Genomic DNA, 230,686 nt, shown 5'->3' with positions numbered 1-230,686 from the left:
CGAGCCGTCCTTGCGCACGCGCCAGCCTTCGTCCTCGAAGCGGCCCACGCGCCGCGCTTCGGCGAGCTCTGTCTGTGGCCACTTCCGCTCGATCGCCTCGGCCGGATAGAAGCGCGAGAAGTGCGAGCCGATCACCTCTTGCGCGGAGTATCCTTTGATCTGCTCGGCGCCGGCGTTCCACGTGGTCACGCGCCCCTCGGTGTCCAGCATGAAGATGGCGTAGTCCTTCACCCCTTCGACCAGCATGCGGAATTGCAGATCGGCGCCGAGCCCCGTCGGATCCATGCGGCACAGCCTACTGCATGGTCACACGTTTGCCACGCGGCGAGGCTCTCCGTTCCCGTCCTGCTCTCCGCATCCGCGAGCGGTCATCGTGGCGGCCGGCAGCGGCGAGTGACGAGCACAGCAATTGCCGCGTGGGCCGGCGTCGAGAGCGCCCGACCGATGGCCGCGCAGGGCCACCGCCAGCCGCTGGAGCGGTTCGAGGGTATCAAGACGGACTCATCGATTGTGGAGCCATCGAACGTGTCCAGTGCGAGCCACCCGACCTCGAGGGCACCGGGGTTGTCTTGCCCGTCAGCTCCGAGGGCGCGCGGCGCCGATCCGTTGCCGACGCCCGGTGGCCCACGCGCGAGTTGGCGTGCGCGCGTGTCGCGGGCGAAGAAACGCCGGTGTACCCTGGCCGGTGTACCGTGAGGCCCCCGCGAGCCTCTCCGGTGCGCCCGCTCCAGAACGAGCACGATCATGCATCCTGACCCCTGGCACCTGGTCACCAGACAACCGGACTACATCCTGGCTTCCTGGCACCAGATCTTCTGTGTCATCTGGCGCCGCGAGACGACCGAGGACGGCGCGCGCCACCTGAGGGATGCGTGCGCGGACTTCGCGAAGAAGCACCCGCGCGGCATAGGGCTGCTCACCCTCGTCGAGAGCGAGGCGTCGTTGCCATCGGCGCCCGCGCGCAGGGCGATCGCGAGCTTCCTCGCGGAGGCGAGCGCGACCATCCGGTGCTCAGCGGTCGTCTTCGAGGGCTCGGGGTTCCAGGCGGCGATGGTTCGCAGCGTCGTGACAGGGCTCACGCTCATTGCCCGCCAGCGTTATCCGCACAGGGTATGTGACATCGGGGAAGCCTGGCAGATGTTCGCGGAGCTCCTGCCCGCGGTGACGGGCGCCGCCGTGAGCGAAGCCGCGTTCCGGGCATCGCTCGACGCGCTGCGCGAGGACCTCCGCCGGACATGAGCCGGCGCGGCGCCTACTCCCAGTACAGCGTCGCCCGCCCGATCGCGGTGAACGGCCACCCCGGCGAGTAGTGGATCCCGGTGACCGGGGCCGGCTCGTACTGCAGCCGCGACGCGCTCGCGAACTGGACCTCGCGCCACGTCGTGTCGAAGAGGTTCTGGACGTCCACGGCCACCTCGACGTTCTTCCACCGCAGCCCGGCGTTGGCGTCGACGACCGTGAACCCCTCGGCGGTGAGCGACTCGTCCTCGGTCGCCGGCCGCGCGCCGATCGCCTTGACCCGCAGCGCCGCGAACGGCGTGAACGCGCCGAACGTCGGGCGGACGCCGACGCCCGCGGTCAGCGTCCGGGTCGGCGCGAGGGCGACAGCGCTCGCGTTGCCGGCGTTCTCCCGGAAGCGCGCGCGGGTGAAGGTCGCGTCCACGTCCGCGAAGAGCCAGCTCCGGAGCCGGTAGCGCCCGCCGATCTCGATCCCGTAGCGCCGCGTCTGCCCCGACGCCTCGGTCGCGCCCGCGTCGCCGCTCCAGACCAGCTCGGAGTCCAGGTCGAGCAGGAACGCGGCCCCGTTCAGCGACAGCCCGCGCAGGGGCGCGACCCGCAGGCCGACCTCGTAGCCAATCGCGGGCGTGATCAGCGTCGCCGCCCCCTCCCCCAGCACCGCGCCCTGCGCGTCGTTCGAGTGGAAGCCCCGCCCGAAGTGGGCGAAGAGATCGACCCCCTCGACGGGCGACACGATCGCCGTGAGCTTCGGGAGCAGCTGCATCTGTCCCCGGGCGCCGCTCGACCTGTTCCCCGCCGCCTCGAGGTCCTCGCCCGGGTCGTCCACGTTGACGTCGATCCACTGCGCGCGCGCCCCGAGCACGACGCGGAGCCAGCGCCGGAGCCGGGCGTCCTGCTCGACGTAGACGCCGATCTGGCTCTCATCGACGTGGGTCCTGCTCTTCTCCTCGATCCGCTCGCGCGCCTCGTCGTGGTGGAGGGACTTGTCGATCGCGTCCGCGCGGATCTGCGCGCCGAGCGAGGTCGTGAACCTCGCCCCGCCGAGCTCGTATTGCCTGCGGAACCGGAGATCGGCGCCGCCGACGGTGCGGTCGTCGTTCTGCTCGATCTGGTCGCCGTGGACGGGGTCCTCGCTGAAGAACGTGAAGTTCGAGTACAGCGTGAAGCGGTACCGGACGAGGTAGGCCAGCGCGCTCAGATCGGCGTCCCGCCACGCGGTCGAGTAGGCGACGGACGCCATGTGCCGCTCGGTCGCCCCGCCCTCGGTCGGATCCACGGCGCCGAAATGGTCGATGCACGGCTGTCCGAACGCCGAGGGCGGCGGGTTCAACCCGCCCTGCTCGCCCTCGCCGCACACGGCGCGCGCGGGGATCTGGCCGGAGCCGTGCCAGGTCGATCCATACGACATCCAGGTCATCTGGACCTTCCCGGTGTTGTCCAGATCGTGCGTGGCCCGCAGGACCACGTTGAAGCGCTTGAGCCGCTCCGGGTTCAGGAACGGCCCGTCGTTCCGGTAGATCTCCGCCGCGGCCACCGCGCGCCACGTGTCGCCGAGATCCGGCGAGGCGATGACGAGGCCGCGCTGGATACCGTACTGCCCCAGGCTGACCTGCGCGTAGCTCTCCTCGAGCTTCTCGGCGAAGCGCAGGTTGACGGCGCCCGCCGTACCGAAGTCGCCGATGCTCGCGTAATAAGGCCCCTTGTAGCCGTCGAGCCCTGTCACGAGCTCCGGGATCATGAAGTAGAGATCGGTGAAGCCGTGCCCGTGGCCGTGGCTGACCATGTTGACGGGCACGCCGTCGACGAAGAAGGCGACGTCGGTCCCATGATCCGCGTCGAATCCGCGGAGGAAGTACTGGTTCGCCTTGCCCCCGCCCGCGTGCTGCACGGCGAAGAGCCCGGGGACCGACTCGAGGAGGTCGCCCGGCCGGAGCCTCGGCCTGAGCTCGAGCTCCCTGTGTCCGACGGAGACGCGCGACGCGGCCTCGCTGCCCGGCTTCTCCGCCTGGATCGTGACCTCGATCGCGGCGTCGCCCGCGGGCGCGCCCTCGCCGGTGGGCGCTGCGGCGGCGGCCTCCGGCGGGGCAGCGGGCGCATCGGGGGTGTCGCCCTCGGCGCGCGCTGGCCGCGCGGCGGCCAGCACCATGGATAACGCGGCGAGCAAATGAAATGGATGGCGGTGCCCGTGGCTCGTCGTGACCGTCTCGCGCAGCATTCGTGTCCTCCTTCGCCGCAATCGCGCGGAGCGGCGTCGGGCCGCTCGCGTCGAGCTCCGCGAGGACGAAATGGCTGGCCATCGCACGGTGCGCTGGACCGACCTCTCGCCCCCGCGGGCGACCGGAAGGCGACGCGGGGGGCGGTTCGGTATCCGGGACGTGCGCAGAGAGGTGGAGCTGCACCGGCTCGGACCTCACCGCCTCCCTCGAGGCTCCCAGGTCGAACCGGCGCCGGATGTCTCCCGCCGCCGGGCGCTGGCAGGTCTTCGGGCTCGCGAGCGCTCCGGTCTGACCGGCTCCCTACTGTCCACCGCTTCCCAGCCCTCGGCGGGCCAGTGCATGGGGTGGAGGTCGTTCTCGCTTACCGCTGCGGGGCAGCCCCGGAATTTCACCGGGTTCCCTCTTCGGCCCAGGCGAACGCCCGGGCACCAGCACGGCGCGCACCCTAGGACCGCGCGCCTTCGGCTGTCAATCGCTACCGCTCTGCTCGCCCACCCGCGGGCCTGCCGTGCAGGCCGAACGTTCGGGCTCTAGCGAGGATGGGCTCGCTCCTCCGTGGGTCGCGTGCTACACGGCCGCCGCCGTATATGCCCCGTAACGATCTCCGCAACATCGCCATCGTCGCCCACGTCGACCACGGGAAGACGACCCTCGTCGATCACATGCTCCGCCAGTCGGGCGCCTTCCGAGAGAACGAGGTCGTGGCCGAGCGGGTCATGGACTCGAACGACCTCGAGCGGGAGCGCGGCATCACCATCCTCGCGAAGAACACGAGCATCCGGTACCGCGGGGTCAAGATCAACATCGTCGACACGCCCGGCCACTCCGACTTCGGCGGGGAGGTCGAGCGCACGCTCATGATGGCCGACGGGGCGCTCCTCCTCGTCGACGCCGCCGAGGGCCCGCTGCCGCAGACGCGCTTCGTGCTCTCGAAGTGCCTCCAGCGCGGCTTCCCGGTCATCGTGGTCATCAACAAGATCGACCGGAGCGACGCGCGCGCCCACGAGGTGCTCTCCGAGGTGTTCGACCTCTTCTGCGACCTCGAGGCGAGCGACGCGCAGATGGACTTCTCGACGCTCTACGCGATCGCGAAGTTCGGGCAGGCGAAGCGCGAGCTCGAGCACGAGGCGAAGGACCTCGAGCCGCTCTTCGAGACCATCCTCGAGCGGGTCCCCGGCCCCTCGGGCGACCCCGACGGTCCGCTCCAGGTCATCGTATGCAACACGACCCACGACGAGTACGTGGGCCGGCTCGCGGTCGGCCGCGTGGTCCGCGGCACCGCCCGGTCCGGCGCCGACGTCGCGCTCCTCGGCGAGGGCGGCCAGTCGCGCGGCTACGTGAAGATGCTCTACGCCTACGAGGGGCTGAAGCGCGTCGCGGTCGAGAGCGCCGTCGCGGGCGAGGTGATCGCGATCGCCGGGCTCGACACGGTCACGATCGGCGACACGATCACGGATCCGGCGCACCCCGAGGCGCTGCCGCGCATCGTGGTCGAGGAGCCGACGATCAAGATGAAGATCGGCGTCAACACGTCGACGTTCGCCGGCAAGAGCAAGCAGTCGAAGTTCCTGACGAGCCGTCACCTGAAGGAGCGGCTCGAGCGCGAGGCGATGAAGAACCTCGCGATCCGGGTGGAGCCGACCGAGGTGCCCGACACGTTCGTGGTGCTCGGCCGCGGCGAGCTCCAGCTGGCGATCCTCGTGGAGACGATGCGGCGCGAGGGGTACGAGATGCAGCTCTCGAACCCCGAGGTGGTGACGCGCGAGATCGACGGCGAGGTGATGGAGCCGCTCGAGCTCGTGGTCGTGGACGTGCCGGACACCTACGTCGGCATCGTGACCGAGCGCCTCAGCTCCCGGCGCGGCCGGATGGTGAAGATGACGAACCCCGGCTTCGGCCGCGCCCGCCTCGAGTTCCGGGTGCCGTCGCGCGGGCTCATCGGCTTCCGCGGCGAGTTCCTGACGGCGACGCGCGGGACGGGCCTGCTCAACACGATGTTCGACGGCTGGGCGCCCTGGGGCGGCCCGATGATGCGCCGCCCGACCGGCGCCATCGTCGCCGATCGCGTCGGCGTGGCGACCCCGTACGCGCTGCACCACCTGCAGCCGCGCGGCATGTTCTTCATCGTCCCCGGCGTCGAGGTCTACGAGGGGATGATCATCGGCGAGCACAACCGGCCGAACGACACCGACGTCAACGTCATCAAGGAGAAGAAGCTGTCGAACGTGCGCAACCACGGCAAGGACGAGAACGTCCTCCTGGCCAGCCCGCGGCTGCTCACGATCGAGACGGCGATGGAGTGGATCGACGGCGACGAGCTCGTCGAGGTCACGCCCGACGCGGTGCGCGTCCGCAAGAAGGTGCTCGCGTGCAACCGCCGGGAGCGCCGCGAGGACGCGATCGAGCAATCGCAGGCGGTGGAGTGAGCGACCGGGGGCGCGCGGGACGTGCGGGGCGTTTGATGCGCGCCCCTGCCGTGCCTGCCGCGCGATAGGATGCCCTGATGAGAACGCCGCTGCTCTTCGCTTTCCTGGCCTCGCTCGTCGCGCTCTCGGGGGCGGGCGCTTGCGGCGGGGCCGTCGTCGTCGACGGGCTCCCCGGGAGCTCCGACGGCGCCGGGGGCGCTGGCGCGGCCGTGGGGTCGCCATCGGCGAGCTCCGGCGGGGCCTCCGTCGAGGAGCAGAGGGCCTCGTGCGATTTCTTCTGCTCGCTCTTCGACGGCGTCACGTGCCCGGAGCTCCGGTGCAGCGAGCGCTGCGCCGACCTGCTCTCCGAGCAGCGCCCCTGCAACGCGCTGACCGCCCCCTTCTTCGACTGCGTGGGCGAGACCGTCGCCTCCGCGGACCGGATCCCCTGCGAATTCCTCGCGCCGTCGATCACGTCGCTCTTCGATTGCCTGAGCGGGGGCGTTCGAGAGTGCGCGACCGATTTCCTGCCCCCGACGTGCGACGCGCAGTTCGAGAAGCTCAGGGCGTGCCAGCGCGATCAGGGCCGGTAGCGGGGGCGCTCGTCGCCTGACGCGCGCGGCCCCGCGCCGGGGTCGAGGGCGCTCCGGAGCGGCCCGAGGGCGTCGGCGACGAACGCGACGAGCGCCTTCACGCGCGGCACACCGCGCGTATCGCGGTGCACCCCGAGCCACAGCTTGCGCCCTGGCGGCGGCGAGGGCGGCGAGAGCAGGCGGAGGCCGGCGGTCGCGTCGCCCAGGTAGCGCGGCAGGCAGACGAGCCCGACGCCGGCGGCCCCCATCGTCGCCTGGGGCTCGCGGCCGTTGGTGCGCGCGGCGACGCGGGCCTTCGCGGCGACGGCGCGCACCCACGACAGGTCGGCGATCGCCGGAGGCTCGTCGTTCATGGTGACGAGCGAGTGGCCCTCGCACTGCCGTCCCCAGTCCGGCGGGCCGTGCTCGGCGAGGTAGGCCTCCGATGCATAGAGCCCGAACCCGATCCGCGCGACCTCGCGCTGGAAGACCTCGTGGTGCTCGAACGCGGCGGGGCGAAGGGCGATGTCCGCTTCCCGCCGCGGCAGGCTCAGCCATCGCGCGTCCGCGATGAGATCGACGGAGATGGCGGGGTGGCGCGCGAGGAACGGGACGAGCAGCGGCCCGAGGACGCGCGTGGCGAGCCACTCGGACGCGGTGACACGGAGGTGGCCTCTCAGCCCTGCGTCGCGTCCGGCGGCGGCGCGCTCGGCCGCGAGCGCGTCCTGCTCCATGCGCTCGGCGTGGCCGAGCACGCTCTCGCCCGCGGCCGAGAGCGAGAACCCCGACGGCGAGCGCAGGAAGAGCCTCGCCCCGAGGCGCCGCTCGAACGCGGCGACGCGCCGCCCCACGGTCGGCTGGGTGACCTTCAGCACGCGCGCGGCGGCGGAGAGGTTGCCGTGCCGCGCGACGGCGAGGAAGTAGCGCAGATCGTCCCAGTCGAGCATGGCTCCGGGGCGCGGGGCGCTGCTGCCGGAGCGCGCTCCGCGCCATGCAAAGGTGCATGGCGAGTCTACGTCGATGGCGGATCCCCGGGCAACGGCGGACCGCGCATGCTCTCCCGCGTGCGTTCTCGCACCCGCGGACTCGCGGACTTGCGGACTCGCGGACTCGCGGACTCGCAGGTCGCGAGGTTCACGTCGGAGGATCGGAGGGAGGCTGGCATGTTGACGAATCGTCGTGAGTTTCTCCACCGCGTGACCGGCACGGCCGCGGCGGGTTTCCTGGGCTCGGCCCCGGCCGGGACGGCTTCCTGTGCCGCGCAGCACGGGCCGGCGCCGCCGCGGCCGGCGGCGGGATCGAAGATCAGGGCGATCGCCTTCGACGCTTTTCCTATCTTCGATCCGCGCCCGATCGCGGCGCTCGCGGAGGATCTCTGTCCGGGCAAGGGGGCATCGCTGAGCGAGGCGTGGCGCACCCGGCAATTCGAGTACACGTGGCTGCGGGTCGCGTCCCACGAGTATGCCGACTTCTGGCAGGTGACGGCGGATGCGCTGGTGTTCGCGGAGCGCGCGCTGGCGCTCGATCTCGGGGAGGAGAAGCGGGCGCGGCTCCTCGGCGCCTACCTGGATCTCCGGGCGTGGCCTGACGTGCTGCCGGCGCTCCGGGCGCTGAGGGGCGCGGGGATCCGGCTCTCGTTCCTGTCGAACTTCACGCCGAGGATGCTCGGGGCCGCCATCGAGAGCTCCGGTCTGGGGGGCCTGTTCGAGCACGTGCTCAGCACGGACGGGGCGAGGACGTACAAGCCGGATCCTCGCGCGTACCGGATGGCGCTCGACGCGTTGGGCCTCACGCGCGAGGAGATCGCGTTCGTCGCGTTCGCCGGCTGGGACGCCGCGGGCGCCCGGTGGTTCGGCTATCCCACGTTCTGGGTCAACCGCCTGGGCCTGCCGGCCGAGGAGCTCGGCGTGAGCGCCGACGCGACGGGAGCGAGCCTCTCGGATCTCGTGGAGTTCGTGAAGGAGAGGGCGTGACCGGCGGGGCCATGCCGCCTGTGCGATCAGCGGGTCGCAGGGCTCCCGGCGCGCCTCACGGCGGCGAGTTCACGGCGCTGCGCATGGCGCGCATGGAGTCGCGGGCGAACCGCGCCTGGACCCGGCGCGCGTAGGGAAACCCGAGCCGGGCGAGGAGGTGGTTCGGCCGGGAGACGGCGAAGATGTCGTAGGCGACCTCGCCGGAAGGCTCGTCGTGCTCGACGAGGAAGCGCTCCTCGCCGCGCTCGCCGTGCTCCTCGAGCGTCCCGTAGGCGAAGCCGAACCGGCGCACAGGGCCGCTCGTCTCATCGACGGTGTAGACAATCCGGCATGCGTTGAGCCAGTGAATCCCGAGCACGCGGACGAGGATCGCCACGGTGACGCCGGCCTGGAGGGGAGCATCGGGATAGCAGAGCTCGACCCAGCCGAGCCGGAACTGCGCCCAGCGCCGCATCGCCTCGACGGCGCGGTCGAAGAGCGCGGCGCCCTGGCCGAGCACCGCGCGGTGGTGGTCGACGTTGAAGCCGGCAGGCGGCCGCGGGCGGCCCTCGCCGGCGCCGGTGCAGCCGACCTCCGCGTACGAGAGCGGCCGGCCCGCCTGGCGAGCGAGGAAGGCGCGGATCGCGGCATCGGAGGGGCGGGCGCGGGAGAGCACGAGGGGCAGGATAGCCGAGGCGGTCAGGCGTGGAGCCAGGGGCGCAAGCCGAGCTCGCTCCAGCGAGCGGCCCAGCCAACGTCAAACACCTCGGGACACGCCTCGATCCACGAGCGAATGTCCCATGGGTAGCGGCGCTCCTTCAGGGCGGTGCGGAAGCGGTCGACGTCGATTCGATACCAGCTCAGGTAGTCTTGGTTGCTCCACAGACCGACGATATAACCGTCGTTCCAGCGGACGCACGCGCCGTGGATCTCGTACTGGCGGAGCTCCAGGAGCGCCTCGTTGACCTCCGCCTCGATCGCGTCCGGATGCGGCAAAAAGACCGGCGCGGGGAGCCGCGCGATATCGGCTCGAGCAGCCAGGCCCAGCGGGGTGCCAGCGACCGTGACGCGCTCGAGCGCCGGGAGGTGATCCAGGAGCGGGCCGAGCTCGGTCAGGTCGCACGCGGTGAGATGGAGATCCGTGAGGTGGGTCAGCGAGGACAGGCCCGTGGTCACCGCCGTCTCACGTCCGCGATCCGAGCTGCACGAGCTCTCGGATCGGACGCGAGCTCGCACGGCGGTATGTTCCCGTCACCTCAGCCACGTGATGTCTTTGCAGTCACGACGAAGCGCGAGGAGCACCTTCGCTGCTGGCCGGCCTGCACGGATCCGAGACGCCGCTCACCGAGGGATCGGCATGGACATGAGATGGGCTGGACGATCGCGAAGCGGGCTTCAGGCGCGCTTCGCAGCTCGAGGATGGCGGCGCGTACACGACGCGACTCCGCGTGTGCGGCTGGCACCTCCCGGCGAGCGCTGATACGCTCCTCGGCGACTCGTAACAGCGAGGAGGTGCATGGCCAATGGACATGCAGTTCAACTTTCACGACGCCGAGGTCGAGGCGGATCAGCTGGACGCGATGCTCGAGAGCCTGATGCGAGACATCGGCACCGCGGGCGCGACCGCGCGCCGCGCCGTTGAAGGCCACCTCCCGAGGAACGCCAAGGGAGACGCCTTCACCGTCGGCGCGATCGCGCTCGCCGCGCTCCCCGCGGTGCTCCCCCAGGTGATTCAGCTCGTCAATGAGTGGGTCGTCCGCGCGCCGAGGCGCCGCATTCGCATCCGGGGGAAGAACGGCCTGGAGGTCGAGTTCACCTCGGACAAGCCGCTCGGGGAGAAGGAAGTGCTCGACCTCGCGCGCCGCATCAGCGCAATCAAATGACAGCCCTGGACAGAGATCCTGTGCTGGGCGGACGGGACCGCCTCGCGCTCATCATCGCGAACGGAATGTATGCGGACGGCAGGTTGCGCTCGCTCCAGGCGCCCGCCCTCGACGCATCGAAGCTCGCCGACACGATGGGAAACCCGGACATCGGCGATTTTCGCGTCCAGCTCTGCGTCGATGGCAGCCAGCTCGAGGTCCGGAAGGCCATCGGCGCGCTCTTCCATCGCCGCCATCCGGAGGATCTGCTCGTCCTCTACTACTCCGGTCATGGCCTGAAGGACGACTGGGGTCACCTCCACCTCGCCACGCACGACACGGAGAAAGAGCTCTTCAGCGCGACCTCGGTCGACGCGGCGTGGATCAGCCGCCAGATCGATCAGTGCCCCGCGAAGCGCATCGTCCTGATCCTCGACTGCTGCTACAGCGGCGCGTACGAGAACTCCGCCAAGAGCGAGCAGGACAGCGTCGACATCGCCGGGACGTTCATGGGAGACGGCTCGGGTCGCGTCGTGATCTCCGCCACGACGTCGGTTCAGCTGGCGTGGCAGGCCGACCAGCCCGTGGGGGTGACCCCGCAGTCGATCTTCACCCGCCACATCGTCGAGGGCCTGTCGACCGGCACAGCCGATCTGGACCGAGACGGATACGTCGATGTCCACGAGCTCTGCGAGTACGTGCAAGCGAGCATCAAGGCCGAGGGAGGCCGGCAAACCCCGCAGATGTGGACGCAGAAGTACGAGGGGCGGCTGCGCATCGCGAAGGCCCCGCTCCGGCCCACCATCCCGGCGTCGGGCGGGAACGCCGTGATCTCCCACGAGCTCTTCGTGTGCAACGGGCCCCTCGCGGGTCGGCGGTTCGTGCTCCACCCTGGAGAGTTCACGGTAGGGCGAGAGCCCGACTGCTTCATCCGCCTCGATGATCCGAAGGTGTCGCGAAAGCACGCGACGATCGTCGTCGGAGCGGAGGAGGTGCGCGTGATCGACCAGGGGAGCACGCACGGGACCAAGATCGACGATCAGCGCATCACGAGCGCCTTGCTCCCGCAAAACGGCCAGATCGTCGTCGGGGGCACCGTGCTCAGGCTGGTCCGCCTGGAGGCCGCGGGCACCCGTCAGACCGCGGAGACGGTCGCGCACCCGCCAACCGGGCCGAGGAAGCGATCGGCCACCCTGTTCACTCCCTGAGCCCTGGCGCAGGGGGCGCCCGCGCTATGCTTCGGCTCGCCCGGCGCGCGGGGCCTCCCGGTGGGTGTGACCGCGCCCCAGGGTGAAGGGGCACCGCTCGCCCGCAGCCCGCGGGCGGCCTGACCGCCCTCCCGTCGATGCACAAGGACCTCCTCGATCTCCTCCTCGCCCTCGACCGCGTGCCGCAGGATCCGCGCTGGCACCCCGAGGGCGACGCGCTCTTCCATTCCCTGCAGGTCTTCGACCTGGCCCGCCGCGAGACCGCGGATCGCTCGCTCTGGGCCGCGGCCCTGCTCCACGACGTCGGCAAGGCGTTCGCCTGCGCCGACCACGCCGAGGAGGGGGCCGACGTGCTCGAGGAGCTCGTGTGCCCGCGGATCGTCTGGCTCGTGCGGCACCACCTCCACCTGCTGCGCGCGCCCGGCGCGACCCGGCGGCGCCTGCGGCGCACGAAGGCGCTCGCGGACCTCGCGCGGCTCCGCCGCTGGGACGTCGGCGGCCGCTCGCCCGAGGCGACCGTGCTCCGCCCCGAGGCCGCCGTGGAGCTCCTGCTCGACGGCGCAGACTGGACCCTCCTCTCGATCGGCGGCGAGCCCGCCCCCTCCGATGACCTGCGAAAGGAGCCGCTCGCCTGAGCGCAAGGTCCGCCGGGAGGTCCTCTGCGAGGACGTCGACCGCTGGGCCGACGATCGCCGGCTCTGGGGCGGCGAGGCCGAGCCGCCCGGGCGAGCGCGGCTCTGCGCCGCGGTGCGGGACGCGGTCGAGACCGCGCTGACGGCGAAGCAGCGGGAGGTCGTCGAGGCGTATTTCTTCGACGGCCTCTCGCAGGGCGAGATCGCGCGCCGCCTCGGCGTGGCGCAGCAGGTGGTGCAGAAACGCCTGTTCGGGGCGCCGCGGGGCGGCCGGGTGGTCGGCGGCGCGATGCTCCGGCTGCGGCAGGCCCTCGAGCCGGCGGTCGCCGCGGCGCCGGCGCGGGCGGCGGCGTCGGCGCAAGCGGGGGCTGCTCGACGGCGGCGGGGCCGGAGAGGACGGCGACGAGCCGGCCTGCGCCGAGCCTGGCGAGGAGGACGACGCAACTCAGGACTACGAGCCGCTCCCGGGCTTCGAGGACACGGCCTGAGGCCCGCCCGCAAGCGAGGAGGGTCCTGCGCTCCCGCGACGGCACGAAGGGATACCGTCGCTCGCCGAGCGCGAGGCTCGACACCGATGGATGGATAGGACGACTCGCCGGACTCGGATCCTGCCGTCGTCGCCGGACTCCACCGCTTTCACCCGCGCTGCGAGGCCGATGAACCTCCTCGGCGGGCGGAAAGGCGAACGTCGGACGTCGGACGACGCGCCGGTGTCGCCGCGTGGCGAGGCTTGACCCTCGCGACGCCCAAGTGCTCTCATGGCGCGGTGAAGCCCGAGGACCCGCCCGTTCCCAGCGCGATGGCGGCGCCTTCCGGAACGGCGGCGGCGGCGGTGATGTGGCGCGCGCGGGGGCGGCTCCACCTCACCGTGATCGCCAAGGCGACCTTCGCCTTTGTCGACGGCGCACCGATGATTCCCGTCGAGCCGCAAAAAATCATCGATGCTGACATCCACCATCACAACCACCCGGGCCGCAGCGTCCGGTTGACGAGCGATCTCGCGCCCTACCTCGCGCGCATCGACGTGTTCTTCACGGGCCACGCGCACGCGCCGCCGGGCCCGCCTGCGGCGCCCTTCTCCGTGCGCCTCGCGCTCTTCGCCGGCGAGCGCCCGATCCTCGACAAGGCGCTCTCGATCGAGCCAGGCGGCGCGGAGAAGGCGATCCCGCTCGCCTACGAGCGCGCATTCGGGGGGATCGGCATGGCCGACAACCCGTTCGGCACCGATCGCCCGGCCGTCCTGGATCCCTCGCGGCGCGACCGCCCGGCGGGCTTCGCGCCGCTCGGGAGCGTGTGGCCGTCGCGCAGGCGGCTGCTCGGGCGTACGCCCCACAAGGCGCTCGAGGGGCCCATCCTCGAGATCCCCGACGATTTCGACTGGAGCTACTTCCAGGCGGCCCCCCCGGATCAGCGCGTCGAAGCCCTGGTCGGCGACGAGTGGCTCGTGCTCGCGGGGCTTCACCCGACGCTCGCGGCGCTGCGGACGCGGCTCCCCGGGGCGCGCGCCCTCGCGCGCGTCCATGGCCTCTCCGCGTTCGGCATCACGGAGGGGCAGCCGCTCGATCTCGTGCTGGACACGCTGCACGTCGACGGCGACCGGCAATCGTGCTCGCTGGTCTGGCGGCGCAGCTTCCCGCTCGCGGAGGCAGCAGCGCTCGCGGCGGTGCGTGTCGTCGTCGGCGTCGAGGTGCCGGGCGCCACGCCCGCGTGGCTGGCTCCTGTCGAGATCGCGATAGCCGCCCAGAGCGCCGGCGCGACGTCCGATCCGACAGGGGTGACGCTCAACGTGTCCGATCAAGACGCCGTCGGTACGTGAGCGAAGCCGTCGCGCAACCCGTTCCGGAGGCGCGGCGGCGCAGCAGGGGCGCGGGGCGCGTTGCTCGGCCTCGCCGCCGCAAGTACATTCGGTGACCCATGGACGTCACGACGCTGGTGCGGGGCGACGCCATCTCGGTTGTCGACTACCGGTGCCGCTCCGGACCTGGGGACGCGCCGTTCGCCGAGCTCCACCGCGGCTTCTCCGTCTCCTACGTGCGCAAGGGCAGCTTCGGTTACCGCGTCCGGGGGGAGGCGTTCGAGCTCGTGGCCGGGTCGCTCCTGGTCGGCCACCCCGGCGACGAGTACACGTGCTCACACGAACATGTCGTCGGCGACGAGTGCCTGTCGTTCCAGCTCGCGCCGGCGCTCGTCGAGGCCCTCGGCGACGGCGCCGGCGCGTTCCGGGCCGGCGGCCTGCCGCCCGTGCCCGAGCTGATGGTGCTCGGCGAGCTCGCGCAGGCGGCCGCCGAGGGCAGGAGCGACCTCGGCGTCGACGAGGTGGGGGTGCTCCTCTCCGCCCGCTTCGTCGAGGTCGCCTCCGGCCGGAAGCGAAGTCCGCCGGACACCGGGGCGCGCGACCGCCGCCGCGCCGTCGAGGCGGCGCTCTGGCTGGACGAGCACGCGCACGAGCCCATCGACCTCGAGGGCGCGGCGCGGGAGGTCGGGCTCAGCCCGTTCCACTTCCTGCGGGTCTTCGGGAAGGTCGTCGGCGTGACCCCGCACCAGTACCTGGTCCGCGCCCGCCTGCGCCGCGCGGCGCGCCTCCTCGCCGACAGCGCCCGGTCGATCACCGACATCGCGCTCGACGTCGGGTTCGGCGACCTCTCCAACTTCGTCCGCACCTTCCACCGCGCGGCCGGCGTCTCGCCCCGCGGGTTCCGGAAGGCGGCGAGGGGGGATCGCAAGATCTTCCAAGATCGCCTCGCCGCGCGCTCCTAGGATGGCCGCCGGACGCGGGCGCCCCGCCTGCCCGCGAGGACCCTCATGACAGCAACGGCACACGGCTTCCTCCTGTTCGACACGGCGATCGGCCGCTGCGGCATCGCGTGGGGCGAGCGCGGCGTCGCCGCCTTGCAGCTGCCCGAGGCGCGCGAGCCCGAGACGCGCTCGCGCCTGCTCCAGCGCCTCCCGGGCGCCCAGGCGGCGGCGCCGCCGCCCGAGGTGCAGCGCGCTGTCGAGGCGATCGTCGCGCTCCTGCGCGGGGAGGCGAGCGACCTGTCCGCCGTCGCGCTCGACATGGACCGGGTTCCGCCGTTCCACCGCCGCGTCTACGAGGTCGCGCGCACCATCCCGCCGGGCGCGACGCTGACCTACGGCGAGGTCGCGGCGCGCCTCGGGGCGGTCGGCTCGGCGCGCGCCGTGGGGCAGGCGCTCGGGCGGAACCCGTTCGCGATCATCGTCCCGTGCCACCGCGTGCTCGCGGCCGGCGGCAAGGCCGGCGGCTTCTCCGCGAACGGCGGCGTCACGACGAAGCTCCGCCTCCTCGCGATCGAGGGCGGCCAGACGCGCGGCGCCCCGTCGAGCGCGCCCGGCGGCGACTTCGGCTTCGATCCGGGCGCCGCCGTCGAGCACCTGCGGGCGTCCGACGCGGCGCTCGCGCGCGTCATCGACGCGGTCGGGCCGTTCGCCATGCGGATCGACAGGACGTCGAGCCTCTTCCTCGCGCTCGCGGAGTCGATCGTCTACCAGCAGCTCACCGGCAAGGCCGCCGCGACCATCTTCGCGCGCGTGCGCGCGCTCTTCCCGCGAGCGCACGAGGGCCCCACGCCCGCGCAGCTCCTGCGCGCCTCCGACGAGAAGCTCCGCGGCGCCGGCCTCTCGCAGGCGAAGCTCCTCGCGCTGCGCGACCTCGCGCGGAAGACGGAGGACGGCGAGCTCCCCACGCTCGCCGAGGTGCACGGCATGGACGACGAGGCGATCATCGAGCGCCTCACGCGGGTGCGCGGCATCGGCCGGTGGACGGTGGAGATGCTCCTCATGTTCCGCCTCGGCCGCCCGGACGTGCTGCCCCTGGACGACTACGGCATCCGCAAAGGCTTCACGCTCGCGTTCAAGCGGCCCGAGCCGCCTGCGCGCGCGGATCTCGAGAAGCGCGGCGCGCGGTGGAAGCCGTACCGCACGGTGGCGAGCTGGTACCTCTGGCGCGCGGTGGATCTGGCGCGGGGCGGCTGACGCCTCGCCCCGCGGCGGCGCTGGGGCTGCCCAGCGGGGCGCCTCCTCCGGCGCTGTCGCCGTCGCCCGGGCGAGCAGCCATCGCGGCGCGGCCCTCGGTCGGGCTCGCCATCGCGGCGCGGCCCTCGGTCGGGCTCGCCATCGCGGCGCGGCCCTCGGTCGGGCTCGCCGTCGCGCTGGCCGGCGTCGAGGCCCGGGGCTAAGTTCTCGCCGGCCCGAGAGCGCCGCGTGGAGCGCCGCACGACGCTGGACAAGGTTGCCGTCGCGGATGGCAACGAGAAGAGCACGGGAGGAGCACGACAGTCATGCTGAAGAACCTCGAAGGGCAGCGCGTTCCGGATGTCACGTTTCGTACGCGTGTCGACGGTCAGTGGAAGGACGTGACCACCAAGGAGGTGTTCGCCGGCAAGAAGGTGGTTGTGTTCGCGCTGCCGGGCGCCTTCACGCCGACCTGCTCGAGCAGCCACGTGCCGCGCTACAACGAGCTCGCGGAGGAGTTCAAGCGGCGCGGGGTGGACACGATCGCGTGTGTGTCCGTGAACGACGCGTTCGTGATGGATGAGTGGTGCAAGGCGCAGGAGGCGGACAAGGTCCAGTTCCTGCCCGACGGGAACGGGGAGTTCTCCGAGAAGATGGGCATGCTCGTCGACAAGGCGAACCTCGGCTTCGGCAAGCGCTCGTGGCGCTATTCGATGCTCGTCGACGACGGCGTGATCAAGAAGATGTTCATCGAGCCCGAGGTGGAGGGGGATCCCTTCGATGTGTCGGACGCGGACACGATGCTGAAGTACCTGGATCCGTCGTCGAAGTCGCCGCACGACGTGCTGCTGTTCACGAAGCCGGGCTGTGGCTACTGCACCAAGGCGAAGCGGCTCCTCGACGCGCGGAAGATCCCTTATGAGGAGGTGGCGTCCTCGCCGCGCCGCCTGCGGGCGGTGAGCGGCAAGGGCACGACCCCGCAGGTCTTCATCGACGGCAAGCACATCGGCGGCGCCGACGAGCTCGAAACCTACCTCGCGAAGGCCTGATTCACGAAGGCGGCCCGGGCGCCCCCGACGACGGGGGTGCCTACGCGCCGCCCTCCGGGTCCGACGGATCGGCGCGGAAATGGGTCACCGCGGGCGCCGAGGCCGGCGACACCGCGGGCGCCGAGGCCGGCACCTCCACGGGGGCGACGGCCGAGCTGCGGCGCGCCGCGGCGGCGCACCTGTCGCTGTTCATGGCGAACTGCCCGATGCTGCTCCACAGCCTGTCGAACTCGGCCTGATCGAAGGTCGACCGGGACTGGAACAGGTCGTATCCGCCGTATTTCGGGTCCGCTCCGTCGCCGTCCTCCGGGGCGATGAACCGATAATGGCCCATCACGTCGGCGTGGTCGGCGTCGACAAGGAAGCTGCGCTTCGTGTCCGGATAGACCATCGATACGCAGTTGACGATCCCGTCGTTCATCTCCGGCGTGAGCGGCTCGGTCTGGGTCGGGTTCTCGAACCGTGGCACGGAGCAGGGCGGCCCGAGGGCCTCGACGACCTTCGGCTCCTTGATGTTGGCCGTGATGCCGTGAAAGATGCCGAAGGCGCCCAGGAACGGGCCGCCGGGGTCACGCTTTGCCCGGGTGACGATCGACCGGAGCGCGATGCCCCGATCCTCGTAGTACTTGCTCAGCTCCTCCTCGAGCTCCGCCCCGAGGAGGCTGGCTTTCCTTGTCCGCTTTGCGCTCTTGATGGAGGCCGCGAGCTCGCGAGGCCAGGCGCCGATACCGCGCGCGGACAGGCCCTGCTTGGACCAGCGCTCCTCGCGCGGCGGCCGGCCTGACAGCGGCAGGGGATCGAGATCCTCGAAGGCCTCGGTGTCCTCGGCGACGTGCAGCAGCCAGCGGAGCACGTTGAAGTACTCGCCGCGCGCCTCGGCCCTGGCGAGGTCGTCGCATGGCAGCGCGTGGAAGCGCTCGATCGTGTCGAGGGCGGCGCGGACGATGCCGTCCGATTGGCCGAACACCTGGAGGAGCGTCTTCGCGCGGCGGGCCGCGGAGCTCGCGTCCTTCGGGCCAGCCAGGCGGAGCCACCAGTGGAGGGCCCCGGCCAGGCCTGTGAGGAGGGGCTGCCTCCGGTGGAGGACGTGGGCGAGGTTCGTCCCGCGGTGCGGCGTCGAGAGGAACTGGATCGAGCAGATGCTCTCGAGGATGCGCTCCACCGGGACGCCGTAGACAGACCCTTTCTGCTCGGTCTCGGCCAGGAGCAGGAGCATCAGCGTCTTGATGTCCCGCCCGCCTGTCGAGTGGCCCACGAGGTGGACGCAGTCCCGCTGGCCGCGGCCCGCGCCCCCGTAGAACACCCCCTGCCTGAACCGATCCGCGAGCCAGCGGAGGAGCGCGTGCGCGCGGGTGTCCACGCTCGCCGTGGGCAGGTTCGGGAAGCAATGCACCGAGAGCGGGCCTTGATACGGCCCAGTATCGGTGTTTCGGAGGATCTCCGTGACACCGCTGTAATAGACGATCGAACCCAGGATATCGAAGCCCGCGAAACCCGGCACGAGCACGAGGTGGCTTCTCGGTGAACTCATGGCTTTTCCCTCCCACATGAAACGGCCGCGCGCATCACTTCTTCCGGCGATGAGCGACAGCCCGACGTTCTCTGATCGAGCGGGCGGTCGACGAACGCGCCGCGGGGGCGCCTCTCCCAGGGCCGGGCGAGCGCCGCGGCGCGTTCATCGACCGGCCGCCCGCCGGCGGGGCCCGGGGCCCCCGCTCACTCGGCGGGATACATCTCGTCGATGGTCCCGCGGAAGCGCTGCTCGATCACGTTGCGCTTCATCTTGAGCGTCGGCGTCATCTCGCCGTCCTGCACCGAGAACTCGCGGCCGAGGACCGTGAACCGCTTGATCTGCTCGAAGCTGGCGAGCTCCGCGTTCAAGGCGTCGACGTGCACCTTCACCTGGCTCACCACCTCGACGCTCGTGATCGCGTCGCTGCCCAGGGCGCCCCGCTCCTTCAGCTCGGCGAGCTTGCCCTCGGTCAGCGTGATCAGCGCCGAGAGGTACTTGCGGCCGTCACCCACCATGCACACCTGGCTGATGATCTCCGCCGCCTTGAGCCTCTCCTCGATCGGGAGCGGCGCGATCATCTTGCCGCCCGAGGTCTTGAGGATCTCCTTCTTGCGGCCCCGGATCTTGAGCTGTCCGCGGTCGTTCCACTCGCCGAGATCGCCCGTGTGCAGCCAGCCGTCCTCGAGCGCGGCCTCCGTCGCCGCCTTGTCCTTGTAATAACCCACGAACACGTGCCGGCCGCGGGTCAGGATCTCGCCGTCCTCGGCCAGCTTGAACTCGACGCCCGGCACGGGCTTGCCCACGGTGCCCGCGCTCTCGATGCCCGGCTCGGTCATGCAGATGACGCCTGTCGACTCGGTCTGGCCGAAGTCCTCGAGGATCTCGAGGTTCAGCGCGCGGAACCACGTCGAGATGTGCGGCGCGAGCGCCGCCGCGCCCGAGGCGAGCACCTCGGCCTTGCCCAGGCCGAGCGCCGCGCGCACCTTGCCCAGCACGAGCTTGTCGGCGAGCTTGAGCTGCAAGGCGTCGAGCGCGCTCGGCGCGCGCTGCGCGTACTTCGCCTGGGCCACGCGGGCGCCCACGGCGAGCGCCCACTCGGCCAGCTTCTTCTTGGCGCCCTTGCCCCCGCGCACCTTCGCCATCACGCCTTCCATCATCTTCTCCCAGAGCCGCGGCACGCAGAGCAGCAGCGTGGGCTGCACCTCGGGGAGCTCGATCGAGACGTTCTCGAACTTCGAGCAGAAGTTGACGGTGTAGCGCTGGGTAAGGCCCGCCCCGACGCACTGCAGCTTCTCGGCGATGTGACAGAGCGGGAGGAACGAGAACATCGTGCCGCGCGCGAACGGCAGGTTCCAGTACTTCACGACCATGTCGGCCGTGTAAGCCAGGTTGTCGTGCGAGAGCATGGCCCCCTTGGGGTTGCCCGTCGTACCCGAGGTGTAGATCAGGAACGCGCCGGCCCTGGGGTCGATCTTCGCCAGGTAGTCGGCGAACGTCTTCGCGCCCGGCTGCCCCGCGAGCGCGCGGCCCTCGGCCAGCGCCTGCTCGTACGAGATCGCCTTGGGAGAGATCGATGTGTCACCATCGAAGACGAGGATCCAACTCACGCTGTCAGGGACGGAATACTCGCCCTTCTCCCCGGAGATCTTCTGAAAGTACTCCTTGTTTTGCACCGAGAGCAGCGTCGCCTCGGTGTGGTTCAGGATGTACTGGATGTCTTTCGCGGTGGAGTTCGGGTAGAGGCCCGCCGACTTGCCCCCGACGAGCAGCGCCGCCAGGTCGACGTGGACCCACTGCGGGCAGTTGTACGAGAGGATCGCGCCGACCTGGCTCGCGTCGAAGCCCCTGGACTCCAGGAACAGCGCGAGGTGGTGAACCCGGTCACGGTAGTCGCGCGCGGTCAGCGTCTTCCACTCGCCTTGAGATTTGAAGCGCTGGGCCGGCGCGTCAGGAGATTCGTTAGCCCACTGTTCCAGACGGTGGAGGACGGTGCTCATTGCATCTCCTGCGGCTCAAGGCCTCGAGGGTCGCGGGGTGGCCAGGATGCGGGAGCCGCCGGGGCATTGTCAATCCGCGTCGAGGAGCCCCTCGAAGCGCTGGCGGCGAGCCGCCGGTTGTCTCGTTCCGCGTACCGCCCGGCCCGCTCGTCGCGGGTCACGGTTCGGCGTGGCCGCCCGGCGCCGCGGCCTGATACGATCCGATAAGGAACCTCACCTCACGTGGCCCGTCCATGCGGCATGTCCCCGAGCGCTTTCAGATCGTCCGGCGGCTCGGGGCAGGCGGCTTCGGGATCGTGTACGAGGCGATCGATCGCGAGCGCGGGGAGCGGGTCGCCCTGAAGGCGCTCGCGCGCGTGGGCGCCTCGGCCCTCTACCGCTTCAAGCGGGAGTTCCGGGCGCTCGCGGACGTCACCCACGACAACCTCGTCCGGCTCCACGAGCTCATCGGCAGCGGGGACGAGTGGTACTTCACCATGGAGCTCGTGCGCGGGGTCGACTGGCTCACCCACGTGCGCGGGCAGGGAGCCGCGGGCGGCGCCGCCTCGTGGCCCAGCCTGACCAGCACCGCGCCCCCGGACGAGGGGATCGATCTCGACGCCACGCTGGAGGAGCCGGTCGAGCGCCCGCCCGCGCCCTCTCCTGCCGGCGCCGCCTGCGCGGAGGCGCGCGCCGACGCCGACCTAAAGCGGGTGCGGTCCTCGCTCGTCCAGGTCGCGCGGGCGCTCCAGGCGGTCCACGCGGCGCGGCTCGTCCACCGGGACGTGAAGCCCTCCAACGTGCTCGTCACGGCCGAGGGGCGCGCCGTCGTGCTCGATTTCGGCATCGCCTCGCGCCTCTCGACCAGCGGCAGCGGGCAGAGCGCGACCGACGCCGAGCAGCTCGTCGGGACGCCGCGCTACATGGCGCCGGAGCAGGTGGGCGCGAGCGCCGCGGCGCCGAGCGCCGACTGGTACGCGCTCGGCGTGATGCTCTTCGAGGCGCTGGCAGGGAGGCCGCCCTTCACGGGCACGTCGATCGAGGTCCTCGCCGAGAAGCAGCGATCCGCGCCGCCCCGGCTCCGCGACGTCGCGCCGTGGGCGCCGGACGACCTGGCCGACCTCGTCGCCGATCTGCTGTGCGCGGCGCCGGAGCGGCGCCCCTCCGGCGCGGAGGTGGTGCGGCGGCTCGGCGCGGCGGGAGATCTCGCGGCGGGCCCCCCCGCCCCGGCGGCGCCGGTCGGTCGCGGCGGCCGCGGCCCGTCGCGCGCGGCGGTGGAGGCGCCGGCGACGCGGCCGCGGGAGCTCGAGGCGCTCGCCGGCGCGCTCGCGCGGGTGCGGGAGGGGCAGCCGGGGCTGGTCCTCGTCCAGGGCGCCGCCGCGGCGGACGGGGGCGCGCTCGTGCGCGCGTTCCTCGACCGCGAGGCCGGGGACGCGCTCGTGCTCGAGGGCAGGTGCCACGAGCGCGAGCAGGTGCCGTTCAGGGCGCTCGACGGCGCGATCGACGCGCTCAGCCGCCACCTCGTGCGGACCCCGCCGGGGGAGGCCGCCGCGCTCATGCCCCGCGGCGCCGCCGCACTGGCCCGCGTCTTTCCCGTGCTCGCGCGCGTGCCGGCCGTGCGCGCGTCGCCGCCGCTCCCGGCGCCGCGGAGCGCAGCGGAAGAGGGCGAGGAGCGGCTCCGGGCGCGCGCCTCGGCCGCGCTGCGCGATCTGCTCGGGCGGATCTCCGACCGGCGCGCCGTCGTCGTGTTCATCGACGACGCCCACGGGGGCGACGCGGAGAGCGCGTCGCTGCTCGCGGAGATCATGGCCTCGCCGGACCCGGCCGCGCTCCTGCTGATCGTCGCCTACCGCCCCGAGGACGCCGGAGCGAGCCCGCTGCTCTCGGCGCTCCGGACCTCCCCGGCGATGGCCGCGGTGCACACCGTGGAGATCGACCTCACGGGAACCCCGGCGCGAAGATCGCCGCCAGGCGCGCGGGGTTCCTGACGCCCTGGCCCGCCATCCAGGCGTCCGCGGCCTGGATCAGCGAGCGGCCCTCGTCCCCGCCGAGGAGCTGGCCGCGGCGGCGGCGCGCGCAGGCGGCGAAGAGGCCCATCCCGCGCTCGTCGAACGCGGCCGCGGCCGCCGCGAGGAGCGACAGCGCCGAGGCGGCCTGGCCCCGCTGCGCCGCGATGGCGGCGCGCAGGGACATCACCATCGGAGCGACCCACGGCGCGCCCTCGCGCGACAGCCGCCGGGCGTCGCGCGCCGCGCCGCGGAGCAGGGCCCGGCCGAGCCGCGCGTCGCCGGCGCCGTCGCGCGCGGCGGCCTCCAGCGCCGCGGACGCGCGCAGGTGATGGATCAAGACGCGGTAGTACTGGAACCTCGGCAGGAACGACCAGGCGATCTTGCGCCAGCGGTCCTCGATCCTCCGCAGCGCCGCGAGCGGCGCGCCGGCGTAGAGGTCGATGCGCCCGAGCGCCACGGTCTCCAGGCAGTCGAGGTGGTCGAACGCGCGGCGCGGCCAGCGCGCCATGGCGCCCAGCACCTCGTCGCGCGCCGCGTCCGGCCGGTCCGCGGCGAGCGGCACGATGTACGTGAGCCCCACCCGGAAGAAGCTGGCCGCGTAGAGGTCGCCGCGCGCGTCCGCGTCCGCGCAGCGCGGCGCCGCGAGGCGGGCCAGCGCGTCGAGCTCGCCGCGGTGGTAGTGGGCCACCATCATGAACCGGCTGGTGGTGCCCAGCTCCCACGCGACGCCCGCGCACCGCGCGCGCAGGAGGTCCTCGGCCTCGCGGCAGAGCTCGAGGCCCTCGGCCCAGCGCCCGGAGAGGCTCTCGACGACGCCGAGCATGCCCTTGTTGAAGGCGATGAGGTACGGGTCGCCGACCTTCTCCGCGAGCGCCGCCCCCGTGCCGTAGAGCCGGTGCGCCTGGCGGCGCCCCACGACGTGGTCCGTGCCGAGGTGCGCGATCTCGGTCGCGATGGCGCGGGCGAGGCGGTAGGGCTCGCCCGCGCGGAGCGCGAGGAGGAGGTGCCTCGCCTGGAACTCCGCGCCCTGGAGGACATCGGCCATGGCGAGCCCGACGGAGGCCGACCAGCAGATGTCGATGCGGGTCAGCGTCTCGGCCGGCAGCTCGCGGGCGTCGCGCTCCCGGAAGCGGAAGCCGCGCACGCGCAGGAGCAGGCGGAAGAACAGGAGCGAGAGCAGCACCGCCCACCGGCGCTCGGCGAGCCGCATCCCCACGGCCGCAAGGACGCCCCGGAGCGCGCGCTTGCCCTCCTCGATGTGCCCGCTCACGAGCAGCTGCTCGGCGGCGCACCGCCGCAGATCGAGGCTCTCCCGCGGCGGCGCGCCCTCGGCCGCGGCGGCGTACGCCCGGGCCGCCTCCGCGCCGCGGCCGGCGTTGCGCAGGGCGTGCGCGAGCTTGACCCGCAGCGCGCGCGCCTCCCCCGCGCCGGCCGGCGCCGCCTCGAGCGCGGCGGCGAAGTGCTCCGCGGCGCGATCGAAGGCGAGCGCCTCGGCCGCGCGGTCGCCCGCCTGGACCCCGTAGCGGGCCGCCTCGGCGGGGCGCCCGGCGCGCCGGAAGTGCACGGCGAGCGCGTCCGCGTCGGCCCGCCCCGAGGCCTCCAGGACGGCGGCGAGCCGCAGGTGGACCTCGGCGAGCTCCGCCGCGCCGAGCTGCGCGACGGCCGCCTCGCGGATGCGGTCGTGGAACGCCTCGAGCTCCTGCTCGCCGTGCTGCCCCCGCGCGCGCACGACGTTGCCGGCCCGGAGCGCCGCGAGCGCGGCCCGCTCCTGCTCGGGGGTGAGCGCCGCGGCCCGCCGCGCGTCGCGGAGGTCGAGCGGCTTGCCCGACACGGCGATGACCTCGAGCAGGCGCCTCGCCTCGGCGGGCAGGCGCAGGAGGCGGTTCGCGAGGACCGATCCCAGCCGGACGCCGCCGCCGTCCGCGCCGCGCGCCGACTCCGGCGCGGCCTGGCCCCGCACATCGCGCGAGAGCTCGATCACGAAGAACGGGCTCCCGGCCGCCTCCGCCGCGATCGCGTCGGCCTGCGCGGCGGCCCGAGCGCCGCCGCCGAGGAAGGCCAGCGCGAGGTCGCGCCCCTCCTCGGGGGTGAGCGCGCCGACGGCCAGGGAGCGCACGTCGCCCTCGTCCCCGTCGCTCGGGGCTGGCGGGAGCAGCCGCGCGAGGAGCTCGCTCCGCGCGGCGTCCTCGCTCCGGTAGCAGAGGAGCAGCAGGAGCGCGGGCGCGTCGGGCTCGCGGAGGACGTCGGTGAGGAGCGCGGCGCTGTCGGCGTCCCCCCACTGGAGGTCGTCGATGAACAGGACGAGCGGCCGTCGATCCGCGATCCGCGCGAGGAGCTCGCGGAGCGCGGCGAACCCGCGCCGGCGGAGCTCCCGGGCGTCCGGGGGCTCGATCTCGCGCCGCGGCGCCCGGGCGATCGCGTCGACCTGCCCGAGCACCGGGAAGAGGCGCACGACCGCGTGGACGTCGCGCGGCATGAGCTCGGCGGCCTCCAGCCTGGGGAGGCGCGAGAGGTGGCGGCTGAGCGCGTCGATCAGGCTGTCGACGGCCTTGTAGGGGACGGATTCCCGCTCGTAACAGCGGCCCTCGAGGATCACCGCGTGATCCACGCGCCCGAGCTCGTCGAGGAAGCGCCGGACGAGCGCGGTCTTGCCCGTGCCCGACGCGCCGTGGATGTGCAGGGTGGTCGCCCGCCCTCCCCTCGCCCGCTCGAACGCCCCGCGCAGCGCGTCGATGTGCCGCTGCCGCCCGACGAACGGCGCGCCGTTCCCGGCCGGCGGCCCCGGGCGCGCCTCGGCGAGCGGCGGCGCGCCGGCGCTGCCGCGGGCGTCGCCGCGCGGCGGCAGCAGCCGCCGGAGCACCTCGGGCGCCGGGGGCCGCTCGTCGGGGGCGCGGCGCAGCAGCTCCGCGCAGAGGGCGTCGAGGTCCTCCGGGATGCCCGGCGCGAGCGCGCTCGGAGGAGGCGGCTCTTCCGCCTGCTTTCGCAGGATGACGTCGAGCGCCCCTCCCTCGAAGGGCCGGCGCCCGGTGAGCGCCTCGTGGAGCATGACGCCGACCGCGTACCAGTCGCATGCGGGCGTCAGGGAGCCGGCCTTGGCCTGCTCCGGCGCCATGTACGCCGGCGTCCCCGCGATGTGGCTGCCGCTCTGGTCGATGGAGCCGCTCGAGAGCTCCGCCACGAGGCCGAAATCGAGGATGACGACGCGCCCCTCGCGCGTCACGAGCACGTTCGACGGCTTCAGGTCGCGATGGAGCTTGCCGGCCGCGTGGAGCGCGGCGAGGCCCTGGGCGAGCTGGAGGAGCGCGCTCCTCAGCGGCCCCCAGGGCGGCGGCGCAGCGGCGGCCGGGTCGCGCCCGGCGCCACCGGCGGCCGGAGGGGGCCACGCGGCCGACAGGTCCGGTTCCGTCGCGTCCGGGTCGTCCTGGGCAAGGCTGGGCGCTGTGGGGCTGGGCGCCGAGGCGGCGCGGGCGCCGCGGGCGCCGCTGGCCAATGAGCCGCGCACGGAGGAGAGGAAATCGATGCCCTCGATGAGGTCCATCGTGAAAAACCACTGATCGTCCTCGGAGAACAGCTCGTGGAGCGCGACCAGGTTCGGGTGGACGACCTCGGACAGGGCGCGGAACTCGCGCTTGAACCGGTAGAGCGCGAGCGGGTCGAGGCGGTGGAGCGACTTCAATGCGACGCGCGCCCCGCGCTCGCGATCCTGCGCCTCGTAGACGGCGCCGAACGCGCCCTCGCCGAGGCGGCGGCCGATCGAGAATCGCGCATTGCTGGGGGGCGTCCGCTGCATCGAATCGCTCTGCAGTGCCCGGCCTGCGGGCGGCGAGCCTACCACGCGGCGCGCGCGATTTTGCGCCGGATTCCGCGCCGGATTCCGCGCCGACCTGGAGCCTTGCGCGCCCTGGCGCCGCAATGCGAGAGTCGGCCGCGGGAGAATGAGCGAGGCAACGGCGTCCGGCGGCCCGACCCGAACAGACGAGGCGCCGCGCGGGGCCGACGAGGGCGGCTCGTACCTGCTCGTGGTGCAGGGGAGCTCCTCGTCGGTGCTCCGCCTGCCGCGGAGCGGCGTGGTGCTCCTGGGCCGCGGGCCCCGGGCCGACGTGCGCCTCCGCAACACCTCGGCGTCGCGGGAGCACGCGAAGATCGTGCTGCTCGACGGGCGCGCGCAGCTCGTCGATCTCGGCAGCCGGAACGGCACCCTGCTGAACGGCGTCCGCGTCGACGGCGCGAGGCCGCTCGGCTCGGGCGACGTGGTGTCGATCGGCGAGGCGGTCGTGGTGATGCGGTGCCCGCGCCCCGCGAAGAGCCGGCAGGTCCTCGAGATCGCGGAGCTGCGGCGGAGGATCGAGGGGGAGATCGACAGGGCGCTGCGCCACGATCGGCCGGCGACGGTGATCGCCGTCCAGCTCGGGGCGGCCTCGGCCCGCGAGGTCGTCGCCGGCGCGCTGGAGCGGGAGCTCGCGGTGACCGACTTCGCGGGCTTCGAGGCCGACGACCGCCTCCTCGTGCTCTTGCCCGAGGCGGACGCGGCCGCTGCGGGCCACGCCGTGCAGCGGCTCGTCGACGCCGTGCACGCCGTCGCCGCGGCGCCGAAGGTCGGCGTGGCGACGGCGCCGGCGGACGGCTGCGACGCGGACACGCTCGTCGCGTCGGCCCGGGCCGCCGCGGAGGTCGCGCGCCCCGGGCACCCGGCGACCGCGGCGGAGGCGGTGACCACGCTGGAGATCGGCGGGCAGCGCACGGTGCTCGCCGACGCGGCCACGGTGCGCGTGTTCGATCTGATCCGGCGCCTCGCGGCGACGGACCTGCCGGTGCTGGTGACCGGCGAGACGGGCTCCGGAAAGGAGAGCGCGGCGCGCGCGCTGCATGAGTGGTCCCCGAGGGCGCGGCGACCGCTCGTCACGCTCAACTGCGCCGCGATGCCCGAGAGCCTGGTCGAGAGCGAGCTCTTCGGCTACGAGCGCGGCGCGTTCTCCGGCGCGGCGGGCCCGAAGCCGGGCCTCCTGGAGCACGGGAGCGGGGGGACCGTCTTCCTCGACGAGATAGGCGATCTCTCGGCGAGCGCCCAGGCGAAGATCCTTCGCGCGATCGAGACCCGGCGGATCCTCCGGCTGGGCGACGTGCGCGAGCGCGAGGTCGACATCCGCGTCGTCGCCGCCACGCACAAGGATCTTCAGGGGGAGGTCAAGGCCGGCCGCTTCCGGCAAGATCTCTATTATCGCCTCGGCGCGGCCACGGTGATCTTGCCCCCTCTCCGGGAGCGCCCCCGGGAGATCCTCGCGCTCTCGCGGGCGTTCCTGGCCGACGCGTGCGCGCGCGCGGGGCGCGAGGAGATGGTCCTGTCGACGGAGGCGACGGAGCTCTTCACGGCCTATGCGTGGCCGGGCAACGTGCGTGAGCTGAAGAACGTCATCGACTACATCGCGGCGACGGTCACCGCGCGCATCGTCGAGCGCGGGCACCTGCCCGCTGCGCTCGCGGCCGGGCCGCCGCGCCCCGAGGGCATCCCGCCCTCCGTGGCGCCGGCCTCCCGCGCGGCGCCCTCCGCGAGGGGTGCTGGCCGGACGTTCCGGCCGCTCGCCGAGGAGGTGAGGGAGCTCGAGCGCACGCGCATCGCCGAGGCGCTCGCCGCTGCGGGCGGGGTGCAGACGAGGGCCGCGGAGGCGCTCCACATGCCGCTGCGGACCTTCGTGCTGAAGATGAACCGTTACGGCCTGGCGAAGCGCAGGCGGTGACGCCGCCAGGCGCGGCTCCGAGGGGACAAGGTGTCAGCATCAGCAGGAGACGACCCGGCGCCTCCCTCGTCGAGATCATCCCGTGAACGCCCCGGTCCGGCGGAGCAGCTCGGCGCGCACGCCCTCGGCGGTGAGCCATCCGAGCCCGCACCGGGCGAGCTGATCGAGGAAGCTCGCGAACTCCACCTCACCCCACACCGGCGCCCCGGAGCGCGTGATCTTGTCGGGGCCGAGCGGCACGTGGCGCGCGAGGAAAGCGTCCGCCAGGCCATCGGCGTCCGGGGACCAGGGGGCGGGAGCCGCCGGCTCCTGCGCCCAGTCGAGCTCCAGCATCTGGATGACTCCACTATCCCCGGCGACGATCATCGTCCGCGCATCCGCCGATATCGAGACCGAGGTCGGGGCCCCAGGATGGCGTATACAGCCGATCTCGCGCGCGGATCGCAGATCCCAGACCTGGATCTCGCCGCCCGCGCGGCAGATGACAGCGAGCGCGCCGTCCAGCGTCACCGCGAGGTCGCGAACGCCGTCCCCCGAGCCCGCGAGGGTCGCGCGCTTCTCGGCGCGATGCACATCCCAGAGCTCGAGTGCGCCGGATGGATGGCCCGTCATTAACCGGCGGCCGTCCGGCGACAGCGCAAGGACGCTCAGCTCGCACTCCAGCTCAAGCCTGCGCACGTCCAGTCCAGGGATGTGCCAGACCAGCGCGACACGGCCCTTGCCCACCGCCAGGAGCTGCCCATCTTCGCTGAAGCTCGGCCGAACCCGTGCGTCGATGGGTACGCCGTGGAGCTCGCGCCGCACGAGCCCGGGCAGGACGTTCGTCAGGTGGACGGCCCTGAGCGACGCGACCGCGATAAGGCGGGCGTCGTGGGTCATCGCCAGCGCGCCATTCGGGGTCTGCTCGGAGAGGCCGTGCTCGCCGGTCACGGTGTTCCACCATGTGCAACCGTCGGTCACCAGCACACCGTCGCCCGACAGCGCGATGCCGCGGTAGCCGAAGGAATCCTCCAGTATCCGGAGACGGGCACCAGAGCGCGGACTGAAGACCTCGATCCGGCTCCCTGTGCCGCGAACGAGCGCCACGCGTCCGTCGCGGGAGATCGCGGTATGATGCGCGACCGTATCCCTCCTGATCAGATGCATTTCCCGGATCTGCCGGAGCTCTCCGCGGCGCGGGTAGGCGCCCGCGCGAGAGAGCGGGGCGAGCACCTCGGCGCGGAGCGCACCGACCTCGGCTTCATGGGCGGGCAGGGCGGGATCTGTCCGGCTCGCCGCGTGATCGAGGTAAACCTGCATCGCCGCAAGGGCACGCGGCAGATCGCCAAGACCCCTGTGAGCACGGCCGAGCACGAGGCTGACCAGCGACTCTTCCTCGCGATCGCCCTCTGCGCGCGCGAGGACGACCCGCTGTTCGAGCAGAGAGACCGCCTCCTGCAACTTGCCCTGTCGAACCAGGAAGCGCCCGAGACGGCCGAGCGCGTGGGCCTCCACCCCGGGAGCTTCAGACCCGCCTGCGACCTTCACCTGTTCCCGGAGCACCGCTTCCCACTCGGCTTTGAGTTGCGGTGTCAGCGCATCCGGCGGGATCGCCTCGTAGAGATCGGCGACGCGCGCGATCGCGTCCAACCGTCTTGTGCGGTCACCGCTCCGCCGCGCCGCGACGAGTCCGAGCCAGCCCTCGACGATCGCGCGCTCGTGAGGGAGCAAACGAGCCGCCGCGAACGTGCGTGCAAGCGGGTGCAAGCGGCGTCTGTGCCCCGACTCGATCAGACCGAGCGTTAGAATCGCCTCGATGCCGCTGCCAACTCCGAACTCCGTCGCGTGGGCGCCGGAGGCGGCCAAGCCCACGAGGCACCGCCATGCTTCGTCGTCGGAGCTGGCGGGGAGCGCGCCGAGACGGCACCAGAGATCACGGGTGGACGGCGCGAGGAGATCGAACACGGCCGTCATCACGGCGTCCTCGGGGGTTCGGCTCCCCTGCGCCGTGGAGCTCAACCGGGCGAGGAAGTCGTGGGGATCGCTGTGGAGGCCCCGCTTGAGCACGCTGACCGTGATGCGGAGCGCGAACGGGGAGCAGCCACAGAGCCCGGCCACGCGCTTTGCGAGCGGCGCGCCGATGTGCGGCACGGCCGGCCACAACAGCGCCGCCGCGTCTCCGGGCGCGAGCGGGCCGAGCTCTCGCTCGTATGCGCCGGACAGCCCGAGCGACCGCGGAGCCGTGATCAACACGACGCCGTCGGTGTCCACCACGAGTGACTCGACCTGAGCGCGATCGCAGGCGTCGTCGAGGAGCAGGATGGGGCGGTCCCTGATCAGCGAAGCTCGGTAAGCGGAGATCAGCGCTCGATCGTCGCCTGACCCGCCGACCTCGACGTCGAGCGCGCGGAGCACGAGCCGCATCGCGGCGAGGGGCGCGAGCGGCGCATCGGTTGATCCCTGGAGGTCGATCTCGACGTACGGCCCGTGATGGGGCGCGAGCTCCTCGGCGACGCGGCGGGCGAGCGCGGTCTTTCCGACTCCATCCGGTCCAGACAGCACCACCGGCCCGCGTTCGAGGTGCTGGAGCACGTCGAGGAGCTCGCTCTCGCGGCCGATCAGGCCCACATCGACCTCGGGCTTGGGCGACCGCGCCTTGGATGCGGGACGGGCGGGCGCTGGGCTGACAGCAGGCCTCCGCGGCACATCCAACGTACTGGCCGAGGTCTCCTCCTCAGGACCCAACGCTACAGGGCCGGAACTGCTCCTAGGTACGTCCAACGTACCGGACATGGCCTTCTCCACAGAGCCGGGCGAGGCGGGGGGCATTGCACCGCTGCTTCGAGGTACGCGCTGGCCCTTCGGAGGGTCATGCACCGGGGCGAGGAGTCTCTGCTCGTACTCCGCCTTGAAAGCACGCCCGCCGCGGGGCCGTTCGGCCTCGGGCATGGAGAGGAGCTCGACCGCGGTCCGGAGCCCGCGCGCCACGCTGGCCCACGCCTCGTTCCGGTTGCGCCAGCTCGTGACGGGTCCGCCTTCGAACGGGAGCGGGGTGAGATCAGCGAAAGGTGCGCTCTGCCAGTCACAAGCGTGTACGAGGACAGGGATGACGACGGCCTCACCGGCCGCGTGCCGCGCGAGCGCGCGTGTCATCTCGCCCTCATAACAGGATTCGTGCGCCAGGTAGTCGGCGCTCACGAGCAAGAGCACGAGCCTCGCGGCCTCCAGGAGCGCAACGACCTTCGTCGTTTCCTCTCCGGGCTCGATGTGCGCCAGGTGCCAGGTCCTGATCAGCCCCTGCCGCTTCATGAGACTGATGTGCACCTCCAGCCGGGCCCGCTGCCGCTCGTCGGCAGGGGCATAGGAGATGAATACATCGATGGGCGCGGGAACCGCCGGGACGGGCGACGTTGCAGGCTCTCGTTGCGGTGTCACGTCGCGTGTCCCTGGCGGCTGGCCGGTCCGCCGCGGCGCGAGACGTCCGCCAGCGACTCGGGCGGGAGATGCTACGCCGGCAGGGTGAGGGAGGCAATGGATCGCCCGGCGTCGGGTTCGATGGCGCTGAGCCCCCTGCTGAGAGGCTCGCCGCCGCGCGACGCGGCGCGCGGCGGCGGGCGCTCGCTTGGGTGCAGGAGTTACCCGGGATTAGGTAAGAGAGCTGCCTAACCCGGTCTCGGGCGCGCTCCGATCGGGTACCCTGGCGACGTTCACTTCGAGATGACCTTCGTGCACGTCGCGCCGAAGTCGACGTAGCCGACCGGGCAGCTCCCCCAGCACACGGGGCCCACGCCGCTGTAGCCGGAGGCGCAGGCCGGATAGCAGAGACCCGCGTCGTATTGCTGGCCCGCGCCGCAGCTCGTCGGCACGGAGCCGGCGCCGCGCCCGTAAGAGCTCTTTCCGAAGATATGCGCGTCGCGCCGGCACGTGCAGCCGTCGTTGCTATACCCCGCCGGGCACGTGGAGCAGCCCTTGGCGAAGGTCAGGCCGCAGACGTCGTACCAGGGGCACGCGGAGTTGTTGGCGTTGATGATATGCGCGTCGCGCCGGCACGTGAGGCCGTCGTCCGAGTACCCGGCCGGGCAGCTCTGCCAGCACACCGGGCCGACCCCGTAGTAGCCCGACGCGCAGGCAGGATAGCAGAGACCCGCGTCGTACTGCTGGCCCGCGCCGCAGAGCGTCGGCACCGCGCCGACGCCGCGCCCGTAGCTCGGCTTTGCCACCGTGGAGGAGCACGTCGCGCCGTCATCGCTGAAGCCGGGCGGGCAGGCCGGCACCGCGGCGGGGGCCGGGACGGCGGGGTTCTGCACGTGGAGGCGCGCCTGGAAATCGTAAAGGCTGTGGATCGCGCCGGGGTTCGCCTCCAGCACCTGGATCATCGCGCCGTCGCCCACGACATCGGAGAGATCGAGCAGCGCGTTGGCGATGCGCTTCTCGTTCCAGTCCCGGTACTGGCTCGACGGGCACGCGGTCCCGGCGCCGCAGAGGCGGCCGCGCGCGCCGACCCGGGCTTGCTCCCAGTAGTCCGCGAAGCCCTCGTTGAAGGCGTACCCCTGGTTGGCGATCTCGGAGCCGTCGTGAGAGCGCCCGTAGACATAGGCCACGTCGTCACCATTCCAGTGGTTCAGATCCCCGTCGGCGACGTGCCGCACGCTGTGCCCGAACTCGTGGGTGATGACCCTCCGGCGCTCCGCGGCCGTGCTCCCCCAGGTGCTCGTGAGGAAGTCCGTGCGAATGTTGATGTAGTCGTAGAACGTGAAGGGCGTGCCCACGTAGACCCCGCTCCAGCGCAGCATGCGCAGCGCGTGCGCGGGCGGCTGGGCCCCGCGGGCGGCGTGGAAGTCGTGCAAGGTATCGACGCCGAGCCGCCAGAGCTCGCAGTCGACGCCGCTCAGCGTGACCACGTCGACGTCGAGATCGCCGCTCGAGCGCGGGCTGCCGGCGACGTCGGCCCCCTGGCCCCGCGGCGCGTGCAGCTCGTCCATGATCGTGAGCGGCGTCGTCACGCCGCTCGAGCTCACGACGCCGTCGTACGTCACGTCGAGGTGCACGCTCGCGCTCGCGATCGACGAGATGGGGATCCTGAAATCGCCGTTCGCGTCCGTCACGCCGCTCCCGAGGCCGGGAATGCTGAGCGGCACGAACGCGAGCGCGTTCGTGGTCGTCCCCGCGCCGTCCGGCGCAGCGCACTGCAGGCGCCCGATGACGGCCGTGGACGGCGGTACGCAATGGAGGCTCGTCACCTCCCCGACGCAGATCGAGTCCCACTGGGTGTTACAGCAGAACGGGTCCACCGCGCAAACGCAGCTCTGGACGGCCGCGTCGTTGCAGCCGGCGAACGAGTGCGGGTTCACGCAGTCGTTCACCTTGAGCTCGCTCTCGGCCTCGGCCGTCGATTCGGCCTCAGCCTCCGGCTCACCTGGATCGCCGAAGCCCTCCGAGCCCTCATGATCGCCCGAGGGCTCAGCGCCCTCGGGGACGGCGCACGCGGCGAACGCCCCCGCGGCGAAGAACAGCACGGCGGACGCACAAACCCTCGCCATCCCGACGTTTCGTGTCGATGACATGCCCCTCTCCTTGGTGTGGTCTGGACCGCTCCATGTCGTCCAGCCACCCCAGGTACGCGCGCCAGGTTGGGTGGTTTCGCGCGATCGTCCAGTTTCGCGATGGCCGGACGAAGCGACGGCCGGGGGCGCGCCGCGCCCTCCGCGCCGCCGGGCGCCGGCGGCGCCGACTACCGGTTGACGGCGCTCACGACGGCCTGCCACTCCGTCGAGAACGAGCCGTCCGTGCGCTTGATGTCCGTCCCCGTGTCCCACAGCACAGGAACGACGCCGCGCGACTTCGCCGCCTCCACCACCGACCGCATCCACAGCGTCCGCGACGCCGGCTCACGGGGGTAGTTCGCACCCAGCGTGACGCCGAACTCGCCGAGGATGATCGGGAGGCTCCGCTGCGCGCTGAACGCGCCGAGGGTGTCGAACTTGCTCTTCAGCTCCGCCTTCTCGGGCTCCGTGCCCCACGTCGTCTTGGGAGAGCCCCAGCTCTCCACCGTGTCGAGGCCGCAGAAGGTGTAGGGCGTATAGTAATGGATCGAGAGGAAGAGGCTCTTCGTGCCGGCCGGATCGGTCGGCGCCTTGAAATCGCCCACACACGTCCTGTCGATGTCCGTCACGAAGCCGGAGATGAGCAGGGCGCGGCTCGCGTTGTAGCCGCCCTGCTCGCGCACGGTGGTGACGAAGATCTGGTTCATCTCGTTCAGAGCGGCGTAGTCCGGCGTCCCGCCGTCCTGAACGCCGTTGACCCAGTAGTTCCCTTCCTCGTTCATCCCCTCGAGGATCAGCTTGTGACCGACGTCGCTGAAGGCCGTGGCGATCTGGGTCCAGTAGGACGCGAACCTGGTCTTGACGCCGTCGGTGAGCTTGTACTTGTCGGCGTTGTCCTCGTTGTAGATCCAGCCCCCATCCCAGTGGATGTTCACGATCGAGTACATTCCCGCGGCCTCGATCCAGCCCACCACCTCCTTGACCCGGGCCATCTTGGTGGCGTCGATCGTGCCGTTGGCGGCGTAGGTGTCCCAGGCCACGGGCACGCGCACCGTCTTGATGCCGTGGCTGGCCATGCCGTTGATGAACGTCTGCGTGATCAGCGGCTGGCCCCAGCCCGTCTCCCACGCGGTGGTGTTCTCCAGCGTGTTGCCGATGTTGGCGCCGATGCCCATGTCGGGGACCATGGCCGCGGCGTCCACCGGCGTCGCTGATCCGCCGGTCCCGCCGGAGCCCCCGACTCCCCCCGTGCCGGCGCCGCCCGTACCGGCGCCGCCCGCACCGGCGCCGCCCGTCGCGGCGTCGCCCGCACCGGCACCGCCCGTGCCGGCGTCACCCGTGGCCGTACCTCCGCCGCTGCCCCCGGTGGCCCCTCCGGAGGCCGCGCCTGCGCCCGACGTGACATCGGGATCCGTCGAGTTGCAAGCGACCAGCCAGCCGAGAATCGAGAAGAAAGCAAGTCGATACGCGTGGGTCATGGGTCCTCTGCGGGTGATGGAAAGGAGCTCGTCTCCCTCCGGTTGCGCTGCGCCCCTGCCAGCCTTCACAAATCGCACGGACGCTCTCGGACCGCGATCCGCGCCGGATCCTGCGAGCCCGCGCTCGGCCTTCACGACCAAGGGGCGGCTCGCTACCAGGGCGCGGCTCACCGTCGCCCTGCCGCCGCGCGCGGGGGGGGGCGCCCGCCGGGTGCAGGAGTTACCGGGATCAGGCAAGAGTTACCTAGCCGGTCGTGCAAGAGTTGCACGAGCCGGCCAGGGGGACGCGTCACGCTCGCTGGAGCGCGCTGCGCCCGCGGCGCCGGCGCAGGCACGCAGGCTGCTACGACGACAAGGCCCGAGCGCTTCGCAGGGTTCTCGAACACCCGATGACGGAGCGGGTCACGTCCGCCGCATCCGCCTCGCATCTTTCTTCTGCCGCCTCCTGTCTTCCGTGCGCGCACACCCGCGGACGCAAGCGAGGACGGCAGATGCAGGGCGAGACGAGCGAGGACGCCCCCTGCTCGCAGCCCGAGGAGATCCGCTTGCCCGACGCCAACCTGACGACATCCGCCCTCAACTCCGCGCTCGGCGGAGAGATTCGGTGCCTCCGATCCGTGATCGCCGCGCTCACGCCGGTGATTCACGCGCGGGTCGGCCGGGCGCTCCACCGGCGCCGCGCGCGGTTCGCGGGCGGCGCCGACGACCGCATGGACGACCTCGTTCAGGACGTGTTCGTCGAGCTGTTCCGCGACGACAGCCGGGCGCTCCGCGCCTGGGATCCGGCCCGCGGATTGAGCCTCGCCAACTGGGTCGGCCTCATCGCCGACCAGAGGGTGGCGGCGGCCTTCCGCTGCAGGAAGCGGCAGCTCGACGACGCGGCGCTGCCGCTCGACGACGCCCCGGAGGAGGGCGCCCGCTCCGACGACGATCCGGAGGCCAGGGTGCTCGCCCGCGACGCGCTGGAGCGCCCCCTCGGCCTGCTCCGGGCGGAGCTCAGCCCCCTCGGGCGCTCGCTGCTCGAGGCGCTCCTCATCGAGGAGGAGCCGATCGCCTCGGTCTGCGCGCGGACCGGCATGAGCGCCTGCGCGGTGCAGGCCTGGAGCAGCCGCCTCAGGCGGCGGTTCGCGGAGCTGGCGGCCGGGTGCGGCGAGCACGCGCGGAGCGGGCCCGGCGGACGGAGCAGGGCGGCCTCGCTCTGCGCGTGAGCGCGGTGGCCTCGCAGCGCGCCGCCTCGGCCCTCGGGCCCGGAGGACTCAACCGCTGGCCCAGGCGTTGATCCGCGCTGCCCAGCTGGCAGCACCGTCGATGGTGAGGACGAGCCGCCGATACCGCTCCCCCTCGAGCTCGATGGTCAGCGGGTGCTCCTTCCGGGTCCGCACCCAGTACCAGAACTCCTTGCCGTGCGCGGTGAAGTAGGTCCCCGCTTTGATCACCCCAGGCAAGGCCGTCCCTGGCGCGCGGATCTCCTTCCATGTGGAGGGCGGCAGCGCCGCCTCCGCCCGCGCCACGTGCTCGCGGGGCACCACGATGGGCCGGAGCCTCACGGCCCAGAGCCGCTCGGCGCCCTCCAGGGTGAGCGTCAATCGATCCCCCTCGATGCGAAGCTGCACGGCGACAGTCTAGCTGTTTCGCGAGCGCCTGGCGAGCAGCTGTCGCTGCCAGATTGCCGCCATGGTGAAACGCGGCGATGAAGAAAACGATACGCGATGTCAGAAGTGGCGAGCGTCGCGCATACTCCTCTATCGACGACGGCGAGGCGCCCGGCCCCAAGGTGAAAGCGGCGGCTCGCCCCTCACCAGAACGATGGGAGAAGACATCATGTTTCATGACACGAACCTGCGTTCGATGAAGATGCACCTTTGCGCGCTGCTCGCGACGACCGCGGCGCTCACGACGCTCCTCTCCGCGTGCGGCGCCCCGCCCGTGGGCGATCTCGATGGCGCCGAGCTCGATGGCGTCGAGGAGGAGACCCTCTCCGAGCAGGCGGATGAGCTCGCGGGACCCGCGGGCGGTCGCCTCACCTGCGCTGTCATCCGCTGTATGGACGGGTTTGTCTGCGAGGAACGCAAGGGGAGGGCCGCGTGCGTGCCCGCCCCGCTGCGCCAGTGCGTGACCGACGCCGACTGCAGCCTCGTCGACAATTACTGCGGAGGCTGCAACTGCAACGCCGTCCCCACGGGCACGCCCGCGCCCAAGTGCCTGGGAGACGAGGTGGCGTGTCTGGTCGCGCCGTGTGCCGGCCTCACCGCTTCCTGCCAGGCCGGAGCGTGCGTGATCTCGAACGAGCGCTGAGCGAAGCCCCCACGACGCCCCGACGCTAGAGCGGCGGTCACCCCGGATCGCGCCCGGGGATCTCCGGCCGCACGCGCACGCTCTTCCACCGCGCGAGCTGGACGAGCCCGGCGGGCGCGCCCCGCGGCTTGCTCACGTCCCCGGCCCTGCAGACGTGGACCTCCACCTTGGCGGCGCTCCGCGCCTTCGAGTACCACGCGGCGGCCGCCGCGGCGCGCTCGACCACCTCGCGCGGGACCTCCACGCGCCCGGGGTTGCGCACGATCACGTGGCTGCCCGGCGTGCCGCCGGCCACGTGCAGCCAGAGATCGTGCGGCTCGGCGATCTCGAAGGTGAGCGCGTCGTTGTCCTCGTCGCCGCGGCCGACGAGCACCTCGAAGCCATCGATCGTGAGCGTGCGGTACGGCCGCCCCTTGCTGCCCATGTCGGCCCTCGCCGTCAGCCGGGCGCGGCGCCGGCGCGCGGTCCGGCGCCCGATTCCGCGGGCCTCGCCGGCGCCCTCGCCTCGCCCGCCACCTCGGCGTCGAGCCACGCGAGCAGGTCCCGCACGACCTCCTCGCGGTTGATCTCGTTCAGCATCTCGTGGCGCCCGCCGGGGTAGAACCGCTGCGCCACCCGGCGGAGACCGGCGGCGCGGTACGCCTCGATCATCTGGGTGACGCCCTTGAGCAGCCCGCCGACCGGGTCGCGAGAGCCGGAGACGACGTAGAGGGGCAGGTCCTTCGGGATGCGCGAGAGCCGCTCGGGGCGCGCGAGCGCCGCCATCGCGTCGAGCAGGTCGACCCAGAGCGAGGTCGTCGCCGGGAAGCCGCAGCGGGGATCGGCGATGTACTCGTCGACCTCGGCGCGATCGCGAGAGAGCCAGTCGAAGGGCGTGCGCGTCGGCGCGAACACCTTGTTGAAGCTGTCGAAGCTCATCGTCTGGAGGAGCTGGCTCTTGCCGCGCTCGCCCAGCCGCCGCCGCTCGGCGCGCGCCACGAGCCGGCCCGCGTCCACGAGCGCGTTCGCCTTGCCCGCGGCGCCGGAGAGCACCGCGCCGTCGATCGAGCCGCCGTGCTCGATCAGGACCTCCTGCGCGAGGGCGGCGCCCATGCTGTGGCCGAAGAGGACGACCGGCAGGCCGGGGTGCTCGCTCCGCGCGCGCGCGAGGAGCTGCGCGAGATCGCGGACGACCCGCTGGAAGCCGCCCTGGCTCGCGAAGAAGCCGAGCTCGTCGCTCCCGCGCGCCGTCGCGCCGTGGCCGCGGTGATCGTTCGCGTAGACGGCCCACCCGGCGGCGCAGAGCGCCTGCGCGAGGCGCGCATAGCGGCCCGCGTGCTCCGACATGCCGTGCGCGACGTGGACGACGCCGCGCGCCCCGCCGTCCGGGAGCCAGCGGTACACGAAGAGCTCTCGGCCATCGTCCGCCTGAAACGTGAAGGTGTCCGCGGGCATCGCGGGCCGACCCTACCACCGCTCCGCGCGCGTCTGACCACGATTCTCGACGCTTCCGCGCCGAAAGGAGTTTTCGGTACGGTCCTCCATGGCATGAGGTTCGCACAAAGGCCGGCCATGCCCGAGCGCCGATCGTTGCCCGTGCTCTCGTTGCGCGACACCGTCCTCTTCCCTGGGATAGCGACGCCCATCACGGTCGGACGGCTGAAGACGCTGCGCGCGGTGGAGGCCGCCCTCCGGGTCGAGGGAGAAGACAAGCGCATCTTCGCGGTCGCCCAGCGCGACGCCGCCGAGGAGCCCACCGCGGGCGGCCTCTTCTCGATCGGCGTGATCGCCCGCATCACCCAGGTGCAGCGGTTCGGGTCGGGCCTCCAGCTCGTGCTCTACTGCGAGCGGCGAGCGGCCGCGCCCCGCTACACCGAGGTCGACGGCGTGATCCGCGCCCCCGTCATCGAGCTCGCCGATCTGCCCCTCCGTCCAGAGGAGGACGGCGCCCTGGAGGCGCTCTCCCGCGAGGTGCGCGAGCGGGCCGTCGAGTACGGCCGCCACCGCGGCGCGCCCGAGGACGTGCTCAAGCAGTTCGTCGGCAGCATGTACGGCCCGGCCGAGCTCGTGAACCACATCGCCTTCTACCTGGACCTCCCGACCCCCGAGAAGCAGGCGCTGCTCGAGATCCTCTCGACGGAAGAGCGGATGCGCAGCCTCGCGCTGCACCTCTACCGGCAGATCGGCATCGTGGAGACCCAGGAGAAGATCAGGACGACCGTCGAGGAGGAGCTCGGCGAGCGTCAGCGGGAGATCTACCTGCGCGAGCAGCTGCGCGCGATCCAGAAGGAGCTCGGCGAGGAGGACGACGAGAACGCCGCCGCACGTCTTGAGCACAAGCTGCAGCGGGCCAACCTGCCGGCGGAGATCCTGCAGGAGGCCCGGCGCGATCTCGCGCGCTTGCGGCGCATGGGGCGGGAGACGTCGCCGGAGGCGCAGGTCCTCATGACGTGGCTCGAGTGGGTGGCGGATCTGCCCTGGAACCAGCGCACTGACGACCACGTCGATCTCGATCGCGCGCGGGCGATCCTCGACGAGGATCACTACGGCCTGGGCGACGTGAAGGACCGGGTGCTCGAGTTCCTGGCCGTCCGCAAGCTACGCCTGGAGCAGGCGAGGAGCGAGGGAGAGCGGAGCCGCGCGATCTCCCGCGGGCCGATCCTGCTCTTCCTCGGTCCGCCCGGGACCGGCAAGACGTCCATCGCGGAGTCGATCGCGCGGGCGCTCGGGCGCAAGTACGTCCGCGTCTCGCTGGGCGGGGCGCGCGACGAGGCGGACATCCGCGGCCACCGGCGCACGTACGTGGGCGCGATGCCTGGCCGCATCCTCCAGGGGATCAAGCGGATCGGCTCGAAGAACCCGGTGATCGTCCTCGACGAGGTCGACAAGCTCGGCGCCTCTTACCAGGGCGATCCTGGCGCGGCGCTGCTCGAGGTGCTGGATCCTGCGCAGAACGACGGCTTCGTCGACCACTACCTCGGACTGCCGTTCGACCTGTCCGAGGTGCTGTTCATCTGCACGGCGAACTTCCGCGAGACGATCCCCGCTCCGCTGTTCGACCGGATGGAGCCCGCGCTGTTCGCCGGGTACACGGAGCAGGAGAAGCACGAGATCGCCCGGAAGTACCTGCTCCCCAGGCAGCGGAAGGAGTGCGGGCTGCGCGAGGAGCAGCTGCGCGTGACGGGCACGGCGCTCGGCGGGATCATCAGCGGCTACACGCGCGAGGCGGGCGTGCGGCAGCTGGAACGGACGATCGGCTCGCTGGCGCGGAAGGCCGCGCGCCGGATCGCGGCCGGCGAGATCGAGCGGGCTGTGGTGGGCGTCGATGACGACGTGAAGGAATTGCTCGGCCGCGCGAGGATGCGCCTTGAGCGGAGGCTCCAGTACGATCAGCCGGGGGTCGCGACCGGCATGTATTACACGCAGATGGGTGGCGACATCATGCACGTCGAGGCGAGCGTGATGCCCGGCAAGGGCGATTTCGTCCTCACGGGGCAGCTGGGCGACGTCATGAAGGAGAGCGGCCGCGCGGCGCTGAGTTATGCGCGAGCGCACGCGGCGGAGCTCGGCGTGCCGTCCGATCGGCTGCAGCGGCGGGACGTCCACATCCATGTTCCGGCGGGGGCGGTGCCGAAGGACGGGCCGAGCGCGGGTGTGACGATGGCGGTGGCGCTTGTGAGCGCCCTGTCGGGCAGGCCGGTCAGGAGCGACATCGCGATGACCGGGGAGATCACGCTTCGCGGGACGGTGCTGCCGATCGGGGGGATCAAGGAGAAGGTGCTGGGGGCGCACCGCGCGGGGATCTTCGAGATCCTGCTGCCGGCGGACAACGAGGCGGATCTCGACGATCTGCCGGCCGAGGTGAGGAGCTCGCTCGAGTTCTACCTGGTGAACACGCTCGACGAGGCGCTCGCGCTCTGCCTGCGGCTCCGCTCGATTCCCCTGGAGGCGCCCAAGGAGATGCCGCACGCGCGGGCGTCCTGACGCGCCTCAGGTGGGCGGCGAGGAGGCCGGTGCACCGGCGGCGCCGAGGGCATCGGCCAGCGCGGCGGCTGCGGCTGCGGCGAAGGCGTCGAGCGTGGCGGGCTCGGTCCAGCGGGTCGCCTCGCGGGCGTCGAGCGCGTGGTGGGTCTCGACGAGGATGGAGGGCATGGAAGGGCGGCGCAGCACGAAGATGCGCTGTCCCGGGGGGCGCCGGTCGAGGAAGACGCCGGGCTGGGCGGTGTCCGGCTCGTACAGGCCGCTGTACGCGGCGCCGTCGTAGGGCAACAGGCCTGCTTCTTCCATGCGCCTCGCGAAGCCGCGCGCGAGCGCGAGCCGGAGGGCGCAGAGGGCGGGATCACCTTCGTCGGACCACAGGACGGCGAACCCCGGCGCGGCGAGGCTGAGCGGGCACTGGCGGCCCTGGCCGGGCGACCACGTCTCGGTCCTGCCGCGCACGTCCGAGTGCAGGCTGACGAAGGCGTCGGCGCCCCACCGAGCGGCGTCCTCGACGCGCTCCGCGTAGGGCAACGGACGGTCGCCGGCCCTGCCCACGCGCGCCTCGAAGCGCCCGGTGGCGTTGAGCCGCTCGGCGAGGGCGCGCGCCGCGGCCAGGGTGAAGTCCTGCTCGTCGACGCAGAAGCAGGAGAGGTTGCCGGTGTTGCCGGGGGCGCCATGTCCGGCGTCGAGGTAGATGCGGCGGACCCCGAAATCGGGCGGAAAGACGGCGGAGGGGGCGACGACGCGGGCCCCTGGAAACGGCCACCCGCTCGGCGCGATCGGGAGCTTGAGGGCGCGCCGCGCCGCGATCTCGCGCGGGGAGCCCGGGGCGAGCGCCCGTGAGAGGGCGGCCGCTCCGGCGGCGCCGGCGAGACCGAGGACGAGCTTCCTGCGCGAGATCACCGCGGCTCCGCTTGCTATCAAAGGCGGAGCGCGGCGTCAGGTTCTCGACAAGCGAGCGTGGCCGAGGTGACGAAGGGGGCGTGACATGGCGACATCCCGAGATCGCCCGGGGCGTCCGAGAGCTCGTGACCCGGCGTGCCCTGCACCTCGGCCGGCCCCCCGCTACTGGGCCGGCGTGTAGCAGACCTCGAGCTTCGGCCGGGGGGCGATGTTCGTTTGCTCGCTCGATCGGATATCGGTCCGACCGTTCACGTCGTGGAGCGCGACGCCGTGGTTCGGGGAGCCATCCACCCAGGACTGGACGAGGGCCGCCACGTTGGCGGTCACGACGGCGCTCGCCTGGGCGACGGTGGTGATCGAGGCCTCGACGGCCGGGTTGTATCCGGGGAAGTTGCCGGCGTGCACGGTCGACTCCTGCCAGGGGCCGTTCACGCGGTGCAGCTCGATGGTGCTGGCGCTCGCCTTCCACGTGTGAGCCAGCGAGAGGGTCGCGGATTCGACGTCGGAGCCCGCCGGGATGAACGACAGATCGAAGGCCAGCACGCCCAGCTGCACGCCCTCCGGGAACGTGTTCATGACGATGTACGGGTAATCGCCGTACGGCCACGAGACGCCGGGCTGGATATGCGCATCCTGCACGCTCCCGTAGGTGCCGCGCTGCACGACCACGCACACGGGCTCGGCGGGCGGGGGGGGCTCGCAGGCGTCGCCGATACCGTCGGCGTCGGCGTCGGCCTGGGAGGGGTTGGCCAGCGCCGGGCAGTTGTCGCACGAGTCGAACACCCCGTCCTGATCCGTATCTGCGGCGACCACGGTGACGTTATCGAGGAGCGTCCCCAGGCCGTTCGAGATGCCCAGGTCGTTGAACTGGAGGCGCGTCGTCGTGCCGGAGGCCACGAGGGTATAGGTGTAGTTGACCCATGCGGTGCTGGCGGTCGTGAGCGTGGCCACCTGCTGGCCGCCCCAGACGACGCCCAGCACGTTCTGGCTCGCGGTCGTGCCGGGGCGCGCGGCGAAGGCGAACCGGAGCTGGTAGGTCGCTCCCGGGACGGTCGTGAGGTCCTGATAGATGCCGCTCGAGTTCGTGGCGTCCAGCTCGACGTGCTGGCTGCCGTGCGCGGGGCTCATGCCGTTCGAGTGGTCATGGATCTGGATCTGACCATAGGCGGCCTGCCAGCCGGTGATCGAGCCGTTGTAGATCGACGACGTGCCGGACGACACGTTCGGCGATTCGAAGCTGCCGTTCGTGACGATGTTGCCGGAGGGGAGCACCGAGCAGGAGACGAGCGCCGCCGCGCCCTCCCCGATGGCATCTTCGGTATCGTCGTGCGGCTCGGCCGTAGCCATGCAGCCGGAGATCATCGAGGCGAGCGCGAGCGCAGAGGCAGAGATCGACAGATAGGCGGTTCTCATGGGAGAGCTCCTCGTTGCGGCGCCGGCATGGCGGCGCCGCGCTGTGCGGCGAGCTGCCGCACGCTGTGGAATTAGAAAATACTTCTTACAAACTGGCCGATGCGGATGCGGTGCTCCATTTGCCCGAAGGCGGAGCGCTCAAGGAGTCATTCGTCAACCAGCGCGTGCGGCACGACGGCACAATGGGACGGCCGTTACCAGGCGCTCGCCTCCCGGATCGTGGCCGACCTCGACCTCCCTGGCCCCCAGGAGGATCTCACCCCCCTTGGGGGATGAGGGTCGTCGTCGGCCTGGCGATCGATGGATGAAGTCGGGCGAGCGCGGTCACGAGCGATTCTTGCAGCAGTCAGCCGTAGCGCTGTCTGGTTATATCATGAAATGGGCGCGCGGATCATCGTCTTTCGCACCAGCCAGCGCCGCGACGAAAAAGGCTGTCCCCCTGATCTCATGAGAAAGAGAGCCATGGTGGGCGCCGTGGGCGCCGAGGGAAGAGGAGAGAGCAAAAATTCTTCATCTCTCCTTTTTCCGCTGCGTTCCGCTGCGTTTCGGCGTCTCGACGTCTCGACGTCTCGACGTCCGCCTTGCCTCTACGATTCAATTTCGCCAGGTCACGGAACTGGGGCAAAATTGGTCACTGGGGCAAAATGGGACGACCGGGCCCGCTCACCCCTCTCCCGCTCTCCGCATCCCGCAGCGGCAAGAGCAGCCCGAGGAAGACGACCGAGATCACGGTCCCCAGGGCGAACAGGCCGGCATAGCCGAGCCGCTGGGCGACGGCGCCCGAGAGCCACACAGCGGGCGACTTGCCGAGCACCTCCACGCTGGCGAGCAGCGTGTAGTGCGTCGCGCCGACCGACCGCCGGACACGCGACATCATGAAAGCGAACACCGCCGTCGTGAGGGCGCCGCCGAAGAGGTGCTCGGCCACGGTGACCGCGACGACGGCATTCGCTGTGGGCGCCCCCGCCGCGGCGAGGTACCACTCGCCCGCCATCGCGACGGTGCGCAGCGCCGAGGTCACCCCGACGGCGGCGAGCAGCGGGATCCGGTGCGACAGGAGGCCTCCCGCGAGCGAGCCGGCGATCGACGCGACCAGGCCGTACGTGCCCACCCAGAGGCCGATCCGGTGCGGCGGGAAGCCGGCGTCGACGAGGAACGGCTTGAACATCATGTCGACCATCGCCTCGCCGAGCTTGTAGGTCCCGAGGAAGGCGACGACCCAGAGCGCGCCAGGCGCCCGCAGGGCGGCGAAGACCGCCGCGAGCACCTCGCGGAGCGACCGGCGCGCGTGCGCCTCGACCTCGCTCGCGGGAGGCTCGCGCAGCGCGAGCGAGGCCAGCGCCGAGAGGAAGACCAGCGCGGCCATCGCCCCGAACTGACCGCCCCAGCCGATCCAGGCGCTCGCCCAGACGAGCAGCCCGCCCGCGACGAGCATGCCGACCTTGTAGCCGACCACCTGCGCGGCGTTCGCCAGGCCGAGCTCGCCGCGCCCGAGCAGATCGATCGCGAGCCCGTCGACCGCGATGTCCTGGGTGGCCGCGAGCAGGTTCATCAGGAAGACCAGCGCGAGCAGGGCGCCGAGGTGGCGCGACGGCGGGACGAACGCGGCGGCCGCGCACGTGAGCGAGAGCAGCACCCCGAGCGGCAGGATCCACGAGCGGCGCCTGCCGATCCGCTCCCAGCCGTAGCGGTCGACGAGCGGCGCCCAGAGCGCCTTCGCCGCCCACGGGAGCGCGAGCGCGCCGGCGAAGCCCACGCCGGAGAGCGAGACGCCGCTCGCCCGCAGGAAGACGGGGAGCGCCGTCGCCTGGAAGCCGAACGGGATGCCCTGTGCGAAGTACAGCGCGGCGAGGGCGGCGATCGTGCCGGCGCGCGTTCGGTCTGCCACGACCGACAATCGTAACCGAGCGGACGAGCTTCGGTCGCCGGAAACACGGACACTTGCGTACGTTTCGATCTCGATCCGATCTCGATCTCGATGAGCACGCCGCACCGACTCACCCCTTCTGCCGGCCGGACGAGCGCGCGCCGATGATCGCCGACACCTTCTCTCCGCGGTCGCTCGCGCCGGCGGGCGAGGTCCGGGTGCGGTGGCTGGGCACGGCGGGGTTCGCGATCGAGCACGCCGGCGTGGTGGTGCTGATCGATCCCTACCTCACGCGCGCTTCGCTCCTCCGTTGCGTGGTCGGCCGGCTCGCCCCCGACGTGGCCGCCATCGCGCGCCACGCGCCGCGCGCCGACGCCGTCATCGCGGGCCACACCCATTTCGATCACGCGCTCGACATCCCGGAGATCGCGCTCCGCACCGGGGCCACGGTCTTCGGCTCGCGCTCCGCGGCGGCGCTCTGTCGCGCCGCCGGCGTCCCCGCGGCGCGCGTGCGCGACGTCGAGCGCGCGCCGGGCGGCGAGCCCGTGGTCGCCGAGGTCGGCCCGTTCCAGCTGCGCTTCTTCCCGAGCGCTCACGCCCGCCTGCTGCTCGGCCGGGTCCCCTTCCCCGGCGACATCTCCGATTGCGACCAGGTCCCGCTCCGGGCCGAGCGTTACCGGTGCGGCGCCGTCTTTGCGGTGGAGATCCGGGTCGCGGACCGGCGCATCGTCCACCTGGGCAGCGCGGAGCTCGTCGAGGCGGGCCTCGATTGCAGGGAGCCCGACCTGCTCCTGCTCTGCGTGGCCGGCTGGACCGCCTCGAGCGCTTTCCCCGAGCGCGTCGCGCGCGCCCTGTCGCCGCGCGCGGTGCTCTTCTCGCACTGGGACAATTTCTTTCTGCCCCTCGATCGCCCCGCCGTCGCGCTCCCCGCGATGCAGGGAGAGCGCCTGGCAGAGCGCCTCGGCCGCGCGTCGCGGGACGTGAACCTGGGCGTGCTCCCGCTGCTAGGCGAGGTGTGGATCTAGGGCGAGGCGTGTTGTTCCCTCGCCGTGCCTGAGGACTTTGTACCAGGGTGGGTGGGAGCGGGGATGCCGTCTTCCCCAGCCAGCGCGCTCCGTGCGAGGGGCCGCGCGGCGTCCTCTCGGCGGTCGCTTGCGGCGATGGCGGAGCTCCGGCTAGATTCGCGCCCGCATGAGCGCTCCCCGTCGCTGGCCCTCCTCGCGCGCGAAGCGCTCGTCGCGGCCGCTCGCCATCACCCGCTTTGCTGGGCGGGCATCACAGCTCAGGTGAGGAACCCTTGATTTCGTTCATCGCCGCCTTCAACCTGCCGGACGCGAGCGACCGCGATCCCGGCGCGTTTCTCCGCCGCGCGGCGCTCCTCGTCGGCGAGCGGATGTCCTCCATGGGCCCGGAGCCCCGGATAACGGTGGAGGTCCTGCCAGAGGTGGGCGGCGGGTGGGCGCTCCTCACGCCGGAGCCGGGGGCGCGGCTCGCCCTGCTCGATCACGTGGTCACCGACACGCACGCTGTGCTGTTGTTCGGCGAGCTGCAGGGCGAATCCAGGGCTGCGCCCGCGAGGGCCGTCCTCCGCGCCTGGACGTCGGGCGGCGGGGACGCGGTGGCCGCGCTCGATGGCAATTTCTCCGTCATCGTCGTCGACCGCGCTGAGCGCACGGCCTCGGTGATCTCGGATCTGCTCGGCCGCCGGGCGCTGCGCACCCTGCACGCGGGCGGGGTCCTCTACGTCTCTCCGCACGACGTCGCGCTCGTGGCGACCGGGGCGTGCCCTGTCGAGATCGATCACGCCTCGGCGTGCTCGATCATCACCGCGGACTGGTCCATCGGCGGGCGGCCGCTGCTCGCGCGCGTCGAGCCGGGCGATCCGGCGCACTGGCTGCGCCTGCGGGGCGGCCGCCTGGAGCGGCTCCCCGCGCCGCTCGGGCTGTTCGAGCGCCGCATCGACGCCCGCGACGCGGCCGCGGTCCGGGAGCGAATCGACCGGATCGTCGACACCATGCGCGAGAACACGCGCTTCGCCGCGGCGGGCTGCGACACGGTGCAGGCCGATCTGACCGCGGGCATCGACAGCCGCGCGGCTTTTGCGCTGGTCGCGTCGATCGCGCCGGCGGAGCGCATCGTGGCCAAGACCACCGGCGCGACCGACAGCCTCGACGTGCGCGTGGCCAGGCGCATCGCCGCTCTCGTGGGCGTACGCCACGAGCACCGCGAGCTGGATCTGCCCATCCACGACGATTTCAGCCGTCACGCGGATCTCATCGCGTTTCACATGAACGGCGATTCCAGCGCCAAGCGCGCGATTGACAGGTATCCGAGCTGGGACGACCGCCCCCTGGGCTTCGAAGGGGGTGGAGGCGAGATCTTCCGTGGTTATTACTATGCTCGCCCCGGCCAATACACGCGGGTGGCCCGCGCCAACGCGGACGACGTAGCGGCCTTCTTCGTCCGGAAGTGGCGCCGCCCGACAGCGCTGAGCTTTCGCTCACCCGATCCTCTGGCCGCCGCCCGCGAGCGCACCCGCTCGGTGGTCGAGGCGATGTTCCGGCGCTCGCCCGACCTCCACGACGTGCTCGATCAATTCTACCTCTTCGAGCGGTATGGCCGCTGGGGCGCGATCACGTCGCGTTTCGCCTGGTGGAATACCTTCTCCCCGTACGCCAGCCCATCCCTCGTGCGGCTGGCGTTCGGCCTGCCCTCCCCGATTGGCATGCACGCGGGCCTCCACGACGCCATCGTGCGCCGCTTCTTGCCGTCCGCGCGCGGCATCCTCGTGAACGACAACTCCCTGCTTGCGCTCCAGGGGCCCGGGCTCTCACGCCTGCTCGCGCGCGATCTGCTCTATGTCACCGGCGAGGTCTGGCGAGCGGCGACCGCGTGGCGCGGCCGCTCGGGCAAGAAGCGCCGCTCGGCGGACGCCATGCGCGCCGAAATGCTCGCGGGGCCGCTCCACGACCACGCGCGCGACGTGCTCCTCTCGCGAGACAGCATCGCCGTGGACCTGCTCGGGCACGAGTCCGTCGCCCGCCTGCTGGACGAGCACAGGGCGCGCCAGCGGCACCTGGAGACCCTGTGCAACCTCCTCAGCATCGAGCATTTCCGGCGCCTCGCCACGTCCACCGCCGCGGCCGCGTCCAGCCGCTGACACCGGGTCGCTCAGGGCCCCTCTCAGGGGCCCGGCCGCTGGGCGGCGCTTCCCGCGCGGCCGGAACCGTCCCTTGTCGACGCGCTACCAGCGCCCCGCCCCTCTCACGGCCCGGCGCGCAGGAACGCCACCTTGATCCGCTTCTTCCCCCACCCGGAGAACTTCACGGTCGCGATCGGATCCGCCCCGGGATCCACGCTCTCGACCACGCCCGGCCCGAACCGCTCGTGGTACACCCGCATCCCGCGCCGCAGCGCGAGCCCCTCGCTGCCCTCGGCGCCCGGGTCGACCGCCTCCCGCTCGATATACCGCTCGCCCGGCGCCCGGTCGGGGACGTCCACGCGCGCCCTCGCCGGCTCGCCCTCCCGCGAGAACCGCGCCCCTGCGAACCGCTCGTCCGCCTGCGCCCCGGGCCTCCGCTCGCGGCCCTCCCACGAGCGCTCCTGCCCGCCGAACCGGAGCCCGGGCGCGGCGTACCCGCCGCCCCCGCCGAAGCCGCCCTCGACCCGGCGCTGCGCCATCATGCTGGCGGGCGTCGCGATCGGGCGCACCGAGGCCGGCGGCAGATCCGCGAGGAAGCGGCTCGGCAAGCCGTAACGCGTCTGGCCGAAGATCGCCCGCCGCGCCGCGTGCGTGATCCAGAGCCGCTCGCGCGCCCGCGTGATCGCGACGTAGGCCAGCCGGCGCTCCTCCTCGATGTCGCCCTTGCGGTTCGGATCCTGGCTCCGGAACGGGAACAGGTCCTCCTCCATGCCGGTCAGGAACACCGCGTGGAACTCCAGCCCCTTCGCGGCGTGGATCGTCATCATCGCCACCTTGGGCACGTCCGCGAGCGCGTCGACGTCCGACACCAGGCTCACCCGCTCGAGGTAGCCCGCGAGCGTCGCCTCGTCGCCCGCGGCGGTCGCCTCCTGCTCGTAGTCGACGAGCGACTGCACGAGCTCGCGCAAGTTCTGGAGCCGCGCCTCCGACTCGACGCTGTCCTCCTGCTCGAGCGCCTTGGCGTAGCCCGACCGCGCGAGCACCTCCTCCGCCAGCGCGCTCGGCGACGCGCTCTTCGCCTCGGTCATGAGCCCGTGGATCAGATCGCGGAAGCCGAGCAGGCTGCGCTTCGCCGCCGACGCGAGCGGCGGCAGCTGGCCCCCCGGCATCGCCGACGGCGGCACCCGCCCCTCCAGGAGCGGATCGATCGCCTCGAACAGCGACACGCCCAGCAGATCCGCCGCCTGGATGAGCTTGTCGACCGTGCTCTGGCCGATCTTGCGGGCGGGCACGTTGATGATGCGGTTGAGATCCACATCGCTCTTGGGGTTCGCGATCACCCGGAGGTACGAGAGCAGGTTCTTCACCTCCGCCCGCTCGAAGAAGCGCGTGCCCCCGATGATCTGGTACGGGATGCGCGCCTCGCGCAGCACCTCCTCGAGCACGCGCGACTGCGCGTGGATCCGGTAGAACACCGCGATCTCGTTCGGCGAGACGCCCTCCGCGATGAGCGCGCGGACGCACTCGACCACCCACGCCGCCTCGTCGTGCTCGCTGTCCGCCGCCACCACGTCGATCGGCGTGCCGTCCTGGTTCGCCGTCCAGAGCTCCTTCGGCTCGCGATCCGACGCGTGGCGGATCACGCCGAGCGCGCCCCGCACGACATGCCCGATGGATCGGTAGTTCTGCTCGAGCTTCACCACCGTCGCGTGCGGAAAATCGCGCCGGAAGCCGCGGACGATCCGGACGTCCGCGCCGCGCCAGCGGTAGATGCTCTGGTCGTCGTCGCCGACCACGCAGAGGTTGTCGTGGCTCTTGCAGAACGCCCGGACGAGCCGGTACTGCACCTGGTTCACGTCCTGGAACTCGTCCACGAGCACGTGCCGGAAGCGCCCCCGGAGATCCTCGCCGGCGTAGCTCGTCGGGTCCTCCGCGATGCGCAGCACCGCGAGCAGCAGGTCGTCGAAGTCCACCGCGCTCGCCGCCTTGAGGTGCCGCTCGTACGCCTCGAAGCACCGCGCGATCGCGTCGTCGAAGTAGCCCTTCCGCTCGAACTCGGCGGGCCCCCGCCCCTCCTGCTTCTCCGCGTGGATGCGCGAGAGCACCTGGCGGGGCGGATAGCGCCGATCGTCGAGGTTGAGCTCCTTGAGCACGCGGTTCATAACCGCCCGCTGATCGTCGTCGTCGTAAATGACGAAGTTCTTGTCGAGCCCGGCCGCCTCGTGGTGCCGGCGCAACAGGCGCGCGCACACCGCGTGGAACGTGCCCACCCAGAGGTCCTTCACGATGTCGGCCCCGATGAGCCCCTCCAGCCGGCGCTTCATCTCGGTCGCCGCCTTGTTCGTGAACGTCACCGCCAGGATCCGGTAGGGCGGGACACGGTGCGTGACGATGAGGTTCGCGATCCGGTACACGATGACGCGGGTCTTGCCGCTCCCCGCGCCGGCGAAGATGAGGAGCGGCCCCGCCGCGTGGCTGGCCGCGCGCGCCTGCGGCTCGTTCAGCTCCTCGTAAGGGAGGCCAGGCTCGGGCGGCGGAGAGCGGTCGGCGTCGTGTGCGGCGAAACGATCCACACGGGGTCGCTAGCACGACCTCCGCGCGAGCGGGAGCCCGCCGAGCCCCGGAGCCCCCCGCGGCGCTCTCCTGCTTTTTCCCCGGCAAATCACGCCTGCTGGCCGTAATCTCGCACGCGCGTGCGCCTCCGGCAGAGCACCGGGGGAGCCGCGGCCCGGACGACCGGCACAGGAGAGACCATGCGCATCGCGCTCACGCACAACCTGAAGATCACGAGCTCCGCCGAGGAAGCCGAGTTCGACAGCCCGGAGACGATCGCCGCCATCGCCGGCGCGCTCGAGCGAGCCGGGCACGAGGTCGAGCGGATCGAGGTCAGCGGGCCGGCCTCCCGGGTCCTCGCCCGGCTCGAGGCGCTCCAGCCGGACCTCATCTTCAACACGGCCGAGGGCCACAAGGGCAAGACGCGCGAGGCGTTCTATCCGTCGCTCTTCGACGAGCTCGGCATCCCGTACACCGGCTCCGACGCCTACACGCTGAACGTCGCGCTCGACAAGTCGCTCACGAAGCGCGTCCTCGCGAGCTACGGCGTCGCCACCCCGCGCGCCCGCCTCGTCAACCGGACCACGCTGGAGAGCGGCGCGCTCGACGACATGAGCTTCCCCGTCATCGTGAAGCCGAACTTCGAGGGCTCCTCCAAGGGCATCTTCCGGGAGTGGAGCGTCTGCGAGGACGCGCACCACCTCGCCGAGGTCGTCGAGCGGCAGCTCGCGCGCTTCGAGGCGGGCCTGCTGGTCGAGCACTACATCGCCGGCATCGACGTCGCGTGCGCCTTCGTCGACGGGCTGAAGGAGACGAGCCCCGCGCGCTCGAGCGGCACCGGGATCCCCGAGGGGATCCTCGACCCCATCGAGTTCGTGATCGATCCCCAGGTGCCCGGCAGCTACAACGTGTACGACTTCAACCTGAAGCACGCGAAGCCCGAGCACGTCACGCGCCGGCCCGCGCAGCTGCCCGCGGCCACGCTCGAGCGCATCCGGTCGCTCACCGCGCGCGTCGTGCGCGCCCTGGACCTCAAGGATCACGCCCGCTGCGAGTTCCGGGTCACGCCGTCCGCCTCGCGCAGCCAGGGCCACGACGTCCACTTCCTCGAGGTCGACGGGCTGCCCACCCTCCAGCCGGGCGCCAGCGTCTTCGTCGCGGCGGCGCAGCGCGGCGTCGACTTCGACGGCGTGATCCGGGCCATCGTGAGGAGCGCCTGCAAGCGGCGGGGGCTCCTGCCGCTCCTGGAGAGCAACCAGCCGCGCCGGTCGAAGCGGACCGCGCTCCGCGTCGGCTTCACCTACAACATGAAGCGGAGCGACACGGCCGCGGCCGACAAGGCGGGCCCCGGCACGATGCACGACCTGGAGGCCGAGTTCGACTCGCCGCGCACGATCCAGGCGATCGCCAGCGCCATCGAGAGCTACGGCCACACCGTGGTCCCGCTCGAGGCGACCCCGGACCTGCCGCGCGCGCTCGCGGCTTCCGGGGTCGACGTCGTCTTCAACATCGCCGAGGGGCTCCGCGGCCGCGGCCGCGAGGCGCAGGTGCCGGCGCTCTGCGAGCTGCTCGGCATCCCCTACAGCGGCTCGGACGCGACAACGCTCTCGCTCGCCCTCGACAAGGGCCTCACGAAGCAGATCCTGCGGGCGGCCGGCATCGAGACGGCCGAGTGGCAGGTGGTCACGACCGGGCGCGAGAAGCTGAAGCCGTTCCGGTACCCGGTGATCGTGAAGCCCAACGCCGAGGGGACCTCGAAGGGGATCACCTCCGCGTCCGTCGTCAAGGACGAGGCCGCCGCGCGCGCCGCGGCGAAGCAGCTGGTCGATCGCTACCACCAGCCGGCCCTCATCGAGGAGTACATCACGGGCCGCGAGTTCACCGTGGGCCTGCTCGGCGAGCGGCGGCCGAAGGTGCTGCCGCCGATGGAGGTCGTCTTCGTCGACCCGCCCACCTACCCCGTCTACGGCTACGACGAGAAGCAATCGGACACGCCGCGCGTGCGCTTCGAGTGCCCCGCGCAGCTCACGCCGTCGGAGCTCCGCCGCGTCGAGAAGGTCGTGCGCGACACGTTCGCGGCCCTCGGGTGCCGCGACGTGGCCCGGGTCGATCTGCGCATGGGGAAGGACGGGAGGGTGTACGTCATCGAGATCAACCCGCTGCCCGGCCTGACGCCCGACTTCAGCGATCTCTGCGTGATCGCGAAGGTGGCGGGGATGGATTACCGGACGCTGATCGGCGAGATCCTGGCCGGCTGCCTCAAGCGCTACCGCGACGCCCGCGCCGCGGCGCCGCGGGCCGCGTTCACCGCGGCGGCGCCTGCGGCGGGCGCGGCCGCGCCCTCCGCGAGCGCGGCGATCGCCTCGCCGGCCGCCGACCCGGGCCTGCTGGCCGCGCCCGGCCCGGCGCTCGCCGGGCCCGCGCCGCTGCCGGCGGAGTCCGCGCCCCTCTCCGACACGGTCTCCGTCGCGAGCGGCGAGGTCGCCGGCCCATGAGCGCGCGCTCGACCGCGCTCAGGCGCCCTCGGCTGCGCGATCTCGGCGTCGCGATCGGCCGCTTTCCGACCGGTCCGGAGAACGCGATCACGGACATCCCTGGGGTGCGGGTCCACCACGTGACCAAGATCGAGGGCGAAGGCGAGCTCGTCCCCGGCCTCGGTCCGGTGCGCACGGGCGTGACCGCGGTCGTCCCGGCCGACGGCGACGTCTTCCTCGATCGGGTGTTCACCGCGAGCTACGTGCTCAACGGCGCGGGCGAGGTGACCGGCCTCTCGCAGATCAACGAGTGGGGCCTCTGCGAGACGCCGATCCTGCTCTGCAGCACGCTCTGCGTCGGCCGCGTCCTCGACGCGACCGTCGCGTGGCTCTCGCGCAAGCACCCCAAGATCGGCAAGGACTACGACGTCGTGATCCCGGTCGTCGCCGAGTGCGACGACAGCTTCCTCAACGACGCCGTGGGGCGCCACGTGGCGCAGGCCGACGTCGACGAGGCGATCGACAACGCCCGGGGTGGCCCCGTGGCCGAGGGGTGCGTCGGCGCCGGCACGGGCATGCAGACGTTCCACTTCGCGGGCGGGATCGGCACCTCGAGCCGGTCGGTCCCTGTCGGCGGGGTCGACGCCCTCGTGGGGGCGCTCGTGCTGTCGAACTTCGGCGATCGCGAGCTGCTCCGCGTCGATGGGGTCCCGGTCGGGCGGCTCATCAGCGACCGCTTCAACCACGTCCCGCGGCGGGGCCCCGCCGGCTCGATCATCGTGCTCGTCGCCACCGACGCCCCGCTCATCCATCGCCAGCTCGCGCGCCTCGCGCGGCGCGCCGCGCTCGCGATCGGCCGGACCGGCGGGTATGCGGCCAACAACTCGGGCGAGATCGTCCTCGCCTGGAGCACCGCGAACCGGGTGCCTCGCGTCGCCACCGAGCAGTGGAGCGCCCCCCGGTCGAGCCGCTCGCTCAGCGTGCACCCCCTCGCGCCGGGCCGGCACATGGCCGAGCTCGTCCTCGACACCGAGGTCGACGCGCTCTACGAGGCCACCGTCGACGTGGTGGAGGAGGCGATCCTCAACGCGATGTGCGGCGGCGTCGACATGACCGGCCACAGCGGACACCACGCCCCGGCCCTGCCGCTGGACGCCGTGGCCGAGATCCTGAAGCAGTACCGCCCCCCGCACCCCTCCGACCCGCCCCCCCTCTTCTAGCGCCCCCCGCCCCCTTCTCTCCGGCCCCCGCCCCGCCGCCGAGCGGCGGTCACCCGCACAGGAGACGGGCCCAGATCGACGTTTTCGGCGCGGAAGCGCACTCAGGTGCGCTGAGCACCGAAAACGTCGAGATGGGCCCGTCTCCGAAGCGGGTGCCCGCCGCTCATTCCGGATCGCCGTGGAGGAGCCACTCGTGGGCTGCGTCCTCGTCCCAGAAGCGCCGGAGGACCTTGTCCGTGCCGCTCTCGCGCGCCACGCGGTTCAGCTGGAGCGCGACGATGTCGCTCTCGATGATCTCGGCGACCCGCATCACCCCGAGCTCCAGGCCGAACTCCTGGACGGCGCGGATCTTCTCCGCCACATCGGGGGACATCGGCCTGAACCCGCGGACATCGGCCTTGATCTTGATCCCCCGGCCCTGGAGGCTCTCGCACGCCTTCCTCAGCTCGCTGACGAAGTTCTCCATCTCCTCGAGGCGGACACGCCCCTCGAGGACGAAATCCACCATGGCGATGTTCCGGTCGACTTTGATCTCGAACACGTTGAGAGACCTCCTGCCAGTTCCCGAAGGGGCGGGATGGGGCCGCGTGATCATACCCCGGATCGCGCGAGGACGCGCCTAGGGATCGCGACGCTCACGCGGCAGCGACGCTGGCCGTCGGCCGTGGGAAGCCCGGGCCGGCGTCGCCGCCCTTCACGCCACGCGCGGCTCGCCGACGCGCGACTTGCCCTGTCCGCGCCGCACGGCGATCGCCTGCTCGTAGATGGTCTCGTACCGCGAGAGCAGCGTGGGCCACTGCCGCTCCTTGAGGATCCACGCCCGCGCGTTCTTGCCGACCTGCTCGAGGCGCGCCGGGTCCTTGAGCGCCTCGACACACCGCCTCGTGAGGTCGGCGCTGTCGCCCGCCTTGAAGACGAACCCGGTCTCGCCGTAACGGACGAGCTCCCCCATGGCCGCGACGTCGCTCACCATCACGGGCCGGGCCATGGACATCGCCTCGAGCGGCTTCAGCGGCGTCGTGAGCTCGGTCGTGCGGGTCCGGATGCGGGGATACACGAGCAGGCTCGCCATCGCGTAGATGTTGAACACCTCGTCGTGCGGCACCCGCCCGGTGAAGGTCACCTTGGACTCCACCCCTCGCTCGCGGGCGAACGCCTTGAGCTCCATCTCCTGGCCGCCGGCCCCGGTGATCACGACGTGCGCGTCCGGGATCTCCCGCGCGATGTCGCCGATCGCCGCGATGAGCGTCTGGAGCCCCTCGTACGGCTGGAAGGTGCCGACGTAGCCGATGAGCTTCTTCCCCGCGAGCCCGAAGCGCTCCCAGGCGCCGGGCGGGGCCTCCCGAGGCGCGAACTTGTCCGAGTCGACGCCGTTGCCCACGACGTGGAGCGCGTCCGTGCTGCGCACCCGCGGCGCGACAGCGCCCTTCAGCGCCTCGCAGATCGTCACCGTCGCGTCAGCGTACTTGTAGACGATCGTCTCGAGGCCGGCGGCGACCTTGTAAGGCGCCGAGTCCTCTTTGAATTTGCCCCGGTCGACGGAGGCGTTCTCCCAGAGGTCGCGCACCTCGTAGACGAGCGGCAGCCCGAAGCGGCGCGCCGCCGCGAGCGCCGGCAGGCCGACGAGCATCGGCGAGTGCGCGTGCACGAGATCGGGCTGAAACTCCCGGATCGCGTCCTCGACGCGCGCCTCCAGCGCCCGCACGAGCTGGAGCTCCCTGACCAGCGGCAGCTTCTTGCCGGTTGGCTCGCGCGTCCGCCAGTACGAGATGCCGCCGATCTCGTCCTTCAGCGCATCCCCGGACCCCTGCTGCGCCGACGTCACCACCGCCGGCCGCATCCCGTGCTCGGCCTGGTGCTTGATGATGTAGTCGCTGCGGATCGTGTACCCCGCAATGACAGGCAGCGACGTATGAAGAACATGGAGCACGCGCACGAATCACCACCCTTCTTTATGCTGCGCCGCGCAGCCTACCCGAGGCCGCCGCGACCGTCATCAAGCTCCTCCTCGCCCGTCCCCGCGCGCGGTCAGGAGCGTGGACGCGTCCACGCTCCTGACCGCGGGCCGGCCGAGAGCCTAGCTCTCGGCTGCCACGTTGCGGTACGCTCCGCCGCCGCATGACCCTCAAAATCGCGATCGTCGGCTGCGGCAAGATCGCCGACGGCCACATAGAAGAGATCCAGAAGATGCCGGAGCGGGCTCGGGTCGTCGCCGTATGCGACCTGGAGCTCCTGATGGCCGAGCAGATCGCGGTGCGCTACGGCATCCCGAGCCACTACGACTCGTTCGACCGATTGCTCGACGTCGAGAAGCCCGACGTCGTCCACATCACCACCCCTCCGCAGTCGCACCTGTTCCTCGCCCGGCGCGCCATCGAGGCCGGCGCCCACGTCTACGTGGAGAAGCCGACTGCGCTGAACCTCGCGGACGTGCGGCGCCTCATCGAGCTCTGCACCGCCGCCGGGAAGAAGATGACCGTCGGCTGGGAGTACCAGTTCGATCCCCCGGCCGTCGAGATGCGCAGGCTCGTCGGCGACGGCGTGATCGGCGATCCCGTCCACGTGGAGAGCTGCTTCGGCTACAACCTCGCCGGCCCCTTCGGCGCGGCGCTCCTCGGCGACGGCTCGCACTGGGTCCATCGCCTCCCGGGCAAGCTGTTCCACAACAACGTCGATCACCTGCTGAACAAGATCGTCGAGTTCGTGGACGACGAGCAGCCGAAGGTCACCGCGACGGCCTACGCGCTCCGGGAGAAGCGGTTCGGCGACTCGCGCGACGACATGCTCGACGAGCTCCGCGTCACGGTGCAGGGCGCGCGCGTCAGCGCCTACGGGACCTTCTCGTCGCACGCGCGGCCGCCCGGGCACTTCCTCCGCGTCTACGGCACGAAGAACACGCTCCACGTCGACTTCACGAGCCGCACGGTCACCCTCGACGCGTCGCCGAAGCTCCCGAGCGCCATCGGGCGCGTCGTCCCGGCCTTCGATCAGGCCCTCTCGTACCTCCGCGAGGGGGGCAAGAACGTGGTGCGGTTCGCCCGCAGCGACTTCCACTTCTTCTCGGGGCTGAACCGCCTGATCGGCCTCTTCTACGACAGCATCACGCGGGGCGCGGAGCTGCCCATCTCGTACCGGGACATGATCCGGGTCGCGTCGATGATGGATGAGATCTTCCGGCAGGTCCCGCAGGAGAAGGCGCGCACATGAAAGTCCTTGTCACCGGCTCGAACGGCTTCCTCGGATCGGCCCTCGTCGACCGGCTGCTCGCCCACGGCGAGACCGATCTTCGCTGCCTCGTCCGCCCCGCGAGCAACCGCTCGCGGCTCGAGGAGATCGAGAAGCGGCGGGGCGTCCCCCTCGACATCGCGGTGGGCTCCCTCGCCACGAAGGAGGCCGCGGAGCGCGCGGTCGAGGGCGTGGACGTCGTCTACCACGTGGCCGCGGCCATGGGCGGCGCGCCCGCGGACATGTTCCTGAGCACCGTCGTCGCCTCGAAGAACCTGCTCGAGGCGCTCGTCCACACCGGCCGTTCGCCGCGCGTCGTCCTGGTCAGCTCCTTCGGCGTCTACGGCGTCGCCGACCTCCCGCGGGGGTACATCGTCGACGAGAACACGCCCCTGGAGACGCGGCCCGCGCAGCGCGATCTCTACTCGCAGGCGAAGCTCCGGCAGGAGAAGCTCTTCTGGGAGTACCAGGGGCGCTACGGCTTCCCGCTGACGGTGCTCCGCCCCGGCGTCATCTACGGCCCCGGCGGCAACGCCTTCTCCAGCCGCGTCGGGATGAGCCTCTTCGGCGTGTTCCTGCACCTCGGCGGCCGCAACATCCTCCCGCTCTCGTACGTCGAGAACTGCGCGGAGGCGATCGCCGTCGCCGGCCGCAGCGAGGTCGCGCGGGGGCAGGTCTACAACGTCCACGACGACGACCTGCCCACGGCCGACGTCTACCTCGCCCGCTACAAGCGCGAGGTGAAGCCGATCCGCTCGCTCACGGTGCCCTACTTCGCCCTCACCGGGATATCGAAGCTCGTCGAGCGCTACCATGCCTACTCGAAGGGGCAGCTGCCCGCCATCTTCACGCCGTACAAGAGCGCGACCTCGTGGAAGGGCAACCGGTTCGACAACACGAAGCTGAAGGCGCTCGGGTGGAAGCAGCTGGTCTCCACGGAGGAGGGCCTCCAGCGGACGTTCACGTACCTCAAGGAACGCGCGACATGACGGGTCGGCCGTCGCTCGCGTCGCTCGCGTCGCTCGGGCTCGCGTTCGGCCTCGCGGGTCTCCTCGCCGGCTGCGAGCGGCGGCAGACCCCGGGGCCCCCGGCGGTCCACAGCGGCGCGGGCACCCAGTCCGCCACCGCCGCCCTCGCGGTCGAGGCGCCGCGCTTCGACGCGCCGGCCGCGCCGCCGGCCACGCCGGCCAAGGGGCACCCCCGGCTCTGGGTGCGCGCGGCCGATCTGCCGAAGCTCCGGGCGCGCGCCACGCAGGCGAACCCCCTGTTCAAGGAGCTCGCCGCCGTGGCGGCCGAGGCCGCGGCGGCGATGGACAAGGGCAACATCCCCTCGGAGGGCGACTGCACCCACGCCCGCACCTACTGCGAGGCGCACGCGGAGCTGTTCGCCTTCATGTCGCTCGTCTCGAGCGACGAAGCGGCCCGCAACGACCACGCCGCCCGCGCGCGCAAGATCCTGCTCTACATCGTCGACCGCGTGAACAAGGGGGATCCGCAAGATCCCTTCGTCCGCAGGTTCTCGACCGGCGACCGCGCCCGCTGGGCCGGAGAGTCGTTCGGCCTCACGGTCGACTGGATCTACGGGTACCTCTCGGCCCAGGACAAGGCGGCGATACGGCCCGTCTTCCTCCGCTGGGCGGAGGAGCAGCTGAAGTCGTCGACGACGAGCCACGCTCACCCCGAGCCCGTGGGCAAGCTGAACGACCCGGCGATGCTGAAGGAGCCGAAGAAGCGCAGGTACGCCCTGAACAACTACTTCACGTCGCACATGCGCAACCTGACGCTCCTGTCGCTCGCGTTCGACGAGGCCGACGATCCGCCGGATCCGAAGCCGAGCGGCACCTACCCGCGGCTCAGGGACTACTTCGCCAACGTCGCCGGGGCGTGGCTCTACATGACCGACAGCCTCCTGCGGAACGACGCGCGCGGCGGCGCGCCGCCGGAGGGCTTCCAGTACGGCCCCGCGACGCTGGCCTACGTGAGCGAGACGCTGCTCGCCATCCAGACGGCCGGCGAGGCCGATCCGGCGAAGTGGGGCCCGCAGGTGCACCTCGACGGCAACCCGTTCTGGCACGAGTTCATCCCGGCCCACCTCCACAGCCTGAGCCCCGCCACGCCGGCGGGCCGGATCGGGCCGACCCACCAGGCCGCGTGGACGGGCGACGGGGAGCGCTACGAGTACACGGATCACATCGACCCGTTCGCGGCGCTCGGCCTCCACGCCGAGAACAGCGGCAACGCCGAGCGCCTGAACGCGCTCCGCTGGATGGCCATCCACGCCGGCCCGGGGGGCGCCGCCGCCCTCGCGCGGCGCGCCCGCTCGCAGCTCGGCCAGGTCCACAAGCGCCACTCGATCATGTACTTCCTCCTGCTCGACCCGGCGGTCACCCCGACCGACCCGCGCCCCTCCGTCCCGCTCACGCACTACGGCCCCGGCCTCGGCCAGGTCTTCGCGAGGACGAGCTGGGGGCCCGAGGCCACGTGGCTCCACTTCCAGCTCGGCTGGGAGCAGATCGACCACCAGCACGGCGACGGCCTCAGCTTCGGCTTCTACCGCGGCGGCGAGTGGCTCACGAAGGAGCGCGTCGGGTACGGCGCCTTCATGGCGAGCTCCGATCAGCACAACACCCTCACGGTCGAGAACGACAAGAACCGCCGCCACGACGACCCGAACCGCGGCGAGCTCTGGCGGCGCGGGTCCCAGTGGCCGCTCGTGCACACGGGCGATCCCAGGGTGCTCGCGAAGAGCTTCGCGCAGGACTACGTCTACGTCCTCGGCGACGCGACCCCGCTCTACAACTCCGAGTACGAGAACATCCGCGACGTCACGCACGTCAGCCGCGCGCTCGTGTGGCTCAAGCCGGACCACCTCGTGCTCTACGACCGCGCCGCCACGGGCAAGGAGGGGCGCTTCAAGCGCTTCTTCGTGCAGACGCCGAGCGCGGCGCAGGTCGCGGGGAAGCTCGCGACGGCCACGACCGCGAAGGGGCAGAAGCTCTTCGTGACCACGCTCCTGCCGGAGAGCGCCGTCATGGTGGCCGAGCCGTACAAGCCGACGGGCTCCTGGGAGACCAAGCCGGCCGAGAACGAGCAGATGCTCGCGACCCTGCGGGTCGAGCCGCCGGCCCCGATGCCGAAGGACACGCGCTTCCTGCACGTGCTCCAGGGCGCGGCCGGCAACGCGACGGCGGATCCGGTGACGCTCGTGCGCACGAAGCGCGGGACGCCGTTCGCCGGCGCGGCGGTGAAGGGCACGCTGGTCCTGTTCCCGGTCGATCTGGGCGCCGTGTCCGAGGTGCAGTTCACCTCGCTCCCTGGCGTGGCGAAGCACGTCGTCACGGGGCTCTCCCCCGGCGCGTCCTACGACGTGATCAGGAAGCCCGCGGGCGGCGGCGACGAGATCACGATCCGCGCCGGCTCCGCCGCCAAGGCCGACGAGGGCGGCGTCCTCACCTTCTGAGCGCCGTGTCGCAAACGGCAACAGCAACGGCAAACGCGACGATGACGCCGTCCGCGCCCGCTTGTCCTCGGCGTGGCGCGCTGCGATAATCCACTCTCTTTGCCCACGTCCTGTACGGAGATGCCATGAGCAAGAAGCGACTCGTCTCTGCCGGCGCATTCCTCGTCGCGCTGGGCGCCCTGTTCATCCCCATCGAGGGCACGGCGCCGGCCGCGACCGGCCCCATCGCGAAGGCCGGCTCGCTCGACCTGTCCGGCTTCGCGAGCGCCCGGCCCGATGCCCCGCTGGATCTCCTGTTCATCCACCACTCGTGCGGCGGCCAGCTCCTCACGGAGACGGGCGCCGAGAAGGAGAAGGCGTCGTGCGTCTACGAGGCGCACCCGAACGGAGGCGGGCTCAAGAGGAAGCTCACAGAGCAGGGTTACCGCGTCCACGAGGCCTCCTACGGCAGCGAGATCGGCGAGAACACCGACCTCTTCGACTGGGCGCCCAAGTTCCGCGACAAGATGGACAAGGTGCTCCGGGTCGCGCTGAACGACCAGATGCACCCGGACGGCGTGGTGAACCGGATCGTCGTCTTCAAGTCCTGTTATCCCAACAACCGCTTCGTCGGCGAGGGCTCCGCCCCCGGCAACCCGGCCGGCCCGGAGCTCACCGTCTGGAACGCGAAGGCCACGCTGGCGTCCATCCTGCCCGACCTCGCGAAGCGGAAGGACACGCTGTTCGTCTACGTCACCGCCCCCGCCAACATCCTCAAACGCTCGAAGGACCCCGCCTGGAAGTGGACCGCGAAGCGGCTCCTCGGGAAGCCCTCCGACGCCGAGATCGCGCAGCGCCAGGCGGATCTCGCCCGCTCGTTCAACAACTGGGTCAAGTCGCCCGACGGCTGGCTCAGCGGCTATCCGGAGAAGAACGTCGTCGTCTTCGACTACTACGACGTGCTCACGAACAAGGGCGAGTCCAACTTCTCCCTGCACGGCTCGGAGGGGAACACCGACCACCACCCCTCGAGCGCGGGCAACGCGAGGGCCGCGGATGAGTTCGTCCCGTTCCTGAACCAGGCCGTGCGCCGCGTGGGCCTCAGCACGTAGGCTCGAGGGCCCGGCAACCACGCCGGAGGGAGCGAGCGCAAGTCGCTTGACGCGAGCCGCGATCCTCCGGAACGTCCCCCACCACCCGAACGGCGTCTCCGCCGAGGACCCTCGACATGCTCGCGCTCCCCGGGGTCATCCTTCTCATCGTCTTCATCTACGGCAGGCCTCAGGAGTGGGACGAGCGCTTCGAGAGCCTGCCGTTCCTGTACCTCTGGCTCGGCCTCGCCTTCATGGGCATGGGCCTCGATCTCGCCATGGGCAAGGTCAGGCTGAAGGCGACCCCGCAGCTCCGGTGGGCCATCGTCGTCTACTTCTGGTGCGTGCTCACGCTCGGCATCCGGAACCCCGCCGAGTTCACCGGGGGGTTCGTCTCGATCAGCGTGACGTTCGTCCTCTTCTTCCTGATCGGGCACAGCCCCGACGGCTTCAAAGGGTTCCAGAAGCTCGCCGCCACGGTGCTCATCATGGGCCTCTTCGTGGCGGGCGTCGCGATCCACCAGGGGTTCTCCTCGTTTCAGTGCCTGGCGATGACGCAGACCATCGGAGGTTCGCGCGGCGAGGCCGGCATCCCCGACGGCCGGTCCTGCGAGCTCCGCGTGGACTGCCGCGAGGGGCCGGGCGCCGATCCCGAGGTCGAGTACCTGTGCGAGCGCGTCGGCCTCTTCAAGACGTCGACGATCAACGGCCGCGTGCGCTGGCGCGGCGTGCTCCAGGATCCGAACGAGCTCGCGCTCACGGCGGGCATCGTGCTGCCGTTCAGCTTCGCGATGTTCGAGCAGAAGCGCTCCTTCACGCGCGCGCTCCTGGTCTTCGGCTCGCTCCTCCTGATCGCGACCGCGATCATCCTCACGCAGTCCCGGGGCGGCCAGCTCGTCTTCGCGACGGTGCTGGGCGTCTACTTCGTCAAGAAGTACGGCATCCGCGGCGCGATCTTCGGCGCGGTCTGCGCGGCGCCGCTCATGCTCCTCGGCGGCCGCGGCGGCGGCGAGGCGGATGAGTCGGCGAACGAGCGCACGGAGATCCTGGGCGAGGGCCTGATTATCTACCGGATGTTCCCGCTGATGGGCGCGGGCTACCGCCAGTTCACGGAGCACCACTGGCTCACCGCGCACAACGCGTACCTGCTCGCGCTCTCGGAGCTCGGCCCGCTCGGGATGTTCGCGTGGACGGCGATGATCTACCTCACCCTCAAGATCTCGCTGGTCGCGCTCAAGCGGTACGAGCACGGCGCCCAGTTCGCGATGATCCGCGCCTGGTCCATGGCGATCATGGCCGGGTTCTGCGGGATGATGGTCGGGATCTTCTTCCTCTCGTTCACCTACCACTACGTGCTCTGGATCTACTTCGGCCTGGCGGGAGCGCTGTATTCCGCCATCAGGAGCGTCGATCCGAACTTCTCGATCCGGCTCGAGAAGCGCGACGTCTACCGGCTCATCCTGGCTGACCTCGCCCTGGTGCTCGTGATCGTCGTGCTCAGCAAGAGGGGCTAGCGGAGCCGCGGGAAGCGGCCCCGGTTCAGCGGAGAGAGCGCAATGGCGCCGGGGTCCGGAGGCGCGGCGCCCGCTCAGCGCCCGAGGCCGAGGACCATCACGAGCGGCGTCTTCACGATGATCGAGAGCTCCATCTGCAGGAACGTCGAGAGCTTCTCGAGCGACGCGGCGTACGCGAGATCGAAGAGCAGCTTCATCCGCATGTCGTCGGCCTCGGCCCCCTCCGCCTCCTCGAGGCCGAACGGGTTCGTCAGCGTCGCCTCGAACGCGGCGACCTCGCTCTCCGCCGGGGCGCGTCCGGTATACCCGAGCGACACCTGCGCGAGCCCCGTGATGCCCGGCTTGATGTCGCGCATCCGCTCCTCGAAGAAGGGAATGGCGAGCGCGAGGTTGACGAGCAACTCGGGGCGCTCGGGGCGCGGCCCCACGATGCTCATGTCGCCCATGAGCACGCTCCAGAACTGCGGGATCTCATCGAGGCGCGTCTTGCGCAGGAAGCGGCCGACCCGGGTGATGCGCGGGTCGTCCTGCTGGGCGAGCACGGCCCCCGTCAATTTCTCGGCATCCACACGCATGGAACGAAACTTGCGCATGTGGAATTCGACGAACCGCGGGTAGGCCACGCCATCCCGTACTTCCGTACCGATGAGCATCCCGGCACGGCGCTGCATGTAGAAGATCGGCCCGGGCGACTCGAGGTAGATGGCCGCGCCGATGAGAGGGTAGAGCGGGAGGGTCAGCGTGAGACCCACGAGCGAGCCCGCGATGTCGATCGCACGTTTCGCTACACGAACGCCAGGTGTCACTGTTTACCTTGTGGCTCCCATAGTCGAGAACGTGGTAGGGTACAAGCTCGGATGGAGGTTTGGGCGTGATCCGACTCCGCGTACCAGGTTCGTTGACCTATCGCCACCTCGCCCTCCGCGTGGTGGCGGCCGCATGCAAGATGGCCGCGCCTGGGAGGGTCGAGGGCGGGTCGCCCGGCCTCACCCAGGAGGATTTCGAGGACCAGACCGTCTCGGCGTTCGGCGAGGCGTTCAACAACATCGCGATTCACGGATACCGCGCTGGCCCGCCGGGCGACGTCGACATCGAGATCGAATCCGACGCGGACGGCATCATCATCCGTTTGATGGACACGGGATGCAGCTTCGATCCCGCGGCCATCGACAACCCTCCCATCGACGACCTCCCCGAGTCCGGGATGGGGCTCTTCATCATCAAGTCGTTCATGGATGAGGTCGACTACTGTCCCGGCAGTCCGAATGTCCTCCGTCTTGTGAAACGGAGGGAGGGCAGCTCGTGTATTGCCGGCGACGGGGGTGAAGGCAGCAGCGAACAAGAGCATTCCGACGCCGATTTCGCCGGGGCGACAGGGCATCGGACGAGCAGTTTTCGAATGCGGAGCGTCTCCCGTTCGGGCGCGACCCGCGCCGCAGGGGGAATCAAAATCCAATGAGTTATACGCGGACCGATAACGGCAGTGAGACGGTCGTGCAGTTCGAGGGGACCCTCGACGCAGTGACCGCACCGGAGTTCAGGACATTGGTGGACGAGCTGGTGGCCGAGAACCGGCAGAACATCACGCTCGAGCTCTCGTCCCTCCGGCTGATCGACAGCTCGGGCGTCGGCGTCATCGTCTCGCTGTTCAAGCGGGTACGGGCCAACGGCGGCCAGGTGCGCATCGTCGGGCTGAGGGATCAGCCGCGCGCGATCTTCCGCCTGCTGCGCCTCGATCGGGTGTTCCCCACGTGACGCTCGGTGGCGGCGCGCGCGCCGCCACCCCGGCCCCTCGGCCCAGCCGTCGACAACGGCTGCGGTGGCAGCGCCCCGCGGCGAGTGTCGCGCGGACGGCGCTGAGCGGCTGGAGTCGCCCGGACGGTGCCCCTCCGTCGTCGCGGCGCTGGTTCCGCGTGCTGCGCGTACTGGGGGCGTGTTAGGCGTGGGGTTGCGCGCGGCGGGCACGCGGCGGGCACGCGGCGGGCACGGCCGAGTGCAACAAGCTGGCGCTCGCGCGTCGCACGTCTACCATAGCCAACCAGCCTGCCAGACCGGGGTGCGCGTCCTCCGGATCGGGCGGAGCAAGGCAACCTTCGAGGAGCGGGGACCATGGACAAGAAGATGAACCAGCAGCTCCCCGGGCCTACCCCGCCCCAGGAGGCGCTCGGGGCGATCCCCGCCGACGCAGCGGCGCGGCCTGCAGGTCCGCAGCCGCCCAGCGTCAGCGCGATGATCAACCGGACGCTGGCGCACTGGTACGTGGCGGTGCTGGTCGCGATCGCGGGGCTCGGGTTCACGGTGCTCGTCGTGCAGTCGAGGAAGCCCGCGTACCGCTCCGAGACCGTGATCTTCTACCGCGAGGGCGTCAAGGCGACGTACCTCGGGCCCGACGGGCCCGACCCGCTCCGCACCCTCTCCGCGCGGCTCAAGGAGACGCTGCTCGCGCGCTCGAACCTCGAGAAGGTCGTGACGGAGTTCAACCTCTTCCCCGACGTCCTCGAGAAGCGGGGCATGGTCGACGCGGTCGATCGGCTCCGCGCCAAGATCACCTTCAAGGCCCGCTCGCAGGACACGTTCGCGATCTCGGCCGAAGGAGAGACGCGCGAGCAGGCGCAGGAGGTGACGCAGCGGCTCGCGGACATCCTCGTCGAGGAGACGACCCGCATGCGCAGGTCGCAGGCGAAGCTGACGAACGAGTTCCTCGACGCCGAGCTGAAGCGCGCCGAGCAGGACGTCGAGAAGGCCGAGACCGAGCTCGCGGCGTTCCTGGCCGAGCACCCCGAGTTCGCCGCCGAGCAGAACTCGCCCGGCGGCGCGCAGGGCGGCGCCGCCATCCGCGAGCGAGAGCGGCGCGCCACCGGGACCGACCCGACGCTCGAGGCGCTCGAGCGGCAGGTGCCCCGCCTGCGCAGCCGGCTCACCGGCAAGCCGGAGCAGCCGGCGGTGAGCGCCGCCGGGGTGCCCTCCCCCGCGCTCACCCGGCAGCGGGATCAGGCCGAGCAGGAGCTCGCCACCGCGCGGCGGGATCTGGCCGACAAGCAGTCCCGCTTCACCGAGCAGCACCCCGACGTCCGGGCGGCGGCGGCCCGCGTGACCAACGCCGAGGCGGCGCTGCGGCGCGCCGAGCAGGCGCTCGTCCTGCCGCCGGAGCCGGTGGTGGAGGTCCCCGCGACCGACGAGGCCGAGAAGGCGAAGATCAAGTCCCAGCTCGCGGCTCTCGAGCGGGAGATCGCGGCGCGCAGGGGCGCGAAGAAGGGCAACGCGGCCGACGCGAGCGAGGCGGCGAAGCAGATCATCAACACCGAGACCGACTGGTCGCGGCTCAGCCGCGAGAAGGCGCGCGCGCAGCAGCGCCTCTCCGACCTCGAGGGCAAGTCGTTCCGCGCGGAGATCGCCGCGAGCTCGGAGCAGGGCGGCTACTCGGCGCAGATCGAGGTGCTCGACCCGGCGTACCGGCCGAGCGCACCGTCGAGCCCGTCGCGGTTGATCATCGCCATCGGCGGGCTGTTCTTGTCCGTTGCGGCCGGCATCGCGGCCGCCGCGGCGCGTGGCATCGTGTTCGACGATCGGGTTTACGACATGGAAGATATCGATCGAATGGCCCTCGCTCCGGTGCTCGTCGTCGTACCGCCCGCCGCGCGCGCGCCCCGAGGGCGCCGTGGCTGAGACAGGCGGAGCTGAGCCGGGAAAGCCCCCGCCGGTCGCTTCCCTCGAGCGGGCGCTCGATCAGGTCTGCGATTTCCTGAGTCGCGCGGAGCAGACCGCGCGGGTCCGCGCCCTCGTCATCGAGGCGCGCCGGCTCCGCAACGTGGTCGGCAACTGGCGCTCGATCGCGCCGGATCCGGACGTACGCGAGGAGATGATCGCCCGCGTCCTGCGCCTCGCGAACGACGCGGAGGACGTCGTCTCGGCGGAGCGCCCGAGCTCCAGCCAGGACGACCCGAGCGCCGCGTTCGACTCGCCGACCATCCGGCAAGATCTGCCCCCGCCGCCGCAGCACCCGCAGGCGATGGGGCTGCGCCTCGGCGCCGCGCAGGCGCCGGGGGCTCACCCCGGCGCGCAGCAGCCGCTCAGGGGGCCGTCGCCAGCGACGGCGCTCTTCCTCGGGGGTCCCGCGGCCGACCACGGCGAGCACCGCGCGCATCCGGGCACCGCGACGGTGCTCGGCATGCCCGCGCCGGCGCTGCCGCCCGGCCCCGAGCGGCAAGGCTCATCCCCCGCGATCGCGCGCGTCGTCGATCTGAGCGCGACGCTGAGCAGCCCTGGGCTCGTGTCGAGCGGCGGGAGGCCGGGCAGCTCGCCGGCGCTGCCGGTGCCGATCGAGCGGGTCATCGCCTCGCCATCGCGCGACGTGGGGGTCCGGGACGCGTCGGCGCCCCCGGGGGGAGCGCCGTCCATCGAGCGATCGTTCAGCGGCGCGTTCCCCTCGCCGCCTTCGCTCGTCTTCGATCGCGTGGTGCCGCCCGCGACGCGCGAGGTGACGGTGCGCGAGGTGCCGCAGCCGCATCAGCCGCCGCCGCAGCAGCAGCCGCCGCCCGAGCGGCCGATCGATCGCTCGCTCACCAGCACGTTCAGCTCGCCGCCCTCCCTGATCTTCAACCGCGTGGTGTCGACCCCGGCGCACCAGGCCGTGGACGCGAAGCTGCAGTCGCTGGATCCGACGTTCGAGGAGCCGCCGTCGCTGCACATCGAGCAGCTGCGCTCCCTGCCCACCACGCCGGAGAACGCCGGGTTGCTCCCGGAGGAGTCGCTGCGCGGCCCGGGCGAGATCACCGTGCGCCCCGTGCCGATGCCGGACGCCGTGGATCCGAACATCGTGATGCTCCGCGCGCCCTACTCGCCCCAGGCCGACGCGTACCGGACGCTCCGGCGCAAGCTGCCGACGGGCACGGGGATCACCATCGCGGTGACGAGCGCCGGGCCCGGCGAGGGCAAGACGTCGTGCGCCATCAACCTCGCGCTCGCGCTCCGCGAGACCGTCCGCGGGAAGATCCTCCTCGTCGAGGCGAACATCCGCAAGCCCGGCATCGCGAAGGCGCTGCGGTTCGAGCCCCCGAGCTGCTTCACGGAGCAGCTCCAGCGCCACGTCAACGACCGGTTCGCGCCCTGGGTCGTCGTCGATCAGGCGGCGCCCGCCGTGACGCCGGGCGACGACGGCGGCGAGACGTCGTCGGACAGGAACGCCGCGCCGATGGGCGGCAGGTCGCCCGACGCGAGGCTCGCCCTCCAGACGCCCGTCCACATCCTGGCCGTCGATCCGCGCACGGAGCGGCCGCCGATCTTCGACGGGGTGGCGTTCTCGACCGCGATCGAGAGCCTCAAGCGCGCGGGCTACTCGTACATCATCATCGACACGCCGCCGGTGCTCGGCAGCATGGACCTGAACGTCATCGGCGACTCGGTGGACGGCGTGGTCCTGACCTCGCTGGTCAAGAAGTCGACCCGCAAGGCGATCCGCCAGGCCATCGAGCAGCTCCGGCCGGCGCCCATCCTCGGTGTCGTCCTCCTCGACGCCTGAACGGCCGGCGCGCGGCGCTCACCTCCTTGCGCCGAAAGGTCGGGGAGGCGTAGCCGAGCGCCGGCTCCATTGTTACCTTGCAGCCCTCATGCGCTCCGGACGAGGTATTGCGGTCGCGGCCTTCGGCTGCGCGATCCTCACCCACCACGGCGCCCGGGCGCAGGACGCAACCCTCCACGGCGTCTTCACCGGGTCGATCGGCGTCACCGACAACGTGACCTCCGCGGCCGAGCCCGAGCCCGAGGCCGAGCCCCAGGCCGGTCCCCAGGCCGACGGCCTCGCGACCGTGAGCCCCGGCCTGATCTTCACCTACACGACGCCGCGGACCGCGCAGACGCTGTCCTACACGTTCTCGACGAGCCTCTTCTTCCGGCGCTCGGAGGCGAGCTCGTACTCGAACGTGGCCGCGTGGACCGGCCGCTTCGTCACGTCGCCGAGGACCTCGCTGACGCTCGGGGCGTCCGGGTCGCAAGGCCAGCTCAACACGTTCCAGCTCGAGCAGACGCCGGGGACCACGACGCTCCAGGGCACCGAGGGCGGGACGACGAACTTCGTGCAGGGGTCGTTCAACGAGGGGTTCTCGTTCCAGCCCTCGCCGGTCTGGTCGCTCGGGCAGGCCGCGACGTTCGCCGTCTACAACCCGCTCCGGGATCGCCCGCAGCGCACGTACAGCGCGGCGAACACGCTGACGGCGCAGCGCACCTTCCGCCACGACGCCGCGTCCCTCGCGCTCTCGGTCGGCTACACCCATTTCGACAACGTCGACGCCGATCCCACGACCGCGGTCACGTATGCGTCGCGCGACCAGCTCGTCAGCACGCTCGTGGCAAGCTGGCAGCACGACCTCGGGCGCCGCTTCTCGAGCCAGCTCGACGTCGGCGGGGTCGTCGCGACGGACCTGAAGGACGGCGCTGGGTCGCTCGCGCGTCCCGCCGGGCTCGCGGCGCTGCGCTACACGCACGAGCGGGGCGAGGCGGCCGAGCTCGCGTACGCCTATTCGGCCACGCCGAACGTCTTCCTGCAGCAGATCCAGCTCTCCCATATGCTGACGCTCCGCGCCGCCGTGCCCGTCCGCCCCGCCTGGCACCTGTCGGTCGAGGGCTCGGCCGGCGCGCAGCTCGCTCAGCCCCTCGAGCCGAACGCGGAGGGAGACCTCGACACGGGGCCGACCACGATCGCGGTGCTCACCGACGTCGCGCTGCTCTGGAGCCCCGTCATCATCATCCCGGACTTCGCGCTCGCGCTCCGGTACCAGCACGGGAACCAGCGCACCGAGGGGAGGACGGTGGAGATCGAGGGGAGGACGGAGAAGCTCCCCGACACACGCGTCGTCCGGAACACGCTCCTCCTGACCGTGTCGGGCGCGTTCCCGCGGCAGGCGGTGCCGGGCTCGCGCATCTTGATGACCCAGCCCTTCGGCTCTGCAGGCCCTTCCGGTGCGACACGCCGCCAGGAGACGCCGAGCGAGCCGCTGGAGGGCGAGGCGCCCACGTCTTCCGGCACGAGCGACGCCGCTCGCTGAGCGCGACGGGGCGCGCTCCCCAGCGGAGCCGGAAACCCGCGCTTGGCGCGCTCAGAGGTTTCGCCGGGCTGCCGTCAGCAGCGCGCTCGGGGGTCTCGCCGGACCGTCGCCAGCGGCGCGCTCAGGTGCGCCGCGCGAGGAGGAAGGCCCTGTCGTCCTCGGGCAGCTGGTCGCCGCGGAACTCCTCGAGCATGTGCGTGAGCTTGTCGGCGATCGACGCGACCGGGCGGCCAGCGCTGGTGGCGCAGAGCTTGGCGAAGCCCGTGCCGAGCGCGTGCAGGCCGAGCATCTGCTTCGACGAGTTGCGCAGCTCGGTGAGCCCGTCGGTGTACATCGCGAGCACCTCGCCCGGCGCGAGCACGCTCTGGTGCGCCTCCATCGGCACCAGGCCGACCCCGAGCGCCGGGTTGACGGCCGCCTGGAGGTGCCGCAGGCCGCCCTCCGCGGTCGCCACCAGCGCCGGCGGGTGCCCTGCGTTGACGCACTCCATGCGGCCCGTCGCGGGGTCGAGGGCGACGGCCACCATCGTGACGAACGAGTGCTCCGGCAGGTACTCGCAGAGGTAGGCGTTCAGCCGGTCCATCATCCCCGTGATCCCGCGGCCGGCGTCGACCGTCGCGCGCACCATCGTGTGGACGCTCGAGCCGATGAGCGCGGCCTGGAGCCCCTTGCCGCAGACGTCCGCCACGGCGAGCATGATGCGGCCGTCCGGCATCGGGACGATGTCCACGTAGTCGCCCCCGACCCACCGGCACGGCTCGAAGCCGAGCGCCACGTCCAGCGCCTTGAACTCCAGCCGCTTCGGGACGAAGGTCCGCTGGATCTGGTGCGCCATCTCGAGCTCGCGCTCGATCGCCGCGTGCGCCTGCGCGTGGCGCCGGGCCTCCCAGGCCGACTCGGCCTGCTGATAGACCTCCGCCGCGAGCGCGATGAGCCCGAGCCACTCGACGCTGCCGAAGTCGGGCGGCAGGGTCACGTAGAGCAGGTTCATCATCTGCTCCTCGACGCGCAGCGGACAGGCCACGACCCAGAGGGCCATGACGTCGCGCGACATCGTGAGCTCGACCGTGGCGCTGTCGCTCACCAGGTTGCCGGCCAGCACCGGCTCGCGCGTGTCCTGCACCGCCGCGAGCACGCGGCGCGAGATGTACGGCGGGGCGACGGAGTCCTCGCGCCGGAGCGACTGGAACGGGCGGTGCGGCCCGGACAGGATCGTCAGCGCGCCGTTCTGCCGGAGCCGCAGCGCGAGCGCCATGCTGCCGTGGAAGTCCTCGCGGACCATCAGCTGGCAGAGCGCGTCGAACCGATCCGTCGCGTCCTCGATGCTGAGGAGCCGCCGCGACAGGTCCATCAGGGTGAACAGGTGCTTCGCCGCGATCCGCGGCGGGTCGAGCTCGCCGAGCTTGCGGATCGCGGTCGGTTTGTCCTCCTCGAAATGGAGGCCGCCCGGGTCGATCGGCACGCGAGGGGCCCGCGCCGTGAGCTGGAACTCGAGGATGTAGTCGCCGATCCCGATGCGATCGCCCGGCTTCAGCACCTTCTCGTTGATCCGCTCGTCATTGACGAGCGTTCCGTTGGTGCTGCCGAGGTCGCGGATCCACCACCGGCCGAACGGATCGCAGAAGAGCTCCGCGTGGCGCCGGGAGACCGTGTAGTGGTCGAGCGTGAGCTGCACGCCAGGCGCCCTGCCGATGACGATGTGGGACTCCGTCAGCGGCCGTCGCGTCCCCGGGAGATCGCCGAGCCGGATCTCCAGGTGGCCCTTCCAATCCGAGCTCGACGGCGCAGGGCCCAGGCTGTCATCTGCAGGCGACATCGTTCGACCTGGCCCGACCATGGGCGGCGGCGTGGACATGGACCGTCTTCGATGGGTACCGAACCGGCGCCCTGACATCAAGGGGATGCTCGCGATTTCGCGAGCTCGGCAAGAGCTGCATCGGTGACGGTGTTACGGGGTTACGGGGTTACCGGGTTACGGCGCTACGGGGTCACGAGGATACGTGGTGACGAGGATACGCGGATACAAGGTGACGCGGCTACGAGGTCGCGAGGACGCGCGGAGCCCCTCGCGGTTGCCGAGGAGTCACCCGGGAGCTCCGCCACGGCGCCGGCGCCGTGGCGTGGGCGCCACGGCGATGCCCGCGGCGCGCCGCCCACAGCGCGGGAGTTGAGCGACACGCCACGGGGCCAGCGGCGACGCGGCAAGGACGCCGCCGCTGGATGCCTGGTCACCAGGACCGCCGCGCTGGCATGCGACGCCTGCCCGCGCCGCTCGGGGCGCCCTCGCCCTCCGTCAGGCCTTGACCACCTTGGGGTTCGCCGCGCGATAGACGCCACGGGCGTCGACGATCAGGGCGGCGTGGTTCAGCACCAGATCGTAGTCGACCACGGAGTGGTCGGTGACGATCATGACCGCGTCGTGGCTCTTGAGCGTGTCCTCGTTGAGGGGGACGGACGAGAGCTCCGGCAGATGCGGCCAGGTGCGCATGCGCGGCAGCTTGGGCACGTGCGGGTCATGGAAGCTCAGCACGGCCCCGAGCTTGCGCAGGAGCTCGATGATCTCGAACGCGGGGCTCTCGCGCGGGTCGTCGATGTCCTTCTTGTAGGCGACGCCGAGCAGCAGGACCTTCGTGCCCTTCAGCGCCTTGCCGCGCTCGTTCAGCGCGAGCTGGAGCTTGTTGACGACGTAGTGCGGCATCTCGACGTTCACCTCGCCGGCGAGCTCGATGAACTTGGTGGACACGCCGTACTCGCGCGCCTTCCACGCGAGGTAGAACGGGTCGAGCGGGATGCAGTGGCCGCCCCAGCCCGGGCCGGGGTTGAACCGCATGAAGCCGAACGGCTTGGTCGACGCGGCGTCGAGCACCTCCCAGACGTCGATGCCCATGGCGTCGTAGACGACCTTGAGCTCGTTCACGAGGGCGATGTTGATGGCCCGGAAGATGTTCTCGGTCAGCTTCGCCGCCTCGGCCGCGCGCGCCGAGGAGACGGCCACGACGCGCGCAATCGCCTGCGAGTAGAGCGCCTGCGAGAGGACCAGCGACGCGCGATCGACGCCGCCGACGACCTTCGGGATGGTCGCGGTGCTGTGATCGCGGTTGCCCGGGTCCTCGCGCTCGGGCGAGAAGGCGAGGTAGAAATCCTGCCCCATGCGCAGGCCCGATTGCTCGAGGATGCCCTTCACGAGCTCATCGGTCGTGCCGGGATACGTGGTGGACTCGAGGACGATGAGCTGCCCCTTCCGAAGCCGCTCCTTGATCTTCTGGGCGGAGCCGACGACGTAGCTCATGTCGGGCTCCCGCTGGGCCGTCAGCGGGGTCGGAACGCAGATCAGGATGGCGTCGGGCTCGCCGAGCCGCGAGAAGTCCGTCGTCGCCTCCAATCGGCCCGTCTTGGCTGCCGCCGCGATGCGCGCGGGATCGAGGTGCTTGATGTAGCCCTTCCCCTCGCTGAGCGCGGTGACCTTCGCCGGGTCCACGTCGAAGCCCAGCACGCGGAAGCCCTTCTCGATGAACGTGAGCGCCAGCGGCAGGCCGACATAACCCATGCCGATGATGCCCACCTGGGCTTCGCGGGAGTTGATCTTGGCCAGGAAGCTCTCGACCGCAGGGGGATGCGTCTCTGCCATTTCCTTTTATCTCCAGTGGTGGACGGGAGCCGCCATGCGGATCCCGACCCAGTTTCGAAGAGAGGGGCCCGACGCTACCACAGGCCCTTCAATTTCGCTCGAGTGTCGCGTGGGGCCCCAACCTTCGGAGGGGAAAGGTGCTCCTCGTTGCGATCCGCACGCTCATTACGCACGCTCGTCACGCTCGTTACGCTGGCCACGCTCGTTACGCGTGTTGCTCTCACCGCACTCATCCCGCTCGCTGCGCGCGCTTCGCTCGTCACGCCGGTCGGTGACATTCAGGAAACGCCTTAACGACGGCGGCGGACCGCTTCGCGTGCGAGCTGGAGGAAGTCCCGCGATGCCTGTCGCGCGATCACCAGCGCGGCGGCGACGAAGGCGAGCCCGCCGACCACCACCTCGGCGCCAAGGCGGCACCCGCGGGGCAGGTCGTGGAGCGACCGCATGCCGTAGCGAACGGCGAGCACCGCGGCGACCATGGGCAGGCACGCGACGAGCGGGCGGACCAGCGGGCGCAGGAGCCGCAGGTACGGGACGCCATCGGCGCGCTTGACCACCCAGAGGCTCGCCAGGGCGTGCACCCCGAACGCGACGCCGACGCCGGCGCAGGCCCAGAGGACGCCGCCCATCGTTCCGAGCAGCGCGATGCTGCCGACGATCGCGGCCACCTTGAGCCACTCCAGGACCATGATCGTCCGCGTCCGGCCGTAGACCTGCATGTACGAGGACAGGACCCAGCCGATCGGGCGCGTGACGCCGAGCGCGGACAGCACGGCGAGGAGCGGGCCGGCCGGCTCCCATGCCTCGTTGAAGAACGTGTCGTTCAGGATCGTCGGGGCGACCGCGCCGAGGCCCACGGCGAGCGGGAAGATGACGAGGGCGAGCAGCGTGAGCGCGCGGACGAGCGCCGCCTTGCGCTGCTCCGGCTCGAGCTTCGCGAACGACGGGACGAGCACGTCGCCGATGCGCTCGCCGACCTGGGAGGCCGGGATGTCGGCGAGGTTCCACGCGAGGTTGTAGAGCCCGCCGACTTGCTCCCCGAACAGGCGGATCATGACGAGGTTGTCCCATTTGGAAGCCCCGAAGTTCGCCAGCGACCCGAAGTTGAGCGGGATGCCGAAGGCGAACAGCTCGCGCGCCTTCTCGCGCGACAGCGGGCTCGGCGTCAGCCACTCGGAGAGCTTCACCGCGGGGACCGTGGTCACGACGCGCACGACGGCGCGCAGGAGCGTCGCCACCACGATGGCGTTTCCCCCCCAGCCGAGCACGGCGAGGGAGACGGACGCCGCGGTGTAGGTGAGCTCGCCGGCGGCGTTCCGGAGGCTCACGCTGCGGAAGCGCATCTCGCGGATGAGCAAGCGATCGGGGACGTACCAGAGCCGATCGATGAGCATCGCGACGATGAGCCCCGGCATGAACTCGAGCATCCCGGGCGCGCCGACGAGGTGCACCGCGATCGGCTCCCGGAGGAGGTACACGGCGGCGATGGCGATGAGGCCCGCCACGTGGAAATAGACGGTCGCGTTGAAGACCATCTGGCGGTCGAGGTTGGGCCTCGACGCGATGAACTGGCCGGTCCCGAGGCTCGACATGAAGTGCGCCGTCATGATCACGACGGACGCTGCCGAGACCTCGCCGTACACATCCGGCGCGATGAACCGGGTGAGCACGAGGGTGCCTATCAGGCCGAGCACGCGCGAGCCGAGCCCGGTCGCGATCGTCCAGACCGCGCCGAGGACCGCCTTTCGGGCAAGCGCGGAGGAGCCGGCCACGATCAGGGCACGAAGACGGTATCGCCGGCCTTGAGCACGAGGTCCTGCTCGGGCCGCTTGCGCGAGGCGATTTCGTCGTAGTTGATGGGGATGTGCCGGAATTTGCCCGGGCTATCCATGCGGATGAGCAGGATCTGATCCGTCGAGGCGAACTGGTTGGGACCGCCGGCGAGCGCGAGCGCCTCGGAGACGGAGACGAAGTAGTTGGAGGCGAAGATGCCGGCGCGCGCGACGTTGCCGCTGACCACGAACCGGTAGCTGTTGATCCCGGTCACGGCGACGGTGATCACGGCCGTCTCGTCCTTCACGAACTCGGAGAGCCGCTTCTTCAGCTCCTCGCGCACCTGGGTCGGGGTCCTGCCGGCCACGTAGACGTCGCCGATGAGCGGCATCGTGATGACGCCATCGGCCCGGACGAGCGCCTCGCTCGACAGGTCGGCCATGCGCCAGACGTTGATCCGGATCTGGTCCCCTACCCCGATCGTGTATTCGTGCTTACGCGGGTCGTACTCCTTCGCGTAGTTCGCGGGGTTGTAGATGTACGTCGGCGCGCACCCGGCGGAGAACGCGGCGAGGGCGAGCCCTGCCGCTGCCGTCAGAAGCACTCCTCGCATGAAGGACCGTTTCGTGGGACGGGCTGTGCCTTCCATGGGCGTCTGCATTGAGGAGGATGTCAGGCGGTACGGGGTTGCGATCACGCGGCGATCAAGGGGCGATCACGGGGCGTTCACAGGGAACGAGGTGAACTCGGCCGTACGGCGGCGCGATTCACCGAGCGGCGCCAGCATTGCAGGAAGGCCGTCCGCCGCCAAGGGGAAGTTTTCGTACCGCGGCAAGACGCGGGATCCTCGCGAGGAACCAACTTGACGGACCGATGACCTCTCTCGAAAGTCGGCTTTGATGCTGCTTCATCTGCAACAGATCGCGGTCCCCTTCGAGTACCCCGTCTACTTCACGGAGGGCGTCTTTTCGCCGAGCAACGCCGACCTGGCGGCCGCCATCGCCGCGAAGGAGCCGCGCCGGCGCCACCGCGTGCTGCCGGTGATCGACGGTGGCGTCGCCGCGGCGTGGCCGTCTCTGGCGGACGACATCGCGCGGTACGTGGGCGCGCGGCCGGACCTGCTCACGCTCGCGGCCGAGCCGATCGTGGTGCCCGGCGGCGAGGCGGCGAAGAACGACGGCGCGGCGACGGCGGCGCTGCAGGCGAGGCTCGACGCGCTGGGGATGGATCGGCAGTCGTTCGTGATGATCGTCGGAGGCGGCGCGGTGCTCGACATGGTCGGCTACGCGGCGGCGACGGTGCACCGAGGCCTCCGGGTCGTGCGGATCCCGACCACGGTGCTCGCGCAGGCCGATTCCGGGGTCGGCGTGAAGAACGGCGTCAACGCGTTCGGGAAGAAGAACCTGCTCGGCACGTTCGCCCCGCCGTTCGCGGTGCTCATCGATCCGCGCTTTCTGGAGACGCTGCCCTTGCGCGACAAGGTGGCGGGGATGGCGGAGGCGGTGAAGGTCGCGCTGATCCGGGACGCGCGGCTGTTCTCGTGGCTGTCCGAGCACGCGCCCGCGCTCGCGTCGGGGTCGCTCGCGCCGCTCGCGCAGCTCGTGCGCCGCTCGGCGGAGATCCACCTCCACCACATCGCGAGCGCGGGCGACCCGTTCGAGCTCGGGAGCGCGCGGCCCCTCGACTTCGGGCACTGGGCTGCGCACAAGCTGGAGTCGCTCACGAAGCACAGGCTCCGCCACGGCGAGGCGGTCGCGATCGGGATCGCGATCGACACGCTGTACGCCGAGCTGGCCGGCCTGTGCAGCCACACGACAGCGGCCGCGGTGGTGGCGGCGCTCGAGGCGCTCGGCTTCACGCTGTGGGACGACGCGCTCACGCTGACGCGCACGTGCGAGCGGGGGGAGCGGGGCGAGCGGCTCTGCGTGCTCGATGGGCTGGACGAGTTCCGCGAGCACCTCGGCGGGGAGCTCACGGTGACGTTGCTCGAGGACGTGGGGCGCGCCCGCGAGGTGCACGCGATGGAGGAGCGGCACATCGTCGCGGCGATCGCGCGGCTGCGCGAGCGCGCCGGGAGGCGGGGCGCGCTCGCGGCGATCGGCGCGACGGGAGCGGCGGGCGCGGCCACGGGAGCGACGGGCGTGGCCGCGGCAGCGACGGGCGCGGCCACGGGAGCGGCGGGCGTGGCCACGGGAGCGGCGAGCGCGGTCACGGGAGCGGCGCAATCATGAGGCTCGCGTGCGCGGGCGCGCCGCACCTCACGTACTGCACGAACATCCACGCGGGCGAGACGTGGTCGGAGGTGAAGCAGAGCCTCGAGACGCACCTGCTCGCGATCTGGTCGCGCGCGGCCCGCGGGGAGGAAGGGGCGTTGCACGGAGGAGGCGCCGGAAGCGGCGGAGGCGGCAGCGGGGCGGAGGGCCTCGGGCCGAGCGCGCGCCGCCGGTGCGGGGTGGGGCTGCGGCTGTCGGCGAGGGCGGCGGCGGAGCTCGCCGAGCCGGCGGAGCTCGACGCGTTCCGCGATTTTCTCGAGCGGAACGGCCTCTACGTGTTCACGCTGAACGGCTTCCCCTACGGCCGGTTCCACGGCGCGCCGGTGAAGGAGCGCGTGTACCTGCCCGACTGGCTCGACGAGGAGCGGCTCGCGTACAGCGATCTCCTGGCGACGCTCCTCGCCGAGCTGCTGCCGGCGGACGAGGGCCTGATGGGAAGCGTCAGCACGGTGCCCGGCGCGTTCAGGCCGCGGGTGCGCACGCCGGGCGACGCGGAGGCGGTGGCGCGGCGGCTGGTCGAGCACGCGGCGCACCTCGTCGAGATCCGCCGCCGCACGGGCAAGCACATCGCGCTGGCCCTCGAGCCGGAGCCGTGCTGCTTCCTAGAGACGACGCCCGAGGCGATCGGCTTCTTCACCGATCACGTGTTCGCGCCGGAGCGCGCGCGCGAGCTGTCGGCGCTGGCCGGGATGAGCCTGCCGGACGCGGAGGAGGCGCTCCGGAGCCACCTCGGCCTCTGCTTCGACGCGTGCCACATGGCGGTGGAGTTCGAGGACGCCCCCGCGTCGCTCGCGGCGCTCCGCGCGGCGGGCATCGGCGTGCACAAGGTGCAGCTCAGCGCCGGGCTACGCGCCCGCGTGGCGGGACGCGAGCCGGCGACGATGGCGAGGCTGCGCGCGTACGCGGAGGACATCGTCTACCTGCACCAGGTGGTCGAGCGGCGTGGGGGCCCGGGCGGGGGCGAGCTCGTCCGATACCTGGATCTGCCCGAGGCGCTGGCGGCGCTCGACCGCGGGACCGCAGCGCCACCCGAGGCGCAGCCGGAGGAGTGGCGAGTCCATTTCCATGTGCCGATCTTCCGGGAGCTCGAGGGCGCGCTCGCGACGACGCAGCCGGAGCTAGCGGCGCTGCTGTCGCACCTGCGAGACTCGCCAGCGACGCAGCACCTCGAGGTGGAGACTTACACCTGGGATGTACTTCCGGAGGACCAGCGACGCGGCGGACTGGTCGAGGCGGTGGCGAGGGAGCTCCGCTGGGTGGAGGAGCGGATGGTGGGTAACGGAAGCGTGGGCGCCGGCGAGGGCAGAGGCGTCGGCGAGGGCAAAGGCCTCGGCGCAAGCCGTGGAGTCGGGGGTGGCCGCGAGGCCGGTGGTGGCCGCGAAGTGGGCGCGAGCTCCGCTGGGCGAGCGGACGGCGAAATCGGCGCGAGCTCCGGTGGCCGAGCGGACGACCGACCGGGGGCAGGGCGATGAGCTCGCGCGCACGGGTGTACCTGCGGCTCGGCCGCGTCTCGAACCTGCCCACGGTGTGGACGAACGTGCTCTGTGGCATGGCCCTGTCGGGGTCTGCGCCGCGGGCGCTCGAGGTGGCGCTTGTAGGGTTCGCGGTGTCGCTGATGTACGTGGGCGGCATGTTCCTGAACGACGCGTTCGACCGGGGGATCGACGCGCGCGAGCGGCCCGAGCGGCCGATCCCATCCGGGCTTGTGAGCGCCCGCGAGGTGTTCGCGGTCGGCTACGGCCTGCTCGGGGCGGGGGTGCTGATCGTGGGCGGCCACGCCTATGTGGCGAACCGGGGGATGGCGCCCGCCCTGGCGAGCGTGCTGCTCGCCGGGGCGATCGTGCTTTACGATGCCTGGCACAAGGGGAACCCGCTGAGCCCGGCGCTGATGGGGGCGTGCCGCGTGCTGGTCTATGTGACGGCGGCGTTCGCGGCGGGGGGGCAGCTCGGGAGCGCGGTGATCGCCGGGGGGGTGGCGCTGCTGTTCTATTTGATCGGGCTGACCGCGATCGCAAAGCAGGAGAACCTGCTGGCGGTGCGCAGCCTGTGGGCCCTCGGCTTCATGGCGGTCCCGTTCATGGCGACGCTCGGCGCGCCGCTCACGGGGATGATGGGGACGATCGCGTACGGGGCGCTCGCTGGCTGCGTGATCCACGCGGTGAGGTTGCTGCGCGGGACGCGAAAGGACCGGATCCCGCGCGCCGTGGTGACGCTCATCGCAGGGATATCACTGCTGGATGCCGTGCTCATCGCGAGGAGCGGCGCGCCGGGCGCCGGCGGCGCGGCGGCGCTGGCGATACTGGGATTTCCGCTGACGCTGGCGATGCAGCGTGTGGTGAGGGGGACGTGAGAGCGCGCGGACAAGGACATCCATGCCTCGCTGCATCGCGCCACACGAGAGACAGTAGGTTGAACCCCTGGAGAGACGAAGACATGACATTACCTCGCGCTGGAATGTTGCAAGGCGGCCTCCTCGCGCTCGTCCTCGCCGGGTCCGGGTGCGGGCTCCTCCTCGGACTCGACGATTTCGACGACGCGCCTGCGCCAGGCGGCCAGGGATCCGGCGGGACCGGCGGGACCGGCGGCGCGGACACCTGCCCTCCTGACAAGACGGAGCAATGCTACAGCGGCCTACCTGGAACAGAGAAGGTGGGTTTATGCCGCTCCGGTACACGGACGTGCGACAGCGGCGGTGAAACATGGAGCGCCTGCCAGGGCGAGGTGGTGCCGCAGCAGGAGAGCTGCGCCTCCAGCGAAGACGAGAACTGCGACGGGTTTGATTGCGGACTCTGGGTCCGGACGACCGAAGCACCGAACAACAAATCGCGCATCAACTCGATAGCCATCGACAACCAAGGCAACATAACCATAGCTGGATCGTTCACAGAAACGATACAGTTCGGAGCCGAGCCGCTCGTCGGCGCAGCGCAAAACGACCCCTCTGCTCTTGACGCGTTCATCGTCTCGCTCGACAGCGCAGGAAAACATCGCTGGAGCCACCAGTTCAGCGACCCGACGAACCAGGAGGCGACGTCTGCGTGCGTCGATGGCGCTGGGAACGTCATCGTCGCAGGGGTCAACAGCGGCACAATCAACCTCGGCAAGGACGACATAGGCCCGGGAGTATTCGTCGCAAAATTCGACAGCTCCGGCACACATGCATGGATCAGCGGCATCGAAGGCTCTCCGGTAGGCGACTCAGGCTTCCTTGCGGGCGCTCCAAAGGTCGCGTGCACCCCGGATGGCGACGTGATCCTCGCGGGCCATTTCGCTGGAACCCTCCAGTTCGACAAAACCGAGTTTACCACTCTTCCGGCGGACGCGTATGATATCTACGTTGCGAGGCTGGACGGAGATACCGGCTCATCCAACACGACGGACGGCGGATGGGTCCAACGGTTCACGAGCCAGGGGCACGACACCCTGGCGGGCGTCGCCGTCCATTCGAATAACAGCATCGTCATCACTGGGAATTACGCCCAGAGGATCGAGTTCGGCAATCTCTCGCCAACAACCGCCAAGGGGATGTTCCTGACCCATCTCGACAGGACGGGGAAGCCTACCTGGGTGCGCGGCTTCGCCAACGCTGAGCCGACCGCGCTCGCCATTGACACGCTCGGCAACATCTCTGCAACAGGGGCCTACGAACATCCCACCAACTTCGGCGGAGGGGACTTGCCGGAGTGGAGCCAAATGGCATTCGCAGCGCAGTTCAATATCGCAGGAAACCATAGATGGAGCCGAGGTTTCCTCGGTGGGATCAAGACGTCGAGCATCAGCACGGATGCCGCCAATGAGCTGCTCATACTCGCCACCGTCACGCACGACGTAACAATCGATGAAAACGAGATAATCTATGTCTCCGAGTTTCCTTCCCCGATGACGATCAAGCTGGCCCCCGAGGGGAGGACGGTGTGGCGAAAATGGTTCCCCGTTCAGCCGTTAGGCGTGGGGGAGGCAAGGGCCGCAGCGACGGATCCCAAGGGAGAGAGCGTCATCTCTGGGCGAGGAATAGATAGCGCGGGCCAAGGCGCTAACATCGATTTCGGAGCCGCACCACAGCCGATAGGAGACCACTCTCTCTTCATCGCGAAGCTCGGCAAGTGAACGTCATCGTGCAAGAACCTACCGCGAGGATCTCGCCGCCAGCCGAGCGCCCGGTATAGGCCTCGTGGGAGAGCGGTCAATCGAAGATGTGGCGCAAGACAATCTCTTTGATGTCCACTGCGCGGACGCTCGTGCCAGTCAGCAGCGACGCTTCGGTCGACGCGACGAGCGGCCCTTCTCCGGCGTGCTCGTTTAAACGACCATGTGAGCCTTTGACGAGAGCAGCGTCCAGCGGGATGACATCCATCAGGTAACGAAACCCTAGCTTCTTCTGGAGCAGCCTCCGCGCGACGCGCACCCGCGGGACACGCAGGTTGGAGTCGACGAAGAGCTCCACGGGATCGTAGCCTGGCTTGCGGTGGATATCGACCGTCCTCGCATACTCAGGGGCCTTGCTGTCGTCCATCCAGTAGTAATAAGTGAACCACCGATCCCTCCTAGCGACGGCGACGAGCTCACCTGATCTCGAGTGCTCCAACCCCGCGGCGTGCTTGCCCTCCCTGTCAAGGACGAAGTCCACCCCCTGCAGCCTCTCGAGCAGACCCTTCACCTCGCTGATACGCTCCGCGCGCCGCACGTAGACGTGCGCAACTTGGTGGTCCGCCACGGCGAACGCCTCGGAGCCCCCTGCGTCGAGCTTCTCCAGGCCACGTTCGACCCGCACTCGGAGCAACCCCTGTACACGTAACTCCCGGTTGATATGCACGGCGCCGGTGACAGGCATGATGCCGTACTCGGAGAGGACGATCACCCGCGCCCCATCCTTGCGCACATGATCGATCAGCTCCCCGCACACAGCGTCGACGGCTCTGAGATCCTTCTCGATGGCCGGATCACCCGAGCCGAGCCGCTGCAGGTTATAGTCGAGATGCGGGAGATAGACCAACGTCAACGTCGGACGGCGCGTGTCATACACGTGGCGCGCGCATCGCGCGATCCACTCGGTGGATCGGATGTCCGCGTTCGGCCCCCAGAAGTTGAAGAGCGGGAACTCGCCCAACCGGAGTACGAGCTCGTCGCGCAGGGTCGCCGGCTCCGTGTAGATATCCGGCAGCTTGAGCCCATCCGCCCAGTAAATTGGCCTCGGCGTCACCGCGTAATCTGCCGAGCTGTACATGTTGTACCACCAGAAGAGCTTGGCGCAGGTGAAGGCCGGATCACGACGGCGCGCGGCCTCCCAGATCTTCTCACCCGTCACGAGCTGGTTCGCCTGGCGCCACAGGTTCACCTCGGCGATGTCACGATAGTACCAGCCGTTCGCGACGCAGCCGTGCCCGCTCGGGAGAAGGCCTGTCGTGAAGGTCGACTGGACCGTGCACGTGACCGCCGGCAGCACGGTCTCGAGAGGGCGCATCGCCCCTTCCCCTGCGAGCCGCTTCAGGTTCGGCGTGGCGTCGCCTAGGAGCTCTCCGGTGAGCCCGACGACATTTAAAACGACAGTGCGGTGCATACGTGCGCTCGATCAGCTTTTCACGACGGGGGCCTGCCCGCGCAGCACCGAGTTCCCTTCAAACAGGGCGCGCTGATCCACCGCCTGCGCTTCGCCGAACTCCGCGAGATCGAGCCGGCCGCTCTGGGAGAAGAAGGAGAGGGGGTTCTTCCAGACGATCCGCTCGATCGCCTCGTCCGAGATCCCGTTCTCGCGCATCCGCGCCGCCGTCTTCGGGACCTTGAGCGGATCGCTCACGCCCCAGTCCGCCGCGCTGTTGATAAGGATCCGTTCGGCACCGAATGTCTTGACCAGCGCGACCATCCTGTCCTCGTCCATCTTGGTGTTGGGGTAGATGGAGTGGCCGGCCCAGCAGCCGGTCGCGAGCACGAGCGGCAGCGTCTCCTCATTGTTATGATCGACGAGAACACGCTCTTCAGGGAACCGGAGCTCCCGCACCAGGGCGAGCGTCCGCACCGTGCCCCGCTTTTTGTCACGGTGCGGCGTGTGCACCAGAATCGGAAGATCGTGCTCGCGGGCGAGCTCGACCTGCTGGGCGAAATACTTCTCTTCCTCCGGTGTCATGTCATCGAACCCGATCTCCCCGACCGCGACGACGCCTTCCTTGTCGAGATAGCGCGGCAAGAGATCGATGACGCCTTGCGCCACGCGGGGGTTGTTGGCTTCCTTCGGGTTGAGCCCCAGCGTGCAAAGGTGACGAATGCCGAACTGACTGGCCCGGAAACGCTCCCAGCCGAGCAGGGACGTGAAGTAGTCCTCGAATGTGCCGACATGGGTCCTCGGTTGACCGAGCCAGAACGCCGGCTCGAGGACGGCCACGATGCCGGCCGCGGCCATCGCCTGGTAGTCGTCCGTCGTCCGCGATGTCATGTGGATATGGGGATCGAACAGCTTCAAGGGTCCCTCCGCAGCGCGCCGCTTCACTCGGGGATCCGCGTCGCGCGCTCACGCTCATGGTCCAGAGAGAGCAAGCCTATGTCGGCCGGGACGCTCCGGCCAGCTGCCCTCCGTTCGCTCGCGAAGTCCTCCGCCATCCTGGCGAGCTCGCCCGATCGCCGTCGGTCGAGCCCGATGATCCGGGCGAGCGCCACGCCCATGAACATGGCCTTGAGGACCAACTGGTTGAAGTTGAGATCGGGAAAATAGGCGGCTGGGTAGGGATTATCGCAAGCAATCGCTTCGAAGATGGGCAGCTCGTTCGTTCGGCACGCCTCGACCGCGAGCGGAACGAAGCGCTCTCCCTCGGTCAAGAACGGCAGTGCCCGCAAGAGCGCCTGCCGCTCCCGACCATCTCCCTGCTCATAACAAACACGGAGCAGCGATTCGAGCTCCGGTGCGGGCAGGCGCCTCGAAACCTGCGCCAGCATCGTTACCCGGCCGAGCTCATCCAGCGCCCGGCCATCAACCACCCCGGCAACACCGGCAGCCACCCCGGCAGCCTCGAGGGCATCCCGCTCGTCGGGGTGAAGCCCGAGCTGCGCCCTACCGAGCACGCGTACCGCCGCAGTGAACGTCGCGAGGAAGCGGTCGAGATCGAACCACGTCGACGACTCGCTCTCGCGCGCGTCGGGCCTGCCGACGAGACCCGCACCGGTCCCGGTCACCCGTTCGACGCGCTCCAGCCAGGAGCGCGCCGACGGCGGAATCCGGCGCGATAGAATTTCAAACAGCAGTAGGGAAGCGTCTTGCATTGTAGTCATGCCCGCCGGTCCGGGCGCCTGCCGCAAGATGCCGACGTGGCCGAGCGGTGGAAAGTTATACCAAGGGGCGCGCTGTTCGGATAGTGTCCTACTGCATGATGGACCAGAAGCGTTTCCTTTTGTCCTTTATGCCCATCGCAGCCGCCCTTTTCGGGCTCGGCTTCATCCTGAATGGCTGCGGCGGCAGCGACAACAGCGCAGGCACAGGCGGAGGAGGCGGGGGAGGAACCGGTGCCGGTGGACCGGGCTCCGGCGGCGGCACCTCGACCGGCTCCCCCACGAGCAGCGGAACCGGCTCGAACACCAGCACCAGCAACGGGACCAGCACCGGCAGCAGCGCCAACACCAGCGGCCCGGGCACGACCGCTAGCACCGGAGAGGGCGCCGGCCCTGCAACCAGTGCCGGATCCGGCGCCGGCGGGAGCGGGACGATCGAGTGCGACGAGCCGGGCGGGACCGTACCGCCGCTCCGGCTCACGGAGGTAGCAAGCGGCCTGGATCGGCCCTTGTACGTAACAAGCGAGCCGGAAGATGCCAGTCGGCTCTACGTCGTGGGGAAGGGTGGAACAATCCGTCTCATCAAGGGCGGTGAACTGCAGAGCGCTGCGTTCCTGGACATCACCGCGGATGTCTATCAATCTAACGACTTGAAGGAAGAGCGAGGTCTCCTTGGGCTCGCATTTCACCCGCAGTACGCGAGCAATGGAAGGTTCTTCGTTTACTACAATACGAGATCGCGAACGATCGCCCTCCGAGAGTTCAAGCGCTCAGAGTCCAATCCGGACCAGGCGGTGCCGCAGGCTGGGCAGGAGGAGCAGCAGCGAAACACGCTGTTCTCGTTCCCGGTGCTGGTCGGCAACCACAACGGCGGGATGCTCGCGTTCGGCCCCGATGGAAATCTTTATGTAGGCGTCGGCGACGGCGGCGGGAGCACCTCCGACCCCGATCCGGACAACAATGGGCAAAACATCGAGGTGAAGTACGCCAAGATACTTCGTGTAGACGTCAACAATCACCCGACAGCGCCGGCGGGTAACGTCCCCGGTGGAGACCCGTACGTGTGGGACTACGGCCTGCGCAACCCCTGGCGCTTCAGCTTCGACCGCTGCAGGGGTGATCTCTACATCGGAGATGTCGGTGGGCGCCTCTTCGAGGAAATCAACATCGAGCCGCGCGGCCAGGGCCACAAGAACTATGGATGGAGCGTCACCGAGGGAGGCACATGCCTTCAGGAGGACCAGGCGACCAGCTGCGACTCGCCGACGATCACGCCGCCCGTCTTCGCCTACGACCACGACAGCGGCGATGGCTCGGTGACAGGCGGCTATGTCTATCGTGGGAGCAGGATCCCCGCGCTTCGTGGGAAGTACCTGTTCGGCGACTTTGAAACGGACCGCGTCTGGATGCTCACCTGGAAGGACGGCGTCGCCACGCCCAGGAGCTCGCTCAGCCAAGACCTCGGTTCTGAGAACACCATCGAGGGCCTGGCCTCGTTCGGCGAGGATGCGGCGGGCGAGCTGTACATCGTATCCTACGGCGGAGGCAGCATCTTCCGGATCGATCCGGAATAGCTTGGCCCGCAGTCCGCAGGGACCAGCGGGGGTGTTCACCGTTGGTCCCTGATTTCCGAAGAGAGCAGCTTACCAGATCTGGGTTCGAGCTATGCAGAAGACGCGGAGACTGGCGGTGGGTTGGGTGCTGGCGCTCGGGCTGCTGAGTCACGATGCGGCGGCCGGGATCGATGACCTCAAGGGCACGACGGCAGACGACATGCCACGATCGAACAACTTGGGCACCGCCGAGCGCTGCTCCGGTTGCCATCGAGCAGAGATCGAGGATCACCGGGATTACATGCCCACCGACACGTGGGCGGGCACCATGATGGCCAACGCATGGCGCGATCCCGTATTCAAAGCTGCTCTCGCGATTGCCAACCAGGACGCGCCGGGGGTCGGGACATTCTGCCTGCGTTGCCACTCTCCCATTGGGTTCCTGAACGGGAGAGCGACGCCCCCGGATGGCTCTGGGTTCGACCCCGAGGCGTCGGTCGATGGGAAGATCGTCGATGGTCAGGGCATCAGCTGCAGCGTTTGTCATCGCGCGATGACGACGTCAGACCCTGAAACCACGTCACCGTACATCATCGGCAACGCTCAGCTCGTGTTTGACCACACGCCCGCGGCTGCCGGGTTCACAGCTACGCCCCTGGTCTATGGCCCATATCCGGACGTCGAGTCTGAATCTCACGTTGGAGATGCAGCGCCCGCGCTGGGCGAATCGGAATTTTGCGGCCAATGTCATCAAGTCACCAATCCGGAGGTCATGCTGAGGGACGCGAGCGGAACCCCCACCACCATCGAGTTTCCGCTCGACACAACCTACGAAGAGTGGGCCTCCAGTGACTTCCGCAATGGCGGTTCGAGCGCTCAAAGTTGCGCCGATTGTCATATGCAGCGGAGGCTCGGCGAGTTGCGTGTCGGCGAGCGCGGACCGCTTCGAACCGATCCGCGCACCCACCTCCTCGTCGGCGGCAACCACTGGGGCATCCAGGCCGTCATGGCGGCCGACCCGGCGCGCGCCGCGGAGTACGCCGACTCCTTCCAGCTCGCGCTCGACGGTACGCTCAAGAGCCTCGCCTCGGCCGCCTCGGTCACGCTCGTCGACGCCCCGCAGGAGGCCGCGCCAGGAGAGGAGATCGCCGTCACCGTCCGGGTCGAGAACCTCACCGGTCACAAGTTTCCGACAGGCTATGCGGAGAGCCGGCGGGCCTGGATCGCCGTGTTCCTCGTCGACGAGAACGGCGTCGAACGACCGCTGCTCGGCGGCTACGACGCAGACACGGGCGAGATCCAGCACGAGCCGCCCACCCACGAGTACCGCGCCGTGCACGGGCGATGGGACAGCGAGGCGAGCGTGGGCGAGAAGGAGGAGCACCTCGCGCTCCACGACATGATCATCTCCGATACGCGCATCCCGCCGAAGGGCTTCGTCCCGTCGCGGACCACCCAGCCGACGCAGGAGATCGACTTCACCGATGGGAACGGCGGATACCGCAACTACGACGAGGCGCGCTTCACGCTCACCGTCCCGGCCAACGCCTTCGGCAGGCAGACGCTCTCGGCGCGCGTGTACTACCAGTCGATGACGAAGGAGTACATCGAGTTCCTGCAGTCCGAGAACCGCACGGACAGCACAGGAGACGACCTCCGGGCCATCTACGAGGAGACCGGCGAGGCGCCGCCCATCCTCGTCGCGGCCGATGACGCGGAAGCGCCGCTCGATCTGGGAGAGCCGCCCGTCAACGCCAGCAGCAGCAACGGCGCCGGCGCCGGCGGCAGCGGCGCCGGCGGCAACGGCACCGGCGGCAACGGCACCGGCGGCAGCATCAGCGGCTCCAGCGACGACGGCGGGTGCGGCTGCCGGATGCCCGGCAACGCCCCCGACGGGTGGCTCCCCGCGGGCCTCGCGGGGCTCGCCCTCGCCGCCGCAGCCAGGCGCCGGCGCACACACCGGCGGCAGTGAGCCTCGCTCCACAACGAACCGCCGCAAGCGCGCGTCGCTGCGGGGCGGACGATCCCCGATCGGCTCCGTCCCGCCGTTTCACCTGGAGACGGCCCCTTTTTCGCTCGCATCGCCCCCCCGGCGCCTTCATAGAGTGAGCCCACCCAGCGCCTCACGGCGAGCCTCGCCTTGCCCATCTCCCGCCTCGTCGATCCCCTGCTCGTGCTCCTCGTCGCCGCGGGCGTCGGCCTCGCGCTCTCCGGCGGCGACTGGAGCTTCCGAACACGCGGGGCGAAGATCGGGCGGGCGCTCGCGTGGAGCGCCTGGCTCGCGCTGTGGCTCCTCTCCACGCCCTGGCTCTCCAGCGCGCTCGCGCGCCGGATCAGCACGGTGCCGAGGGACCTTCACGCGGAGCTCGCCGGAAGCTCACCCGAGCGGCGGGTCCTCGTCATCCTCACCGCCGGCATCGACGCCGACGAGTTCGGCGAGCCAGCCATGGAACGGCAGTCGGCGGCAGGCCTCGAGCGCGGCCTCGCCGCCGTGCGGGTCTACCGCGAGTACGGCTTCGGCCACGTCATCGTCTCGGGGAAGGACGTCCGAGGCGCGCCCACCCAGCTCGCCAGCGCGATGGCCGATCTCCTCGTGGAGCTCGGCGTTCCCAGGAAGAAGATCATCCTGGAGACCGAGTCGCGCGATACCCGAGAAAACGCCCTCCACTCCACGCGGATCGCCCGCGGCCTGTCGGCCGACGCCGTCGTGGTCGTGACCAGCGCGCTCCACATGCCGCGCTCCCTCCGCATGTTCGAGCGCGCAGGGCTCGACGTCCTCCCCGCGCCGGTCAGGTTCCAGTCGCTGCCGCCCGAGGGGCTAGAGCGGCTGCTGCCGGAGTCGCTCTCCCTCAGGCGGTCGCAGCGCGCCGTTCACGAGCTCGTGGGTCTCCTGGAGCCGTAGCCCCGGCGCGCCCCGCGCTACCAGGTGACCTTCTGCGAGCCTCGGAGGTAGCGCCAGAGGCCGACCACCGCCGCCGCGTTCAGGACCACGAACGTCCGCGCGAGCGCGCCGAGCTTGCCCGCAGCGCCCCCGAGCACCGCGAGCAGGTAGAAGGCCACCTGCCCGCCGAACAGCGCGCGCGCCGCGTAGAGCGTCCACGAGGCGTCGCCGCTCATCTCGGCGCCCATCCACGCGACCGTCGACGTGATCAGCAGCGCGACGAGCGCCCAGGGGCACACGAGGCGGAGCAGCTTGTGCGAGAAGATCTCGAACCAGGACGGGTTCCTGAACGGGACGAGGAGCGCCGGGAGCAGCGAAAAGAGCTGATAATTGCCGGCCAGCGTGCGCACCTTGCGGCCGAACTCGCGCTCGTCGCCGAAGGCGTCGTCGTACGCGATCGCGTCGGGAGCAAACAGGATCGAACGCCCCTCGAGGCGGAGCCGCATCGGCACCCACATGTCGTCGAGGATGACGCCCTCCGGGAGATGGCTCATGTCGGCGCGGCGGATCGCATAGATGGGACCGGTCACGCCCACCATGCTCCTGAACCGCCCTTCCTGGAGGCGAATCCAGTTCTCGTAACGCCAGTAAGCCCCCGACCCCGCCGATCCCTTCAGCACCAGATTGCCAGAGACACAGCCCGCGTTCGGATCGGCCAGGAGCCGCACGAGCGCGCGCAACGCCCCGGGCACGAGCGGCTGGCGGATGTCCGTCATCAACAGCACCTCGCCCGTCGCGACCCCGAGCATCGTGTTCACGCCGATCGGCTTGCCACGACGCGCCTCGCTGACGATCACCTTCACCCGAGGATCGCGCTCGGCCAGCTGTCGCGCCACGAGCACGGTGTCGTCCGTCGAGCCGTCCGAGAAGAGCAGGACCTCCAGCTTGTCCTTCGGATAGTCGAGCGCGAGCAGGCTCTCGACCTTCGCCGGGAGATACGACACCGCGTTGAAGACGGGAATGCACGCCGTCACCGTGGGGACGTAGTCCGGATCTTCCTTCCGCTGCGCAGGCCAGAGGCGCGCCAGGATGCCGATAACGATCGGGTACCCGAAGTAGGTGTACACGAGCACCGCGACGGCCAGAAAGGAGGCAATGACCACGCTAAACTGTAGAGCGCCGGTCGGGGGCGCTTGTCAACCGACATGGATGGGCCACGCCGCGACACGGCCGTTCACGTTGCGCGCGTTGCACGGCACGCGCACGGCACGCGCACGCCGCGCCGCCCGCGATCAGTTCCGCACCTTCACGCTCCGGATGATGTCCCCATCCGCGAGCGCAGCCCACGGCCCGGCGGCGACGCCGACGGCCGCGTACTGGCCGTCGAGGTGCGGCGCGCGCGCGTGCATCACGAAGAGCTGGCTCGATCCGGTGTCGCGACCGGCGAGCGCGACGCCGACCCGGAGCGGCTCGAACGCGACCGGCGACGTCTCGCAGCGCAGCGCCGGCCGGCCGGGCGGACCTCCGGCGCCGTCGCCGAACGGCGCGCCGAACTGGGTGACGAAGCCGGGCACCACGCGATGGACGATCTTGCCGTCGTAATAGCCGGATCGCGCGAGATCGACGAAGCGGGTCACCGCGACCGGCGCGAGCGCAGGGTCGAGCGTCATCGTGAGCTCGCCGGCGTCCGTGTCGAAGATCAGCACCGCCGGCGCGCGCACGAGCGCGGAGGCCTCGGCCGGCACCTCGCCGACCGGCGGCGCGACGGCCGGCCGCCCCGCCGCGCCCGCGTCCCCCGGCAGACCGGCGTCGCACGCGACCTTGCGGCCCCTGAGCACGCCGAGCGCCGTCCCGGCGCGCGCCCGCGTCGTGGGATAGCTCGACCGGCAGAGCTGCTCCAGGCGAGCCTCCGCCGGCTTGAACGCCAGCGCCCCCACCGCGTCGACGACCGCGCCGATCAGCTCCGGATCGTCGCGCGCGCCTGGGCGGTCGAGGATCGCGAGCAGCGCGGCCTCGATCGCCGGCGATGTGACCGCTGCGGAAGCGTCCTTCTCGTCGCTCCGCTTCCTGCGCTTCCGCTTCCCCGGCGCCTCCGACGCGCGCTGGGGCTGCCGCGCGATGACCTCCGCCGCGGCGGCGACGAGGCCCGGCTCCTCCGCGGCGAGCGCCTTCGCGAGCAGGTCGGGTGCGCCGGCGATCTCCTCGTGCGCGGCGATGAGCTCGATCGCGGCCTCCCGCGCGCGCAGATCGCCCGACGCGGCGTACGCGCGGAACGCGGCGAGCCGCGCGCCGATGATGGCGTCGCGGCCGATCACCTCGACGACCGCCCGAGCGCCGATCGGGCCGCGCACCGGCGCGCCTGCGTCCGGCTTGCTCCCGGGCTCCGCCGGCGCCGTGACGTCACAGCCGAGCAGCAGCGGCTCGCGGTAGTCCCCGCCCGCGAGGAGCCGGGCCGCGCCGCAGCGGAGCCACGCGACACGGCGGAGGATCGCCGCGGGCGCGCTCGGCGGCGGCGGCAGGGCGGCGAGATCGCGGAGCGCCTTGCGCGCGGCGCCCGTAGATCCGAGCGCGTCGAGCGCGGTGAGCAGCACGCCGAAGTCCTCGCTCACGAGGCCCGTGAGCGCGATCGGGTCCGCGCTCGGGGCGAGCGCGGCGACCGCGTCGGCGAGGGCGCGCTGGCCGGGCGGGCCGAGCCGCTTGAGGGCGCGCGCGGCCTCGGCGCGCTCGCTCGCGGTGAACACCCCCTTCGCGGAGAGGACGCGCGCGAGCTCGGAGGCGGCCGCCTCCCCTGCCCGGCCGAGCGCGCGCACCGCGAAGAGCCGCGCGTCGGAGGCCTCCGCGAGCCGCGCGGTCGCGACGTCGCGGATGCGGGGGATGACCGTGAGCGGGACGTGCTCGAGGCGCCCGATCGGGTAGAGCGCCTCGGGGACTGGCGGGCTCGCCGCGCTCCCCGAGGCGAGGTTGAGCAGCGCGACGAGCGTCTCCTCGCGCAGCTTGAGCTTGATCGCGGCGAGATCGCCGAGCGCATACGCCGCGTGGATCGCGCGCTCGCGCGGGCCGTCGAGCCACGCGACCAGCGTCGGCTCCGACGCCTCCGCGCCGCACCGCCCGATGGCGCGGGCGAGCGCGCCGCCCGCGTCGAGCGGCGGCGCACCCGCAGCGGCGCCGCCGCTCGGCGCCGCCGCGGACGCAGCGGACGCAGCGGCGGTCGCCGCGCCCGCGGGGCTCGGGCGGGCGTCGCGGGCGAGGGCGCGCGCGACGAGCGCCGAGACCGCCTCGGTCTCGCGCTCCTTGCACGAGAACCCGAGGCCGTAGGCGGCCCACGCGACCACCTCGTCGTCCTCGTCGGCGAGCGCCCGCGCGAGCCCAGGCCACGCCGCGTCTCCGCCGATGCGCGCGAGGGCCCGCGCGGCGGCGCGCCGCACGCCGACGTCGCGGCTCTGCTGGTCCGCGGGGCTCACCTCCAGGGCGGCGCGGCGCTGCTCGGCCGCGAGGAGGGCGTCGAGCCTCCCCGCCGCCCCGGCGCTGGCGGCCGGCGCCGCCGCGGAGCTCCCGGCGTCGGGCGCAGGGCCCGGCGCCGGCTGCCCGGTGCAGGCGGACAGGGAGAAGAGCAGCGTGAAGACGAGGAGCGGAGAGGAGCGCCTTCTCGGCATGATCACGGTTCACCCTGACGAGCGGTGTCGAGCAGCCAGGCGGCGCTCTCGCTGAGGATCCGCTGGCGGCGCATCGCGCGCGCGTCGAGCCACATCGAGACCACCTCGTGACCGCGCTGCCATGCGCGCGCAACCACCGGCTCGCCCACGCGCGACGCCGGCAGCCCGCAAGCGTCGATCCCGACGTCGTGGAAGTTCTGGAGAGCCCTGGCCATGTGCCAGGAGCAGGTGACGATCGCCGCGCGCCGCGCGCCCACGCGGCGCAGGAGGGCCGCGCTGAAGATCGCGTTCTCGTGCGTCGTCAGCGACCAGAGATCCTGCAGGATCGCGTGCGCCGGCACGCCGGCGCGCCGCAGCTCGGCGGCGAGCACGCGCGCCTCGACCTGCGCTCCCCAGCGGCGCCCGCCGCTGGCGATCACCCACGGCGCGACCCCGTCGCGGTAGGCCTCCGCGGCGCGCGCCGCGCGGCGCGCGCCGGGGGCCGCCGGGCGCCCGGAGGGAAACACCCTGCAGCCGAGGACGACGATGGCGTCCGCGTGGAGCGGCATGCGACCGACCATAGCCCATCGGCCGCGGCCTTCGCGTGCCCGCTGCGCGCGATCGTCCTGCCCTCCCGCCGCCGCCCGCGGGCCGTGCCGCTCCGATGCCTGCGCCGCACGCAGGCCGACCTGGGGCCGCCACCTGCGCCCCCGCCCCGCCGCCCGCGCCCCCGCCGCCGCGCGCTCCCGCCCCCCAGCGGCAGGCCGCGCCGGCCGCTGGGCCCGCAACCTATCCCCTGACTACATTGGCGCCTTGGCCCTGCTCCCCCGGCCAGGTCTCCACGTCTGCGACCTTCCTTGCTCCCGGTGCACCAGGCGGCTTGACGCTGCCCGCGCTCGGAATCTAATAGCTCTACCTTGAAACGGGCGGGGTTCAGCGAGCGAGGCAGGATGCGGATCAAGATGTGGGGGGTTCGCGGAAGCATCCCCACGCCCGGTGCAGGCACGGTCGAAGTAGGCGGCAACACGAGCTGCTATGAGATTCGTGCCGGCGAAACGCTGGTCATCCTCGATGGCGGGACGGGGCTCCGTCTCCTCGGCCAGGAGCTGGTCAAGGAGATGCCCTTCGAAGCCTGGATGTTCTTCAGTCATGTGCACTGGGATCACATCCAGGGCTTCCCGTTCTTCACGCCCGCGTTCGTGCGCGGGAACAAGATCCATCTCTACGGTGGCCTCAACGTCTCCCGGACGCTCGAGGAGACGCTGGCCGGGCAGATGGACTACCCGAGCTTCCCGGTGCACCTCACGGAGATGGGCGCGGCGATGACCTTCCGCGACCTCTACGAGGGCGAGGTGGTCACGATCGGCCCGAACGACGATGTGCGCGTGACCAACGCGCGCGGCAACCACCCGAACGGCGTGTACGCGTACCGCGTCGAGCACGAGGGCAAGGTCGTCGTGTACATCACCGACTCCGAGCACTACGCGATCGTGGATCCGAAGCTGAAGAAGCTCGCGATGGGCGCCGACGTGCTGATCTTCGACGCCATGTACACGCCCGAAGAGTACGCGGGCGAGGTCGGCGGCGGCCCGAAGACGGGCTGGGGTCACGCCACGTTCGTCGCGGGCTGCGAGCTCGCGAAGGCGGCGGGCGCCAAGCAGCTCGTCCTGCACCACCACGATCCCAACCAGACCGACGCGATGGTGCGCGAGAAGGAGATGCGCGCCCGCGAGCTCTTCCCGAACACCATCGCCGCGCGCGAAGGCACGGTCATCGAGATCTAGCGCGCCGCCTCGCCAGGCTCGCAGCGCGCCCAAATCGCCGCGCGTCGCCACCGACGACGCGCGACATCCCCAGCAGCACCACCGCGGCGTTCTCCCGCGCCAGCCGCTCCCTCACCGCAGCGTCGGCGCGTGGCTCTCCCGCACAGGAGACGGGCCCAGATCGGCGTTTTCGGCGCGGAGGCGCACTCCAGTGCGCTGAGCACCGAAAACGTCGAGGTGGGCCCGTATCCGAAGCGGGAGAGCCACGCGCCTAGGCGCTCTTGGCCATGGGCTCCCGGGTGATCTCCTCGATGCGCGCGCGCATCCGCTTCTTGGCGCGCTCCTCGATCTGCCGCACGCGCTCCTTGCTGACGCCGAAGTCGGCGCCGAGCTGCTCGAGCGTCACGGGGCTGTCCGTCAGCCAGCGCTGGTGCATGATGGAGCGCTCGCGGGGCGACAGCTCGTTCACGACCTGGAGCAGCGCGCGCGAGAGCAGCGCGCGCTCGTCGGCGTCGCAGGCCTCGTCCTCCGGCGTGTGCGCGCTCGACGCGAGCCGCTCCACCGGAGCTACGCCGTCCTCGGTCGGAGAGCGCTCCAGGCTGACGTCGCGCGCCATGAGCAGCGGCAGCAGCTCGGCCGCCCGCTCCTCCGACAGGCCGCTCAGCTCCGCGAGCACCGCCGGGTCCTTCTCGTGCGTCTTGCGGTAGATGCGCAGCGCGCGCCGCTCGCTCTTCGACGACCCGAGGCGCACGATCCGGTACCCCCGCGCCACGTGCTCGCGGATCTCCGCGCGGATCCAGTAGGCCGCGTACGTCGCCAGGCGGCAGCCGCGGTCCGGATCGAAGCGCTCCGCGGCCTTCAGGAGGCCGATGTTCCCCTCCTGCACGATGTCCTCCATCGGCAGGCCCCAGCGGCGGTACTCGAGAGCGATCGTCATCACGAACGGCAGACACGCCTCGATGAGGCGCCGGCCAGCGTCCCGGTCACCAGCTCGCCAGCGGAACGCGAGCTCTCGCTCGGCCTCCGGGCTCAGGGTGGCGTAGTTCGCGAGCTCTGTACGATAAGCCGAGAATGCCGCACGATCCCAGGTGGCGCTCATGATCTCTCCGCTCTCCACCGCGCGCGCCGATCAAGAAGGGCTTGCGAGCCCCTGCGGGCCGGCGGGCGGCACCGGGGCAGATGCAGGCGTGATGCCGGGATTGACCCTAGGAAATCGCCTTTTTTTGCGCTGGAATGCGCAACGTGTTCGGATCCCTCGACGGAAGCGAAAGCTTTGCGGGAAAGCGGAGGAGCACGAATGCGCAGCGCTGAGCCCAGATCCACAGCGCACGAGCGGCGAACGAGGCGGGCGAGGTGCGCGCCGAGGCCCCAGGCCGCGGGCGACGGCGTCGCCCGCGCGGCGCGCGCGCTCGCTCTCCGCGGGGACGCCGCCGCGGTCGCCCCTGCCCCCGCGCGCCGCATCGTGATATCCGGGGAGCAGTGAGGACGCGCGTCGCGGGCTCCGTCGCGTGCATCGCCGCAAGCCTGGCGACGCTCGCCTTGCTCTCGCGCGAGGCGGAGATCCCCCTCGCGAGGGCGCGGCGCGGGATCGCGCGGCCCTTGCTCCACACCGTCGCGCCGGATGACGAGGAGATCGACGGCGTCGGCTGCGACCCGAACGCCCTCGACCGCGGCATCGCGGTGCCGACCGGGGCGCCGACGTCGCTCGGCTGCGAGCAGGCCCGCGCCATCGTGGCCCAGGCCCGCACCACGCTGGCCGCCCCGCCGCTCCGCGTCGATCCCGCAAAGTTTGCCGAAGCGACCTCCGACTGGCTGGATCCGCACGGGCTGTGGTCGGTCGCCCCCGACACGCCCGTGGGCGCCTCGCTGCAGCGGGAAGCCGCCGCGCTCCTGGACGAGCTGCAGGCGCCCGTGGGCAGCGGGCCGTGCGCGGCGGCGCTGCGCGTCGGGCAGGAGCTCGCCCGGTGGTCGCGCGAGCTCGAGACGCTCTTCGATGACGGCTACCGGCGCGGCCTGGCCAGCCCGCCCGCGACCCACGCCGCGGCGTGGGAGCTGGTGTCGTCGGCGCCGTTCGAGGACGGCGAGGTGACGCGCAGCGCCCGGGATCTCGCGCGCAAGCTCGGCCGGGAGGTCGGCGGGCTGCGCGCGCATGTCGGGGAGCCGCTCGCCCGGTACGTGGACGCCGTGCGCGAGCGGGCGGCGCCCTCGATGAGCGAGGACGGCTGGGCGCGCACGGTGATCGCCGCCGCGGTGCGGGCCTACGTGCCCCAGCTGGACGCGCACGGCGCCTGGGCGCCGCTCGAGGAGGAGGTCTCCATCTACGATCTCGACCTCGAGGCGCACCCGCCGGCCCGGCTCTGGCAAGAGATGACGCGCACCTCGATCGGGGTGCGCATCGACCGCGGCGCGCTCGCGCCGCTCGAGGACGGGGACGTGGTGCTCCGGATCCAGGATCTGCCGATCTCCGGCATGAGCGTCGAGCAGGCCGAGCAGCTCGCCGTGCTGTCCGACGTGCACCCCGGGACGACCGCTCGCGTGGCGCTGCTGCGGCGCGGGGTCGCGGCGCCCCTCGAGCTGACCGTCGCGCCGCACCCGGTCGGACCGCAGCCGGCCGAGGCGGCGCCCTCGGAGCTGCCGCTCGATCTGGTGCGCTACGGGGACGGCAAGGTCGCGGTGATCGCCATCCCCGACGTGCCCGACGACCTCGGGGATCGGGTCGCGGCGGCGCTCCTCCGCGCTCGCGCGCAAGGCGACACGCGGGGCGTGATGCTGGACGTGCGCGCGAACGGCGGCGGCTCGACCGACGGCGCGATCGCCGCGCTCGGGCTGTTCCTGCCGGGCGTACCGCTGTTCCCGATGCGGCGCCGCGACGGCGGCGTCGAGGTGGAGCGCTCGCCCGAGGTCCCGGAGGAGCGCGGGTGGAGCGGGCCGCTCGCGGTGCTCGTCGACGGCGACTCCGCGAGCGCGGCGGAGATGATCGCCGGCGCGATCGCCAGCTACCGGCGCGGGGTGATCATCGGCGATCGGACGTACGGCAAGGGGTGCGCTCAGGAATACCTCGACGACGACGCCCACGTCGGCGTGCTGCGGCTCACGACGCTCCTCTACGCGCTCCCCGACGGCGCGCCGGTGCAGAAGGTGGGCATCGTGCCGCAGGTGCAGCTGTCGCTGCCGGCGACGAACGAGCGAGAGGCGCGCGTGGACCGGGCGCTCGGCCCGTGGCGAGGCCCCGACGTGCGCGATCTGCACCGCGTGCGCGACGTGCCCTGGCCGGCGCACGCAGGGCGGATAGGGCCCTGCCGCGACGAGACGGTCTGCCGCGCGCTGCGGTCGCTCGGCGCGGTGCCCGCGGCAGCGCGCTGACGCGCGTCAGCGCTTCCAGAACTTGCCGAGGAGGCCCCCCGCGGGCGTCGGATCGCTCGTCGTGCGGCTCCGCATCTCCTGCAGGCGGACCTCGCGGATCGCGTCGAGGTTCTTCGGGTTGAGCTCCGCCGCCAGGCGGAAATCGCCGATCGCCTTGTCGATCCTCCCCGAGCGCTTGAGGAGCATGCCGCGGTAGAAGAGCGCCCGCTCGTAGCGAGGCTCCTTCTCCAGGACGGCATCCAGCGTCTGGATCAGATCGTCGTAGTGCGCGCTCGTGGCCCCCTCCGCGAGCACGGGCGGATCGCCGCGCCGCTGCGCCTGGATCCAGACGAGCAACGTCATGTACTCGGGCTGCTCCGGGTCGGCGTTGAGCGCGCGCCGCGCGCGGGCCTCGGCGCCCGCGAGGTCGTTCTTCTTGAGCAGGATCTCGGCCTTCTGGAACTCGAGCGCGGCGTCGACGGCGCGGGCGATCCGCTGCTCGTCCTCGGCGGGGGGCGGGGCCTCCTTCGGCGCGCTCTGGTACTCGGCGCGCCGCTTCGGATCGCTCAGCGTCTGGTAGGCCTCGCTGATGCGGGCGAACACGCGCGCGACGAGCGGCTTGACGTCCTGGAGCTCCGCCGGCGTCCGGTCGGGGTGCCACCGCTTGGCGAGCGCGAAATAGGCGCTCTGCACGCGCTCCGGAGGGGCGTCCTCCGCGACGCCGAGCATCTCGAAGAAGCCCTCGCCGTCGATCGACGCGGCGCGCGCCTCGATCTCCGCGCGGCGCGCGGCGAGCTCGGGGTTCGGCGCGGCGCGCGGCAGCGGCGGGAGATCGGGCGCGAGCGCCGCCGGTCCCTGCGGCTTCGCCGGCTCCGCGGCGCGCGCCGGCGGCACGGGCGAGGGCGCCTCGGCGCGCCCCGCCCCTCGCGCGGCCCTGCCCTCCGGGCCGACCGCCGCCATCTTGACGGTGGGCGCCTGCGGGGGCGGCGGCGCAACGCGGGCGCCGGCGAAGGTCGGCGCAGGAGGCGGCCTCAGCGCCTTCGGATCCACGCCGCGGTAACCGCCGCCCGGATCGCCGCCGGACGCGCGCGCGTCGAAGGGCGCCGCCGGGCTCAGGGTCGGCGCGCCGGTCCACGACGCCGCCTCCGGCGCCGCGGCCGGGGGTGGCGCCGTGGAGCGGCGCGGGGCGACCGGGACCCCAGCGCGCCTGCTGGACGGCGCCGCGACGTCGTCGGGCTGCCGCTGCGGTGCGCGGCCTTCGGCCTCGCCCCGCGCCGGGCGTGGACCGGGCATCGTCGAGCCCGTCGAGCCCACGGTGGCGCGCGGCGAGCGCGCCGCCGCGCCGGAGGGCTCGCGCGTGGGCGCTGGCCCCGCCTCGGCCGGGGGCGCGCCAGCGGCCCGCTCCCTGCCGGGCCCGGCGGGACCGCCGACCCCGACAGGGCGCCGGCCCGGCGCGCCGAGATCGAGGTGCCGCGTGATCGCGAGCGCATAGATCATCAGCCGCACGACGCGCTCCTGCGCGACGCCGGCGGCGAGCAGCTCGGCCAGCGTCATGCGCCGCATCCGCAGGAGATCCACGATGGCCGCCTCGTCGCGATGGAGCTGGAACCGCTTCAGCTCGGCCTCGACGTGGAGCCCGAGCTGCCGGTTCTGGATCCGGTCCAGGGTCGTGTCGATGAGCGGATCGTCGGCGTGGAGCCGGACGCCCGCCATGATCACCGCGAGGGGCTCGCACCCGATGAGCTCCGGACCGCCGTAGGACGACAGCAGGTTCTGGGCGTCGTAGTAGGCGTAACGCGTCGCGGGCGGGAGATCGTAGAGCGCGACCAGCTTGCGCACGAGCTGCTCGCGCAGCACGCCGGACACCGTCTCCCTGTCGAGCAGGCCCCGGGAGACGAGCAGCCGGCCATGCAGCACCCGTCGCTTGGTGATGTCCCGGAGCGTCTCTCGCAGCGTCGCCTCGTCCAGGAGGCCGAGATCGAGGATCACCCGATCGAGCGGGGCGATGATCGTCCCGGTCCAGATCTTGGCGGGCACGCCGTCGCTGAAGAAGATGCCGTGGCGGACGCCGTCGGGGTCGATGAAGCACGTCGTGCCGGTGAGGCGCCGGTCGAGCATGTACACGAGCAGGTGGACGAGCGGCGTGCGCGCGAGCGTGCCCTCCGCGGTCGGCGGGTCGCCCGGCAACGACAGCACGGCGATCGGACCGGCCATCGCCGACGGAGGCAGATCAGACACGGGGTTGCGCTCGCGCCGCTGCGGCGGATCTCCCCAGCCGCGGGTGCGCACCGACGGCGGCCGCGCGCTCTCCTCGGGGACCTCGTCCGGATCGCTGTCTGTCTGCACCGACCACGACTCCTCTCCATGAGCGCCCGGGGCGGGCGAGGTTGGGTCCGCCACCGCGGCGGGCTCCAGATGCGGCGGATCGGGCCAGCGCGCCGTCGTGCGCCCTGACCGCAAGGGCGGAGACAGCCTGCCGGACGGCGCAGGCGGCAGATCCGCGAGCATCCTGGCCTCCGCGCCGTCGTCCGGCAGCCCACCGAACGTGGCCTCGGGCGGCGAGGCGGGCCCGCGGGCGGCGTCGCTGGCCCGCGGCTGCGTCCTCCGGCTCGCCGGCGCGTTGGTCATGGGCAGCGTGGGCGACGAGGGCCGCGTGATCTGCTGCTGCGGCGGCATGCGCAGGTTGCCGAGCGGCGACGCCGGCGCGTTGCGGATCGGCGGCGACTCCGCCGCGAGCACCGGCGAGCGGAGCGACACCTGCGGCGCCTCCTGGATCGCCGCGTGGGCGCGCATCGACGCGGCGGCGGGGTCGTCGCTCGTCGCGACGATCCGGCGGATGTGCCGCGGCGGCTCGCCCTGGCGAGGCCGCTCGGCGAGATCGACCTCGAGCGCGCGCGGGATGGGACCGCCGGCGGCGTCGAGCACCAGCCGGACGCGCGGCTGCGAGTAGCGGGCCGGGTGCGCCGGCGTCTGCACGACGAGCGCGACCTCCCCGGTCGAGAGCTCCACGAGCGTGCCGGTCGGAAAGATGCCGAGCGCGCCCACGAGCAGCCGCAGCACCGCGCGGTCCGCCGGATCGGCCGCCTCCCGCTCGAGCTTGGCGATGGCCTCGTCGGCGGAGAGCGGCGCCTCGCCCGGGGCCGGCGTCAGGAGGTCGTTGAACGCGCGGGCGGTCGCGAGGATCCGCGCCTGGAGCGTCGGCTGGCGGAGGCCGCGGTAGACCGGGCCGAGCGCCGGCTGGCGGCGCACCCAGTGCGCCTCGTAGGCCACGACGGTGCGCATCACGCTCGGCTCGTTGACGAGGCCGAGCGCGGTCAGCACGACCGCCGTGCCCGCCGGGACGTCCGCCTCCTGCTGCTCGCTCAGCTGCGGGACGAGCCCGCCCGAGCCGCTCGTCGCGGCGCCCGTGAGGCGCGGCCGGGCGATGTCGAAGAGCAGCGCCGCCATCGAGAGCCGCTGGAGAAGGACGACGTCGCTCGTGATCTGCCGCGCCATCGCGAGGCTCAGGATCGCGGTGTTCACGGCGCGCCCGGCGTCGTCGTGGTTCTGGTTGCGCAGCGCGGTGACGCCCAGGAAGGCCGGCGTCTCGTTCGCGGAGAGGTCGACGAGGCGCTGCGTGATGCGCTTGACGCCCTGCCGCAGCGTGTACCGGCCGCGCCGCAGGTCGTCGTAGAACCGGCGGATGATCACGATCGCCGTCGCGTAGGTGCGCACGATCGCGGAGGTCTCGTCGCCCTCGCGATCGATCGCCACCTCGCGGCGGAGCACGGCCTCGTCCACGGCGCGCAGGCGGACGCGCGGCGACGGGCGGTCGGCGAGCGCCGGCTTGCTGCTGCGGAGGGCCTCGGCGAGCGCGGAGGCGAGGGCGTAGAGATCGCTCGCGCGGACGTCCTTGGCGACGCCGATCTCGGAGTAGCCGCAGCGGCCGAGGACGTCGCCGAGCTCGAGCGCGCCCTCGTAGACGGCGCGGTTCGCCTTGAGGAGCTGCCCGGAGACGAACACCGAGCCGCGGGTGAACAGGATCGAGACGTTGTGACCGGAGCGCTGGCCGAAGTCCTGGACGAGCGAGACCGTCTCCTCGACCTGCCGCACCATGGCCTGGTTGTCGATCGCGTGCAGCGTCGAGAGCTTCACCAGCCGGAAGAGGGCCTGCACCACGCTGGCGGCGAGATCGCGCGCCTGCTCGCGGCGGATGTTCTCCGACACGTTCTGGCTGATGACGTCGACCTGGGGCGCCATCACGGGACCTCCCCGGCGGTCGAGATCCGCTTGCCGAGGCGCGCGGCGATGGCCTCGGCGGCGGCGCCCGCGGCGTCGCGCAGCGCCTGGCTGTTCCAGGGCCGCCGCTTCGTGGCGGCGAGCGCGGCGTCGAGCGCCTCCTGCGAGCGCGCCTCTCGGCCGAGCAGCTCGGCCGAGAGGCAGCGGGTCTGCTCCGCCGCGTCGTCGGCGAGGAGGCCGTGCCGCTGGAGCAGCTCGACGGCGACCGACTCGCCGCGCGCCGGGTTGAGCGTGTAGAGCGCGCCGAGGAACTCGCGCCGCTCGTCGAGCGTGAGCTGGTGGAACGAGCTGTCCTGCACGCGGCGGACGAGCAGCGGGCCGGCCGCGCGGACCTGGTGGTGCGCCAGCGTGCGGAGCGCCGCGACGCGCACGTCGGGCGGCGCCGACTCGGCGAGCGAGAGCAGCTCGTCCCGGATCTGCTCGGGGCTCGTCGCGAGGTGCGCGATCGCCTCGCAGCGGAGCGCCGCGTTCGCGCACCCGGAGAGCCGCTTCAGCGCGCCCAGGGCGCCCTGCGTCCGCGACGCGGCGAACATCTTGAGGATCGGGCGGGCCACGTCGAGATCCAGCGTCATGAGCGCGTCCACGACCCCCTCCTCGTGCCCGGGCAGCGTCCGCTCGACGTGGCCGAGCAGCGCGCGGCGCAGCGCCTCGTGGCCGGTGTGCCCCACGACCTCCATCGCGACGGGCAGGGTCTCGCTGCCGAGCTTGTTCAGGATGGGCGCGAGCCGCTGCGCGACCAGATCGAGGTCCACGGGGGCGGGCTGCGCCGCGCCGCCGGGGGCGGACGTCATGACGACGCGCGTCGCCTCGCGGAGGAGCAGCCGCACCGTGTCGGGCGGGAACATCCCCCGGGCGAGCTCCGTCGCGAGCGCGCCCCCCTGCTGCCTGGGCGCGAGCGCGTCGAGGGCCTTCTCGATGGCGTCGTGCATCCCGAAGAGCACCTCGAAGCGGCGCGCGAGGATGAGATCGCGCGCCGAGGCGGCCATCGGCTCGGTCACGAGCTCGACGTCCTTGTACCGCCTGGCGTTCAGGAAGGCGTCGGCCACGACCTCGACGAAGCGCTCGCTCCAGCGGTCCGGGCTCATGACGAGCTGCGTGCCGAGCGCGCGCTGCGCGACCGGGTCGAGCGCGAGCGCGCTCGCGGCGCGGCGCGCGGCGCGCAGCGCGGCGGCGTCGGTGTCGATGACCATCGCCGCCGCCTCGGCGCGGTTCGCCTTCTCCTCGGCGGCGCGCCGGGCCATGCCCTCGAGGTCGTCGGCCTCGTGCCAGAACTGCTCGCGATCGGCCGCGTCCCCCTCGACGAAGATGCTCACCACGTCGTAGCGCACGTGCTCGAGGCGGCGCTCCCACAGGGCGGCCGCGACGTCGTCCTCGGGGGCGAGGTCGCGCAGCGGATCGAGCAGCAGCACCTCGCAGAGGGCGCGCAGCTCGTCCTCCGTGATGCCAGGGAGCAGCTGGACGCGCCGCACGCCGGCCGCGAAGAGGTTGTACGGGACGAGGTCGAGCGGGTGCGACGGCTCCCACACCGTCCGCCGGCGATGCTCGAAGGCGTATGGCGTCAGCGTCCAGTAAACGAGGCTCCCGTCCGCGCGCAGCGCCTCCACGATCGCCTGGAAGGTCGCGCGGAGTTTGTTGTCCGCGTCCGGGTGGGTCCAGCCGTAGTGACGCACCGCCGGGAGCAGCCGCTCCATGCGGCGGAACACCTCGGTGAGCCGCGTCACCGCGGGATCGTCCGGCTCCGCCTCGCCCAGCTCGTCCTGGGGCACGGGCTCCTCCGCCGCCCGCATCCCGACGGCCGTGGGCGAGTCGTCCGGCGGGGGGCGCTTCGTGCTCTGCGGCGAGGAGCGGCGGGGCAAGGACGCGCCGACCTCCTCGAGGACGCGCAGCGCCTCCTGCCGCATCTGCGCGGCCGACTCGAAGCGGTTGCGCTTGTCCCAGGCGAGCGCCTTGTCGACGAGGCCGATGACCGAGGCGGGCAGCTCGGGCGCGATCCGCGCGAGCGACGGCGCCGGCGTCGTCGCCGCGAGGATGAACGCCTCGTTGTCCGAGCGCCCCTGGTGGAGGCGCTGCCCGCTGAGCACGGCGTACAGGGTCGCGCCGATCGAGAAGAGATCCGCCCGCCCGTCGACCCCCTCGGTCAGCCCCATCGCCTGCTCGGGCGCCATGAACGAGGGGGTCCCGAGCGCCGTGCCCGCCTTGGTCTTGTCGCCGGGCGCGCCGCGCATCCTCGCCACGCCGAAGTCGAGCAGCTTCACCACGTTGTCCTTCGTGATGAAGATGTTCGCGGGCTTCAGGTCGCGGTGGACGATGCCCTCCGCGTGGAAGCTCTCGAGCGTGTGGAGCACCTCGCCCGCGATCCAGAGCGCCTCGGCGACGGGGAGCTTCCGGCTCTTGCGCTTCCAGAGCTGCTGGACGGTCTCCCCGTCGAGCAGCTCCATCACGAGGAACGGCTCGTCCTGCTCGGTGATGTCGTCGTCGAGGATCGCGACCCGGCCGGGGTGATCGATCTTGTTGGCGACGTAGCCCTCGCGCAGGAACCGCTCGCGGATGCCGACGTCGCGCGCGAACTCGGCGTGCAGGATCTTCAGCGCGGCGCGCGAGCCGTTCCGGTGGTGGGTGGCGGCGTACACGGAGGCCATGCCGCCCACGCCGAGGAGCGAGTCGATCCGCCACTTGTTCTTGACGGTCATCCCGAGGCGGGCGCGCGCCCGCTGCTTCTCGTCCGGCGCGTCCGTGACTTCCGAGGGCGGAGGGATGACGGACTCGGGGAGGACGCCACGTGAGGTCATTCGGCCACCGGAAGGCGGGAAATCGTATCACCTCCCCGCCCGCCCCAGGTTCCGGATTTCGGCGGGCGGGCGGTGAGCCTTACCGTTTCCTGGCGCCAGGCAGGCGCAGGGCGATCGCTGGCACGGTAGCTCTCTCCACCCGCCGGGCGTCCGGCCAGGGGTGCGATCGCCGCACGGGCGGCGAGCCGGCCAGGATCACGAGGGCGGACCGCCGGCCGACGTCGGGGGGGTCGCGGGCGCCGCCGCCGGCTTGACGTTGGCCTGTCCAGCCTCCACGGACGCACGTCACGGGGCGCCGAGCGAAAGCTCGATGGCCAGCGCGTCCACCAGCGAGCGCAGCACCGCCGTCATCCGCGCCACGCGGTCCGGGTCGAGCGCCGGGCGGCGCCGATCGCCGGGCGAGCACACGAGCGCCCGGGCCAGCTCGATCTGGATCGCGTCGACGCAGGGCGCGGCGTGGCGGAGCACGGAGTAGCCGCCCGGAAACGGCGCCTCGACGCCGACGGAGAGCCCATGGTCCCGCGCCGCGCGCGCCAGGGCGTCGCGCACCGCCGGGCGCGCGCATCGGCCGTCTCGGGTCCCGAGCACGACGTCCGGCGCGTCCTTCCGGCCTCCGTCGGGGTACGTGTGGACCGCGAGGAGGGCGGCGCGGCCGTGGCGCGCGCACGACGCCGCGAGCTCGGCGGCGACGGCGTCGTGGTACGGCGCGAAGACCTCTGCGAGGAGCGCCTCGACCTCGGCGCGCGATCGCCGGCGCTCCCACCACATGACGCCGGCGCACGAGAAGCGGCGCACGTCGCCGAGCCCCGGCGGGAGCTTGTCTTCATAGGGCGTCGGCACGCGCGGCTCCGAGTTGAGATCGACGACGTAGCGGCTCGCCGTGGCGACGACGCGCCGCACGCCCCTGGCCTCGAGCCCCTCGCACACGGCTGCGGCGCCCACGTCCGAGTCGGCCCAGGGCGCGCCTGCGTCGAGCGCGATCGAGGGGAGGCCGAGGCCCCGCGCGGTGAGCGGATCGAGCCCGAGGCCCGCGTGGGGGACCTCGACAACGACGGGGCCGGGCGCATCGGGGCCCAGGATCTCGAAGTGCGGAGCGGTCATCCTGCCAGGCGCCGGAGTGTGCCGGAGGACGTGTCGTCGCGAGGGGCGAGCGCGTGATGCGCGTGGCGCATGCGGCAGGAGGATACACCGGTCCGGCGAGCGCTCCTCCGCCGCAGAATGCAACCGGCAACCCCGCCCCCCTTGACGTGGTGCGGGAGGGCTAGCGACACTCCTAGGTCGGCGGTCCTCGTGTCCATGTGTGATTCCCCGTGAGCGACAACACGTCCATCGCCCAGGCCCTCGCGAAGCTCGACGAGGCCATGCGCCCGAGCCTCGGCGGCAGCGCCGACCCAGCGCGGCGCCGGGTCGCCCAGCGCCTCGCTCAGCTCGCGCGCTGCGAGGACGAGGACCTGCCGGCGTTCTCGAAACGTCACATGCCCGGGCGCACCGTCGAGGAGTCCGCGCTCCGCGCGGCCCGGGACCTCTTGCTGGCGATCGGCGGCATCGCGGAGATGGAGGAGGGCGGGCCCGACGCATGGGCGGCGCTCGCCGAGGTGAAAGGGCTCCTGGAGCGCCGCCTGGCCGAGGCGAAGGGGGCGGCGCGGACGCGCAAGGCCGAGGCGGCAGAAGCGGCCGCGGGCCCGCCGCCGCACGTCGCGTCGACATGGCCGCAAGGGACGGCGGCGCCGCTGGCAGGGCCGCTCTCGCCGCCTGCGCTCGCACTGAGCCCCTCGTCCGATGTCGCCCCGGCGCCCGCCGGTCCCGTCCCGTTCTCCGCGCCGACGCCGGCCGCCGTGGGGCCGCTGCCGTTCACGCCCGCCCCCGCAGCGGCGCCGACGCCCGCCGCAGCGGCGCCGGCGCCCCCGCTGGCGGATGCCACGCTGCCGCCCACGCCGCTGCAGGTCTTGGGCGCGCTGCCTTTCGCGTCCACGACGAGCCCGCTCCCGTTCGCGGCCAGGGCGGGGTGGGACCGTCCCACGCCGTCGTCCTCGGCGCCCCGGTACGATTCGGTGCTGCCGTTCCGCCCTCCCCCCTCCTCGGCGGCGCCGGCCTCCGCCTCGGCGCCGCCGCCGGCGGCGCCGGCCGCAGCTCCGCGCGAGGAGCGCGCCTCGATGGGTCCCGAGCTCACGTCCTGGCGCGCGCCGCCCCAGACCAGCCCCGCAGCGCCGTCTTCGGGCGTGGGCGCTGCCGCCAGCATCGCCCCGCTCACGCTGGAGCAGTATGCGGGGATGGTGGTGGCCTGCGAGCTCTATCCTCTCCATGCCCAGAACACCCAGAGCCGATATGGTGTGAGGACCCCGGACGAGCGGGTGGCGCTCGACCGCTTCTGGCAGGCGCGGCTCTCGGCCGATCCGGCGCTCGCCGAGCAATGGGAGCGCATGCGGGAGAACGCGCGGAGGTACTTCCGCCAAGGCACCTGACCGCCGGCCCCACGGCCTCGATGGCGCGCCGCCGGGTTACGGGCGCGGCGTGAGCGGTTGACACGAATCGAGGCCCGGCCGAGACTCTCCGTTCACACTCCCCGCGTCGCAAGAGGCAAGACATGCCCACCGCGCTCTACTCTCTCGCGTGCTCGAAGCTCGAAAACATCTCCTTCGTCGGGTTCCGCGGCAAGGAGGAGATATCTCGGCCGTACGAGTTCGAGCTGTTCTTCACCGTCCCTGTCGGCACGGCTGTCCAGGATGCGGTCGGCGAGCGGGCCAAGCTCACGATCAGCCGCGGCGAAGACGCGGTCCCGGTCGTGTTCCACGGCGTGATCGCGGGGACGCGGCTGCTCCACCAGACGGCCGAGCGCGCCCTGTACCGGGCGCTGCTCGTCCCCAAGCTCTGGATGCTTCGTCACTTCTGGCGGAGCTTCATCTTCACCGACAAGCAGGTGGACGAGTTCCTGACCGACACGCTGAAGGCCGGCGGCCTGAGCACGAGTGAATTCCGGTTCTCCGTCGTCGGCACGTACCCGAAGGAGGAGTTCGTCGCGCAGTACCGCGAGACCCTCCTCGACTTCTTCCACCGGTGGTGCGAGCGCGAGGGCCTCTACTATTACTTCGAGCAGAGCGACGACAAGCCGAGCGAGGTCCTCGTCATCGCGGACAGCCGCGAGCTCCACGACGACTTCCCGGGCGGCGGCCACGTGAGGTACACGCCGATCCTGGGCGACGACGTCACGGCGCCGCCCGGGCTGCATTCGATGGAGGCCGACGTGCGGTGGCTCCCGAAGACGGTCACCATCGCCGACTACAACTACGCGAACCCGTCGGCTTCCGTGAAGAGCGACAGCGACGTGACCGAGCGCGGCGTCGGGACGATCCGGGAGTACGGCGCTCGCGTGTTCGGCGAGAGCGACGCCAAGCGCATCGCGACGGTGCGGGCCGAATCCATCGGCTGCCGCGAGCGCACGCTCCGCGCGGCGGGCAGCGCTCTCGGGCCGCGGTCAGGCTACCGCTTCACCATCGACGACGGACCGGACGACCTCGCAGACAGCTGGCTCGCCGTGGAGGTGGAGCACGAGGGCTCCCACGCGGGCGTGACGCCCGAGGTGGTCCGCATGACGGGCATCAAGGGCACCGACACGTACAAGATGAAGCTCTTCGCCGTGCCCGCGAGCGCACAGTACCGTGCGCCGCAGTCGACCCCGTGGCCGCGGATCTACGGCTTCGAGAACGGGGTCGTCAGCGGCCCGGCCGACAGCCCCTATGCCCAGATCGACGCCGACGGCCGGTACCTCGTCCGCTTCGAGTTCGACACGAGCGATCTCCCCGACGCGCAGGTGTCGACGCGCGTCCGGATGCTCCAGCCGCACGGCGGAGAGAACGAGGGGTTCCACTTTCCCCTGCGCAAGGGCACCGAGGTGATGGTCGGCTTCCTCGGCGGCGACCCGGACCGGCCGTTCATCGCGGGCGTCGTGCCCAACGCGCACAAGCCGAGCGTCGTCAAGGAGCGCAACCGCACGCAGAACGTGATTCGCACGGGCAGCAACAACCAGATCGTGATGGAGGACGAGCAGGGGAAGGAGTTCATCTTCATCCAGTCCCCCAACAAGAGGACGGGCATCTACCTCGGCCATCCCTCCGGCGATCAATCGAAGATCTTCACCGGGGACGGCGACCAGCCGACGAGCTGGTACTTCACGAACCCCGGCGCCGCGGCGACCGGCGACACGAACGCAGGGGTCGACGTCGGCGTGAGCCTCTGGCAGACCACCGACGGCAACTCGGGCCTCTTCGTCGGCGGAGACTCCTGGGTCAACGTCTGGGGAACGCAGAACTGGTTCGTGTACGGCGCCGTATCCCACGGTTACCTGTCGACGTTCACGCTCGACATCGGCGCCGACTCGAACGAGAAGTACCATGCCCGTCGAAATACGGAGATCACCTCCGGCCGGACCGACAAGGTCCTGGCTGGCGGCATGGTGCAGGATATCCACGGCGGGCTGACCCAGACGATCGAGCCTGGAGGGAAGTCGACGGTCACGGGCGGATGGGAGCACAACGTGACGGCGACGAACACCGACCACTACGGGACGTGGGTGTCCAACATCGACAACAGCTGGACCGCGACCGTCGGTCAGGCCATCTCGGTCACCAGCACGGGCGCGAGCATCGAGATCAAGGCCCCCGCCGGGAACGTCGACGTGAAGGGCCTCGGGGGCCACTGCAACCTCCAGGGCTCGGACAGCATCGAGCTCACGGCGCCCAAGGTGACGGTCAACGGCGTCGACGTGCAGGTGAAGAGCACCAAGTGGTTCGACTGGTATACCCACAAGGGCGCCGCGGGCGTCCTCAAGCTGGACGAAGCGGCGATCTATCAGTCCGCCTATGGCCTGAAGATCGACACCGTCGGGGTCAAGGTCGAGAACGAGTTCTGCAAGAAGATCACGGGCGGGATGTTCCTGCGCGCGTACGCCATGTCGAAGAAGACTGCCCTGTTCGGCATCGCGGACTACGCCATCGGAATCTGGAACGGCGCGTTCAAGAAGGAGTGACTGGCCGGTGAAGGTCTGCAAGCCACTCAAGATCCCGATCCTGACGCGCGTGATCGAGCACCTGCGGAGACCCCAGTTCCACGTCGCCGCGATCATCGGCTTCCCCCTGGACCGCCCGCGGGCGCTCCTCGACGAGCTCGCGTTCTGGCCGGCGGTCACCCGCGATCTCGGGATCGCCGTGCTCGACGAGGGGATCTCCAAGGCGCGCGGGGAGCTGCTCGTCGCCGGACGCTGCTGCACCCCCGGCGGCCGGCCCCTGACGGCGTCGTACGTCCGGGCAAAGGTGGGCGCGATCGACAAGAAGCTCATGGTGATGGGCGATCGCCACCGCCAGTTCGGCTTCGCCACGGAGCCGAAGCCCTTCGCGGAGATGCCCGTCGACTGGGCGCACGCCTACGGCGGCAAGGACTATCCGCGGAACCCCTACGGCATCGGCGCGGAGGACATCGAGCGCGACGGCAAGCGCGTGCGACCGCTGCCCAACATCGAGCCGCTCGGCGGCCTCCTCGGCTCGAACAGCGGCCAGCCCGAGTCCTTCGCGCCGATGGACATGAGCTTCGCGCCGCGGCGCGCGCGGGCTGGGACCTTCGGGCGCGACTACGTCGAAAAGTACGCGCCGGGCCTGCCCCCCGACCACGACCCCACCGTGTACAACGCTGCGCCCGAGGACCAGTGGCTCCCCGGTTTCTGGCGGGGCGACGAGCGCTTCCTGGTGGAGAACATGAACCCGTCGAGCCCCCGGATCGAGGGAGAGCTGCCGGGCCTCGTGGCGCGGGCGTTCGTGACCCATCGAACGGCGGACGGCGAGCGCTTCGTCGAGATCGGCCTTCGCTGCGACACGGTCTGGCTCTTCCCCACGGCCGGGATCGGCGCCCTGATCCTGCACGGCTGGAGGCTCGTCGCCGACGACGATGCGCGCGACATCGTCCACCTCGTCGTCGCGTGCGAGGAGCCCGCCGCGCCCCGGCCCATCGAGCACTACCAGCAGGCCCTCGTGCGCAGGCTCGACAAGGACAAGGGGTCGCTGAACGATCTGAGCGACAGCGACCTCATGCCCGCGCGCGCGTCCGGCGTGGTCGCCAACATGGACCTCGGGCCGATAGGCCAGTGGCTAAGGCCGGACCTGATCGCGATGCAGAACGAGCGGCGCGGCGCCGAGCGCCGGCGCCAGGAGCGCGTGGCCGAGTGCGAGGCGCAGGGGATCGATCCGGCGCTGTACGGCCTCGCCGAGCCGCTCCCGGCCGTCGCGCTCCCGCCGACGGACGACCTCGACGCCATGGCGCAGTACCTCCTCACGATCGAAGCGCAGGTGGCCGAGGAGGAGGAGAAGGCGAAGAAGGCCGCGGAAGACCTGAAGGCGGAGCACCGGGCAGCGATGGGCGCCGCCGGGTTCGACCCGGCCGCGGAGCAAGGCGAGCTCACCGGCGGTCCACCGACGTTCCGCGCGGAGGCGCACCTCCGACAGCAAGCCGAGCTCGCGAGGGTCGCGCGGGCGGCCGGCGAGCCGGACCTCGAGCTCGAGGCGAAGCTCGCGAGCCGCGCGTTTCACGAGGAGCTCCTCCGGCTCGAGGCGCTGACGCGCACCGGGTACCAGCAAACAGCCCACCTCGCGCCCGCGGCTCCACCGATGACGGAGGAGGCGGTGGAGATCGCGCGCGCGTTGATCCAGGTGGCGCGGGACGCAGGCGAGCCCCTCGCGGACCGCGACCTCACCGGCGCGGATTTCCGCGGGATGGACCTCACCGGCATGGACTTCTCGCGGGCGTTCCTCGAGGGCGCCGATCTGCGCGACGCCGACCTCTCGGGCGCCATCTTCGAAGGCGCCGTGCTCACCCGGGCCGACCTGCGCGGCGCGCGCCTCAAAGGCACGCGGCTCGTCGGCGCCAACCTCGGCGCCGCGAACCTCGAGAGGGCCTCCTTCGAGGGCGCCGATCTGTCGCAGGCCGTCCTGATGGGCGCGCGCGTGGAGGGCGCGAGCTTCGCCCGCGCCACGCTCACGGGCGCCGACGTGCTCGAGACGAGGTGGATCGGCGTGGACCTCGCGGGAGCCCGGCTCGACCAGTGCACCTTCCTCCGGGCCGATTTCACGGGATCGAACGTCACGGCCGCGCACCTCGTGCAGACGACGTTCATCGAGTGCCAGCTCGATCGTGTGGACTTCTCGGGCGCCGATCTCCAGCGCGCCTGCTTCGTCACCTGCAAGGGGGAGGAGGCCCGCTTCGTTCGTGCCCGCATGAGCGAGGCGGTGATCGGTCACAAGAGCGAGCTCCCGCGCGCCGACTTCACCGACGCCGTGATGGAGAAGTGCTGCCTGCGGACGACCGCGCTGCCCGGCGCGAAGTTCGTCGCCGCCAGGATGGTGATGGCCGATCTGTCGGAGTGCGACGCCAGCGCGGCCACCTTCGATCGGGCGATCCTGAGCAGCGCGCTGCTGATCCGGGCGCGGCTCGACGGCGCGTCGCTGCGCGGCGTGAACCTGACCGAGGCGATCCTGTCGAAGTCCAGGCTGGCCGGCGCTGATTTCACCGGCGCCCAGCTCACACGCGCGGACTTCAGCCGCGCCATCGGGGACCGCGACACGCGCTTCACCGACGCCGTCGTGAAGTTCACTCGCTTCGACCAAGGGGCAACGAGGCCCGCGCCGTGAACCGCGACCAGCTCATCGACGCCATCCGCCACGGCACGGTGGTCCAGGGGGACATCTCGGGCCTCGACCTCTCGGGCGCCGACATCTCCGGCGGCGTCTTCGACCGCGTGCGCTTCCCCGCGCGGATGGCCGGCGCGCAGCTCAAGGAGGCGAGCCTCAACGAGTGCGACCTGTCCGCGTGCGACCTCTCGGGCAGCGACCTGCACATGGCGACGGTCTTCCGCAGCAAGCTCGACGGCGTCAGCTTCTCGGGCGCGAAGCTGATCTGCGCGACCTTCGTCGAGTCGCCGGCGCCTCAGGCGAGCTTCGCCGGGTGCGAGGCGCCGCTCGCCACCTGGACGAACTGCGTGCTCTCGGGCAGCTCGTTCGAAGGAGCCAACCTCGACCGCGCCAACGTGCTCGAGTGCGGCCTCGACCGCACGGACTTCCGGCGCGCCAACCTCGACCGCGGGACGTACTACAAGCTGGACCTCGCGACGGCGCTGCTCGACGGCGCCAATCTCACGCTCACCACGTTCGTCGAGTCGAGCCTCGGAGCCCGCTCCTTCGCCGGCACGAAGCTCTTCCGAACGCAGTTCATGCGCGGCAGCGTGGCCGGATCGAGCTTCGCCGGGTGCGACGCGACCCAGTGCAACTTCACGGCCGTCGACATCGGGGGCTGCGACTTCTCGGCGGCCGTGCTGACCCAGGCGCTGTTCGGCCAGGCGCGCGGCGCCAAGGTCAAGTTCACGCGCGCGAAGCTCCAGAACGCCATCTTCGAGCGCGCGAACCTGCCCGGCGCGGACTTCGCGGACGTCGACCTGACGGAGGCTTACCTGGCGAAAGGGGCGTTTCCGGGCGCGCGCTTCGTCGGCGCGACGCTCAGCTACGCCGACTTCTCCCATTGCCAGCTGAACGGCGCCGACTTCAGCAGGGCTTCGATGTTTCGCACGAAGCTGCACCGCGCGGCGCGCGACGGCGCGGTCATCCCGGGCGGCGACTGGCTCGGCGACGACGCCGAGGTCGCCGCGCTGGAGGACTGGAAGGCGCGCCACGGGGCCGATCGGACGGCCCGCTGATCCCGAGGCAAGGCATGCACGCGACGAACGCCAAGAGACAGGAACTGCACGAGATCGCCCCGTACGAGGAGCGTCCCTCGCTCGAGCAGCTCGTCGACCTCGACGCGCGCCCGACGCCCGAGCCCCGAGGTGACGCCGGCAGAGCCGGCTTCAGCGCCGGCCCGCCGGCGCTCGCCTACGGCACCGCGCTGGACGGCGGCGAGCTCGCCGTCCAGCTCGACGGCGGTCCCCGTCCCGCGCGGCGGGCCAAGAGCTGCCTCGTCGCCGTCACGCCGGGCGACCGGGTCCTGTGCTCGGTCTCCGCCGACGCCGTGTACGTGCTGGCCGTGCTCGAGAGCGCCGGCGCCGGGCCGACCCGCGTGGTCGCGGACGGCTCCCTCGAGCTGCAAGCCGGCGGGGAGATCGCCATCAGCGGCGCCTCGCTCCTCATGCGCGCGAGGTCCGCGAGCGTCATGATCGAGGAGCTGAAGGTCCTCGGCCGCTCCGTCGAGGCGAGCTTCGCGGAGAAGGCGACGTTGTTCGCCGAGCGCGTCGAGTCGCGCGCCTCGCGCGTGCTCCAGCGGGCGAAGCAGGCGTTCCGCTTCGTGACCGACATCGAGCAGGCGCGCGTGGGCAACTACGACCTGCGCGCCGAGAACCTCGCCGCGATGCGCGGTGAGAACACCATCGTCTCCGCGCGGGTGCTCGCGAAGCTCGATGGCGAGCAGGTCAAGATTGGTTGAACGGTTCGATGGGATGAATGGAGGACGCGATGCTGGCAAAGACGCAGGCGGGTGGGATGAATTTCGCGTTTCCCGACGTGTGCTTGACCCCGACCCCAGCGGGACCGGTGCCCATCCCCTATCCCAACATCGCGCTCGAGCCGACGAACATCGCCTTCGTGCCGAACGTGCTCATCACCTGCGCGCCCGCTCACAACATGACGACGATCGCGCCGATGACCAACGGTGACAACGCCGGCGTCGCGTTGGGCGTGGCCTCGGGAACGGTGATGGCGCCGCAGCGGAACCTGACCGGAGCCTTCACCGTCATCGTCGGCTGCGCGCCAGTCACCCGGCTCACGAGCCTATCGATGCAGAACAGCACGGACGCGTTCGGCGCCAAGATCGTGCCCAGCGTGACGAACACCATCGTGCTGTCGCCGTGACGTGGGCGCGGCGCCGCGCCTCATCTCCCGGCCCTCGCCTCGAGGTCGGTGCGCGCGCCGGACGGGCCCCGGAACAGGACCCATAGCCGCGGCACAGGGGACGGCGAGGGCGCGGGCACCGCGGGGTCGACGATCGCGGCCGACCCGCCGCAGTACTTGCACGTCACACGGCGCACCCCTTCGGGCGCGTCGAGCGGCGCATGACAGCGGGGGCACTCGAGCGCGATCACGGCGGCGCCACGGGGCGCGCGTGGCCGGTCCCGGTCAACGAGGAGCGCGACCACGCCGCGCGGCATCGCGCGCCGGACGAGCGCGGGCACCTCGCCCGAATGGCTCACGCCGCACGTGCACGTGTAGCCGCCGCCGCGCCACCGGGGTTCGACGAGCGCGCCGCACGCGCAGATCGGGTGGCCGGGGCCGGCGACGAGGTTGGCGGGCGTGTCGTCGTCGGGCCGGAGCCGCTCGCCGGGGGCGTCGGCGCGCTCGATGCCGACCTCTTTGAAGGGGTTGAGGGGCGCGATCGGCGGCCGGCCGACCGCGCCGCCCTCGGGGTCGGGGCCAGCCATGTCGGCGACCGCATGCGCGTGCCGGAGCGCGGTGCGCCAGAGCAGGGCGGAGAGCTCCTGCGTGTGGCCACACGTCGGGCACACCGCGCGGCCGTCGTCCGCGAGCGAGGCGAGCGGCACGCGGCTGGAGCAGCCCGCGCACGCCCACGCGAAGGCGACATGGGCCCAGTACGCATCGTCGACGCGCCGCACCACCTCGACAGGTGCGGACGGGTCGTCACGGCACACGCTGCATGCCTTGTGGCGCGTCGGCACGACGCGCCCGCACCGGGGGCAGATGCGCAGCGCATTCGCGGCGACGTTCGGCGTCGGATCGCCGGGTCCGAGCGCCAGCTCCGCGATAGCCGCCTCCGCGATCCCCGCCTCCTCCGCGATATCCGCTGGCGGGACCGGCCGGCCGCAGTTGCGGCACAGCAGCGCCCCTCCGCTGTATCGGGTCTTGCAAAACGGGCACGTGGCCATGCGGCGAGTGTACACGAACGGTTCTGCGTGGGCCGCGACGCCGCGAGCGCGCAAGCCGGCCGGACACGGTCGCCGCCCTGAAGTGCAGGACGAACACGGACACGATCCGTACGCAGAGGCGCTGGCGAAGGTGCGCACGCTGCGCGAGGTCCACGGCGTGCTCGAATCCGCTTCCGGAGATCCCTGGCGGGACCGCTGGTACGCGGCGCTAGGACGGCCCGGCAGGGCCCACGAGCGCGCGGCAGCGCGCGTCGTCGAGCACGGGGCGCACGCCGCGGTTCGACGGAAAGAGCGCGTTGAGACGCGCTGTGACCGCGGGATCGCCCGTGAAGACGTCGATTTGCCGTCCGACGACCTTGATGCCGCGATCCTCGGCGACGAAGCACCCGTCGTGTCGGCCCCCACCGGGGAGCGGCAGCCCGACGAGCTCGGGCACGAACAGGGACGTGCCGAGCGGAATGACGCTCGAGTCGACCGCGACCGTGCGCAGCGGCGTGATCGGGCGCCCGGTCGCGCCGCGGCCATACGGGAACCGCCGCGGATCGAGCCGCTCGAAGCAGACCTGCTGGCCGGTGCGCGGGCAGACATCGGCGCACGCGCAGCCGCGTCGCGCGAAGCTCACCGTGTCACCCGAAGCGAGCCGGCCGCTGCCCTGGACGCAGACCTGGTCGTGGAACGCGCGCGGGACGCTCGAGAGCGGCGCGCAGGCAGCGTCGTAAAGGACCGCATCCTTCGGCCCTTCGCCCTCGCTCGGGAAGTCGTAGTAGGTGTTCCGGAACATCCCGGGCGCGAGCCCCGGCGCCGCCTGTGGCGCCGGGGCCGCGCGCGCGGGCCGGCCGTGCTCGCGCACGAGGATCACCGGGTCGCCCTGCGCCGAGGCGCCGCCCAGATCGGCCTGCGCCGCGCCGCGCGCCTCGCCCGGCGCGCCGTCGATAGCGGCGCTGGCGCGCCGGTCGCGATCGCCGTCGTCCGGGGAGGGCTCGTGGAGCCAGCCGCCGCCTCCGCGCGCGATCTGCGGCTCGCTCGAGCCGTCGTGGACCCAGTCCGCGCCCCCCTTGGCCGCGCACCCCGCGGGGAGCGCGAGCAGGAGCGCATGGATCCCGCCGAGGACGAGCGCTCGCGCGCGTGCCGCGCTCGTCAAAAGGCGCCTCCGAGCCGGGCGAGCTCCCGGATCGCCGCGGCGGCGACGTCGGCGCGCGCCCAGAACACGGCGGGTGAGCCGGCGCTCTCGGGCGCGGCGCCGGCCGCGATCACCACGGGCGCGGAGTCGCCCGCGCCCGGCTGGCCAAGGCGACTCGCGACGAGCCGCAGCGGCTCGACCACCAGCGCGAACGCGATGTCCGAGCCGAGCGGCGCCAGCGCGGTCTTCATGGAGGCGACCTCGCCGAGGCGCTCTCCCTGGAGCGCGCCGACCACGCTGCGGAGCCCCGCGCCCGGATCGTTGCCGACGGACGCGAAGAGGCCGTCGTCGCGGACGAGGTAGAGCAGCTCGATCGAGGACGGCGGAAGCGACGCTCCCTGCGCGGCGGGCCCGCCCTTTCCGCCCTGCGACCCCTTGCGCGCCGGCGCCCCTCCCGCGCCAGCGGGCACGCTCGCCCCGGCGGTCCGCTCGAACCGCACCCGCCGGACGTCGCCGTCGAGCAGCGGAAGCGCCGCCTTGCCCGCGGAGACCCGGAGCCCCTCGCGCTGCAGCGCGGCCTTGAACGGCGGGAGCTCCGCGGTCCCGAGGAGATCCTGGATGGAGGCCTCGAGCTTGGCCCGGTCGCCCACGGCGGCGCGCACGAACGCCGTGGGACCGGCGCCGTCGAAGCGGAGCCCGCCGGCGAACCAGTCGCCGCGCGCGTCCGACGCCGCGCGGATCGCGGCGCCGACCCGCTCCCGCTCCGCGGCCGGGAGGTCGCCCTCGACGAGCCCAGCGAGGGCGTCGACGAGCCTGGGCACGTTCTCGGCGCGCGTCGCGGCCCGATCGCGGACGAGGATCCCGACGAGCGCGTCGGCGGGCAGATCGAGCAGCGGCTTCACGTCGCCGACGGCGAGATCGGCCGACGCCTTCGACGCCGGGCCGCCCCCTGCCTTCGGCGTTCCGGAGACGCGCAGGTGCGCGTTCTCGTCCAGCACCAGCGTGAGGCGCGCTCGCTCGAGATCGCCGAGCATCGCGAGCGCGCCCTCGATCATCGGACCGAGCGGCACCGCGGTGGCGCGCGGCGCGCCGTCGGGCCCGCGCGCTTTGTCCCAGGCGCTCCGGGCCGCCTTGAGCACCGGGCCCTCGAGCGCGGCCCTCGGGAGCTCGACCGCGAGATCCTCCTTCGGCACCTGCGCTTGCGGCATCGTCCGCGCGACGTAGGGGCCCAGGGAGATCAGGTCGCCCGGCGTCTCCGCGACGAGCAGGTAGTTGCCGAGGACGCCGAGGGCCACCGGGCTCGCGCCCTGGAGTTGGAGCGGCTCGAGCAGCGCGATCGCGGTCGCCGCGTCGGGCTTCGCGCGGAAGCGCGCCCCCTCGCCTCGCGTGAGCTGGTCGATGAAGCGTCCCCCGTCCTTCACGTGGATGCCGAGCGCGGCCCGCGGGCGCGCCCCGTCCGCGGCCTCCACGGCCGCGCCGAGCACCGGCACCCCGCCGTCGATCTCGGACGCGACGGTGATGGGCAAGCCGAGCAGCGACGCGGCGAGGGCGCCGGCGCTGCTCGGGAGGAGCGCCGCCGAGCCGCCGATGAGGCCGCGCGCCTTGGCCCACGTGGCGTCGGGCGTCGGGAGGAACGCCTCGGCGATGAGCCCCGCCGGCGCGGGCACGGGGCTCAGGGCCGCGGCGCCGGCGTCGGACGGCGCGCCAGGCGATTTGCAGGCCAGCGCGCCCGCGCTCAGGCCGAGGGCGATGGCCAGGAGCGCCGCAGCGCCGCGGCGCACGGCAGAGGTCGATCGCACGATCACGACCCGAACGGTAGCGCCTTCCCGCCGCGGTCGACCACGAACCTGCAAAATCGCCGCGCGCGCCGTGGCAGCTGCCCCCATCACCCCCGCGCTGGTCCCAGGCGGCCTCAGCGGAAAGCTGCGGAGCAGGCGCACCGCTGCGGTAAGCTCCAGCCGATGCCTCGCCCCGGCTACGACAGCGTGGTGCTCATCACCGGCTTCCCCAAGTTCATCGCGCGGAAGATGCTGCAGCACATCCTCGCGTCGGAGCCGCGCACGCTCGTGGTTGCCGTCGTGATCGCGAAGTCGTCGGCGCAGGCCAGCGCGGAGCGGGACGCGCTCCCGGCGGCGGACCGCGAGCGCCTCGTGCTGCTCGAGGGCGACGTCGCGGCCATGGATCTCGGGCTGTCGGGCGCCGAGTTCCGGCAGCTGGCCCGCGAGGTCGACCGGATCCATCACCTCGCGCATGTGGGCCACGCCGGGGCCGACCGGAGCACCGCCCACGCCGTGAACGTCGTCGGGACGGCCGAGGTGATCGAGCTCGCCCGCGCCTGCACCTCGCTCCAGTGCCTCGTCCATCAATCGACCGCGTTCGTCGCGGGGGACCGGACGGGGATGGTGTACGAGGACGATCTCGAGGCCGGCCAGGCGTTCCGCAACCCCGTGGAGGAGACGCGGATGCGCGCGGAGGTGCTCGTGCGGCGGGCGATGCGCCACGTGCCGGCGGCGGTCGTCCGGCCGACCACGGTGGTGGGCGACGCGACGACCGGGGAGATCGACCGGCTCGACGGCCTGTACCTCCTGGTGCTGCTCATCATGGCAGCGCCGGCCGACATGGCGATCCCGATGCCCGGCCGCGGCGACGTGCCGCTCAACATCGTCCCGATCGATCACGTCGTCCGCGCGACGCACGCGATCGGCCTGAACCGCCTCGCGCCGGGTCGCACGCTCCACGTCACCGATCCGCACCCGCTGTCGGCGCGGCGGGTCTTCGATCTCATCGCGCGTGCGAGCGGCCGCCGCGCCGCGCGCGGTCACATCCCGTCGAACCTCGCCAAGGCGCTGCTCCGTACGCCCGGGATCGAGCGCTTCGTCCGCAGCCCGCGCGCGTTCGTCGAGCAGCTGATGACCCCGGTGCGCTACGACGCCAGGAACGCGGATCTCGTGCTCACGGCCGCGGGGATCGCGTGCCCGCCCTTCGAGTCGTACGTCGACGTGCTCGTCGGCGCCGTCCAGGAGCGCGTCCGCGAGCGGCGCGAGCGCCAGGAGATCGAGGTCAGCGCGGACGCCGAGCCCGACATCGAGGATCCGCTGTCGTGAGGGGCGCAGCCCGCCCCGCAGCCCGCGCGGAGATCCCGGAGCGCCGCGCGGCGTCCTGCCGCGCCCCGCGGCGGCGAGCGCCGGCGCGGCCCCTCTCCGCCGCGTCGCGGCGCGCCCTCGCGGCGCTGCTCGCGGCGCTGCTCGCGGCCGAGGCGCTCGGCTGCAGCGCGACGCGCGAGCACGTGGCGCCGCCGGCGCCCGAGGTGGGATCCGCGCCGCCCGCGCCTTCGCCCCCGCCGCGCCCCGCAGAGGCCCCCGCCCCGGAGACAGCCGCGCCGAGCCCCGCGGAGGCCGCGCCGGCGCGCCCGCCAGAGCTGGATCTGCTGCGCCCCGAGGACGGGGCTTACGCCCACTTCTTCGCGGCGCTCCGCGCGCTCGAGCAGGGTCGCCGCCGGGATCACGTGCGCATCGCATGGCTCGGCGACTCGCACGCCGCGGCGGACTTCTGGAGCGGCGCGGTCCGGGCCGCGCTGCAGCGGCGCTTCGGCGACGGCGGGCTCGGCTTCGTGCACCTCGGCTACGCCGCCTACCGCCACAACGGCGCGCGGCTCACGGCCGACGGCAAGTGGCGGACCCGCCCGAAGTCTCCGGGCGGCTCCACGCCGGCCGACGACGGCGTCTTCGGGCTCGGGGGCATCCTCTTCGGCGCGCAGGCGGCCCCGGTGCGCGCGGAGATCTCGCTCACCTCGGCGGCGCCTTCCGCGCGGCTGCTCTGGGACGTGTGCTTCCGCCCGAGCGCGCCGACCGACGAGGTCGCGGTGACGATCGAGGGCGGCCCGAGCGAGGTGCTCCGCGCGGCCGCGGGCGAGGCGCCCGGCGCGCTGCAGCACACGCGGCTGGCGAGCGTGGGCGCGGTGAAGCTCGGCGTCGCGCCCTCGGGCGGGGCCGAGCTCTGCGGGCTGGTCGTCGAGCGCGATCCGGAGGCCGGGGCCGGGGTGGTGCTCGACACGCTCGGCATCAACGGCGCCCGCCTGGCGACGCCGCTCCGGTGGAGCGAGCTCGCCTGGGCCGCCGAGCTCGCGCGGCGCTCGCCGGAGCTCGTCGTTTTCGGGTACGGCACGAACGAGGCGGGCGACGTCACAACGGATCCGTCCCTCTACGCGAAGCAGCTGGCCGAGCTGCTCGCCCGCGCCCGCAGGGTGGAGCCCGACGTCGACTGCCTGGTGCTCGCGCCGACGGACCGGAGGGACACGCCGGAGCGCACGCCCGTCGTCCGAGACGTCCTGCGCGACGCCGCGCGGGAGGGCGGCTGCGCGTTCTGGGACACGTACCAGGCGATGGGCGGGAGGGGCTCGATCGAGGCCTGGTACCGCGAGCGCCCGCCGCGCGCGTCGCGCGACGGCGTCCACCTGACCTTCCGCGGCTACCAGGAGCTCGGCGTGAAGCTCTCGAACGACATCCTGGAGCGCTATCGCCCCTGACGAGCGTCGCCGGCTTTGGGGTCGGTTCGACGCCGACGGCTGGCGGCCGGCCCGGTGGCCTTGCTCGTGCTTTCCGCTGTCTTTGCTCGATCGGCGTGAAGGCTTCTCACGCGCGATGGGCGAAGGGGGCACATGCTTCATGCCGGGGACGTTGCAGGAGGTCGCTTCCGGCTGATCCGGCAGATCGGCGCGGGTGGGATGTCGAGCGTGTGGTGGGCGCGCCATGAGCTCATCGGCCGGGACGTGGCGCTCAAGCTGTCCCCGGCGCTCCGGGACGAGCAGGTCGTCGGGCGCTTCATCCGGGAGGCGAAGATCATCGGCAAGTTCCAGCACCGGAACATCGTCGGCGTCGTCGACGCCGGCGAGCTCCAGGACGAGGGCTACCTGTTCCTGGCCCTCGAGCTCCTGCGGGGCTCGCCGTTCGCTGACCGCCTCCAGCCGAACCGGCCGCTGCCGCCCGAGGAGGTGGTGCCCGTCCTCATCGAGGTGTGCTGCGGGCTCTCGGCCGCCCACGCCGAGGGCGTCGTGCACCGCGACATCAAGCCGGAGAACATCATGATGGCGGCGGTCCCCGGCGAGGGGATCGTGCCGAAGATCGTCGACTTCGGCATCAGCCAGCTCACGGGCGCGGGCGACGCCATCACCATCGACGGACAGCTGCTCGGGACGCCCTCGTACATGAGCCCGGAGCAGGCGCTCGGCAAGCGCACCATCGACGCGCGCGCCGATCTCTGGGCGGTCGGCGTCATGCTCTACGAGGCGCTCAGCGGCGCGCAGCCGTTCACGGGAGGCAACCACCACGCGGTCCTCCGGCGCATCCTCGAGACCGAGCCCGCGCCGCTGCCGAGCTCGATCCCGCCGCGCCTCCGGAAGATCACCGGCCGGTGTCTCGAGAAGGACCCGGCGCGGCGCTACCCGGACGCGGCCTCGCTGCGCGCGGATCTGAAGGCCGCGCTCGACGATCTCGGCGCGAGCGCGCCCGCGCCGATCGTGATCCTCTCGCCGCCGGCCTCTCGCTCGCGGGCCGAGGAGGTGACGCGAGCCCGCGGCGCGCTCGCCGCGCCCCCGAGGCTCGCCGTTCGCGCCCTCGAGCGGCTCTGGACCCGGGCGCCACGGGCGCCTCGATGGCGGGAGGCGACGACGATCGGGCGCACGCAGGGGGCCGCCGCCCCGCAGGGCGCGGCGCGCCGCGCGAGGACGATCCTGGCGATCCGGCTCGCGGGCGCCGCGGCGCTCGCGGCGGCGCTCGGCTCGGCCGCGCTGCGGGAGCAGGCGGACGCGGGGCCCGAGAGCGCGGCGCGCGAGAGCCTCCGCCCCGTGCTGGCCACGGCCTTCGCCGACGGCGGCGCCGCCTGGCGGCGCAGCGCCAGCGCCCCCGAGGCGACGCGCGGCGACGCGCGGCCACGGGACGCGGCGAGCCGCGGCGGCGCGCCGGGCTCGCCCGAGCGCGCCTCGAGGGACCCGGGCAGCGACGACGTCTCGTCGGCCTACGAGGACAAGCCCCCGCGCGGGCAAGCGCCGCGCGGGCCATCTCGACCCCGCATCACGAGCCCCGGGTTCTGATGACCAGCGCCGCACCGATCACCGCTCCTCGCCGACGCCGCTGGCGGCGCGCCGCCGCGCTCGGGCTCGTTTGCTGGGCGCTGCTCTCGCCCTCCTGGCTGCATGCGCAGGACGACAGCGTGACGCGCGCGCTGAGGCTCCAGTTCGCGCAGGGGCTGACGCTCGAGATCGCGGGGCGCTGGGCCGACGCGCTGGACAGGTTCGAGGCGATCGCCCGACGGCGGCCGACGGCGAACGTGACGTACCACATCGGCCTCTGTCACGAGCGGCTCGGCCGGCTGCGCACGGCCGAGCGGACATACCACAACGCGCGTGCGATCGCGGACGCGGACGCGGACGCGCGGAAGGCGTCGCCGGGGGTGCTCGCCGAGATCGACGCGCGCCTCGAGGACCTCGAGGGACGGATGCCGAGGATCGTGCTGAACCTCGCCGGCGCGACCGACGGCGTGACGCTGCTGCTCGACGGCGAGGTGACGAAGCCGTCGCGGGCAATCCGGGTCGATCCGGGCCCCCACGTCGCCGTGGCGCTCCGGCACGGGATCCCCGTCGCCGCGAGCGCCTTCTCGAGCCACGAGCGCCGAACCAGGTTCGTGACGCTGACCGTTCACCCCGGTGCGCTCCGCGTGTCCAGCGTCTCGCGCCCCTGAGCTCGCCGAGCCGGCGCCCCACACCGAGCTCCCCACACCCCAGCGCCTGTGTGCGAGCTGAGGGGGCCCGCGCCCCTCGCTCCGGACATGATCGCGCAGCGGTGGCGCGCCTTCGCGGAGCGCCCTCGCCGCGCGGCCTGCGGCTCGTCGCGGACGTGTGCCCGGCCGCGCGCGCAGCGCCCACACGCGGGCGAGATCTCGCGAACGCGTGGCATTTCGCCGCACGCGCAGCGCTGGCCCGGCCGTCCAGCGCCCGCTTGGATCCCATGCGAGGCCCGCCTGACAGGGCGCTCCGGACACGCCCAAACTCGCCAAGTCGTCGGCCGTGAACGCTGGATCCAGCTTCTGACGTCCTGATAGCATGCGAATCCCATGGCGCTCGACAGGCCGCCCGGTGCGGGCTCTGCTTCGCGACTCGGCAACTATGAGCTGCTGAGAGAGCTCTCCGGCGGTGGCATCGGCTCCACGTGGCTGGCGCGAGCGTCCTCCGACGAGGGCGAGGCGAAGAGCGCGCCGCCCGTCACCATCCTGCGCATCTACCGGCACCTCACGAAGAGGGCCGAGACCGCCGACAGCATCCTCCGCGAAGCCGGGATGGCGCAGCAGGTCCGCTTCCCCAACGTGCTCTCGGTGCTCGACGCCCGCATCGCGGACGGCGAGGTCTTCATCGTCTCGGAGTACGTGGAGGGCGAGCCGCTGGGCGCGCTGGTGCCTTTGGCCGGCGCCGAGGGGCTGCCGCCGCCGGTGTCCCTCCGGATCGCGATCGACGTGCTGCGCGCGCTCGCGTCCGCGCACGCGGCGCAGCCGGCGCCGCTCGTTCACGGCGAGCTGAACCCGACCCACGTCTCCGTCGGCATCGACGGCGTCACCCGGGTCGGCGGGCTCGGCGTCGCGCGGGCCATCGCCGGGCTCGCGCCCATGGGGACGAGGAACCCCGATCGGCTGGCCTATGCCGCGCCCGAGCGGGTCAAGGCGATGGCAGCGCACGCGGAAGCCCCGCTCGATCCGCGCGCGGATCTCTTCTCGGTCGGCGTGGTCCTCTGGGAGCTGCTCGCGCGGCAGCGGCTGTTCTCGTCGAAGCTGGAGGCCGCGGTCATCCAGAAGGTGCAGTCGGCGCCGATCCCCCAGCTCGCGGGGCTCGCCGGGGGCGCCGTCCCGGCCGAGGTCGTCGATGTCGTCCAGGCGGCGCTCGAGCGCGATCCGGCGCGCCGCTTCGAGAGCGCCTCGGCGATGCTCGCGGCGCTGGAGGCCGCGGGAGCAGGGCGGATCGCCGGGGACGAGGCCGTGGCCGCGGCGGTGAGCAGGCTGGCCGGCAAGACGATCGAGCCGCGCAGGACGATGATCGCGGCGGCCATGGCGAGCCCCGCTGGCGCGGACGAGCCGCGGCCGCCGCCGCGCGCGCGGGGGATGACGCTGGTGGGCGTGGCGATCCCCGCGGCCGACGGCGCGCTCTCCCCCCGCGGCGACAGCCCGCGTCAGGCGATCACCGCGCCGTCGCCGCGCGCGCGCGGCGCGACGCCTGGCGCGCCGCCGGTGGCCGCGGGCGGCGCGATCGCCGCGAGCCAGGTGCGCCCGACGAGCGGCGCGACGGCGACGAAGGACGCCGCCGCGCCGAAGAACGGCCTGGCGGCCAAGCCAGCGGCCGGCGCAGGCGCGTCGAACGGCGCGGGACCTGCGGGCACCGATGCTGCGCACGCCAGCGTCGACACCGGGTGGGGCTCGGTGGACGAGGTCCCCGCCCGCGACCTGCCCGGGCCGCGGCGCCCCGCACAGACCCTTCCGCGGATCGAGCCGTCGGGCCAGGGGACGGAGGACCGCGCCGCCGCCGGGGCGAGCACCGAGCGCGCCGCAGCGACGGGGGCGGCCACGGCGAAGGAGCAGCCGCCCGCGCGGCCGGCCGCGCCGCGCCCGGGCGATATGGGCGACCCCGTCGGGGCGGCGCGGGCGACGCCGACGCCGGCCGAAGGGACGGCGCCGAAGCCGCCGACGCCAGCCCTGGGAGGGCCGTCCCCGAGGCCACCTCGCCCGCCGCCGCCGGCTCGCGCGGCGTCGCCGGCGCAGCCCGAGGCGCATGGCAAGGTCGCCGCTGCAGCGCCTGCCGCCGTCGTGCCAGCGTTCGCGCCGAGCCCTCCGACGCCTCGGGTACCTGTGCCGCCCCCGGCGCCGCCGGCCGCTGCGACGCGCCGCACGCCCGTGGTGCCCGCCGTGACGCCGGCGCCACGCGCGGCCGCCACGCCCGCGCCGCCGCTGGCGACGGCCACGAGCCGCGCGCCGGTGACACCGTCGGCGCCCCTCCCGCCCGCTGCACCCGCGCCGGCCGCGTCGGCTGAGCCCTCTCAGCCGCTGCCCCCCGTCGCGCCCGCGTCGGCCACCGCGCCTGCCATCCCTGTCGCAGCGAAGACCCCGCCGCCCCCGCCGGCGGCGGCCGCGCCTCCGGGCGGTGCGCCTGCGGTGGCTGCGACGCAGGAGGGCGCGCGCGGCAACGGTCCGGCATCGACCTCCAGCAGGACGGTCGCCACGCCGACCGGGATGCAGGGCCCGAACAAGCTCTGGGGTCGCGCGGCGTCGGCCGTGGACCAGCTGGGCCCGGGGAGCACCCTCGGCCGCTACGAGATCCTCATGCCGGTCGCCAAGGGCGGCATGGCGGCCGTCTGGGCCGCGCGCCTCCAGGGCACCCGCGGCTTCAGGAAGATCGTCGCCATCAAGACGATGCTTCCCGACGTCTCCGACGACCCCGACTTCGAGTCGATGTTCCTCGACGAGGCGCGGGTCGCGGCGCGGATCCGGCACCCCAACGTGGTCGAGATCCTCGACCTCGGCGAGGAGGACGACGTCCTCTACATCGTGATGGAGTGGGTCGACGGCGAGACGGCCGGCACGCTGCAGAAGGCCGCGAAGCGGCTCGGGGGCATCCCGCAGCGGATCGTGCTCCGCATCGCCTCGCAGATCTGCGCGGGGCTCCACAACGCGCACGAGCTGCGCGACGACAGCGGCGTGCTGCTCGACCTCGTCCACCGGGACATCTCGCCGGCGAACGTGCTCATCTCGACCGCCGGGTTCGTGAAGATCGTCGACTTCGGCGTGGCGAAGTCGAAGGGGCGCCTGCACGTCACGCGCGCTGGCGGCATCGTCAAGGGGAAGACGCCGTACCTCTCGCCGGAGCAGCTCGGCGGGCTCCCCATCGATCGCCGGAGCGACATCTTCTCGCTCGGCGCGCTGCTGTACGTGCTCACGACGGGGCTGCACCCCTTCCGCGCCGAGACCGAGCTCGCGACCATCGAGAACATCACCATCAAGAACCCGCTCCCCCCGCGCGAGCTGAACGGAGCGATCCACCCCGAGCTCGACAGGATCATCCTCAAGGCGCTCGAGAAGGACCCCGAGAGCCGCTTCTCGACGTGCGCGGAGATGCAGAGGGCCATCGATCAGGTCGCGTCGACGCTCGGCGAGCCCACGACCGACGAGGACGTGGCGGCCTTCGTGCGGCAGGCGATCGGCGAGATCCAGTCGAAGCGCGCGCAGGAGCTCCGCGACGCGATCGCGGCCGTCGACGCAGGCTCGGCCGTGAACTCGGAGCGCCGGCCCGGGGCCTCGCTGGAGGGCCACGCTGCGCTGGCCGACGTCGGCGCGGGCTCACGCGAGGGCGCTCCCGCCGCCGCGGCGGGGTCTCCCCCTGCGGCAGCGGCGCCGGCCGGCGCCGGCCCGGCGTCCAGCGGAGGGACCGCGTCACCGACCGCGGAGAAGGACGAGGAGCCGCCGGTCAGCCTGGAGCCGATCTCGTTCGAAGAGATCGCCGTGCCGGCGCAGCCTGCCGGCGTGCCGCCGCGGCTCATCATCGCGCCCGCCCTGCAGGCCGACGTCGCGCCCGGCGAGCCGGCCGAGCCGGTGAGCCCGCGGCCCGCCGCCCGCGAGGGCAAGCCGCTCGGCCCGTCCGCCAAGCGGATCCTCCCGGCGGCCGGCGTGCCCGCCACGAAGGTGCTCGCGCCGGCGGATCCGCCCGCGTCCCGGGCCGCGGCGCTCAGCGAACGCCTCGCGAGGCGCGGCTCGCGGAGCCTCGCCAACGACGTCGGCGAGGTCACGGCGGTCGACCGATCGTTCGAGACCGCGGAGCGGCGCAAGCGGCTCCAGCTGATCGTGGCTGGCGCGGCGATGTTCTGCGTGGCGCTCGGGGCCGTCGCGCTGGTCGTGCGCGGCGGCGACGAGCGCTCGCGTCCGGAGATCGGCAAGGCGCGCGTCGATGCGTTGCCCGCGGCCGCGGCGGCCGACACCACCTCGGCTGCGGCGGAGGTCGTCCCGGCTGCGCCCGTTTCGCCGGCGGAGCCTCAGGCGGCGGAGCCGGCGTCGCCGCCCGCTCCCGAGGCGTCGGCGACGCCTACCGAGGCGGCGCCAGCGCCCTCGCCGACGCCTCCCGCGGCGGAGCCGGCGCCTTCCCAGACGGCCAAGGCGGCCGCGGCAGCGACGGCGCAGCCCATCGCCGCGCCGCAGGCGTCGCCCCCCCCGTCGACCCCGCGCCCCCGGACGACGTCCACGCCGGCGAAGCCTGCGCCCAAGCCGGCACCGACCGGCAAACCCACCCCCAAGAAGAAGTACAACCCATCGGGTATCTGAACACCGTGCGATCTCGACCCTGGCTCCGTGCGCTGCTCTTCGGTGCGGCATCTTGCCTGTGCTTGTGCACGCTCCCCGGGCCCGCAGCCGGCGCGGACGGCGCCGCGGCGACGCCCGCGCCGGACGCGGTGGAGAAGGCGCAGAACCACTTCAAGAAGGGCGCCGCCCTCTACGAGAGCAAGCGCTACGCGCTTGCGCTGGAGCAGTTCCGGGCCTCGTACGCCACCGTGCCGAGCCCGAACTCCCGCCTCTACATCGCGCGCTGCCTCGCGGATCTGGGCGATCACGTCGAGGCGTACCTCGAGTTCGATCAGGTCGCGGCGGAGGCCGCGTCCCGGGCGAAGGACGAGCCGCGCTATGCCCAGACGGAGCAGACCGCGCAGCTGGAGCGCGACGACCTCGCGCGCAAGATCGCCCTCGTCACGGTCACGGTCGCGCACCCGGACGCGGCGACCTCGCTCGCGGTGGCCGGCAAGGACGTCCCGCGCGAGCGCTGGGGCAAGCCGTTCCCTGTCAAGCCCGGCAAGACCGAGATAGTCCTGCGCACCAAGCTCACCTCGACGCCCCAGACCGTCGATCTCTCGGCGGGCGAAGCGAAGACCGTCGCGCTCGACGCCGAGCCGAGCGGCTCGACCGAGGCCGGCTCCGGCTCTCCGGCGCTCCTCGACGAGGGCCCGAGCCCGCCCTTTTCGGAAGCGCCCTCGCCGCGCGCGTACCTGCGGCCTTATGCCTACGCCGCTGGCGGCGTGGGTGTCGCGGGGCTCGCGATGTTCACCGTCGCCGGGCTGATGGCGAACAGCACCTACAGCGATCTCACCGAGACCTGCAGGGGCCCCTGCCCCGCCGATCGCCAGGACGACGTTGACGCCGGCAAGACCCAGAAGACGGTCGCGAACATCGGCGTCGTGGTCGGCGCGCTCGGGCTCGTCACGGGCACGACCCTGCTCATCCTGAGCTTCACCGGAGGCGGCGCTGGCGGCTCGCAGAGCGCCACGGCCTCGACGCAGCTGCTCGTCGGCCCCAGCTTCGCCGGTCTACGCGGCACATTTTAACGCGCGGGGCTCACCCGCTGCTCTCGGACTGAAGCTGCGCAAAAAGAAACGGGCGGGATCGCTGCTGCGACCCCGCCCGCTTCGTGTCGATGTGCTCGCGGTTGACGCGGAGCGATCAGCGACCGCCCGGGCCGCCCTTGGCGACCTTGGCCTTCTTGTCCCCGGAGTGACCGTGGAACGTGCGCGTCGGGGCGAACTCACCCAGCTTGTGGCCGACCATGTTCTCCGTCACGAACACGGGAACGAACTTCCTCCCGTTGTGCACGGCGAAGGTCAGGCCGACCGACTCGGGCAGGATCGTCGAGCGGCGCGACCACGTCTTGATCACCTTCTTGGCATTGGTCGCCTGGGCCGCCTGGATCTTCTCCAGCAGGTGACCGTCAATGAAGGGCCCTTTCTTGATGCTCCTCGGCATGACTAACCCTTGGTCCCGCGCCGCCGGACGATCATCCCGTCGGTGCGCTTGTTGTTTCGCGTCTTGAGGCCCTTCGAGAGCTGACCCCACGGCGAGCACGGATGGCGCCCGCCGCTCGTCCGGCCCTCACCACCGCCCATCGGATGATCGACGGGGTTCATCGTGACACCGCGGTTGTGCGGCCGGCGCCCGAGCCAACGCGAACGCCCCGCCTTGCCGAGGCTGATGTTCGCGTGCTCGGAGTTCGACACCTGCCCGATCGTGGCGCGGCAATCGAGGTGCACCTTGCGGATCTCACCGCTCGGGAGGCGGACCTGCGCATAGTCGCCGTCCTTCGCCATGAGCTGCGCAGCCACGCCGGCCGAGCGCACGAGCTGACCGCCCTTGCCCTTCTTGACCTCGACGTTGTGGATCGAGGTGCCGGGCGGGATGAAGCGGAGCGTCAGGCTGTTGCCAGGCTTGATGTCCGCGTTCCGGCTCGCGAGCAGCGTCGCCCCCACCGCGAGGCCGTCGGGCGCCAGGATGTAGCGCTTCTCGCCGTCCACGTAGTGCAGGAGCGCGATGCGCGCCGTCCGGTTCGGGTCGTACTCGATCGTCGCGACCTTCGCCGGGACGCCGATCTTGTCGCGCCGGAAATCGATGATCCGGTAGCGCTGCTTGTGACCACCGCCGCGGAACCGCGACGTGATCCGGCCGTTGTTGTTCCGGCCGCCGGTGGACGTCTGCTGCTCCAGCAGCGACCGCTCGGGCTCGACCTTCGTGATCTCCTTGAAGTCGCTGACCGAGTAGTAACGCCGCGCCGGCGAGGTCGGCTTGAAGGATCTGATTCCCATCGCTATTCCGCCTTCTCGTCGAAGAACTGGATCTCGTCACCCTCCTTGAGGGTGACGATCGCCTTCTTCCAATTGCGCAGCTTCGCGTAGCCGCGCCCCATGCGCTTGTCCTTGCCGCGCATGATCAGCGTGTTGACGTCCACCACGCCCACCTTGAAGAGCGTCTGGATGGCGTCCTTGATCTGGATCTTGTTCGCCTCGCGGCGGACCTCAAAGATGACCTTGTTGCCTTGGTCGCGGAGCCGGCTCGACTTCTCCGTGAGGATGATTGGCCGGCGGATGATCTGCTCGGGCTGCATGTCGGACTCCCCTGACTAGCGAAGGCAACGCGCCTCGAGCGCCTTGGCGGCGTCCCTCGAGACGATGAGGTGGTCGTGCCTGAGGAGGTCGTAGACGTTGACCCCTTCCGGCGGCAGGTACTGGTGGTTCTCCAGGTTGCGGAGGCTCTTCACCAGCTTGTCGTTGCCGGCCGTGTCGACGACCAGCGACTTCCGATCCGCCTGCAGCGTCGTCAGCGTGGCAGCGATCGCCTTGGTCTTGATCTCGGAGACCTCGAGGCTGTCGAGCACGATGAGCCGGCCCTCCTTCGCGAAGAGCGAGAGCGCGCTCTTCAGGGCGCCGATCCGCACCTTGCGCGGGGGACGGTAGGACCAGTCCTTCGGCTCCAGGGCGTGCGCCATGCCGCCGCCCGCGTGGTGCGGCGCGCGGATCGAGCCCTGGCGAGCGCGGCCGGTGCCCTTCTGGCGATAGAGCTTCTTCGTGGAGCCGGCGACCGCGCTCCGCTCCTTGGTGGCCTTGGTGCCCGAGCGGCGGGACGCGAGCTGCGCCTTCACGACCTCGTAGAAGAGGTGCTCCTTCACCTCGGTCCCGAAGACCTCGTCCGAGAGGTCGAGTTCGCCGACCTGCTCCCGCTTGAGGTTGTAAACGGTAACCTTCATGGTACCTGGACTCCTAGCTCTTGATCTCGACGTCGACGCCGGCCGAAAGGTCGAGCTTCATCAGCGCGTCGAGGGTTTGCTGCGTCGGCTCGATGATGTCGAGAAGCCGCTTGTGCGTCCGGATCTCGAACTGCTCGCGCGACTTCTTGTCGACGTGGGGCCCCCGCAGGACCGTGTAACGGCGGATCTCGGTGGGCAGCGGGATGGGCCCCGCGACGTGCGCCCCGGTCCGCTTCGCCGTCTCGACGATATCGCTCGTCGACTTGTCGAGCAGCTGGTGGTCGAAGGCCTTGAGGCGAATCCGGATCTTGGTTGTATCAGGCATGGTGCTCTTCCTACGCGAGGATCTTGGTGACGACGCCGGCGCCCACCGTCTTGCCGCCCTCGCGGATGGCGAAGCGCATCTGCTCCTCCAGCGCGACCGGGGCGATGAGCTCGATCGTCATCGTGATGTTGTCGCCCGGCATCACCATCTTCACCCCCTCGGGGAGGTTCACCGTGCCGGTCACGTCCGTCGTCCGGATGTAGAACTGCGGCCGGTAGTTGGTGAAGAACGGCGTGTGGCGCCCGCCCTCCTCCTTCTTGAGGACGTACACCTCACCGGTGAACTTCGTGTGCGGCGTGATCGACCCGGGCTTCGCAAGCACCTGGCCGCGCTCGATCTCTTCCTTCTCCACGCCGCGGAGCAGACACCCGACGTTGTCGCCCGCCTGCCCCTGATCGAGCAGCTTGCGGAACATCTCGACGCCGGTCACGACCGACTTCTTCGTGTCCTTGAAGCCGATGATCTGCACCTCGTCGCCGACCTTGATCACGCCGCGCTCGATGCGGCCCGTGGCCACCGTGCCGCGGCCCTTGATCGAGAACACGTCCTCGATCGCCATCAGGAACGGCTTGTCGATGTCGCGCACCGGCTCGGGGATGTAGCTGTCCAGCGCGCTGAGCAGCTGCTGGATCGTCTCCTCCCACTTCGGGTCGCCCTGGAGCGCGGGCAGCGACGCGCCGCGGACCACCGGCGCGTTGTCCCCGTCGAACTTGTACTTCGACAGGAGCTCGCGGACCTCCATCTCGACAAGGTCGAGCATCTCCGGGTCGTCCACCGCGTCGCACTTGTTGAGGAACACGACGATGTGGTTCAGGCCGACCTGCCGGGCGAGCAGCACGTGCTCGCGCGTCTGCGGCATCACGCTGTCGAGCGACGACACGACGAGGATCGCCCCGTCCATCTGCGCCGCGCCGGTGATCATGTTCTTGATGTAGTCGGCGTGCCCGGGGCAGTCGACGTGCGCGTAGTGGCGGTTCGCCGACTCGTACTCGACGTGCGCCGCCGCGATGGTCACCGTCTTGGTCTCGTCACGGACCGTCCCGCCCTTCGCGATGTCGGCGTACGAGATCGCCTTCGCCAGGTTGCGCTTCGACTGCACCTTGACGAGCGCCGCGGTGAGCGTGGTCTTGCCGTGGTCGATGTGACCGATGGTGCCCACGTTCACGTGCGGCTTCGTACGAGTGAATTTCTCCTTGGCCATGGCGTCTCTTTAACCTCGCTGCTTGGCGACGATCTCTTCCTGGATCGCTGCTGGAACCGGTGCGTAATGAGAAAACTGCATCGAATGGGTCGCGCGGCCCTGCGTCTTGGAACGGACGTCGGTCGCGTAACCGAACATGGTGGCGAGCGGGACCTCCGCGCGGATCACCCGGGTGTTCGCGCGCTGCCCCATATCGAGGATGCGGCCGCGCCGCGAGTTGAGATCTCCGATGACGTCCCCGAGGTAGTTCTCGGGCGACACGACCTCGACGGCCATCATCGGCTCGAGGAGCACGAGCCCCGCCCTCTTGGCGCCGTCCTGGAAGGCCATCGACGCGGCGACCTCGAACGCGGGCCCGGAGGAGTCGACCTCGTGGTAGCTGCCGAAGTGGAGCCGCACCTTGATGTCGACGACGGGGTAGCCGGCGAGCACGCCGCGGCCCATCGCGTCCCGGATGCCCTTCTCGATCGAGGGGATGAACTCCTTCGGGATGATGCCGCCGACGATGTCGTTCTCGAACACGAAGCCCGCGCCGCGCTCGGCCGGCTCGATGTCGATCCTCACGTGACCGAACTGGCCGTGTCCGCCCGACTGCCGGACGAAGCGCCCCTCCACGTCGGTCGCCTTCTTCGAGATGGTCTCCTTGTAGGCGACCTCGGGCTTGCCGACGTTGGCGTCGACCTTGAACTCGCGCTTAAGGCGGTCGACGATGATCTCGAGGTGGAGCTCGCCCATCCCGGCGATGATCGTCTGGCCCGTGTCCTCGTTCGTGAACGTGCGGAACGAGGGGTCCTCGTAGGCGAGCTTCTGCAGGCTGAGCCCGAGCTTGTCGAGATCGGCCTTGGTCTTCGGCTCGATGGCGATCGAGATCACGGGGTCGGGGAACTCCATCCGCTCCAGCACGATCGGGTTCTTCTCCTCGCAGAGAGTGTCCCCGGTGCGGGTGTCGCGCAGCCCCACGGCAGCGTAGATGTTGCCCGCGTAGCAGACGTCGATCTCCTCGCGCTTGTTCGCGTGCATGCGGAGGATGCGCCCGAAGCGCTCCCGCTTGCCGCGCGTCGAGTTGAGCACGCTGACGCCGCTCTTCGTCGTGCCGGAGTAGACACGGAAGAAGGTGAGGTTGCCGAACTGGTCGTTCATGACCTTGAACGCCAGCGCCGCGAACGGCTCTTCGTCGCTCGCCTTGCGCGAGACGACCTTCTCCTTCTTGTCGGGCAGCGTCCCCTCGACGGCCGGGATGTCGACCGGCGACGGCAGGTAGTTCACGACGCTGTCGAGCAGGAGCTGGACCCCCTTGTTCTTGAACGCAGAGCCGCACAGGACCGGGACCATCTTGAAGCCGAGGGTGCCCGCGCGGATGGCCGCGTGGATCTCCTGCTCGGCGATCTGGTCGATCTCACCGGCGATGAACTTCTCCATCACCTTGTCGCTCGCGTCGGCGCACGCCTCGATGAGCTTCTCGCGGAGCTCCTTGCACCGCGGCAGGAGGTCGGCCGGGATCTCCTGCCAGTCGTAGCGCTGGCCCTTCGTCTCCTCGTCGAACACGGCGGCCCGGAGGGTCACGAGGTCGATCACGCCGCGGAACGAGTCCTCCGCGCCGAGCGGGTAGTGGATCGCCACCGGGTTCGCGCCGAGGCGCTCGCGGATGGAGTCGACGCACATGTCGAAGTCGGCTCCGACCTTGTCCATCTTGTTGATGAACGCGATGCGCGGGACGCCGTACTTGTCCGCCTGCCGCCACACCGTCTCGCTCTGCGGCTCGACGCCGTTGCCACCGTCGAACACCGCCACCGCGCCGTCGAGCACGCGGAGACTCCGCTCGACCTCGATGGTGAAGTCGACGTGACCGGGCGTGTCGATGATGTTGATCCGGTGAGAGACGCCCTTCTCGGGGCCCTGCTCCGGCGCCCAGAAGCAGTTCGTCGCGGCGGACGTGATGGTGATGCCGCGCTCCTGCTCCTGGACCATCCAGTCCATCGTGGCTGCGCCCTCGTGGACCTCGCCGATCTTGTAGTTGACACCCGAGTAATAAAGGATGCGCTCGGTGACCGTGGTCTTGCCCGCATCGATGTGGGCCATGATCCCGATGTTGCGCGTCCGTTCCAGGCTGTACTCGCGTGCCACTTTTCCTTCTCCGTCGTGTGATGCGTGGGGTGAGGTTTCCGGACTCAGGATGCAAAACACCCTCTCCAGCCCGGCCCGCCGCTGTTGTGGCGGGCACTTGAACCTGGAGAGGGTGTCGGGGTACAGCAGCAGCTTTTCTAGGTCCCGCGAGGGCGAGCGCTGTCGCGCTCCCTCGAGAGGACCGGCTCTGTAACCCGATCCTTATGTCAGCCGTGCCATCTCGCTCTACGCGTCTCCTCGCCTGGGGATGGGACCTGAAATGACGAACCAGCGCAGATCCGGGATCTGCGCTGGCCTCGCTGACCTACCAGCGATAGTGGGCGAACGCCTTGTTGGCCTCCGCCATCTTGTGCGTGTCGTCGCGCTTCTTGACCGCGTTGCCACGGTTCTGCGCCGCGTCGACGAGCTCGGCGGCGAGCCGCTCGCGCATCGTCTTCTCGCCGCGGCCGCGCGAGTAGGTCACGAGCCAACGCATCGCCAGCGCGACGCGACGCTCGGGGCGAACCTCGACGGGGACCTGGTAGGTCGCGCCGCCGACGCGCCGGCTCTTCACCTCGAGCTTCGGCTTCACGTTGTCGAGCGCCTTGCGGAAGACGTCGATCGGCTCCTCCTTGAACCGGTCGCGCACGATGTCGAACGCGCCGTAGAGGATCCCCTCGGCAGTCGCCTTCTTGCCCGACTGCATCAGGGAGTTCGTGAACTTGGCGACGAGCTTGTCCTTGTACTTCGGGTCCGGAATGATCTTCCGCTTCGGGACTTCGCGACGACGGGGCATCTTCGTTCCTCTGCTGGCTTTCGCGCGGTCAGGCCGTCACGCCTTCGGGCGCTTCACGCCGTACTTCGAGCGCTTGCGGTTGCGGGTCGCTTTGTTGGTGGAGCTAGGCCCGGCAGCGCCGGACGCGTCGAGCGTGCCGCGGACGACGTGGTAGCGCACGCCCGGCAGGTCCTTGACACGGCCGCCACGGATGAGGACGACCGAGTGCTCCTGCAGGTTGTGGCCTTCGCCCGGGATGTAGCTCGTCACTTCCATCTGGTTGCTCAACCTGACGCGGCAGACCTTGCGGAGCGCAGAGTTGGGCTTCTTCGGCGTCGTGGTGTAAACACGTACGCACACGCCTCGCCGCTGCGGGCAGGACTTGAGCGCAGGAGAGGCCGTCTTGTAACGAGCGGCCTCGCGGCCTTGGCGGATGAGCTGGCTGATGGTCGGCATAGTGACGCGGATTTCCACCTGAGGGATGGGGACGCGCAGGATACCCAGGAGGCGACCCATGTCAAGCGGGACGACACCCGTTCGTGTTGGATACGCTGGCGTGCCGTTCGTTCGCGTCGATCCCGTGCGTCGCGCCCGCCGCGTCGGTCGCGCCGTTCACGTCGCTGGCGCCGTTCACGTCGCTGGCGTTGTTCACGTCGCTGGCGTTGTTCACGTCGCTGGCGTCGGTCGCGTCGGTCTCGTCGGTCTCGTCCGTTGCGCTGGCCGAGGCGCGGCATCGTTCGTGTCGGGCGCGTCGGTCCCGCCGCGCCTGCGGAGGCCGTGTTCTGCGCGTCCCGGCCCCGCGCGAAGGGCTCGTGGGCGCGGCGCGCGGCGGGGGCCGTCCGTGCGCGTCTCGTTCGACGGGGCGCTCGGCGTGCGACCGCGGCTCCCGGGACGCGCGGGAGCCTGCGCGCGCCGCACGAGTCGGACGCCGGCACGCGCCGCGGGCCCTTGGCGGCCCGCCTGCTGTTCGGTACGGTCGCTGCGTGGCGAAGAAGCTTTCACGCGCCCAGCGTAAAGAAAGCCGGCGCAAGGCGCCGCAGAGCAGCGCTGCGTCGAGGCCGGCGTCCGAGGTGGACACGGGGCCCTCGTCGCGCGGCGATCAGGGCGGCAGCGCGACAGCGCGAGGCCCCTCGGTAGCGCGCGTCGATCCGACGGCGAGCCGAAGCGGCGACGACCCGCGCGGCGCGCGCACACGCGGCGCCGCTGCGCCGAGCAGCGCGGAGCCTGCGCGGGCGCGCGGCGCCGGCGATCGATCCCATCGGAGAGGCGGAGTCGAGGCGCAGCCCGCGCGAGCGCGCGGCGGAAGCGCACAGACGAAGCCAAAGCGAGATCGCGCGCTCCTGGTGTTCCTGGGCCTCGTGGCGCTCGCCGCGGTGATCGTGTTCGCCGCGCAGTCCCCCCGCGCCCCAGAGCGCGCCGCGCCGGAGCCCGCGAGAGCGGCTCCGGCAAAGACCCACGCCGCGGAGCCGTCCACCGCGTCCCCCGCCGCGCCGACGGCGACCGACGAGCTGCCGGCTCCACCTCCGGTCGACTCGTCGCCGCCGACGATCGTCACCGCCGAACCGCCCGCAGCGGAGACGGCGCGCGCTGCAACCCCGCAGGGTGCTGCAGCCGGCGCCTCACCAAAGGGGACAGCTGCCAGCGCTTCTCCATCAGGAGCAGCCACAGGAGCAGCCGCAGCCGCCCCGCCGAAGAAGCGCACCAGCGCACCGAAGCCGGCCGCCGCCCCGCCCGTGACGACACCGACAGCGGGGGCGACGCCGGCAGCAGGGGCGACGCCGGCAGCGGGGGCGCCGACAGCGGAGGCGGCGCCTCCGCCGGAGCCCGCGCAAAAGCCTGCCGAGCTTCCACACGAGTGATCGCAACCGCCGTGATGAAAGGACGCCCGAGATGCTTCGCTTGAATGCTTCGCCCGACGCCGCTCGAACGCCGGGCCGCTCGCCGCGCTCCCGCGCGCGGGCGCTCGCCCTGCCGCTCGGCGTCGCGCTGTCCGGCCTCCTCGCCGCGGCGACGGCGGGCGCGCAGCCGGCGCCGCAACCCGCGCCGCCGGCTGCCTCCGCGCTGCCCACTGCCTCCGCGCCGCCCGCTGCCTCCGCGCCGCCCGCTGCCTCCGCGCCGCCCGCTGCCTCCGCGCCGCCGTACCCGGCGGTCCCCTACCCGGCGTCGCCGCAGGAGGCCCCGCGGGCTCCGCCAGGGGCCTCGCCGGGCTATCCGCCGCCTGGTCCCCCGGGCGGCTACGCTCCGTACGGCGGCGCCTACCCTCCGCTCCCGCCGGGCTACCCGGTGGCCCCGGCGGAGATCCCGCCTGCTCCGCCCCCGGTTCCCCTGCGCCGGAAGAGCCCGGGCCTCATGCTGGGCGGCATCGCGCTCACCGCCGGCGGCACGATCGCGTTCTTCACCGGGACGGGCCTGCTCGCGTCGGCGAGCAACCGATACGAGATCTACTGCGATTTCGGTGGCTTCACGGGCATCTGCGAGACGCGCTCCGACGGGCGCCGCCAGCTCGCCGGCGCGCTCGTCTCCGTGGCGGGCGGCATCATGATCGCCGTGGGCATCCCGCTCTGGGTCATGGGTGGGAAGAAGGTGCCGGTCAGCGACGCGACGCCCAAGGCGTCGGCCCAGACCACGCTCTCGCTCGGCCCCGGCTCCGCCGCGCTGCAGACGCAGTTCTGAAGGGCTCCCCTCGCCCGATCCTCCCCTCCCCGCGCGCGGGGTCGCGGGGGCCTCTACCGCTCCTGCGCGTCGTCGCTCAGGGCAGACCCTTCTTCTTCTTGGCGCCCTTGCGGTGGCGCGGCCCGCCGTCGTCCGTGGCCGCGGGCATGCGGAGGATGTGGAAGCGCCCGCCGCCGCGCGCCAGCGGATCGCCGAGCTTCACCCGCTCGCGCGCGAGCTCGATGAAGCGGTGCTGCGACCGCAGCTGGGGGGCGCCGGCGGGCTGCTGGAGCTTGTGGTAGCTGCCGTCGCTCGCGAGCTCCCAGGTCTTCGCCGTGTCGGACATCACGGTGTTCAGCATGTCCTCGACGCGCGCGCGGGTGGCGGGCTCGATGATCGGGATCATCAGCTCGACGCGGCGATGGAAGTTGCGCGGCATCCAGTCGGCGCTCGACATGTAGATCTCCTCGCTGCCGCCGTTCGCGAACCGGAACAGGCGCTTGTGCTCGAGGAAACGATCGATGATCGCGCGCACCTGGATCCGCTCCGACAGGCCCGGGATCCCCGGCCGGAGGCAGCAGATGCCGCGCACGGCGAGCTTGATGTCGACCCCGGCCTGCGACGCCGAGTAGAGCGCGTCGATGACGTCGACGTCCACGAGCGCGTTCATCTGCGCCACGATCTCCGCCTTGCGCCCGGCCCGCGCGTGGGCCTCCTCGCGCGCGATGAGGCCCAGCACCGCCTCGTGCAGGCCGAGCGGCGCCACGAGGAGGCGGTTCCACTTGGGCGGCGCGCTGTAGCCGGTCAGCAGGTTGAAGAGCGACGTCATGTCCTCGCCGATCTCCCGGTTCGCCGTGAACAGGCCGATGTCGGTGTAGAGCCGCGCGGTCTGCGGGTTGTAGTTGCCCGTCGACAGGTGCACGTAGCGGCGCAGCTTGTCCTTCTCGCGCCGCACCACGAGCAGCGCCTTCGCGTGCGTCTTCAGCCCGAGCAGGCCGTAGATCACCTGCACGCCGCTCTGCTCGAGCGTCCTCGCCCACTGGATGTTGCTCGCCTCGTCGAACCGCGCCTTCAGCTCGACGATCGCCGTCACCTGCTTGCCGCTCTCGGCCGCGCGCGCGAGCGCCTTCAGGATCGGCGAGTCGCCGCCGGTCCGGTAGAGCGTCTGCTTGATCGCGAGCACGTTCGGGTCGTCGGCGGCGCGGGAGACGAACTCCGCGACCGGATCGAACGACTCGTAGGGGTGGTGCAGGAGCACGTCCTGCTCCCGGATGACGGCGAAGACGTCCTCGACGTCCCGGAAGAGCGGCGGGACCTGCGGCGCGAACGGCTCGTCCCGGTACTCGCGGCGCTCGTCGTCCGCGACGATGCCCATGAGGTCGGCGATGTGGAGCGGCCCAGGCACCCGGTAGACGGCGTGCGACGCGTCGACCTTGAGCGCGCGGCAGAGCCGCTGGACCGAGGTGCCGGCGCCCTCGCCGAAGCCGATCTCCAGGCGCACGGCGTTGCCGCGATCGCGCCGGCGGAGCTCGGCCTGGATCGTCTCGAGCAGATCCTCGCCTTCCTCCTCGTCGATCTCGAGGTCCCAGTTCCGGGTGACGCGGAAGGGGTACGTGCCGCGCAGCCTGCCCGAGGGGAAGAAATCCTTCACGTGCCGGGCGATCACGTCCTCGAGCAGGACGAACGCGCGCGTCGCGCCCTCGACGCGGACCCGCATCAGCCGGCTCAGCCCCGGCGGCACCTGGATGACCGCGAAGCCGGGCTCCTGCGCTTCATGCTCCCGGGAGAACATGATCCCGAGGTTGATCATCTTGTTGCGCAGGTGCGGGAACGGGTGCCCCGGGTCGATCGCGATCGGCGTGAGGATCGGGAAGATGTCCGTGCGGAACCGCTCGTCGAGCGCGCCGAGCTCGGTCGCGTCGAGCTCATCGGGCCGGACGATCACGATGCCGGCGCGCTGGAGCGCCGGGATCAGATCCGAGTGCCACAGCTGGTAGGCGTCATCGACGAGCGCGTGGACCCGCGCGCTGATCGCCACGAGCTGCTCGTGGGGCGTGAGCCCGTCCGGCGGGACCTCGGCGATCGTGCGCTGCGTCTGCGCCTGGAGGCCGGCGACGCGCACCATGAAGAACTCGTCGAGGTTGGAGAAGAAGATGCTCAGGAACTTGAGGCGCTCGAACAGCGGCACCTCGTGCGACCTGGCCTCCGCCAGCACCCGCGCGTTGAACTCGAGCCACGAGAGCTCGCGGTTCAGGTAGTGCGCCGGGTCCCCCTCGATCGGGATCGCCCCCGGGGCGGCCGATATCGACACCGGGCCGCTGGACGGAGCGGAGCTCCCCCCGGACCGCGCGCTGGAGGGGCCGCTCGGGCGCGGCGCAGGCCCGGCGACCCGAGCTGAATCCACGTCGTCTTCTGAGTCGGGAGCGAGGGCGCTATCTGGGGTGGACGGCGGGTCAACCATGATCGAAGCTCCGATTTTGCCGTACGTCTGATAGGGTTCAACTATGGAGTTTTGGCGACATCCTGGCGACCTCAGGGTGGCGTGCGACCGGGCTCGTGCGGGAGGGAGCCGCGTCGGCCTCGTCCCGACGATGGGCGCGCTCCACGCAGGCCACCTCGCCTTGATCACGGAGGCGCGGCGGAGGTCGGACTTCGTGGCCGTGACCCTCTTCGTCAACCCGACCCAGTTCGGCGCGGGGGAAGACCTGGCGCGCTACCCGCGGACGCTCGAGCGAGACCTCGCCGCCTGCGCGGAGGCCGGCGCCGACGGCGTGTTCGCGCCGGACGTCGCGGCGATGTACCCGCCCGGCGACGAGACGCGCGTGCGCGTCGGCGCGACCGCGGGCCCGCTCTGCGGCGTCCATCGGCCCGCGCACTTCGAGGGCGTCGCCACCGTGGTGACGAAGCTGCTCTCGCTCGCTGGCCCGTGCGTCGCCGTCTTCGGCCGGAAGGACTACCAGCAGCTCCAGGTCATCCGGCGGCTCGTCGCCGACCTGTTCCTTCCCGTCGAGATCGTCGGGGCCACGACGGTGCGCGAGCCGGACGGCCTCGCCATGTCGTCGCGGAACGCCTACCTCTCGCCCGAGCAGCGGAGCGCGGCGCGCGCCATCCCGCTCGCCCTCGCCGGCGCGTGCCGCGCCTTCGCCCGCGGCGAGCGGCGCGCCGCGGCGCTCCTCGAGCCCGCGCGCGCGCGCCTCGCGGCCGCCGCGACGAGCGTCGATTACGTGGACCTCGCCGATCCCGAGTCCCTGGCGATCTGGAGCGGCTCCGCGGCGATCGGCGATCGGGCGCTGCTGGCGGTCGCCGTCCGCGTCGGGACGACGCGGCTCATCGACAACGTCGTGCTCGGGGAGGACGCGCCCCCCGTCGCGGAGTCGAGCGAGGAGGCGAGCTAGATGCCGAAGACGAGAGGTGGGCAAGAGAGCCCCGCGTCGCGCCCGGCGGGGGAGGCCGGCCGTGGCGTCTTCGTGGTGTTCGAGGGCATCGACGGCGCCGGCACGAGCACGCAGGCCGAGCGCTACGCGGCGCACCTCAGGGCGGCGCGGCGCATGGTGCACGTCACCCGAGAGCCGAGCGCCGGGCCGGTGGGCGCGCTGCTCCGGCAGGTCCTGACCCACCGCATCTCGCTCCCCGGCGCCCGCCAGGCGGAGATCATGGCGCTCCTCTTCTCGGCCGATCGCCTCGATCACCTCGGCGCCGAGGTCGAGCCGCTCCTCCGCGACGGGTACGTCGTGATCTCGGATCGCTACGACCTGTCGAGCCTGGCCTACCAGTCCACGACGGCGGGCGAGGACGGGGCGGGCTCCGGGGCGATCGTCGAATGGATCCGTGAGCTCAACCGCCACGCCCTGAGGCCCGACGTCACCGTGGTGATCGACGTGGCGCCCGAGATCGCCGAGAAGCGCCGCCGCGGCCGCGGGGGGGCGGAGGAGCTGTTCGAGAAGACCGAGCTGCAGGCGCGGCTCGCAGAGGCATACCGCCGGGCGGAGGAGCTCGTCCCGGGGGACAGGGTCATCCATATCGACGGGGATGGGGCGGTCGACGAGGTCGCCCGGGCGATCACGGCGGCGCTCTCGGCCGTCGTGGAGCGGTGAGCCAGAGCCTCCGCTCGAACATCGGAGTCGAGCTGCCGAGGGCGCAAGGTCCCTGAGCCTCCCCGCGCCCCCGTCGCGGGCTCTACGGGCAAGCCGCGTTCGCGATCTCCACATCGTCGACGTTCCAGCTCGACACGGTATCGACGAAGGCTTCCCGCCCGATCTCGTAGCCGAAGCGGACGCGCAGGCCGGCGTTCTTGTAGGGCGTCAGATCATGGACGACCTTCGTCCAGGCCGAGTCGCGGACACCCGGGTACGCCCCCGACTCGAAGAGCACCTTCCAGCGGACGCCGTCGTAGACCTCGACACGGTTCGTCATGTGAGGCGTCTCATCGCTGTTCAGGAGGCGCCAGAACGTCAGGTACACGCCGCCCGCGACATCGGCGTTGACGACCGGGCTCGTCAGGTAGAAGTACGGGTGGACCCCGAGGGGCGCGTTCCCTCCGATGACCACGCCGGCCACCCCGTTGTCCGACGTCGCCGTGTGATCGAGCGCCGGATCGGCGTGCCCGTAGGTCTGCCCGGTTGAGGCCTTCGCCGCGCCGATCTGCCAGGTCGGACCGAGCTCCCACCCGGCCCCGTCGCTCTCGAACGTATCCCGGAAATAGACCACCGGCGCCGCCGCGGAGGCGCCGCCCTGACAGACGCCAGCCAGGCAGGACTCCCCCACGGTGCACGAGTCGCTGTCGACGCAGACCCCGCCGTCGGGAACCGGGCGCGCCGTGCACACCCCGGCCTCGCTGCAGACGCCGCGCGTGCAACCGACCGCCTGCGAGAGGCACGACTCCCCCGGGGTGGGGATGGAAATACAGGCGCCGCTCTCGTCACAGACGCCACGATTGCACTCGTCGGTCCCAGAGAGGCAGGCGCCGCCCGGTCCGATCGGCTCAGCATAGCAATTGCCAGAGCCCGGATCACAGGCGCCATCGTTGCACCCGACGCTCAGCGCGCTGCAGTCCTTCGGGACGCCCCCCTCGCAACGGCCGCTCTGGCAGGTCTTGCCGACCATGCAGAGATCGCCGGAGTCCGCGCACGGCGCCCCCTCGTTCCCCGGAACCGCCTCGCACGCACCGGTGGCCGGGTCGCACGCACCAACATGACAGGAGTCCGGTATGTGGAAGAAGAAGCAGTCCCGCGGCGTCCCGACGCAGGCGCCGTCCAGGCACGCCGCGTCGAGGAGACAGCGGTCTTCCGTCGCGCACGGGACCCCGTTCGCCCTCGGCTCCACCCCGCAGCGAGGCGCGCCGCCCGCGTCGACGCACGTGACCACGTGACAGGCGTCCGGCGCGAGGCCGCAGTCCTCCGGGGCCCCGCCCTGACAGACACCCTCCTCGCACACCTCGCCGACCGTGCAGGCGTCCCTGTCGTCACAGGGCTCCCCGCCCGCGCTGGGGACGAGCTCGCAATCACGCGTCGCCTCGTTGCAGACGGCCATGACACATTGCGAGGTCGGAACGAGCGAGCAGTCGATCCGGCACGGCGCGCCGTCCCCGCCTGCGCCGCCCCCGCCGCTCGAGACAGCCGCCCCGGCGGCGCCGCCGGCCCCCGCCGGGCCCGAGCTGCCCGCGGATGTCGCAGTCGAACAGCCGAGATCCGTCAGGGCGACAGCGGAAAGTACCCATGGAATCCACCTAGTCATGTTCGCCTCTTTCCAGCAAGCGTGACGCACCTCGTGGGAATTACGCGTCCTTCGCGGCTGCGCAAGGAAACATGATGTTCCGGCGCGCGAGCACCCGGAACGGTCGGCGCGATCAGCGACGAGCGAAGACGTCGGGCCCCGCCGCGCCGGCGCGCGCGCGAGACCGCGAGTGCGACGAGAGCCGCGACAAGCAACGAGAGCTGCGACAAGCGACGAGAGCCGCGACAAGCGACGAAAGAAGAGAGAGCAACGACAGCACGACACGAGCCGGGCTTACAAACCGGAGAGCCCCTATCGCGCCTCGATCGAGAACTGCATACACTGACGAGATCGTCTCGGAGCTCGGCCACCCCTCGATAGACAGACCACTTCGCGCGTGGAGCCCCGCGGCAGCGAGCCACGTCGCGCCCATTTTCAGAGGAGCGCAGAGATGTCCTTCCGACGTCATTTCGTGTTTGCCCCTTTCCTCGTCGCCGCCGGGATCGCGGCGCAGTCGAGCGGCTGCGCGGCCACCGAGGACGAGAAGCCGGCGAGGATCCCCCGGCCGGATGACGCCGCGAGCGGAGGCGGCGGCTCGTTCGGCGTGAGCAGCGCGAGCGGAGACACGTCGCTCGGCGAGGGGGGTGGGCTCGGCGGCGCCGGCGAGGGCGGCCTCGGGGAGGGGTCCTCCTGCGCCCAGGCGAGCGCGGAGGCCACGCTCCTGCCGCTCGATATGCTCATCCTGCTCGACCGATCCGGCAGCATGCTCGGCTCGAAATGGGTCGGCGTCACGAACGCGCTCTCGGCGTTCGTGACCGACGCCGCCTCGGCCGGGATGAACGTGGGGCTGACCTACTTCCCGCGGAGCAGCAATGGGCAGAGCGACTGCAACCACACGAGCTACGACGAGCTCGCGGTCGCCATCGGCGAGCTGCCGGTGAACACGCCGGAGCTCACCGCCTCCATCCAGAGCACCTCGCCGGGCGGCGGGACGCCCATGCGCCCGGCGCTCCAGGGGGTGCTCACGAACGCGACCGCCTACAAGGACGCGAACCCTTCCCACAAGGTGATCGTGGTGCTCGCGACCGACGGCGATCCCTCGGGCTGCTCCGGAAACACCGTCGCGAGCACCGCGGAGATGGCGCAGAGGGCCCTCCGCTACAACGGCGTCCAGACCTACGTCGTCGCGGTGCAAGGCTCGACGCTCACCAACCTGGACCAGATCGCCGCCGCCGGCGGGACGACCCGCGCGTTCGACGTCACGGCCGACATCACGGCGTTCTCGGCGAAGATGGCCGAGATCCGCGCGTCGGCGCTCCCGTGTGAGCTCCTCATCCCCGCGCCGCCCGCGGGCGCGGTCCTCGACACGAGCCGGGTCGCGGTCAGGTTCGCGCCCGAGGGCGCGAGCCCGCTGGAGGTCCCGAAGGCGGACGACGCGGCGGACTGCGGCACGGGGCCGGGGTGGTACTACGACGACGATGTGATCCCGAAGAAGATCATCCTCTGCCCCGCGTCCTGCACGACGGTGCAACACGAGGTGCGCGCGGAGCTCGACGTGCTCTTCGGGTGCGCGCCGACGCTGAACTGAGCCGCGCGGGCCCCTCCCCCGCCGCCCGCGCGGGGCTCACGGCCGCTTCGGCGCCGCCGTCTTCAGGGCGTCGAGCGCCGCGAGGAGCTCGGCCTCGGTGAAGGGGAGCCTCGCCAGGGCCGCCTGCTCGTCGGCGAGCGCGAGCTCTATCTCGCGCTGCGCGTCGCGGGCGCGGAGGACCCACGCCGACGACTCCCCGGTGCGGTCGCCGAGGCGCACGGTGCCGGCGAGCATCTTCTGCCCCTTCTCCAGGAGCACGCGGTAGCGCAGGCGCATCGCCCCCTCGAACAGCTGCCTCTCCCTCGGGGTGTCGGCGCTCCGCGGCGGCGGGACCAGCATCACGTCGCGGTGGAGCTCCTTGTAGAGCTGCCCGATGCGGTAACCCGCCATCGCCGACCAGTGGGCGTCGAGGCTGCGCATGGCCTCGGTGTAGGCGCTCTGCGCGTCGAGCAGCCCCTGGCAGCGGCGCTCGAGCGCCTCGGCGAAGCTCGCCGGCACCGGCACGAAGGTGATCGCCTCGCTCCGGCGCCGCCGCACCTCGCCGAGCGCGAAGCTCACCTGCGCGAGCTCGATCGGCGGCTTGCCGGACTCGCCCAGCCGGTGCTCCTCGATGAGATCGCGCGCGAGCGCGACCTGACGCGCCGCCTCCTCCACGAGATCCTGCTCGACCAGGCCGAGCGCGAGCGCGCCGCGCGCCTCGATCGCCTCCAGCACGCTCAGATCGGCGAGGCGGAGCAGGCGGCGCGACACCTCGACGAGCTCGGGCCACCGCTCGAGGGCGGCCGCCGCGCGCGCGAGCCGGAAGAGCGCGCCGCGCGCGACCGCGTGGTCCGGGAAGCGCTGCGCGACCTCGCGGTAGCGCTCGGCCGCGAGCGCGCGGTCGCCGAGCGCCTCGTGCGCGAGCCCGGCGTTGAACAGGCTCGGGGGCGCGACCTCGCCGCCCGGCGAGAGGCGGGCGAGCCGCTCGAACAGGGGCGCCGCCTCACGCGCCTTGTCGGCCAGGAGCAGCGCGCGCGCCCGCTCGAACTCCGCCGCGAGCTCGGCGTCCGAGTAAGGCGACACGACGACCGGCGCGAGCTCGACCGGCGCGCGTGCCGAGGCCGGCTGCGGCGATCGCGCCGGCGCCGGCACGTTGGCCTCCGAAGTGCATCCGCCCAGGACGACCGCAAGGGCCAGAAGGGCGACCGAGGTGGCGCAGGAAGTCGACATTGCCGGGGAAGAATAGCCTCACGCTCGAGGTTGTTCCGCAACGTGCATGGACGGAGCGTCCGGCCCGGCCGTCCGGGACACCGGTGGATCGCTGTACGCCGTAGGGCAATCCCTGACTACAAACGGCTGCTCTGTGAAATTGCAGAATGGCCTCGCCCGACAAAAAGCCTGCATGGATCCGCCATGTTGCGGTAATCTCGCATTCGTTCATCAGGCCGCTGTCTCGGCGTGTAGCTCGGTCGGCGGCGTTCTCCTCTCCAGCGACGATCAGAACGAGGGCTTCTGTTGTGGGCCCTCGAAGGCATCACGGCCCCGTTGTGGGGCCTTGGAGGTGGGCACATGAAGCATCAGATCATCTCTCCTCGCGCGGTGACTGGAATCGGCACGGAGCAGCGGCTGAGCATGGCGGAAGCGCGTCATCGCGAGCTCGACTCTCGCCTCAGGCAGCTGGGTCGACGGGCGTTCCTGACACCGGGGGAGAGAATGGAAGCTGCCCAGCTCAAGAAACGTAAGCTCGCCGCGAAGGACGAGATCGAATCCCTGCGCCGGCGGTTGTCGTAGCGAGCGACCCCTCGCCGACCGTCGATCCTGCCTGCGCCACACACGGCGCACCCCCCGCCCCTTTCCGTTCCATTCCAGACACCGCGCGCGCCCACGCAATGGGCCGCTCGCACGCTGCGCGCGTCGCACGGATCTGCGCGCGCTGCTGGGACGCGCGCGCACCCGATCGCCACGGCGGACGTGCCGGCGGGGACGCGCGCACGCAATGCGATGCTCGCACCCGAGTCGATGCCCGCGAGGCGCGACGAGCGGGGACGTCAGCGCGCGGCGGTCAGAGCGTGGGCGCCGACGGCTCCGACTCCGACGGCGGCTCCTCGGGCGACGCGGGAGCGTCGGACGCCGGCGCGGCGCCCCCCTCGGGCAGCGCCTCGGCGCCGCCGTACACGTCGCGGTTGAGGTCCGCGAGCGTCTCGGTCAGGCGGTTCTTCTGCTCGCTGGTGATGCCGCCGGGGGCCAGCTTCTCGGTCGCCGCGGCGAGCCCGAGCCAGTGGCGCGCGTTGTCGCGGTAGCCCTTGCGCGGATCGGCGACGCCGGTGCCCTGCGGCGCGAGCTCGGCCAGCCGGTAGTCCGTCATGCCCCGGAGGTAGGCGTACTGCGCCCGCTCCGGGACCGAGAACGAGTCCTGATCGTGCTCGAGCACCCGGAACAGCGCCAGCGCCTGCTCGAACCGGTTCGCCTCGTAGTGGCTGCGGGCGCGATCGAGATCCTGCGTGTAGGTCGCGCAACCCGACGCAAGGGCGAAGGACGAGAGAAGAAGGACGCACGGGACCAGGCGGCGCATGCGCGCAGGGTATCCCCCGTGTCGCCGGGCGATCAAGCACGAAGGCAGCGCGCCACACACCACGCGCCGCGCCGGCCGCTGACGCGCGCCGCGCGGCGCTCGGCATCCGGCGGATCGCTGTCAGCGCAGGAGCGTCGCGGCGAGCACGCCGCTCACCGCGAGCAGCGCGATCGCCAGCAGGACGACCGCCCAGACGAGGCCGCGCGCGGGCGCAACAGGGCGCGCGGCCGCGACCGCGCCCGGCCCCGTCGCCGGCGACAGGGGGGCGACCGGGGGCTGCGGTGCAGCCGGGGGCTGCGGCGCAGCGGCGACCGGCGCCTGCCCGGCGCTCGAGGGCAAGGCCACCGTGTCGCCCGTCTCCCACATCCCGGCGGGGGGGCGCACGGCCGAGGGCGGCTTGCCCTCCGGGAGGCCCGCGGAGGAGCCGCGATCCATCGAGTCGGCGACGCCCGACGCCACCATGAACGCCTCGGAGAGCTCCCGGGCCGAGGCGAAGCGCGCGTCCGGCTCGACGGCGAGCGCCTTCCGCATCCAGGCCTCGATCTCCACCGGGATGCCAGCGTCCGGCGCCGCCGCGGACAGCGCGGGCGGGGGCGTGCCCAGGATCTTGGCGATGAGCGGCCCGAGCGCCGGGGCGGTGAAAGGACGTTCCCCCGTGAGACACTCGTAGACCACGACGCCCAGGGACCAGAGATCGGACCGGTGATCGACGCTCTTCAGGCCTTTCGCCTGCTCCGGGCTCATGTAGTAGGGCGTCCCGAGGAGCGCCCCCGTGCGCGTGGGATCCATGCCGGTGATGGCGAGCGCGTCTGTCACCTTCGCCACGCCGAAGTCGAGGATCTTGACGATCTCCCCATCATCCTCGCGCGCGATAAAGAGGTTCTCCGGCTTGATGTCGCGATGGACGAGCCCGACCTCGTGGGCGCGCGAGAGGGCGCGGCAGACGTGAGAGACGATCGTCGCCGTCTCCGCCGGCGTCAGGCGCCGGCGCGCGGAGAGGCGATCGCGCAGGCTCTCGCCCGCCAGACACTCCATCGCGATGTACGGTAATCCATCGTCGGTGAGGCCATGGTCGAGCACCTTGACCACATGGGCGCTGCGGATCCGCGCCGCGATCTGCGCCTCACGGTCGAAGCGCGCCCGGGCGGTCGCGTTCTTCGCGGTCTCGACGTCGATGAGCTTGATGGCCACCGGCGTGCGCAGCGACAGGTGCTCTGCCAGCCACACCGAGCCCATTCCGCCCCTGCCGAGGAGCCGGGCAAGGCGGTACTTCCCGGCGATACGTTGACCTTCCATGGCGCGGGAGCAGGGTAACGCGGGGCGCGCTCGCCGTCAGTACGGGAGTTGATCGACGATCCCCCGCGCTTGCATCGTCGGCGCCGACGGCGGCGGCGGGGTCGCCGATGTCGTCGGCGTCGTCGATGTCGTCGATGTCGCCGGCGCCTTCAGCGTGCCAGAGAGCGCGCTCGGTGAGGGCCGCCTGGACGACGACGCAGCGGACGGCGCGACGCCCGCGACCGCAGGCGCGTCCCGAGCGGGAGGGGGCGGAGCGGGCGAGCTCGGCATGGATGCTGGCGGCACCGCGGCCGCCGCGGGCGGCGGCTCCACCGCCGCTTCCGCCGAGGCGGGGACCGGAGCGGCAGGCCCGTTCAGCGGCGGGGGGCGGAGCGCAGCGAGCGCCGCCACGAAGGCCACCGCGAGGAGCGCCGCGAACGCGAACGCCCTCTTCAGCGATCTCGTGCGCCCGCCGGGGGCCGCGAGGGCCGGAGGCGCCCCGACGGCTCCCGAGCTCGGGGACGCGGCGAGCGGCGCGAGCGCGCCGACGACCTTGCCTCCCGCGAGCGCGCCCGCCGACGTGGGATCGGTGTAGCGACCGAGGACCTCGACGAGCGGCCCCAGATCGTCGAGCCGATCCTCACGCCGCTTTTGCAGGCAGCGGTCGAGCACCCCGGCGACGTCCGCGGGCAGGTCGGGCACGGCCGAGCGGATCGACGGCACCTCGCGCTGCAGGAACGCCGTGTACATCTCGCCGAGGTTCTCGAACTCGAGCGGCCTCCGGCCGGTGAGCGCCTCGAAGAGGATGACGCCCATCGCCCAGATGTCGGCGCGATGATCGATGTCCTTCTCGCTCATCGCCTGCTCGAACGACATGTAATGAGGCGTCCCGAGGATCGAGCCGGTGCTCGTGTTGCCTCCCTGCGTCTCCGAGCTGATGGAGGTCGGGTCGAGCACCTTGGCGATCCCGAAGTCCAGCACCTTGGGCACGCACCCGCCGGCCTGCGGCTCCGAGAGGAAGATGTTGTCCGGCTTGAGGTCGCGGTGCACGATCCCCTTCTCGTGCGCGGCGCGGAGCGCAGAGGCGACCGGCACGAGGAGGCGCGCCGCCTCGTAGAGCTGCAGGGCGCCCCTGCGCTTGCGCAGCCCGGAGAGCGGCTCGCCGCGGAGCAGCTCCATGACCATCACGGGCGTGTGGTCCTCCTCGAAGACGTCGAGCACCTCGATCACGTTCGGGTGCTGGATCGCGGTCGCCGCCTTGGCCTCGCGGAGGAAGCGCCGTGTCTGCGCGGCGTCGGCGGCGCCGCGGATCATCTTGAGCGCGACGTCGCGCCCGGTGCCGACGTTCCTGGCCGCGTACACCTCGCCCATCCCGCCGCGGCCGATGAGGCGCTCGATCCGGAAGCGCCCGGCGATGATCTTGCCGGCCGGGAGGGAGCCCTGGAGATCGTCCGACACGAGCGGCAGCGTACCGTGGTTCACGGCCGGACGCAGCGGTTCGCGGTCGCCGGCCGGCCCCGATCCGCGGCAGCGCGGTCACATCGGCTGCGCGCAGCGGAAGCCGGTGGCCGGGTTGAACGCCGACGCCCTCTCATGGCTGCGCGCTGTGGCCCGGGCTCCCAGCTTGTAACCCGACCAGGAGCTCCCGCGATAAGAGAAGGCCGGCGCCGCGCCGGGGGCTGGCTCGCGACACACCGGATCGACGAGGAGCGGCCCGCCCGACTGCCAGCAAGGCGCGGCGTAGGGAGCGAAGGTGTCGGCCACCCACTCGGACATGCTCCCTGCGAGGTTCCGGATGCCAAGGGCGGTCACGTCGCTCGGAGCGCCTCCGGCGACAGGCCCCCAGGGCACCGGCGCGTCGAGCGGGCGACAGCCGGAGTTCTCGAACACCTCCTGGTCGGCCTCCCCGCTGCCCCGGCCCCTGCCGAGGAGCGCCATCGCGCAGAGATCCCCGCCGTTGCCCCAGGGATAGGCGGTCTCGTCATCGAGGTTGCCGGCCGCGTACTCCCATTCCGCCTCTGTGGGGAGCCGCTTTCCAAGCGCGGAACAGGCCTCCTCCGCGAGCGCGTGGGTGATGCAGTTGACGGGCAACGCGTCGTTCGCGCCGTCGGACCCGCCGAGGTACGTGCAAGCGCCCAGATCCGACCCCGGCGCGTCGATGTCCCTGGCAATGGGCGCTGATCGGATCTGCCCTGTCGCCACGAGTTCCCGGACCGCGCCCACGGTCACCTCGTCCGCGTCGAGGGCGAACGCGCCGAGCTGCACGAGGCGCTCGGGCTGGCTCAGCTCGTCGAGATCGATGGTGTATCCGGGTCGCGGCGTCCCGAGAAGGAACACCCCTCCGGGCACACACACCATCCCCGCCGGCGCCGGCCCCTGGCAGGGTACCGGGGCCGCGCTCGGCCAGGAGCCGGGCTCGGGCCGGGCGTCGACCTCGGAGAGCAGCGGGAGCACCGGCTCCGGCGCGAGCGCGCCCGCCTCCGGGTCGCAGGTCGCGCGCTGCTCGGGGAGGCTCGGGACGCCGAAGCAGCGCATCGACAGATCGAGGGCCACGTGGGTCTCGCCGTCGAGCGGCGGGAGCCTGGCCACGGCGTCGATCAAGGCCGGACCGCGGGGAAGGCCGTCGGGGCCCGCCTGCTCGGCCCGGTAGAGCCGCGCGCGGACCCGCACGGCGGCGCCTTCCTCCCGCGGGACCACGCCGAAGCTGACAGGCAGGCTGTCCGGCCCATCCACCCCGATGAGCCGCATGCACCCGGTGCAGGTCGCGCCCTCGCCCATCACTTCGAGCAGCAGGTGATCGCCGAACCGGGGCGCCGGGGCGTCCGTGGAGACGCTGACGAGCCACTGGCGAGGCTCGGGCTCGCACGCCGAGAGCGCCGACAGCAGAAACCCCGCGGCCGCGAGCGCCGTCGACAGGCCACGAGCCGTCACGGCGCACCTCCCGCGTAGACGCACCGGAAGCCGTGCAGCGAGTCCAGGACATCGCCTCTCCGGAACGCGGGCCTCGTGTTCGCGGGGCCGCTGGCCCAGTCTCCACCGCGGGAGGCGTGCGCGTTGATGCCGGCATCGTCGCAGCGGGGCTCGACGAAGATCCCGGGCGCGCTCCAGCAGCCCTCTCCGTACGGAACCAGCTTGTCGGCGCACAGCTCGCTCAGGCTCCCGCCGAGATCCAGGACGCCATCCCTGGAGCTGTCGCCCAGGCCACCGCACGTCGCCGAGGGCCGATGCGAGCCGACCTCCTCCGGCCCCGGATCGCCAGGGCACAGCGTCCCCCGCCCGGCGCTCGCCGTGCAGCACGCGGGAGACGCGTCACCCCAGGGATAGATCCGCCCCTGCCCTCGACCCCGCGCGGCGTGCTCCCACTGCGCCTCCGTCGGCAGATCACCGCCGCTCACTCTGCACGCCTCCCGGGCAAGGCGCCACGAGATGCAGTTGAGGGGATATCCATCGTTCGCTCCGTCGGCCGCGCCAAGCCAGCGGCAGTCTGCGAGCCCCACCCTGCTCGGATCAGGCCCGGCGAGGTCATCCCCCTCGGCGTGAAGGAGCCCCTCGTTCAGCAGCGCACGGAGACGGCCGACCGTGAACTCCGTCCTGTCCATGAAGAACGGGCCCACATGAACCGGCCGCGGCGGCACGACCGAGACATAGCTCTGCTCGTCGACGCCGGCGAGCTCGGCCTGGCCGATGACGCTGAAGCCGCCGGGGATGCAGATGGCATCGGCGCCCTCGGGCGCGGCGCCGCAGGGGACCTCCCGCGCGCGCGACCACGTGCCGGCGCGCGTCGCGCCCATCTCTGCCCCTGATCCGACGAGGACCCCCTCCGATGGGGCCGCCGTCCACCTGGAGGCATCGATGCATGTGCGCGGCGGCTTGCGCAGCGACGCGGGCACGCCCAGGCAGTCGGCCGAGAGCGTGAGTTGCACCGTCACCACGCCAGACGTCGGGAGCGCGACCTCGATCAGCCGGTCGATGGCGGCCTCTGGCGGAGGATCGATGGTCGAGAACCCCCTCCCCTCGATGGAGTCCTCACCCCGCGTCGCGACGGCGCCGCGGAACGCCCGGATGCGCAGGCGGAGCACGGCGCTCCCCTCCTCCGGCGCGGCCACCCCGAAGGAGAACGGCCAGGACGAAGGGTCCGGCAGGACGAAGTTCGCCGTGCAGTCGACGTCATCGATGCAGCCGGGGCGCCACGCGCCGTCGAACCCGTCGATGCGCACCGTATCGATGACCGCCTCCGGCGAGATGGAGGGGTCTGCCAGGAGCTGCGCGGCGACCGGCGCGTCGGTGTCCACGACGACGAGGAGCTGCGGTCGCTCTCGCTCGCCGCAGGCGCCGGAGAGCCCCGCCGCAGCGAGCACGACGAGGATCGAGAGCGCGCGTGTCGGTTCGACCACCTGCCGCCTTTCGCCTTTCTCGTTGCCGCCCGACAGGACCCAGGGGTAGTCTCCTCGCTATCATCGAGGAGGGGCGAGGCCAAGAGGGTTCTTTCGCTTCTTCACGCGATTCACGCGATTCACGGGATTCACGCGATTCACCCGAACATCGCTCTGCCGCTCGCGAGGAGGTTGTATGTCGTGGGTCACCCGGCCAGTGCTCGCCGCGCTCTCCGTAGCCATCGCGGCGGCGCTCTCCCCCGCGTGCGACGGCGATTCCCCATCCGAGGATCCGGGAGCGGCGGCGAGCACGGGATCGGGCGGCGACGGCGGTGGCGGCGGTGATGCCACGTACGGCGCGAGCGCGTGCGGTACGTGCGTGGAGCAGGCAGCGTGCTTGTCCCAGGTGAACGCTTGCGCGGCCGACCCGGGCTGCGCCGCCTACCTCGATTGCCTCGACGCTTGTCCGCTGGGCCCAGGTGGGGACGCGGACATCACGTGCGAGCAGGCGTGCCCGCCCGTCACCGGATCTCTTGGCCAGAGCGCGAAGCAGGCCTTCATCGACTGCCGCCTCGCCGGCCCGGGCGCGGAGTGCGCCGGTTGCGGTCAGATCCCCGCCCCGACAGACCCGGATTTCAACCAGACGTGCTCGCCGTCGACGGATCCGAACACCTGCTACAAGTGCGAGGACGAGCGCTGCTGCGAGACCTACCAGGCTTGCAGAGACGACCAGGATTGCCAGGACCTGGTCACGTGCGTCAAGGCGTGCGCCGAGGACCCGGATGACGCGGCCTTCTCGCCCTGCGAGAGCGCGTGTTACCAGGCGCACGCCGCCGGCTACGTCGCCTACAGCCACCGGATGGCGTGTATGCAGTACTTCTGCTTCGACGACGACGCTTGCGGCAACGAGCCGCTGGACCCCTGTGTCAAGTGCCAGAACCTGCACTGCGCCGATGAGATGGCGGCTTGCCAGCACGAGATCGAGTGTGCGTTGCTGGACAACTGCAAGGTCCCGTGCGACGTCGCGGACCAGGCCTGTCTCATGGAGTGTGACGCGATGTTCCCGGACGCGGTGGCGACCCACGAGGCCGGGCTCGATTGCGCGCTCGCCCACTGCGAGATCGCTTGCGGCGGGACGGACTGACGGGGTGGTCAGGGACGAGGGGTACGATGCGGACACGATGGATCCTGGGTGGCCTGGTCGTGGCGGCGGTCGATCTCTCGACGGCCGGGCGCGCGCGCGCCGAGGCGCCGACCCCTGCGGCGGCGCCGGCAGAGGCGGCGGTCGATGAGCGCACCGCGCGCGGCAGGGCGGCGTTCCTGCTCGGCGTGCAGCGATCGAAGGACGCGCAGTGGGGCGAGGCGCTCGCCGCCTTCGAGGAGGCGGCGGCGGCGCGGGACGCGCCCATCGTCCAGTACAACATCGGCTTCTGCGAGCGCGCCCTGGGCCGCTACGTCGCCGCGCGCCGCACCTTCCGCCGCGTTCTCGCGGGCACCGAGGGCCTGGCGGCCGCGCAGATCGACGACGCGAGGGCGTTCGTCGCCGAGCTGGATCAGCTCGTGGTCCGGGTGGCGGTCACGCTGGATCCCCCGGGCACCCCGCTGACCGTCGACGGGCGCGCGCTCCGGCTGGCCACCGACGACGGGACCCGGGTCTTCGTGACGCTCCCCGGGTCCGAAGGGCGCGCGGCGGCGCCGGTGGAGAAGAGCTTCACCGTGGAGCTCGACCCCGGGGTCCACCTCTTCCGCGCGGCGCGGCCAGGGCGCCAGGATGCCTTCGTCCAGAAGACCTACCGGCCGGGGGAGAAGGCCACGCTCGATCTGCACCTGGACATCCTCCCCGCGCGCGTGGCCGTGCGCGCGGAGCCGGCGCAGGCGCTCGTGCGTGTGGACGGCCGCGAGGCCGGGCTCGCGCCCATCGACCTCGAGCGGCCGCCGGGGAAGTACAGGATCGAGGTGGTGCGGGACGGTTTCGAGACGTACGCGGCGACGCTCGATCTGCACGCGGGGCAGCGGGCGGATCTGACGGCCAAGCTGATCCCGGTGCGGCCGTCGCTGTGGACGCGGTGGTGGTTCTGGACGGGCGCGGCCGCGGTGGTGACGGGAGGCGTGGTGCTGACGTACGCGCTGACGCGGCCGGAGCCGGACTACAACGGGGGGAGCCTGAACTGGGTCGCGGAGCCGGCGGCGATCAGGTGGTGAGCGGCGTCGGGCGCGCGAGGCGCCCAGATGCCAGGGCCGCCGTGCTGCGCGCGAGGCAACCGAGCGGCGCATGTACGGTGGGGCAGCTAGAAAGGCCCGACAACGGTGTCCGCACCGTGTCGCTGCACGAGGTCGACGCGGTTCTCGAGACCACGGCCAGCGAGGCCGCCGAATGACCGGAAGGCGGCTCTACCTACTCGCAAGACGCTATGGGGAAGGTCCGAGTGACTACAACTTTCTCTTGCCGCCCCTCGTTGGGCGGAGGGGAAGAAGGAAAGATTCACAGGGAGGCGGGGAGGCGGGGAGGCGGGGAGGCGAGAGATGGGGATCAGTCGTTCAAGCCATCAGGCTCGGCGCCGACTGCTTCGGGCGGCATCGATGCGGGGCGGCCGGTGGTGCTGGGGTGGCCGTCTTCGGTGCGACATCGGGAGAACCGGACAGCCTCGGCATCGCGGCGTACCAGGCGTCGGATCCCGCGGCGGAGCACCGGCGTGTTGAAGTTGACGAGCAACCCGACGTCCAGGTGCGTCAGCTTCAGGTATGTGAGCACCTGAGCTTCATAGACGGGCAGCAAGTGCTCGACGGCCTTGAGCTCCAGGATGAGCTTCTCCTCGACGACAACGTCGAGTCGATAGCCACACTCGAGCGTGGCCCCCTTGTAGGTTACTGGAAGTGGCTTTTGCCTCGCGAAGCCTAAGTCCATGAGCGACAGTTCACGACACAAGCATTCTTCGTAGGCAGACTCCAGGAGCCCGGGACCGAGGTGGCGGTGCACCTCGATGCACGCTCCGATGACTCGCTCGGACAGATCCCACAATCTTCTCGTTTCCCTGTCACCCCGTGCCGAATCCATGCTCATGCCTATATATCGACGCAAAACCAGATCTGGTTGCGCGAATTGACGTCAGCGGGAACCACCCCGCAAACGAGCGACCTGAAAACAGTCAACCCCAAGCAAGCAGCCTCGAAGAATGGCCCGCCTCTCGCCTCTCCACCTTGGTCTATATATATCTCTCTCCTCCCCGCCTCCCCGTCTCCCTGTGTAATCTCTCTTTCTCTGTCTCCCTCCCAACAAGCTGCTGCTGCTGCCGACCGCGCTTCGCGCGGCGGCACACCGGCAAGACGATCGACGGCTGTCCTCGCTCGCCTTGTCGCTATATTTCCCGGCGCCTGCGATGTCGAGACCGAGGCGCGGATGCTGGTCGATACCGAGGTCTTCCGGCCCTGGCTCGGTAGCGGCGCGCAGTCAGCGCTCCCCGCCGAGCCAGAACGCGAGGCCGATCCCAAGCTGGCGCTGGGGCGGCTCTTGAAAGAAGGAGGGATGAGACGAAAGCCCGAGCGCCTCTACCGCTTGTTCGGCGAAGAGGTCAGCCTCGAGGCGCTGCGAGCACTGCCGGCTTTCCAGCACTTCGAAGCCGAGCTCACCGAAGCAGTCCGCGTTGTCGCGCGCTCGCAGGGATGGCCCCACTGAGCTCCACCCCGGCTCACCCCCCGAGCCGCCTCCCGAGGAGCCGCGCGGCGAGCTTCCGCAGCCAGTCCGCCCGCCGCGCGTCGGGCGCGACGAGCCGCCCCGTGCGCGCGGCCTCCAGGATCGCCGCCGTCTCCGGCGTCGGGTCGGCGCACGCCTGCAGCACCCGGAAGACCGTCGCGTCCTCGTGCGCGACGCCCGCCTCCTCCACCCAGGCGTCCACCGACGCCGCGAACGCAGGATCCCCGGGGAACGGCTGCTCGACCGCGTTGTTCGGGCCGAGCCCGTTGATGCCGCTGATCACGAGGTCCTTGCGATCCTTGTAGGTCAGCCCCGCGAGCTCCTCGGGCAGCAGCGGGCGGCCGATCCAGATGTCCTGCACGCCCATGCCGAGCGGGAACTCGAGCCGCCGCTCGAGCGGCTCCGGCGGCAGCGCGCCGGAGAAGCGCACCGGCACCACCGGGACGCCCACCGCGAGCGCCATGTCGATGAACGAGCCGCTCATCTTGCGCACCGGCGTGCGGCACTCGAGCGATCGCGTGCCCTCGACGTGCACCATCACGCCCTTGCCGGCCCCCTGCATCTCGGCCCCGAGCTCGGCGATGATGGTCCCGAGCGACGCCTTGTCCTCGCGATCGAAGTACGTGATCACCTTCGGATCACGCGCGCCTGGGTACGCGAAGCAGTGCGCGAGCATGGTGCCGAGCCACGTCGTCCGGTGCTCGGCCTTGGCCAGCGTGACCGTCGAGACCTCCGTCAGGCCGGACACGGCGATGCCGAACAGCAGCGACTCCACGCCGACCTGGTGGTTGCCGAGGTAGAGCAGGCTCCGGCCCTGCACGGCGCGGAACGCCTCGGGATCGACGACGTGCACCCGCCGGATGAACCGCTCGATGAGGCCGAAGTAGAGGTCCTCCGCCGGCCACCGGCCGATGCCCATGGCCGCGCCCCAGTAGCGGCGGACAGGCGCGATGTCGATCACGGGCGGACCCGCGTCGCGGACCACGACCTCGGAGCCCTCGCGCGCCACGGTGAACGGCCAGCGCGTGAGCGGCTGCGCCGAGGAGACACCGGCGAGGGACACGGTCGACGGGTGCACGCCAGCGCGCCGCGCGACGTGATCCTTCACGGCCGCCGCCTCGACGAGGTCGCCCGACGCGGCGTAGAGCTGCGCCACGGTGCCGGGCATCCAGTCCATCGTGCGCACGTCGGCGGGGCTGCAGCGCGCCTCGCCCGACGTGGCATCGATGCGCGAGACGCCGAGGTCGACCGGCGCGCGATCGCGCAGGAACGCCCGGCGGATCCCGGGAGGCGCGCCGCCGATCGGCCCCTGCGGGAGCAGCACCTCGACCAGCCGGAGCTCCAACCAGACGCGCTCTCCCGCCGCGGACCCGGCCTGCGCGATGGCCTGCACCCGGAACGAGACGAAGCGATCGTCACGGCCCTCGTAGCGCACCTCCACGCGCACCGGCGACTCGGGCGCCGGCCCGTACAGGCGGAGCGACGGGATGCGCGACGGGAACGCGATCTGGGCGGGCGGGCACGCTGGATCCCACAGCGACAGCCGGTCGTGCGGGATGGTGTGGGTCAGCGCGTCGAGCATGCCCTGGTGCAGCGTGCCGGGAGGCACCGAGCCCCTCGCAGGGTCCAGCACCGCCGATGACCCGCGCGCGCCGAGGCGGAGCGCTGTCAGGTACTGGAACGCCGGGCCGTGGAACAGCGTCCCCGCGACGTACGGATCGTCCGCCTCCGGCGCGTCGAGCGCCGGCTCCGGCGCCGGGGCGGGCGGGTAATCACGAGCCACCCGCACGCGGCCGGTGCACACGGGCTCGAACCGCGAGAGCGCCGGGTTCGATGCCTCGCGCCACGCGAGCAGCCGGACGTCGAGGACGTCGCCCGATCCGGTCGCCTCGGCCTTGACGCGCACCGGCCCCGGCACGGGCAGCCAGCGCTGCACCACCACGTCCTCCACGGCCACGACCACGCTCCCCGGGCGCGCCCGCAACGCGGCGCCGGCCAGCCGGTCGACCATGCTCATCCCGGGGAGCGCCGGAACCGTCCACGTGGGGCGGTGGTCCGCGACCCACCCATCCGGGTCCAGCACCTCCTCGACGTCGTCGAGCGTCGGCGCGGCCTTCGCCGCGGGCTGCTCCTGCGGACGCAGGCGCGGGCTCCCGCCCACGGCGCCCGGGAGCGAGGCGAGGCTGCGCGCGCTCGCGCGCGGGTCGAAGCCGACGTCGCGCCGCGCCCGCGGCGAGGCGCCGTCGACGATCCGCACGCCGAGCGTCGCGCCGTAGATGCGCAGGCCGTCCACCCAGAGGTAGGACTCGGCGATGACATAGGGCCCGCGATCGTCGCGGCCGACCTCGAGGATGTCGGTGTCGACAGTCACCCGCCGGCTGGCCGGCAGCACCTGGCCCCGGTACCGCCAGGAGTGCTCGTGCCCCGTCATCACAGGCTCGAACCGCGGGTCGCGGAGGCCCGCGTGGAGGTCCTGGTGCAGCATCCAGAACTGGATCGTCTGCAGCATCGCCTCGATGCCGAGCGAGCCAGGCTGCACGGGATCGCCGAGGAAATGGGCCTTGAAGAACCACTCCGACGCGTGCACGTCCCGCCGCGCGCGGAGCCGGCCGAGCCCCTTCCGGCCGCCGGCCTGCCACAGGCCGTCGATCCGGTCGATCATCAGCAGCGACGGCCGCGCGAGCCCGAGCTTGCCCCCGCAGTACCGCGCGGGGCGCTCGCGGAGATCGACCTCGAAATCGGACGGCTCATCGAGCGCGGCGACCTCCTCGGGCCTCGGCGGGATCCCGATCTGCGTCGCGAGCGCGGCCTTCGGGAAGAAGCCGAACACCGTGTCGAGGTCGTACACCCGCGCGCCATCGAGGCTGCACTCGACCCGGAACGAGAGGATGATCATGCCGCCCGAACGGGACATGTTCGTGAGCCGCGATTTGGTGCGCAGCGCGCTCACTGCCGGCGCCGGCGCCGGCAGGACCTCGGCGTGCAGCGTGCCCTTGCCGTCGAGGTTGCGGAAGTACAGCGCGCCGTCGGTCGAGAGCGCGCAGCCGGCGTAGCTCGCGAGCCAGCCGCACGTCTGGAGCGCGGCCTCGAGCACCACCGCGAACGGCATCGTGAGGCTCGCGTTCTCGTCGAAGTACCACGCGTCCTCCGGGACGTCGTACTCGACCTCGACCTCGGCGCCGGCCTTCATCGACGCCATGGGGCGAGAGACCGACAGGACCCGGCTCATGAAGTGGTACGGCGGGCCCGGGAGCCGGGCGACGTGCTGGCCCCCGTCGAACCTGCGGTAGAGCGGGCCGAACGCGTCCGACGGCCTGCCCCAGGCGCACGAGAGCAGGCTCCGGTAATCGAACGGGAAGCCGCCGGCGTCCGCGTGTCCCGCCGAGACGGCGCCGTCCGGCGGCGGCGCGCCCGTCTCGGACCAGGGGACGCGCGCGACCGGCACCGGCTCGACGTGGCCGTCGAGCAGCTCGGGGGCGCTCGTCATCGGCCAGTCGGGGCTGAGGCGCAGGCCCACGCGGCGGGCGTGGAACGCCTTGAGGCCGTCGACCGTGCACAGGAAGTCGGCGAACACCGTCGGGCACGGGCCGTCGTGGACCTCCTCGACGAACACCTCGTACGTGAGCACGCGGCTCGTCGGGACCACCTGGCCGCGGCAGCGGAGCAGGTACGGGATCTCCGGCACGGGCTCGAAGCGGAAGCCGTCCGCGTCCGCCGTGAAGCCCATGGCCGCCATGTAGAACGCGAGCGCCTGCAGGCAGCCCTCGAACATGAGCGTCCCCGGCATGCAGGGGTCGTCCTTGAAGTGGCCCTCGAAGTACCAGCCGTCCTTCGTGATCGGCAGCGTGGCCCGGAGATAGCCGCGCTTCCACGGGCCGCCCGCGGGGTCGAACAGGTCGACGCGATCGAAGAACAGCATGGGCGGGGCGCTGATCCGCGGCGTCCTGACGTGGGTGCTCAGACGATCGAAGCCGGGGCCGAACGCCGCCGCGCCGTCGCCGGCCGCGAACGCGAGGAGGTCGGCCCGGTCGAACGCGGACTTCCGGCACGCGATCCGGGGCGGATCGAGGCGGGCGGTCGTCGCGTGCTCGGCGGTGTCCGCGTCCCAGAGGACGCCCCCGGAGCTCGCGAGCTCCTCGTCGGTGAAGAAGCCTGCCTGGCCCTTGCGCGTCTTCAGGCGCAGCTCGCCGCCGATCCGGCAGTCGTAGTGGAAGAAGAACAGGCGGACGTCGCCGTGCTTCGCGTGCCCGTCCACGTGGATGTCGTAGACGAGCGTGTCGCCCGGGCGCGGCAGGCCGCCGTAGAAGGTGAGCTCGCAGCCGAGCAGGCGGTAGACGCGCTCGCCCTTGTTCTCGAAGTCCGCGCCGAGCCAGCTGATGAGCAGCAGGTCCGCCTGGCCGCTCTCGATCATGACGCCGGCCGGCATCGCGCCGTCGTGCAGGTACCAGGAATCCCACCGCACGTCGGTCTCGGTCCACATCGTGCCGAGCTTCATCGTGCCGGGCTCGGCGTCGATCCCGGTGACCCGATCGGCGAGCAGGAGCGGCGGCATGGGCATGCGCACCTGGCGGCGATAGGCGTCCTGCCGGGCGAAGAGCGGGCCGAACACGTCGGAGATCCGGCCCGAGGCGAGGTGCTCGAGCTGCTCGCGGCTGAACCGGGGGCCGCGAGGCGCGGCGGAAGGCGCCGCAGAGAGCTCCGGCTGGGCGGACGGGCGCGACGCAGGCGACGGCGGGTACTGGTCAAATTTGAACAGGGAGGCGGGGAGGCGGGGAGAAGAATCGGAGTAACTCTCCCCGTCTCCCCGTCTCCCTGTGATCTTTCTCGTGTGAAGTTGACCACCACCCGACGGCGCGGCGGAGGGGCGCGGCGGCTCGACGACAGGCGGCGGTTCAACGACGCGCGGCGGCTCGAACGGACGCGGCGCCTCAGCGCGGGCGAGCTGCGGCAACTCGGCGCGGGCGAGCTGCGGCGCAGCGGCGGAGCGCGGCGCCTCGATGCGGACCGGCGCGGCGTGGGGCACCTGCGCCAAGGGGGTCTCGACCACCACCGCGACCCCGCCCGACGACGCCTGCACGAGCGAGTCCAGCGCGCGCTGCCGCATCTGAAGGAACCGGCGGTGGACCTGGGCCTGCTGCTCCGCCCACTCCTTGTGGATCTGCGCAAGCTGCACGGTGAACGCCGCGGCGCCGGCGATCACGTCGCCCGGGATGTCCACGGCAGCGGCCGCGACGACGGCCGGTCCGACCGGCGGCGGCTCCTCTGCGAGGCTCGCGGCGACGGCCGTGACGACCGCCGGCCCGACCGGCGGCGGCTCGTCCCAGGACGGCGCGCGATCCGCGTCGGCGGCAGAGAACCCCGTGGGCCCGGGGTACAGCGGCGGCAGGTCGTCGAGAGCGGACGGCAGAGGCGGCGCAGGTTCCATGGAGTCTCCGGGGGATGAACAGGAGGCCGCGCCGGGCACGACGATCGCCGGCGGGTGGGCGGGGAGCGTCAGCGTCGGCCCCTCCGCCGATCGCGGCGGCGGGAGCGGCGCGGCGGGGCCGCCGGCCCCGATGCGGACCGACAGCGAGCCGCCGCCGAGGCCGGCGCAGCGGACCTCGGCGACCCGGATCTCGTCGGACCACGGCGCCCCGTCGGGCTTGCGGCCGTGACGGCAGGCGAGCACCGCGGCGGCCACGTGCAGCAGGCCCGAGGCCGCGTGCGCGTGGCCGAACCGCGGCGCGAGATCCGTGGACGACAGCACGAGGCCAGGGTCGGCCGGCTCGTCCACGACCACGGCCAGGACCGGGTGCCGCTGCCGGACGGCGTCGTCGAGGCGCTCGAGCACGAGCACCACGGCGGCGTCGCCGGGGGGCAGGCGGACGCCGAGCGCCTCGAGCGCGGCCGCGTGGGCGGCCTCGCACGAGAGATCCACCGCGCCGACGATCGCCGCGTCCACCGCGCCGGCGCGCAGGGCGCGGGACGCGACGCGCAGCGCCCAGGGGCCGGACAGCTCCTCGGCCGCGATCGTGAACGACGGCCCACCGACGTCGAGCTGGCTGTTCAGCCGGTTCGCCGGGATGTTGGGCATGTTCCCGACGACGCCCGCCGCCTGCAGCGCAGGGATGATCGCGTCCTGGAGCGCGCCGACGTCGACCGACGGACCGAGCCGCGCCGGCGCCGTCTCGGCGAGCCGCCATCGCGTCATGTACCGGCACACCTCGGTGTCGGCGCCCATGCCGATCAGCACGGCGGTGCGATCGCGCGGCAGCGCGAGGCCCTCGGTGGCCTCGATCGCCGCCTCGAGCAGCAGCGTCTGCTGGGCGAGCGCCTGCTGCAGATCGCGCGGCGGGAACCGGAGCCGATCCGCGGGCAGCGCGACCGCCGCCCGGCGGGGATCCGCGCCGCGGCCCGAGAGGAGCGGCTCCGCGAAGGCCCGGACGCCGCTGAGCTCACCGACGCACAGGCCCATGGCCACCACGGCCAGGGGGCCCGCCGGCGCGGGGCGCCCGGCGTCGACAGGGCGCGAGGCCGCCGCGGCGGCCTGCGGCGCGGCGTGGGCCGCGCGGCCCCTCGGCGAGGACGGCTCGTACGCCTCGACGAGGAGGTGGGCGTTGTTCCCGCCGAACCCGAACGCCGACAGGCCCGCGAGCCGCCGCCCCTCCCACGGCTCGGCGCGCTGCAGCACCCGGAAGGGGCTCGAGGCCACCGCCTCGCTCAGCGGATCGGCGTGCAGCGTCGGCGGGCGGACGCCGGCCGCCATGGCGCCGAGCAGCTTGAGGAGCCCGGCCGCGCCGGCCGTCGTGACGAGGTGACCGAGGTTCGACTTGAGCGAGCCGAGCGGGACGTCGCGGGAGCCGAACACCTCCTTGAGGGTCGCGATCTCGGTCGCGTCGCCGAGGGGCGTGCCCGTCGCGTGGCACTCGAGCAGCGACACCTCGCGGGGATCGAGGCCCGCCATGGCGTACGCGGCCCGCATCGCGCGCAGCTGGCCCTCGACGGAGGGCGCCAGGAGGCCGCGGCCGCGGCCGTCGTTCGACAGGCCGATCCCGCGGATCACGCCGAGGATCGACCTGCCCGCGGCCTCCGCGTCGGACAGGCGCTCCAGGACCACGAACGCCGCGCCCTCCGCCGGGACCAGGCCGTCGGCCTCCGACGAGAACGGGCGGCTCTGCCCGGTGCGGCTCATGGCCGACAGCGCGCAGAACCCGATGTGCATGAAGAGGTCGTCCGAGCGGCACACCGCGCCTGCGAGCATCCGGTCGACCTCGCGGTCCTGCAGCCGCTCGCAGGCGAGCGCGATCGCGTACAGCGACGACGCGCACGCGGCGTCGAGCGCGAACGCCCCGGCCCCGAGGCCGAGCACGTCGGCCAGCAGGTGGGCGGGCAGCCCCGACATGAACCGGTTGCGCGGATCGGGCCGCGGGACGCCGGCGAGATCGCCGAGCCACGTCGACTCGACCCACGCCGACATCGCCGACGACGGGAAGGAGAGGTTCCCGAGCACCGCGCCCGCGCGGTCGGACCGGCCCTCGTGCCCCGCCTCGCGCAGCGCCTCGCGGCCCGCGTGGAGCACCCACTGGAAGAGCGGGTCGAGCGCGAGCAGGGACTCGGGCGGCCCGCCCCGCCGCGGGAACGGGTCGCTGGCGAGCACGCGGCGGAAGTGCTCGTCGAACCCGGTGACGTAGCCGCCGCGGTCGCTCCACGCGCGGTCCTTCGCGTCGCGCACGTCGCGCGCGCCGCGCGCGGGAAGCCCCTCCTGCGCGAGCGCGCGCTCGCGCGAGAGGCGCCAGCGGCCGTCGGGCGCGGCGGACAGGAGGTCCCGGCCGGCGAGCACGTTGTCCCAGAGGGCCGCGGGGTGGAGCGCGCCCGGGAGGACGCACCCGCGGCCGACGATCGCGATGGGCTCGAACACGCTGGCCTCGATCACGCCTGGCCGCGCGCCGTGTCGGGGCGCAGGACGTACTGCACGTCGCGCAGCTCCGCGACGAGCGAGCCGCGGTCGTCGACGAACGCGATGTCGGCCTTCGTGCGATCGCGGGCCACGATCTGCCCGCGCACCACCGCGCGCAGCGGGCCGTCGGACGGCCCCTCGGCGAAGGTGTGCAGCGCGCCCACGGACATCGGGAGCGCCGCGCCGCCGAGCACGTGCTGCGTCCACAGCGTCGCGAGCTGCAGCCCGCCGTCGAGCGCCGCCGGATCGGTCTTCCACGGCTGGGCCACCCAGCCGGCCTCGCGGAGGCCCACGACCGTCCCCGCGATCCCGTCGCGGCTCACGCCGTCGAGCTGCCGGATCACCTGGAAGTCGCGGCCGTGGAAGAGCGTGCGGCCGTCGTACAGCTCGCCGCCGGCGGGCCACGGGCCGAGCTCCGGCGCGGCCGGGCCCTTCGGGGCCACGCGCCCTTCGGGATGCTGCATCTGGATGGTCGCCGCGTAGTGCAGCGCCCCCTGCGGCCCGCGCAGCTCCGCCGCGAGCACCGCGCCGTGGCCGTTGCTCACCTCGCGGCAGTCGACGCGGAACACCTCGCCGCCGGACTCGTACGCCGCGAGCTTGATCCCGCGAAGGACCCGCACGTCGCGGAGCTCGGTCACCACGAGATCCGGCCGGCACGCGCGCGCGGCGCGGGCGAACCACTCGAGCGCGATCACCACCGGCACCACGGGCACGCCGTTGATGGCGTGATCGCCGAGGTAGGGGTGCGTCGCGCGGTCCGCGCGGACGGCCAGCGCGACCCGGCCGCCGTGGCCCTGGGCCGCGAGCGCCTTCGGCTCCGCGCCGAGCACGAGCTCGACCGCGCCGGGCGGGGCGCCGCCTTGCCCGCGCGCGCCGCGATCACCCGAGGCGTCGCACAGCTCGTCGAGGAGCATCTTCGCGCCCGCGGCGATCGGGATGAGGGGCACGCCGAGCTGCGCGAAGTGGGCCTCGAGCGCCGCGTTCACCATGCCGCCTTGCCAGGGGCCCCAGCCGAGCGCCTTCACCCGGCAGCCCGGGCGTCGGGCTGCCTCGGCGGCCGCGACCTTGTTCAGGACCTCGTTCGCCATCGCGTAGTCGCACTGCCCCTTGTTGCCGCCGCGCGCGGCGATCGAGCTGAAGAGGACGATCGCCTTGAGCGGGTCGCCCGCGGTCGCGCCGAGCAGGGCCCGGAGGCCGTCGACCTTCGTGCTGAACACGCGATCGAACTGCTCGACCGTCTTCTCGGCGACGAGCTTGTCGGCGAGCACGCCGGCGCCGTGGACGATCGCCGTGACGGGGCCGAGGGCGCCGCGCACGCCGTCGAGCGCCGTGGCCACCGCCCGCGCGTCGTTCACGTCGACAGGGACGTAGAGGGCCTCGCCGCCGGCGGCGCGGATCGCGTCGAGCGTCGCGCGGACCTCGCGGTTTGCGAGGATCTTCGCGACGCTCCGGCCGATCTCCGCCGGGGTCATCCGCTGGCCCGCGGAGGTCGTCGCCTTGATGAGCGCCGCCTTGAGCGCGGCCTCGCCGTCGGCGCCGCGGCAGGCGGCCGGCTCGTCCTCGAGCGCGGTGCGGCCGAGCAGCGCGAACCGCGCGTGGCTGGCCCTGGCGAGCGCGATCAGCGTCGCCGCGGTGACGCCGCGGGCGCCGCCGCTCGCCACGACGACGTCGGACGGCCCGAGGGGGAGCGGCCCGGGCTGCGCGTCCTGCCGGACGCTGCGCGGGGTGGTGCGCCGGCCGTCCGCGCGCAGGCCGATCTCGAGCTCGACGCCGCCGGACAGGAGCTCCGAGGTGATGGCCTCCGCGAGCTCGCCGTCGGAGCGGCCGGCGCGCTCGAGGTCGATCGCGCGGCAGGACGCCTCGGGCCACTCCAGCGCCGCGGTCTTCACGAGGCCCGGCAGCCCGCCGACCCAGGCGCGGTCCGAGCCCGCGAGGCCGAAGTCGCCGCCGGTGTCCTGGACCGTGACGAAGAGGGCCGGCTTCGCCGCGATCGCCTGGGCGGCGAAGAACGCCTCGCGGTGGACGGCGAGCGCCTCGTCGGCTGCGGCCAGCTCGCGCAGGCCGCCGAGGAACACGGCGCCGCGCGCGCCGCGGGGCACGGCGGGGGCGTACTCGGCGGCGATCCCGCGCGCCGCGAGGGCCGCGACGAGCGCGGGACCGATCGCGTCGTGGCCGGTGACCACGAGGGTGCCTGCGTCGAAGAGGCCGGGCATCGCGAGGCCGGCGGCGGGCGCAGGCTCCTCGACGAGCGTCCACCGGCCGAGGGGCGCGGAGGCCGGCTCCTCGGCGGGCTCCGCCGGGGCAGCGCCGGCGGTGGCAGCGGCGGGACCGAGGCTCGCGCGGAGGTGGTCGACGACCTGCCCCAGCGTGCGCAGCTGCGCCAGCGCCGACGCGTCGACCTCCGCCAGCCCCGGCGTCCGATCGCGGACCGCCGACAGGATCTCCACCCGCTTGATGCTGTCGATGCCGAGATCGCTCTCCAGCTCCATCTGCAGCCCCAGCATCTCCGCCGGGTAGCCCGTCGTCTCCGCGACGACCGCCATCACCACACGCTCCACCTCGGCCGCGCCAGGGGCCGCGCCGGACGCGACGGCAGGCACCGCAGCGGCAGAGGCCTTCGCGACGGACGCGGCGCCAGCCGGACTGGCGCTGGCGGCCGGGAGCGAGGCGCGAAGGTGGTTGACGACCTGCCCCAGCGTGCGCAGCTGCGCCAGCGCCGAGGCATCGACCTCCGACAGCCCCGGCGTCCGGTCGCGGACCGCCGAGAGGATCTCCACCCGCTTGATGCTGTCGATGCCGAGATCGCTCTCCAGCTCCATCTGCAGCCCGAGCATCTCCGCCGGATAGCCCGTCGTCTCCGCGACGACCGCCATCACCACCCGCTCCACCTCGGCCGCTCCAGGCGCTGCGCCGGACGCGACGGCGGGCGCGGTGGCAGCAGGCGTAGCGACAGCCGGGCTGCCGCTGGCGGCCGGCCCGGCGGCCGGGAGCGAGGCGCGAAGGTGGTCGACGACCTGCCCCAGCGTGCGCAGCTGCGCCAGCGCCGACGCGTCGACCTCCGACAGCCCCGGCGTCCGATCGCGGACCGCCGACAGGATCTCCACCCGCTTGATGCTGTCGATGCCGAGGTCGCTCTCCAGCTCCATCTGCAGCCCGAGCATCTCCGCCGGGTAGCCCGTCGTCTCCGCGACGACCGCCATCACCACACGCTCCACCTCGGCCGCTCCAGGCGCCGCGCCGGACGCGACGGCGGGCGCGGTGGCAGCGGGCGTAGCGACAGCCGGGCTGCCGCTGGCGGCCGGCCCGGCGGCCGGCAGCGAGGCGCGGAGGTGGTCGACGACCTGCCCCAGCGTGCGCAGCTGCGCCAGCGCCGACGCGTCGACCTCCGACAGCCCCGGCGTCCGATCGCGGACCGCCGACAGGATCTCCACCCGCTTGATGCTGTCGATGCCGAGGTCGCTCTCCAGCTCCATCTGCAGCCCCAGCATCTCCGCCGGATAGCCCGTCGTCTCCGCGACGACCGCCATCACCACCCGCTCCACCTCGGCCGCGCCAGGCGCCGCGCCGGATGCGACTGCAGGCGCCGCGACGGCAGGCGCCTTCGCGGCGGGCGCGGCGGCAACCGGGCTGGCGCTGGCGGCCGGCCCGGCGGCCGGCAGCGAGGCGCGGAGGTGGTCGACGACCTGCCCCAGCGTGCGCAGCTGCGCCAGCGCCGAGGCGTCGACTTCCGACAGCCCAGGCGTCCGGTCACGGACCGAGGACAGGATCTCCACCCGCTTGATGCTGTCGATGCCGAGATCGCTCTCCAGCTCCATCTGCAGCCCGAGCATGGAGACGGGGTATCCCGTCTTGTCCGCGACCACCTCGAGGACCAACCGCTCGATATCGACACGCGGCGCAGCGGCGACCGCCGCCTGCGTTGCCGCGGCGGCCGCGGGCGCGGCGACGGCCTTGGACACTGCCACCGCCGGCGACGCGGCTGCGGCCTTCACAGCCGCAGCAGGCGCCGCTGTGGCAGCCTTCGCTGTCACCGCGGGCGCTGCGACTGCCACCTTCGCCGTCACGGCAGGCGCTGTCTGCGCCGGCAGCGCAACAGCCGTAGGGAGCTCCCCGCCTGCGCCGTTGAGGCCGTCCAGGGCCACGCTGCTCCTGCCCTCGCTGGAGCGCGCGGTCGGCGCCGCTGCAGGCCGTACGGACGCCTCCGAGACAGGCCCCACATGCACCGGGGCGAGGAGAACCGGCGCAGGCCGTACCTCGGACACCGTCGTCGGAGCGACCGGGTACGAAGCGCCGGTCGCCAGCGCGGCGAGCCCTGCGAAGGACGCCTCGGCGGCCTGAAGAAAGGCGATGTGGCTCTCGGCCATCGTGCGCTGGTACACGCTGTGGGCGTCCGCCGTGGCGCGCTGCGCCTCCTGGTACGCGGCCAGCCACGACGCGCTAGCCGCCGGCCGCGACGCGCTCACCACAGCCGTCGACGCGCTCACTGTCGGCCGCGGCGCGCTCACCACAGGCGCCGACACGCTCGCCACCACAGACGCGCTCACCGCCGGCTGCGACGCGCTCACTGTCGGCCGCGGCGCGCTCACTGTCGGCCGCGGCGCGCTCACCACAGGCGCCGACGCGCTCACCACAGGCGCCGACGCGCTCACCACCGCCCGCGGCGCGCTCACTGCCGGCGCCGACGCGCTCACTGCCGGCGCCGACGCGCTCACTGCCGGCGCCAACGCGCTCACTGCCGGCGCCGACGCGCTCGCCACCGGCGCCGACGCGCTCGCCACCGGCCGCGGCGCGCTCGCCACCGCCCGCGCCGCCTCCGGCGCCGGCTTCTGCGCCGCCCGCGGCGGGCTCGCCGCCGGCAGCGCCTTCGTGCCCCCCTGCGGCGGGTACGGCTTCCCGTAGTTGCTGCCGTTGATCTGCAGCGCCAGCTTCGGCTTCGGCAGCGCCCGCGGATCGCTCGGCGCCGCGAAGCCTTCCCACAGGACCCGCGCGTCCAGCGGCACCCCGGCCACGGCGAGCCGCGCCACCGCCTCGAGCAGGCTCGTCACGCCGTGCTTGCCCTTGCGGTCGAGCGCCACCGCCCGGTGCGGCCGGCCGCTCAGGATGTCGCCGACCAAGTTCGTCAGCACCGAGCCCGGCCCGACCTCGACGAACGTGCGCACGCCGTCCGCGTACATCCGCTCGATCTCCTCGACGAACCGCACCGGCTCCGCGAGCTGCCGCGCCAGCCGGTCGCGCGCCGCGTCGCCGCCGCCCGCGTACGGCTCGATCTCCGCGTTGCTGTACACGGGCGCCGCCGGCGTCTCGACCGCGATGCCCGCAAGGAACTCGCGGAGCGGCGCGCTCGCTTCCGCCACGAGCGGCGAGTGGAACGCCGCGGCCACGTCGAGGCGCCGCGCCTGGATCCCGGCGCCCTTCAGCCGCTCCTCCGCGGCCTCGATCGCCGCGACCGAGCCCGACAGCACCACCTGCTTCGGGCCGTTGTGGTTCGCGATCACCACGCCGCCGAGGCCGAGCGCCCGCACCTCGTCGATCCCCCGCGGGACCGCGATCATCGCGCCCCGCTCCGACGACGCCGCGCCCATCAGCTCACCGCGCCGCCGCGCCACGCGCAGCAGGTCCGCCGCGGACAGCGCGCCGGCCGCGTGCAGCGCCGTGATCTCGCCGAAGCTGTGGCCCGCGAACGCCTCGGCCCGCACCCCGAGCGCCGCGAGCAGCGCGAGGTGCGCGAGGCTCGTCGCGCCGATCGCCGGCTGCGCCCAGCGCGTCTCGCGGAGCCGCGCCTCCTGCGCCGCCCGGTCCTCGTCCGAGAACACCGGCCGCGGGAACACCACCTCGTGCAGCGGCGCGTCCGCGATCGCGACGCTCGCCGCCGCGTCCCAGGCCGCGCGGGCCGGGTCGAACGTCATGAGCGCGTCCGCGCCCATCCCGACGTACTGGCTCCCCTGCCCCGGGAAAAGGAACGCCACCCGCCCCGGCGCCTCCCCACTCGCGCAGTGCACGAGCGGCGCCGAGAGCGCCTGCTCCGGCCTCGCCTCGAGGTGCGCCGCCACCTGCTCGAGCTTCTTCCTGAGATCCGCCTCGTCCGTCGCGCACAGCCCGAGCCGCGCCGGCCTCGACGCGTCGAACGAGAGCACCGACTCCCGCGCCAGGAAGCGCAGGATCTCGGGCACCTCCGCCTCCTTCGCCAGCGCCCGCGCGCGATCCGCGAGCGCCGCCGGCGTGTCCGCCGACAGGAGGAACAGCTCCGCCGGCAAGGCCCGCACCCGCCACGCCTTCGGCGCCGGGCCCGTGTACTCCTCCAGCGCCACGTGGAAGTTCGAGCCGCCGAAGCCGAACGAGCTCACCGACGCCCGCCGCGGGTGGTCCCCCGGCCGGATCCACGGCCGCGCCTGGGTGTTCAGATAGAAAGCGGTCTTTTCTATCTCGAGCTTGGGGTTCGGCTTGTCGACCTTGATGGTCGGCGGCAGCACCTTGTGGTGCAGCGCCATGATCGCCTTGAACAGCCCGGCCGCGCCGGCCGCCGCCTTGGTGTGGCCGATCTGCGACTTCACGCTGCCGAGCGCGCACCACTGGCGATCGGCGCGCCCCGACTCGTCGAACATCACCCGCAGGCCCTCGAACTCGGCCGCGTCGCCGGCCTTCGTCCCGGTGCCGTGCGCCTCCATCAGCTCCACGGTCTCGGGGCCGTACCCGGCGGCGGCGTACGTCCGGCGGAGCGCCTTCGCCTGCCCTTCCGGCACCGGCGCGTACACGCTCTTGCTCCGCCCGTCCGACGACGAGCCGATCCCGCGGATCACCGCGTAGACCCGGTCCCCGTCGCGCTCGGCGTCGTCGAGCCGCTTCAGCGCCACCATCGCGATGCCCTCGCCGAGCAGCGTGCCGTCGGCCTTGTCGGAGAACGGCCGGCAGTCGCCCGACTTCGACAGCGCGGGCGTCTTGCTGAAGCACATGTACATGAAGGCGTCGTTCATCGTGTCGCAGCCGCCCGCGATCACGAGATCCGACTGACCGAGCGCCAGCTCGTTGATGGCCATCGACATCGCCGACAGCGACGACGCGCACGCCGCGTCGGTCACGCAGTTCGTCCCGCCGAGGTCGAGCCGGTTCGCGATGCGCCCGGCCACCACGTTCCCGAGCAGGCCCGGAAAGCTCGACTCCTGCCATGGCACGTAGTTGCCAGCGATCTTGTCGCAGGCGCGCTTCACCTCGTCCTCCGGATACCCGAGATCCCGGAGCGCCTTCGCCCACACCGGCCGCTGGATCCGGCTCACCATCGAGGCGAGCAGCTCCTGCGCGGAGGTGACGCCGAGGATCACGCTCATCCGCTCGCGGCTCATCGACTCGAACTGCCCCTGCGCCGCGTCCTCCAGGACCCGCTTCGCCACGATCAGCGCGAGCAGCTGCGTCGTGTCCGTCGCCGGCACGATCGAGGGCGGGACGCCCCACTCGAGCGGATCGAACGGCACGTCCTTGAGAAAGGCGCCGCGCTTCGCATACGTCTTGTCCGGGGCGGACGGGTCGGGATCGTAGTAGTCCTCGACCAGCCAGTGGGTGCTCGGGACATCCGTGATAAGGTCTGTCCCGGACAGGATATCGCGCCAGAAGCCGTGCGCGTCGACCGAGCCGGGGAAGATGGCGCTCACGCCGACGACGGCGATGTGCGGGATACGCGAAGACGAAGGGTGCATGAGGACCTCGGCAGGTGGTCAGGCGCTCAGGCGAGCGGGCGAGGAGTGAAGTGGAATGCGGCGCTCGGCACGGGGACGCCGTACGTCCGCAGCTGCTGCGCGCGCGTGACGACGGCCGCGCCCTCGAGCAGGTTGCGCGCGACCTGGACGGCGGTGCGGCTTGCCGGGTCCTCGAGGAACGACCCCTTGACCCAGCGGTTGAACGCGCCCATGGCCGGGCCGCACCAGATCTGGTAATCCGCGCGGCGCTTCGGGTCCCCGGCGATCGCCCACTTGCTGGACATGCCGAGATACCAGCGGAAGATCAGCGCCATCTTGTGCTTCGGCTCGCGCGCGGCGCGCTCGAGCTCGGCCGGGTCGCGCTCGGCGAAGAACCGCTCGCAGCCCGCCCACACCTCGTCGCACGACATCTGGAACAGCTCCCTCTCGATGCGCGCGCGCACGTCGCCGGGCAGCGACTCGATGGAGTCGTGGGCGACGTAGAGGTCGTAGAGCCGCTGCGCGCGGACACCGAACATCGTGCCGCGCTTGAGCACCTGGACCTGCACGCCGAGCTCGAACATGTCGGCGGCCGGCGTCATCACCACGTCCGGGAGATCGGCCTGGGCCAGCATCTTCTTGCCCTCGTCGGACAGGCCCGACTCGATGCACGACTGGTTGACCGAGCCCGTGAGCACGTACGCCGCCCCGAGCGCGAACGCGGCGGCGACCGACTCCGGCGTGGAGAGGCCGCCGGCGGCGCCGACGCGGATCGGCCGGTGATACCCGTACTTCGCCGCGAGCTCGTCGCGGACGCCGAGGATCACCGGGAACAGCGCGACGAGGGGCTGGTTGTCGGTGTGACCGCCGGAGTCCGCTTCCACGGTGATGTCCTCGGCGACCGGGAGGCTCCGCGCGAGCTCCGCCTCGTCGCGGGTGAGCCACCCGTTGCGAACGCAGGTATCGAGGATCTCGGCCGGCGCGGGCGACAGGAAGCGCGCGGCGACCTCCGGGCGCGAGATCTTCGCGAACAGGTGGTTCTTCCGGTCCACGCGGCCGTCGGGCAAGCGCTTGACGCCGCTGTAGGCGAACCGCACGACCATCGGGTTCAGGCCCATGTAGGCGGCCGCCTCGGCCCGCCGGACTCCCCTCTTCAGGTAGAGCTCCACCGTGTCGCTCTCTAACCTGGGCTGGTTCGGAGCGTGGATGAGGTTGCAGCCCCAGGTGGGGCCCTCCGTGCCGAGCTCCGCCGAGATCTCGTCGATCGCCTGCTCGATCCGGTGCAGCCCGAGGCCGGCGGCGCCGAAGAACCCCATCATGCCTGCCTTGGCCATCGCGATCGTGAGCCGCGTGGTGTGGATGCCGTTCGCCATCGCGCCGGCCACGTAGGGGAAGCGCAGGCCGTGGACCTCGACGAAGGAGCGGTCTCCGAGCCACTCCGGGTACAGGGCGGGCAGCGTCCCGAGGAGCGGGAACGTCGGGACGCCGTTGACCTGATCCTCGCGGAGGACAGCGCCGCCGCGGGACACGCCGACGCGCCCATCCGGCGTCTCACGCACCACGTGCACCGGCTCTCGCACGCAGGAGACGGCCTCCCGCAGATCTGTCGATGTGAACGCGGGGAGCCAGGGCCCGCTGCGCCAGATGCCGATCGGCTGGAGGCCGGCGCTGCGGATGACCTGCGGATCCTCAATCATGCTGAGCTGCCTCCTAATGACAAGCACGGCCTCTATAACACCCGTCGTGAGCGGCCCGCGGTAATGGTTCGGTCACGGCGCAACGGCGGGACGGACCCCTTCACCAGGCGATGAAAGCGCTTTCCCTCGGCTCCTGCGCGCCTGACGCGCCCCGTGACGCACCGCGCCTTTGTTTCGGGTCTGTCACACGCGCCGCAGCGCGGCGCTCACCGCACCGGCGACGGGCCCGTCGTTCTAAAGGGAGTAGCCACCATCGCTGACGAGGAGCGCGCCAGTCATGGTGGCAGAGGCGTCGGAGAGCAGGAACGCGATGAGCCCGGCGATTCGCTCGGCGCGCCGTGGGAGATACCGGCGTTCGCGACGACGTGGTCGAGCCTCCCGAAGCGCCCCTCGACAGCCGCCGCGATCTCGACCCACGCGGCCTCGTCCCCCACGTCGGCCTCGCGCAGCAGGAGCTCCGGCCCGCGGAGCTCGCCCGCGAGGGCGTCGAGCGCGTCGCGGCGCCGATCGATCAGGACCAGGCCGGATGCGGTCTGCGACAGCTTGCGCGCGGTCGCAGCGCCGATACCCGACGCCGCTCCGGTGATGAGCGCGACTCCCTCCACCATGGGCGTACCTCCTCTCCTGTAGCACGGCGGAGCCGCCGCGCGCAGGCGCCGGTGCAGAGCTGGTGGGGTTCAGGGCCAGTGGGACGAGGCCTGCGACGCGCAGGCCAGCGCCGCCGGGAGAGCTCGACGGGACCGACACCAGGCGCTACCACAGCGCCCAGCGGCGAGGTGAGCGGCAGATGCGACGCGCCAGCCTGCTCGGGCGTCATTTTACACGACCGCCCGCGCTCGACCGCGGCGTCCCGGTGCTGAGCAGGTTTGATGTCGCCCGCGCTCGCCTTATGCTCCTGTGACGATACGACGATGAGACGTCTCTACCGCCTCTCTGCCAAGATCAGCAGGCTCCTCACGGCCCGTCGGACGCGCGAAGCACGCGCGCAGACGCCCCGTGTGGCGCCGCCGGACGAGGCCCCGACTGGCACCGCCGCCCAGGAATGGACGCCGGCGCCCGTCGAGCAGCAGCAGGCGGTGCTCAAGTACGTCATCGCCAACGTCCCCCACGCCATCTTCTGGAAAGACCGTCACGGACGGTTTCTCGGGGGAAATCAGAACTTCCTCAACGACACCAACACGAAGGTGCTGGAGAACCTCGTCGGCAAGACCGATTACGACGTGTGGGGCAGCAAGAACGCGGAGTGCTTCGTGCGCATCGACCGGGAGGTCATGGAGGGCGGCACCCCGATGCTCGACGTCGAGGAGCCGCTGCTCCGCCCGGACGGCGAGCAGCGGTTCCTGCTCACCAGCAAGGTGCCCATCCGCGACGAACGGGGCGATGTGACGGGGATCCTCGGGATCTACGCGGACATCACCGAGCGCAAACGGATGGAGATCGAGCTCCAGAAGGCCAAGGAGGCGGCGGACGCCGCGGCCTGCGCCAAGGGAGAGTTCCTCACGGTGATGAGCCACGAGCTCCGGACGCCGCTCTCCCTCATCCTCGGACCGCTCGAGTCGCTCCTGTCCAGCCGGGACGAACCGCTCTCACCGCGGGTACGTGGGGACCTCGAGCTCATCCAGCGCAGCGGGCGGCGGCTCCGCCGGCTGGTCGACGATGTCCTCGATCACCAGAAGATCGAGGCCGGCAAGATGCAGATCGACTGGGAGGCCGTCGACGTCGGAGAGCTCGTCTCGGACATGGTGGAGGAGGCTCGCCCGGCGGCGGCGCGCGGCGGGCTCGATCTCTCGATTCACGTGGATCCCGAGCTGCGGAGGGTCCCCGCCGATCGGCGCAAGCTCGAGAAGATCGCGCTCAACCTGCTGGGCAACGCGCTGAAGTTCACCCCGCCTGGCGGGCGCGTCACCGTCGACCTGCGGGCGCTCGATGGTCTGTTCGAGCTCTCGGTCGAGGACACCGGCCCTGGCATCCCGGCGGACAGGAGACACCTGCTCTTTCAACGGTTTCAGCAGATCGACGCCTCGGCGACGCGAAAGCACGAGGGGACGGGGATCGGGCTGTCGCTGGCCAAGGAGCTCACGGAGCTCATGGGCGGCACGGTCGGCGTGGAGAGCGAGCCCGGGGTCGGCTCTCGCTTCTTCGTGCGGCTCCCGCGCGCCGCGGATTTCCTGGCAGCGCGGCGGGCGACCGCCGCGCCCGAGCCGCCGCGATCGCTCAACGGCGCGGGCACCTACGAGCCTCCCCCGTCGTCGGTCAACCTCCGCGGCTTCGAGGTGCCTCCGCCGCCCGCCGCAGGCGCGCCCCGCGCCGGCGGCCGCGCGGAGGGGCCGCGCGTGCTCGTCGTGGAAGACAACCCCGACATGAGATCGTACCTGGCGGACATCCTGTCGGCCGGACACGAGATCGTCCTGGCGACGAACGGCCGGGAAGCGCTCGAGTCGATCGCGGCGAAGCGGCCCGATGTCATCGTCTCGGACGTGATGATGCCGGAGATGGACGGATTCGAGCTGGTCCGGCGGCTCAAGGGGGATCCCGCGCTCCGGGACATCCCTGTCCTCCTCTTGACGGCCAGGGCGAGCGGCGCGGAGGCCGTGGGGGGGCTCGACGTCGGCGCCGACGAATACATGAGCAAGCCGTTCGACCCCCTGGAGCTCAGGGCGCGAGTCCGCGCCGCCGAGCGGCTGCACCGCGCCTATCTGGAGCTCGCGGCGAAGAACGGCGAGCTCGCGGCGGCGCTGGAGCGGCTCTCGGAGACGCAGCAGGAGCTGCTCCAGGCGGGCAAGATGGCGGCGATAGGGACGCTGGTGGCGGGGCTGTCGCACGAGATGAACAACCCGGTGTCGGCCATCCTGATGAACGCCCAGCTGCTGCTCAGGCGGCACCGGAAGGGGCACGGCCTGCCCGACGAGGCCTCGCTCCTGAAGGCGCTCAGCACCATCGAGCGGCAGGCGATCCGGTGCTCGGACCTCGTGACGGCGCTGCTCGAGTACGCGCGCGGCAAGCCGATCGGCCGGGAGCCGTGCGACGTGCGCGCGGCGCTCCGCCGCGCGGTCGACCTGTCCGCGCCGCGGGCGCGCGAGCGCAGGGTCCACCTCGAGACGGACGGCACCTCATCGGCGCTGCCCGAGGTGCTCGTCAACGCATCGCAGCTCGAGTCGGCCTTGCTCAACGTGATAGGCAATGCGCTCGACGCCAGCCCGCACGGCAGCGCCGTGGTGGTCGAGGCTCGCCCGCTGCCGCGCGGGGACATCCACGGCGTGGAGATCGACGTGCACGACCACGGCTGCGGCATCCGCGCCGAGGATCTGAGCCGCATCTTCGAGCCGTTCTTCACGACGAAGCCGCCCGGGCAGGGGACCGGGCTCGGGCTGTCGCTGACGCACCGGTTCATCGAGGAGCACCAGGGCAGCATCCGTATCGAGAGCGCGCTGGGCGAGGGCACGACGGTGCGCATGTGGCTGCCCGCGCGGCAAACGGAAGGGGCGGAGTGAGGCGAGGGAGCGGCGGATCGCGACCACGCCGGCCACGCGGGTCAGCTCGCGGGTGAGGCGCGGAGCTCCGCGGCGAGCGCCGCGCCCAGGGCGAAGAAGGCCGGACGGGCGGGCTCCGGGCCGCCGCCGAGCCGGCGCTCGAGCCGCGCCGCATCCCAGCCGCAGGCATCGTAGGTCTCCAGCGCGTGCCGGTCGCGCCTGGACAGCCGGGCCCTCGCGCCGCGGAGCGCTGCGGTCATGGCCGGCAGCACCGCGGAGAGCGCGCGGCCGGTCTCCCCCCAGTCGTCGAGCGACGATGGGCTCTCCAGCACATCGACGACGAGGCCCGTGAAGAACAGGCCGACGACGGCCTCGCAGAGGCGATCCAGCGCGCCGCGCACGGCGTCGTCGCCCATCGTCCAGAGCGCCGGGTCCGGGTTGAAGTAGCCCAGGAACGCTTGCAGCATGAGCATCGGCGTCTCGGGCATCAGGAAGCGGCGCTCGCCCCGCTCGCGCGACCGCCTGCGGAGCACGCGCATCATCGAGATCATGATCTCGCCGACCGCGAACCCCTGCTGCGCCTGCTCGGCGAGATCGTCGCCCATGTCCACCTCGACGCGGATCCCGGGGGCGAGCCGGGCGACGAACGAGATCCCGAGCGGGTGCACGAACAGCGTCCTCGTGGCGAGCATCTCGACGTCACGGAGGACATCGTCGGGGAGGACCGCCGCATAGGCGACGAGCGCGCGCTGGACCGCGCCGGTGATGAGCGGGTCCTCGGGCACGTCGTCGACCAGGTCGCCCAAGCTCATGATCGACTCCGCATGATCGCGGAATAGCACAGCTGGACCTGGACGAGGAGCGGCGCCCGCTTCGCGCCGAACGCCCTCGCTGCCGCCGGCGGCGGCGCGACATCCGATCTGTCATTTATTTGCGGCGAGCGATCTGTCATTTATTTGTGACGAGAGATCTCGTCATTTATTGATGACGAAGAGGGAGGCCACGGCGCCCCGCGCCCCCCTCGAGCCGACAGCGCACCGCATCAAGCTCGCCCTCGAGCCGGAGCTCGATCTGCGGCGCGCCCGCCGTACGGGCGTCCCTGTGTGGTAGCTTCGGCGCATGACCAGCGCGGGCGCGACGCTGCCAGTCCCGGTCGCGACGCCGCGTCGAGCCGCGTTGCGCGCCCATCTCACCGAGTTCCTGCTCGTCGGGGGCGCGACGCTCGTGCTCTTCCCGCTCGCGTGGCTCGCCCGCAGGGCCGTCGGGCTCGACGCGGCGGAGCTCGCGATCGGCTTCCTGACGTTCCACGCCGCGTCCGTGATCAACGATCCTCACTTCGCGGTGACGTACCTGCTGTTCTACAAGGACGCGAGGCGCCGCGCGTTCGGCGGCGCCTTCGCCCCGGCGCAGCGAGCCCGCTACATCCTGGCCGGCCTCCTCGTCCCGGCCGCGCTGCTCGCGTGGGCGATCGGGGCGCTCTCGACCGGCTCCGCGCGGTCCATGGGCTTCATGATCCAGCTCATGTTCCTCCTGGTGGGCTGGCACTACGTGAAGCAGGGCTTCGGCGTCCTGACGGTGCTCTCGGCGCGGCGCGGGTTCCGGTTCGCCCCCCTGGAGCGCGGGGTGATCCTCGCGCACTGCTTCGCGGCCTGGGCGTACGCGTGGGCGAGCCCGGCGGATCCAGGCAGGGAGGTCGAGGAGAAAGGCGTGGTCTACACGTCGCTCGCGCACCCGCCGGCGCTCGAGCCCGTCACCGGGCTCGCGTTCGGGCTCAGCGCGCTCGCGCTGCTCTGGGTGCTCGCGCGCAGGTGGCGCATGGAGCGGCGCCTGCCGCCGCTCGCGCCGCTGGCCGGTTTCCTCATCACGATCTGGCTCTGGACGGTCTACTCGAGCCTCGACCGGCTCATGGTGTACGTGATCCCGGCGCTCCACTCCGTTCAGTATCTGTATTTCGTCTGGCTCATGAAGCGGAACGAGGCGCGCGACGCCGAGGGCCCGCCGCTGTTCGGGCGCCCGACCGGCCTGCGCCTCGGGCTCCTGGCGGCGACCGCCGTCGGCCTCGGGTGGGTCGTGTTCCGCGGCGCGCCCGCGCTCCTCGACGGCGCGCACGGTGCGCACGGCGCGCTGGTGCTGAGCTCGAGCGACGGCGAAGCGCTGTCCGACCTGGGCCCGACACCGTACTTCGCAGCCGTCTTCGTGTTCGTGAACATCCACCACTATTTCATGGACAACGTGATCTGGCGCCGGGAGAACCCCGAGACAGCGTATCTGCTGCGACAGGACGACCGAGGCGGCGCGGCCGGCTGAGCGCGCAGGCCGGCGCAGCGGCGCCTCGGCCCCCTGCCCCGGCCCTGCGAGGACCGGAGCGCCGGCCGCCCCTCAAGGCCGCTTCACGCCCTCCTCTTTGCGACCGCCCCCGCCGCGCGCGCGGCGAGCCGGGCGGCGGCCGCTGCGGCCCCGAGCGTCGTCGCCGCGACCAGGGAGACCCGCAGCCACGCGGCGGCGACCTTCTCTGGCCGGTAGTCGGGCAGGTACGGGCGGGCGGCGCGCGGCAGCACCCAGGCCTCGCTCCCGGGGCCATCGCCGCCGATCGCGTGCACCGCGCGCGCGAGGCGGGTGCCGGGGTACGAGCGGCTCTGCAGCCAGAGGATGAACCGGAAGAAGGGGACGTGGCCAGGCGCCTGCCGCTCCATCCAGGCGAGCGCACGCCCGAGCTCGGCGGCCGTCGCGGGAGCGCCGCCGTCGCCTTCGAGTCGGTGCCATTCGCCATGGCCGGGCAGGAGCCACGCGAAGCGGAGGTGGCCAGCGCCCGCCAGCGCGACCAGGCGGCGCACGGAGCGGATCTGACGCTCCCAGTCGTTCCAGCAGTGGAGCCGGAACGCCACGATCTGGCCGACGCGGCGCGAGTAGGCCAGGTGGTCGCCGGTGAACAGGAAGCGGCCCCGGTACAGCAGGCACATCGAGCCCGCGGTGTGGCCGGGCTGCGAGAGCACGGCGAGCTCGGCGCCGGCGAGGTCGCCGTCGGCGAGCGGCGAGCCGTCGAGGGTCATGGGCTCGAGGCGGTCGCCGAGCTGGATCTCCACCTCGGAGGTGCCCGGATTGCGCCCGGCGCCGCGCGGGTTCACGTCCGCTGCGCCGAGGACGCGGCGACACCCAGGGAAGCGGGCCGCGAACTCGGCGTGGTGCACGGTGTGGTCACGGTGGGTGAGGAAGATCCACCGCACGCCGCCGCGCTCCTCGAGGAAACGGAAGACGGCATCGGTCGGGCTCGGCAGGTCGACGAGCACGCCCCCGCCGGGGCGCTCGATGAAGTAGGCCGTCGCGCCCGCGTTCTCGCGCGCGGGGTGGCCGAGGGCCCAGACGCCCTCTTCGATGCGGCGCGGCCAGGCGCGGAACGGGGCCCCGAGCGCGCCGGGCCGAGCGCGGGACAGCGACGACGATCGGAGGCGCAAGGCATGGACGGGACAGGCGGCGACCGCCGAGCGCGCCGCCTCGAGATCGGCCCGGCTCCGCGGCTGGCGCAGGATGCCGGTGAAGGCCCCTTCATCATAGGTGCCCGCGAGCACGGCGGGGCCGCGGCGCCGGACGTCGCCGTCCATGGCTTCCCAGTGCGCGGGCGCGACCTCGCCCAGGAGCTCTGGAGCGAAGTTCCTGCAAACGCCTGCACCACAGCAGGCGCGCGTGACGTGAAGTCGCCCCCAATCGCCCTCCTCGATATCGTCGCTCTGCGCGTCGTCCATAGACGAGCAGACTACCACGCTGTTCCCGAGCAGGCATGTGCGCCGATCGCCTCGAGCGGCCGGACGCACCGAGGCGGCCCGATGCCATGACGCCATCACCACACCACCCGATCGTCCAAGTTGCACACCACCGTCTCCTGCATCGACGACATTCGCGGCGGTGCAGCGCCGTCACATCGCCCCGGCGGCGGTCGAAGAAGGCAGCGCTGCGGCGCCTTCGAGCGAGCTCACGACGAGCACCCTCACCGCCCCGATGAGCGCGGCCACCGCGCGAGGCTGCCCCGGGCGGAGCTAGCCCACAACCTCGTCCGTCCAGACGCGGAAGCTCCGCAACGTGTTCTCGCCGAAGGTCGTGGTGATCGCCACGTCGGCGGCATCGCGCCCGCGGGCGATCAGCACGCGCCCGATGCGAGGCACGTTGTTGCGCGCATCGAACGTATGCCACTCGCCACCGAGATAGGCCTCGAACCAGCCGGAGAAGTCCATCGTCCCGTGGGGAGGAGGTACGCCGATGTCGCCCAGGTAGCCGGTGCAGTAACGAGCCGGAACGTTCAGGCAACGGCAGAGCGCGATCGCGAGGTGCGCATAATCTCTGCAGACGCCTCTCCGGTCGTTGAACACCTCCTCCGCCGTCTTGGTAGGGCTCGCAAACTCGTATCCGAAGGCGATGTGCCGATGAACGAAGTCGCAGACGGCCTGCACGCGACCCCAGCCGGTGGGCGACTGGCCGAACAGGTCCCACGCCGCCTCTGACAGGCGATCCGTCTCGCAGTACCGGCTGCCCAGCAAGAACACCAGCGTCTCCTCTGGCAGCGCATCGACGGGGTGTTGCTCGGCCGATGTCACGACGCGGTCCGGCGCGCCCGTGTCGTTCACCACCGCGTCGGAGGAGATCTTCAGCTGACCCGCCGGCGCGACGATACGGCTACACCAGTTGCCGAAGGCATCCCTGTAAGCTCGGACCGGGATCGACGGGCTGGTGAGCATATGATCGGGCCGCACCAGATCCGATGCACGCGAGTAGTGGACGCTCAGCGTCAGGATCACCGGCGTCGGTCGTGGGAATTCGTAGAGCAGCTCGTATCCTACGCGGATCTGCATGCGTGCACCTCGATGTGATGGCGCGGCTCCAGTCACGAGCAGGACGCAGCGAGGCACCCTGTTCCTGCGGCGCACGAGCCGCCGCGCGACGGCCGGCCGCGCCAGCTCCCCGCCGCGATGGAGCGCTCGGACGAGCTATCCCACGTCGAGCTCGATGAGCCCGCACCGCGCGACGCCGCTGCGAGCCCCTGGACCCCGAGCGCGACGAACTCTTCGGCGCACGCTCGAATGGCTTACTGAAACATTCTGTACGCAGCGCCCATGTATGTCAAGAACGATCCGCCGCCGCTGACGGTCTCAACGCTCGGCTCGTCGTGATAAGGCGGCGCGCGACGCTATATTTGCAAGAGCGGCGCCTGGCGGCACAGCATTGTTTCCGGTCGATGAACTCGCCCGTCACGGACTCGCCTCCACGGACGAAATCGCGTGGCATAAGGAGGCGCTCGCACGAGCGACGCGGCAACGGACCTCGCGAATCGTGACCGTGAGCTGACCGCATGTGGGCCCAACCTGGGTGTACAAGCGAGCCATGGAATTCGTCGCCATCCTGATCGCCCATTCGACGCTATCGGTCTTTTTCCAGACCTTCTTCCTGCACCGGTACGCCTCGCATCGGATGTTCACGATGTCGAAGCGCTGGGAACGGATCTTCCATCTCCTCACGTACGTCACGCAGGGCTCCTCGTACCTTGTGCCCCGGGCGTATGCGATTTTGCACCGCATGCACCACGCGTACAGCGACACCCCGAAGGACCCGCACTCGCCACGCTACTACGCGGAGCCAGTCTCCATGATGCTGTCGACCGCGAAGCGCTACGACGCCATCTGCGACGGCACGGCGGAGGTGGAGCCGCGCTTTCTGGGCGGCTACCCCGAGTGGCGCGCGCTCGACCGCATCGGCAACTCGTGGGCCAGCCGCCTCGCGTGGGGGACGGGCTACGCGCTCTTCTACATCGCCTTCGCCACGCAATGGTGGCAGTTCCTGTTTGTCCCGCTCCACTGGACGATGGGCCCGCTCCACGGCGCCATCGTGAACTGGTGCGGCCACCGCTACGGTTACCGCAACTTCAACAGCGACGACGACTCGCGCAACACGCTCGCCCTTGACCTCGTGACGCTCGGCGAGCTCTTCCAGAACAACCACCACAAGTACCCGCAGAGCCCGACGTTCGCGGTGCGCTGGTTCGAGATCGACCCGGCCTACCAGGTCATCCGCGTGATCGCCTGGATGGGCATCCTCCAGATGGGCGGCAGGCGCCAGGTCGCCCGGTTGGACACCGGGACCACGGGTGCCGAGGGTTGAGCTCCCCTCCCTGGAAGAGACATCTCTGATCCGGCCGCCTGGTAGGCGAACGAAACCGAAGGAGCGCGCGGGTCCGGCTGTCCGGCGTGGTGCTCGCCGCGGGCCAGCTGCGGGTGGCGGGCGGTAGGAACCGCTTCCGCAGCGACCCATGGATGGGTCGCCACCTCGGCCGCCGAGGCCATGCGCTCAAGCGCGCTCGCTGGATGCAACCCCATCAACGAAGAACCGGTTAAGAACCTGTCCCGGCAGGGCTCCGGGACAGGGCGCGCCGGCGGCAGCCGGCCGAACCTGCCGGCAATGCGCTCGCGGTGAACCAGCTGCGCGGTGACGCACCGCAGCATCGCGCCGAGGGGCACTCGGGGTGAAATCGGCGCGAAGCCCGGGGCGGCGCACCGCTCCCCTGGTGAGATGGCCGTTGACACTGAACCGATTAACACGCTTTATTGTCGCCTCGGCACTGGCACCGTTCGCAGGGGAGAACCCATGAATCTTGTCCCGCTCAGTCCACGCGTTTATGCCGCATTCCTCCTGTGCTTGACGGCCGCCTGCGGGTCGTCGGACGAGGACACGCCGCCGGGAGGTACCTCGTCGGGCACCTCGGGAGGCGCGTCGTCGGGCACGTCGTCAGGCACGGGAGGCGCGTCGTCGGGCACCTCGGGAGGCACGTCGTCGAGCACGTCGTCAGGCACGGGAGGCGCGCCGGTAGATCCACCGGAGTTCCCGGACACGCCGAGGGGCGACCTCCTCGAGGACCTCTGGACGTCGTCGCGAGCCGGCAAGTTCCGGTTCGGTTACGAGAACGCCATCACGTGGGGGCTCTACGATCCGGGCACCAAGCAGCTCGTGTCGACCAACGACTGGTTCTCGAGCATGGCGGGCGCCGCCAGCCGCGGCGAGCGTGAGTGGTCGTCGGACGCCGGCGCCACCGTGGGAGAGAACCCCGGGTTGCTCGGCGTCTCCCTCGACGCGATGGTCTTCGATCCGGTCCCCTGGAATCGCCGCGACGTCACCGCGGACGCCGCGGCGTACCTGCTGGAGCAGCCGGGCGGGATGGTGGCCTTCGACTGGCACACGCCCCCATGCAACTACGACATCAGCACCTCGGACTTCGCGGACGCCATCGAGACGCCGCTCGCCACCCTCACGGTCGACGGACAGAGCGTCCCGATTCACGCCCAGGGCGGAGGCACCCCGTTCTACGCCGAGACGTACTATTCGCGCTCCCTCGGCTCCAGCGCGGACATCCCGGAGAACCTGAAGTGCATCTGCAAGATCGCCAACGACGTGCCGATCGAGCAGGGGACCCACGCCGGGATCTCGGCGCGCGACTGGCTCGTGGCCCACGCGAAGTACGTGGCCCAGTTCCTCCGCGAGCATGGGCTCGACGGCAAGCCGATCGTCCTCCGCCCGTTCCACGAGCACACCGGCGGATGGTTCTGGTGGGGTCAGCCCTACTGGAACTGCCAGGCCCTGCTGGACGACGATCAGGCCGTCACCGGCCCCGCCGCCTACAGCGCCGCGTACCGCACGTTCGCCGAGGCCGTCCGGAGCGAGCCGGGGATGGAGAACGTGATCTTCGCGTACTCGACGGACAAGGTGCGAAAGCTGAGCGACAGCTCGGTGACGCCCGCCGAGGCGAAGGTCAGGGATCCAGAGAGCCTCTCTCGCGACATGCTCCGGGCCCGCCTCGTCGAGGAGCTCACCGAGCTGGGCGCGGCCTACGAGAGCCCGCCCCAGGAGGCCATCGCGGCGCTCGAGACCGACGGCCAGCCGCCGTCCGCGTTGCTGGAGGAGTACTACCTCGAGGCGTACCCTGGCGACGACCTCATCGACATCCTCGGCATCGATCTCTATTACCCGTACGAGCGCGCGGCGTCCCCGGCAGATCTCGAGGACATGAAGGCGATGGCGAGCGCCGTCGCGGCGATCGGCGCGGCCAAGGGCAAGCCTCACGCGCTCACCGAGACGGGCACCTACCGGCTGCACCTCCTCCACCGGGTCAGCAAGCTCACCGCGGGCGCGTCGCTCACGCTCTACCCGGCAGAGCACGTGAGCAAGTGGCACGACACCCTGTTCGATGAGCGCCTGCGGACGGAGTTCCTGGCCAACTACGGCCTCGGCTCGGCGGGCGCCGTCGCGCTCTCCTCCGCCGAGGTAACGAGCCTGTTTCCGGACGCGGGGCAGGGCGCGCTCACCGAGGACTGGTACAACACCCACCTCCTCGATCTCGCCAAGAGCGCCGGCGTCGCTTACGCGCTGACGTGGCAGACCTACTACGACGGGAGCGACTTCGACGACAAGGCCGTCTATTACTATGTTCCCTTCCCGGGCCACCCGGAGGCGGACAACTTCCGTCGCTTCGCAAACGATCCGGCGGTCTGCTTCGGCGCGACAGCCTGCCAGTAGCCCGGCGAGGGGCGAGGAGCGGACATCCGCTCTAGACGTGAAGGATAGGCCGAGCCCCGGGCCTCGCGGTCAGGTGTCGAGGTTCAGGCGGTCCCAGGCGGCCCAGAGCCGCCGGAGCTCCCTCGCTCCGGCGGCTCTTTCACTGTCCTTGTCGCCGCGGCGAGGGCTCCCTCCCCGGCGCGCTCTGGCCTCGACGACGGCGCTGGAGTAAGGGGAGATCGTTCAGGAGGCACCATGGGCATCTCCATCGCGTACTCGGGCAAGCTCCGCGACCCGATCGTCGTCCCCGAGCTCGTCGCGGATCTCGCCGCCAAGGCCGCGGCCGCCGGCTGGCCCAGCAAGACCATGAAGGAGCTCATCGCCGATCGGCGCGTGACCTGCTCGGGTCTCGAGGGCATCACGCTCTATCCCCACCGCGAATGCGAGCCTCTCCATTTTCACTTCGACGGTGAAGGCACCTTCATCAACCACACGTACCACGCGCTGCTCAGCGACTCGAAGATGGCGGACATGATGCGTCAGGCGCTGGCGGAGTCCGCGGCCATCACGCGCAACCTCACCCGCGCAGCGCAGGAGAAGGCCGGGCGCGGCGGAGGGCCGCGCGTCAGCGTCAGCGTCCCCAGCCTGCCAGAGGCGCCGGGCGTCGAGTTCTTCAAGGAGGGGAGCCGCTACAACTGGACGAAGACGCAGTTCGCCGGCCCCAAGGTCCACGTCGCCGTGTGCGCCATCCTGCGGTACGTGAAGCAGCGCTATGCGCCCGAGCTCGACGTCAAGGACGACAGCGGGTACTTCGTCGACGGGGACTACGAGAAGCTCGAGGGCCAGCTCGCCTACGTCGAGCGCCTCACCTCCCTCGCCTCGCAGGCCATCGAGGCCGCCGCCGCCGCGAGCAACGGCCCGATGACCCTCGACGCGTTCGTGGACCGGATCAACGAGGAGCTCGCCGAGGCCAAGGACAAGCTGCACTGACGAGCGCCGGCGCCGGTGCGCCGGCCGCTTCGACGCCCGCCAATGTGATCGATGATGACATCACCGGCGGCCGATGGGATCGTCGATCACATCGGCCGCCCGGAGGTCCCATGTCCATCGCCCTGTCCGCCCCCGACTTCGACGCCGCCCTCGACGCCGCCTTCGCCGGCGCGGGGGGCGCCTCCGCGGACGCCGCTCGCGGAGCGCGCGCCTTCGATCACCCGCTCGACCTCGAGGCCGAGTATGGCTTCACGCCGCTCGCCGTCGAGGGGACGCTGCCCGAAGGCCTCGAGGGCACGCTGTTTCGGGTGGGCCCGGCCCGCGCGACCCTCTTCGGCGTCCGCGTGCCGCACTCCTTCGAGGCCGACGGAGGGGTGCTCGCGGTACGGCTGTCGGGCGGCCGGGCGGAGGGCGCGCACCGCCTCGTGCGCAGCCGCGGCCTCGTGGAGGAGCTCGCGGCCGGGCGCCGCCTCTACGGCTCGACCCTGTCCTGGCCGAAGCGCGTGCTCCACGCGCTGCAGGGCAAGCGCAGGGGCAAGAACGTCGCGAACACGAGCCCCTTCCTCGCCGGCGGCCGGCTGTTCGCGCTCGTGGAGTCTGGCAGGCCGACGGAGCTCGATCCCGCGACGCTCGACACGCTCGGCGAGAGCGATCTCGGCGGCGCGGTGGGCCCCACCTTCTCGGCCCACCCGCACCGGGTTGCTGCCAGGAAGACGAGCTACAACTTCGGCGTCCGCTACGGGCGCAGGACCCAGATCGACCTCTACGCGGTCGACGACGACGACGGGCGCGCGCGCTCGCTCGGCGCGGTGCCGCTCCCGGCGCCGGTGATGCTCCACGACTTCTGCGCCACCCGCCGGCACCTCGTGTTCTTCGTCTCGCCCGCGATCATCCGGGTGGGGCGCGCGATGCTCCAGTGGGGAGGCTTCGAGTCCTGGGTGCGCTTCGAGCCCCGCCGGGGCACGGAGGTGATCGTCGTCGACATCGACGACGTCTCCCGCGTGCGCCGCTTCGGCGTCGACGCGTTCTTCCAGTGGCATTTCGCGAACGCCTACGACGACGGCGAGGACCTCGTCGTCGACCTCGTCCGCCACCGCACGCTCGCCACGCTCGGCGCGATCGGCAAGGACCCGGATCGGCCCGAGCTCGCCTCCGTCGACGGCGGCGTCCTCGTGCGCCACCGCGTGCGCGCGGGCCGCGAGCAGCTCCTCGTGGAGGACCTCGGCGGCGTCGTCGGCGAGTTCCCGCGCGTCGACCCCCGGGTCGAGGGGGATCGGCACGGCGCCGTCTTCCTCGCCACGAAGGGGCGGGCCGACGACCCGCACGGAAACGCCATTGCGCGCGTCGACGTCGACACGGGCGCGATCACCCTGGCGTCCGTCGCACACCACGAGCGCCCGTCGGAGCCGGTCTTCGTGCCGCGCGCGCCCGGCGCTCCCGAGGGCGACGGCCACGTGCTCGCCCTGGTCACCGACGCGAAGGCCGGGAAGAGCGCCATCCACGTCTGGGACGCTGCGCATATGAACGATGGGCCAGCGGCGCGGGTCCACCTGCTCCACGCCTCGCCCCAGACCTTCCATGGGGCGTTCCTGCCCCGCGCGGATTGACAGCCGCGGCTTCCGCCCCGGCTGGCGGAAACCACGAGAAAAAACAGGAATTCACAGGGAGGCGGGGAGGCGGGGAGCGAGAGACAGGAAGAGGGAGAAATTCATTTCTTCTTCCTCCCCGCCTCCTCGCCTCCCTGTGAAAATTCTCCGGGTTTCGATGTAATCGGTGTTCTAGAAGATCGGGAGCCCGCTCATGGTCGAGCTGGGCACCGAGCGCCGCGAGTCCCAGTGCTCGACGATGTCGCCGCCCTCGACGCGGAACAGATCGTAGAAGCCATACGCGGCGTTGTTGCGCTTCCCTTCCGACAGGGTGAAGACGAAGTTCCCGTCGGCGATGACGTGGTGCACCTTGACGTAGCTGATGCCCTCGTCCTTCACGTACTCGACGAGCGCGGCGGGGCCGCTCGCGTCGGTGTCGCGGTGCTCGACGTAGCTCGCGCCGAGGAACTCCGACGCTCGCGCGTGCGCCCCTCCGATCAGCACGGCGTCGATGAAGCCCAGCACGTGCGCGCGGTTCTGTCCCGTGAGCGCCTCGTCCTCGACCGCCGTCGGGCCGTCCGTCGCCGAGGCCTGGTTCGAGTCGGAGTCCCAGTGCTCCATGATCCTGTCGTCTTTCACGCGGAACATGTCGAAGATCACGCCGGTCTGTGAATAGCGGCCCTGCACGACCACGAGATCGCACTCGCCGAACGTGCGCAGGCGCTGGTAGCTGAACGACCCCGACGTGACGATTCCCCGCATCAGGTTCTTGAGCGTGGCGACGCCGCTCGTCGCGATCGGGTTGTGCTGGAGGTAGGGATCGGCCCAATAGCGATCGATCGCCGAGACGTCCTTCTGGACGAACAGCGCATCGATGGCCTGCGCGACGAGGGCCTTGTTCGCGCGCGACTCCTCCGGATCGCAGCGGCTCCCAACGTCGCCGCCCCCGACGCCAGCGCCGCTCCCCCCGACGCCGGCGCCGCCCTGCGCGCCGCCCCCCGAGCCCTGCGCGTCGCCGCCCGAGCCCTGCGCGTCACCCCCCGAGCCCTGCGGCTCCCCGCCGCTCCCTGTCGAAGCGGGAGAACCAGCCGAGGACGTCGAGCCCGAGGACGTCGAGCCCGCGGACGACGCGTCGCCCCCCGCGCCGCTGCTGCCCGCCGACGCTGCGGTCGTGTTGCCGCCGGTGGTGCCGCCTTGATCGTCAGGCGTATCGCCCGATTCGTCGGAGCACGCCACGAAGAGGCAGACGGCCGCCAGCCCGATCCAAGGAGCGATGTTCATCCACGCTCCCTATCGCGCCGCGCCCCCGGAGGCAATCCGCGGCGCATGGGCCGCGGAGCGTTTCAAATGTGCTGAAGTTCTGAAGGAGCCTTTCGAATGGCGAGCTCATCGTCTGCACCGAGGGGTGGAGCCCCCCACGCTCGAACGCTCACCCTCGCGTCGCTCGCTCTTTGGCGATCTCGTCTCGGCCGCCCTTCTCGACGAGCGCCGGGAACATCCTGCCGAGGCGCCAGAGCAAGCGTGCGCGCGAGGGGAGCACGATGACGGGCACGTCGGCGGCGGCCGCATCGAGCGCCTCGCGCGCGAGCGCGTCGGCCGGGTAAGGCGGGCCGGCAAAAGCCTCGAGCAGGCGTCGCGCGTTCGGAACCCACGGGACCGCCGGCAGATCGGGGGGGTTCTCGGAGTCCAGGATCGGGGTCTCGACCGCGGCCGGGCAGAGCACGCTGACGTGGACGCCGTAGGCCGCCGCCTCGATTCGCAGGCTCGTGCTGAGGCCGACGACGGCGTGCTTGGTCATCGCGTACGGCGTGAAGAGCGGCGCCGGGCCCAGGCCGGCGAGCGAAGCCACGTTGAGGATATGGCCGCTCTTCTGGCGCACCATGATCGGGTAGCCCGCCACGATGCCATGCACCACGCCGCGCACGTTGACGTCGAGGACGCGGTTCCAGTGCGGGAGCGGGATCTCGTGCGCCTCGCCGGCGACGCCGACCCCTGCATTGTTGATGAGCAAGTCGAGGCGCCCGCCGCGGGCGGCCGTGTCCTCGATGGCCTCGCGCATGCCCGCTTCGTCGCGCACGTCGAGCGCGCGCGACGAAGCACCGTTTCCGGCCTCGGCCGCTACCTTCGCAGCGGCGTCGCCGTTCACGTCCGTCACCGTCACGCGCGCGCCGCGCCGCGCGAGTTCCAGGCTGAGCGCTCGACCGATCCCCGAGCCGCCGCCTGTGATGAAGGTGACTGCATCTTTCCAGGTTTTTTTCATGGGCTCTCCGAGCAGGATAGGCAATACGACAACCTCGCTCGTGTCAAGGTCCCGCTCGGCGCACCGGGCGCACGCGAACGCGCTCTCCGCGATGTCGGCCGACGCGTGGACGCTCGATCACGTGGCCTGCGGCGACACGCCCGTACCAGCGTGCCGCCCTTCGTGGCGCCGCGCCCGACCAACGCTCCAGGTCAGCGGCGGCGCGATAAGGTGTCATGCACGATTCCGTATCACCGTTCACTGAAATTGCATGTTATCCGGTGGTTGGCCGCGGCGCTGGATGCCCTGTGACCGAGAGCGCCGCAGCTGCCGCAAGTTTGGATTTAACCTGCCAGGGTGGCGCGATCGATCGACCCATCGCGTACAGAGAACTTTAGGTCCTCGCGGCCGAGCACCACTGCAGCGTCGCGCAACACGCGCTCGCGGTCGTACCAATGCACGAACCAGCCGCGCGCCTCGGCCGCGGTCCCGAGGGCCTCGCAATACATTACGGAGTCGGCGGCGGTTTGCGCACGATTGTCGGCGATCCGCTCCTCGGTCGTCGGCGGATGCTTACGGTATGTGCGGATCGTGATGCTCGCAATCGGCACGGGCACCGCCGCGGCCAGCGCCTAGCGCTACTGCGGGAAATTGCTCCAGAGCAGCAGAAAGGCCGCCAAGGCCGCCAAGAGGAGAGGGAAAGGGTCGCCCCGGCATCTCCCCTCCGAGTTCCCTGGTTCCTTGGCGCCTTTAGCATTATGGCGGTTCGCTTTCCAGACCGACTCCCGCAGTAGAGCTAGAGGCTCTCGCGCGCGCCGCGCGTGGCGGATGCTCGCACGCGTTTGACGAGCGCCACGGCGTCAGCGAGCGAAAGCGCTCACGCTCCCGGGATGTTTAGGCAACGGCCCACCACCCAGGACCCGTCGTGGTGATGGGGGTGCGTCGCAAATCGCGATCGGTGAGGTCGATGCGCCGGCGATCGAGCAACTCGCCGACGGTCGCGGTTCGACGCGTTCGTCCTCTCACCACGTCTTCCTCCTTCGGGGGCGCGCCCCTGCGGCGGACGCCGTCGCTCACTCTCGTCCGGATAACGTGAGGGCAACCCGCAGCGCGAAGCACCGTGAGGTTCAGCGCCGGGTTGGGCGGCATTGTCGACTCACGCGGTTCGTCCCGTGCAGCCGTTAGAAGTCCTCTCCTGTTGCACCTGAGTTACTACGTTCGACGTCCGAGACGGAAGGGCTGCGTCTAGTACGGCGTAGAGATTTTCGCGCGTTACCTCGATGGGAAACCTCTGCGCATCTAGGATCGTCGAATTGAGGGACACCCGCAGACGTGCCGATCCCGTTGTCGTGAGATTCTCAACTGAAAGGAGTGCCGCTCGATCCTTGACAAAGTTGCGAACCCGTTGGTTTAATTCGATATTGGTGGTTGTCTTAGTGGTATTGTCAAGACACGGAGCTAAGGCCGCTAGCAGTATCTGCCGGAGTTGCGCGGCCTCATCCACACGTGGTCGGGGTGCAGAATACTCGATTGCGCGGATAATATCACCGAACTCCTGGCGAACGCGCAATTCGGGCTCCGTCTCGATGCGCTCAGCTTCGGCGACAGCAGCTTCCGGCTTGCCGCGGATGTCTGACGCGGACGTCGATAGCGAGTAACTCTCAAGGGCCCCACGCCGGAGGATAAAACAGTCACCAAGTTCAAGGGCATCTAGGAGTGCCACGATGCGCATGCGTAAGGACGACCACTGGGAGGAGTTTGGAAGCGATGCAATTGTTTCGTCGTTCATGCTAAGGAGGGTCGCTGTGCCGGCTCTATAGCGCGCGCTCTCAGGCGACGCCTGGGGCTCTCGATTGATCCAGTACGGATGTCGCTCGACGGCGGGGCCGAGATCATCATAGTTCGCTGCCAGTGCTTTCTTCAAGTCGTCGCGAACAGCGGTGGAGAAGCTCCGAAGATCTCGGTGGCCACGGGTCTGAAGCGCTTGTTCGATTGCGGGATGGTCGCAAAATTCTCCCGTAAGCTTACCGTCGTCGACAAATGCATCGAGGTCGGCCAACACGGCGCATATCTTCCCCGTCAGACGAAAGAGCTTTCGTACCGACCCCATTTCACCCTTACCGATAACGGGCACGATCTGCGTGCCTGATGCGTCGAGAGGAAGCTCCAGCCGCGCTGCCAGCGCATTAGCAATGATCTCATCACTTGGTCCTTCCACGAGGAGCAACAGTCGCGCGAAGAAGGCGGCACGATGAGACTCTCCCATTCGAGCAAGAAGTCCCGCGATCGCTTTCGAGCGGAGCTCCGGCGTGGCAGCGGGAATTTGCCTCCACGGCGCGGTTGAGTCCTGAAAGAAGACCATGCTCGTCAAATGCTCGGGCCGACGAGCCTGGAGCATTGCTGGAGAATGGGACGAGATTACTACTAGCTTTTTCCCAGGCAGAGCGGGATCCCCTGCCACGCCGCGAAGCTCGCGAAGGACGTATGCTTGAAGCTGCGGGTGCAGCGACACTTCGGGCTCGTCAAGTAGCAACGCGCCGACGCCATCGTCGAATGCGGCGGCCAAGATCGAAACCAAATGCAGCAAGCCACTCGCCTCTTGACTAGCATAGTACGAACTACCATTATCTGTCCTCGTGAAGTCCACCTGGAGTCCCGCTTGCGTCCACTCAAGGTCGATTCTACGACGAAACAGCGCCTGAAGTCGTGCCTCGACTTTGATGCGGAGGTCAGGTCGTTCATGGAGTGCCAGAACATCACCGGCAATTCCTGAGGCAGCGTGGCGTCTACGCAGGTGTTGCTTTTGCCCGATATAAGTGGGATTAAATTCTGCCCTTCCTCCTCGGTGGCCGTCGAGGTCCGAACGAGCGTGTTCGATGGTGGCGAGCCGTCCGGGAGACAGGTATCGAACATTCTTTCCGGCAGAATGCCGACCGAGCTCGTCGCGTAACACGTGGAGCACTTGAGTCTTTCCAGACCCGTTCGGACCAACGAATGTCGTTAAGCCGTCTACGATCATCAAATTCTGAGGTAGCCCACCAAAGAGGTTGGGCAAATTGACAGAGATGTCGATTGCAAGGGTCATAGTCGACTCCTAATAATCGTTTCGTGGGAGAGGCTTCCGAATTGTGGTTGCGCACACTATCGATCGTGCTCCTGCCTGCCCAACGACGAGTCGACAGGTCAACCGAAGCCGGTGGACCAGGTTTGCCTATTCGGGCGCCTTGGGTGACCTCCCGCACAGAGGATCACACGGATCGGCGCTGCGCCGCAACCACCGAGCGCTGTCCTGCGCCGCAGGGCAGATCCATCCAACACCGGCGGCAGTCGCCGATTTTCCGTTGTACCGGGGAGCGACGCTCCTCGGTCAGGCCAATGTCGCGGAATGGCCGCGGCTCGCGCGGCCGCAGCTTCAGGGCTCGCCGGCGAGCTTCTTCACCGCAGCGAGCAACAGATCCGGCTTGAACGGCTTGATGATCCAGCCCTTCGCGCCGGCCTTCCGGGCCTTCTCGATGAGCTCCGGCTGCCCCTCGGTCGTGAGCATCAGGATCGGGACGCCCGACGCGAGCCCCTTGTCCCGCAAGCTCTGGATCATCTCGATCCCGTTCATCACGGGCATGTTCACGTCCGCGATGATCATCGCCAGATCATCCTTGTGGGCGGCGACCGTGGCGACCGCATCTCGGCCGTTGTCCGCTTCCAGCGTGCCATAACCCGCCCCCGACAGGAGAATGCCGACCTGCTGGCGGACCGTACTCGAATCCTCGACGAGAAGAATTTTCTTGGCCATGTGACGTGTCTCCTCTTGCGTGTACGGCCATCCGCTCAGAACAGCAGCACTTCCCCCTCGGGCTGCGGATCGGGCATGTTCACTTCCTCGAGCTCCAGCGCGTCGTCGGGGGCCAGCGCGTCGAAGAGCACGACGAGCCGGTCGGGCCCCGCGGCGAACAGGAGCCGCCGGAAGCCCTCGCTCTGCTCCTCCCTCGCGCGCAGGTGCTCGCCGATCGCGGCGCTCGGCGTCGAGAGCACGATGACCAGCCCGAGGTGGCGCAGGCGGTTCTTCACCCGCCCGAGCAGCTGGTTGGCGAGCTCGCTCGCCCAGTCGCACACCATGTCTTCGTCGATCTCGCGCCGCTCTCGCAGCGGGTGGCTGCGCGTGATGAGCGCCGCGGGGGCGACGATGGTCAGGCTCCCGCGAAGGTGGTCGCCCGTGAAGCCGATGAAGGAGACCACCGCGTTGCCCGGCGTCGCCTCCGACGCCGCGTCGTCCAGCCGCCCGAGCTCGACGCCGTTGTCACGAAACAGGTGGACGCACGACGAAGCGAGCTCCTCGTGGATGCGGTCCCAGCTCTCCGAGTTCATTCCCCTCTCCTCGATATCTCGCTCTGCATTGTCGATGTGCTCACCGTGTCACACGCTCCCCGACGCCATGCCCGGGCTCGATCCGCCCCGCGAAGGGGGCGGTACGAGCGAGCCCCGCCCGCTCGGAGGCGGCAGCGAGGCAGTCGTGAGCGGCGCCCCCGCGGCGTCGCTCGGATCCCGGGGGAACCGGAAGCGGAAGGTCGTCCCCTGGCCGCGCTCGGTGTCGAGCTCTATCCGGCCCGCGAGCCGCCGGCACTCGTGGAGCGCTACGCCGAGACCGACGCCGCGGCCGGAGACGTCCGTGACCTGCTCGGCCGTGCTGAAGCCCGGCGCGAACAGCGCGGCCTCGAGATCGCGCCGCGTCGCGCCCGGCAGCCCGACGGCCACGGCCTTCTCGCGCACGCGCTCCCAGTCGATGCCCGCGCCGTCGTCGCCGACCTCGATGACGATCTCGTCCGCCGTCATCCGCGAGCGGAGCGTGAGCGTGCCCCTCGACGGCTTGCCCGCCGCCTCGCGCGCCTCCGGCCGCTCGATCCCGTGGTCCATCACGTTGCGCACGACGTGGCCCAGCGCCTGCCACATCCCGGCGAACCGCGACGCGGGCAGCCGGACGCCCCCGGCGTCGATGCGCACCTCGGGCTTCGGCTTGCCGAGCTTCCGGGCCAGCGTCTCGGCCTGGTCCTTCATCCGGCTGAACCGCACCTCGGTCCGCTCTTCGCGGAGGGCCGCGATGGCCCGCTCGATCTCGGCGGGGTCGCGGCGCTGGCGCACCATGGCGAGCAGGGCATCGACCTCTTCATGGCCGACGTCGGCGCGCGAGGACTGCGCCGTCGACGCGAGCAGGACGCTCACGCGCCCCACGAACGCGAGCCACACGTCCCTCAGCGCGTCGATCTGCTCGTCGGACGGCAGCGCGCGCTCCTCGACGACGAAGCTCTCGATCTCGTGCGCCACCCTCGCCACGCTCGTCACGTCCCAGAGCCCGGCGTTCCCCTTGATCGTGTGCACGAGGCGCATCACCTCGTCCACCTCGCCGCTGGACCGCGCGCTCACCGCGTCGACGAGCTTCGTCGTGTCGTTGACGAAGCCGACGAGGCCGAGCCGGTCCTTCACGGCCCGCTCGAACACCTGGATATACTCGTGCTGCTGCTCGGCCTCGCGCACGGAGGCGATCGTGGACGTGACGTCCGTGATCACCATCAGCGCCCCGTTGAACTGCCCCTCTCCCGACAGGATCGGCTTGAAGCCGAGCGCGAGGTATCGGCCCTCGCGGTGCAAGGTCTTCGGGAGCTGGTCGAGGACGACCTCGAGCGGGAGGAAGTCGTCGCAGGCCGCCTCCCACCCCATCCTGAGGAACGCGCTGGCCCTCGGATCGTGGCCGGCGATGCGATCGGCGAAGTGCTCGTCGCGCGCCGGCACGCCGAAGAGGCGCTCGAAGGCGGCGGAGTGCACGGGCTCCATCGTGCCGTCCCGGTGGAGGGTCACGAGGGCCTGATCGACGTTGTCGAGGACGAGGCGCATCTCCCGGTTGCGCTTCTCGAGCTCCGAGGTCCGCTCGGCGACGGTGGCCTCGAGGTTCTGCCGGTGGCCCTCGAGGACCTCGTCGCGCGCCTGGATGCCCGCCAGCATCTCGTTGAAGGCGTCCGTGAGCGCCCCGAACTCGTCGTCGGCGGTCTTGCGGGCGCGCGTCGTGTAGTCGCGCGTCCGCCGGACGTGGGCCGCGGCCTCGCCGAGGACCTCGAGCGACCGGGAGATCCCCCGCACGAGGACCAGCGCCAGCGCGACCGACACGAGGAGCACGAACGCCGAGACCGCGACGCCGTCGCGCACCGTCCTCCGCGTGTCCGCCACCCTGGCCGCCGCGGCGCGCCTCATCCCGGAGATCGCCTCCTCCTCGATCGCGGCGAGCCCGTCGACGCGCCCCTGCTGCGCCTCGAACCACGCGTCGTGATCGATCGCCAGCGCCTCGTCGGTCGACGCGATGGCGGCGGCGCGCAGCTCGTCGGCGCGCCGCACGCGCGGGTTGGAGCGGGCGGCGTCGTAGAGCGCCCGCGCCGGCTCCGACGCGTTGGCGATGAACTCCTCGTGATAGAGCTGCTCCTCCGTCATCAGCGTCACGAGCGTCTTGAAGGCCCCCGGCTCGAACAGCGTGGACGCGAAGGCGTGCGCGAGCAGCGCGTGCTGGCGGCTGGCGCGCTCGGCGAACTCGTGGACGGCGACGATCGACTGGATGCTGCGCAGGAGCTCGCCTTCGTCGCTCAGCTCGGAGAGGCCGGCGTTGGCCCGGATGAGGCTCACGTTGATGCCGCCGAAGACCCTCAGCACGCTGTCGAGCGACACCGTCTTCGCGTCGGCCTGGGCCCGGAACGCGCCGAGCTCGCCGACCTTGGCGCGCCCCTCCGCGAGATCGCGGGCGAGCCGGCGCGGCAGCCCGGAGAGGTCGCGCGCGGCCAGGAACGCGTCGAGCTGGGCGAGGCTCTCGTCGGTCGCCGCCCGCGCGTCCCGGAGCTGGCCGCCGGCGCTCAGGAGCTCCGCTGCGCGATTGAGCGGCGGCGCGGCGCGCCGCTCGCCCTCGACGTCGGTCATCTCCGGAGGACGGGCCTCCAGCCCCTCGACCAGCGCGGTCCACGCCCGCTCCTTCTGGAGGGCGTGCAGCGGCTGCGCCATGATCGAGGAGAGCTGCGCGAGGTCCTCGATCGAGCCTATCCCCGCCGCCCTCGCCGCCTGCTGCCGCGCGTCGCCGACGATCATCGCCGCCAGCAGCAGGGCCCCCGCGACGGGGACGCCGGCGAGCGACCACAGCTTCAGTCGAATCGAAGCGCTACGCAATGTCGGCATGCCCCCGTCCCCCCGGCGTGGCCCCCGCGGCGCGGCGCCCGCGCGCATCTCGTGTGCTTCATGACGAGAGGTCTCGCGCGAACGCCTGTCCCCCCGCGCGGCGCACTCAGCACGAGCACCGGGCGAGCTGCCCCCCGCGCGCGGCGCGGCTGACGCAAATGACAATCAACACGTGCACACGTGGAGTCATCATCGACGTTCGCCCGCGCACCATGTACGCTCCTCTGATTCACGTTCTTTCCTGTTGTGATGTCTCACCCAGCCGTGGTGCACCGGAGCGTAACGGAGCGCGCCGAGTTCACGGCCGCCCTCGTGGCCGTGTATGCTACGCGTGAAGTCTGCGAGTCCGCAAGAGCGCGTTCGACGTCGGCTGGAGCCGCGACGAAGGCTCTGCGAACGGGGAGAAATCAATGATGATGGGTCGGAGTTCACTGCGGCGAGCGCGAACAGGTCGCCTCGCGGGCGCTTCGAGCGCAGCCATCGGAGCAGTGCTCGTCACGGCATCTCTCGCGCATGCGCAGAGCCCTGGCGCCGGTGTCGCCCCGGTGCCCGCCGCGACCGGAGCGCCCCCCGCGGCGCCCGCCGCGACCGGCGCGGCCGCGGCGACGCCCGCCGCGCCTGCCACCGCCGGAGAAGATGCGATCGCCGCGCGGCTCGCGGCTGCAGAGAAGCGAGCGGCGGAGCTCGAGAAGCGCCTCGAGGCGCTCGAGGAGGCGCAGGCCGCGCCGGAGCACGACGACAACAAGGATCTCTTCCGGATCTACGGGTTCGTCGACGTCGGCGTCCAGCGCACATGGGTCCCGGAGAACTCGATCCTCGCGGTCACCCTCCCGCAGGCGAACGCCCTGAACTTCGTCGTGGCGAACTTGAACCTCTACCTCGACGCGCAGCCGAGCGATCACTTTCGCTTTCTCGGGGAGCTGCGGTTCACGACCGCGCCCGGCGGGGCCCCGGTCCCGGCGACGACGCCGCTGCCGCCCGACGTGACGCGCCGGGTGACCACGGCGCCGTATGAAGCCTTCGACTCGACCGCGACCTCGCTCACCTCGCCGGTCACCTATGGAGGGCTCGTGTCGATCGAGCGCGCCCACATCGACTGGACGCGCTTCAACCTCTTCAAGGTGCGCGTCGGGCAGTTCTTCACCCCGATCGGCATCTACAACGTCGACCACGGGAGCCCGGTGCTCATCACCACCGTCATCCCCACGTTCATCACGGCGCGCCTGTTTCCCACGCGGCAGACCGGGGTCATGGTCTATGGCAGCATGTTCACGGGCCCGTGGGAGCTCGGGTACAACGCGTACGTGAGCAACGGGCGCAACGAGAACGCGCCGTTCGCCTTCGACGACAACCGCGGGTTCGGCGGCCGCCTGCACGCCAGCTACGAGGACCCCGGCAAGCTGACGTTGAAGCTCGGGACGTCGTTCATCACGGGCAGGGCCCGCGACTGGGTCGCCGACTACAAGGTCGGACAGTCCGGCCCCGACGTCCATTCGACGTGGTCGTTCCAGGAGTACACCGGAGCCGGCGACGTCTCGCTCGACATAGGGACGACCCGCCTGCGCGCGGAGGCAGCGGTCATCCGCGTGGTCTATGACGAAGGGAAGCGCCAGAGGGTATCCAATTTCTACACACCGGACGCCTGGAAGACCTCGACGTATGCCGTGGCGGCACACCGGTTCGATTTCCTGAACATGGAGCCGTTCCTCATCGGCTCCGCCATCCACGTGCCGCTCTACGGCGGGCAAGATACCGTGCTCCAGTTCGGCGGCGGTCTGAACTTCTACATCACCCCCGACGTCACACTTCGGACCCAGGTGCTACGCACGATCGTGACCGCCCTGCGTGAGCAGAGCACGGTGGCGCCGGACCTCCGCACCACGAGCGCGGTCGCTCGTCTGGTCATGGCCTTCTGAGAGAGGTTCAACGCAATCATGAAGCGTAGATTCCTTCTGCTCCTCCTGGCCCTTCTCGGAATGACCCCGTCGGCCTCGTCTTTCGCGGAGACCGACGAGATCGTCGTCGTCGTCAACCAGGCCAACCCCGTGCGGGCGGCGGGACGCGACACGCTCCGCCCGATCTTCCAGACGGCGCGCACGGAGTGGTACGGCCGGTCGGTGATGCCGGTGAACCTCCCCGAGGGCTCCCCGCTGCGGCAGCGCTTCGACATGGCGGTGCTGGGCCTCGATACCGAGAGCGTCGCCCGCTACTGGATCGACCGGAAGATCCGCGGCGGCGAGCGGCCACCGCGCAAGGTGGCGAGTCCGAGCGCCGTGCTCCGCGCCGTGGGCGAGGAGGCGGGCGGCATCGGGTACATCGCCGCCAGCGACCTGAACCCCACCGTCAAGGTGATTGCGCGCATCCGCGACGGCCAGGTCTTGCCGCCGTGAGTCCGTGGAGAGAGGAACGAACGATGGTCATTCACCCGTCTCGCATCATGCCGCCTACCCGTCGCGGCGCCCTGGTCGTCGCCCTCGGCGCGATCTCCGCGGCGATGCTCGTGGGATGCTGGGATTCCGACCCCTGCGACCCGGGCCAGCAGGTCATCGGAAACGCGTGCTTCGCACCGCTCCCGCCGCCCGGCGTCACGAGCAGCGGCAGCGCCGGCGCCGTGGGCAGTGGCGGTAGCGGCGGCAGCTCCACGGGCAGCGGCAGCGGCGCCACCGGCAGCGGCGGTAGCGGCGGCGGCGCCACCGGCAGCGGCGGTGCCGGCGGTGCCGGCGGCGGCAGCCCCTAGACTGCGCGGCGCGGGTGCCGCGCAAGAGGGCTCAGAACAGGATCACCTTGCCATCGAGCGGAAGCGGGGACGAGTTCGAGAACACCAGCGAGCTCTCGTCGAAGTCGCCGCCCAGCGTGACGACGACCTCGCCCTTCAACGTCCGGAAGGCATAGCAGAACTGCTGCTTGCTGCCCCGGTACCGCCGCGCCACGTCACTCGCGCGGCGCAGGTGCGGCAGCTCGGCGTGAAGCGCTATCTGGAACCGCGCGAGGCGGCTCTTCACCTTTCCCATGAGCTGATTGACGACCTCGCGCATCCAGTCGTCGACGCTGTCGAGCCCGGTCGGTAGCCCCGTCATCGCGCGAAACACGCCGGGGTGCGCCGACAAGGCCAGCAGGCCGGAGAAGCCGGGCGCGGAGAACTCGACCGTGCTCACGGGATCGCTGTGAACGAGCGCCTCGTCGCGGCTCTCCCCGATGTCCGCGGGCGCGATGGCGACGCCGTAAAAATGGAAGAGCTCCACGGTCGCGCCCTGAACGAGGACGTCGATGGTCCGCACCTTGCGCGACGAAGCAGACCTTGGAGCAGACGACGGCTCGCTGGGCGGGCCGGAGCGCCCGGGCCCGGAGGGTGGCTGCCCGGATCGGGGCGGGGGGAACGAGTCGCGACGCTCGGCGCCGGGGCGGTCAGAGATGCTGTGCCCCGACCTCGTGTCGGACTCCCCCTCCGGTCTCGTGCTCTGCCGCCGCATGATAAACGCTCAACTTAGCTCATCTATCCCTCGAGGACCAATGCGGTCCTCGGACAGGACGCACGAGCACGTGACGGCTTGTCTATCACGCCTGAGCACGCCTGACCACGCCTGACCACGCCCAGCCGCGCTTGACCCCGCACGTCAACGCTCGGCACGTAGGTTGGCACACACACCTGCCCCACTCACCGGACGCCGCGCTTTGCGCTTTACAGGCGGGGCCAGCAGCGCGTGAAGCGGCGGGGTCCACGAGGAGATTGACATCGGCGAAAGTTCCAGGATTCCCTGATCGCCCGATGCTGAAGCGCAGAGATTTCCTTCGAGCCACGCTCGTCACCGCCGGCGCGCTGGTCGTCCCGGCCTGCGGCGACGATCCCGAGACGATCAACCCGCTCGGCGACGAGCGCGAGCTCGCGGACGGGTCCGAGTACTTCCCCCAGTCGGTCGCCTCCGGCGATCCGCGCCCCGGCAGCGTCGTCCTCTGGACCCGCGTGCAGGACGGCGCAGCGGATCTCGATCTCGAGGTCGAGGTCGCGACCGACGCCGGGTTCGCGCAGCGGGTGGCGCTCGACGCCGGACAGGCGAAGGTGAAGGCGCTCGCGAGGCACGATCACTGCGTGAAGGTGAAGGTCCGCGGCCTGGCGGCGGGCACGGTCTACTACTACCGCTTCATCTACGTGAAGGGCGGGACGAGCTACGTGTCTCGCGTGGGGCGCACCAAGACCGCCCCGGCCGCGGAGGCGGACGTCAAGGTCCGCTTCGCCTACGTGTCGTGCCAGGACTACGTGGGCCGGTACTACAACACCTACCTGGCGCTCGCCCAGGAGGAGCTCGATTTCTTCGTCCACCTCGGCGATTACATCTACGAGACGGACGGCGACCCCAGCTTCCAGAGCACGACCGGGCGCCGCGTCGTCTTCACCGACCTGGCCGGCAGCATCTCCCTCGGTGACGGCGACGGCGCCTACCACGCGGCGAGATCGCTCGATAACTACCGGGAGCTCTACAGGACGTACCGCTCCGACGCGAACCTCCAGAAGGTCCACGAGAGCTTCCCGATGATCGCCACGTGGGACGACCACGAGTTCTCGAACGACTGCTTCGGCGCCACGGCCACCTATTTCGACGGCCGGCAGGACGAGACCGACGCGGACCGGCGCAAGGCCGCGAACCAGGCCTGGTTCGAGTACCAGCCCGTCGATTACGGCGACGGCGTCGAGCTCGACCCGGAGGCCGCGCTCCCGGACGAATTCCACATCTACCGCGACTTCGTGTTCGGCCGGCACGTCCACCTGGTGATGACCGATCTGCGCAGCTACCGGCCGGATCACCTCATCCCCGAGGACGCTTTCCCCGGCAGGGTCGCGCTCGATCAGCCGACGCTCGTGGCCGAGCTCGGGGAGGTCCCTGCGGCCGCCCTGCCCTACGTGGACGTGGAGACCTACGGCGACGGCATCTATGCACCGGTCCTCCTCGCGGCCGCGGAGACCGTGGGCTACGACCCCGCCGAGGTGACGGGGAAGATCAGCGTCGCCTTCATTAACGAGATCGTCGCCACCGCCAACGAGGGCCTGCCGGAGGACACGCAGATCCCGCTCATCGACCCCGCGGAAGCGGGCCTGGAGCGGGGCATCGCCTACGTGGATTTCGGCAAGATCAACGCGTACGGCATGATCGGCAGCCGCTACTTCACGGCCAAGGACACCTTCGATATCTACGCTGCCATCCGCTACAAGGAGACGCAGGGCGCGAGCGAGGCCATGATGGGCGCCGAGCAGGAGGCCTGGTTCCTCGACACCATGGAAGGCTCGAAGGCGACATGGAAGGTCTGGGGCAACGAGTTCTGCCTCGTCCAGCTCGCCGTCGATCTCAGCCCCTATTCCCTCCCCGCCCAGTTCAAGCGCAGCTTCTACACGACCACCGACGCCTGGGACGGCTTCCGCAACAAGCGGGACGAGCTGCTCGAGAGGCTCGTCGGGCTGGGGGGCGTCGTGGCGATCACCGGCGACGTCCACGCCTTCTACGCTGGCACGCCCGGACCGAGCGGCGATCCCACGAAGAAGATCGTCGAGCTCGTGGGCGGCGCCGTCTCCTCGGCGTCCTTCCGCGAGATCCTGACGAGCCAGGTCGCGAGCGATCCGACGCTGCGCGGGCTCCCGGGCGCCGCGGCGCTCGCCCTCAGCATCGACACGCTGCTCACGTCGCCCGAGACGAAGATCAACCCGCACCTCGCCCACGCCAACAGCAACGCCCACGGCTACGTCGTGGTCGAGGCGAGCGGGCAAGAGCTCGTCGCCGACATGCGGAGCATCAAGGCCACCGAAGCGCAGACCGACTACTCGGGAAGGATCGGCGATCTGAAGATCACCAGCAAGCGCTTCCGCACCCTCCCCGGGGAGAGCGAGCTCTACGCGGACGACGGCGGCGCCTGGAAGCGCTGGGATCCCACCACACAGGCGTGGGTCTGACGCCCGGCAGCCCTCGACAGACCATTCACGGCATCAGGTGGAGCATCGCCATCATCCCCAGATCCGCGTGATCGAGGATGTGACAGTGGAACATCCACATGCCGGCGCGGTCATCGAACGGGATGGCGATCCGCACGACCTTTTCAGGCACGAGGTTGACGGTATCGCTCCATGCGCGCACCGGCGGCTCGGCGCCGTCGATGTCGAGCACCTGAAAGAAGAACCCGTGCAGGTGGAACGGGTGATCGTAGTTGGTGGTGTTCGTCAGCGTCCAGACCTCGACCGTGTTCGTCTTCGCAGAGAACATGAGAGAGCCGTCCGTCTGGCCGTTGATCCCGAGCACCGCTCCGTCGGCATCGCCCTGCTCCATGAACTCCACCGCCTGTCGTTGCGCGCCCGTGGTGTCGATCGAGGCGATCTCGGCCAGACGCTCGGGAAGCGTCGGTGCGCCGCTCCCCGGAGGCTCGTCGGCCAGCTCGAGACGCATGAGGTCCTTGGGATCCGCCTCGTTCGGCAGGTGGAATCGATTCGCGTCGAGGAGCGGGATCACCACCGGTTCGCCCTCGACGGGCATCACGTAGAGCTCCGCGCGCTCGCCCGGGGCGAGCGTCACCTCGTCCACGGGGAGCGGCCTCTCCGAGAGGCCCCCGTCTCCGCCGATGAGCACGAGCGGCTGGCCCGGCACGGTGAAGCGGAAGTAGCGGCTGCGCGCGGCGTTGACCACCCGCCAGCGCTGCGGAACCCCCTCCCGCGCGGCGACCGTCGGCACGATCTTCCCGTTGACCAGGACCGTCCCGCCCTCGCGCCCGAAGTAATCGCCGAACCATCCGCTCTCGTCGGCGGGGGTGAGCGAGCCGTCTTCCTCGACGCCGATCTCGCTCATCACGAGCAGCAGCTCGTCGCCGAGCGGCGCCTCCTCCGCAGCATCCTCGACGACGAACGCGCCGTAGAGGCCCGCACCGACCTGGGCGCTCGAGCGAAGGTGCGGGTGGTACCAGAACGTGCCGGCGTCCGGCACGGTGAAGGAGTACTCGAAGCCCTCGCCCGGCTCGATGGGCTTCTGCACGTGCAGCGTCCCATCCATGGCCGCCGGCACGCGCAGACCATGCCAGTGGATCGTCGTCGCCTCGGGAAGGTGGTTCTGGAACTTCACCACCACGCGGTCGCCCCTCTTCGCGCGGATCGTCGGACCGGGGAGCATCCCGTTGTAGGTCCAGACCTCGGTCGTGAGCCCCGGGACCACCTCGATCGCGGCCACCCTGGCCTCGAGGTGCACCTCGACCACGTCGGGCGCAGGATCGTGATCCTCGGCATCCGGCAGCCGCAGCGCGTCGTCCCAGCCCGCCGGCTGCCGGAGGTCCGGCGGCGCCTCTTCGGCGCCGCACCCCGCGAGCGCGCTCACGAGCGACAGGATCACCGCAATCTCTCCCGCAAAGCGTGCCGGGGACACGCATCCTTTGCGCCTTGCGCGGGGCAAGGCGCATCCGATCCAGCGCATGCGCCGCCCTCTGCAAGGCGCGATCCCTCACGGGCGAGCCGACCTGGGTTGTGTGGGGTGACCCCGCGGGCCGTGGAGTGAGCCTCGCCGCGGGACTGCACGGCGCGGGGGCTACCGCCCGAACGCGCCGATCGTGAGGGTCGCGCCGTCGTTGCGCGCCCTGGCCTGCTGGTGCGGCGCGTACTGGTGCTCGACCGGCGGGAGGCCGTCGAGCGAGGCGCCAGCGCCGATGAGCGGCGCGCTCGCGGCCGGCATGAAGTCGTGGTTTGCCGCCGACGCGAACGCCGGATCGACGCCGAAGATCGAGTCGTCCAGGCCGTCCACCTGCCCGATCACCTTCACCACCTCCCGGACAGGATCGAACGGCAGCCACCCGTTCGTCACCCAGTTTCCGGACAGGGTGAGGGCCCCGGCGGCCACGCCGTCGCGGTCCCCGAGGAAGGTGACCGCGCGGAGCTCGGTCGGCTCCAGGCTGCTGGCGAACACGTTGTTGCGGGCGTCGATCTGCTCGTCGTTGGTCGAGGCCTCGAACATCGCTGAGCGATCGTAGTCCTCGTAGTTGTCGTTCCTGACGAAGACGGTGTTGGAGAAGAAGTGGAGCGTGCCCTTCCTGTAGTACTCGGTCTCCCCGCTGTCCCCGCCGTAGTGGATCATGGACGCGCCGTAGCCGTTGCGCAGGAGCACGTTGCCGTAAATGAACGTCTCGTGGAACGACGGCAGCGCGACCGAGTCGGTCGCCTCCTGCGCGTCGACGAGGTCGATCAGGTGGGCGCCGTCCTCGATCCAGTTGTACCGGATGACGACGCCGGCCGAGCGCTCCTTGATGTTGTTGCCGTTGCCGCCGCGCGTGGGGCCGAAGCGGTTGAACTGGTAGACGACGTTCGAGGCCTCGTTGTAGACGTTGTGCTCGTTGTAATCCTCGAGGCTCCCGTTGTCGTGGATGTAGTTCGACTCGATGAGCACGTTCGTGGTCAGGATATCCCCGCCGGCCGTGCCGATGAAGAGGCCATTGGCGTTCTCGTGCACCTCGCAGGCGCGGATGGTCACGTGATCGCCGCGCTCCACGAAGATGCCGGCCGCGGGGTCCGAGTAGGCCGCTTCCGAGCCCGCCTTGTCGGTGAAGCGGTGGGGGCGCGACGCGTTCTTAATCTCGAGGCCCTCGATCGTGATGTGGGTGGGCCCGAGCTCCCACGGGTCGTCGTGCTTGTGCCCGACGATGATGAGCCCCCGCACCTGGTGGCCGTCGAAGGGGAAATCGAGCTCGGGCCGGGTGGTCGCGTTTTCACCGTCGATCACCGGCAGCTCGCCGTTCGGCCCCGGGACGCCACAGAGCCGGATGGGTTGCTCGGCCGTCCCCTGGCCCCCGAGCATGATCTTCTCGTGGTACGCCTCGGCACGCCAGAAGATGCGCACCGTGTCGCCGGCGACGAGCGATTCGAGCGGGACGTCGCCGATCGCCTCGAACTCCTTGCCAGGACCGACCTGGTAATCCTTGCCGTTTCCGACGTGGCTGCAATCGACGTGGATCGGCGGAATGTTCACGACGGGCGGAGGGAGCGGCGCCGGACCGCCGCCAGCCGCCGTTCCCGTCGTTCCGCCAAGCTCGCCGGTGCAACCTGCGGCGAGGAGCAATCCGGTCACGCAAGCTCGAACCCTCACAGAATTCTCCACGATATGGGCCATAAAAGCTCCACTGTAATTTTACAGATTGCGAGGCCTTCTCGCCTCAGTGCGGCAAGATGACACGTCGATGCACTTTGTCATGCGACCGGACATTGCTGTTGTCGCATCTTCCGCCCCCAAGGTAGCAGGATGTAATCCAGACTCGCGCTGGATGCCGCTTTCGCGAAAGGCTCGCCGACGGGGCGTCCCTTACATCGAAACCATCGAACCATCTTCCTTACATCGAACCATCGATGATAACGGCGCTCCTGTGAGAAGAAGTCGAGCCGCCAAGGACGCCAAGAAGGGATTTTTCTCGCGCCTCTGAGGATTCCTGGGGTCCTGTCGGCTCTCTTCGATCAACGGCCCTCGCGTCATTCGAGACGATGACGTAGGATATGCACAAGGTGCATGAGCTCCATGCGGCCTGTGAGCTGGATCCCACCGATGAGTTAGTCGATTATCCACGATGGATGGAGGCCCCGGTTCGGCGATCGCTCGATGCCAATCCCCGGCGGACGGCGAACACGCAGCACAGCGTGGCTCGATAATTCCCGGGAAAGTTCCCGGGAAGATCGCGTCGAGGCCCCTTTGATCCAGCCCGCTGTGTTCAGCGACCGCGCGAGGACTGAAGCCATGAAGCGAACGAAGCCTGGCGGCGTGAAACCCCTCGACGTTCTCGATAGATTCACCGCGCCAGGGCGGCGCGCGACGGCGCTCGCCGGCGCGATTGTCCTCGCGGCGTCCCACCTGCTCTCGGGCTGCGTCGGCGACCTCGGAGGCGACCGCGGCGGGTCGCCGAGCGCGAGCGGGCTGGTCGACGTCGCTCCAGCGGGGATGCGCCGGATGACACCGGCGCAGTTCACGAGCTCGATGCGCGACCTGTTCGGCGATCCGGGGCTCGAGCTCGACCTCGACCCGGACACGGGAGAGGTCGCCTCGCTCCTCGCCGTCGACAAGCTCAACGCCGCGGCGGAGGCGATCGTCGCGCGGCGCGCGTCGTGGGGGACACCGGTGTTCCCCTGCGACACGACCGGCGCGGACGACGAGGCGTGCGTGGACGGCTTCGTGCGGACGTTCGGGCGCCGCGCCTTCCGGCGCACGCTCGACGAGGCCGAGGTCGCGATGCTCAAGGGCCAGTACGCCCGGGCGCGGGAGGAGCAGTCGTTCGGGGACGCCCTCCTCGTCGTGCTCGAGACCATGATCCAGTCGCCCAACGTCTATTACTTCGTCGAGCTCGGCCGCGGCGGGGACGGGAGCGAGCCGCTCGCCTCCGGCGTCCGCCCGCTCACGGGCTGGGAGCGGGCGTCGCGCCTGTCGTATTTCCTCTGGAACACGACGCCGGACGACGCGCTGCTCGACGCCGCGGAGTCCGGCGCGCTCGACACGGCGGACGGCGTGCGCGCGCAGGCGGAGCGGCTCCTCTCGAACGACCGCGCCCGCGCCACGGCGAGGCGCTTCTTCGCCGATTGGCTGGAGCTCGACGGCACGAACAAGCACGCCTCGCTCGAGGGCGCGCCGAAGAGCCCCGAGATCTACCCCGAGGATTCACCCGCGCTGCGCGCCGCCATGCGCACCGAGCTCGAGGCCCTCGTGGAGCGCGTGCTCTTCGAGGGGGACGGCAGGTTCGAGACGTTGCTCACGACGACGGACGCCTACGTGAACGGGCCCCTCGCCGCGCTCTACGGGGTGGAGGGCCCCGCCGACGAGCGCACGTTCTCGTGGGTCTCCCTCCCCCGCGATCAGCGCGCGGGGCTCTTCACGCGGGCGGCCTTCCTGAGCGTGTTCGGCAGCCTCGAGGTCAAATCGCCGATCCGCCGCGGCGCGTACATCCTGGAGCAGGTGCTCTGCCGCCCCCTCGGCCCGCCGCCCCCCAACGCGAGCGACGTACCGGTCAAGGGCGGAGCCGTCGAGGAGAACGGCGAGGTGGTGCACAGGACGATCCGCCAGGACGTGGAGGCCAAGACGTCGAGCGGCGCCTGCGCGAGCTGCCACAGGACCATCAACCCGATCGGCTTCGCGTTCGAGCATTACGACGCGCTCGGGAGATGGCAGTCGCAGGAGGCGGGCGGGGACGCGCAGGCGCCCTACCTGCTCGACATCGACGCGCGCGGCAGCCTCCCTGCGCTCCCTCCGGACGAAGAGGGCGTGGAGGTCGACGGCGGCGTCGGGATGTCGGCGGCCCTCGCGGCGAGCCCCGCGGCGCGCGCCTGCCTCACGAAGCGCTTCTTCCAGACGGCGCTCCGGCGCGTCCCGATCGACCAGGATCTCGCGTCGATCGAGGCGGCCACGCCGACGCCCGAGAGCGGCGGCAGCGTGCGTGATCTCATCGTCTCCCTCACGACCAGCAATGCCTTCTTGCACCTGCGCCAGATCGAGGAGTGAACTTATGAGCCGCGCCGCTTTCAGCCGAAGGAATTTCCTCCGCACCGCGACCGGTCTGTGCATCGCCCTGCCGCTGCTCGAGGCGACCCATGGGGACGTCTGGGCCGCGAACGGCAGGGCCAGGCGGTTCATCGTGTTCTTCAGCCACGGCGGCACGATCACGTCTCGCCACTCCTCCGGCGAGAAGGGGGATCCCTGGAAGCCGGGCGCCTGGAGCATGCTCGACCTCTGGGCGCCCGGCGGCGAGGGGTCGGCGCTCGAGGTCCTCGGCGAAGAGATGGCTCCGCTCGAGGCCCTCAAGGGCGACCTCACCCTGCTCCGCGGCGTCGACGACGCCGCCGGGATGCTCCAGGGAGACTACGGCGGGCACCACGGCTGCTCCAACGCGACAGTGCTCACCTGCGCCGATACGACCTCGGGAGGCGACGACGCCAGGGCGCTCGGCCCATCGATCGATCAGGTCATCGCGCAGCGGCTCGCCGGCGAGAGCCCGGCGCCGTTCTCGTCGATCGATCTCATGGTCGACGGACACAACTACGGAGAGCCGCTGTACAACGCGGCGGGCGAGCAGGTGTCCAGCGAGAAGGACCCGACGAGCGCCTTCGCCCGGCTCTTCCAGGACGTCACGGAGACCGGGGCGGGCCCGACGCCCGAACAGCTCCGGCTCCGCGCTCACCGGAAGAGCGTCCTCGACGGCGTGAGCGAGCACCTCGCTGCCCTGAAGGGGCGCGTGAGCGCGGCCGACAGGCACCTGCTCGACGCGCACGCCGAGCACATCCGGAGCCTGGAGAAGAAGCTCGAGGGCATCTCCAACCTGGCGGCCTGCACGAAGCCGGATGTCGGCGGAGCGCCCGTGTACCAGGGATATGGATCCTACACGGGAGGGGGAATCAAGGAGGCCGCGCCCCTGCTGGTCGACGTCCTCCTGCATGCGTTCCGGTGCGGTCTCACGCAGGTGGCCACCTTCCAGGTGGCCGACGTCCTGACGAGCTGGCTGCCCCAACCGTACAGCACCGACCTCGGCCACAGCCTCGGCCACGCCGCCCTCGACGTCGGCCCGAGCGGCGCGGAGCCCGACAGGCTCGAGGACTGGCGCGCGACCATCCTCGCGAACCGCAACTGGCGTATGGAGCTCTTCGCACGCCTGCTCGACGGGCTGAAGAGCACCCCCGAGGGCGACGGCACGATGCTCGACAACAGCGTCGTGCTCTTCACGAGCGAGTTCGGGTGCGGCGGCGGGCACTCGCCCCGCGATATCCCCGTCCTGCTCGCCGGCAAGGCAGGCGGCAGGTGGCCGGGCGGCCGCCACGTCAACTACAACAAGCGCGCGAGCGCGGATCCCACCCAGTCCGACTACGAGACCGACGTCTCGATGCACAACGTCTACACATCGATCCTGCGCGCCTTCGGCTACGAAGACGAGCACTTCGGAAACGACACGGCGTACAGGAAGGGCCCGCTCGCGGAGCTGCCGTGAGAGACGTACGAGGCGCCTTCGGCGCGCCGTCTGCACCAAACCGCTTCCGCCCCGGCCACCTTGAACGCTCGGCCGGACGATTCCCACCCGGTCTCGCGGCTGGAAACTAGCGGGCGATACGGCGACCGCCGAGCGCGGCCGAGCCGCTGCAAGGGCGCCGTCCGGCGATGCCTCTTGGACGGCTCGAACCAGCCTGATATAGATACCACCGAGGAGCAGCGCATGCGTCCAAGCGAACCGGTCCAGGGCGGCAGCGCGGTGGCTTGGGATGCCGGCGCGCACGCGCCCGTGCCGCATGAAGGTCGTGGACGTGTGGCGGCGCGCTGCTTACCGACGTACGAACTGCCGAGTACCAGGGCCAAGACACCGCGGACGAGCTCGCGTGCTTCGCGCGTGCGCCGGACGCCCACATGATCATGTCGAATCGTACGATCGCACGGAAGTACACGCTGGAACGTGAGATCGGACGCGGAGGGATGGGCGTCATCTGGGAGGCGTTCGATCAGGTGCTCCGGCGTCCGGTCGCCGTCAAGGTGATGACGCCCGAGCACCTCACCTCCGACACCGCGCGACGCCGCTTCGAGCGGGAGGCGATGGCGATCGCCCGGCTCCGGAACGAGCACATCGTGCAGATATATGATTACGGCATCGACGAGGATTGCCCTTACATCGTGATGGAGCTCCTCGAAGGAGAGGACCTCGAGAGCAGGCTCGCCCGGGAGCAGCTGTTCTCGCCGTCGACCACGCTCGCCCTGCTCCGGCAGATCGCCATCGGCCTGGAGGCGGCGAGCTCCGCGGGGATCGTCCACCGCGATCTCAAGCCGGCAAACGTCTTCATCGCCCGGAAGGAGCCCGGCGAATGCGTGAAGCTCCTCGATTTCGGCGTGGTGTGGACGGTCTTCGAGGGGTCGGACGAAGACCAGCAGGCGGTGGCTGGCAGGACGATCGGAACGCCGGCGTACATGAGCCCCGAGCAGGTGCGCGCCGTCGTGCCGAACCATCTCAGCGATCTCTGGTCGCTCGGCGTCATGGCCTACAGGGCTCTCACAGGCCGGCTCCCCTTCACGACGAGCGGGATCGGGGAGCTGTTGATCAGCATCTGCACGGATCTATCCCCGCCGCCGTCGAGCGTCGTCCCCAGCCTGCGACCCGACTTCGACGGCTTCTTCGAGCGCGCGCTGGCGAAGGATCCGGCGCAGCGGTTCCAGTCCGCGCGCGAGTTCGTCGCGGCGTTCGCGGCGGTGAGCGAGGCCAGCAGCGGTCCCACCAAGATCCTTGTCGCCGACGATGAGCCCGACGTGGCGCTCATGATGAAGCTGCACTTCCGGCAGAAGATCCGCGACGGCGTCTACCAGTTCCTCTTCGCGGACAACGGGGAGTCCGCCCTTCGCGAGCTCCGGCGCCACCCCGATATCGACGTCATCTTGACCGACATCAAGATGCCCGTGATGGATGGACTCACGTTCCTCGGGCACGTCCCGGAGGTGAACCCGTTCGCAAAGACGGTGATGATGTCCGCCTACGGCGACATGGGGAACATCCGGTCCGCGATGAACCAGGGCGCATTTGATTTCCTGCTCAAGCCGCTCCAGCGCGCCGATCTCGAGGCGACCATCGACAAGACCAAGAAACAGGTCGCGGAGCTGCGGAGGAACGCGCGCTCGGACGAGGAGAACAAGGTCCTCCGCCAGTACACGAGCGCGGCGTTGGTCGAGCGGCTCCGGGCCATAGGGCCCACGATCGCGCTCGAGAGCGAGACCCTCATGGCCACGGTGGCGTTCGTCCACGTCTTCCAGTTCATCCCCGCCGCCAAGGCGATGCCGCCCGGAGAGGCCATGAGGCTGCTCAGGGCCAACTTCGAGATGATCGTCCCGGAGCTCCTGGCGAAGGGGGGCGTCGTGGACAAGTTTCTCGGCGACACGGTGATGACGGTGTTCCAGGGGCCGGATCATCTGTCGAGGGCGCTCAGCGCGTGCGTGGCCGTCCGCACGCAGGTGGCGGCGGTGGCGCACCGCGCCGGCAAGTGCTCGTCCTACATGCGGCGGATCTGCATCGGCCTCTCCACGGGGCAGGTGCTCTCCGGCAGCGTCGGCTCTCAGGCCTACGGGCGGCTCGACTACACGGTGCTCGGCGACGCGGTCAACGCCGCGGCGCACCTCGCCAGGACGGCGCTTCCCGGGGAGATCCTCATCGATGCAGCGGTCCGCGACGCCGCGCAGGGGCTGTTCGACTTCGAGCCGGTGGACGCGAGGAGCCTCTTGCCGGGAGGTCCGCCCGTGAACGTTTTCAACGTGGTTCGCCGCGGTCCGGCCGCCTCCCTCGCAGAGGGCACGCCGACCGTCAGTGTTACCATGACGACCACCATGCGATAGGTCGAGCCTTGCCGACGCTCATCTACAATCCCGGCGGTCCTGAGGAGCAGGCCTTCTCCATTGGAGACATTGCCATCACCATCGGCCGCGCGGAGGATCAGGCGATCTGCATCCCGCACAGGAGCCTGTCCCGCAGCCAGGCGCGGATCGAGCCGTCCGAGGGCAGGTTCTTCATCGTCGACCTGCAGAGCAAGAACGGCACGTTCGTGAACGGCGCGCGGGTCCTGCGCAAAGAGATCCGGAGCGGCGACACGATCACGCTCGGCGATCTCGACCTGCTCTTCACGACAGACGGCGCTCCTTCGTCAAAGCCGTCGCTGCGACCGCAGGCGATCCGCCCGCTGACACACACCGTCATCAGCAAGCTCATGCAGGAGAGCGAGCGCGGCGGTCCCGGCTCCGCGCCGCGGGCGGAGGCTCGGCTGCAGATCCTGATCGAGGTCGCGAAGCTGCTCCCGGTCTCCGATGACATCAACACCCTGCTCCACAAGATCCTCGATCTGATCTTTCAGATCCTCGACGTGGACCGCGGCGCCATCCTGCTCGTCAACGAAACGACGGGGAAGCTCGAGCGGCGCGCCGTGAAGACGTCGCTGCCTTTGCCTGACGATGAGCCGATCTTCAGCCAAAACATCGTCGATTACGCGCTCCGCAAGAGCGTGGCGGCGCTCTTCGCCGACGCCGTTCTCGACCCTCGCCTCGACGCGGCGCGCTCCGTCGTCGCCCAGTCGATCCGCGCGTCGATGTGCGTTCCGCTCAAGCCCAAGGACGACGTCATCGGGGTGCTCTATGTGGACAACCGCAGCGCGACACATGTCTTCACCGACGCGGATCTGGAGTTCCTCGTCGCGTTCGCCAGCCAGGCCGCCGTCGCCGTGAAGAACGCGTCGCTGTACCGGCGCCTCGAGCGCGAGACGGTGGAGCGCATGCAGCTCGTGCTGGACGCGAAGCTCGCGTCGCTCAGCGGCGTCGTGGCAGGCATCGCTCACGAGATCCGCAATCCGCTGAATTTCATGAACAACTTCGCTGATATCGCCGCCGGCGTGGCCGAGGATCTGCGCGAGGAGCTGCGCGCGCAAGGGGCGCGGCTCGACCCTGGCGCGCTCGCGCAGATCGAGGAGAACCTGGGCCACCTGCGCGACAGCATGGCCCGGATCACCGAGCACGGCCGTCGCGCAGACGCGATCATCAAGGGGATGCTCCAGCACGCCCGGCGCCCGGCGGGCGAGCGGGCGCCGGCCGACCTGAACGCAGTGGTGGACGAGAGCGTGCGGCACGCGCGCGCCGGGGCCCAGGGCGGCGACGCCGACGCGCACATCGTCACGGCGTACGATCCGGCGATCGGCCCGGTGGAGATGGCGGCGCTCGACATGGGGCGGGTGTTCCTCAACGTGGTCGACAACGCGCTGTACGCGATGCGGCAAAAGAAGCGCGAGCGCGGGGCCAGCTACACGCCCGAGCTGAGCGTCCGCACCGCGGACCGGGCGGATCAGGTCGAGGTGCGCATCCGCGACAACGGGATGGGGATCCCGAAAACGGTCGCCGTTCGCATGTTCGAGCCGTTCTTCACGACGAAGCCGCCCGGCGAGGGAACCGGACTGGGGTTGTCCTTGAGCCGAGAGATCGTCGTGCAGGGGCACCAGGGGACGATGCGGGTGGAGAGCGAGGAAGGGGAGTACACGGAGTTCGTGATCACGCTGCCGAAGGAGAGCCGCGGCGCTCCGCTTTCATAGGCGTGAGGTGCATCGCTCGACCGATGCCGCCGGGCAGCTCACCCCTGCTGCGCGCCGGCTCCGAGGATCTGCTCCATCGACCTTCCGACCTCGTAAGCGCTGTGGAGCGTGCTCAGCCCGATCGCGGCGATATGCCGCGGCTCGAGCGGCAGTCTGTCCACAAGCTCCTTGTAGATCGCATTGTGCTCGGGCTCGAGCGCCGCGTGCCGCAGGTAGGTCCGGAACGCCGTCCTGGGCAGGCCAGTCTTCGCGACGATCGAGTCCACCCTCTCGGGGGTCGGAGGCTCCGCTTCCACAACCGCGATATAGCCGAGAAGCGCGATCGGATGGTGGTGATAGATCCAGTAGTACTGCGAACCCACCATCGAGGCGATCGTCGGCGGAGGGAGCCGCTCGAGCACCTCGCGCACGTCGAGCCCTAGCGCCGCGAGGTCCTCCAGGATCCACTCATCATGGCGCCGCTCTCTCGGGATATGATCCGTGAAGTACTCCTGGAGACCAGCGACCACCGGATCGGCAGTGTCCATCGAGCTCAGCCGGCTGACCGCCGCCTCCATCAGCGGCACCGTCGCGCGCGCCATGCAGTGCATCCGGAACAGCATGACGGGGTAGAGCTCCACGAGCTGTGGGTGCTCCCAGAACCTGGCGGTCGCCTCCGCGAGCCGAGCACTGTAGAGCTGCCGCCGGGCTTCCAGTTGCTCGCTGATGCGCTGCATGACTCGAACGCTCCGCGCCAGCGACGCCGCTCAGAAGGAGGCCGTACGCATGCCGTCGCTGGCGTTGTTCTGAGCGACGCCATCGAGCTTGTTGAATATCGATGTCAACGCGCTTATCTCCTCGTGCGATAGGCTCTCGATCGTCGCCTGAACTTTGGGGTCCAGGTCGGACTCCTGATTCACGCTGCTCGGAAACAGGCCTGCTTTATACAGCACGTCGAAGTTACGCATCGTTGCCCCTTGCTCAGAGGTCCAGATTCATTCTCCACGAGCCGAACACTGTAGAGCTGCCGCCCGGCTCCTAGCTGCTCGCCGACGCGCTGCATGGATCGAGCGCTCCGCTCCATCGACGCCGCTCAGAAGCCACACACCTGCAGAAACGCCTGAGTATTGCTCTGAGCGGTGCTATCGAGCTTCTTGTACGCCGAGATCAGTGCGTTGATCTCATCGCTGGAGAGCCTGGCGATCGTGTCCCGCACCGTGGGATCGAGATCAGCTTCCTTTGTAACGGCGCTCGGAAACATGCCCGCGTTATATAGAGTATCGAAGTTGCTCATCAGGGGCCCCGATTCAAAATCAACGCTCTGTCAGCGATCTTACCTGGGGACGCTTCAAGCTGTCAAACAAAAAAAACCGAGAGTCGCGGTGTCCGTCGGATGTATCATCGACGGTAAACCGCCCCCCTGTCGCCGCCACTCCTCTACCGATCACGGAGGAAGGACCGCCTTGCAGACAAGAGACCCCTGGCGCTTCCCCCCGAGCCCCAAGATCGACCCTCTCGTCGATCGCGTGACGACCGCGGATGACGCCGAGCGCCGCGTGAGCGCCATCGCCACCCGTGTCCCGATCACCCGAGTGTCTGATCTCTCGCCGCTCGACAGGCTCCGCCTCCCGGTCTTCGCCGCCGTCACGCCGCTCGCGCGCGATCTGACGACACACCTCGGCAAGGGTCGCGACGCGACGTCGGCCCGCGTCAGCGCGCTGATGGAGGCTGTCGAGCGCGTCTCTGCAGAATCCATCCCCGAATCTTTGACGCTGCGCGCGAGCTTCCGTGACCTCGAGGGGAGCCTCTCGCCACCCGCCCTCGACCCCGCCCTCTTTGACCTCCCCGACGATACCTTGTACTCCGCCGAGCGCGCGATCACCTGGGTCGCCGGGCGCGAGCTTCGCTCGGAGACCGGCGTCCTCCTGGCGGCCGACCTGGCCGTGAGCCCTCCGACAGACGGCCTCCTGCGGGACGTGGATACCAATGGGCTCGCCTCCGGCAGCACCGTCATCGAGGCCGTCATCCACGCCCTGTGCGAGGTGATCGAGCGCGACGCGCAGGCCCAGGTCGAGTTCTTCGCGCTCTTCGGCGCTCCCGAGGCTCCGCCCCCGCCGCTCGCGCAGATCGATCCGACGACCTTGCCCGACAGCGCTCGGGGCTGGCTCGATGCTCTGGCCGCGCATGACCTCCACATGGTCGTCCACGACATCACCAGTGATATCGGGGTCGCAACGTTCTGGGCCGTCCTCACCGACTCGCGCTTTCCGACCGCCGATGGTGTCGCCACCCGGACCTTCAGCGGCGCGGGGACCGCTCCAAGGGCCGAGGTCGCGCTGCTGCGCGCAATCACCGAGGCAGTGCAGTCACGCGTCGGCGTCATCCACGGCGCGCGCGACGCATGGAATTTTCTGCCCGCAGGCCGGCGCGCCGAGAGTCGCACCATCCGCCTGCGGCAGCTTCTGTCGATGAAATGGAGGCCGTTCTCGGCCGTGCCGTCCTTCGCCTCCACGGACCTCCGCGACGATCTCGCGTTCCTGCTCTCCCGCCTCGCGGACGCGGGCATCGAGCGCGTTATTGCCGTCGACCTCACGCGGCCCGACATCGGCATCCCGGTCGTGCGCGTCCGCGTGCCCGGCCTCTCGCCGTTCCTCGTCAACCGGCGGCGGGTGGGCGAACGCTGCCTACGCCATTTGCTGTGGCCGTAGCTCGTTTCTTATGGTCCCTCCCTGTGTTATGACGCGCCGCCGCGGCGACGAGCCAAGGACACCCTATGCCCACCATGCCGGATGCACCCGTCGTGTACATCGGCCCCACGATCTCGCGTCGGGACGCGGAGGCGGCGCTCGCTGGGGGCGATTTTCGCCCGCCGGTGGCGCGCGGGGACCTCTATGCCGCCAGGCAGCACGGGAGCTCCGTCTTCGTTATCATCGACGGGGTCTTTTCCCAGCAAGAAGCGGTGTCGCCCCGCGAGATCGTCGACGTCCTCCGGGATGGGGCGGTGGTCATCGGCGCCTCGAGCATGGGGGCCTTGCGAGCGGCCGAGTGCTGGCCGCTCGGGATGCGAGGGATGGGGGCGATCTATCGCCTCTTCCGCCGCAGCGCGCTTGGGTCCGATGATGAGGTCGCGGTGCTCATGGATCCCGACGACGGCCACCGCGCGCTGACCGTAGCGCTCATCAACGTTCGCCACGCGGTCTCGATGGCCGTCCGCGCCGGACGCGTCGACCGCGCGACCGCGGACAGGATCATTCAAGCCGCCGTCGACCTGTACTACGCGGATCGAACATGGAGCGCCATCCTCGGGCGCGCGCGCGTCTCGGATCCTCACGGACACATCGAAGCGTTCCTCGCAACCCACGATCTGAAGCGCGACGACGCCCTGAGGGCGCTGCGCGGCACCGCCCGGCGGATCGCGGCGGACCCCGGCGTCCTCGCGCGACGGCGCCTCGGTCCCGCATCCTTCGCGCGAACCGAAATCCACCGCGAGCGAGCGCACGACGCCCTCGGCGGTGCCGAGCCACGGCTCATGAAACGAGCGTTGGCTCGCTGGCAGCTCCTCGGCGGCCGCTACGTCGACCACCTGCTCCCCATCGTGGTCGCGCGGCGCGGGGAAGAGCTGTGCCGCCGTATCGAGATGGCGGCGCCGCGCGCGGCGCTCCTCCTTGGCGCGCTGCGCCTGGGCGCGGCGCCGTCAGGCGCTCAGGCGGATCCCGGCAGCGGCGCGCTCGTCGCGCCGACCGCGCTCCGCATTGCCATGATGGAGATCTGGATGGCGTTTATCGCCGCCGAGGCAGAGTTCGCAGAAGCCCTGTGGGACGAGCTCACGATCTCTGGTGGGCTCGATGCCGAGCTCTTCCGGTGGCGCGCCTTTCGCGAAGCGGAGCTCGATGCGCGACGACGCGGGCTCACGATCCGGCCGCGCGATCGCCAGCTCGCCTCAACAGCGATGCTCGCCGCCCACGGCTTTGCTGGTTGGCTCGACCTGCGGCAGGCGGCGGAGAAGACGGCCTACGGCCTTGGCCCTTTCGTCGGGCACCGCGACCGTATCGCCCTTTCGCTCCGATCGCGCGAGCGGATGTTCAACCCTCGCTCGCATAGTGACCGATGAACGGTGCGACCTCGCGAAAGCCCATCGTCGCATAAAGGGACTTCCCAGCCTCGGTCGCATGTAGCGCCATGCGCTTCGGGCCCTTCGCGAGCGCCGCCTGCTCGAGGGCGTGCCGCATCACGGCCTCTCCGTAGCCACGCTGCTGGTAGGCCGGTAAGGTCGCGACCAGGCCGACATAGTGGCACGATTCGAGGGACACGACGGTTGCGGTCGAGACAGCTTTCCCGTCCACGATGGCGAGATAACCGAACGCGGCGTCGGGCCACATCGATGTGTAGTTCACCGCCTCGATCCCCCACTCGTTCGGGATGCCATAGGCCTCGGCGTTGACGGTCCCCACCGACCGCCGCGTGTGCTCGTCGCGGACTCGCACATATTCCACGTTCGGCAGCTCATGCTGCGGTACCGCGAACGAGTCCGCGACCATGCCGGTCATCGGCTCTGCGTGCGGCAAGCCTTGCTGCGCGAATATCTGCGGAGCGCGCTCGCGGAGCTCCGGAGGCAGCATGTCTGGGCTCACAAACAAGAGCCAGCCATGCTTCAGCCCGCTGGCGCAGGCGAACGTCGCGCGGATACGGGCGACGAGATCGCCCTCGTCGTCGACCGGGGTGTCGAAGAACATCAGGTTACAGATCGGCCACGCGTGGTTCATCCACCTGGCCACGACGCCGGGGGCCGGCCTGCTGACGCTGCCGTCGGGCGAACGCTCTGCCCAGAAGGACCACGCGTCGATAAAGAGCTGATTCGATTCGAGCACTCGGCTGTCAATCATGGCGTCGTCTGATCGCTCTCGCGGTCTCCAAGGAGGGAGGTTGATTCACCCCTGCCGGGCCTGCGCGGGCTGCGCAGTCCACGCTCACACGCCCCGCGCGAGCGAAGCGAGCTCAGCCCTGGCGCTCTTCGCTTCAGCTGTTTCCAGCCCGTCGGCGATGTCCGCCGAGCGCGCCGCCGCCAGCTCGCGCGCGTGCCCCGCTCGCCCGTGCGCTCTCCAGAAGCGACAGAGGCTGTGGAGGGCGCGCAGCTCCAGGGCGACGGAGCCCTGCGCTCGAGCGAGGTCGAATGCCGCACGGAGGTACGCCTCCGCTTCGTCAACGCCGCCGCCTGCGCCGAGGGTCGCCTCGCCCTGGATGCGCATCAGCTCGGCGCTCCAGAGGCGCACCAGAGATTTCTCCGCGATTTCGAGCCCGCGCCGCGCGACCTGCCGCGCGTCGTCGAACCGCCCCTTCGCGAGGAGCATGTCGCCGACGATGCCGAGGAACAGTGTGTGCGCCACACCGGCGTGCTCGTCGACCTTGCGACGGAGATCGTCGAGCGCGGTGCCCTCGAGCGCGGCGTCGCCCGCGGCCCAGGCGAGGAAGAACTCGGCCTCGACCCTCCAGTACGGGAAGCAATGCTTATCGCAGAGCGCTATCGCATCCTGGATATAGCGACGCATCGACACCCGGTCGCCGGTGTAGAAGAACAGCTCGGCTCCGATGAAGATGAGCGCGCACGTCAAGGTGTGGGCGTGCCGCAGCTCACGCGCGAGCGCGAGCGCCTCTTCCCCGCGCGCCAGCGCGTCCTCCGTCCGGCCGCGATGCCAGAGCACGAGCGCGCCGAAGCAGAGCGCGACCACCCGCAGATCGCCGCCGGTCACGGAGAGGTAGAGTCGTTCGTCGGGCGGGCACAGGGCGAAGGCCTGATCGAGCTGCGACAGCGCGCTCCGGAAGTCGCCCAGGAAGAAGTTCTGCGAGCCCAGCTCGAACTGCGAGACGGCGAGCAGCGCCGGCTCCCCGGACACCTCGGCGATACGCTGGAGGAGCTCCGAAAGGCGGACCGCCTCGCGGAGGTTGCTCATCACGTGATGGTGGAGGTGCAGCCCCACCAAGGCCCAGAACACCTCTGGGCTGTTGTCTGCACGCTCGCAGAGCGCCTGCGCGCGGGCATACGCGCGCTCGACGACGGGATCCGTATAGCCGCGGACGGCGATGAGCGCGGCGCCGTGCGCGAGCTGCATATCGATCTCGATCCGTTCGCGCGCCGGCATATGGGCCAGCGACTCGAGCAGCGCCAGACCCCTGCTGAGGTGGGCGGCCGCCTCGACGTGCGCCGAGCGCTGGTTGGCGAGGTGGCCGGCCTTGCGCCACTGGTCGACAGCGCGCTCCTCGAGATCTCCCTCGGCGAGATGGTGCGCGAGGAGCTCCGGCCTTGCTTCGACGACCTCCGGGAGCGTCTCCTCGAGCGCCTTCGCGATCCTCGCGTGCACCTGCTGCCGCGACCGCTTCAGCATCGAGTCGTACGCCGCGTCGCGGATGAGCCCGTGCTTGAACGTGTACGCGGCGCTCTTCAGCCGCCGCTTCCTGTACACGAGCTCCGCCGCCAAGAGCCTGTCCAGATCCTCTTGCGCCTCTGCCTCTCCGAGCGGGCTCACCGCCTGGAGCAGCTCGAACGTGAACTCCCGCCCGATCGCCGCCGCGATCTGCGCCGTCTCCTTGGCCCGGCCGAGGCGATCGAGCCGCGCCATCAGCGAGTCGCGAAGCGTGGCGGGTATCGCCAGCTCCGAGAGCGGCTTCACCAGCGCATAGCGCTCCTCGTTCTTCACCTCGACCAGCGCGCCGGCCTCGATCATCGCCAGGACCAGCTCCTCCACGAAGAGCGGCACACCGTCGGTGCGGCCCGCGACGACATCGAGCACCTCGGCCGGGAGCGCGCGGCCGCCGATGACCTTCATGGCCATCTGCTCGACCTCCGGCCGGCCGAGGCGCCCGAGCTGGATCTGCAGCACCGCAGCCGGCGACCACGACGGCGCGAACTCCGGCCGCGCCGTGAACAGCGCGAGCACGCGGGACGAGCCCACCTCGCCGACGAGCTGGCCGAGCAGCTCGAGCGTGCTCGGGTCGGCCCAGTGCAGATCCTCGATGAAGAGCGCGACCGGCTCCCTCTCGGCCATCTCGAAGAGCAGCGAGAGCACGGCGTTGCGCGTCAGCTCGCGCTGCTTCTGGGGCGAGGCGTCGAGCGGCGCCCACATCCCCGGCAGCGTGAGCGACAGGAGCGACGCGAAGAGCGGCATCGCCTCGGACAGGTCGAAGCCGTGGAGCGAGAGCAGCGCCTCCAGCTTGTCCGCCCGATCCTCGGGCTTTGCCTCGCGGCGCGGATCGATCAAGCGCTCGAGCAGGCTGACGATGGGGTAGAACGCGCTGTTCGCGCTGTCCGGCGTGCAGCGGCTCTCCAGCCAGCTGTGCGCCTCCGCATCGATCCGCTCTTCGAGCTCGCGGGCGAGGCGCGACTTGCCGATACCCGGCTCACCGGTGATGAGGACGGCCTGGCCTCCGCCGCTGCGGACGTGGCCCCAGCGCTCCAGCAGCGTGTCAAGCTCCCGCGCGCGGCCGACGAGGGGCACATCTCGGAGCCCGCCGGGCACGCTCCCGTCCCGCAGATGGAACACCTCGACCGGCGCTTCGGAGCCATCGAGCGAGCGGGAGCCATCCTCCTCCAGCGCGAAGTGCTTGCGGAGCAGCCGCTGCGTCTCACCGCTCACGACGATGCCGCCGGGCTCCGCCGCCGCGCTGAGCTGGGCGGCCAGGTTCGGCGTCGTCCCCACGACGTAGCCGAGGCCGGCGACCTTCAGATCGCGCAGCTCACGCGCGATCACCAGCCCGGTGTGGATCCCGATGCGGAGATCGATGCGGATCTTGCGCTCCGCCTCGACCGCCTCTCTTCGCCGGCGCAGATCCGCCGCCATCTCACGCGCCGACTCGGCCGCGCGGCGCGCGGCGTCCTCGCGCGCCGTCGGGTAGCCGAAATAGAACAGCACGCTGTCGCCGAGCACGCCCGCGACGTGGCCGTGGAAGCGGCGGGCGATCATCGTGCACGCCTCCTGCTGGAGGCCGAGGAGCTGATCGAGCTCCTCCGTGTCCACCTGCCCCTGCGCCGTGCTCGACGCCGCCAGGGTGCAGCAAACGGCCGTGATCTGGCGCCGCTCGCCCTCCACCAGCTGCTTGGAGCGCCCACCGTCGGCCAGCTGCCTGGCGAGCTCCACCGTCTCCGTCAGCATGTCCGGCGCGACCCGCTGGAGGCGCACGGGGGCGCTCCTCGATCGCAGCCCGCTCACGTCACACTCCTCGAGCTCACGCAGGAGCCCCTCGGTGGTGACGTTGCGCGCCGCCGCGTCCTTCGCCGTCGCGCGTCGGAGGATGTCCCCGAGCGGATGGTCGACGATGGTCGCGGGGATGGCGACGGGATCGGCGGACAGCTGGTTGAAGATCACGTCAGCCGCGGTGTCGCCCGCGATCACGCGCTTGCCGGTCAGGCACTCGAGGAAGACCAAGCCCCAGGCATAGAGATCGGTGCGCGGCGTCGGAGGCTGGCCGCGGAGCTGCTCGGGCGCAGCGTAGGCGGGCGTGCCCACGGACTCGTTGGTCAGCGTGAGCCGCGTCTTCTCCTCGCGGCTCGCCTCCTCCGTGAGCGCGCCGATACCGAAATCGAGCACGAGCACGTTGCGCCTGGCGCCGGTGGGGATGACCATGAGATTCGCGGGCTTGAGATCCCGGTGGATCACCCCCTGCGCGTGCGCGCAGCCGAGCGCGTCGAGGATCTGCAGCATGAAGTGCCGCGCCTCGCGAGGATCCAGCGGGCCCTCCTCGGCGAGGACCCGGGCGAGGTCCTTGCCAGGCGCGAACTGGAAGACCGAATAGACGACGTCCTCGTCCGCCTGCCCCGAGTCGATGAGGCTGACGATGTTCGGATGGTGGAGCTGCCCGCAGAGCTGCATCTCGCGCTTGAAGCGCGCGACGCGCTTCTCGCGCGCCTGCGCCGCGCCGCTCGATCCGAGCTGCAGCACCTTGATAGCGACGCACTGGCCCGTCGCGAGCTGCCGCGCCTTGTAGACGGTGCTGAAGCCGCCCTCGCCCAGCTCGGCGAGAATCTCATAACGGTCCCCGAGCACCGCGCCGATCTTCTGTCGAGAGTCCAAGCTGCCCCTGCCTTTGTGTGGCGCGCACTACCACGCACACCACATTCTCTACCTACAAGGAATCTTGTTCGCCTCGCAACCGTTTTTTATCGTGGCCTGGCCTTTCGAGGGCGCCGCCGCCTCGAACATTCTGGACGCCCCGGTGAAGGCGGGGTTGTCCCGCCTCGGCGGCATCTTGCTCATCGCCCGCTCGGCCATGGCGGTGATGGTGAGCGACGGGTTCACGCCCAGGTTCGCGGGCACCATCGAGCCATCGACCACGTAAAGGCCGTCGTGGCCGAACACCTGGTTGCGCTGGTCGATCACCCCGCGCTCCGGGCTGTCGGCGATCGCGCAGCCGCCAAGGATGTGCGCGGTAGTCGGGACGTTCAGCACGGCCTCGTTGATGGCGTTGCGCGGGGTGCCGTCCATCAGCACGGCGAGCCGCTTGCCAACCTCGTTGGCGACGGGGATGTACGCCGGTGGCTTCGGCTGGCCGGGCGGTCTGTGGGTGGTCATCCCGCCGCGCTTCCAGGCGAGCTGCATGTAATTGTCCACCGTCTGCATCACGAGCAGGATCGTGGAGCGCTTCGCGAACCTGAACGGCAGGAGCCCGGTGATCAGGTCGATGGGGTGGAGCAGCCGCCGGCCCAGCCAGCGCAGCCAGCGCGGCAGGCCCGGCGCGTCGTCGGTGAGCACCGTGCCCAGCGCGCCCATCACGTCGGAGCCGGCCGGGTAACGCACCGGCTCGATGTGCGTGCGCGCGTCCGGGTAGATGCCGCTCGCGATCGCGATGCCACGGGAGTAGTCGACCCGGTCGTCCCTGGCCGTCACCCCGAGGATGACTTCGCTGTTGGTACGCACGTAGTTGCCGAGCTGCGTGGAGAGGTGGGGTAACCGGCCCTCGGCCCTCGCCTTCAGCAGGAGCTTCACCGTGCCCAGCACGCCGGCGCTGAGCACCACCCCGCGCGCCCGGAGCGTGCGGCGCCGCTTCCTGAGCAGCGCGGTCGAACGCTCCAGGGTGAGCTCGTAGCCGCCGCCCGGGAGCGCTTCGATCGCGGTGACCATCGTCTCAGGCTGGATGGTGCAGCCCTTCTTCTCGGCCAGATAAAGGTAGTTGAGGTCGAGCGTGTTCTTGGCGCCGAAGCGGCACCCCACCATGCAGCCGCCGCAGTGGACGCACGTGGTGCGATCGGGCCCCTCGCCGGCGAAGAACGGGTCTGGCACGCGCTGCCCTTCCTGCTCGCCCTCCCTCGCGAAGAGGACACCCACGCTGGCGACGTGGAACGTGTCCCCCCGGCCCATCTCGTCGGCGATCTGCCGGAGCTGACGGTCGGCCGGCCAGAGCTTCGGGTTCGCGGTCACGCCGAGCATGCGCTTCGCGAGCTCGTAGAAGGGCATCAGCTCGTCGCGCCAGCTGGTGCCGGCCGGCCAGCCGGGGCTGGCAAAGGCCTCGGGCGGGGGCACCAGCAAGGTGTTGGCATAGACCAGCGAGCCGCCGCCCACGCCCGCGCCCGAGAGGATGAGCGTGTCGCTGAGCAGCGTCAGCCGCTGGATGCCGTGACAGAGCAGCCTGGGCGCCCAGAGGAACTTCCGTACATTCCAGTTGGTCTTCGGGAAATCCTCCTTGCGCCAGCGCTTGCCGCACTCGAGCACGGTGACGCTGTAGCCCTTCTCGGTGAGGCGCAGCGCGGAGACGCTGCCGCCGAAGCCCGAACCCACGATGGCGAAGTCGACGTCGAAATCCATGCCACCCGCTTCTCGGGGGGGAGTATGGCCCAGCCGGTCTCCAGAGCCCACCGGCGGACGCGGCTCGGCCTCGCGCCTCGCGCCTCGTTGACCGCGCGCACGCGCTCCGACGCCGCCGTCGCCGAGAGCGGGGCGCGCCGTTCTGGAGAGGCGCACACCTCGGCGGGGATCTCGGCGGCCGGAGGACGCTCTCGACGTCCGCGGTGCGCCCAGGCCAGCGCAAGGTGCTGGTCGGCTGCTCGCTGCGCAGCAGCGCCCGCGCGCCGGCGCCCGGCGCAACACCTCCACCCGCGGCATTCACCGCTGGTACGCCCCGTGCGTAGCGCCACCGCGGACGAGGAGACGCGAACCATGGGCCATCCGACCATCTACCCCACCGGGGTCACCCTCTATGACCCGGACCGGAGCTGGAACGGCTATACGATCTTCCAGGCTGCAGGGGTGGGCGCGCTGCTCATCGACATGAACGGCCGTGAGGTGCAGCTCTGGAATGGGCTGCACGGGTTTCCCAACAAGCTGGTGCCCGGTGGACAGGTGTTCGGCAGCACCGGGGAGCGCGACCCGCGGCACGGGGCGCAGGACCAGATCGACCTCGTCCAGGTCGACTGGGAAGGCAACGTGGTGTGGCGCTTCGACCGCCTCGAGCACATCCACGATCCCGGCGAGGCGCCGCGCTGGCTTTCGCGCCAGCACCACGACTTCCAGCGGCAGGGCAATCCGGTCGGCTATTACGCGCCCGCCCAGGGCTACGGCGCCGAGGCGGATTTCTGCGTCGCGCCCACGGAGGGGAGCGAGGCGCAGAGATGATCGGCGTCAGGCGGACCGGCGCGCGGGCGCCCACGTGCTCGACGCGCTCCCGGGCGGCTCGCGGCGCGGCGAGCTGGCCTCGTCGGTCGCTGCGCGGCGCGAGGAGCGCGCGCTGCTGGTGACCGGCGCGGCGCCCGTGGAGGCGCAGGGGGCGCCCTGGGAGGCGCTGTGTGCGGCGGCGGCCGAGCCAGAAGGCGAGGAGGCGTCGGCGGGCCTTCTGTGCGGCGCGTGGCGGCCTCCTCCCGACGAGCGTGCGGTCGCCCGCGGCGGCGGCCCGTGCCGGACCGCCGCCGCGCCAAGCCGCCTGGATCTTACCTTGGTCTCCCGGGTCGCCGAGGAGGCCAGCGACTGCGGCCCGGGAGGACCTTTCTCGACTGCGCGGCGCTACTGGAAGGTCACCGAGAGCGTCGGACGCCTCGCGACATTGGCCACCTCGCTCGAGCAGATGCGCAGATCCTTGCCGGTCGCGGTGTTGGCGAGCACGAGGCCTTGATTGGCGGCGCTGCTCCGGACCCACCTCTGCACGCTGCCTGGGTCGAGCGCGATCGATCTGCGCTGATAGCCGCTATCGTCGATGTTCAGGAACTGAAAGGTCGGTCCCTGCACGTCGCCCGAGCCGATGCCCGGCGCGGTCCAGTTGCTGCCCGCGCCCCCACTTGTGAAGCCCAGCGTCGCGGAGCCGTAGCTCCACGGCGTCTTCATGAAGTTGCCGTTCAGGGCTTGCGGTCCGACCCAGCTCTCGAAGGTCACGTCGAGCTTGGCGGCCGTCACCGTGGCGGTGGTGGGGATCTGCGATACGTCGAAACGAATGAGCGCCTTCATGGTGTAGCGGCGCGTGTCGGCGAGGAGCACGTCGTTGGTCTTGTAGACCGTGCCGACAGGGTTGCTGGACGAGTAATTCAGGCTGGAGATGCTCAGATCTTGCACGCCGGTGTAGCCATTGACGCCCTGAGTGAAGGTCAGCGTCTGCGCTGTACCGCTGGGCGGCGTCGGCTCGGTCGGCGTCGGCGGCGTCGGCTCGGTGGGCGGCGACGGTGTGGTCGGCGTCGACGTCGGAGGCGTCGAGGAGCCCGCCGTGACAGCGCCGGTGGCGCTGACCTTGAAGCTCAAGGTCTCGCTGGCGCCCGACACCTGCAGCGCGCCGCCCGCGCTCACGCGGATGCGCCATTTTCCGCCGGAGGCGACGGCCGTGACCGCGTATCCGGAGCTCGAGGGCGCAACATCGACCAGCACATGCTCGGC

Annotated in this window: 157 protein-coding genes, 1 pseudogene and 1 riboswitch (2 of these 159 cut by a window edge); of the genes and pseudogenes, 78 read left to right on the top strand and 80 right to left on the bottom strand. The window is 71.3% G+C overall.

The genetic code is table 11. The features are described 5' to 3' along the window. Positions 1 to 285, bottom strand: partial view of a hybrid sensor histidine kinase/response regulator gene (locus tag WMF11_RS05150; RefSeq protein ID WP_437976630.1) — the beginning only. It extends 1,620 nt beyond the left edge of the window; the window shows 285 of its 1,905 coding nt (coding positions 1-285); the start codon lies at positions 283 to 285; the stop codon falls past the left edge of the window. A gap of 459 nt (positions 286 to 744) precedes the next feature. Here WMF11_RS05150 and WMF11_RS05145 point away from each other — a divergent pair, with 459 nt between their 5' ends. Then, positions 745 to 1,239, top strand: coding sequence for a hypothetical protein (locus tag WMF11_RS05145; RefSeq protein ID WP_437976629.1), 495 nt, complete (start codon positions 745 to 747; stop codon positions 1,237 to 1,239). Positions 1,240 to 1,252: 13 nt separating this feature from the next. On the opposite strand, the gene WMF11_RS05140 is transcribed toward WMF11_RS05145, so the two are convergent. Continuing rightward, a complete protein-coding gene (locus WMF11_RS05140; RefSeq protein ID WP_437976628.1) occupies positions 1,253 to 3,454 on the bottom strand; it encodes a TonB-dependent receptor in 2,202 nt (733 codons plus the stop codon). Between the two features lie 241 nt (positions 3,455 to 3,695). After that, a riboswitch (cobalamin riboswitch) is annotated at positions 3,696 to 3,903 on the bottom strand. Positions 3,904 to 3,994: 91 nt separating this feature from the next. Between WMF11_RS05140 and typA the strand changes: the two genes are divergently transcribed. Both typA and WMF11_RS05130 read left to right on the top strand, forming a co-directional pair. Further along, the gene (gene typA / locus WMF11_RS05135; protein WP_437549789.1) at positions 3,995 to 5,881 is read left to right on the top strand and encodes a translational GTPase TypA; all 1,887 of its coding nucleotides are present in this window, start codon (positions 3,995 to 3,997) and stop codon (positions 5,879 to 5,881) included. A 77-nt stretch (positions 5,882 to 5,958) separates the two neighbouring features. Next, positions 5,959 to 6,453, top strand: a complete 495-nt coding sequence (locus WMF11_RS05130; RefSeq protein WP_437976627.1) for a hypothetical protein — start codon at positions 5,959 to 5,961, stop codon at positions 6,451 to 6,453. On the opposite strand, the gene WMF11_RS05125 is transcribed toward WMF11_RS05130, so the two are convergent. Then, positions 6,441 to 7,379: a LysR family transcriptional regulator gene (locus WMF11_RS05125; protein WP_437976626.1), complete on the bottom strand. Its 939-nt coding sequence runs from the start codon at positions 7,377 to 7,379 to the stop codon at positions 6,441 to 6,443. The two genes, WMF11_RS05130 and WMF11_RS05125, sit on opposite strands and share 13 nt — an antisense overlap. A 216-nt stretch (positions 7,380 to 7,595) precedes the next feature. On the opposite strand from WMF11_RS05125, the gene WMF11_RS05120 reads away from it, so the two are divergent. Then, positions 7,596 to 8,405 carry a haloacid dehalogenase type II gene (locus WMF11_RS05120; protein WP_437976625.1) on the top strand — a complete coding sequence of 270 codons (810 nt, stop codon included), beginning with the start codon at positions 7,596 to 7,598 and terminating at the stop codon, positions 8,403 to 8,405. 55 nt (positions 8,406 to 8,460) lie between these two features. On the opposite strand, the gene WMF11_RS05115 is transcribed toward WMF11_RS05120, so the two are convergent. Together WMF11_RS05115 and WMF11_RS05110 are read right to left on the bottom strand one after the other, a co-directional pair. Next, positions 8,461 to 9,060, bottom strand: coding sequence for a DUF1990 family protein (locus tag WMF11_RS05115; protein ID WP_437907262.1), 600 nt, complete (start codon positions 9,058 to 9,060; stop codon positions 8,461 to 8,463). A gap of 23 nt (positions 9,061 to 9,083) precedes the next feature. Continuing rightward, positions 9,084 to 9,560: a hypothetical protein gene (locus WMF11_RS05110; protein ID WP_437907261.1), complete on the bottom strand. Its 477-nt coding sequence runs from the start codon at positions 9,558 to 9,560 to the stop codon at positions 9,084 to 9,086. A gap of 347 nt (positions 9,561 to 9,907) precedes the next feature. Between WMF11_RS05110 and WMF11_RS05105 the strand changes: the two genes are divergently transcribed. The 8 genes from WMF11_RS05105 to WMF11_RS05070 all read left to right on the top strand — a co-directional run bounded on the left by WMF11_RS05105 (position 9,908) and on the right by WMF11_RS05070 (position 17,104). Beyond that, on the top strand, positions 9,908 to 10,267 hold the full coding sequence (locus WMF11_RS05105) for a hypothetical protein (RefSeq protein WP_437976624.1): 360 nt from the start codon (positions 9,908 to 9,910) through the stop codon (positions 10,265 to 10,267). Continuing rightward, complete coding sequence (locus WMF11_RS05100; RefSeq protein WP_437976623.1) at positions 10,264 to 11,454, top strand: caspase, EACC1-associated type; 1,191 nt, start codon at positions 10,264 to 10,266, stop codon at positions 11,452 to 11,454. Before WMF11_RS05105 ends, WMF11_RS05100 begins: the two co-directional genes overlap by 4 nt. A 137-nt stretch (positions 11,455 to 11,591) precedes the next feature. Then, positions 11,592 to 12,089, top strand: a complete 498-nt coding sequence (locus WMF11_RS05095; protein WP_437549781.1) for an HD domain-containing protein — start codon at positions 11,592 to 11,594, stop codon at positions 12,087 to 12,089. Continuing rightward, complete coding sequence (locus WMF11_RS05090) at positions 12,061 to 12,672, top strand: RNA polymerase sigma factor (protein WP_437976622.1); 612 nt, start codon at positions 12,061 to 12,063, stop codon at positions 12,670 to 12,672. The genes WMF11_RS05095 and WMF11_RS05090 overlap by 29 nt, the downstream gene beginning before the upstream one ends. 180 nt (positions 12,673 to 12,852) lie before the next feature. Continuing rightward, positions 12,853 to 13,902 (top strand): DUF2169 domain-containing protein, encoded by a 1,050-nt coding sequence (locus WMF11_RS05085; RefSeq protein ID WP_437976621.1) that lies wholly within the window; start codon positions 12,853 to 12,855, stop codon positions 13,900 to 13,902. A 98-nt stretch (positions 13,903 to 14,000) separates the two neighbouring features. Then, positions 14,001 to 14,843: a helix-turn-helix transcriptional regulator gene (locus WMF11_RS05080; protein WP_437976620.1), complete on the top strand. Its 843-nt coding sequence runs from the start codon at positions 14,001 to 14,003 to the stop codon at positions 14,841 to 14,843. A 45-nt stretch (positions 14,844 to 14,888) separates the two neighbouring features. Continuing rightward, positions 14,889 to 16,076 (top strand): methylated-DNA--[protein]-cysteine S-methyltransferase, encoded by a 1,188-nt coding sequence (locus WMF11_RS05075; RefSeq protein ID WP_437976619.1) that lies wholly within the window; start codon positions 14,889 to 14,891, stop codon positions 16,074 to 16,076. Between the two features lie 305 nt (positions 16,077 to 16,381). Continuing rightward, the gene (locus WMF11_RS05070; protein WP_437907253.1) at positions 16,382 to 17,104 is read left to right on the top strand and encodes a glutathione peroxidase; all 723 of its coding nucleotides are present in this window, start codon (positions 16,382 to 16,384) and stop codon (positions 17,102 to 17,104) included. A gap of 40 nt (positions 17,105 to 17,144) precedes the next feature. On the opposite strand, the gene WMF11_RS05065 is transcribed toward WMF11_RS05070, so the two are convergent. Both WMF11_RS05065 and WMF11_RS05060 read right to left on the bottom strand, forming a co-directional pair. After that, positions 17,145 to 18,635 (bottom strand): hypothetical protein, encoded by a 1,491-nt coding sequence (locus tag WMF11_RS05065; RefSeq protein ID WP_437976618.1) that lies wholly within the window; start codon positions 18,633 to 18,635, stop codon positions 17,145 to 17,147. Between the two features lie 185 nt (positions 18,636 to 18,820). Next, entirely contained in the window at positions 18,821 to 20,614 is a 1,794-nt protein-coding gene (locus WMF11_RS05060; protein WP_437907250.1) for an AMP-dependent synthetase/ligase, read from the bottom strand. Between the two features lie 233 nt (positions 20,615 to 20,847). Here WMF11_RS05060 and WMF11_RS05055 point away from each other — a divergent pair, with 233 nt between their 5' ends. After that, positions 20,848 to 22,581 (top strand): protein kinase domain-containing protein, encoded by a 1,734-nt coding sequence (locus WMF11_RS05055; protein WP_437976617.1) that lies wholly within the window; start codon positions 20,848 to 20,850, stop codon positions 22,579 to 22,581. Here WMF11_RS05055 and WMF11_RS05050 read toward each other — a convergent pair. After that, positions 22,532 to 26,392, bottom strand: coding sequence for a serine/threonine-protein kinase (locus WMF11_RS05050; protein WP_437976616.1), 3,861 nt, complete (start codon positions 26,390 to 26,392; stop codon positions 22,532 to 22,534). The genes WMF11_RS05055 and WMF11_RS05050 overlap by 50 nt on opposite strands. A 145-nt stretch (positions 26,393 to 26,537) precedes the next feature. Between WMF11_RS05050 and WMF11_RS05045 the strand changes: the two genes are divergently transcribed. After that, positions 26,538 to 28,337, top strand: a complete 1,800-nt coding sequence (locus tag WMF11_RS05045) for a sigma 54-interacting transcriptional regulator (protein WP_437976615.1) — start codon at positions 26,538 to 26,540, stop codon at positions 28,335 to 28,337. Between the two features lie 75 nt (positions 28,338 to 28,412). On the opposite strand, the gene WMF11_RS05040 is transcribed toward WMF11_RS05045, so the two are convergent. The 3 genes from WMF11_RS05040 to WMF11_RS05030 all read right to left on the bottom strand — a co-directional run bounded on the left by WMF11_RS05040 (position 28,413) and on the right by WMF11_RS05030 (position 35,337). Beyond that, positions 28,413 to 31,751, bottom strand: a complete 3,339-nt coding sequence (locus tag WMF11_RS05040; RefSeq protein WP_437976614.1) for a TIR domain-containing protein — start codon at positions 31,749 to 31,751, stop codon at positions 28,413 to 28,415. 272 nt (positions 31,752 to 32,023) lie between these two features. Further along, positions 32,024 to 33,880 carry a hypothetical protein gene (locus WMF11_RS05035; protein WP_437976613.1) on the bottom strand — a complete coding sequence of 619 codons (1,857 nt, stop codon included), beginning with the start codon at positions 33,878 to 33,880 and terminating at the stop codon, positions 32,024 to 32,026. A gap of 167 nt (positions 33,881 to 34,047) precedes the next feature. After that, positions 34,048 to 35,337 carry a glycoside hydrolase family 5 protein gene (locus WMF11_RS05030; protein ID WP_437976612.1) on the bottom strand — a complete coding sequence of 430 codons (1,290 nt, stop codon included), beginning with the start codon at positions 35,335 to 35,337 and terminating at the stop codon, positions 34,048 to 34,050. 491 nt (positions 35,338 to 35,828) lie between these two features. Between WMF11_RS05030 and WMF11_RS05025 the strand changes: the two genes are divergently transcribed. After that, positions 35,829 to 36,545, top strand: coding sequence for an RNA polymerase sigma factor (locus WMF11_RS05025; RefSeq protein WP_437976611.1), 717 nt, complete (start codon positions 35,829 to 35,831; stop codon positions 36,543 to 36,545). A 48-nt stretch (positions 36,546 to 36,593) separates the two neighbouring features. On the opposite strand, the gene WMF11_RS05020 is transcribed toward WMF11_RS05025, so the two are convergent. Continuing rightward, a complete protein-coding gene (locus tag WMF11_RS05020) occupies positions 36,594 to 36,950 on the bottom strand; it encodes a hypothetical protein (RefSeq protein ID WP_437907237.1) in 357 nt (118 codons plus the stop codon). Between the two features lie 235 nt (positions 36,951 to 37,185). Here WMF11_RS05020 and WMF11_RS05015 point away from each other — a divergent pair, with 235 nt between their 5' ends. Continuing rightward, a complete protein-coding gene (locus WMF11_RS05015; protein ID WP_437976610.1) occupies positions 37,186 to 37,632 on the top strand; it encodes a hypothetical protein in 447 nt (148 codons plus the stop codon). 37 nt (positions 37,633 to 37,669) lie between these two features. On the opposite strand, the gene WMF11_RS05010 is transcribed toward WMF11_RS05015, so the two are convergent. Both WMF11_RS05010 and WMF11_RS05005 read right to left on the bottom strand, forming a co-directional pair. Continuing rightward, positions 37,670 to 38,056, bottom strand: a complete 387-nt coding sequence (locus WMF11_RS05010) for an NFACT RNA binding domain-containing protein (protein ID WP_437976609.1) — start codon at positions 38,054 to 38,056, stop codon at positions 37,670 to 37,672. 14 nt (positions 38,057 to 38,070) lie between these two features. Next, entirely contained in the window at positions 38,071 to 39,066 is a 996-nt protein-coding gene (locus WMF11_RS05005; protein WP_437907235.1) for a lysophospholipase, read from the bottom strand. A 117-nt stretch (positions 39,067 to 39,183) separates the two neighbouring features. On the opposite strand from WMF11_RS05005, the gene lon reads away from it, so the two are divergent. Further along, positions 39,184 to 41,595, top strand: coding sequence for an endopeptidase La (lon, locus tag WMF11_RS05000; RefSeq protein ID WP_437976608.1), 2,412 nt, complete (start codon positions 39,184 to 39,186; stop codon positions 41,593 to 41,595). 6 nt (positions 41,596 to 41,601) lie between these two features. Here lon and WMF11_RS04995 read toward each other — a convergent pair whose 3' ends face one another. From WMF11_RS04995 to WMF11_RS04985, 3 genes are all read right to left on the bottom strand, one after another. Further along, complete coding sequence (locus WMF11_RS04995; RefSeq protein ID WP_437976607.1) at positions 41,602 to 42,495, bottom strand: N-acetylmuramoyl-L-alanine amidase family protein; 894 nt, start codon at positions 42,493 to 42,495, stop codon at positions 41,602 to 41,604. Positions 42,496 to 42,657: 162 nt separating this feature from the next. Further along, positions 42,658 to 43,908 (bottom strand): DNRLRE domain-containing protein, encoded by a 1,251-nt coding sequence (locus tag WMF11_RS04990; RefSeq protein WP_437907232.1) that lies wholly within the window; start codon positions 43,906 to 43,908, stop codon positions 42,658 to 42,660. 631 nt (positions 43,909 to 44,539) lie between these two features. Beyond that, complete coding sequence (locus WMF11_RS04985) at positions 44,540 to 45,796, bottom strand: MFS transporter (RefSeq protein ID WP_437976606.1); 1,257 nt, start codon at positions 45,794 to 45,796, stop codon at positions 44,540 to 44,542. A gap of 143 nt (positions 45,797 to 45,939) precedes the next feature. Between WMF11_RS04985 and WMF11_RS04980 the strand changes: the two genes are divergently transcribed. Both WMF11_RS04980 and WMF11_RS04975 read left to right on the top strand, forming a co-directional pair. Beyond that, positions 45,940 to 46,800, top strand: coding sequence for an MBL fold metallo-hydrolase (locus tag WMF11_RS04980; protein WP_437907230.1), 861 nt, complete (start codon positions 45,940 to 45,942; stop codon positions 46,798 to 46,800). A 272-nt stretch (positions 46,801 to 47,072) separates the two neighbouring features. Beyond that, positions 47,073 to 48,935, top strand: coding sequence for a hypothetical protein (locus tag WMF11_RS04975; protein WP_437976605.1), 1,863 nt, complete (start codon positions 47,073 to 47,075; stop codon positions 48,933 to 48,935). A 104-nt stretch (positions 48,936 to 49,039) separates the two neighbouring features. Here WMF11_RS04975 and WMF11_RS04970 read toward each other — a convergent pair whose 3' ends face one another. Continuing rightward, a complete protein-coding gene (locus WMF11_RS04970; RefSeq protein WP_437976604.1) occupies positions 49,040 to 51,490 on the bottom strand; it encodes an ATP-dependent helicase in 2,451 nt (816 codons plus the stop codon). A 180-nt stretch (positions 51,491 to 51,670) separates the two neighbouring features. On the opposite strand from WMF11_RS04970, the gene WMF11_RS04965 reads away from it, so the two are divergent. Then, positions 51,671 to 53,965 (top strand): D-alanine--D-alanine ligase family protein, encoded by a 2,295-nt coding sequence (locus WMF11_RS04965; RefSeq protein WP_437907227.1) that lies wholly within the window; start codon positions 51,671 to 51,673, stop codon positions 53,963 to 53,965. After that, entirely contained in the window at positions 53,962 to 55,164 is a 1,203-nt protein-coding gene (locus WMF11_RS04960) for a P1 family peptidase (protein ID WP_437976603.1), read from the top strand. The genes WMF11_RS04965 and WMF11_RS04960 overlap by 4 nt, the downstream gene beginning before the upstream one ends. 163 nt (positions 55,165 to 55,327) lie before the next feature. On the opposite strand, the gene WMF11_RS04955 is transcribed toward WMF11_RS04960, so the two are convergent. Both WMF11_RS04955 and WMF11_RS04950 read right to left on the bottom strand, forming a co-directional pair. Continuing rightward, the gene (locus tag WMF11_RS04955; protein ID WP_044963993.1) at positions 55,328 to 55,705 is read right to left on the bottom strand and encodes an STAS/SEC14 domain-containing protein; all 378 of its coding nucleotides are present in this window, start codon (positions 55,703 to 55,705) and stop codon (positions 55,328 to 55,330) included. 153 nt (positions 55,706 to 55,858) lie between these two features. Then, complete coding sequence (locus WMF11_RS04950; protein ID WP_437907225.1) at positions 55,859 to 57,100, bottom strand: glycosyltransferase; 1,242 nt, start codon at positions 57,098 to 57,100, stop codon at positions 55,859 to 55,861. Between the two features lie 182 nt (positions 57,101 to 57,282). On the opposite strand from WMF11_RS04950, the gene WMF11_RS04945 reads away from it, so the two are divergent. From WMF11_RS04945 to WMF11_RS04925, 5 genes are all read left to right on the top strand, one after another. Further along, positions 57,283 to 58,371, top strand: coding sequence for a Gfo/Idh/MocA family protein (locus WMF11_RS04945; protein WP_437907224.1), 1,089 nt, complete (start codon positions 57,283 to 57,285; stop codon positions 58,369 to 58,371). Further along, complete coding sequence (locus WMF11_RS04940) at positions 58,368 to 59,378, top strand: NAD-dependent epimerase/dehydratase family protein (RefSeq protein WP_437549750.1); 1,011 nt, start codon at positions 58,368 to 58,370, stop codon at positions 59,376 to 59,378. Before WMF11_RS04945 ends, WMF11_RS04940 begins: the two co-directional genes overlap by 4 nt. Next, positions 59,375 to 61,849: a hypothetical protein gene (locus tag WMF11_RS04935; RefSeq protein ID WP_437976602.1), complete on the top strand. Its 2,475-nt coding sequence runs from the start codon at positions 59,375 to 59,377 to the stop codon at positions 61,847 to 61,849. Before WMF11_RS04940 ends, WMF11_RS04935 begins: the two co-directional genes overlap by 4 nt. Positions 61,850 to 61,974: 125 nt before the next feature. Beyond that, positions 61,975 to 62,940, top strand: a complete 966-nt coding sequence (locus tag WMF11_RS04930) for a hypothetical protein (protein ID WP_437907222.1) — start codon at positions 61,975 to 61,977, stop codon at positions 62,938 to 62,940. A gap of 116 nt (positions 62,941 to 63,056) precedes the next feature. Beyond that, the gene (locus tag WMF11_RS04925; protein WP_437976601.1) at positions 63,057 to 64,433 is read left to right on the top strand and encodes an O-antigen ligase family protein; all 1,377 of its coding nucleotides are present in this window, start codon (positions 63,057 to 63,059) and stop codon (positions 64,431 to 64,433) included. 74 nt (positions 64,434 to 64,507) lie between these two features. On the opposite strand, the gene WMF11_RS04920 is transcribed toward WMF11_RS04925, so the two are convergent. After that, entirely contained in the window at positions 64,508 to 65,239 is a 732-nt protein-coding gene (locus WMF11_RS04920) for a sugar transferase (RefSeq protein WP_012233516.1), read from the bottom strand. A 65-nt stretch (positions 65,240 to 65,304) separates the two neighbouring features. Here WMF11_RS04920 and WMF11_RS04915 point away from each other — a divergent pair, with 65 nt between their 5' ends. The 5 genes from WMF11_RS04915 to WMF11_RS04895 all read left to right on the top strand — a co-directional run bounded on the left by WMF11_RS04915 (position 65,305) and on the right by WMF11_RS04895 (position 71,473). Further along, positions 65,305 to 65,892 (top strand): ATP-binding protein, encoded by a 588-nt coding sequence (locus WMF11_RS04915; RefSeq protein ID WP_437327675.1) that lies wholly within the window; start codon positions 65,305 to 65,307, stop codon positions 65,890 to 65,892. Next, complete coding sequence (locus tag WMF11_RS04910) at positions 65,889 to 66,188, top strand: STAS domain-containing protein (protein ID WP_012233514.1); 300 nt, start codon at positions 65,889 to 65,891, stop codon at positions 66,186 to 66,188. The genes WMF11_RS04915 and WMF11_RS04910 overlap by 4 nt, the downstream gene beginning before the upstream one ends. 354 nt (positions 66,189 to 66,542) lie before the next feature. Then, entirely contained in the window at positions 66,543 to 68,099 is a 1,557-nt protein-coding gene (locus WMF11_RS04905; protein WP_437549746.1) for a GumC family protein, read from the top strand. Continuing rightward, the gene (locus WMF11_RS04900) at positions 68,092 to 69,951 is read left to right on the top strand and encodes a hypothetical protein (RefSeq protein WP_437907220.1); all 1,860 of its coding nucleotides are present in this window, start codon (positions 68,092 to 68,094) and stop codon (positions 69,949 to 69,951) included. The genes WMF11_RS04905 and WMF11_RS04900 overlap by 8 nt, the downstream gene beginning before the upstream one ends. Before the next feature lie 88 nt (positions 69,952 to 70,039). Continuing rightward, entirely contained in the window at positions 70,040 to 71,473 is a 1,434-nt protein-coding gene (locus WMF11_RS04895) for a hypothetical protein (RefSeq protein ID WP_437976600.1), read from the top strand. A gap of 121 nt (positions 71,474 to 71,594) precedes the next feature. Here WMF11_RS04895 and WMF11_RS04890 read toward each other — a convergent pair whose 3' ends face one another. From WMF11_RS04890 to WMF11_RS04875, 4 genes are all read right to left on the bottom strand, one after another. Next, positions 71,595 to 73,289, bottom strand: a complete 1,695-nt coding sequence (locus tag WMF11_RS04890; RefSeq protein ID WP_437549743.1) for a SpoIIE family protein phosphatase — start codon at positions 73,287 to 73,289, stop codon at positions 71,595 to 71,597. A 477-nt stretch (positions 73,290 to 73,766) separates the two neighbouring features. Further along, on the bottom strand, positions 73,767 to 75,101 hold the full coding sequence (locus WMF11_RS04885) for a nucleotide sugar dehydrogenase (protein WP_437549742.1): 1,335 nt from the start codon (positions 75,099 to 75,101) through the stop codon (positions 73,767 to 73,769). Between the two features lie 290 nt (positions 75,102 to 75,391). Next, positions 75,392 to 76,873, bottom strand: coding sequence for an oligosaccharide flippase family protein (locus WMF11_RS04880; protein WP_437976599.1), 1,482 nt, complete (start codon positions 76,871 to 76,873; stop codon positions 75,392 to 75,394). A 2-nt stretch (positions 76,874 to 76,875) separates the two neighbouring features. Then, positions 76,876 to 77,487 (bottom strand): polysaccharide biosynthesis/export family protein, encoded by a 612-nt coding sequence (locus WMF11_RS04875; protein ID WP_437549740.1) that lies wholly within the window; start codon positions 77,485 to 77,487, stop codon positions 76,876 to 76,878. Positions 77,488 to 77,770: 283 nt separating this feature from the next. Between WMF11_RS04875 and WMF11_RS04870 the strand changes: the two genes are divergently transcribed. The 4 genes from WMF11_RS04870 to WMF11_RS04855 are packed head-to-tail and all read left to right on the top strand — an operon-like array spanning position 77,771 to position 83,254. Next, entirely contained in the window at positions 77,771 to 79,105 is a 1,335-nt protein-coding gene (locus WMF11_RS04870) for a 3-dehydroquinate synthase (RefSeq protein WP_437976598.1), read from the top strand. After that, the gene (eboE, locus tag WMF11_RS04865) at positions 79,102 to 80,619 is read left to right on the top strand and encodes a metabolite traffic protein EboE (protein WP_437976597.1); all 1,518 of its coding nucleotides are present in this window, start codon (positions 79,102 to 79,104) and stop codon (positions 80,617 to 80,619) included. Before WMF11_RS04870 ends, eboE begins: the two co-directional genes overlap by 4 nt. Then, on the top strand, positions 80,616 to 81,497 hold the full coding sequence (locus tag WMF11_RS04860) for a UbiA family prenyltransferase (protein WP_437976596.1): 882 nt from the start codon (positions 80,616 to 80,618) through the stop codon (positions 81,495 to 81,497). The genes eboE and WMF11_RS04860 overlap by 4 nt, the downstream gene beginning before the upstream one ends. A 59-nt stretch (positions 81,498 to 81,556) precedes the next feature. After that, positions 81,557 to 83,254: a hypothetical protein gene (locus tag WMF11_RS04855; RefSeq protein ID WP_437976595.1), complete on the top strand. Its 1,698-nt coding sequence runs from the start codon at positions 81,557 to 81,559 to the stop codon at positions 83,252 to 83,254. 76 nt (positions 83,255 to 83,330) lie between these two features. Here WMF11_RS04855 and WMF11_RS04850 read toward each other — a convergent pair whose 3' ends face one another. Genes WMF11_RS04850 through WMF11_RS04840 form a run of 3 tightly spaced genes read right to left on the bottom strand, consistent with a single transcriptional unit; the run spans position 83,331 to position 86,395 of the window. Next, positions 83,331 to 84,704, bottom strand: a complete 1,374-nt coding sequence (locus WMF11_RS04850; protein ID WP_437976594.1) for an alkaline phosphatase family protein — start codon at positions 84,702 to 84,704, stop codon at positions 83,331 to 83,333. A gap of 12 nt (positions 84,705 to 84,716) precedes the next feature. Next, positions 84,717 to 85,601: a TatD family hydrolase gene (locus WMF11_RS04845; RefSeq protein ID WP_437976593.1), complete on the bottom strand. Its 885-nt coding sequence runs from the start codon at positions 85,599 to 85,601 to the stop codon at positions 84,717 to 84,719. 23 nt (positions 85,602 to 85,624) lie between these two features. Beyond that, positions 85,625 to 86,395 (bottom strand): EboA domain-containing protein, encoded by a 771-nt coding sequence (locus WMF11_RS04840; protein ID WP_437976592.1) that lies wholly within the window; start codon positions 86,393 to 86,395, stop codon positions 85,625 to 85,627. 104 nt (positions 86,396 to 86,499) lie between these two features. Here WMF11_RS04840 and WMF11_RS04835 point away from each other — a divergent pair, with 104 nt between their 5' ends. From WMF11_RS04835 to WMF11_RS04825, 3 genes are all read left to right on the top strand, one after another. Then, a complete protein-coding gene (locus WMF11_RS04835; protein ID WP_437976591.1) occupies positions 86,500 to 87,975 on the top strand; it encodes a PQQ-dependent sugar dehydrogenase in 1,476 nt (491 codons plus the stop codon). 877 nt (positions 87,976 to 88,852) lie between these two features. Then, complete coding sequence (locus WMF11_RS04830) at positions 88,853 to 89,926, top strand: MYXO-CTERM sorting domain-containing protein (RefSeq protein WP_437976590.1); 1,074 nt, start codon at positions 88,853 to 88,855, stop codon at positions 89,924 to 89,926. A gap of 168 nt (positions 89,927 to 90,094) precedes the next feature. After that, on the top strand, positions 90,095 to 90,856 hold the full coding sequence (locus WMF11_RS04825; protein WP_437976589.1) for a YdcF family protein: 762 nt from the start codon (positions 90,095 to 90,097) through the stop codon (positions 90,854 to 90,856). Positions 90,857 to 90,873: 17 nt separating this feature from the next. Here the strand turns inward: WMF11_RS04825 and WMF11_RS04820 are convergent, their stop codons facing one another. The 3 genes from WMF11_RS04820 to WMF11_RS04810 form a co-directional block, all read right to left on the bottom strand. Beyond that, positions 90,874 to 91,998 carry a glycosyltransferase family 2 protein gene (locus tag WMF11_RS04820; protein WP_437549729.1) on the bottom strand — a complete coding sequence of 375 codons (1,125 nt, stop codon included), beginning with the start codon at positions 91,996 to 91,998 and terminating at the stop codon, positions 90,874 to 90,876. A gap of 129 nt (positions 91,999 to 92,127) precedes the next feature. Continuing rightward, on the bottom strand, positions 92,128 to 94,488 hold the full coding sequence (locus WMF11_RS04815) for a peptidylprolyl isomerase (RefSeq protein ID WP_437979276.1): 2,361 nt from the start codon (positions 94,486 to 94,488) through the stop codon (positions 92,128 to 92,130). Positions 94,489 to 94,490: 2 nt separating this feature from the next. Next, positions 94,491 to 95,036 (bottom strand): YdcF family protein, encoded by a 546-nt coding sequence (locus WMF11_RS04810; RefSeq protein WP_437549727.1) that lies wholly within the window; start codon positions 95,034 to 95,036, stop codon positions 94,491 to 94,493. 348 nt (positions 95,037 to 95,384) lie between these two features. On the opposite strand from WMF11_RS04810, the gene WMF11_RS04805 reads away from it, so the two are divergent. After that, entirely contained in the window at positions 95,385 to 96,251 is an 867-nt protein-coding gene (locus WMF11_RS04805) for an MBL fold metallo-hydrolase (protein ID WP_437976588.1), read from the top strand. 250 nt (positions 96,252 to 96,501) lie between these two features. Here WMF11_RS04805 and WMF11_RS04800 read toward each other — a convergent pair whose 3' ends face one another. Then, the gene (locus tag WMF11_RS04800) at positions 96,502 to 97,329 is read right to left on the bottom strand and encodes a sigma-70 family RNA polymerase sigma factor (RefSeq protein ID WP_437976587.1); all 828 of its coding nucleotides are present in this window, start codon (positions 97,327 to 97,329) and stop codon (positions 96,502 to 96,504) included. A 380-nt stretch (positions 97,330 to 97,709) separates the two neighbouring features. On the opposite strand from WMF11_RS04800, the gene WMF11_RS04795 reads away from it, so the two are divergent. Continuing rightward, positions 97,710 to 99,593, top strand: coding sequence for a S41 family peptidase (locus WMF11_RS04795; RefSeq protein WP_437907206.1), 1,884 nt, complete (start codon positions 97,710 to 97,712; stop codon positions 99,591 to 99,593). Positions 99,594 to 99,599: 6 nt separating this feature from the next. Here WMF11_RS04795 and WMF11_RS04790 read toward each other — a convergent pair whose 3' ends face one another. From WMF11_RS04790 to WMF11_RS04780, 3 genes are all read right to left on the bottom strand, one after another. Further along, entirely contained in the window at positions 99,600 to 103,811 is a 4,212-nt protein-coding gene (locus WMF11_RS04790; protein ID WP_437976586.1) for a DnaJ domain-containing protein, read from the bottom strand. Then, on the bottom strand, positions 103,811 to 106,639 hold the full coding sequence (locus tag WMF11_RS04785) for a protein kinase domain-containing protein (RefSeq protein WP_437976585.1): 2,829 nt from the start codon (positions 106,637 to 106,639) through the stop codon (positions 103,811 to 103,813). Before WMF11_RS04785 ends, WMF11_RS04790 begins: the two co-directional genes overlap by 1 nt. A 285-nt stretch (positions 106,640 to 106,924) precedes the next feature. Next, positions 106,925 to 107,740, bottom strand: coding sequence for an N-formylglutamate amidohydrolase (locus WMF11_RS04780; RefSeq protein WP_437976584.1), 816 nt, complete (start codon positions 107,738 to 107,740; stop codon positions 106,925 to 106,927). 209 nt (positions 107,741 to 107,949) lie between these two features. Here WMF11_RS04780 and WMF11_RS04775 point away from each other — a divergent pair, with 209 nt between their 5' ends. The 6 genes from WMF11_RS04775 (at position 107,950) to WMF11_RS04750 (ending at position 116,514) form a co-directional block, all read left to right on the top strand. Then, positions 107,950 to 109,101 carry a hypothetical protein gene (locus tag WMF11_RS04775; protein ID WP_437976583.1) on the top strand — a complete coding sequence of 384 codons (1,152 nt, stop codon included), beginning with the start codon at positions 107,950 to 107,952 and terminating at the stop codon, positions 109,099 to 109,101. A 122-nt stretch (positions 109,102 to 109,223) separates the two neighbouring features. Further along, entirely contained in the window at positions 109,224 to 111,662 is a 2,439-nt protein-coding gene (locus tag WMF11_RS04770) for a type VI secretion system Vgr family protein (protein WP_437976582.1), read from the top strand. 7 nt (positions 111,663 to 111,669) lie between these two features. Continuing rightward, positions 111,670 to 114,309: a DUF2169 family type VI secretion system accessory protein gene (locus WMF11_RS04765; protein ID WP_437907201.1), complete on the top strand. Its 2,640-nt coding sequence runs from the start codon at positions 111,670 to 111,672 to the stop codon at positions 114,307 to 114,309. Further along, positions 114,306 to 115,367: a pentapeptide repeat-containing protein gene (locus WMF11_RS04760; protein WP_437976581.1), complete on the top strand. Its 1,062-nt coding sequence runs from the start codon at positions 114,306 to 114,308 to the stop codon at positions 115,365 to 115,367. The genes WMF11_RS04765 and WMF11_RS04760 overlap by 4 nt, the downstream gene beginning before the upstream one ends. A gap of 14 nt (positions 115,368 to 115,381) precedes the next feature. Further along, a complete protein-coding gene (locus WMF11_RS04755; protein ID WP_437907199.1) occupies positions 115,382 to 116,089 on the top strand; it encodes a DUF3540 domain-containing protein in 708 nt (235 codons plus the stop codon). Between the two features lie 29 nt (positions 116,090 to 116,118). Further along, positions 116,119 to 116,514 (top strand): DUF4150 domain-containing protein, encoded by a 396-nt coding sequence (locus WMF11_RS04750; RefSeq protein ID WP_437555306.1) that lies wholly within the window; start codon positions 116,119 to 116,121, stop codon positions 116,512 to 116,514. A gap of 20 nt (positions 116,515 to 116,534) precedes the next feature. On the opposite strand, the gene WMF11_RS04745 is transcribed toward WMF11_RS04750, so the two are convergent. The 3 genes from WMF11_RS04745 to WMF11_RS04735 all read right to left on the bottom strand — a co-directional run bounded on the left by WMF11_RS04745 (position 116,535) and on the right by WMF11_RS04735 (position 120,461). Continuing rightward, positions 116,535 to 117,542 carry a double zinc ribbon domain-containing protein gene (locus WMF11_RS04745; RefSeq protein WP_437976580.1) on the bottom strand — a complete coding sequence of 336 codons (1,008 nt, stop codon included), beginning with the start codon at positions 117,540 to 117,542 and terminating at the stop codon, positions 116,535 to 116,537. Positions 117,543 to 117,750: 208 nt separating this feature from the next. Beyond that, positions 117,751 to 118,683 carry a 3D domain-containing protein gene (locus WMF11_RS04740; protein WP_437976579.1) on the bottom strand — a complete coding sequence of 311 codons (933 nt, stop codon included), beginning with the start codon at positions 118,681 to 118,683 and terminating at the stop codon, positions 117,751 to 117,753. After that, positions 118,680 to 120,461 (bottom strand): hypothetical protein, encoded by a 1,782-nt coding sequence (locus WMF11_RS04735; protein WP_437976578.1) that lies wholly within the window; start codon positions 120,459 to 120,461, stop codon positions 118,680 to 118,682. Before WMF11_RS04735 ends, WMF11_RS04740 begins: the two co-directional genes overlap by 4 nt. A 162-nt stretch (positions 120,462 to 120,623) precedes the next feature. Here WMF11_RS04735 and WMF11_RS04730 point away from each other — a divergent pair, with 162 nt between their 5' ends. The 6 genes from WMF11_RS04730 (at position 120,624) to WMF11_RS04705 (ending at position 131,057) form a co-directional block, all read left to right on the top strand. Continuing rightward, positions 120,624 to 121,766, top strand: a complete 1,143-nt coding sequence (locus WMF11_RS04730; RefSeq protein ID WP_437549713.1) for an SDR family oxidoreductase — start codon at positions 120,624 to 120,626, stop codon at positions 121,764 to 121,766. Further along, positions 121,763 to 123,187 (top strand): GDSL-type esterase/lipase family protein, encoded by a 1,425-nt coding sequence (locus tag WMF11_RS04725; protein ID WP_437976577.1) that lies wholly within the window; start codon positions 121,763 to 121,765, stop codon positions 123,185 to 123,187. Before WMF11_RS04730 ends, WMF11_RS04725 begins: the two co-directional genes overlap by 4 nt. 132 nt (positions 123,188 to 123,319) lie before the next feature. Further along, entirely contained in the window at positions 123,320 to 124,750 is a 1,431-nt protein-coding gene (locus tag WMF11_RS04720; protein ID WP_437907194.1) for a serine/threonine-protein kinase, read from the top strand. Next, on the top strand, positions 124,750 to 125,397 hold the full coding sequence (locus WMF11_RS04715) for a tetratricopeptide repeat protein (protein ID WP_437976576.1): 648 nt from the start codon (positions 124,750 to 124,752) through the stop codon (positions 125,395 to 125,397). Before WMF11_RS04720 ends, WMF11_RS04715 begins: the two co-directional genes overlap by 1 nt. Positions 125,398 to 125,769: 372 nt before the next feature. Beyond that, complete coding sequence (locus WMF11_RS04710) at positions 125,770 to 130,005, top strand: protein kinase domain-containing protein (protein WP_437976575.1); 4,236 nt, start codon at positions 125,770 to 125,772, stop codon at positions 130,003 to 130,005. Positions 130,006 to 130,010: 5 nt separating this feature from the next. Then, the gene (locus WMF11_RS04705; RefSeq protein WP_437976574.1) at positions 130,011 to 131,057 is read left to right on the top strand and encodes a tetratricopeptide repeat protein; all 1,047 of its coding nucleotides are present in this window, start codon (positions 130,011 to 130,013) and stop codon (positions 131,055 to 131,057) included. 115 nt (positions 131,058 to 131,172) lie between these two features. Here WMF11_RS04705 and rpsS read toward each other — a convergent pair whose 3' ends face one another. The 10 genes from rpsS to WMF11_RS04655 all read right to left on the bottom strand — a co-directional run bounded on the left by rpsS (position 131,173) and on the right by WMF11_RS04655 (position 138,317). Next, positions 131,173 to 131,472, bottom strand: coding sequence for a 30S ribosomal protein S19 (rpsS, locus tag WMF11_RS04700; RefSeq protein WP_012233480.1), 300 nt, complete (start codon positions 131,470 to 131,472; stop codon positions 131,173 to 131,175). Positions 131,473 to 131,474: 2 nt separating this feature from the next. Continuing rightward, entirely contained in the window at positions 131,475 to 132,305 is an 831-nt protein-coding gene (rplB, locus tag WMF11_RS04695) for a 50S ribosomal protein L2 (protein ID WP_012233479.1), read from the bottom strand. A gap of 2 nt (positions 132,306 to 132,307) precedes the next feature. Next, positions 132,308 to 132,604 (bottom strand): 50S ribosomal protein L23, encoded by a 297-nt coding sequence (locus WMF11_RS04690; protein ID WP_012233478.1) that lies wholly within the window; start codon positions 132,602 to 132,604, stop codon positions 132,308 to 132,310. A gap of 15 nt (positions 132,605 to 132,619) precedes the next feature. Next, positions 132,620 to 133,243 (bottom strand): 50S ribosomal protein L4, encoded by a 624-nt coding sequence (gene rplD, locus WMF11_RS04685; protein ID WP_012233477.1) that lies wholly within the window; start codon positions 133,241 to 133,243, stop codon positions 132,620 to 132,622. 13 nt (positions 133,244 to 133,256) lie between these two features. Next, on the bottom strand, positions 133,257 to 133,568 hold the full coding sequence (gene rpsJ / locus WMF11_RS04680) for a 30S ribosomal protein S10 (protein WP_272100105.1): 312 nt from the start codon (positions 133,566 to 133,568) through the stop codon (positions 133,257 to 133,259). A gap of 10 nt (positions 133,569 to 133,578) precedes the next feature. Further along, entirely contained in the window at positions 133,579 to 134,769 is a 1,191-nt protein-coding gene (tuf, locus tag WMF11_RS04675) for an elongation factor Tu (RefSeq protein WP_012233037.1), read from the bottom strand. Between the two features lie 9 nt (positions 134,770 to 134,778). Next, positions 134,779 to 136,893, bottom strand: coding sequence for an elongation factor G (gene fusA, locus WMF11_RS04670; RefSeq protein ID WP_437976573.1), 2,115 nt, complete (start codon positions 136,891 to 136,893; stop codon positions 134,779 to 134,781). Between the two features lie 304 nt (positions 136,894 to 137,197). After that, the gene (gene rpsG, locus WMF11_RS04665; RefSeq protein ID WP_012233474.1) at positions 137,198 to 137,668 is read right to left on the bottom strand and encodes a 30S ribosomal protein S7; all 471 of its coding nucleotides are present in this window, start codon (positions 137,666 to 137,668) and stop codon (positions 137,198 to 137,200) included. Between the two features lie 36 nt (positions 137,669 to 137,704). Beyond that, complete coding sequence (gene rpsL, locus WMF11_RS04660) at positions 137,705 to 138,103, bottom strand: 30S ribosomal protein S12 (protein ID WP_012233473.1); 399 nt, start codon at positions 138,101 to 138,103, stop codon at positions 137,705 to 137,707. Between the two features lie 61 nt (positions 138,104 to 138,164). Continuing rightward, complete coding sequence (locus WMF11_RS04655) at positions 138,165 to 138,317, bottom strand: hypothetical protein (protein ID WP_437976572.1); 153 nt, start codon at positions 138,315 to 138,317, stop codon at positions 138,165 to 138,167. Between the two features lie 1,220 nt (positions 138,318 to 139,537). Here WMF11_RS04655 and WMF11_RS04650 point away from each other — a divergent pair. Then, positions 139,538 to 140,320, top strand: coding sequence for a hypothetical protein (locus WMF11_RS04650; RefSeq protein ID WP_437976571.1), 783 nt, complete (start codon positions 139,538 to 139,540; stop codon positions 140,318 to 140,320). A gap of 76 nt (positions 140,321 to 140,396) precedes the next feature. Here WMF11_RS04650 and ppk1 read toward each other — a convergent pair whose 3' ends face one another. Then, positions 140,397 to 142,610 (bottom strand): polyphosphate kinase 1, encoded by a 2,214-nt coding sequence (ppk1, locus tag WMF11_RS04645; RefSeq protein ID WP_437549704.1) that lies wholly within the window; start codon positions 142,608 to 142,610, stop codon positions 140,397 to 140,399. A gap of 193 nt (positions 142,611 to 142,803) precedes the next feature. Here ppk1 and panC point away from each other — a divergent pair, with 193 nt between their 5' ends. Beyond that, positions 142,804 to 143,694 (top strand): pantoate--beta-alanine ligase, encoded by an 891-nt coding sequence (gene panC, locus WMF11_RS04640; RefSeq protein WP_437976570.1) that lies wholly within the window; start codon positions 142,804 to 142,806, stop codon positions 143,692 to 143,694. Continuing rightward, positions 143,695 to 144,393, top strand: a complete 699-nt coding sequence (gene tmk / locus WMF11_RS04635; RefSeq protein ID WP_437549702.1) for a dTMP kinase — start codon at positions 143,695 to 143,697, stop codon at positions 144,391 to 144,393. An 82-nt stretch (positions 144,394 to 144,475) separates the two neighbouring features. Here tmk and WMF11_RS04630 read toward each other — a convergent pair whose 3' ends face one another. Then, positions 144,476 to 145,828 carry a hypothetical protein gene (locus tag WMF11_RS04630; RefSeq protein WP_437549701.1) on the bottom strand — a complete coding sequence of 451 codons (1,353 nt, stop codon included), beginning with the start codon at positions 145,826 to 145,828 and terminating at the stop codon, positions 144,476 to 144,478. A 634-nt stretch (positions 145,829 to 146,462) separates the two neighbouring features. Here WMF11_RS04630 and WMF11_RS04625 point away from each other — a divergent pair. Beyond that, entirely contained in the window at positions 146,463 to 147,599 is a 1,137-nt protein-coding gene (locus WMF11_RS04625; protein ID WP_437907180.1) for a vWA domain-containing protein, read from the top strand. Positions 147,600 to 147,635: 36 nt separating this feature from the next. On the opposite strand, the gene WMF11_RS04620 is transcribed toward WMF11_RS04625, so the two are convergent. Beyond that, positions 147,636 to 148,808 (bottom strand): tetratricopeptide repeat protein, encoded by a 1,173-nt coding sequence (locus tag WMF11_RS04620; RefSeq protein WP_437976569.1) that lies wholly within the window; start codon positions 148,806 to 148,808, stop codon positions 147,636 to 147,638. Positions 148,809 to 149,147: 339 nt separating this feature from the next. Between WMF11_RS04620 and WMF11_RS04615 the strand changes: the two genes are divergently transcribed. Then, positions 149,148 to 149,369: a DUF465 domain-containing protein gene (locus WMF11_RS04615; protein WP_437549698.1), complete on the top strand. Its 222-nt coding sequence runs from the start codon at positions 149,148 to 149,150 to the stop codon at positions 149,367 to 149,369. A 271-nt stretch (positions 149,370 to 149,640) separates the two neighbouring features. Here WMF11_RS04615 and WMF11_RS04610 read toward each other — a convergent pair whose 3' ends face one another. From WMF11_RS04610 to WMF11_RS04590, 5 genes are all read right to left on the bottom strand, one after another. Then, positions 149,641 to 150,150 carry a hypothetical protein gene (locus WMF11_RS04610; protein ID WP_437907178.1) on the bottom strand — a complete coding sequence of 170 codons (510 nt, stop codon included), beginning with the start codon at positions 150,148 to 150,150 and terminating at the stop codon, positions 149,641 to 149,643. A gap of 120 nt (positions 150,151 to 150,270) precedes the next feature. After that, positions 150,271 to 151,446 (bottom strand): serine/threonine-protein kinase, encoded by a 1,176-nt coding sequence (locus tag WMF11_RS04605; RefSeq protein WP_437976568.1) that lies wholly within the window; start codon positions 151,444 to 151,446, stop codon positions 150,271 to 150,273. Between the two features lie 36 nt (positions 151,447 to 151,482). After that, positions 151,483 to 152,907, bottom strand: coding sequence for a serine/threonine protein kinase (locus WMF11_RS04600; protein ID WP_437976567.1), 1,425 nt, complete (start codon positions 152,905 to 152,907; stop codon positions 151,483 to 151,485). Positions 152,908 to 152,961: 54 nt separating this feature from the next. Further along, the gene (locus tag WMF11_RS04595; RefSeq protein WP_437976566.1) at positions 152,962 to 154,356 is read right to left on the bottom strand and encodes a formylglycine-generating enzyme family protein; all 1,395 of its coding nucleotides are present in this window, start codon (positions 154,354 to 154,356) and stop codon (positions 152,962 to 152,964) included. Then, positions 154,353 to 155,819, bottom strand: coding sequence for a formylglycine-generating enzyme family protein (locus tag WMF11_RS04590; RefSeq protein ID WP_437976565.1), 1,467 nt, complete (start codon positions 155,817 to 155,819; stop codon positions 154,353 to 154,355). The genes WMF11_RS04595 and WMF11_RS04590 overlap by 4 nt, the downstream gene beginning before the upstream one ends. Positions 155,820 to 155,994: 175 nt before the next feature. Here WMF11_RS04590 and WMF11_RS04585 point away from each other — a divergent pair, with 175 nt between their 5' ends. Both WMF11_RS04585 and WMF11_RS04580 read left to right on the top strand, forming a co-directional pair. After that, positions 155,995 to 156,942, top strand: coding sequence for a hypothetical protein (locus tag WMF11_RS04585; protein WP_437976564.1), 948 nt, complete (start codon positions 155,995 to 155,997; stop codon positions 156,940 to 156,942). A 26-nt stretch (positions 156,943 to 156,968) separates the two neighbouring features. Then, positions 156,969 to 158,000 (top strand): PEGA domain-containing protein, encoded by a 1,032-nt coding sequence (locus WMF11_RS04580; protein ID WP_437976563.1) that lies wholly within the window; start codon positions 156,969 to 156,971, stop codon positions 157,998 to 158,000. A gap of 328 nt (positions 158,001 to 158,328) precedes the next feature. Here WMF11_RS04580 and WMF11_RS04575 read toward each other — a convergent pair whose 3' ends face one another. Continuing rightward, positions 158,329 to 158,853: a GxxExxY protein gene (locus tag WMF11_RS04575; RefSeq protein WP_437976562.1), complete on the bottom strand. Its 525-nt coding sequence runs from the start codon at positions 158,851 to 158,853 to the stop codon at positions 158,329 to 158,331. A 342-nt stretch (positions 158,854 to 159,195) separates the two neighbouring features. Between WMF11_RS04575 and WMF11_RS04570 the strand changes: the two genes are divergently transcribed. Next, positions 159,196 to 159,471, top strand: coding sequence for a hypothetical protein (locus WMF11_RS04570; RefSeq protein ID WP_437976561.1), 276 nt, complete (start codon positions 159,196 to 159,198; stop codon positions 159,469 to 159,471). Between the two features lie 13 nt (positions 159,472 to 159,484). On the opposite strand, the gene WMF11_RS04565 is transcribed toward WMF11_RS04570, so the two are convergent. From WMF11_RS04565 to WMF11_RS04550, 4 genes are all read right to left on the bottom strand, one after another. Beyond that, the gene (locus WMF11_RS04565) at positions 159,485 to 167,386 is read right to left on the bottom strand and encodes a beta-ketoacyl synthase N-terminal-like domain-containing protein (protein ID WP_437976560.1); all 7,902 of its coding nucleotides are present in this window, start codon (positions 167,384 to 167,386) and stop codon (positions 159,485 to 159,487) included. A gap of 11 nt (positions 167,387 to 167,397) precedes the next feature. Further along, entirely contained in the window at positions 167,398 to 175,113 is a 7,716-nt protein-coding gene (locus tag WMF11_RS04560; RefSeq protein WP_437976559.1) for an SDR family NAD(P)-dependent oxidoreductase, read from the bottom strand. Positions 175,114 to 175,139: 26 nt separating this feature from the next. After that, the gene (locus tag WMF11_RS04555; RefSeq protein WP_437976558.1) at positions 175,140 to 176,789 is read right to left on the bottom strand and encodes a PfaD family polyunsaturated fatty acid/polyketide biosynthesis protein; all 1,650 of its coding nucleotides are present in this window, start codon (positions 176,787 to 176,789) and stop codon (positions 175,140 to 175,142) included. Positions 176,790 to 177,064: 275 nt separating this feature from the next. After that, positions 177,065 to 177,397 (bottom strand): SDR family oxidoreductase, encoded by a 333-nt coding sequence (locus WMF11_RS04550; RefSeq protein ID WP_437976557.1) that lies wholly within the window; start codon positions 177,395 to 177,397, stop codon positions 177,065 to 177,067. Between the two features lie 303 nt (positions 177,398 to 177,700). Here WMF11_RS04550 and WMF11_RS04545 point away from each other — a divergent pair, with 303 nt between their 5' ends. Beyond that, entirely contained in the window at positions 177,701 to 180,280 is a 2,580-nt protein-coding gene (locus tag WMF11_RS04545) for an ATP-binding protein (protein WP_437976556.1), read from the top strand. Between the two features lie 41 nt (positions 180,281 to 180,321). Here the strand turns inward: WMF11_RS04545 and WMF11_RS04540 are convergent, their stop codons facing one another. Beyond that, positions 180,322 to 181,071: a hypothetical protein gene (locus WMF11_RS04540; protein WP_437907164.1), complete on the bottom strand. Its 750-nt coding sequence runs from the start codon at positions 181,069 to 181,071 to the stop codon at positions 180,322 to 180,324. Positions 181,072 to 181,243: 172 nt separating this feature from the next. Between WMF11_RS04540 and WMF11_RS04535 the strand changes: the two genes are divergently transcribed. After that, positions 181,244 to 181,369: a hypothetical protein gene (locus tag WMF11_RS04535; protein ID WP_437907163.1), complete on the top strand. Its 126-nt coding sequence runs from the start codon at positions 181,244 to 181,246 to the stop codon at positions 181,367 to 181,369. Between the two features lie 9 nt (positions 181,370 to 181,378). After that, positions 181,379 to 182,566, top strand: coding sequence for a hypothetical protein (locus WMF11_RS04530; protein ID WP_437976555.1), 1,188 nt, complete (start codon positions 181,379 to 181,381; stop codon positions 182,564 to 182,566). Positions 182,567 to 182,649: 83 nt separating this feature from the next. Here WMF11_RS04530 and WMF11_RS04525 read toward each other — a convergent pair whose 3' ends face one another. Both WMF11_RS04525 and WMF11_RS04520 read right to left on the bottom strand, forming a co-directional pair. Then, positions 182,650 to 183,999 (bottom strand): MBL fold metallo-hydrolase, encoded by a 1,350-nt coding sequence (locus tag WMF11_RS04525; protein ID WP_437976554.1) that lies wholly within the window; start codon positions 183,997 to 183,999, stop codon positions 182,650 to 182,652. Positions 184,000 to 184,290: 291 nt separating this feature from the next. Continuing rightward, positions 184,291 to 185,100, bottom strand: a complete 810-nt coding sequence (locus tag WMF11_RS04520; protein WP_437865948.1) for a transglutaminase-like domain-containing protein — start codon at positions 185,098 to 185,100, stop codon at positions 184,291 to 184,293. A gap of 529 nt (positions 185,101 to 185,629) precedes the next feature. On the opposite strand from WMF11_RS04520, the gene WMF11_RS04515 reads away from it, so the two are divergent. The 4 genes from WMF11_RS04515 (at position 185,630) to WMF11_RS04500 (ending at position 191,385) form a co-directional block, all read left to right on the top strand. Next, a complete protein-coding gene (locus WMF11_RS04515; protein ID WP_437907160.1) occupies positions 185,630 to 186,403 on the top strand; it encodes an acyl-CoA desaturase in 774 nt (257 codons plus the stop codon). Between the two features lie 483 nt (positions 186,404 to 186,886). Further along, positions 186,887 to 188,809: a glycosyl hydrolase gene (locus tag WMF11_RS04510; RefSeq protein WP_437976553.1), complete on the top strand. Its 1,923-nt coding sequence runs from the start codon at positions 186,887 to 186,889 to the stop codon at positions 188,807 to 188,809. Between the two features lie 234 nt (positions 188,810 to 189,043). Continuing rightward, complete coding sequence (locus tag WMF11_RS04505; protein ID WP_437907158.1) at positions 189,044 to 189,778, top strand: hypothetical protein; 735 nt, start codon at positions 189,044 to 189,046, stop codon at positions 189,776 to 189,778. Between the two features lie 110 nt (positions 189,779 to 189,888). Further along, a complete protein-coding gene (locus WMF11_RS04500; protein ID WP_437976552.1) occupies positions 189,889 to 191,385 on the top strand; it encodes a carotenoid oxygenase family protein in 1,497 nt (498 codons plus the stop codon). 171 nt (positions 191,386 to 191,556) lie between these two features. Here the strand turns inward: WMF11_RS04500 and WMF11_RS04495 are convergent, their stop codons facing one another. From WMF11_RS04495 to WMF11_RS04465, 7 genes are all read right to left on the bottom strand, one after another. Beyond that, positions 191,557 to 192,645 carry a nuclear transport factor 2 family protein gene (locus tag WMF11_RS04495; RefSeq protein ID WP_437976551.1) on the bottom strand — a complete coding sequence of 363 codons (1,089 nt, stop codon included), beginning with the start codon at positions 192,643 to 192,645 and terminating at the stop codon, positions 191,557 to 191,559. A gap of 148 nt (positions 192,646 to 192,793) precedes the next feature. Continuing rightward, positions 192,794 to 193,624, bottom strand: coding sequence for an SDR family oxidoreductase (locus WMF11_RS04490; protein ID WP_437976550.1), 831 nt, complete (start codon positions 193,622 to 193,624; stop codon positions 192,794 to 192,796). A gap of 323 nt (positions 193,625 to 193,947) precedes the next feature. After that, a complete protein-coding gene (locus WMF11_RS04485) occupies positions 193,948 to 194,220 on the bottom strand; it encodes a hypothetical protein (protein ID WP_437976549.1) in 273 nt (90 codons plus the stop codon). A 539-nt stretch (positions 194,221 to 194,759) separates the two neighbouring features. After that, positions 194,760 to 196,688 (bottom strand): ATP-dependent nuclease, encoded by a 1,929-nt coding sequence (locus WMF11_RS04480; RefSeq protein ID WP_437976548.1) that lies wholly within the window; start codon positions 196,686 to 196,688, stop codon positions 194,760 to 194,762. Positions 196,689 to 197,015: 327 nt separating this feature from the next. Continuing rightward, the gene (locus tag WMF11_RS04475; protein WP_437549671.1) at positions 197,016 to 197,393 is read right to left on the bottom strand and encodes a response regulator; all 378 of its coding nucleotides are present in this window, start codon (positions 197,391 to 197,393) and stop codon (positions 197,016 to 197,018) included. A gap of 35 nt (positions 197,394 to 197,428) precedes the next feature. Further along, positions 197,429 to 197,965, bottom strand: a complete 537-nt coding sequence (locus tag WMF11_RS04470) for a chemotaxis protein CheX (protein ID WP_437715744.1) — start codon at positions 197,963 to 197,965, stop codon at positions 197,429 to 197,431. A gap of 48 nt (positions 197,966 to 198,013) precedes the next feature. After that, on the bottom strand, positions 198,014 to 200,803 hold the full coding sequence (locus WMF11_RS04465; RefSeq protein WP_437976547.1) for a nitrate- and nitrite sensing domain-containing protein: 2,790 nt from the start codon (positions 200,801 to 200,803) through the stop codon (positions 198,014 to 198,016). A gap of 545 nt (positions 200,804 to 201,348) precedes the next feature. On the opposite strand from WMF11_RS04465, the gene WMF11_RS04460 reads away from it, so the two are divergent. From WMF11_RS04460 to WMF11_RS04450, 3 genes are read left to right on the top strand one after another with little or no spacing between them, the layout of a single operon-like run. Next, entirely contained in the window at positions 201,349 to 202,719 is a 1,371-nt protein-coding gene (locus WMF11_RS04460; protein ID WP_437976546.1) for a hypothetical protein, read from the top strand. Positions 202,720 to 202,737: 18 nt separating this feature from the next. After that, positions 202,738 to 203,193, top strand: a complete 456-nt coding sequence (locus WMF11_RS04455; RefSeq protein WP_437976545.1) for a hypothetical protein — start codon at positions 202,738 to 202,740, stop codon at positions 203,191 to 203,193. Between the two features lie 47 nt (positions 203,194 to 203,240). Beyond that, positions 203,241 to 203,540 carry a hypothetical protein gene (locus WMF11_RS04450; RefSeq protein ID WP_437976544.1) on the top strand — a complete coding sequence of 100 codons (300 nt, stop codon included), beginning with the start codon at positions 203,241 to 203,243 and terminating at the stop codon, positions 203,538 to 203,540. A gap of 31 nt (positions 203,541 to 203,571) precedes the next feature. On the opposite strand, the gene WMF11_RS04445 is transcribed toward WMF11_RS04450, so the two are convergent. Next, positions 203,572 to 204,081 carry a chemotaxis protein CheX gene (locus tag WMF11_RS04445; protein ID WP_437907147.1) on the bottom strand — a complete coding sequence of 170 codons (510 nt, stop codon included), beginning with the start codon at positions 204,079 to 204,081 and terminating at the stop codon, positions 203,572 to 203,574. A gap of 488 nt (positions 204,082 to 204,569) precedes the next feature. On the opposite strand from WMF11_RS04445, the gene WMF11_RS04440 reads away from it, so the two are divergent. After that, the gene (locus tag WMF11_RS04440) at positions 204,570 to 206,741 is read left to right on the top strand and encodes an alkaline phosphatase D family protein (RefSeq protein ID WP_437976543.1); all 2,172 of its coding nucleotides are present in this window, start codon (positions 204,570 to 204,572) and stop codon (positions 206,739 to 206,741) included. 25 nt (positions 206,742 to 206,766) lie between these two features. On the opposite strand, the gene WMF11_RS04435 is transcribed toward WMF11_RS04440, so the two are convergent. Then, complete coding sequence (locus WMF11_RS04435) at positions 206,767 to 208,158, bottom strand: multicopper oxidase family protein (RefSeq protein WP_437976542.1); 1,392 nt, start codon at positions 208,156 to 208,158, stop codon at positions 206,767 to 206,769. 192 nt (positions 208,159 to 208,350) lie between these two features. After that, positions 208,351 to 209,880 carry a right-handed parallel beta-helix repeat-containing protein gene (locus WMF11_RS04430; RefSeq protein WP_437976541.1) on the bottom strand — a complete coding sequence of 510 codons (1,530 nt, stop codon included), beginning with the start codon at positions 209,878 to 209,880 and terminating at the stop codon, positions 208,351 to 208,353. A gap of 657 nt (positions 209,881 to 210,537) precedes the next feature. Here WMF11_RS04430 and WMF11_RS04425 point away from each other — a divergent pair. The 4 genes from WMF11_RS04425 (at position 210,538) to WMF11_RS04410 (ending at position 217,868) form a co-directional block, all read left to right on the top strand. After that, positions 210,538 to 212,286, top strand: coding sequence for a DUF1592 domain-containing protein (locus WMF11_RS04425; RefSeq protein WP_437976540.1), 1,749 nt, complete (start codon positions 210,538 to 210,540; stop codon positions 212,284 to 212,286). A gap of 4 nt (positions 212,287 to 212,290) precedes the next feature. Continuing rightward, positions 212,291 to 213,763: a DUF1552 domain-containing protein gene (locus WMF11_RS04420; RefSeq protein ID WP_437976539.1), complete on the top strand. Its 1,473-nt coding sequence runs from the start codon at positions 212,291 to 212,293 to the stop codon at positions 213,761 to 213,763. A 416-nt stretch (positions 213,764 to 214,179) separates the two neighbouring features. After that, complete coding sequence (locus WMF11_RS04415; protein ID WP_437976538.1) at positions 214,180 to 216,135, top strand: protein kinase domain-containing protein; 1,956 nt, start codon at positions 214,180 to 214,182, stop codon at positions 216,133 to 216,135. A gap of 8 nt (positions 216,136 to 216,143) precedes the next feature. Beyond that, on the top strand, positions 216,144 to 217,868 hold the full coding sequence (locus WMF11_RS04410; protein WP_437907140.1) for an ATP-binding protein: 1,725 nt from the start codon (positions 216,144 to 216,146) through the stop codon (positions 217,866 to 217,868). Positions 217,869 to 217,906: 38 nt separating this feature from the next. Here the strand turns inward: WMF11_RS04410 and WMF11_RS04405 are convergent, their stop codons facing one another. Then, positions 217,907 to 218,584 (bottom strand): iron-containing redox enzyme family protein, encoded by a 678-nt coding sequence (locus WMF11_RS04405; protein ID WP_437976537.1) that lies wholly within the window; start codon positions 218,582 to 218,584, stop codon positions 217,907 to 217,909. Positions 218,585 to 218,614: 30 nt separating this feature from the next. Next, positions 218,615 to 218,815 carry a hypothetical protein gene (locus WMF11_RS04400; RefSeq protein WP_437549658.1) on the bottom strand — a complete coding sequence of 67 codons (201 nt, stop codon included), beginning with the start codon at positions 218,813 to 218,815 and terminating at the stop codon, positions 218,615 to 218,617. A gap of 186 nt (positions 218,816 to 219,001) precedes the next feature. Here WMF11_RS04400 and WMF11_RS04395 point away from each other — a divergent pair, with 186 nt between their 5' ends. Together WMF11_RS04395 and WMF11_RS04390 are read left to right on the top strand one after the other, a co-directional pair. Next, positions 219,002 to 220,555, top strand: a complete 1,554-nt coding sequence (locus WMF11_RS04395; RefSeq protein ID WP_437976536.1) for a YcaO-like family protein — start codon at positions 219,002 to 219,004, stop codon at positions 220,553 to 220,555. A gap of 74 nt (positions 220,556 to 220,629) precedes the next feature. Further along, positions 220,630 to 221,958, top strand: coding sequence for a TfuA-like protein (locus tag WMF11_RS04390; RefSeq protein ID WP_437976535.1), 1,329 nt, complete (start codon positions 220,630 to 220,632; stop codon positions 221,956 to 221,958). Here the strand turns inward: WMF11_RS04390 and WMF11_RS04385 are convergent. The 3 genes from WMF11_RS04385 to WMF11_RS04375 all read right to left on the bottom strand — a co-directional run bounded on the left by WMF11_RS04385 (position 221,930) and on the right by WMF11_RS04375 (position 228,637). Continuing rightward, positions 221,930 to 222,730: a GNAT family N-acetyltransferase gene (locus WMF11_RS04385; protein ID WP_437976534.1), complete on the bottom strand. Its 801-nt coding sequence runs from the start codon at positions 222,728 to 222,730 to the stop codon at positions 221,930 to 221,932. The genes WMF11_RS04390 and WMF11_RS04385 overlap by 29 nt on opposite strands. An 84-nt stretch (positions 222,731 to 222,814) precedes the next feature. Further along, positions 222,815 to 226,909 carry a TOMM system kinase/cyclase fusion protein gene (locus tag WMF11_RS04380; protein WP_437976533.1) on the bottom strand — a complete coding sequence of 1,365 codons (4,095 nt, stop codon included), beginning with the start codon at positions 226,907 to 226,909 and terminating at the stop codon, positions 222,815 to 222,817. 48 nt (positions 226,910 to 226,957) lie between these two features. Next, positions 226,958 to 228,637 (bottom strand): GMC oxidoreductase, encoded by a 1,680-nt coding sequence (locus WMF11_RS04375; protein ID WP_437976532.1) that lies wholly within the window; start codon positions 228,635 to 228,637, stop codon positions 226,958 to 226,960. Between the two features lie 351 nt (positions 228,638 to 228,988). Between WMF11_RS04375 and WMF11_RS04370 the strand changes: the two are divergent. Continuing rightward, positions 228,989 to 229,375: pseudogene (locus WMF11_RS04370) on the top strand (thioredoxin); the annotation flags it as partial. Between the two features lie 453 nt (positions 229,376 to 229,828). Here WMF11_RS04370 and WMF11_RS04365 read toward each other — a convergent pair. Next, positions 229,829 to 230,686, bottom strand: partial view of a DNRLRE domain-containing protein gene (locus WMF11_RS04365; protein ID WP_437976531.1) — the 3' portion only. It continues 78 nt past the right edge of the window; 858 of the gene's 936 nt are visible here — the last part of the coding sequence; the start codon falls outside the window, past its right edge; the stop codon is at positions 229,829 to 229,831.

Origin of the sequence: Sorangium sp. So ce295 (assembly GCF_051527405.1) — a bacterium.
Taxonomy (GTDB): domain Bacteria; phylum Myxococcota_A; class Polyangia; order Polyangiales; family Polyangiaceae; genus Sorangium; species Sorangium cellulosum_B.
Note: the sequence above shows the minus strand (reverse complement) of the source record. Positions and strands in the feature narration are given on the sequence as shown.

Coding starts and splice junctions, on each gene's coding strand:
- WMF11_RS04945 (WP_437907224.1), top strand. CDS start 57,283: ATGACCCTCAAAATCGCGATCGTCGGCTGCGGCAAGATCGCCGACGGC.
- WMF11_RS04990 (WP_437907232.1), bottom strand. CDS start 43,908: ATGAGAACCGCCTATCTGTCGATCTCTGCCTCTGCGCTCGCGCTCGCC.
- WMF11_RS04530 (WP_437976555.1), top strand. CDS start 181,379: ATGACCAGCGCGGGCGCGACGCTGCCAGTCCCGGTCGCGACGCCGCGT.
- eboE (WP_437976597.1), top strand. CDS start 79,102: ATGAGGCTCGCGTGCGCGGGCGCGCCGCACCTCACGTACTGCACGAAC.
- WMF11_RS04730 (WP_437549713.1), top strand. CDS start 120,624: ATGCCTCGCCCCGGCTACGACAGCGTGGTGCTCATCACCGGCTTCCCC.
- WMF11_RS05120 (WP_437976625.1), top strand. CDS start 7,596: ATGTTGACGAATCGTCGTGAGTTTCTCCACCGCGTGACCGGCACGGCC.
- WMF11_RS04580 (WP_437976563.1), top strand. CDS start 156,969: ATGCGGACACGATGGATCCTGGGTGGCCTGGTCGTGGCGGCGGTCGAT.
- WMF11_RS04495 (WP_437976551.1), bottom strand. CDS start 192,645: ATGAACATCGCTCCTTGGATCGGGCTGGCGGCCGTCTGCCTCTTCGTG.
- WMF11_RS04420 (WP_437976539.1), top strand. CDS start 212,291: ATGAGCCGCGCCGCTTTCAGCCGAAGGAATTTCCTCCGCACCGCGACC.
- WMF11_RS04520 (WP_437865948.1), bottom strand. CDS start 185,100: ATGCAGATCCGCGTAGGATACGAGCTGCTCTACGAATTCCCACGACCG.
- WMF11_RS04540 (WP_437907164.1), bottom strand. CDS start 181,071: ATGAGCTTGGGCGACCTGGTCGACGACGTGCCCGAGGACCCGCTCATC.
- WMF11_RS04890 (WP_437549743.1), bottom strand. CDS start 73,289: ATGTCGCCTGCAGATGACAGCCTGGGCCCTGCGCCGTCGAGCTCGGAT.
- rpsL (WP_012233473.1), bottom strand. CDS start 138,103: ATGCCGACCATCAGCCAGCTCATCCGCCAAGGCCGCGAGGCCGCTCGT.
- WMF11_RS04650 (WP_437976571.1), top strand. CDS start 139,538: ATGCTTCGCTTGAATGCTTCGCCCGACGCCGCTCGAACGCCGGGCCGC.
- WMF11_RS04830 (WP_437976590.1), top strand. CDS start 88,853: ATGCAGCGGAGGCTCGGCGAGTTGCGTGTCGGCGAGCGCGGACCGCTT.
- WMF11_RS04515 (WP_437907160.1), top strand. CDS start 185,630: ATGGAATTCGTCGCCATCCTGATCGCCCATTCGACGCTATCGGTCTTT.
- WMF11_RS05025 (WP_437976611.1), top strand. CDS start 35,829: ATGCAGGGCGAGACGAGCGAGGACGCCCCCTGCTCGCAGCCCGAGGAG.
- WMF11_RS05080 (WP_437976620.1), top strand. CDS start 14,001: ATGGACGTCACGACGCTGGTGCGGGGCGACGCCATCTCGGTTGTCGAC.
- WMF11_RS04960 (WP_437976603.1), top strand. CDS start 53,962: ATGAGCGCGCGCTCGACCGCGCTCAGGCGCCCTCGGCTGCGCGATCTC.
- WMF11_RS04575 (WP_437976562.1), bottom strand. CDS start 158,853: ATGGATTCGGCACGGGGTGACAGGGAAACGAGAAGATTGTGGGATCTG.
- WMF11_RS04615 (WP_437549698.1), top strand. CDS start 149,148: ATGAAGCATCAGATCATCTCTCCTCGCGCGGTGACTGGAATCGGCACG.
- WMF11_RS05060 (WP_437907250.1), bottom strand. CDS start 20,614: ATGAGCACCGTCCTCCACCGTCTGGAACAGTGGGCTAACGAATCTCCT.
- WMF11_RS04745 (WP_437976580.1), bottom strand. CDS start 117,542: ATGGCCACGTGCCCGTTTTGCAAGACCCGATACAGCGGAGGGGCGCTG.
- WMF11_RS04715 (WP_437976576.1), top strand. CDS start 124,750: ATGACCAGCGCCGCACCGATCACCGCTCCTCGCCGACGCCGCTGGCGG.
- WMF11_RS04940 (WP_437549750.1), top strand. CDS start 58,368: ATGAAAGTCCTTGTCACCGGCTCGAACGGCTTCCTCGGATCGGCCCTC.
- WMF11_RS04390 (WP_437976535.1), top strand. CDS start 220,630: ATGCCGGATGCACCCGTCGTGTACATCGGCCCCACGATCTCGCGTCGG.
- WMF11_RS05125 (WP_437976626.1), bottom strand. CDS start 7,379: ATGCTCGACTGGGACGATCTGCGCTACTTCCTCGCCGTCGCGCGGCAC.
- WMF11_RS04815 (WP_437979276.1), bottom strand. CDS start 94,488: ATGCCGAGAAGGCGCTCCTCTCCGCTCCTCGTCTTCACGCTGCTCTTC.
- rpsG (WP_012233474.1), bottom strand. CDS start 137,668: ATGCCCCGTCGTCGCGAAGTCCCGAAGCGGAAGATCATTCCGGACCCG.
- WMF11_RS05130 (WP_437976627.1), top strand. CDS start 5,959: ATGAGAACGCCGCTGCTCTTCGCTTTCCTGGCCTCGCTCGTCGCGCTC.
- WMF11_RS04480 (WP_437976548.1), bottom strand. CDS start 196,688: ATGACCCTTGCAATCGACATCTCTGTCAATTTGCCCAACCTCTTTGGT.
- WMF11_RS04510 (WP_437976553.1), top strand. CDS start 186,887: ATGAATCTTGTCCCGCTCAGTCCACGCGTTTATGCCGCATTCCTCCTG.
- WMF11_RS04800 (WP_437976587.1), bottom strand. CDS start 97,329: ATGAGCGCCACCTGGGATCGTGCGGCATTCTCGGCTTATCGTACAGAG.
- WMF11_RS05030 (WP_437976612.1), bottom strand. CDS start 35,337: ATGACCCACGCGTATCGACTTGCTTTCTTCTCGATTCTCGGCTGGCTG.
- WMF11_RS04500 (WP_437976552.1), top strand. CDS start 189,889: ATGTCCATCGCCCTGTCCGCCCCCGACTTCGACGCCGCCCTCGACGCC.
- WMF11_RS05035 (WP_437976613.1), bottom strand. CDS start 33,880: ATGTCATCGACACGAAACGTCGGGATGGCGAGGGTTTGTGCGTCCGCC.
- WMF11_RS04850 (WP_437976594.1), bottom strand. CDS start 84,704: ATGCACCGCACTGTCGTTTTAAATGTCGTCGGGCTCACCGGAGAGCTC.
- WMF11_RS04885 (WP_437549742.1), bottom strand. CDS start 75,101: ATGGCAGAGACGCATCCCCCTGCGGTCGAGAGCTTCCTGGCCAAGATC.
- WMF11_RS04440 (WP_437976543.1), top strand. CDS start 204,570: ATGCTGAAGCGCAGAGATTTCCTTCGAGCCACGCTCGTCACCGCCGGC.
- WMF11_RS04450 (WP_437976544.1), top strand. CDS start 203,241: ATGCCGCCTACCCGTCGCGGCGCCCTGGTCGTCGCCCTCGGCGCGATC.
- WMF11_RS05140 (WP_437976628.1), bottom strand. CDS start 3,454: ATGCTGCGCGAGACGGTCACGACGAGCCACGGGCACCGCCATCCATTT.
- WMF11_RS04895 (WP_437976600.1), top strand. CDS start 70,040: ATGCGCTCCGGACGAGGTATTGCGGTCGCGGCCTTCGGCTGCGCGATC.
- panC (WP_437976570.1), top strand. CDS start 142,804: ATGGAGTTTTGGCGACATCCTGGCGACCTCAGGGTGGCGTGCGACCGG.
- WMF11_RS04790 (WP_437976586.1), bottom strand. CDS start 103,811: ATGGCGCCCCAGGTCGACGTCATCAGCCAGAACGTGTCGGAGAACATC.
- WMF11_RS04925 (WP_437976601.1), top strand. CDS start 63,057: ATGCTCGCGCTCCCCGGGGTCATCCTTCTCATCGTCTTCATCTACGGC.
- WMF11_RS04415 (WP_437976538.1), top strand. CDS start 214,180: ATGTCGAATCGTACGATCGCACGGAAGTACACGCTGGAACGTGAGATC.
- WMF11_RS04620 (WP_437976569.1), bottom strand. CDS start 148,808: ATGTCGACTTCCTGCGCCACCTCGGTCGCCCTTCTGGCCCTTGCGGTC.
- WMF11_RS04605 (WP_437976568.1), bottom strand. CDS start 151,446: ATGGAAGGTCAACGTATCGCCGGGAAGTACCGCCTTGCCCGGCTCCTC.
- WMF11_RS05070 (WP_437907253.1), top strand. CDS start 16,382: ATGCTGAAGAACCTCGAAGGGCAGCGCGTTCCGGATGTCACGTTTCGT.
- WMF11_RS04780 (WP_437976584.1), bottom strand. CDS start 107,740: ATGACCGCTCCGCACTTCGAGATCCTGGGCCCCGATGCGCCCGGCCCC.
- WMF11_RS04860 (WP_437976596.1), top strand. CDS start 80,616: ATGAGCTCGCGCGCACGGGTGTACCTGCGGCTCGGCCGCGTCTCGAAC.
- WMF11_RS05145 (WP_437976629.1), top strand. CDS start 745: ATGCATCCTGACCCCTGGCACCTGGTCACCAGACAACCGGACTACATC.
- WMF11_RS04710 (WP_437976575.1), top strand. CDS start 125,770: ATGGCGCTCGACAGGCCGCCCGGTGCGGGCTCTGCTTCGCGACTCGGC.
- WMF11_RS04720 (WP_437907194.1), top strand. CDS start 123,320: ATGCTTCATGCCGGGGACGTTGCAGGAGGTCGCTTCCGGCTGATCCGG.
- WMF11_RS05015 (WP_437976610.1), top strand. CDS start 37,186: ATGAAGATGCACCTTTGCGCGCTGCTCGCGACGACCGCGGCGCTCACG.
- WMF11_RS04470 (WP_437715744.1), bottom strand. CDS start 197,965: ATGAACTCGGAGAGCTGGGACCGCATCCACGAGGAGCTCGCTTCGTCG.
- WMF11_RS04690 (WP_012233478.1), bottom strand. CDS start 132,604: ATGCAGCCCGAGCAGATCATCCGCCGGCCAATCATCCTCACGGAGAAG.
- WMF11_RS04905 (WP_437549746.1), top strand. CDS start 66,543: ATGGACAAGAAGATGAACCAGCAGCTCCCCGGGCCTACCCCGCCCCAG.
- WMF11_RS05005 (WP_437907235.1), bottom strand. CDS start 39,066: ATGCCCGCGGACACCTTCACGTTTCAGGCGGACGATGGCCGAGAGCTC.
- WMF11_RS04965 (WP_437907227.1), top strand. CDS start 51,671: ATGCGCATCGCGCTCACGCACAACCTGAAGATCACGAGCTCCGCCGAG.
- WMF11_RS05095 (WP_437549781.1), top strand. CDS start 11,592: ATGCACAAGGACCTCCTCGATCTCCTCCTCGCCCTCGACCGCGTGCCG.
- WMF11_RS04980 (WP_437907230.1), top strand. CDS start 45,940: ATGATCGCCGACACCTTCTCTCCGCGGTCGCTCGCGCCGGCGGGCGAG.
- WMF11_RS04385 (WP_437976534.1), bottom strand. CDS start 222,730: ATGATTGACAGCCGAGTGCTCGAATCGAATCAGCTCTTTATCGACGCG.
- WMF11_RS04810 (WP_437549727.1), bottom strand. CDS start 95,036: ATGCCGCTCCACGCGGACGCCATCGTCGTCCTCGGCTGCAGGGTGTTT.
- WMF11_RS04475 (WP_437549671.1), bottom strand. CDS start 197,393: ATGGCCAAGAAAATTCTTCTCGTCGAGGATTCGAGTACGGTCCGCCAG.
- WMF11_RS04550 (WP_437976557.1), bottom strand. CDS start 177,397: ATGGTGGAGGGAGTCGCGCTCATCACCGGAGCGGCGTCGGGTATCGGC.
- WMF11_RS04455 (WP_437976545.1), top strand. CDS start 202,738: ATGAAGCGTAGATTCCTTCTGCTCCTCCTGGCCCTTCTCGGAATGACC.
- rpsS (WP_012233480.1), bottom strand. CDS start 131,472: ATGCCGAGGAGCATCAAGAAAGGGCCCTTCATTGACGGTCACCTGCTG.
- WMF11_RS04625 (WP_437907180.1), top strand. CDS start 146,463: ATGTCCTTCCGACGTCATTTCGTGTTTGCCCCTTTCCTCGTCGCCGCC.
- WMF11_RS05090 (WP_437976622.1), top strand. CDS start 12,061: ATGACCTGCGAAAGGAGCCGCTCGCCTGAGCGCAAGGTCCGCCGGGAG.
- WMF11_RS04875 (WP_437549740.1), bottom strand. CDS start 77,487: ATGCGAGGAGTGCTTCTGACGGCAGCGGCAGGGCTCGCCCTCGCCGCG.
- tmk (WP_437549702.1), top strand. CDS start 143,695: ATGCCGAAGACGAGAGGTGGGCAAGAGAGCCCCGCGTCGCGCCCGGCG.
- WMF11_RS04750 (WP_437555306.1), top strand. CDS start 116,119: ATGCTGGCAAAGACGCAGGCGGGTGGGATGAATTTCGCGTTTCCCGAC.
- WMF11_RS04610 (WP_437907178.1), bottom strand. CDS start 150,150: ATGCGCCGCCTGGTCCCGTGCGTCCTTCTTCTCTCGTCCTTCGCCCTT.
- WMF11_RS04585 (WP_437976564.1), top strand. CDS start 155,995: ATGTCGTGGGTCACCCGGCCAGTGCTCGCCGCGCTCTCCGTAGCCATC.
- WMF11_RS05045 (WP_437976615.1), top strand. CDS start 26,538: ATGAGCGAGGCAACGGCGTCCGGCGGCCCGACCCGAACAGACGAGGCG.
- WMF11_RS04930 (WP_437907222.1), top strand. CDS start 61,975: ATGAGCAAGAAGCGACTCGTCTCTGCCGGCGCATTCCTCGTCGCGCTG.
- typA (WP_437549789.1), top strand. CDS start 3,995: ATGGGCTCGCTCCTCCGTGGGTCGCGTGCTACACGGCCGCCGCCGTAT.
- lon (WP_437976608.1), top strand. CDS start 39,184: ATGCCCGAGCGCCGATCGTTGCCCGTGCTCTCGTTGCGCGACACCGTC.
- WMF11_RS04545 (WP_437976556.1), top strand. CDS start 177,701: ATGAGACGTCTCTACCGCCTCTCTGCCAAGATCAGCAGGCTCCTCACG.
- WMF11_RS04400 (WP_437549658.1), bottom strand. CDS start 218,815: ATGCGTAACTTCGACGTGCTGTATAAAGCAGGCCTGTTTCCGAGCAGC.
- WMF11_RS05075 (WP_437976619.1), top strand. CDS start 14,889: ATGACAGCAACGGCACACGGCTTCCTCCTGTTCGACACGGCGATCGGC.
- WMF11_RS05055 (WP_437976617.1), top strand. CDS start 20,848: ATGCGGCATGTCCCCGAGCGCTTTCAGATCGTCCGGCGGCTCGGGGCA.
- tuf (WP_012233037.1), bottom strand. CDS start 134,769: ATGGCCAAGGAGAAATTCACTCGTACGAAGCCGCACGTGAACGTGGGC.
- WMF11_RS04630 (WP_437549701.1), bottom strand. CDS start 145,828: ATGGCCGTCTGCAACGAGGCGACGCGTGATTGCGAGCTCGTCCCCAGC.
- WMF11_RS04840 (WP_437976592.1), bottom strand. CDS start 86,395: ATGCAAGACGCTTCCCTACTGCTGTTTGAAATTCTATCGCGCCGGATT.
- WMF11_RS04465 (WP_437976547.1), bottom strand. CDS start 200,803: ATGCCGACATTGCGTAGCGCTTCGATTCGACTGAAGCTGTGGTCGCTC.
- WMF11_RS05065 (WP_437976618.1), bottom strand. CDS start 18,635: ATGAGTTCACCGAGAAGCCACCTCGTGCTCGTGCCGGGTTTCGCGGGC.
- WMF11_RS04525 (WP_437976554.1), bottom strand. CDS start 183,999: ATGGACGACGCGCAGAGCGACGATATCGAGGAGGGCGATTGGGGGCGA.
- WMF11_RS05100 (WP_437976623.1), top strand. CDS start 10,264: ATGACAGCCCTGGACAGAGATCCTGTGCTGGGCGGACGGGACCGCCTC.
- WMF11_RS04560 (WP_437976559.1), bottom strand. CDS start 175,113: ATGCACCCTTCGTCTTCGCGTATCCCGCACATCGCCGTCGTCGGCGTG.
- WMF11_RS04935 (WP_437976602.1), top strand. CDS start 59,375: ATGACGGGTCGGCCGTCGCTCGCGTCGCTCGCGTCGCTCGGGCTCGCG.
- WMF11_RS04770 (WP_437976582.1), top strand. CDS start 109,224: ATGCCCACCGCGCTCTACTCTCTCGCGTGCTCGAAGCTCGAAAACATC.
- WMF11_RS04505 (WP_437907158.1), top strand. CDS start 189,044: ATGGGCATCTCCATCGCGTACTCGGGCAAGCTCCGCGACCCGATCGTC.
- WMF11_RS04570 (WP_437976561.1), top strand. CDS start 159,196: ATGCTGGTCGATACCGAGGTCTTCCGGCCCTGGCTCGGTAGCGGCGCG.
- WMF11_RS04835 (WP_437976591.1), top strand. CDS start 86,500: ATGATGGACCAGAAGCGTTTCCTTTTGTCCTTTATGCCCATCGCAGCC.
- WMF11_RS04375 (WP_437976532.1), bottom strand. CDS start 228,637: ATGGATTTCGACGTCGACTTCGCCATCGTGGGTTCGGGCTTCGGCGGC.
- WMF11_RS04490 (WP_437976550.1), bottom strand. CDS start 193,624: ATGAAAAAAACCTGGAAAGATGCAGTCACCTTCATCACAGGCGGCGGC.
- rpsJ (WP_272100105.1), bottom strand. CDS start 133,568: ATGCCTGATACAACCAAGATCCGGATTCGCCTCAAGGCCTTCGACCAC.
- rplB (WP_012233479.1), bottom strand. CDS start 132,305: ATGGGAATCAGATCCTTCAAGCCGACCTCGCCGGCGCGGCGTTACTAC.
- WMF11_RS04535 (WP_437907163.1), top strand. CDS start 181,244: ATGACGAAGAGGGAGGCCACGGCGCCCCGCGCCCCCCTCGAGCCGACA.
- WMF11_RS04755 (WP_437907199.1), top strand. CDS start 115,382: ATGCACGCGACGAACGCCAAGAGACAGGAACTGCACGAGATCGCCCCG.
- WMF11_RS04425 (WP_437976540.1), top strand. CDS start 210,538: ATGAAGCGAACGAAGCCTGGCGGCGTGAAACCCCTCGACGTTCTCGAT.
- WMF11_RS05105 (WP_437976624.1), top strand. CDS start 9,908: ATGGACATGCAGTTCAACTTTCACGACGCCGAGGTCGAGGCGGATCAG.
- WMF11_RS05050 (WP_437976616.1), bottom strand. CDS start 26,392: ATGCAGCGGACGCCCCCCAGCAATGCGCGATTCTCGATCGGCCGCCGC.
- rplD (WP_012233477.1), bottom strand. CDS start 133,243: ATGAAGGTTACCGTTTACAACCTCAAGCGGGAGCAGGTCGGCGAACTC.
- WMF11_RS05010 (WP_437976609.1), bottom strand. CDS start 38,056: ATGGGCAGCAAGGGGCGGCCGTACCGCACGCTCACGATCGATGGCTTC.
- WMF11_RS04405 (WP_437976537.1), bottom strand. CDS start 218,584: ATGCAGCGCATCAGCGAGCAACTGGAAGCCCGGCGGCAGCTCTACAGT.
- WMF11_RS04785 (WP_437976585.1), bottom strand. CDS start 106,639: ATGACCTCACGTGGCGTCCTCCCCGAGTCCGTCATCCCTCCGCCCTCG.
- WMF11_RS04910 (WP_012233514.1), top strand. CDS start 65,889: ATGAGTTATACGCGGACCGATAACGGCAGTGAGACGGTCGTGCAGTTC.
- WMF11_RS04555 (WP_437976558.1), bottom strand. CDS start 176,789: ATGATTGAGGATCCGCAGGTCATCCGCAGCGCCGGCCTCCAGCCGATC.